Origin of the sequence: Ramlibacter pinisoli, from assembly GCF_009758015.1 — a bacterium.
Classification (GTDB): domain Bacteria; phylum Pseudomonadota; class Gammaproteobacteria; order Burkholderiales; family Burkholderiaceae_C; genus Ramlibacter; species Ramlibacter pinisoli.
This window is the reverse complement of sequence record NZ_WSEL01000003.1, coordinates 1384595-1605810: the sequence shown is the minus strand read 5'-3', so window position 1 is coordinate 1605810 and position 221216 is coordinate 1384595. Positions and strand designations below refer to the sequence as shown.

At 71.0% G+C, this 221216-nt stretch carries 218 protein-coding genes and 1 other RNA gene (2 of these 219 running past the window's edge); 122 read left to right on the top strand and 97 right to left on the bottom strand.

Annotation, left to right across the window (positions count from 1 at the left end):
* Both GON04_RS08990 and GON04_RS08985 read right to left on the bottom strand, forming a co-directional pair.
* Nucleotides 1-487, bottom strand: partial view of a Bug family tripartite tricarboxylate transporter substrate binding protein gene (locus GON04_RS08990; protein ID WP_157397566.1) — the 5' portion only. The gene continues 470 nt to the left of window position 1, outside the view; 487 of the gene's 957 nt are visible here — the first part of the coding sequence; it begins with the start codon at nucleotides 485-487; its stop codon lies beyond the left edge, outside the window.
* An 11-nt stretch (nucleotides 488-498) separates the two neighbouring features.
* Nucleotides 499-1455: a Bug family tripartite tricarboxylate transporter substrate binding protein gene (locus GON04_RS08985; protein WP_157397565.1), complete on the bottom strand. Its 957-nt coding sequence runs from the start codon at nucleotides 1453-1455 to the stop codon at nucleotides 499-501.
* A gap of 162 nt (nucleotides 1456-1617) precedes the next feature.
* Here GON04_RS08985 and GON04_RS08980 point away from each other — a divergent pair, with 162 nt between their 5' ends.
* Both GON04_RS08980 and GON04_RS08975 read left to right on the top strand, forming a co-directional pair.
* The gene (locus GON04_RS08980; RefSeq protein WP_232532963.1) at nucleotides 1618-4038 is read left to right on the top strand and encodes a ligase-associated DNA damage response DEXH box helicase; all 2421 of its coding nucleotides are present in this window, start codon (nucleotides 1618-1620) and stop codon (nucleotides 4036-4038) included.
* Between the two features lie 123 nt (nucleotides 4039-4161).
* Entirely contained in the window at nucleotides 4162-4725 is a 564-nt protein-coding gene (locus GON04_RS08975) for a BON domain-containing protein (RefSeq protein ID WP_157397563.1), read from the top strand.
* 6 nt (nucleotides 4726-4731) lie between these two features.
* On the opposite strand, the gene GON04_RS08970 is transcribed toward GON04_RS08975, so the two are convergent.
* From GON04_RS08970 to GON04_RS08945, 6 genes are all read right to left on the bottom strand, one after another.
* A complete protein-coding gene (locus tag GON04_RS08970) occupies nucleotides 4732-5904 on the bottom strand; it encodes a zinc-binding metallopeptidase family protein (protein ID WP_157397562.1) in 1173 nt (390 codons plus the stop codon).
* 72 nt (nucleotides 5905-5976) lie between these two features.
* The gene (locus tag GON04_RS08965) at nucleotides 5977-6291 is read right to left on the bottom strand and encodes a BON domain-containing protein (protein WP_157397561.1); all 315 of its coding nucleotides are present in this window, start codon (nucleotides 6289-6291) and stop codon (nucleotides 5977-5979) included.
* An 89-nt stretch (nucleotides 6292-6380) separates the two neighbouring features.
* The gene (locus tag GON04_RS08960; protein ID WP_157397560.1) at nucleotides 6381-6839 is read right to left on the bottom strand and encodes a hypothetical protein; all 459 of its coding nucleotides are present in this window, start codon (nucleotides 6837-6839) and stop codon (nucleotides 6381-6383) included.
* The gene (locus GON04_RS08955; protein WP_157397559.1) at nucleotides 6836-7216 is read right to left on the bottom strand and encodes a hypothetical protein; all 381 of its coding nucleotides are present in this window, start codon (nucleotides 7214-7216) and stop codon (nucleotides 6836-6838) included. Before GON04_RS08955 ends, GON04_RS08960 begins: the two co-directional genes overlap by 4 nt.
* A gap of 17 nt (nucleotides 7217-7233) precedes the next feature.
* Nucleotides 7234-7536 carry a hypothetical protein gene (locus GON04_RS08950; protein ID WP_157397558.1) on the bottom strand — a complete coding sequence of 101 codons (303 nt, stop codon included), beginning with the start codon at nucleotides 7534-7536 and terminating at the stop codon, nucleotides 7234-7236.
* Nucleotides 7537-7724: 188 nt separating this feature from the next.
* Nucleotides 7725-9050 carry a CHASE3 domain-containing protein gene (locus GON04_RS08945; protein ID WP_232532962.1) on the bottom strand — a complete coding sequence of 442 codons (1326 nt, stop codon included), beginning with the start codon at nucleotides 9048-9050 and terminating at the stop codon, nucleotides 7725-7727.
* A gap of 145 nt (nucleotides 9051-9195) precedes the next feature.
* On the opposite strand from GON04_RS08945, the gene GON04_RS08940 reads away from it, so the two are divergent.
* Nucleotides 9196-9828 carry a response regulator gene (locus GON04_RS08940; protein ID WP_013902425.1) on the top strand — a complete coding sequence of 211 codons (633 nt, stop codon included), beginning with the start codon at nucleotides 9196-9198 and terminating at the stop codon, nucleotides 9826-9828.
* Between the two features lie 42 nt (nucleotides 9829-9870).
* Here the strand turns inward: GON04_RS08940 and GON04_RS08935 are convergent, their stop codons facing one another.
* Entirely contained in the window at nucleotides 9871-10254 is a 384-nt protein-coding gene (locus GON04_RS08935; protein WP_181653957.1) for a response regulator, read from the bottom strand.
* Between the two features lie 177 nt (nucleotides 10255-10431).
* Between GON04_RS08935 and GON04_RS27045 the strand changes: the two genes are divergently transcribed.
* Nucleotides 10432-10566: a hypothetical protein gene (locus GON04_RS27045; protein ID WP_255481821.1), complete on the top strand. Its 135-nt coding sequence runs from the start codon at nucleotides 10432-10434 to the stop codon at nucleotides 10564-10566.
* A gap of 7 nt (nucleotides 10567-10573) precedes the next feature.
* Nucleotides 10574-12739 (top strand): AsmA family protein, encoded by a 2166-nt coding sequence (locus tag GON04_RS08930; RefSeq protein WP_157397556.1) that lies wholly within the window; start codon nucleotides 10574-10576, stop codon nucleotides 12737-12739.
* 1 nt (nucleotide 12740) lies between these two features.
* On the opposite strand, the gene GON04_RS08925 is transcribed toward GON04_RS08930, so the two are convergent.
* The 3 genes from GON04_RS08925 to gpmA all read right to left on the bottom strand — a co-directional run bounded on the left by GON04_RS08925 (nucleotide 12741) and on the right by gpmA (nucleotide 16052).
* On the bottom strand, nucleotides 12741-13496 hold the full coding sequence (locus GON04_RS08925; protein ID WP_157397555.1) for a HesA/MoeB/ThiF family protein: 756 nt from the start codon (nucleotides 13494-13496) through the stop codon (nucleotides 12741-12743).
* Nucleotides 13497-13686: 190 nt separating this feature from the next.
* Nucleotides 13687-15126, bottom strand: a complete 1440-nt coding sequence (locus tag GON04_RS08920; RefSeq protein ID WP_157397554.1) for a S41 family peptidase — start codon at nucleotides 15124-15126, stop codon at nucleotides 13687-13689.
* Between the two features lie 182 nt (nucleotides 15127-15308).
* Nucleotides 15309-16052, bottom strand: a complete 744-nt coding sequence (gpmA, locus tag GON04_RS08915; protein WP_157397553.1) for a 2,3-diphosphoglycerate-dependent phosphoglycerate mutase — start codon at nucleotides 16050-16052, stop codon at nucleotides 15309-15311.
* A gap of 72 nt (nucleotides 16053-16124) precedes the next feature.
* On the opposite strand from gpmA, the gene GON04_RS08910 reads away from it, so the two are divergent.
* The 4 genes from GON04_RS08910 to GON04_RS08895 all read left to right on the top strand — a co-directional run bounded on the left by GON04_RS08910 (nucleotide 16125) and on the right by GON04_RS08895 (nucleotide 18332).
* Nucleotides 16125-16532: a rhodanese-like domain-containing protein gene (locus GON04_RS08910; protein ID WP_157397552.1), complete on the top strand. Its 408-nt coding sequence runs from the start codon at nucleotides 16125-16127 to the stop codon at nucleotides 16530-16532.
* Nucleotides 16533-16541: 9 nt separating this feature from the next.
* Nucleotides 16542-16802 (top strand): glutaredoxin 3, encoded by a 261-nt coding sequence (gene grxC / locus GON04_RS08905; RefSeq protein ID WP_157397551.1) that lies wholly within the window; start codon nucleotides 16542-16544, stop codon nucleotides 16800-16802.
* Between the two features lie 74 nt (nucleotides 16803-16876).
* A complete protein-coding gene (gene secB, locus GON04_RS08900; RefSeq protein WP_157397550.1) occupies nucleotides 16877-17347 on the top strand; it encodes a protein-export chaperone SecB in 471 nt (156 codons plus the stop codon).
* 4 nt (nucleotides 17348-17351) lie between these two features.
* Nucleotides 17352-18332, top strand: a complete 981-nt coding sequence (locus GON04_RS08895) for an NAD(P)H-dependent glycerol-3-phosphate dehydrogenase (protein ID WP_157397549.1) — start codon at nucleotides 17352-17354, stop codon at nucleotides 18330-18332.
* A gap of 16 nt (nucleotides 18333-18348) precedes the next feature.
* Here GON04_RS08895 and GON04_RS08890 read toward each other — a convergent pair whose 3' ends face one another.
* Both GON04_RS08890 and GON04_RS08885 read right to left on the bottom strand, forming a co-directional pair.
* Entirely contained in the window at nucleotides 18349-19449 is a 1101-nt protein-coding gene (locus GON04_RS08890) for a TRAP transporter substrate-binding protein (RefSeq protein ID WP_157397548.1), read from the bottom strand.
* Nucleotides 19450-19508: 59 nt separating this feature from the next.
* Nucleotides 19509-19841: a thioredoxin family protein gene (locus GON04_RS08885; protein ID WP_157397547.1), complete on the bottom strand. Its 333-nt coding sequence runs from the start codon at nucleotides 19839-19841 to the stop codon at nucleotides 19509-19511.
* An 88-nt stretch (nucleotides 19842-19929) separates the two neighbouring features.
* Here GON04_RS08885 and GON04_RS08880 point away from each other — a divergent pair, with 88 nt between their 5' ends.
* From GON04_RS08880 to htpX, 11 genes are all read left to right on the top strand, one after another.
* Nucleotides 19930-20388 (top strand): metallophosphoesterase family protein, encoded by a 459-nt coding sequence (locus tag GON04_RS08880; RefSeq protein ID WP_157397546.1) that lies wholly within the window; start codon nucleotides 19930-19932, stop codon nucleotides 20386-20388.
* 35 nt (nucleotides 20389-20423) lie between these two features.
* Nucleotides 20424-21347: a LysR substrate-binding domain-containing protein gene (locus tag GON04_RS08875; RefSeq protein WP_181653956.1), complete on the top strand. Its 924-nt coding sequence runs from the start codon at nucleotides 20424-20426 to the stop codon at nucleotides 21345-21347.
* A gap of 137 nt (nucleotides 21348-21484) precedes the next feature.
* The gene (locus tag GON04_RS08870) at nucleotides 21485-22912 is read left to right on the top strand and encodes an aspartate ammonia-lyase (protein ID WP_157397545.1); all 1428 of its coding nucleotides are present in this window, start codon (nucleotides 21485-21487) and stop codon (nucleotides 22910-22912) included.
* A 115-nt stretch (nucleotides 22913-23027) separates the two neighbouring features.
* The gene (locus tag GON04_RS08865) at nucleotides 23028-23924 is read left to right on the top strand and encodes an amino acid ABC transporter substrate-binding protein (RefSeq protein WP_157397544.1); all 897 of its coding nucleotides are present in this window, start codon (nucleotides 23028-23030) and stop codon (nucleotides 23922-23924) included.
* A gap of 139 nt (nucleotides 23925-24063) precedes the next feature.
* Nucleotides 24064-24819, top strand: a complete 756-nt coding sequence (locus tag GON04_RS08860) for an amino acid ABC transporter permease (protein ID WP_157397543.1) — start codon at nucleotides 24064-24066, stop codon at nucleotides 24817-24819.
* Between the two features lies 1 nt (nucleotide 24820).
* A complete protein-coding gene (locus GON04_RS08855; RefSeq protein ID WP_157397542.1) occupies nucleotides 24821-25480 on the top strand; it encodes an amino acid ABC transporter permease in 660 nt (219 codons plus the stop codon).
* A gap of 19 nt (nucleotides 25481-25499) precedes the next feature.
* Entirely contained in the window at nucleotides 25500-26237 is a 738-nt protein-coding gene (locus GON04_RS08850; protein WP_157397541.1) for an amino acid ABC transporter ATP-binding protein, read from the top strand.
* Nucleotides 26238-26375: 138 nt separating this feature from the next.
* Nucleotides 26376-27410 (top strand): dihydroorotase, encoded by a 1035-nt coding sequence (gene pyrC, locus GON04_RS08845; RefSeq protein ID WP_157397540.1) that lies wholly within the window; start codon nucleotides 26376-26378, stop codon nucleotides 27408-27410.
* Nucleotides 27407-28162, top strand: coding sequence for an NYN domain-containing protein (locus tag GON04_RS08840; protein ID WP_157397539.1), 756 nt, complete (start codon nucleotides 27407-27409; stop codon nucleotides 28160-28162). The genes pyrC and GON04_RS08840 overlap by 4 nt, the downstream gene beginning before the upstream one ends.
* A complete protein-coding gene (locus GON04_RS08835) occupies nucleotides 28159-28929 on the top strand; it encodes a DUF3025 domain-containing protein (RefSeq protein ID WP_181653955.1) in 771 nt (256 codons plus the stop codon). The genes GON04_RS08840 and GON04_RS08835 overlap by 4 nt, the downstream gene beginning before the upstream one ends.
* A gap of 66 nt (nucleotides 28930-28995) precedes the next feature.
* Nucleotides 28996-29868, top strand: coding sequence for a protease HtpX (gene htpX / locus GON04_RS08830; protein WP_157397538.1), 873 nt, complete (start codon nucleotides 28996-28998; stop codon nucleotides 29866-29868).
* Nucleotides 29869-29928: 60 nt separating this feature from the next.
* Here htpX and GON04_RS08825 read toward each other — a convergent pair whose 3' ends face one another.
* Both GON04_RS08825 and GON04_RS08820 read right to left on the bottom strand, forming a co-directional pair.
* Nucleotides 29929-30594, bottom strand: a complete 666-nt coding sequence (locus GON04_RS08825; protein WP_157397537.1) for a ProQ/FINO family protein — start codon at nucleotides 30592-30594, stop codon at nucleotides 29929-29931.
* The gene (locus tag GON04_RS08820; RefSeq protein ID WP_181653954.1) at nucleotides 30591-32240 is read right to left on the bottom strand and encodes an FAD-dependent protein; all 1650 of its coding nucleotides are present in this window, start codon (nucleotides 32238-32240) and stop codon (nucleotides 30591-30593) included. The genes GON04_RS08825 and GON04_RS08820 overlap by 4 nt, the downstream gene beginning before the upstream one ends.
* A 63-nt stretch (nucleotides 32241-32303) precedes the next feature.
* Between GON04_RS08820 and rnpB the strand changes: the two genes are divergently transcribed.
* An RNA gene (gene rnpB / locus GON04_RS08815) (RNase P RNA component class A) lies at nucleotides 32304-32640 on the top strand.
* A 17-nt stretch (nucleotides 32641-32657) separates the two neighbouring features.
* Here the strand turns inward: rnpB and GON04_RS08810 are convergent.
* Both GON04_RS08810 and GON04_RS08805 read right to left on the bottom strand, forming a co-directional pair.
* A complete protein-coding gene (locus GON04_RS08810; RefSeq protein WP_181653953.1) occupies nucleotides 32658-33374 on the bottom strand; it encodes a S4 domain-containing protein in 717 nt (238 codons plus the stop codon).
* Entirely contained in the window at nucleotides 33367-35013 is a 1647-nt protein-coding gene (locus GON04_RS08805; protein WP_157397535.1) for an MBL fold metallo-hydrolase, read from the bottom strand. The genes GON04_RS08810 and GON04_RS08805 overlap by 8 nt, the downstream gene beginning before the upstream one ends.
* Nucleotides 35014-35041: 28 nt before the next feature.
* Between GON04_RS08805 and GON04_RS08800 the strand changes: the two genes are divergently transcribed.
* On the top strand, nucleotides 35042-36028 hold the full coding sequence (locus GON04_RS08800) for a Bug family tripartite tricarboxylate transporter substrate binding protein (RefSeq protein WP_157397534.1): 987 nt from the start codon (nucleotides 35042-35044) through the stop codon (nucleotides 36026-36028).
* 161 nt (nucleotides 36029-36189) lie between these two features.
* Here the strand turns inward: GON04_RS08800 and GON04_RS08795 are convergent, their stop codons facing one another.
* Nucleotides 36190-36729: a carboxymuconolactone decarboxylase family protein gene (locus GON04_RS08795; RefSeq protein WP_157397533.1), complete on the bottom strand. Its 540-nt coding sequence runs from the start codon at nucleotides 36727-36729 to the stop codon at nucleotides 36190-36192.
* A gap of 124 nt (nucleotides 36730-36853) precedes the next feature.
* Between GON04_RS08795 and GON04_RS08790 the strand changes: the two genes are divergently transcribed.
* Nucleotides 36854-37861: a Bug family tripartite tricarboxylate transporter substrate binding protein gene (locus GON04_RS08790; RefSeq protein WP_370530042.1), complete on the top strand. Its 1008-nt coding sequence runs from the start codon at nucleotides 36854-36856 to the stop codon at nucleotides 37859-37861.
* A gap of 18 nt (nucleotides 37862-37879) precedes the next feature.
* On the opposite strand, the gene GON04_RS08785 is transcribed toward GON04_RS08790, so the two are convergent.
* Nucleotides 37880-39343 (bottom strand): FAD/NAD(P)-binding protein, encoded by a 1464-nt coding sequence (locus tag GON04_RS08785; protein WP_198349239.1) that lies wholly within the window; start codon nucleotides 39341-39343, stop codon nucleotides 37880-37882.
* A 54-nt stretch (nucleotides 39344-39397) separates the two neighbouring features.
* Between GON04_RS08785 and GON04_RS08780 the strand changes: the two genes are divergently transcribed.
* Genes GON04_RS08780 through GON04_RS08765 form a run of 4 tightly spaced genes read left to right on the top strand, consistent with a single transcriptional unit; the run spans nucleotide 39398 to nucleotide 42549 of the window.
* Nucleotides 39398-40024 carry a 2-hydroxychromene-2-carboxylate isomerase gene (locus GON04_RS08780; protein ID WP_157397530.1) on the top strand — a complete coding sequence of 209 codons (627 nt, stop codon included), beginning with the start codon at nucleotides 39398-39400 and terminating at the stop codon, nucleotides 40022-40024.
* A gap of 31 nt (nucleotides 40025-40055) precedes the next feature.
* Entirely contained in the window at nucleotides 40056-40925 is an 870-nt protein-coding gene (dapF, locus tag GON04_RS08775; RefSeq protein WP_157397529.1) for a diaminopimelate epimerase, read from the top strand.
* A gap of 11 nt (nucleotides 40926-40936) precedes the next feature.
* Nucleotides 40937-41614 carry a DUF484 family protein gene (locus GON04_RS08770; protein ID WP_232532961.1) on the top strand — a complete coding sequence of 226 codons (678 nt, stop codon included), beginning with the start codon at nucleotides 40937-40939 and terminating at the stop codon, nucleotides 41612-41614.
* Nucleotides 41614-42549: a tyrosine recombinase XerC gene (locus GON04_RS08765; RefSeq protein WP_157397527.1), complete on the top strand. Its 936-nt coding sequence runs from the start codon at nucleotides 41614-41616 to the stop codon at nucleotides 42547-42549. The genes GON04_RS08770 and GON04_RS08765 overlap by 1 nt, the downstream gene beginning before the upstream one ends.
* 9 nt (nucleotides 42550-42558) lie before the next feature.
* Here GON04_RS08765 and GON04_RS08760 read toward each other — a convergent pair whose 3' ends face one another.
* Nucleotides 42559-44271, bottom strand: a complete 1713-nt coding sequence (locus GON04_RS08760; protein WP_181653952.1) for a 7TM diverse intracellular signaling domain-containing protein — start codon at nucleotides 44269-44271, stop codon at nucleotides 42559-42561.
* A gap of 46 nt (nucleotides 44272-44317) precedes the next feature.
* On the opposite strand from GON04_RS08760, the gene GON04_RS08755 reads away from it, so the two are divergent.
* From GON04_RS08755 to GON04_RS26565, 23 genes are all read left to right on the top strand, one after another.
* On the top strand, nucleotides 44318-45499 hold the full coding sequence (locus GON04_RS08755; protein WP_157397525.1) for a class I SAM-dependent rRNA methyltransferase: 1182 nt from the start codon (nucleotides 44318-44320) through the stop codon (nucleotides 45497-45499).
* A 72-nt stretch (nucleotides 45500-45571) separates the two neighbouring features.
* The gene (locus GON04_RS08750) at nucleotides 45572-46624 is read left to right on the top strand and encodes a CobW family GTP-binding protein (RefSeq protein ID WP_157397524.1); all 1053 of its coding nucleotides are present in this window, start codon (nucleotides 45572-45574) and stop codon (nucleotides 46622-46624) included.
* A gap of 309 nt (nucleotides 46625-46933) precedes the next feature.
* Nucleotides 46934-47935 (top strand): RNA polymerase-binding protein DksA, encoded by a 1002-nt coding sequence (dksA, locus tag GON04_RS26570; RefSeq protein ID WP_181653951.1) that lies wholly within the window; start codon nucleotides 46934-46936, stop codon nucleotides 47933-47935.
* 40 nt (nucleotides 47936-47975) lie between these two features.
* Entirely contained in the window at nucleotides 47976-49823 is a 1848-nt protein-coding gene (locus tag GON04_RS08740) for an STAS domain-containing protein (protein WP_157397523.1), read from the top strand.
* 44 nt (nucleotides 49824-49867) lie between these two features.
* On the top strand, nucleotides 49868-50419 hold the full coding sequence (gene hslV / locus GON04_RS08735; protein ID WP_157397522.1) for an ATP-dependent protease subunit HslV: 552 nt from the start codon (nucleotides 49868-49870) through the stop codon (nucleotides 50417-50419).
* Nucleotides 50420-50572: 153 nt separating this feature from the next.
* Nucleotides 50573-51874, top strand: coding sequence for an ATP-dependent protease ATPase subunit HslU (hslU, locus tag GON04_RS08730; RefSeq protein WP_157397521.1), 1302 nt, complete (start codon nucleotides 50573-50575; stop codon nucleotides 51872-51874).
* Nucleotides 51875-52107: 233 nt separating this feature from the next.
* Nucleotides 52108-52536 (top strand): division/cell wall cluster transcriptional repressor MraZ, encoded by a 429-nt coding sequence (gene mraZ, locus GON04_RS08725; RefSeq protein ID WP_181654043.1) that lies wholly within the window; start codon nucleotides 52108-52110, stop codon nucleotides 52534-52536.
* A gap of 9 nt (nucleotides 52537-52545) precedes the next feature.
* Entirely contained in the window at nucleotides 52546-53457 is a 912-nt protein-coding gene (rsmH, locus tag GON04_RS08720; protein ID WP_181654042.1) for a 16S rRNA (cytosine(1402)-N(4))-methyltransferase RsmH, read from the top strand.
* Nucleotides 53454-53732: a cell division protein FtsL gene (gene ftsL, locus GON04_RS08715; RefSeq protein WP_157397520.1), complete on the top strand. Its 279-nt coding sequence runs from the start codon at nucleotides 53454-53456 to the stop codon at nucleotides 53730-53732. The genes rsmH and ftsL overlap by 4 nt, the downstream gene beginning before the upstream one ends.
* Entirely contained in the window at nucleotides 53729-55462 is a 1734-nt protein-coding gene (locus tag GON04_RS08710) for a penicillin-binding transpeptidase domain-containing protein (RefSeq protein ID WP_181653950.1), read from the top strand. Before ftsL ends, GON04_RS08710 begins: the two co-directional genes overlap by 4 nt.
* Nucleotides 55462-56937 (top strand): UDP-N-acetylmuramoyl-L-alanyl-D-glutamate--2,6-diaminopimelate ligase, encoded by a 1476-nt coding sequence (locus GON04_RS08705; RefSeq protein WP_157397519.1) that lies wholly within the window; start codon nucleotides 55462-55464, stop codon nucleotides 56935-56937. The genes GON04_RS08710 and GON04_RS08705 overlap by 1 nt, the downstream gene beginning before the upstream one ends.
* A gap of 5 nt (nucleotides 56938-56942) precedes the next feature.
* Nucleotides 56943-58319, top strand: a complete 1377-nt coding sequence (locus tag GON04_RS08700; protein ID WP_157398423.1) for a UDP-N-acetylmuramoyl-tripeptide--D-alanyl-D-alanine ligase — start codon at nucleotides 56943-56945, stop codon at nucleotides 58317-58319.
* Complete coding sequence (gene mraY, locus GON04_RS08695; RefSeq protein ID WP_157397518.1) at nucleotides 58309-59487, top strand: phospho-N-acetylmuramoyl-pentapeptide-transferase; 1179 nt, start codon at nucleotides 58309-58311, stop codon at nucleotides 59485-59487. Before GON04_RS08700 ends, mraY begins: the two co-directional genes overlap by 11 nt.
* Nucleotides 59488-59489: 2 nt before the next feature.
* The gene (gene murD, locus GON04_RS08690; RefSeq protein ID WP_181653949.1) at nucleotides 59490-61313 is read left to right on the top strand and encodes a UDP-N-acetylmuramoyl-L-alanine--D-glutamate ligase; all 1824 of its coding nucleotides are present in this window, start codon (nucleotides 59490-59492) and stop codon (nucleotides 61311-61313) included.
* 58 nt (nucleotides 61314-61371) lie between these two features.
* Complete coding sequence (ftsW, locus tag GON04_RS08685; RefSeq protein WP_157397517.1) at nucleotides 61372-62592, top strand: putative lipid II flippase FtsW; 1221 nt, start codon at nucleotides 61372-61374, stop codon at nucleotides 62590-62592.
* An 82-nt stretch (nucleotides 62593-62674) separates the two neighbouring features.
* Entirely contained in the window at nucleotides 62675-63736 is a 1062-nt protein-coding gene (gene murG, locus GON04_RS08680; protein ID WP_157397516.1) for an undecaprenyldiphospho-muramoylpentapeptide beta-N-acetylglucosaminyltransferase, read from the top strand.
* Entirely contained in the window at nucleotides 63733-65145 is a 1413-nt protein-coding gene (gene murC / locus GON04_RS08675; protein ID WP_157397515.1) for a UDP-N-acetylmuramate--L-alanine ligase, read from the top strand. The genes murG and murC overlap by 4 nt, the downstream gene beginning before the upstream one ends.
* A complete protein-coding gene (locus GON04_RS08670) occupies nucleotides 65142-66149 on the top strand; it encodes a D-alanine--D-alanine ligase (protein ID WP_157397514.1) in 1008 nt (335 codons plus the stop codon). The genes murC and GON04_RS08670 overlap by 4 nt, the downstream gene beginning before the upstream one ends.
* 1 nt (nucleotide 66150) lies before the next feature.
* Nucleotides 66151-66936, top strand: coding sequence for a cell division protein FtsQ/DivIB (locus GON04_RS08665; protein ID WP_157397513.1), 786 nt, complete (start codon nucleotides 66151-66153; stop codon nucleotides 66934-66936).
* A 9-nt stretch (nucleotides 66937-66945) separates the two neighbouring features.
* Nucleotides 66946-68175 carry a cell division protein FtsA gene (gene ftsA / locus GON04_RS08660; RefSeq protein ID WP_157397512.1) on the top strand — a complete coding sequence of 410 codons (1230 nt, stop codon included), beginning with the start codon at nucleotides 66946-66948 and terminating at the stop codon, nucleotides 68173-68175.
* A 265-nt stretch (nucleotides 68176-68440) separates the two neighbouring features.
* Entirely contained in the window at nucleotides 68441-69679 is a 1239-nt protein-coding gene (gene ftsZ, locus GON04_RS08655; RefSeq protein ID WP_157397511.1) for a cell division protein FtsZ, read from the top strand.
* 270 nt (nucleotides 69680-69949) lie between these two features.
* Nucleotides 69950-70873, top strand: coding sequence for a UDP-3-O-acyl-N-acetylglucosamine deacetylase (gene lpxC, locus GON04_RS08650; protein WP_157397510.1), 924 nt, complete (start codon nucleotides 69950-69952; stop codon nucleotides 70871-70873).
* A gap of 3 nt (nucleotides 70874-70876) precedes the next feature.
* On the top strand, nucleotides 70877-71050 hold the full coding sequence (locus GON04_RS26565) for a hypothetical protein (protein ID WP_181653948.1): 174 nt from the start codon (nucleotides 70877-70879) through the stop codon (nucleotides 71048-71050).
* Nucleotides 71051-71057: 7 nt separating this feature from the next.
* Here the strand turns inward: GON04_RS26565 and ruvC are convergent, their stop codons facing one another.
* On the bottom strand, nucleotides 71058-71606 hold the full coding sequence (ruvC, locus tag GON04_RS08645) for a crossover junction endodeoxyribonuclease RuvC (RefSeq protein ID WP_181653947.1): 549 nt from the start codon (nucleotides 71604-71606) through the stop codon (nucleotides 71058-71060).
* 77 nt (nucleotides 71607-71683) lie between these two features.
* On the opposite strand from ruvC, the gene GON04_RS08640 reads away from it, so the two are divergent.
* The 5 genes from GON04_RS08640 (at nucleotide 71684) to GON04_RS08620 (ending at nucleotide 73652) form a co-directional block, all read left to right on the top strand.
* On the top strand, nucleotides 71684-72130 hold the full coding sequence (locus GON04_RS08640) for a hypothetical protein (RefSeq protein WP_157397509.1): 447 nt from the start codon (nucleotides 71684-71686) through the stop codon (nucleotides 72128-72130).
* Nucleotides 72131-72285: 155 nt separating this feature from the next.
* Entirely contained in the window at nucleotides 72286-72774 is a 489-nt protein-coding gene (locus tag GON04_RS08635; RefSeq protein ID WP_157397508.1) for a septal ring lytic transglycosylase RlpA family protein, read from the top strand.
* Between the two features lie 74 nt (nucleotides 72775-72848).
* Nucleotides 72849-73130, top strand: a complete 282-nt coding sequence (locus tag GON04_RS08630) for a hypothetical protein (RefSeq protein WP_157397507.1) — start codon at nucleotides 72849-72851, stop codon at nucleotides 73128-73130.
* 201 nt (nucleotides 73131-73331) lie between these two features.
* Nucleotides 73332-73487, top strand: coding sequence for a hypothetical protein (locus tag GON04_RS08625; protein ID WP_157397506.1), 156 nt, complete (start codon nucleotides 73332-73334; stop codon nucleotides 73485-73487).
* A gap of 18 nt (nucleotides 73488-73505) precedes the next feature.
* Nucleotides 73506-73652 (top strand): hypothetical protein, encoded by a 147-nt coding sequence (locus GON04_RS08620; protein WP_157397505.1) that lies wholly within the window; start codon nucleotides 73506-73508, stop codon nucleotides 73650-73652.
* 183 nt (nucleotides 73653-73835) lie between these two features.
* On the opposite strand, the gene GON04_RS08610 is transcribed toward GON04_RS08620, so the two are convergent.
* Nucleotides 73836-74579 (bottom strand): hypothetical protein, encoded by a 744-nt coding sequence (locus GON04_RS08610; protein WP_157397503.1) that lies wholly within the window; start codon nucleotides 74577-74579, stop codon nucleotides 73836-73838.
* 106 nt (nucleotides 74580-74685) lie between these two features.
* On the opposite strand from GON04_RS08610, the gene GON04_RS08605 reads away from it, so the two are divergent.
* From GON04_RS08605 to GON04_RS08560, 10 genes are all read left to right on the top strand, one after another.
* A complete protein-coding gene (locus GON04_RS08605) occupies nucleotides 74686-74994 on the top strand; it encodes a hypothetical protein (RefSeq protein WP_157397502.1) in 309 nt (102 codons plus the stop codon).
* Nucleotides 74995-75598: 604 nt separating this feature from the next.
* Nucleotides 75599-76387 carry an XrtB/PEP-CTERM-associated transcriptional regulator EpsA gene (gene epsA, locus GON04_RS08600; protein WP_157397501.1) on the top strand — a complete coding sequence of 263 codons (789 nt, stop codon included), beginning with the start codon at nucleotides 75599-75601 and terminating at the stop codon, nucleotides 76385-76387.
* Nucleotides 76380-77816, top strand: coding sequence for an undecaprenyl-phosphate glucose phosphotransferase (locus tag GON04_RS08595; protein ID WP_157397500.1), 1437 nt, complete (start codon nucleotides 76380-76382; stop codon nucleotides 77814-77816). Before epsA ends, GON04_RS08595 begins: the two co-directional genes overlap by 8 nt.
* Nucleotides 77817-77916: 100 nt before the next feature.
* The gene (locus GON04_RS08590; RefSeq protein WP_157397499.1) at nucleotides 77917-79236 is read left to right on the top strand and encodes a porin family protein; all 1320 of its coding nucleotides are present in this window, start codon (nucleotides 77917-77919) and stop codon (nucleotides 79234-79236) included.
* A 44-nt stretch (nucleotides 79237-79280) separates the two neighbouring features.
* Nucleotides 79281-80144, top strand: coding sequence for a polysaccharide export protein EpsE (epsE, locus tag GON04_RS08585; protein WP_157397498.1), 864 nt, complete (start codon nucleotides 79281-79283; stop codon nucleotides 80142-80144).
* Between the two features lie 20 nt (nucleotides 80145-80164).
* Entirely contained in the window at nucleotides 80165-81568 is a 1404-nt protein-coding gene (gene epsF, locus GON04_RS08580; RefSeq protein WP_157397497.1) for a chain length determinant protein EpsF, read from the top strand.
* Nucleotides 81565-82464, top strand: a complete 900-nt coding sequence (gene epsG, locus GON04_RS08575) for a chain length determinant protein tyrosine kinase EpsG (RefSeq protein WP_157397496.1) — start codon at nucleotides 81565-81567, stop codon at nucleotides 82462-82464. Before epsF ends, epsG begins: the two co-directional genes overlap by 4 nt.
* Entirely contained in the window at nucleotides 82464-83234 is a 771-nt protein-coding gene (locus tag GON04_RS08570; RefSeq protein WP_157397495.1) for a WecB/TagA/CpsF family glycosyltransferase, read from the top strand. Before epsG ends, GON04_RS08570 begins: the two co-directional genes overlap by 1 nt.
* Nucleotides 83235-83278: 44 nt before the next feature.
* A complete protein-coding gene (locus GON04_RS08565) occupies nucleotides 83279-83602 on the top strand; it encodes a hypothetical protein (protein ID WP_157397494.1) in 324 nt (107 codons plus the stop codon).
* A gap of 136 nt (nucleotides 83603-83738) precedes the next feature.
* Nucleotides 83739-85160, top strand: a complete 1422-nt coding sequence (locus GON04_RS08560) for a hydroxysqualene dehydroxylase (RefSeq protein WP_157397493.1) — start codon at nucleotides 83739-83741, stop codon at nucleotides 85158-85160.
* 38 nt (nucleotides 85161-85198) lie between these two features.
* Here the strand turns inward: GON04_RS08560 and GON04_RS08555 are convergent, their stop codons facing one another.
* The 4 genes from GON04_RS08555 to GON04_RS08540 are packed head-to-tail and all read right to left on the bottom strand — an operon-like array spanning nucleotide 85199 to nucleotide 89106.
* Nucleotides 85199-86371 carry an alpha-hydroxy acid oxidase gene (locus tag GON04_RS08555; protein WP_157397492.1) on the bottom strand — a complete coding sequence of 391 codons (1173 nt, stop codon included), beginning with the start codon at nucleotides 86369-86371 and terminating at the stop codon, nucleotides 85199-85201.
* Nucleotides 86372-86378: 7 nt separating this feature from the next.
* Nucleotides 86379-87365, bottom strand: coding sequence for a tripartite tricarboxylate transporter substrate binding protein (locus tag GON04_RS08550; RefSeq protein WP_157397491.1), 987 nt, complete (start codon nucleotides 87363-87365; stop codon nucleotides 86379-86381).
* Between the two features lie 26 nt (nucleotides 87366-87391).
* Nucleotides 87392-88429 carry a hydroxyacid dehydrogenase gene (locus GON04_RS08545; protein ID WP_157397490.1) on the bottom strand — a complete coding sequence of 346 codons (1038 nt, stop codon included), beginning with the start codon at nucleotides 88427-88429 and terminating at the stop codon, nucleotides 87392-87394.
* Entirely contained in the window at nucleotides 88429-89106 is a 678-nt protein-coding gene (locus tag GON04_RS08540; protein WP_157397489.1) for an RraA family protein, read from the bottom strand. The genes GON04_RS08545 and GON04_RS08540 overlap by 1 nt, the downstream gene beginning before the upstream one ends.
* Before the next feature lie 143 nt (nucleotides 89107-89249).
* Here GON04_RS08540 and GON04_RS08535 point away from each other — a divergent pair, with 143 nt between their 5' ends.
* Both GON04_RS08535 and ydiJ read left to right on the top strand, forming a co-directional pair.
* Nucleotides 89250-89927: a GntR family transcriptional regulator gene (locus GON04_RS08535; protein WP_157397488.1), complete on the top strand. Its 678-nt coding sequence runs from the start codon at nucleotides 89250-89252 to the stop codon at nucleotides 89925-89927.
* Nucleotides 89924-93007: a D-2-hydroxyglutarate dehydrogenase YdiJ gene (ydiJ, locus tag GON04_RS08530; RefSeq protein ID WP_181653946.1), complete on the top strand. Its 3084-nt coding sequence runs from the start codon at nucleotides 89924-89926 to the stop codon at nucleotides 93005-93007. The genes GON04_RS08535 and ydiJ overlap by 4 nt, the downstream gene beginning before the upstream one ends.
* A 57-nt stretch (nucleotides 93008-93064) precedes the next feature.
* Here the strand turns inward: ydiJ and GON04_RS08525 are convergent, their stop codons facing one another.
* The 11 genes from GON04_RS08525 to GON04_RS08475 form a co-directional block, all read right to left on the bottom strand.
* Nucleotides 93065-94042, bottom strand: coding sequence for an NAD-dependent epimerase/dehydratase family protein (locus tag GON04_RS08525; RefSeq protein ID WP_157397487.1), 978 nt, complete (start codon nucleotides 94040-94042; stop codon nucleotides 93065-93067).
* Nucleotides 94039-95700, bottom strand: a complete 1662-nt coding sequence (locus GON04_RS08520) for an FAD-dependent oxidoreductase (protein ID WP_157397486.1) — start codon at nucleotides 95698-95700, stop codon at nucleotides 94039-94041. The genes GON04_RS08525 and GON04_RS08520 overlap by 4 nt, the downstream gene beginning before the upstream one ends.
* A complete protein-coding gene (locus GON04_RS08515) occupies nucleotides 95700-96920 on the bottom strand; it encodes a glycosyltransferase family 4 protein (protein ID WP_157397485.1) in 1221 nt (406 codons plus the stop codon). The genes GON04_RS08520 and GON04_RS08515 overlap by 1 nt, the downstream gene beginning before the upstream one ends.
* Nucleotides 96917-97984, bottom strand: coding sequence for a glycosyltransferase family 2 protein (locus tag GON04_RS08510; protein ID WP_157397484.1), 1068 nt, complete (start codon nucleotides 97982-97984; stop codon nucleotides 96917-96919). Before GON04_RS08510 ends, GON04_RS08515 begins: the two co-directional genes overlap by 4 nt.
* A complete protein-coding gene (locus tag GON04_RS08505; protein WP_157397483.1) occupies nucleotides 97981-98949 on the bottom strand; it encodes a glycosyltransferase family 2 protein in 969 nt (322 codons plus the stop codon). Before GON04_RS08505 ends, GON04_RS08510 begins: the two co-directional genes overlap by 4 nt.
* Nucleotides 98946-100418, bottom strand: coding sequence for an O-antigen ligase family protein (locus GON04_RS08500; RefSeq protein ID WP_232532959.1), 1473 nt, complete (start codon nucleotides 100416-100418; stop codon nucleotides 98946-98948). The genes GON04_RS08505 and GON04_RS08500 overlap by 4 nt, the downstream gene beginning before the upstream one ends.
* Nucleotides 100415-101914, bottom strand: coding sequence for an oligosaccharide flippase family protein (locus GON04_RS08495; RefSeq protein ID WP_157397482.1), 1500 nt, complete (start codon nucleotides 101912-101914; stop codon nucleotides 100415-100417). Before GON04_RS08495 ends, GON04_RS08500 begins: the two co-directional genes overlap by 4 nt.
* Entirely contained in the window at nucleotides 101911-102261 is a 351-nt protein-coding gene (locus tag GON04_RS08490; RefSeq protein WP_157397481.1) for a hypothetical protein, read from the bottom strand. The genes GON04_RS08495 and GON04_RS08490 overlap by 4 nt, the downstream gene beginning before the upstream one ends.
* Nucleotides 102262-102426: 165 nt before the next feature.
* Nucleotides 102427-103362, bottom strand: a complete 936-nt coding sequence (locus GON04_RS08485; RefSeq protein WP_157397480.1) for a DMT family transporter — start codon at nucleotides 103360-103362, stop codon at nucleotides 102427-102429.
* Nucleotides 103359-103853 carry a methylated-DNA--[protein]-cysteine S-methyltransferase gene (locus tag GON04_RS08480; protein WP_157397479.1) on the bottom strand — a complete coding sequence of 165 codons (495 nt, stop codon included), beginning with the start codon at nucleotides 103851-103853 and terminating at the stop codon, nucleotides 103359-103361. The genes GON04_RS08485 and GON04_RS08480 overlap by 4 nt, the downstream gene beginning before the upstream one ends.
* On the bottom strand, nucleotides 103850-105349 hold the full coding sequence (locus tag GON04_RS08475) for a DNA-3-methyladenine glycosylase 2 family protein (protein WP_157397478.1): 1500 nt from the start codon (nucleotides 105347-105349) through the stop codon (nucleotides 103850-103852). The genes GON04_RS08480 and GON04_RS08475 overlap by 4 nt, the downstream gene beginning before the upstream one ends.
* A gap of 114 nt (nucleotides 105350-105463) precedes the next feature.
* Between GON04_RS08475 and GON04_RS08470 the strand changes: the two genes are divergently transcribed.
* From GON04_RS08470 to GON04_RS08440, 7 genes are all read left to right on the top strand, one after another.
* Complete coding sequence (locus tag GON04_RS08470) at nucleotides 105464-106846, top strand: phosphomannomutase/phosphoglucomutase (RefSeq protein ID WP_157397477.1); 1383 nt, start codon at nucleotides 105464-105466, stop codon at nucleotides 106844-106846.
* A 95-nt stretch (nucleotides 106847-106941) separates the two neighbouring features.
* On the top strand, nucleotides 106942-107946 hold the full coding sequence (gene waaC / locus GON04_RS08465) for a lipopolysaccharide heptosyltransferase I (protein WP_157397476.1): 1005 nt from the start codon (nucleotides 106942-106944) through the stop codon (nucleotides 107944-107946).
* Nucleotides 107946-109256, top strand: a complete 1311-nt coding sequence (locus GON04_RS08460; RefSeq protein WP_157397475.1) for a 3-deoxy-D-manno-octulosonic acid transferase — start codon at nucleotides 107946-107948, stop codon at nucleotides 109254-109256. The genes waaC and GON04_RS08460 overlap by 1 nt, the downstream gene beginning before the upstream one ends.
* 127 nt (nucleotides 109257-109383) lie before the next feature.
* Nucleotides 109384-110388, top strand: a complete 1005-nt coding sequence (locus GON04_RS08455; protein WP_157397474.1) for a glycosyltransferase family 2 protein — start codon at nucleotides 109384-109386, stop codon at nucleotides 110386-110388.
* A 218-nt stretch (nucleotides 110389-110606) separates the two neighbouring features.
* Entirely contained in the window at nucleotides 110607-111701 is a 1095-nt protein-coding gene (locus GON04_RS08450) for a glycosyltransferase family 2 protein (RefSeq protein WP_157397473.1), read from the top strand.
* The gene (locus GON04_RS08445; protein WP_157397472.1) at nucleotides 111701-112693 is read left to right on the top strand and encodes a lysylphosphatidylglycerol synthase transmembrane domain-containing protein; all 993 of its coding nucleotides are present in this window, start codon (nucleotides 111701-111703) and stop codon (nucleotides 112691-112693) included. The genes GON04_RS08450 and GON04_RS08445 overlap by 1 nt, the downstream gene beginning before the upstream one ends.
* Nucleotides 112690-114093 carry an NAD(P)/FAD-dependent oxidoreductase gene (locus GON04_RS08440; RefSeq protein WP_157397471.1) on the top strand — a complete coding sequence of 468 codons (1404 nt, stop codon included), beginning with the start codon at nucleotides 112690-112692 and terminating at the stop codon, nucleotides 114091-114093. The genes GON04_RS08445 and GON04_RS08440 overlap by 4 nt, the downstream gene beginning before the upstream one ends.
* A 15-nt stretch (nucleotides 114094-114108) precedes the next feature.
* Here GON04_RS08440 and GON04_RS08435 read toward each other — a convergent pair whose 3' ends face one another.
* The 7 genes from GON04_RS08435 to GON04_RS08405 form a co-directional block, all read right to left on the bottom strand.
* Nucleotides 114109-115434 carry a TolC family outer membrane protein gene (locus GON04_RS08435; protein WP_157397470.1) on the bottom strand — a complete coding sequence of 442 codons (1326 nt, stop codon included), beginning with the start codon at nucleotides 115432-115434 and terminating at the stop codon, nucleotides 114109-114111.
* A 34-nt stretch (nucleotides 115435-115468) separates the two neighbouring features.
* The gene (locus GON04_RS08430; protein WP_157397469.1) at nucleotides 115469-115804 is read right to left on the bottom strand and encodes a rhodanese-like domain-containing protein; all 336 of its coding nucleotides are present in this window, start codon (nucleotides 115802-115804) and stop codon (nucleotides 115469-115471) included.
* A gap of 8 nt (nucleotides 115805-115812) precedes the next feature.
* Nucleotides 115813-116499 (bottom strand): protein-L-isoaspartate O-methyltransferase family protein, encoded by a 687-nt coding sequence (locus GON04_RS08425; protein WP_157397468.1) that lies wholly within the window; start codon nucleotides 116497-116499, stop codon nucleotides 115813-115815.
* A 29-nt stretch (nucleotides 116500-116528) separates the two neighbouring features.
* Nucleotides 116529-119789, bottom strand: a complete 3261-nt coding sequence (locus tag GON04_RS08420) for an efflux RND transporter permease subunit (RefSeq protein ID WP_157397467.1) — start codon at nucleotides 119787-119789, stop codon at nucleotides 116529-116531.
* Between the two features lie 12 nt (nucleotides 119790-119801).
* On the bottom strand, nucleotides 119802-120968 hold the full coding sequence (locus GON04_RS08415; RefSeq protein ID WP_157397466.1) for an efflux RND transporter periplasmic adaptor subunit: 1167 nt from the start codon (nucleotides 120966-120968) through the stop codon (nucleotides 119802-119804).
* Complete coding sequence (locus GON04_RS08410) at nucleotides 120965-121660, bottom strand: TetR/AcrR family transcriptional regulator (protein ID WP_157397465.1); 696 nt, start codon at nucleotides 121658-121660, stop codon at nucleotides 120965-120967. The genes GON04_RS08415 and GON04_RS08410 overlap by 4 nt, the downstream gene beginning before the upstream one ends.
* A gap of 120 nt (nucleotides 121661-121780) precedes the next feature.
* The gene (locus GON04_RS08405; RefSeq protein ID WP_157397464.1) at nucleotides 121781-122548 is read right to left on the bottom strand and encodes a YdcF family protein; all 768 of its coding nucleotides are present in this window, start codon (nucleotides 122546-122548) and stop codon (nucleotides 121781-121783) included.
* A 70-nt stretch (nucleotides 122549-122618) separates the two neighbouring features.
* Here GON04_RS08405 and msrA point away from each other — a divergent pair, with 70 nt between their 5' ends.
* The 3 genes from msrA to GON04_RS08390 all read left to right on the top strand — a co-directional run bounded on the left by msrA (nucleotide 122619) and on the right by GON04_RS08390 (nucleotide 124899).
* Nucleotides 122619-123158, top strand: a complete 540-nt coding sequence (msrA, locus tag GON04_RS08400; protein WP_157397463.1) for a peptide-methionine (S)-S-oxide reductase MsrA — start codon at nucleotides 122619-122621, stop codon at nucleotides 123156-123158.
* A 137-nt stretch (nucleotides 123159-123295) separates the two neighbouring features.
* A complete protein-coding gene (locus tag GON04_RS08395; RefSeq protein ID WP_157397462.1) occupies nucleotides 123296-124111 on the top strand; it encodes a cytochrome b/b6 domain-containing protein in 816 nt (271 codons plus the stop codon).
* Complete coding sequence (locus GON04_RS08390) at nucleotides 124108-124899, top strand: molybdopterin-binding protein (protein WP_157397461.1); 792 nt, start codon at nucleotides 124108-124110, stop codon at nucleotides 124897-124899. The genes GON04_RS08395 and GON04_RS08390 overlap by 4 nt, the downstream gene beginning before the upstream one ends.
* A gap of 20 nt (nucleotides 124900-124919) precedes the next feature.
* Here GON04_RS08390 and GON04_RS08385 read toward each other — a convergent pair whose 3' ends face one another.
* The 3 genes from GON04_RS08385 to GON04_RS08375 form a co-directional block, all read right to left on the bottom strand.
* Entirely contained in the window at nucleotides 124920-125282 is a 363-nt protein-coding gene (locus GON04_RS08385; RefSeq protein ID WP_157397460.1) for a hypothetical protein, read from the bottom strand.
* A gap of 139 nt (nucleotides 125283-125421) precedes the next feature.
* A complete protein-coding gene (cueR, locus tag GON04_RS08380) occupies nucleotides 125422-125850 on the bottom strand; it encodes a Cu(I)-responsive transcriptional regulator (RefSeq protein WP_157397459.1) in 429 nt (142 codons plus the stop codon).
* Nucleotides 125847-128051, bottom strand: a complete 2205-nt coding sequence (locus GON04_RS08375) for a heavy metal translocating P-type ATPase (RefSeq protein WP_157397458.1) — start codon at nucleotides 128049-128051, stop codon at nucleotides 125847-125849. Before GON04_RS08375 ends, cueR begins: the two co-directional genes overlap by 4 nt.
* Before the next feature lie 151 nt (nucleotides 128052-128202).
* Here GON04_RS08375 and GON04_RS08370 point away from each other — a divergent pair, with 151 nt between their 5' ends.
* Nucleotides 128203-128397, top strand: coding sequence for a heavy-metal-associated domain-containing protein (locus GON04_RS08370; RefSeq protein ID WP_157397457.1), 195 nt, complete (start codon nucleotides 128203-128205; stop codon nucleotides 128395-128397).
* Nucleotides 128394-129290: a nickel/cobalt efflux transporter gene (locus GON04_RS08365; RefSeq protein WP_157397456.1), complete on the top strand. Its 897-nt coding sequence runs from the start codon at nucleotides 128394-128396 to the stop codon at nucleotides 129288-129290. The genes GON04_RS08370 and GON04_RS08365 overlap by 4 nt, the downstream gene beginning before the upstream one ends.
* A gap of 25 nt (nucleotides 129291-129315) precedes the next feature.
* Here GON04_RS08365 and GON04_RS08360 read toward each other — a convergent pair whose 3' ends face one another.
* Both GON04_RS08360 and pdxH read right to left on the bottom strand, forming a co-directional pair.
* Complete coding sequence (locus tag GON04_RS08360) at nucleotides 129316-129840, bottom strand: cupredoxin domain-containing protein (protein WP_181653945.1); 525 nt, start codon at nucleotides 129838-129840, stop codon at nucleotides 129316-129318.
* A 14-nt stretch (nucleotides 129841-129854) separates the two neighbouring features.
* Complete coding sequence (gene pdxH, locus GON04_RS08355; RefSeq protein WP_157397454.1) at nucleotides 129855-130502, bottom strand: pyridoxamine 5'-phosphate oxidase; 648 nt, start codon at nucleotides 130500-130502, stop codon at nucleotides 129855-129857.
* A gap of 98 nt (nucleotides 130503-130600) precedes the next feature.
* Between pdxH and GON04_RS08350 the strand changes: the two genes are divergently transcribed.
* Nucleotides 130601-131185 (top strand): nucleotidyltransferase family protein, encoded by a 585-nt coding sequence (locus tag GON04_RS08350; protein ID WP_157397453.1) that lies wholly within the window; start codon nucleotides 130601-130603, stop codon nucleotides 131183-131185.
* Nucleotides 131186-131264: 79 nt separating this feature from the next.
* Nucleotides 131265-131657: a VOC family protein gene (locus GON04_RS08345; protein ID WP_157397452.1), complete on the top strand. Its 393-nt coding sequence runs from the start codon at nucleotides 131265-131267 to the stop codon at nucleotides 131655-131657.
* A gap of 1 nt (nucleotide 131658) precedes the next feature.
* Here GON04_RS08345 and GON04_RS08340 read toward each other — a convergent pair whose 3' ends face one another.
* From GON04_RS08340 to GON04_RS08310, 7 genes are all read right to left on the bottom strand, one after another.
* Nucleotides 131659-133599, bottom strand: coding sequence for a cytochrome c/FTR1 family iron permease (locus GON04_RS08340; RefSeq protein WP_157397451.1), 1941 nt, complete (start codon nucleotides 133597-133599; stop codon nucleotides 131659-131661).
* A 445-nt stretch (nucleotides 133600-134044) separates the two neighbouring features.
* Nucleotides 134045-134698: a 3-oxoacid CoA-transferase subunit B gene (locus GON04_RS08335; RefSeq protein WP_157397450.1), complete on the bottom strand. Its 654-nt coding sequence runs from the start codon at nucleotides 134696-134698 to the stop codon at nucleotides 134045-134047.
* Between the two features lies 1 nt (nucleotide 134699).
* Nucleotides 134700-135347: a CoA transferase subunit A gene (locus GON04_RS08330; RefSeq protein ID WP_157397449.1), complete on the bottom strand. Its 648-nt coding sequence runs from the start codon at nucleotides 135345-135347 to the stop codon at nucleotides 134700-134702.
* A 121-nt stretch (nucleotides 135348-135468) separates the two neighbouring features.
* Nucleotides 135469-136482, bottom strand: a complete 1014-nt coding sequence (locus GON04_RS08325; RefSeq protein ID WP_157397448.1) for a Bug family tripartite tricarboxylate transporter substrate binding protein — start codon at nucleotides 136480-136482, stop codon at nucleotides 135469-135471.
* Between the two features lie 36 nt (nucleotides 136483-136518).
* Complete coding sequence (locus GON04_RS08320) at nucleotides 136519-137313, bottom strand: isocitrate lyase/PEP mutase family protein (protein ID WP_157398418.1); 795 nt, start codon at nucleotides 137311-137313, stop codon at nucleotides 136519-136521.
* Between the two features lie 242 nt (nucleotides 137314-137555).
* Nucleotides 137556-138875 (bottom strand): amidohydrolase family protein, encoded by a 1320-nt coding sequence (locus GON04_RS08315; RefSeq protein WP_157397447.1) that lies wholly within the window; start codon nucleotides 138873-138875, stop codon nucleotides 137556-137558.
* Nucleotides 138876-138896: 21 nt separating this feature from the next.
* Nucleotides 138897-139877 (bottom strand): Bug family tripartite tricarboxylate transporter substrate binding protein, encoded by a 981-nt coding sequence (locus GON04_RS08310; protein WP_157397446.1) that lies wholly within the window; start codon nucleotides 139875-139877, stop codon nucleotides 138897-138899.
* 160 nt (nucleotides 139878-140037) lie between these two features.
* Here GON04_RS08310 and GON04_RS08305 point away from each other — a divergent pair, with 160 nt between their 5' ends.
* Nucleotides 140038-141045 carry a LacI family DNA-binding transcriptional regulator gene (locus GON04_RS08305; RefSeq protein ID WP_157397445.1) on the top strand — a complete coding sequence of 336 codons (1008 nt, stop codon included), beginning with the start codon at nucleotides 140038-140040 and terminating at the stop codon, nucleotides 141043-141045.
* Nucleotides 141046-141132: 87 nt separating this feature from the next.
* Here GON04_RS08305 and GON04_RS08300 read toward each other — a convergent pair whose 3' ends face one another.
* Complete coding sequence (locus GON04_RS08300) at nucleotides 141133-142797, bottom strand: alpha-amylase family protein (protein ID WP_157397444.1); 1665 nt, start codon at nucleotides 142795-142797, stop codon at nucleotides 141133-141135.
* Between GON04_RS08300 and GON04_RS08295 the strand changes: the two genes are divergently transcribed.
* Nucleotides 142796-144496 carry an alpha-amylase family glycosyl hydrolase gene (locus tag GON04_RS08295; protein WP_157397443.1) on the top strand — a complete coding sequence of 567 codons (1701 nt, stop codon included), beginning with the start codon at nucleotides 142796-142798 and terminating at the stop codon, nucleotides 144494-144496. The genes GON04_RS08300 and GON04_RS08295 overlap by 2 nt on opposite strands.
* 42 nt (nucleotides 144497-144538) lie before the next feature.
* Here GON04_RS08295 and GON04_RS08290 read toward each other — a convergent pair whose 3' ends face one another.
* Nucleotides 144539-144997 carry a pyridoxamine 5'-phosphate oxidase family protein gene (locus GON04_RS08290; RefSeq protein WP_157397442.1) on the bottom strand — a complete coding sequence of 153 codons (459 nt, stop codon included), beginning with the start codon at nucleotides 144995-144997 and terminating at the stop codon, nucleotides 144539-144541.
* A gap of 142 nt (nucleotides 144998-145139) precedes the next feature.
* Here GON04_RS08290 and GON04_RS08285 point away from each other — a divergent pair, with 142 nt between their 5' ends.
* Nucleotides 145140-145871 (top strand): TetR/AcrR family transcriptional regulator, encoded by a 732-nt coding sequence (locus tag GON04_RS08285; RefSeq protein WP_198349236.1) that lies wholly within the window; start codon nucleotides 145140-145142, stop codon nucleotides 145869-145871.
* Nucleotides 145872-145909: 38 nt separating this feature from the next.
* On the opposite strand, the gene GON04_RS08280 is transcribed toward GON04_RS08285, so the two are convergent.
* Entirely contained in the window at nucleotides 145910-146824 is a 915-nt protein-coding gene (locus GON04_RS08280; protein WP_157397440.1) for a tripartite tricarboxylate transporter substrate-binding protein, read from the bottom strand.
* Nucleotides 146825-147051: 227 nt separating this feature from the next.
* On the opposite strand from GON04_RS08280, the gene GON04_RS08275 reads away from it, so the two are divergent.
* On the top strand, nucleotides 147052-148065 hold the full coding sequence (locus tag GON04_RS08275; protein ID WP_181653943.1) for an isopenicillin N synthase family dioxygenase: 1014 nt from the start codon (nucleotides 147052-147054) through the stop codon (nucleotides 148063-148065).
* A gap of 63 nt (nucleotides 148066-148128) precedes the next feature.
* On the opposite strand, the gene GON04_RS08270 is transcribed toward GON04_RS08275, so the two are convergent.
* The 5 genes from GON04_RS08270 to GON04_RS08250 form a co-directional block, all read right to left on the bottom strand.
* A complete protein-coding gene (locus tag GON04_RS08270; RefSeq protein ID WP_181653942.1) occupies nucleotides 148129-148743 on the bottom strand; it encodes a LysE family transporter in 615 nt (204 codons plus the stop codon).
* A gap of 302 nt (nucleotides 148744-149045) precedes the next feature.
* The gene (locus GON04_RS08265; protein WP_157397438.1) at nucleotides 149046-150281 is read right to left on the bottom strand and encodes an SGNH/GDSL hydrolase family protein; all 1236 of its coding nucleotides are present in this window, start codon (nucleotides 150279-150281) and stop codon (nucleotides 149046-149048) included.
* 215 nt (nucleotides 150282-150496) lie between these two features.
* Nucleotides 150497-151306 (bottom strand): DUF4198 domain-containing protein, encoded by an 810-nt coding sequence (locus GON04_RS08260; protein ID WP_157397437.1) that lies wholly within the window; start codon nucleotides 151304-151306, stop codon nucleotides 150497-150499.
* Entirely contained in the window at nucleotides 151307-151618 is a 312-nt protein-coding gene (locus tag GON04_RS08255; protein ID WP_157397436.1) for a hypothetical protein, read from the bottom strand.
* 10 nt (nucleotides 151619-151628) lie between these two features.
* Entirely contained in the window at nucleotides 151629-153140 is a 1512-nt protein-coding gene (locus GON04_RS08250) for a DUF4331 domain-containing protein (RefSeq protein ID WP_157397435.1), read from the bottom strand.
* A 316-nt stretch (nucleotides 153141-153456) separates the two neighbouring features.
* On the opposite strand from GON04_RS08250, the gene GON04_RS08245 reads away from it, so the two are divergent.
* Both GON04_RS08245 and GON04_RS08240 read left to right on the top strand, forming a co-directional pair.
* The gene (locus GON04_RS08245; RefSeq protein WP_157398416.1) at nucleotides 153457-154041 is read left to right on the top strand and encodes a sigma-70 family RNA polymerase sigma factor; all 585 of its coding nucleotides are present in this window, start codon (nucleotides 153457-153459) and stop codon (nucleotides 154039-154041) included.
* Nucleotides 154038-154703 (top strand): ChrR family anti-sigma-E factor, encoded by a 666-nt coding sequence (locus tag GON04_RS08240; RefSeq protein ID WP_157397434.1) that lies wholly within the window; start codon nucleotides 154038-154040, stop codon nucleotides 154701-154703. Before GON04_RS08245 ends, GON04_RS08240 begins: the two co-directional genes overlap by 4 nt.
* Nucleotides 154704-154767: 64 nt before the next feature.
* Here the strand turns inward: GON04_RS08240 and GON04_RS08235 are convergent, their stop codons facing one another.
* The 6 genes from GON04_RS08235 to GON04_RS08210 all read right to left on the bottom strand — a co-directional run bounded on the left by GON04_RS08235 (nucleotide 154768) and on the right by GON04_RS08210 (nucleotide 161000).
* Nucleotides 154768-158109, bottom strand: coding sequence for an AAA family ATPase (locus GON04_RS08235; protein WP_157397433.1), 3342 nt, complete (start codon nucleotides 158107-158109; stop codon nucleotides 154768-154770).
* Nucleotides 158110-158349: 240 nt separating this feature from the next.
* The gene (locus GON04_RS08230; protein ID WP_157397432.1) at nucleotides 158350-158682 is read right to left on the bottom strand and encodes a nuclear transport factor 2 family protein; all 333 of its coding nucleotides are present in this window, start codon (nucleotides 158680-158682) and stop codon (nucleotides 158350-158352) included.
* A 177-nt stretch (nucleotides 158683-158859) separates the two neighbouring features.
* Nucleotides 158860-159222 (bottom strand): hypothetical protein, encoded by a 363-nt coding sequence (locus GON04_RS08225; RefSeq protein WP_157397431.1) that lies wholly within the window; start codon nucleotides 159220-159222, stop codon nucleotides 158860-158862.
* A gap of 216 nt (nucleotides 159223-159438) precedes the next feature.
* The gene (locus GON04_RS08220; RefSeq protein ID WP_157397430.1) at nucleotides 159439-159609 is read right to left on the bottom strand and encodes a hypothetical protein; all 171 of its coding nucleotides are present in this window, start codon (nucleotides 159607-159609) and stop codon (nucleotides 159439-159441) included.
* 352 nt (nucleotides 159610-159961) lie between these two features.
* Nucleotides 159962-160852 (bottom strand): LysR family transcriptional regulator, encoded by an 891-nt coding sequence (locus tag GON04_RS08215; RefSeq protein WP_157397429.1) that lies wholly within the window; start codon nucleotides 160850-160852, stop codon nucleotides 159962-159964.
* A gap of 7 nt (nucleotides 160853-160859) precedes the next feature.
* Nucleotides 160860-161000, bottom strand: coding sequence for a hypothetical protein (locus tag GON04_RS08210; protein ID WP_157397428.1), 141 nt, complete (start codon nucleotides 160998-161000; stop codon nucleotides 160860-160862).
* A 125-nt stretch (nucleotides 161001-161125) separates the two neighbouring features.
* Here GON04_RS08210 and GON04_RS08205 point away from each other — a divergent pair, with 125 nt between their 5' ends.
* From GON04_RS08205 to GON04_RS08175, 7 genes are read left to right on the top strand one after another with little or no spacing between them, the layout of a single operon-like run.
* A complete protein-coding gene (locus GON04_RS08205; RefSeq protein WP_232532957.1) occupies nucleotides 161126-162109 on the top strand; it encodes a tripartite tricarboxylate transporter substrate binding protein in 984 nt (327 codons plus the stop codon).
* Between the two features lie 47 nt (nucleotides 162110-162156).
* Entirely contained in the window at nucleotides 162157-163128 is a 972-nt protein-coding gene (locus tag GON04_RS08200; protein WP_157397427.1) for a tripartite tricarboxylate transporter substrate binding protein, read from the top strand.
* 46 nt (nucleotides 163129-163174) lie between these two features.
* The gene (locus GON04_RS08195; RefSeq protein WP_157397426.1) at nucleotides 163175-163951 is read left to right on the top strand and encodes a creatininase family protein; all 777 of its coding nucleotides are present in this window, start codon (nucleotides 163175-163177) and stop codon (nucleotides 163949-163951) included.
* A 10-nt stretch (nucleotides 163952-163961) separates the two neighbouring features.
* Nucleotides 163962-164744 carry an HpcH/HpaI aldolase family protein gene (locus GON04_RS08190; RefSeq protein ID WP_157397425.1) on the top strand — a complete coding sequence of 261 codons (783 nt, stop codon included), beginning with the start codon at nucleotides 163962-163964 and terminating at the stop codon, nucleotides 164742-164744.
* 25 nt (nucleotides 164745-164769) lie between these two features.
* Nucleotides 164770-165570, top strand: coding sequence for a maleate cis-trans isomerase family protein (locus GON04_RS08185; protein WP_157397424.1), 801 nt, complete (start codon nucleotides 164770-164772; stop codon nucleotides 165568-165570).
* Entirely contained in the window at nucleotides 165567-166826 is a 1260-nt protein-coding gene (locus GON04_RS08180) for a Zn-dependent hydrolase (RefSeq protein ID WP_157397423.1), read from the top strand. Before GON04_RS08185 ends, GON04_RS08180 begins: the two co-directional genes overlap by 4 nt.
* A gap of 19 nt (nucleotides 166827-166845) precedes the next feature.
* Complete coding sequence (locus GON04_RS08175; protein ID WP_157397422.1) at nucleotides 166846-167826, top strand: hydroxyacid dehydrogenase; 981 nt, start codon at nucleotides 166846-166848, stop codon at nucleotides 167824-167826.
* A 195-nt stretch (nucleotides 167827-168021) separates the two neighbouring features.
* On the opposite strand, the gene GON04_RS08170 is transcribed toward GON04_RS08175, so the two are convergent.
* Nucleotides 168022-168333, bottom strand: a complete 312-nt coding sequence (locus GON04_RS08170; RefSeq protein ID WP_157397421.1) for a hypothetical protein — start codon at nucleotides 168331-168333, stop codon at nucleotides 168022-168024.
* A 65-nt stretch (nucleotides 168334-168398) separates the two neighbouring features.
* Nucleotides 168399-168839 carry a cupin domain-containing protein gene (locus tag GON04_RS08165; protein WP_157397420.1) on the bottom strand — a complete coding sequence of 147 codons (441 nt, stop codon included), beginning with the start codon at nucleotides 168837-168839 and terminating at the stop codon, nucleotides 168399-168401.
* A 242-nt stretch (nucleotides 168840-169081) separates the two neighbouring features.
* Between GON04_RS08165 and GON04_RS08160 the strand changes: the two genes are divergently transcribed.
* The 3 genes from GON04_RS08160 to GON04_RS08150 are packed head-to-tail and all read left to right on the top strand — an operon-like array spanning nucleotide 169082 to nucleotide 171119.
* Nucleotides 169082-170191 carry a saccharopine dehydrogenase family protein gene (locus tag GON04_RS08160; RefSeq protein ID WP_157397419.1) on the top strand — a complete coding sequence of 370 codons (1110 nt, stop codon included), beginning with the start codon at nucleotides 169082-169084 and terminating at the stop codon, nucleotides 170189-170191.
* Complete coding sequence (locus GON04_RS08155; protein WP_420821526.1) at nucleotides 170188-170733, top strand: DUF4166 domain-containing protein; 546 nt, start codon at nucleotides 170188-170190, stop codon at nucleotides 170731-170733. The genes GON04_RS08160 and GON04_RS08155 overlap by 4 nt, the downstream gene beginning before the upstream one ends.
* The gene (locus GON04_RS08150; protein WP_157397418.1) at nucleotides 170730-171119 is read left to right on the top strand and encodes a thiol-disulfide oxidoreductase DCC family protein; all 390 of its coding nucleotides are present in this window, start codon (nucleotides 170730-170732) and stop codon (nucleotides 171117-171119) included. The genes GON04_RS08155 and GON04_RS08150 overlap by 4 nt, the downstream gene beginning before the upstream one ends.
* A 27-nt stretch (nucleotides 171120-171146) precedes the next feature.
* Here GON04_RS08150 and GON04_RS08145 read toward each other — a convergent pair whose 3' ends face one another.
* Entirely contained in the window at nucleotides 171147-171743 is a 597-nt protein-coding gene (locus tag GON04_RS08145) for a gamma-glutamylcyclotransferase (RefSeq protein WP_157397417.1), read from the bottom strand.
* A 101-nt stretch (nucleotides 171744-171844) separates the two neighbouring features.
* Here GON04_RS08145 and edd point away from each other — a divergent pair, with 101 nt between their 5' ends.
* Complete coding sequence (edd, locus tag GON04_RS08140) at nucleotides 171845-173692, top strand: phosphogluconate dehydratase (protein WP_157397416.1); 1848 nt, start codon at nucleotides 171845-171847, stop codon at nucleotides 173690-173692.
* On the top strand, nucleotides 173686-174333 hold the full coding sequence (gene eda, locus GON04_RS08135) for a bifunctional 4-hydroxy-2-oxoglutarate aldolase/2-dehydro-3-deoxy-phosphogluconate aldolase (RefSeq protein ID WP_157397415.1): 648 nt from the start codon (nucleotides 173686-173688) through the stop codon (nucleotides 174331-174333). The genes edd and eda overlap by 7 nt, the downstream gene beginning before the upstream one ends.
* 303 nt (nucleotides 174334-174636) lie before the next feature.
* Here eda and GON04_RS08130 read toward each other — a convergent pair whose 3' ends face one another.
* Together GON04_RS08130 and GON04_RS08125 are read right to left on the bottom strand one after the other, a co-directional pair.
* A complete protein-coding gene (locus GON04_RS08130; RefSeq protein WP_157397414.1) occupies nucleotides 174637-175296 on the bottom strand; it encodes an NUDIX hydrolase in 660 nt (219 codons plus the stop codon).
* On the bottom strand, nucleotides 175296-176069 hold the full coding sequence (locus GON04_RS08125) for an SDR family NAD(P)-dependent oxidoreductase (RefSeq protein ID WP_157397413.1): 774 nt from the start codon (nucleotides 176067-176069) through the stop codon (nucleotides 175296-175298). Before GON04_RS08125 ends, GON04_RS08130 begins: the two co-directional genes overlap by 1 nt.
* A 234-nt stretch (nucleotides 176070-176303) precedes the next feature.
* On the opposite strand from GON04_RS08125, the gene GON04_RS08120 reads away from it, so the two are divergent.
* The gene (locus tag GON04_RS08120; protein WP_157397412.1) at nucleotides 176304-177785 is read left to right on the top strand and encodes an MFS transporter; all 1482 of its coding nucleotides are present in this window, start codon (nucleotides 176304-176306) and stop codon (nucleotides 177783-177785) included.
* A 3-nt stretch (nucleotides 177786-177788) separates the two neighbouring features.
* On the opposite strand, the gene GON04_RS08115 is transcribed toward GON04_RS08120, so the two are convergent.
* Complete coding sequence (locus GON04_RS08115) at nucleotides 177789-178751, bottom strand: LysR substrate-binding domain-containing protein (protein WP_157397411.1); 963 nt, start codon at nucleotides 178749-178751, stop codon at nucleotides 177789-177791.
* 130 nt (nucleotides 178752-178881) lie between these two features.
* Between GON04_RS08115 and GON04_RS08110 the strand changes: the two genes are divergently transcribed.
* From GON04_RS08110 to GON04_RS08090, 5 genes are read left to right on the top strand one after another with little or no spacing between them, the layout of a single operon-like run.
* On the top strand, nucleotides 178882-179865 hold the full coding sequence (locus GON04_RS08110) for an aldo/keto reductase (RefSeq protein ID WP_157397410.1): 984 nt from the start codon (nucleotides 178882-178884) through the stop codon (nucleotides 179863-179865).
* 21 nt (nucleotides 179866-179886) lie between these two features.
* Nucleotides 179887-180963 (top strand): alpha/beta hydrolase family protein, encoded by a 1077-nt coding sequence (locus GON04_RS08105; protein WP_157397409.1) that lies wholly within the window; start codon nucleotides 179887-179889, stop codon nucleotides 180961-180963.
* A 29-nt stretch (nucleotides 180964-180992) separates the two neighbouring features.
* Nucleotides 180993-181991: a Bug family tripartite tricarboxylate transporter substrate binding protein gene (locus tag GON04_RS08100; protein WP_157397408.1), complete on the top strand. Its 999-nt coding sequence runs from the start codon at nucleotides 180993-180995 to the stop codon at nucleotides 181989-181991.
* Between the two features lie 13 nt (nucleotides 181992-182004).
* Nucleotides 182005-182469 carry a (2Fe-2S)-binding protein gene (locus tag GON04_RS08095; RefSeq protein ID WP_157397407.1) on the top strand — a complete coding sequence of 155 codons (465 nt, stop codon included), beginning with the start codon at nucleotides 182005-182007 and terminating at the stop codon, nucleotides 182467-182469.
* Complete coding sequence (locus GON04_RS08090) at nucleotides 182466-184742, top strand: xanthine dehydrogenase family protein molybdopterin-binding subunit (RefSeq protein ID WP_157397406.1); 2277 nt, start codon at nucleotides 182466-182468, stop codon at nucleotides 184740-184742. Before GON04_RS08095 ends, GON04_RS08090 begins: the two co-directional genes overlap by 4 nt.
* 33 nt (nucleotides 184743-184775) lie before the next feature.
* Here the strand turns inward: GON04_RS08090 and GON04_RS08085 are convergent, their stop codons facing one another.
* Both GON04_RS08085 and GON04_RS08080 read right to left on the bottom strand, forming a co-directional pair.
* The gene (locus tag GON04_RS08085) at nucleotides 184776-185072 is read right to left on the bottom strand and encodes a hypothetical protein (RefSeq protein ID WP_157397405.1); all 297 of its coding nucleotides are present in this window, start codon (nucleotides 185070-185072) and stop codon (nucleotides 184776-184778) included.
* Between the two features lie 47 nt (nucleotides 185073-185119).
* The gene (locus GON04_RS08080; protein ID WP_157397404.1) at nucleotides 185120-185947 is read right to left on the bottom strand and encodes a hypothetical protein; all 828 of its coding nucleotides are present in this window, start codon (nucleotides 185945-185947) and stop codon (nucleotides 185120-185122) included.
* A gap of 192 nt (nucleotides 185948-186139) precedes the next feature.
* Between GON04_RS08080 and GON04_RS08075 the strand changes: the two genes are divergently transcribed.
* Entirely contained in the window at nucleotides 186140-187240 is a 1101-nt protein-coding gene (locus GON04_RS08075; protein WP_157397403.1) for an ATP-binding protein, read from the top strand.
* 224 nt (nucleotides 187241-187464) lie between these two features.
* On the opposite strand, the gene GON04_RS08070 is transcribed toward GON04_RS08075, so the two are convergent.
* From GON04_RS08070 to GON04_RS08060, 3 genes are all read right to left on the bottom strand, one after another.
* A complete protein-coding gene (locus tag GON04_RS08070; protein ID WP_157397402.1) occupies nucleotides 187465-187824 on the bottom strand; it encodes a hypothetical protein in 360 nt (119 codons plus the stop codon).
* Nucleotides 187811-188644, bottom strand: a complete 834-nt coding sequence (locus GON04_RS08065) for a hypothetical protein (protein WP_232532956.1) — start codon at nucleotides 188642-188644, stop codon at nucleotides 187811-187813. The genes GON04_RS08070 and GON04_RS08065 overlap by 14 nt, the downstream gene beginning before the upstream one ends.
* An 80-nt stretch (nucleotides 188645-188724) precedes the next feature.
* Entirely contained in the window at nucleotides 188725-189681 is a 957-nt protein-coding gene (locus tag GON04_RS08060; protein WP_157397401.1) for a LysR family transcriptional regulator, read from the bottom strand.
* Nucleotides 189682-189807: 126 nt separating this feature from the next.
* Between GON04_RS08060 and GON04_RS08055 the strand changes: the two genes are divergently transcribed.
* On the top strand, nucleotides 189808-190221 hold the full coding sequence (locus GON04_RS08055; protein WP_157397400.1) for a hypothetical protein: 414 nt from the start codon (nucleotides 189808-189810) through the stop codon (nucleotides 190219-190221).
* Nucleotides 190222-190261: 40 nt separating this feature from the next.
* Here GON04_RS08055 and GON04_RS08050 read toward each other — a convergent pair whose 3' ends face one another.
* Both GON04_RS08050 and GON04_RS08045 read right to left on the bottom strand, forming a co-directional pair.
* Nucleotides 190262-190720: a response regulator gene (locus tag GON04_RS08050; protein WP_157397399.1), complete on the bottom strand. Its 459-nt coding sequence runs from the start codon at nucleotides 190718-190720 to the stop codon at nucleotides 190262-190264.
* Nucleotides 190721-190861: 141 nt separating this feature from the next.
* On the bottom strand, nucleotides 190862-191074 hold the full coding sequence (locus GON04_RS08045) for a DUF3606 domain-containing protein (RefSeq protein WP_157397398.1): 213 nt from the start codon (nucleotides 191072-191074) through the stop codon (nucleotides 190862-190864).
* 194 nt (nucleotides 191075-191268) lie between these two features.
* Here GON04_RS08045 and GON04_RS27165 point away from each other — a divergent pair, with 194 nt between their 5' ends.
* The 10 genes from GON04_RS27165 to GON04_RS07995 all read left to right on the top strand — a co-directional run bounded on the left by GON04_RS27165 (nucleotide 191269) and on the right by GON04_RS07995 (nucleotide 201699).
* Nucleotides 191269-191625, top strand: coding sequence for an Hpt domain-containing protein (locus GON04_RS27165; RefSeq protein ID WP_157397397.1), 357 nt, complete (start codon nucleotides 191269-191271; stop codon nucleotides 191623-191625).
* A gap of 4 nt (nucleotides 191626-191629) precedes the next feature.
* The gene (locus GON04_RS08035; RefSeq protein WP_181653941.1) at nucleotides 191630-192814 is read left to right on the top strand and encodes a PP2C family protein-serine/threonine phosphatase; all 1185 of its coding nucleotides are present in this window, start codon (nucleotides 191630-191632) and stop codon (nucleotides 192812-192814) included.
* Nucleotides 192815-192817: 3 nt separating this feature from the next.
* Nucleotides 192818-193777, top strand: coding sequence for a glycoside hydrolase family 16 protein (locus GON04_RS08030; protein ID WP_157397395.1), 960 nt, complete (start codon nucleotides 192818-192820; stop codon nucleotides 193775-193777).
* Nucleotides 193778-193784: 7 nt separating this feature from the next.
* Complete coding sequence (locus GON04_RS08025; protein WP_157397394.1) at nucleotides 193785-194720, top strand: hypothetical protein; 936 nt, start codon at nucleotides 193785-193787, stop codon at nucleotides 194718-194720.
* A gap of 61 nt (nucleotides 194721-194781) precedes the next feature.
* Entirely contained in the window at nucleotides 194782-195123 is a 342-nt protein-coding gene (locus GON04_RS08020; RefSeq protein WP_157397393.1) for an STAS domain-containing protein, read from the top strand.
* Between the two features lie 14 nt (nucleotides 195124-195137).
* A complete protein-coding gene (locus GON04_RS08015) occupies nucleotides 195138-195566 on the top strand; it encodes an ATP-binding protein (protein WP_157397392.1) in 429 nt (142 codons plus the stop codon).
* Between the two features lie 18 nt (nucleotides 195567-195584).
* A complete protein-coding gene (locus GON04_RS08010) occupies nucleotides 195585-197414 on the top strand; it encodes a glycosyltransferase family 2 protein (RefSeq protein ID WP_157397391.1) in 1830 nt (609 codons plus the stop codon).
* 16 nt (nucleotides 197415-197430) lie between these two features.
* Nucleotides 197431-198813 carry a DUF3131 domain-containing protein gene (locus GON04_RS08005; protein WP_157397390.1) on the top strand — a complete coding sequence of 461 codons (1383 nt, stop codon included), beginning with the start codon at nucleotides 197431-197433 and terminating at the stop codon, nucleotides 198811-198813.
* A 16-nt stretch (nucleotides 198814-198829) separates the two neighbouring features.
* On the top strand, nucleotides 198830-200296 hold the full coding sequence (locus GON04_RS08000) for a DUF3131 domain-containing protein (protein WP_157397389.1): 1467 nt from the start codon (nucleotides 198830-198832) through the stop codon (nucleotides 200294-200296).
* The gene (locus tag GON04_RS07995; protein ID WP_157397388.1) at nucleotides 200290-201699 is read left to right on the top strand and encodes a DUF3131 domain-containing protein; all 1410 of its coding nucleotides are present in this window, start codon (nucleotides 200290-200292) and stop codon (nucleotides 201697-201699) included. Before GON04_RS08000 ends, GON04_RS07995 begins: the two co-directional genes overlap by 7 nt.
* 1 nt (nucleotide 201700) lies before the next feature.
* On the opposite strand, the gene GON04_RS07990 is transcribed toward GON04_RS07995, so the two are convergent.
* The 6 genes from GON04_RS07990 to GON04_RS07965 are packed head-to-tail and all read right to left on the bottom strand — an operon-like array spanning nucleotide 201701 to nucleotide 207175.
* Nucleotides 201701-203686: a hybrid sensor histidine kinase/response regulator gene (locus tag GON04_RS07990; protein ID WP_157397387.1), complete on the bottom strand. Its 1986-nt coding sequence runs from the start codon at nucleotides 203684-203686 to the stop codon at nucleotides 201701-201703.
* Nucleotides 203673-204539, bottom strand: coding sequence for a sensor histidine kinase (locus GON04_RS07985; RefSeq protein WP_157397386.1), 867 nt, complete (start codon nucleotides 204537-204539; stop codon nucleotides 203673-203675). The genes GON04_RS07990 and GON04_RS07985 overlap by 14 nt, the downstream gene beginning before the upstream one ends.
* Before the next feature lies 1 nt (nucleotide 204540).
* Entirely contained in the window at nucleotides 204541-205551 is a 1011-nt protein-coding gene (locus tag GON04_RS07980) for an ATP-binding protein (RefSeq protein ID WP_157397385.1), read from the bottom strand.
* Nucleotides 205542-205922, bottom strand: coding sequence for an anti-sigma regulatory factor (locus tag GON04_RS07975; RefSeq protein WP_157397384.1), 381 nt, complete (start codon nucleotides 205920-205922; stop codon nucleotides 205542-205544). Before GON04_RS07975 ends, GON04_RS07980 begins: the two co-directional genes overlap by 10 nt.
* Nucleotides 205923-205938: 16 nt before the next feature.
* Nucleotides 205939-206313 (bottom strand): STAS domain-containing protein, encoded by a 375-nt coding sequence (locus tag GON04_RS07970; protein WP_157397383.1) that lies wholly within the window; start codon nucleotides 206311-206313, stop codon nucleotides 205939-205941.
* A gap of 7 nt (nucleotides 206314-206320) precedes the next feature.
* Nucleotides 206321-207175, bottom strand: coding sequence for an STAS domain-containing protein (locus GON04_RS07965; protein WP_157397382.1), 855 nt, complete (start codon nucleotides 207173-207175; stop codon nucleotides 206321-206323).
* Between the two features lie 170 nt (nucleotides 207176-207345).
* Between GON04_RS07965 and GON04_RS07960 the strand changes: the two genes are divergently transcribed.
* Together GON04_RS07960 and infA are read left to right on the top strand one after the other, a co-directional pair.
* A complete protein-coding gene (locus GON04_RS07960; protein WP_157397381.1) occupies nucleotides 207346-208302 on the top strand; it encodes an aldo/keto reductase in 957 nt (318 codons plus the stop codon).
* A 115-nt stretch (nucleotides 208303-208417) separates the two neighbouring features.
* Nucleotides 208418-208687 (top strand): translation initiation factor IF-1, encoded by a 270-nt coding sequence (gene infA, locus GON04_RS07955; protein WP_157397380.1) that lies wholly within the window; start codon nucleotides 208418-208420, stop codon nucleotides 208685-208687.
* Nucleotides 208688-208695: 8 nt separating this feature from the next.
* Here the strand turns inward: infA and GON04_RS07950 are convergent, their stop codons facing one another.
* Genes GON04_RS07950 through GON04_RS07935 form a run of 4 tightly spaced genes read right to left on the bottom strand, consistent with a single transcriptional unit; the run spans nucleotide 208696 to nucleotide 214824 of the window.
* Nucleotides 208696-208836 carry a hypothetical protein gene (locus tag GON04_RS07950; protein ID WP_181653940.1) on the bottom strand — a complete coding sequence of 47 codons (141 nt, stop codon included), beginning with the start codon at nucleotides 208834-208836 and terminating at the stop codon, nucleotides 208696-208698.
* A 31-nt stretch (nucleotides 208837-208867) separates the two neighbouring features.
* Nucleotides 208868-210271: an efflux transporter outer membrane subunit gene (locus tag GON04_RS07945; RefSeq protein WP_157397378.1), complete on the bottom strand. Its 1404-nt coding sequence runs from the start codon at nucleotides 210269-210271 to the stop codon at nucleotides 208868-208870.
* Entirely contained in the window at nucleotides 210268-213438 is a 3171-nt protein-coding gene (locus GON04_RS07940; protein ID WP_157397377.1) for an efflux RND transporter permease subunit, read from the bottom strand. The genes GON04_RS07945 and GON04_RS07940 overlap by 4 nt, the downstream gene beginning before the upstream one ends.
* A gap of 9 nt (nucleotides 213439-213447) precedes the next feature.
* The gene (locus GON04_RS07935; protein ID WP_157397376.1) at nucleotides 213448-214824 is read right to left on the bottom strand and encodes an efflux RND transporter periplasmic adaptor subunit; all 1377 of its coding nucleotides are present in this window, start codon (nucleotides 214822-214824) and stop codon (nucleotides 213448-213450) included.
* Between the two features lie 170 nt (nucleotides 214825-214994).
* Between GON04_RS07935 and GON04_RS07930 the strand changes: the two genes are divergently transcribed.
* Both GON04_RS07930 and GON04_RS07925 read left to right on the top strand, forming a co-directional pair.
* Entirely contained in the window at nucleotides 214995-217334 is a 2340-nt protein-coding gene (locus GON04_RS07930) for a response regulator (protein WP_181653939.1), read from the top strand.
* Nucleotides 217331-217729, top strand: a complete 399-nt coding sequence (locus tag GON04_RS07925; protein ID WP_157397374.1) for a response regulator — start codon at nucleotides 217331-217333, stop codon at nucleotides 217727-217729. The genes GON04_RS07930 and GON04_RS07925 overlap by 4 nt, the downstream gene beginning before the upstream one ends.
* Before the next feature lie 34 nt (nucleotides 217730-217763).
* Here the strand turns inward: GON04_RS07925 and GON04_RS07920 are convergent, their stop codons facing one another.
* The gene (locus GON04_RS07920; RefSeq protein WP_157397373.1) at nucleotides 217764-218171 is read right to left on the bottom strand and encodes a hypothetical protein; all 408 of its coding nucleotides are present in this window, start codon (nucleotides 218169-218171) and stop codon (nucleotides 217764-217766) included.
* Nucleotides 218172-218569: 398 nt separating this feature from the next.
* Here GON04_RS07920 and GON04_RS07915 point away from each other — a divergent pair, with 398 nt between their 5' ends.
* The gene (locus GON04_RS07915; protein WP_157397372.1) at nucleotides 218570-219385 is read left to right on the top strand and encodes a methyltransferase domain-containing protein; all 816 of its coding nucleotides are present in this window, start codon (nucleotides 218570-218572) and stop codon (nucleotides 219383-219385) included.
* A 79-nt stretch (nucleotides 219386-219464) separates the two neighbouring features.
* Here GON04_RS07915 and GON04_RS07910 read toward each other — a convergent pair whose 3' ends face one another.
* Both GON04_RS07910 and GON04_RS07905 read right to left on the bottom strand, forming a co-directional pair.
* The gene (locus tag GON04_RS07910) at nucleotides 219465-220403 is read right to left on the bottom strand and encodes a pseudouridine-5'-phosphate glycosidase (protein WP_157397371.1); all 939 of its coding nucleotides are present in this window, start codon (nucleotides 220401-220403) and stop codon (nucleotides 219465-219467) included.
* A gap of 151 nt (nucleotides 220404-220554) precedes the next feature.
* Nucleotides 220555-221216, bottom strand: the 3' portion of a protein-coding gene (locus tag GON04_RS07905; RefSeq protein ID WP_157397370.1) for an Ldh family oxidoreductase. It continues 460 nt past the right edge of the window; the window shows 662 of its 1122 coding nt (coding positions 461-1122); the start codon falls outside the window, past its right edge — the gene reads right to left on this strand; the stop codon is at nucleotides 220555-220557.

The window sequence follows — 221216 nt, the reverse complement described above, 5'->3', positions numbered from 1 at the left end:
CGGCCAGGTGGCCGGGACTACCGCTGCCGGCGCTGCTGAAGGTCACGCCCTTGGCTTTGCCGGCCGCCACCAGGTCGGCGAGCGAGCGAAAGCCCGTGCCCGGATGGGCGCCGACCAGCAGGCCCGACGAGGCCATCACCAGCAACGGGCGCAGGTCGGCCGGCTTGAACGGCATCGCCTTGTAGATGTGCGGGTTGACGGTGACGGTGGAATCGATGCCGAACAGGACGGTGCCGCCGTCGGGCGCCGCCTTGGCCACGGCATCGGCGCCGATGTTGCCGCTGGCGCCGGCCTTGTTCTCGACCACGAAGGGCTGCTTGAAGCGCGCCTGCAGCACGTCGGCCACGGCCCGTGCCAGCAGGTCGGACGGCCCGCCGGGCGGGAACGAGTTGATGAACCGCACGGGCTTGGCCGGCCAGCTGGTCTGGGCCTGCGCAGGCCCGAGCGCGGCCAGGGCCAGCGCGGCGGCGGCGAGGAGGGGGCGCATGTGCTTCTCCGTCAGGGCTGGTAGCCGGACTTGCGCACCACCGGCGCCCACTGCGCGCGGTAGGCCGCGAGCATGGACCGGGTCTGGGCGCGGGTGCTGGCCACCGGCGTCATCTTGGCGTCGGCGAAGCGCCGCTGCGTGTCGGGGTCCCGCATGGCGGCGGTGATGGCAGCCGCCAGCCGCTCCACCTTGTCGGCCGGCATGGTGGACGGCGCGAAGAACGCGTTCCAGCCGGTGGCTACCAGGTCCAGGCCGGCCTCGCGGAAGGTGGGGATGGAGGGCGAGAAGGGCGAGCGCTTGGCCCCCGAGCTGGCCAGCACGCGCAGCTTGCCGGCGTCGTGCTGCGGCAGCTGCGTCTCCAGCGTATCGAATGCCACCGGCACCTGCCCACCCATCAGGTCGGCGAGCAGCGGACCGGAGCCGCGGTAGCCGATCACCTGCGCCTTCACGCCGGCCTTCTCGCCCATCATCAGGGCGAAGAAGTGCGGCAGGCTGCCGGTGGCCGGGACGCCGAAGTTGGCCTTCTCCGGATTGGCCCGCAGCCAGGCCAGCAGGTGGCTGAGTTCGCGCACCGGCACCGCGCTGGCGACGGCCAGCCCGAACTCGTAGTCGTTGACGTGCGACACCGGGGTGAAGTCGCGGTCGGGGTCGTAGCCGTTGTCCTGGAACACCAGCGGCGCCACCACCATCACGGCCGGGTTGGCGACCAGCAGCGCGTTCTGGCTGGCCGGCGCACCCTTGAGCTGCTGGGCGGCGAGGCGGCCACCGGCACCGGTGCGGTTCTCCACCACCACCGGCACGCCCAGGCTGGCCTGCAGCTTGTCGCCGACGATGCGCGCGACCCGGTCGGTCGAACCGCCGGGGGCATAGGGCACGACGAGGCGCAGCGGCCCGTCCAGCGGCTGCGCCATCACGGGACGGGCCAGGGGCAAGGCGGCGAGGCCCAGGGCGAGGGTGCGGCGGTGCATGTGTGTCTCCTGGCGGTCGCTCGTCGGGCGACAATGAATCGGTCGATGGAAGAACAATCGCCGGACCCGATTGAACCATGGCCCGCGTCGCGCCCTGCGCCCGGCGCGGTGCCGAGAAAGCGGTCGGCGCGGGCTGCCGCAGGCTCGACAGGACGGCACTGGATGGCCGGGCGCGGCTGGAAGCCGTTCGCGTTCCAGCGCGACGTCTGGAAGGCGATCGCGCAGGGCCGCAGCGGCCTGCTGCACGCCACCACCGGCGCCGGCAAGACCTACGCCGTGTGGCTGGGCATGCTCGACGTCCTGCTGCAGGGGCAGGTGCCGGGGCGCTCGGCCGAGCCGTTGCGGGTGCTGTGGATCACGCCGATGCGGGCCCTGGCCGCCGACACCACCCGGGCCCTGGCCCAGCCCCTGCAGGACCTGGCGCCCAGCTGGACCCTGGGCCAGCGCACCGGCGACACCGCCAGTGCCGAACGGGCACGCCAGGACCGGCGCTTTCCCACCGTGCTGGTCACCACCCCGGAGTCGCTCAGCCTCATGCTGACCCGCGAGCAGGCGCGCGAGGAACTGCAGACGGTCGGGTTCGTCGTGGTCGACGAGTGGCACGAGCTGATCGGCAGCAAGCGCGGCGTGCAGACCCAGCTCGCGCTGGCACGCCTGCGGCGCTGGAATCCGGCCCTGGTCACCTGGGGCCTGAGCGCCACCCTGGGCAACCTGGAGGAGGCGATGGCGGTGCTGTGCGGCGAGGCCGCGCAACCGGCGCCGGCGCTGGTGCGCGGCAAGATCGACAAGCGGCTGGCGATCGACACGCTGGTCCCGCCCGATCCGGGCAAGTACTCCTGGGCCGGCCACCTCGGCGCCCGCATGCAGCTGCCGGTGGTCGAGGAGATCGAGCAGGCGAAGGGCACGACGCTGGTGTTCACCAACGTCCGGTCCCAGGCCGAGATCTGGTACCAGCTGCTGCTGCAGGCGCGGCCCGAATGGGCGGGCGACATCGCGCTGCACCACGGCTCGCTCGACCGCGCCACGCGCGAGTGGGTGGAGGCCGGCCTGAAGGACGGGCGGCTGCGGGCCGTGGTCGCGACCTCCTCGCTCGACCTGGGAGTGGATTTCCTGCCGGTCGAGCGGGTACTGCAGATCGGCTCGGCCAAGGGCGTGGCGCGCATGTTGCAGCGTGCCGGCCGCAGCGGCCACGCGCCGGGGCGCGCCAGCCGGCTGACCCTGGTGCCGACCCACACGATGGAGATCGTCGAGGCGGCGGCGGCGCGCGAGGCGGCGGCGCACGGCCGCATCGAGCGGCGCGAGGCGCCGGCCAAGCCGCTCGACGTGCTGGTGCAGCACCTGGTCACGGTGGCGCTGGGCGGCGGTTTCGACGCCGACGCCCTGTTCGAGGAGGTGCGGACCGCGTGGTCGTATCGGACGCTGACGCGCGCCGAGTTCGACTGGGCGCTGGTGTTCTGCGAGCGCGGTGGCGAGAGCCTGACCGCCTATCCCGACTATCACCGCATCCGGCGCGGCGACGACGGCCTGTGGCACGTGCCCGATCGCGGCGTGGCGCGCCGCCACCGGCTGTCGGTGGGCACCATCGTGAGCGACGCCTCGATGCAGGTGAAGTACCTGTCGGGCGGCACCATCGGCACCATCGAGGAAGGCTTCATCGCCCGGCTGCGCAAGGGCGACTGCTTCTACTTCGCCGGCAAGCTGCTCGAGTTCGTCCGGGTGCAGGACATGGCTGCCTACGTGCGCAAGGCGACGCGCAGCAAGGGCACGGTGCCGACCTGGCAGGGCAGCAAGATGGCCCTGTCGACCGAGATGGGCGATGCCGTGCTCGAGATGCTGCAGACCGCGGCCCAGGGCCGCTACCCGCACCCGGAACTGCGGGCAGCGCGCCCCATGCTCGAGACCCAGGCCCGGCTCTCGCGCATCCCCACGCCCGGCATGCTGCTGGTCGAGAGCTTCCGCTCGCGCGAAGGCCAGCACCTGTACGTGCACCCGTTCGCCGGCCGCCACGTGCACCTGGGGCTGGCCAGCCTGCTGGCCTGGCGGCTGGCGCGCGAGCGGCCCAACACCTTCAGCATCTCGATCAACGACTACGGCTTCGAACTCGTGAGCGCGGAGCCGTTCGACCTGGCGCCGGTGCGCGACGGCTCCGCCTTCGAGCCGGGCGACCTGCTGCACGACGTGCTGGCCTCGCTCAACTCGTCCGAGCTGGCCCAGCGGCGCTTCCGCGAGATCGCCCGTGTTGCGGGGCTCATCTTCACCGGCTACCCCGGCCAGCCCAAGAGCATGCGCCAGCTGCAGGCGTCCAGCGGCCTGTTCTACGAAGTGTTCCGCAAGTACGACCGCGGCAACCTGCTGCTCACCCAGGCCGAGCAGGAAGTGTTGAGCCAGGAGCTGGAGGTCTCGCGCCTGCGGGCGACGCTGGAGCGCATGGGTGGGCGCGCCCTCCAGCTGGTCGAGCTGCGCCATCCCAGCCCGATGAGCCTGCCGCTGATGGTCGAGCGGTTCCGCGAGAAGCTGACCACCGAACAGCTCTCCAGCCGACTGGATCGCATCCTGCGCGACATGGAGCGCGATGCCGGCTGAGCCGCAACACGACCGTCAGTTCCTACAGGCTCTTGCGGCCATCGCCGCTCCTGCGTCGACCAGCCCTTCATAGAGTGGCGTGACCGGGGCGCAGCCCTGGAACTCAGCAGGAAAGGACACCTCATGCAGCATGCACGGCATACCGCCCTCGTCGCCGCCTCGCTGGCGGCGCTGCTGTCCGTGGCCGGTTGCGGCGAACGCATCGACGACCCGACGGTCGGCCAGAAACACGACTCGGCCGTGGAACGCAGCGGCCAGGCTACCCGCAGTGCCCGCCAGGATGCGCGCGAGAGCGCCGCGACGGCGCGCCCGAAGGCCGGCGACACCGCCACCACGGCCAGGGACAGGACGGGCGAAGCGGCCGACAGCACCCGCAGCGCGGCGGCCGACACCGGCACCAGCGTCATGGGGGCGTCGCGCGACACGCGCGAGCAGGCCTATGGCACCGGGGCCGCCGGTGCGGAGCGCAAGCCGGACGACAGCAAGATCACGTCCATGGTCCTCAAGGGCCTGAAGGCCGACAAGGAGCTCAATCCGCTGCGCATCGACGTCGATTCGCGCGAAGGCGTGGTCACGCTCAGCGGCTCGGTGCCGAGCGCGGCGGCCAAGGCGCGCGCCAGCGAGATCGCCCGCGGCGTCAAGGACGTCCGCTCGGTCAACGACCAGCTCACGCTGGTCTCGGGCTAGGCCGCCTCAGCGGGCGGCTGGGGCCGGTTGCGGGGCGCCGCCGGTGCCCGGCTCGCCGCCCTTCCTCGCCCGGGTCGGGTCGGCCTCGTCGGCGCCGGCGCCGGGCTCGGCGCGCGGCGCGTAGATCACCTCATGGATGAAGCGCAGCTTGTCGAGCGACGTCGGGCTCAGCGCGAAGGGGTAGGCGTCGCCCTGGCCCAAGCTGCGGCTGAGGCTGTTGAGCAGCAGCGTGACGGGCACCCATTGCTCGACCAGCCGGTCGAAGTCGCGCTCACGGCCTTCGAACGGATCGCCCACTTCTTCGTCGCCGCCGGCGCCGGGCACCTCGACGCGGGTGTTGTAGGAGGCCGCCGTCTCCAGCAGGTCGACCATGTGCAGGTAGTGGGCCCAGGTCTCGGCCCAATCCTCCCACGGGTGGGAGGTCGCGTAGGCACTGACGAAGCCCTGCTGCCAGTTGGCCGGCTGGCCGCCGGCGGCGTAGTGGCGTTGCAGGGCTTCCGAGTAGTCCGCCCTCTCGTCGCCGAACACTTGCCGGAATGCCTCGACGCGGCCGCCTTCCTCGATCAGCCGGTCCCAGTAGAAGTGGCCCGACTCGTGGCGCAGGTGGCCCAGCAGCGTGCGGTACGGCTCGCGCATCTCGACCCGCCGCTTGACGCGCTCGGCGTCGTCGGCCTCGGCGACGTTGAGCGTGATCACGCCGTTGGCATGGCCGGTCATGACCATCTGGCCGGGCATGTCGGCCATGAATTCGAAGACGGGCCCGTCGCGCCCGCCGCTTTGCGGCATGACCTCGACCAGCCCCAGGCGCGCCAGCGTGTAGAACAGGCGGCGCTTGGCCACCTCGATGCGGTACCAGCGCTCGACGTTGTCCGGCACCGACAGGTCCGGCAGGACGCGCGTCTGGCGGCACGAGACGCAATAGGGATTGGGGTCTTCCGCCGGGACCGCGAAGTTGCAGGCCTGGTGGTCGACGTGGTTCTGGCACAGGCGGTAGCGGTGCTGCGCCTGCCGGCCGGCGGTCGTGCGGCGCTGCCAGCTGCCGTCCTGCCCGGCGACCGGCTCGATGGCGCACAGCGCCAGCCGGTGCGGCAGGAACGCGAGCGCGCTGCCGCACTGCAGGCACTGGACGTTCTCGAAGAACAGCGGATGGCCGCAGTGGTCGCAGCGGAAGGTTCTCATGGGGGGCTTGCGCCGGCGAGCGCCGGCCCGGTGATTGCGCGCCGCCGCTGCGGCGGCGCGGGAAGGGTCAGGTCAGGGACGCACGACGATGTCGTTCTTGACCGTGCGCACGCCCTTGGTGTTACGGGCCAGGTATTCGGCCTGGGTCTTCTCGGCGCTGGACTTGGCGAAGCCGGACAGCTGCACCGTGCCGTTCAGGGTCTCGACCTTGATGGACGACGCGTCAACGGTCTTGTCCTCGACGAACTTGGTCTTCACCGCCGTGGTGGTCGTGGTGTCGTCGATGTACGAGCCGGCGCTTTCCTGGCCGCGCGTGACCGCGCAGCCGGTGCCGGCGAGGGTGGCCACTGCCAGGACGGCGGCGGCGAGGATGCGGGTTTGGATCATGTGTGTTCTCCCTTGTCTGTCAGTTGAAGTGCGTCTCGGTCTCGGTTTGCGCACCGGCAAGTCGCACTGTCACCGGCCGGTGCTCGTCGTCATTCTTCGTCGGCCTCGTCGCCGCGCGGGTTGTGCGATGACGCCATCGCGGACATCACCAGCGATGCCACCTGGGGCGACTTCGCCAGCGCCACCAGCACGCCGGTGGCGGAAATCAGCTTCCACGGGCGCAGCAGCACCAGCACGGCGCCGGTGGCCGCCGCGATGCCCAGGAACTGCATCGGCTTGCGCCGTGCATAGGACGCGAGCGCGGGGCGGGCCAGGTCGACGGCCATGTGGGCCGGGTGATAGCGCCACCAGTCCTCGACGATGTCGCGGGCGTGCTCCAGCCAGTCCGGTCCGGATCGGCGGCGGCGCGTGCGCGGAGGGGGCTCGCCGGGCTCGAACTGCGCGCCGAGGTCCTCGGCCTGCAGTCCCTTCTTGCGCAGTTCCTTCCGGTGCACATAGTCGAGGATCGCCAGCCGCGTGCGTTCGAGCTGTTCGCCGCCCGTGCTCACGGACGGCCCCCGAGCGTGCGCAGGGCCTGGGCATCAGCACCGAGCTGTGCCCTCAGTTCGGCGAACGCCCGGTTCGGCATCGGCTTGCGCGCGATGCCGAAGGCCACCGCCGCCAACACCAGCGGCACCGCCGGCACCAGCACCAGGGACCAGTGGAACGTCTCGTGCAACGTGCCGAGCATCAGCGCCACGCCGGCGAGGATCAGGAACAAGAGCATCCCGACCCCGCACACGACCCACGCGATCCCCCGCTTGGTGACTTCCGTGCCGACGCTGGAGGCTTCCTCCTGCATGAGAGCGGCGTAGCCGGCGACATGGTCCATGACCAGCTCTGGCCGGCTGACGAGGACCGAGAAGATGGGGTGGACGAGGGCCATGGCGAGCCGGGCGGCGCTCAGTAGTAGTAGCGGGTGTTGCGGCGGTTGCGCGCCACCAGCACGATGGCGGCGACGGCGGCGCCCACGGCGGCAGCGATCAGCGCCGACTTCACGGGTTGCTCGGTCACGTAGCGGCCGGTCACGCCGGCATAGCGGCCCAGGCGCTCCTGCGCGGCGCTGGCCGTTTCGCCCACGGCGCCCAGGCCGCGGCTGGCGAGGTCCTGCACGCCGGAGCGCAGGTCGCGCACGCGCTCCAGGGCGTCGTCGGCAAGGTTCTGGGTGGCCGCGGTGGCGCGGGACGTTCTGCTGCTATAGGGCATGGCTGTCCTTCCTCTGGATGGCTGGGTGCGCGCCGCGGCACGAGCGCGGCGCCGCGGACAGCGCCGGTCGTGTCTCGATCGCGCTACGCCGACAAGCGTATGCGGGGGGGTAGGCCGTGCCTGATCAGCGACAGGCGTGAGACCTTGTCGGCATCCGGGGAGGGGGTTTGTGCGCGCCGTCCTACAGATCAGGCGGTCTGCGCCTGCGCCGGCAACACGGCCACCACGCGCGTGCCGGACCCCGGTGCCGAGCTGACGGTGAGCCGCCCGCCGGCCGCCTCGACCCGGTGGCGCATGCCGGCCAGCCCGTGCGTGGAGCGCCGGGCCTTGACGGTATCGAAGCCCTTGCCGTCGTCGCGCACCATGACCTCCACATGGCCGGTGTACGCATGCACCGCAATCTCGGCGTGGCGTGCTTCCGCGTACTTGCCGATGTTGGTGAGCGACTCCTGCACCAGCCGGTAGACGGTGAGCTGGCTGGCCTCGTCGAGGTCGACCGGCTCCAGCGAGGAAGCCACTTCCACGCCCGACCGCTCGGAGAACTCGCGCGCCAGGATCTCCAGCGACGCGGTGAGGCCCAGGTTGGAGAGGGAGGACGGCCGCAGGTCCTCGATGATGCGGCGCTTGAGGGCGATACCGCTGTTGAGGGTCTCGGTGAGGTGCTGCAGGCGCTGCCCCACCTCCGCCGGCGGCTCGCCCAGGCGCGACTTCAGGCGCGCCACATCGAGCTTGGCCGCCGTGAGCAGCGCGCCCAGCTCGTCGTGCAGTTCGCGCGCCAGGTGGCCGCGCTCCTCCTCGCGCACCTGCTGCAGGTGGGTGGCCAGCTCGGCCAGCGAGGCGGTGCGATCGCGCACCTGCCGCTCCAGCAGGTCCCTTTCCTGCTGAAGCGCGAGCTGCTGCTGCTCACCGGCGAGCTTGAGCGCGGTGCTCTGGCGCAGCGACAGCCAGAAGGCCAGCAGGGCCACCAGGGTGGCGACCGCAATGCCGGCGCGCGAGAGCGTCAGGGCGCGGCGCACCTCGGACTGGCTGTCGTCGATGCGGGCGGCGGTGCTGCCGATCAGTTTGCCGGCCTGCTCGCGGATGGCGTCCATCTGTTCCTTGCCGACGTCGGTGAGCAGCACGAATTTCCAGGCATCCTCGTTGCCCTGTTTGCGCATGCGGACCGACAAGTCCATCTCGGCCAGCTTGCGCTGCACGTTGCGGCCCAGCTGGCCCAGCACCGGCGCCTGCTCGGCCGAGTCGGCGTACGCCCTGCGCAGGGCCTCGAGGTCCTGCCCGATCTCGGCGACGGCCCGGTCGTATGGCTCGAGGTATCGTGGGTCGCCGGTGAGCAGGAACCCGCGCGATCCGGTTTCGGCATCCAGCACGTGCTGCAGCAAGCGGTTGAGGGATCCGCGCGTCTCGAAATCGCGCGTCATGTTGTTGAGCGCGCTCAGCGATCTTCCGTGTCCGGCTTCGTTGATGCCGATGAGGACGCAGGCGGCCAGCACGGCCAGCACCAGGGCGATAGCCATTCTGGGCCATGCTGAACGGACCATGGACTTCAATGCCTGGGCCCCCTGAGCCGACCAAAAAGCTGAATAATCATGACTGAAGGGTAGGCCATTTCAGTTTCGGGATGGGCCACAATGGCCAAAGCAGCACTGAAAGCGAAGACACATGATCAAAGTCGGCATTGTGGATGACCATGCCATCGTTCGGTCGGGGCTCAAGCAGTTCTTCTCCGAGCAGGTGGACCTGCGGGTGGTGGGCGAGGCCGCCAGCGGCCGCGAGGCGATCGACCTGGTTCGCACCACGGAGCTCGACGTGCTTGTCATGGACCTGTCGATGCCCGGGCAGAGCGGCATCGATGCCCTCGGCATGATCCGCGCGAAGGCGCCGGACGTCGGCATCCTGATCCTCTCGGGTTATCCCGAGGAGCACTATGCGATGAACCTCATTCGCCAGGGTGCCAGCGGTTACCTCAACAAGGAATGCGAGCCGATGGAGATCGTCAACGCGATCCGCACCATCGCCCTCGGGCGCCGCTACATCTCCCCCGCGGTGGCGGAACTGCTCGCGCAGCAGCTCAATCGCAAGGAAGGCGGCGCGCCGCACGAGCAGCTGTCCGAGCGCGAGTTCCAGGTGTTCCTGAAACTGGCCAAGGGCGAGACGGCCGGCGACATCGCCAAGGCGCTGTCGCTGTCGGTCAAGACCGTCAGCACGTACCGCACGCGCCTGATGGAGAAGATGAGCCTGGCCTCCAACAGCGACCTGACCTACTACGCCCTGAAGAACAAGCTCATCGACTGAGCAGGGCACTCCGCGCCGCCGGCCACCCGGCCCGGCGCGGCATCAGGCGCGCGAGGCTTCCGACTGCTGCATGCAGTAGTCGATCAGCGCGTCGATCTCGTTGGACTTGTCGAACACCGCATCGGCGCCCAGCTGCGAGCAGCGCTTGCGCATCTCGGTGGTGGCGTAGTTGGAGAGCACCACCACGCGCTGTTCGGGGCGGCGCCCGCGGCACGCCTCCAGCACGCCCAGCCCGCTGCCCTGCTTGAGGAAGAGGTCGACGATGGCCAGGTCCCAGTCGACCTGCGGCCGCGCCAGCCAGGCGCGGGCGTCGCGCTCGGTGTCGGCCCAGGCCAGCGCCCGGATGCAGGCGAGCTCCTCGAGCGTGCCGATGAGGTTCTCGCGGATGGTGGCGTTGTCCTCGACGATGAAGGTTCTCAGTTCCACGGGCTCGCAGGCGGATGGGCATCCCCGCGGGGCGGGGGCAATCCGCCATCGTAGGGCAGCGTCCGGCGCGCGCCTGTAGGCACGTACCGACAGGAGCTTACGCGGGCCACTGACCGGCCATTGGCGTCGACCGCACCAGACTCATCGCACTTTGCGCGCCGCCGCGCAGGCCTTGCAATGAAGCTGGTTCTTCACACCCTCATCATCTTCTTCGGCACGCTGCTGGCTGCCGGCCTCGTCGCGCTGGGTGAGCCGGCCGACCAGTCGGCCGCACCGGCCATGCCGCAGGCCGACACCACGGCGCAGAGGTGAGGCGGCGATGAGGCACGCCGCCGGGTCGCCCTGGTCCCGCACCTGGGTGAAGGTGCTGGCCGCGTTCGGCGTGCTCATCCTGGCGCTGCTGGTGCTGGTCACCTTCTTCCCCTGGGACATGCTGCGCGGGCCGGTGAACCGCTACGTCAGCCAGAAGACCGGCCGCCACTTCGAGATCACCAAGCGCCTGGACGTGAAGGTCGGCGGCACGACCCGGGTGCTGATGGACGGCATCGAGTTCGCCAACCCCGACTGGGCCCAGGACCGCTACCTCATCAAGGCCGATGCGGCCGAAGTCGACGTGCGCCTGCTGCCGCTGCTGATGCGGCGGCGGATCGAGCTGCCGCTGATCCGGCTCACCCGTCCCCAGCTCGGGCTGCAGCAGGACGCGGATGGGCGCCGCACCTGGGCGCTGGGCAGCGATACCAAGGACGAACGCAACGTGCCGTCGATCGGCGCGCTGGTGGTCGACCAGGGAACGGCGCACTACGTGGCGCATGCGCAGGGCGCCGACGTGCGGGCCGAGTTCGCGATGGACCGGCGGCCGGGTGCCGGCGCCGCCCCGGCCGCCCCGGCCGAAGGGACGCCGGCCAACGATCCAGCCATGCCACTGCGCTTCAAGGCCCAGGGCCGCTGGCAGGACCAGCCGTTCACGGCGCAGGGCCGCACGGGGGACGTGCTGTACCTGAGCGCACCGCTGCAGCAGCCGTTCCCGGCCGAAGTGCAGGTGGCCGCCGGCGCCACCAGCCTGCGCGCACGCGGCGCGGTCGCGAGCCTCGCCACCCTGGACGGCGCCAACGTCGAATTCCAGCTGCAGGGCAACAACCTCGCGGAGCTGTACAAGCTGGTGGGCGTCGTGCTGCCCGACACGCCGCGCTACACCGTGGCCGGGCAGCTGTCCAAGCAGGGTGAGTCCTGGCGCGTGCGCCGCATCGACGGCCGGCTCGGGCACTCCGACATCGCCGGAGAGCTCGCGTACGACCATGCGGGCAAGGTGCCGTCGCTGACCGGCCAGCTGAAATCGCGCATGCTGGATTTCGCGGACCTGGCGCCGGTGATCGGCATGCAGGACAAGCCCGGCGCGAAGGAGCCTCCCCAGCCGGCCGCCACGTTCACCGCCAAGGGCACCCAGATCGCGGCTGCGCCCGCCTCCTCGCGCAAGGCCAAGGGCAAGAAGGAGGCGAAGGACCCGATGCGCAAGGTGCTGCCGACTGCGACGGTCGACGTCAGCCGGCTCAAGACCATGAATGCCGACGTGCGGATCGACGCCGCCAAGGTGGTCAACGCCAAGGGCCTGCCGCTGGACCGCATGAGCACCCATGTGCTGCTGAAGGACGGCGTGCTGGTGCTCGACCCGCTGGACCTGGGCATCGCGGGTGGCCGCCTGACCGGACAGCTGCGCCTGGACGCGACGGCTGCCCCGGCGGCCGTGCAGGCCCGCCTCGATGGGCGGTCGCTGGACCTGAGCCGGCTGGTGCCGGCCTCCCAGTCGCTGCGCAACAGCGTCGGCAAGGTGCAGGCGCAGATCGACCTGAAGGCGCGCGGCAATTCGGTCGCACAGCTGCTCGGCACCTCGTCGGGCAATGTCGCGATGCTGATGGGCCGGGGCGAGATCAGCAACATCCTGCTGGAGATCGCCGGCCTGGACGGCGGCGAGCTGATCAAGTTCTTCGTCGAGGGCGACCAGCGGGTGCAGACGCGCTGCGCCGCCATGGCGTTCGACGTCGACAAGGGCGTGATGCTCTCGCGCGCGCTGGTGATGGACACCAACGACACCGTGTTCACCGGCCACGCCCGCGTCGACTTCGCGCGCGAGGCACTGGCCATCTACGTCAAGCCAGCGCCCAAGGACCACAGCATCCTGAGCGTGCGTTCGCCGCTGGAGATCGGCGGCACGTTCGGCGCACCCCGGTACGGGCTGGACAAGACCGCCCTGGGCGGACGCGCCGCGGCCGCCCTCGCGCTGGGCGCGATCAACCCGCTGCTGGCGCTGGCGGCCACCATCGAGACCGGACCCGGCGAGGACATCGACTGCGTGGCCACCCTGCGCAACGTGGCGGCGCCGCGGGCCGAGGCGCGCGTGGAGCAGACCGCGCCGCCGGTCGCCGGGTCGGGCGGCAAGACCGTCGACGATCCGGGCAAGAAGATGGGCGCGGCTTCCGCGAAGCGCTGACTCAGCCGGCGCGCGTGGCGCACACCGGGCAGCCGGCGTGGCGTGGCGTGCCCAGGCGGGTCCAGTCCATCGTGCGCGCGTCCAGCATCAGGAGCGCACCGGTGGCCGGCGTGCCCGCGCCGCACAGCAGCTTGAGCGCCTCCGCGGCCTGCATCGCCCCGATGATGCCCACCAGGGGCGCGAACACGCCCATGGTGGCGCAGCGGGTCTCCTCCGGCGCCGCATCGGGCGGGAACACGCAGGCGTAGCAGGGCGAGGCGGGGTCGCGCACGTCGAACACCGCGAGCTGGCCGTCGAACCGGATGGCAGCGCCCGAGACCAGCGGCTTGCCGTGCCGCACGCAGGCGGCGTTGACGGCCTGGCGGGTGGCGAAGTTGTCGCAGCAGTCGACCACCACGTCGGCCCGCGCCACCAGGGTGTCGAGCAGGGCCGCATCGGCCCGCGCCTGCACCGCCTCGACCTGCACATGGGGGTTCAGGCCGGCGATCGCGGCGCGCGCCGAGGCGACCTTGGGCTGGCCCACGCGGTCCATCGCATGGGCGATCTGCCGCTGGAGGTTGGTGACGTCCACCGTGTCGGCGTCCACCAGCGTGATGCGGCCGACGCCGGCCGTGCCCAGGTACAGGGCCACCGGCGAGCCCAGCCCGCCGGCACCGATGACCAGGGCGTGGCCGGCCGCCAGCCGCTCTTGGCCGTCGATCCCGATTTCCTCCAGCAGGATGTGGCGGGAGTAGCGCAGCAGGTCGTCGTCGGTCATGGCCCGGATTGTCCCGAAAAAGGGACAGCGCACTGCGCGGGCCCAAAAAGGGACAGCGCACTGCGCAGGCCACAAAAGGGACACCGCCCTGCGCGGGCTCAAAAAGGGACAGCGCCCTGCGCGGGCCACAAAAGGAAAAGCCGGCTCGCGCCGGCTTTCATGGTCAACCCGGCGGCCTGCGCCGCCCGGATCACTGTTCCTTCTTCTCGTTCTTGTTCTCGATGACCTGGGTCTTGCTGATCAGGACCGGACGGCCCTTCAGCTGGTTGATGGCCTGCAGCAGCTGGAAGTCCTTGTCGCTGCCCAGCTCGGGCATCTTGCGGTCGGCGATGGCCTTGCGCGCTTCCTCCTCGGCCTTCTTGCGGGCTTCCTCGCGCAGCTTGTCGCGCGCCGGGTCCTTGACCTCGGGGCCCTGGCCGCTGGCGAGGTGCTTCTCGAGGTCGGCCTCGCGGGTGCGCAGCAGCGAGAACAGGTTGCCTTCCTCGCTCTCGTCGACCAGCACGTCGGGCACGATGCCGCGCGCCTGGATGGACTTGCCGCTGGGCGTGAAGTAGCGCGCCGTGGTGAGCTTCAGGCCAGTGTCGGGGCCGAGCGGGCGCACCGTCTGCACCGAGCCCTTGCCGAAGGTCTGGCTGCCCAGGATGGTGGCGCGCTTGTGGTCCTGCAGGGCGCCGGCGACGATCTCGCTGGCCGAGGCCGAGCCTTCGTTCACCAGCACGACCAGCGGCACCGTCTTCAGGCCGGCCGGCAGGCGGCGCAGCGGGTCGGCACCGGAGCGGCGCTGGTAGAACTCCGGCGCCGCCTTGTAGATGAACTTGCTCTCGGCCAGCTGGCCGTTGGTGGACACCACGGTGACGTTCTCGGGCAGGAAGGCAGCCGAGATGGCCACGGCCGCATCGAGCAGGCCGCCCGGGTCGTTGCGCAGGTCGAGCACCAGCCCGCGCAGGTTGGGATCGCCCTTGTAGATCTCCTCGACCTTGCGCACGAAGTCGTCGACGGTGCGCTCCTGGAACTGCGACAGGCGGATCCAGGCGTAGCCGGGCTCCACCACCTTGCCCTTGACGGAGATCGTGCGGATCTCCTCGCGCCGGATGGTGACCGGGAAGGAGCGGCTCTCGTCCTTGCGGAAGATGGTGAGCGTGACGTTGGTGTTGGGCTCGCCGCGCATGCGCTTGACCGCATCGGACAGCGACAGGCCCTTGACCACGGTGTCGTCGATCTTGGTGATCAGGTCATTCGGCTTGAGGCCGGCGCGGTAGGCGGGCGAGCCCTCGATCGGCGAGACCACCTTGACCAGGCCGTCTTCCTGCGAGATCTCGATGCCCACGCCGACGAAGCGGCCGGAGGTGCCCTCGCGGAATTCCTTGAACGACTTCTTGTCGAAGTACTGCGAGTGCGGGTCGAGGCTGGCCACCATGCCGGAGATGGCGTCGGTGATGAGCTTCTTCTCGTCGACCGGCTCGACGTAGTCGGTCTTGACCATGCCGAAGACCGCGGCGAGTTGCTGCAGTTCTTCCAGCGGCAGCGGCGCCAGGGTGCCACGCGCGACGGTCTGCAGCGAGACCGTGGTCAGGGCGCCGGCCAGCGCGCCCACCGTGATCCAGCCGGCGATCTTCAGTTTGTGGCTCATGGGAAACGTCAAGTCCTCTCGCGAAGCGCCAATTTATACACCTGAGAAGACGTTCTGATGCTGCATCAGGCCCCGGGTTCCAGAAGAGCGGTGCCGGGCGTGCGAAAACCACGGGGATTTACAAGCCGTTTGCCTAGCCCGCACCGCCGCGGGGCGCCGGCACCGGCCAGGTCAGGCGCTGGTCAGGCTTTGCCTTGGTTGGCCACCGCCGCCGCCGCCTTGGCCGCCGCCTCGGCGTCGCCCAGGTAGTAGTGCCGGATCGGCTTCAGGTCGGCGTCCAGCTCGTAGACGAGCGGGATGCCGTTCGGGATGTTCAGGCCCACGATGTCGGCGTCGGAGATCCCGTCCAGGTACTTCACCAGCGCCCGGATCGAATTGCCGTGCGCCGACACCAGCAGGCGCTTGCCCGATCGGATGGCCGGCGCCATGGACTCGTTCCAGAACGGCAGCACCCGGGCGACCGTGTCCTTCAGGCATTCGGTCAGCGGCACCTCGCCGGCGGGCATCCGGGCGTAGCGCAGGTCGCCCCGCTCGCTGCGCGGGTCGGACGGCTCCAGCGGCGGCGGCGGGATGTCGTAGCTGCGGCGCCAGACCAGCACCTGCTCGTCGCCATATGTCTTGGCCGTCTCGGCCTTGTTCAGGCCCTGCAGACCGCCGTAGTGGCGCTCGTTCAGGCGCCAGGACTTGACCACCGGCAGCCAGGACCGGTCCATCTCGTCGAGACAGTGCCACAGGGTGTGGATCGCGCGCTTGAGCACGCTGGTCTGGCAGACGTCGAATTCCCAGCCCTCGGCGCGCAGCAGGCGGCCGGCGGCCTTGGCCTGCTCGATGCCGGTGGGCGTGAGGTCCACGTCGGTCCAGCCGGTGAAGCGGTTTTCCAGGTTCCAGGTCGATTCGCCGTGGCGGATCAGGACGAGCTTGTGCATGGGAGTCGGAGTCGGGGAAACCGCGGATTCTAGAATCCCGGGTTTGCGCCGAGGGCGCGACACAAGGACAAGATGGACTTCGTCATCAACAACTGGATGCTCATCGCCGTGGCGGCCGCCTCGGGCGCGATGCTGCTGTGGCCGGTGGTGCAGGGCGGCGCGGCCGGCGGGCTCACGCCTGCCAGCGCGGTGCTGCTGATCAACCGCGAGAAGGCGGTCGTGATCGACGTCTCCGAGGCCGACGAGTACGCCGCCGGGCACGTGGTGGGGGCCCGCAACGTGCCCCTGGGCGAGTTCGAGCAGCGGCTGCCCGACGTGGTCAGGAACAAGGCCCTGCCGCTGGTGCTCGTGGACGCCACCGGCGGCCGCTCGGGCCGCGCGCAGGCGACGGCCAAGAAACTGGGCTACGACAAGGCCCAAGCCCTGGCCGGCGGACTCAAGGCGTGGAAAGACGCTAACCTGCCGGTCGAGAAAGCCTGAATCCGACCCATGCAACCCGTCACCATGTACACCACCGCCGTCTGCCCCTATTGCATCCGGGCCAAGCAGATCCTCAAGGCGCGCGGGGTGGACCAGATCAACGAGATCCGCGTCGATGCCCTGCCGCAGGAACGCATGAAGATGATGGAGATCACCGGCCGCCGCACGGTGCCGCAGATCTTCATCGGCGACACCCACGTGGGCGGCTGCGACGACCTGATGGCGCTGGACAGCCAGGGCGGCCTGGTGCCGCTGCTCCAGCGCGCCTGAGATAATCCGCGCCCACCGATCCCGGCCCGCCCCGTCCGCACGCGGCGGGCCGTTTCCCTGACCGAAAGTACCCCATGGCCGAGCAACAGGACCCCGTCTTCCAGATCCAGCGCGTCTACCTCAAGGAGGCCTCGCTGGAGCAGCCCAATTCGCCCGGCATCCTGCTCGAGCAGGAGCAGCCCTCGGTCGACATCCAGCTGGGCGTGGAAGCCCAGCAGGCGGCCGACGGCGTGTACGAGGTCTGCGTCACCGCCACCGTGACGACCAAGATCAAGGAGCGCACCGTGTTCCTGGTCGAGGCCAAGCAGGCCGGCATCTTCGAGATCCGCAACCTGCCGCCCGAGCAGATGAGCCCGATCATGGGCATCGCCTGCCCGCAGATCGTCTACCCCTACCTGCGCAGCAACGTGTCCGACCTGGTGACGCGCGCCGGCTTCCCGCCGGTCCACCTGGCCGAGATCAACTTCCAGTCGATGTACGAGCAGCAGCAGCAGCAGGCGCAGGGGCAGCAGGAAGAGCCCTCGCGCATCATCACGTCGGCCTGACGCGATGAAGCTCCTGGTGCTGGGCGCCGGAGCATGGGGCACGGCCCTCGCGGCCAACGCCGCCGCCCGCCACGAAGTCACCCTCTGGGCCCGCGACGATACCCAGGCTGCGGTGCTGCGCGAGCAGCGCGAGAACCGCCGCTACCTGCCCGGCATCGGCCTGCCCGACGCGCTGGCGGTGGCCGGCGGCGACCCGGTGGCGCTGGCGGCCCGGCACGAACTGGTCATCGTCGCCACGCCGATGGCGGGGCTGCGCGGCCTGCTGCAGGCCCTGGCCGGCTGCACGGCGCCGCTGGCCTGGTTGTGCAAGGGCTTCGAGTCCACCGGCCTGCTGGGCCACGAAGTGCAGGCGGCGGTGGCTCCGCGCCTGCTCGCCGGGGCGCTCACCGGCCCCAGCTTCGCCCAGGAAGTGGCGCGCGGCCAGCCGACGGCACTGGTCGCGGCCAGTTCCCATCGTGCCGTGCGCGAGGCGCTGGTGGCGGCCTTCCACGGCCCCGGCGTGCGCGTCTATGCCAACGACGACCTGCCCGGCGCCGAGGTCGGCGGGGCGGTGAAGAACGTGCTGGCCATCGCCACCGGCCTGTGCGACGGCCTGCAGCTGGGGCTGAACGCGCGCGCCGCCCTGGTCACGCGCGGGCTGGCCGAGATGACGCGGCTGGGCGTGGCGCTGGGCGGCCGCCCCGAGACCTTCATGGGCCTGTCCGGCCTGGGCGACCTGGTGCTCACCGCCACCGGCGACCTCAGCCGCAACCGCCAGGTCGGGCTGGCGCTGGCGCAGGGCCGCACCCTGGAACAGGCGGTGCAGTCGCTGGGCCACGTGGCCGAGGGCGTGCTGTGCGCCCGCACGGTGGTGGAGCGGGCGGGCCGGCTGGGCGTGCAGATGCCCATCGCCAGCGCCGTCGTCGCGCTGCTCGACGGCACCCTGCGGCCGCAGGCTGCGGTACAGGCCTTGATGGGCCGGGATCCGGCGGCCGAGCGCGCCTAGTTCGCCCGGCCGGCCGTCAGGCCTTGCCGCTGCGCTTGGGCGGGTTGTTGTAGACGAAGGTCGAGTAGGTGTGCTCGGCGAAGCGGTGCCACAGCATCACCTCGCCGCGGAACTTGCCCCACGACTCGTACAGCTTCCGGAAGGCCGGGTTCTTGTCCGATTCCTCGGCGTAGAGGTCGAACGCCGCGTCCTGCGCCGCCTTCAGCAGGTCCTGCGGGTAGGCGTGCAGCTTGACGCCGTTGGCCACCAGCTTGCGCAGCGCCGTCGGGTTCTTGAAGTCGTATTCGGCCATCATGTCGATGTTGGCCTCGGCGGCGGCTGCCTCGAATGCCGCCTTGTAGTCGGCCGGCAGGGCCTCCCAGGCTTTGGTGTTGACGTAGAACGAGTAGGACGAGTTGCTCTCCCACCAGCCGGGGTAGTAGTAGTGGGGCGCGATCTTGTAGAAGCCCAGCTTCTCGTCGTCGTACGGCCCGACCCATTCGGCGGCGTCGATCGTGCCTTTTTCCAGTGCGGGGTAGATGTCGCCGCCGGGGATGTTCTGCGGCACGGCGCCCAGCCGCGCCATGACCTCGCCGCCGATGCCCGGGATGCGCATCTTCAGGCCCTTGAGGTCTGCCGTCTTCCTAATTTCCTTCTTGAACCAGCCGCCCATCTGCACCCCGGTGTTGCCGCCGGGGAAGCTGATGATGTTGAAATCCTTCAGGAAATCGCGCACCAGCTGCTGGCCGCCGCCGTAGTACAGCCAGGCGTTCTGCTGCCGCTGGTTGAGGCCGAAGGGCAGGGTGGTCTCGAAGCCGAAGGCCTTGTTCTTGCCGACGAAGTAGTAGCTGGCCGTGTGGCTGCATTCGACGCTGCCCGATTGCAGTGCATCGACCACACCGAAAGCGGGCATGAGCTCGCCGGCCGCATGCACCGAGACCTGGAACTTGCCGCCGGTGATGGCGGCCAGCCGCTTGGACAGCACCTCGGCGCCGCCGTAGATCGTGTCCAGGCTCTTCGGGAAGCTCGATGCCAGCCGCCAGCGCACGTTGGGCGAACCCGTCTGGGCGAGCGAGGGAAGCGAGAGGGCCGCGGCGCCGGCGCCGACGCCGGCCTGCAGGAAGCGCCGTTTTTGCATGTGACTGCCTCGTCAGTGGTGGTCGAGGCCCGTCGCAACGCAAGACCGGTGCCAGAGGGTCAGCCGCCGGGATCGGCCTGGGCCAGGGCCAGGGCCTGCGCGATCGCCTGCGTCTCGGCCGGCCGCACCAGCCGGGCGACCTCCCGGCCATCCTGCAGCACCACCAGGGTGGGCCACAGCTTGATGCCGAAGGTGCGCCCGAGGCGGCGCCCGCTGCCGTCCTCCACCTTGACATGGCGCATGCCCGGATGCGCGGCCAGCGCCTCGGCGATCCTGGGCTGGGCGCCGCGGCACCAGCCACACCAGGGGGCGCCGAATTCCAGCAGCACGGGGCCGGTCCAGGCATCGACCTCGGCGCGTGCGGGTTCCTTCTCGAGATAGGCGGTTTCCATCGCCCGATTGTCCCGCGCGGCCAAGGGAGCCGCAGGCCACGGTAGCAAGCGGCAACCGCGCCGGCCCGGGCTCCGGGACAATGCCCCGATGCGCATCGGGCTGATCTCCGACACCCACGGCCTGGTCCGGCCGCAGGCGCTCGCCTTCCTGCGCGGCTGCGACGCCATCCTGCACGCCGGCGACATCGTCGAGCCCACCATACTGGACCTGCTGGCCGGCATCGCGCCGCTGACGGCCGTGCGCGGCAACAACGACCACGGCGCCTGGGCCGAGCGCCTGCCGCTCACCGCGACCGTGCAGCTGGGAGGGATCGGCATCTACGTGCTGCACGACATCGCCGACCTGGCGCGGCATCCGGCACCGGCCGGCGCCCGGGTGGTGGTCAGCGGCCATTCCCACCGGCCGCTGGTGCGCGAGGAGGGCGGCGTGCTGTTCGTCAATCCGGGCAGCGCCGGTCCGCGGCGCTTCTCGTTGCCGATCTCGGTCGGCGAGCTGCGGCTGGAAGGTGGCGCCGTGCGCGCCGTCACGGTGCCGGTCGGGGCCTGAACGCCGGGCCCGCGCTGCCGCATCAATAATGCGGCGTGGAAACCAAGTGGCTGGAAGACTTCGTGAGCCTGGCCGAGACGCGCAGCTTCAGCCGCTCCGCGCAGCTGCGGCACGTGACGCAGCCGGCCTTCTCGCGCCGCATCCAGGCGCTGGAGGCCTGGGCCGGCACGGACCTGGTGGACCGCAGCTCCTACCCCACCCGCCTCACGCCGGCCGGCGAAACGCTCTACACCCAGTCGCTGGAGATGCTGCAGGCCCTGCAGACCACCCGCGCCATGCTGCGCGGCCACGCCTCCGCCGGGCAGGACGTGATCGAGTTCGCCGTGCCGCACACGCTCGCCTTCACCTTCTTCCCGGCCTGGGTCTCCAGCCTGCGGGAGAAGTTCGGCCCCATCAAGAGCCGCCTGATCGCGCTGAACGTGCATGACGCGGTGATGCGGCTGGTGGAAGGCGGCTGCGACGTCCTGATCGCCTACCACCATGCCTCGCAGCCGCTGCAGCTGGACCCCGACCGCTACGAGATGGTGTCGCTCGGCCAGGAGGTGCTGGCGCCGTACTGCAAGCCCGGCGCCGACGGCGAGCCGCTGTTCAGGCTGCCGGGCCGGGCGATGGCACCGCTGCCGTACCTCGGCTATGCGCCGGACGCCTACCTCGGGCGCGTGACCGACCTCATCCTCAAGCAGGCCGGCACCGCCATCCACCTCGACCGCGTGTACGAGACCGACATGGCCGAGGGCCTGAAGGTGATGGCCCTCGAGGGCCATGGCGTGGCCTTCCTGCCGCACAGCGCGGTGAAGAAGGAGTTGCGGGCGCGCAAGCTGGTGCCGGCCGCCCCGGCCGACCTGCCCGGGCTGGAACTGGCGATGGACGTGCGCGCCTACCGCGAGAAGCCGTCCGGCCGCGACGCCCCCAAGGGCACGGCGCAGGCGCTCTGGAGCTATCTGGCCGCCGGCGCCTGAAGGGCTGGAAAGTCGGCCCGCAGGCCGCGTCCGTGCTGCATCATGCATTTCTTGCATGATGGGTCCGGCAAACGGCATTGGCTGGCGGCGTGACCGCTGGCTACAGTTTGCGGCACCCCGGCTTCACACCAGCACCCATGCCAAACGACCACCGCCTCGAGCACGACTTCCTCGGCGAAAAGCAGATTCCCGCCGCTGCCTACTGGGGCGTGCACACGGCGCGCGCGGTGGAGAACTTCCCGATCTCCGGCACCCCGGTGTCGGCGATGCCGGAGCTGGTGCGGGCCTTCGGCTACGTGAAGAAGGCCACCGCCCGCTCCAACCTGGAACTGGGGGTGCTGGACGAGAGCCGGGCCTACGCCATCATGGCCGCCTGCGAGCAGTTGATCGCGGGTGAGCACCATGAGGAGTTCATCGTCGACGTCATCCAGGGCGGGGCCGGCACCTCGACCAACATGAACGCCAACGAGGTGATCGCCAACCTGGCGCTGGAGCGCATGGGGTTCGAGAAGGGGCGCTACGACGTGCTGCACCCGAACGACCACGTCAACGCCTCGCAGAGCACCAACGACGTCTATCCCACCGCCGTGCGGCTGGCGCTGTGGTTCGGCATCGACAACCTGCTGGCGTCGATGGCGATCCTGCGGGCCGGCTTCGAGGCCAAGGCGGTGGAGTTCAAGTCGGTGCTGAAGATCGGCCGCACCCAGCTGCAGGACGCCGTGCCCATGACGCTGGGCCAGGAGTTCTCGACCTACGCGGTGATGATGGAAGAGGACGAGGACCGGCTGCGCGAGGCGCGGGCGCTGATCCAGGAGATCAACCTCGGGGCCACCGCCATCGGCACCGGGATCAACGCGCCGGCCGGCTATGCCGAGCTGGCCTGCCGCCACCTGGCCGAAGTGAGCGGGGTGCCGGTGGTCAAGGCCAAGAACCTGGTGGAGGCGACCCAGGACACCGGCGCCTTCGTGCAGCTGTCGGGCGTGCTCAAGCGGGTGGCGACGAAGCTGTCCAAGACCTGCAACGACCTGCGCCTGCTGTCCAGCGGGCCGCAGGCCGGCTTCGGCGACATCCGGCTGCCTCCGCGCCAGGCCGGCTCATCCATCATGCCGGGCAAGGTGAACCCGGTGATCCCGGAGGTGATGAACCAGGTCGCGTTCGAGGTGATCGGCAACGACGTGACGGTGACCATGGCGTCCGAGGCGGGCCAGCTGCAGCTCAACGCCTTCGAGCCCATCATGGGCTGGAGCCTGCACAAGAGCATCCGCCACCTGTCGAACGCCTGCATCACCCTCGAGGCCAACTGCGTGGCCGGCATCGAGGCCAACCACGAACTGCTGGCCCGGCGCGTGCGCGAGTCGGTGACCCTGGTCACGGCCCTGAACCCCATCATCGGCTACGAGAAGGCGGCGCTGATCGCCAAGACCGCCATCGCCAGCGGCGCCAGCATCGACGACGTGGCGCAGTCGCTGGGCATCCTCACCCGGGAACAGATGGAGGCGCTGCTGGTGCCGGAGAAGCTGACGGAGCCCTTGCGGCTGGTTGTCACTGGTCCGGCGAGGGCATGAACCGTGCTTGAATCTCGCCTGCACGGCACCGCCGTGGTGATTCAGGGTAATCCCCAGCGTCCGGATCCCTAGAATTTCGTTCTCAATCTGACTACGTTCCTACCGGAGATCCAACATGAAGAAGGTCCTGCTCGCCGTCGCCGTGGCCGCCGCCACTGGCACCGTGTTCGCCCAGGCAAACGACACCATCGCCAAGGTCAAGGCCTCCGGCGTGGTCACGATGGGTGTGCGCGATTCGTCGGGCGCCCTGTCGTACACGCTGGGCGACGGCAAGTACGCCGGCTTCCACTACGAGCTGTGCCAGCGCATCATCGCCAACCTCGAGAAGTCGGCCGGCAAGAAGCTGGAGGTCAAGTACCTGCCGGTCACCTCGCAGAACCGCATCCCGCTGGTCCAGAACGGCACCGTCGACATCGAGTGCGGCTCCACCACCAACAACGCCACCCGCCAGAAGGACGTGGCGTTCGCCGTCACCACCTACGTCGAGGAAGTGCGCATCGCGGTCAAGGCCGCTTCCGGCATCAACTCGCTGGCGCAGTTGAACGGCAAGAACGTGGCCACGACCACCGGCACCACCTCCGTGCAGCTGCTGCGCAAGCATGAGCGCGCCGCCAACGTCGACTTCAAGGAAGTGTTCGGCAAGGACCACGCCGACAGCTTCCTGATGCTGGAGTCGGGCCGCGCCGACGCGTTCGTCATGGATGGCCAGATCCTGGCCGGCAACATCGCCACCGCCAAGAACCCGGCCGACTACAAGATCGTCGGCGAGACCATCAGCGTCGAGCCCATCGCCATCATGCTGCGCAAGGACGACCCGGCCTTCAAGAAGCTGGCCGACGACACGCTCAAGGACCTGATGAAGAGCGGCGAGATCGCCAAGATCTACGACAAGTGGTTCGTGCAGCCGATCCCGCCGAAGAACACCAAGGTCGGCCTGCCGGCCAGCGAGGCCACCAAGTCCGCCTGGAACAACCCGAACGACAAGCCGGTGGAGGAGTACCTGAAGAAATAAGCGGCGACGTGCCGCCACCACAAACCCCGTCCGGCGCCTTGCACCGGGCGGGGTTTGTGCTTGAAGATCAACGGGGCGCGCGCCGGGGGCGCCGCCTCCACGAAGAACATCACTGAGGGACCCCAAGGGGGGAAACAACATGGCTTGGGACTGGCAGGTCTTCTGCAGGAACACGACCGAGGGGACGATCGAACCCGGTTGCTGGGCCAAGGGTGGCGACATCACCTACCTGGAGTGGATGGTCCACGCCTGGGGCTGGACGCTCTCGGTCGCCGTGTGTGCCTGGGTGGTCGCGGTGGTGGTGGGCGCGCTGGTGGGCACGGCGCGCACGCTGCCCAACAGTCCCTGGCTGGTCCGGTTGGCCAACGCCTGGGTGGAGCTGTTCCGCAACATCCCCATCCTCGTGCAGCTGTTCATCTGGTACTTCGTGGTGCCCAAGCTGTTCCCGCTGTTCCAGCAGGTGCCCGGCTTCCTGCTGGTGGTGTTCGCGCTGGGCTTCTTCACCTCGGCCCGCATCGCCGAACAGGTCCGGGCCGGCGTGCAGGCGCTGCCGCGCGGCCAGCGCTACGCCGGCATGGCAATGGGGTTCACCACCGCCCAGACCTACCGCTACGTCATCCTGCCGATGGCGTTCCGCATCATCCTGCCGCCGCTCACCAGCGAGTCGATGAACCTGCTGAAGAACTCGTCGGTCGCGTTCGCCGTGTCCATCGCCGAACTCACCATGTTCGCGATGCAGGCGCAGGAGGAGACCTCGCGCGGCATCGAGGTCTACCTGGCCGTCACTGCCCTGTACGCGCTGTCCGCCTTCACGGTCAACCGCGTGTTCGCCTTCATCGAGAAGAAGGTGCAGATCCCCGGCTTCATCGTCGCCGGCGGCACCGGGGGCCACTGACATGGATCTGTCCTTCTTCAGCTGGGAACTGATCAGCAAGTACGTCCTCAACGGCTTCTACTTCAGCGTCCAGCTCACCGTCGTCGCCACGCTCGGCGGCATTCTCTTCGGCACCCTGCTGGCGCTGATGCGGCTGTCGGGCACGCCCCTGCTGGCGATCCCCGCCACGGTCTACGTCAACGGCATGCGGTCGATCCCGCTGGTGATGGTCATCCTGTGGTTCTTCCTGCTGGTGCCCATCCTCATCGGCCGCCCGGTCGGTGCCGAGTACTCGGCCAACATCACCTTCGTGGCGTTCGAGGCCGCCTACTTCAGCGAGATCATGCGGGCCGGCATCCAGTCCATTCCGCGCGGCCAGGTCTACGCCGGCCAGGCGCTGGGCATGACCTACGGGCAGAACATGCGGCTGGTGGTGCTGCCGCAGGCGTTCCGCAACATGCTGCCGGTGCTGCTGACGCAGACCATCATCCTGTTCCAGGACACCTCGCTGGTCTATGCCATCGGCGCCTACGACCTGCTCAAGGGCTTCGTCACCGCGGGCAAGATCTACGGCCGCCCCGAGGAGGCCTACCTGTTCGCCGCCGTCATCTACTTCGTCATCTGCATGGGCTTGTCGTACCTGGTCAAGCGCCTGCAGGCCAAGATCGCCATCATCCGCTGAGCCCCCAGGAACCCCCGCCATGATCGAAATCAAGAACGTCTCCAAGTGGTACGGCCCGGTGCAGGTGCTCAACGACTGCTCAGTCAACATCAGCAAGGGCGACGTGGTCGTCGTCTGCGGCCCGTCCGGCTCCGGCAAGTCCACGCTCATCAAGACCGTGAACGGCCTGGAGCCCATCCAGAAGGGCACCATCAGTGTCGACGGCATCGGCGTCACCGACCCCAAGACCGACCTGCCCAAGCTGCGCAGCCGCGTCGGCATGGTGTTCCAGCACTTCGAGCTGTTCCCGCACCTGTCGGTCACCGAGAACCTCACCATCGCGCAGATGAAGGTCCTGGGGCGCAGCGCCGAGGAGGCCAAGACCCGCGGCCTGAAGATGCTCGACCGGGTCGGACTGATGCTGCACAAGGACAAGTTCCCCGGCCAGTTGTCCGGCGGCCAGCAGCAGCGCGTGGCCATCGCCCGCGCGCTGTCGATGGACCCCATCGTCATGCTGTTCGACGAGCCCACCTCGGCGCTCGACCCCGAGATGGTGGGCGAGGTGCTCGACGTCATGGTCGGCCTGGCCAAGGAAGGCATGACCATGATGGTGGTCACCCACGAGATGGGCTTCGCCCGCAAGGTGGCCAACCGCGTGATCTTCATCGACGTCGGCGGCCGCATCCTCGAGGACTGCTCGAAGGACGAGTTCTTCGGCCACCCCGAGAACCGCCAGCCGCGCACCAAGGATTTCCTGAACAAGATCCTGGCGCACTGAGGGAGACCCCGGCGGCGACCTGCAGCGTCGCCGCGGCCTCGCTTGCCGTCCTGCCGGGGCCGGGCCGGCTTCCTTCCGGCATCGCCTGCCGATCCCCGGCCGAGCCAGGTCCGTGCACGCCTCTGGGACAATCGGCGCATGCACAACGAGATCACGATCACCCGTCCCGACGACTGGCACCTGCACGTGCGCGACGGCGCCGCCATGGCCGCCGTCGTGCCGCAGTCGGCGGCGCAGTTCGGACGGGCGGTCATCATGCCCAACCTCCGGCCGCCGGTGACCACCGCGGCCCAGGCCGCCGCCTACCGGCAGCGCATCCTCGAGGTGGTGCCGCGCGGCGTCGCCTTCGAGCCGCTGATGACGCTGTACCTCACCGACAACCTGCCGCCCGACGAGATCCGGCGCGCCAGGCAGGCCGGCGTCGTCGCGCTCAAGCTCTACCCGGCTGGCGCCACGACCAACAGCGACGCCGGCGTCACCGACATCCGCAAGACCTACCGCACGCTGGAGGCGATGCAGCGCGAGGGCCTGCTGCTGCTGGTGCACGGCGAGGTGACCTCGCCCGACATCGACCTGTTCGACCGCGAGGCGGTGTTCATCGACCGCCAGCTGATCCCGCTGCGCAAGGACTTCCCGGGCCTGAAGATCGTGATGGAGCACATCACGACGAGGGAAGCGGCGGCCTACGTGCGCGACGCCGGCCCGCTGACGGCCGCCACCATCACGGCGCACCACCTGCTCTACAACCGCAACGCGATCTTCATCGGCGGGATCCGGCCGCACTACTACTGCCTGCCGGTGCTCAAGCGCGAGGAGCACCGGGTGGCGCTGGTGGCCGCAGCCACCTCGGGCGACCCGCGATTCTTCCTGGGCACCGACAGCGCGCCGCATCCGGCGCACCTGAAGGAGCACGCGAGCGGCTGCGCCGGCTGCTACACCGGGCACGCGGCGATGGAGCTGTACGCCGAGGCGTTCGACGCCGCCGGCGCGCTCGACCGGCTGGAAGGCTTCGCCAGCTTCTTCGGCGCCGACTTCTACGGCCTGCCGCGCAACGCCGGCACGCTCACGCTGCGGCGCGAGGCCTGGACCGTGCCCGACGCCTATCCCTTCGGCGAGGCCGAGCTCAAGCCCCTGCGCGCCGGCGAGGCGCTGGCCTGGAGGGCCGTGGCATGACCGCCAAGCCCCGCGTGGCCCTGCTGATCGACGCCGACAACGCGCCGGCGTCCAAGATCGGCCTGATCCTCAACGAGCTGTCCACGCAGGGCGAGACCAACATCCGCCGCGCCTACGGCAACTGGAAGAAGAGCGAGCTCAAGGGCTGGGAAGAGCAGCTGCACGAGCACGCCATCCGCCCCATGCAGCAGTTCGACTACAGCAAGGGCAAGAACGCCAGCGACATGGCGATGGTGATTGACGCGCTGGACCTGCTGTACACCGACCGCCCCGACGCCTTCGGCATCGTCTCGTCCGACGCCGACTTCACGCCGCTGGTGATGCACCTGCGCGCCAAGGGCGCGGCCGTGTACGGCTTCGGCGCCCGCAAGACGCCCGAGCCGTTCGTCAACGCCTGCTCGCGCTTCCTGTTCCTGGACGACCTGCGGCCGGCCAGCGCGGACGACGGCGATGCCGCCGACGCCGACCGCGGCCCGCGCCTGCGGATGGCGCCGGCCGAGCTGCGCCAGGACCGCAAGCTGGTGGCGCTGCTGCGCAACGCGGTGCAGTCGGCGGCCGACGACGACGGCTGGTCGTCGGTGAACGACGTGCGCCAGCAGATCGGCAACCAGACCTCCTTCGACCAGCGCAACTACGGCTACTCCACCCTGACCAAGCTGCTCGCCGCCATCGACCTGTTCGAGTTCGCGGACGAGGGCACCTCGCGGGTGGCGGTGCGCGAGAAGCAGGCGCCGTCCGCCCGCCGCCGGTGAGCGGCGCGATCGACTGGTCGCGGCCCTGGTTCGCGCCCTGGCGCGCCGCCGGCGCACCGGTGGCGGCCGCCGTGGCCGCCGGCGCCGCGCAGCACGACGCCCTGAACGCCGCCCGGCCGCCGCTGCGTTTCGTGCCGCAGGCGGCGCTGCCGGACGGCACGGCCTACGAGCAGTTCATCTTCGACACCGGCACCTGCCCGGTGCGCCCCGGCGCCCACGACTTCTTCAACGGCCTGGTCTGGCTGCAGCTGCCGCGCACCAAGTGCCGGCTGAACGAGCTGCAGGCGCAGGCGATCGCCGCCGGCGGGATCGGCGGGCGGCGCGGGCCGGTGCGCGACGCGATCACCGTGCTGGACGAGAACGGCGCCCTGCTGCAGGCGCCCGAGCCGCTGTGGGCGGCGTTGCTGGCGCGCGACTGGCGCCGGCTGTTCGTGGAGCTGCGCCCGCTCTGGCGGCTGGCGCGCCTGCTGGTGGTCGGCCACGCCCTGCTGGAGAAGCTGGCGGCGCCGCGCAAGGACCTGACGGCCCATGTCTGGCGTGTCCCCTGTCCGGATGTGGCGTTCGCCGCGGCCGACGGCTGGCTGGCCGCACAATGCACGCCGCAGGCCTTGGCGGCCAAGCCATTCGCCCCCTTGCCCGTGCTGGGCATCCCGGGCTGGTGGCCGGCCAACGAGAACTTTTCTTTCTACGACGACTCAGTGGTGTTCCGGCCGCCGCGGCCACGGGTCGATCCGACAGGGGACCAGCGGCCGGTCCCGCGCGCTTGAGAACGGCTGGGGAGCCCTCACCTCAGGCGCGAGCACAACGAGACTTCTTCACCGGAGCCACAACGCATGAAACGCATCTTCCTGTTCCTGGCCACCAACCTCGCCGTCGTGGTGGTGCTGGGGGTGGTCGCCAGCCTGCTGGGCGTCAACCGCTACCTCACCGCCAACGGGCTGAACCTGGGGGCGCTGCTGGGCTTCGCCTTCATCATGGGCTTCGGCGGCGCCATCATCTCGCTGCTGATGTCCAAGCCGATCGCCAAGTGGAGTTCGGGCGTGCACGTCATCGACGGCAGCGGCTCGCCCGACGAGCGCTGGATCGTCGACACGGTGCGCGGCTTCGCCGACAAGGCGGGCATCGGGATGCCGGAAGTCGGCATCTTCGAGGGCGAGCCCAACGCCTTCGCCACCGGCGCATTCAAGAACAGCGCGCTGGTGGCGGTGTCCACCGGCCTGTTGCAGGGCATGACGCGCGAGGAGGTCGAGGCCGTCATCGGCCACGAGGTGGCCCACGTCGCCAACGGCGACATGGTGACCATGACCCTGATCCAGGGCGTGATGAACACCTTCGTGGTGTTCCTGTCGCGCGTCATCGGCTACCTGGTCGACGGCTGGCTCAGCCGCGGCGAGCAGCGCTCGGGGCCCGGCATCGGCTACATGGTCACGACCATCGTGTTGGACATCGTGTTCGGCGTCCTGGCCGCCATCATCGTGGCCTGGTTCTCGCGCCAGCGCGAGTTCCGCGCCGACCGTGGCTCGGCCCAGCTGATGGGCCGGCGCCAGCCGATGGTGAACGCGCTGGCCCGCCTGGGCGGCATGGTGCCCGGCGAGCTGCCGCGCAGCCTGCAGGCCATGGGCATCACCTCCGGCGTGGGCAAGCTGTTCTCCAGCCACCCGCCGATCGAGGAGCGCATCGCCGCGCTGCAGAACGCGCCGGCCTGAGCGGCCCGGGTCGCGACAAGGCCGCCCACGGGCGGCCTTTTTCGTTGCCGGCGGCCGCTTTCAGTCCGGCTGCACCAGGCGCTGGACGTCGGCCACCGGCATGCCGTACATGTCGGCGAAGTCTTCCACGCTCTTGCCGCTGGCGACGAAGGCGCGTCGCAGCGCCTCCTGGCGGGCGGCCTGCTGGCCCAGGGCGGCCAGCGCCTCGTCCAGCAGGACCCGGCCCGCTTCGGCACCGCCGCCGAAGCGCTCGCGGTAGCCGTCGCGGCCCAGGCCCGAGCGCTCGATGGCGTCCACCAGCTGGGCCACGGCGCGCTGGCGTGCAGCCGGCTCCTGCGGCGTGCTGCTCTTGCGGCGGTACAGCTCCACGATGGCGTGGTGGACGTGCTCGGGCGCGACCGGCTCGACCGGGCGACCCTGCAGATCGTGCCGCGCCAGCCCGGAGGCGACCGCCTCGATGTAGCGGTTGGAGCGGGTGTGCAGGCCGAGCGCGACCTTCAGGCCGTCGACCGGCAGGGCGTCCGGGTGCGCCGCGCGCAGGTCCTCGAACACGCCGAGCTTGAGCGGCAGGAAGCGGGCACCGAACAACGCCGGGTACAGCGTGAACAGCGTGTGCAGCAGCGGATGCTGCGGGCGCGCCGGCTTGCGGCCGCCCTTGGGCCGGGTCTTGCCGGCGGGAGCGGGCGCCGGAGTGGCGTCGGTGGGAGGAGGGGGCGTGTCGTTCATGAATGGGTTGCGTGCAGGGCGGCGGCGACGCTGCGCGCCACCGCTTCGCCGACCTTGATGCCGTCGACGCCGGCCGAGAGGATGCCGCCGGCGTAGCCGGCTCCTTCGCCGGCCGGATACAGGCCGCGGACGTTCAGGCTCTGGAAATCCTCGGCGCGCGTGATGCGCAGCGGCGACGAGGTGCGGGTCTCGACGCCGGTGAGCACGGCGTCGTGGCGGTCGAAGCCGGGGATCTTGCGGCCGAAGGCGGGCAGCGCCTCGCGCAGCGCCTCGATCGCGTACGGCGGCAGCGACGGGTGCAGGTCGCCGAGCCGGACCCCCGGCTTGTACGAGGGCAGCACGTCGCCGAACGCGGTGGAAGGGCGGCCGGCGACGAAATCGCCGACCAGCTGGCCGGGCGCCTCGTAGGTGCCGCCGCCGAGCTCGAAGGCGCGCGACTCCAGTTCGCGCTGCAGGGCGATGCCGGCCAGCGGGCCGCCCGGGTAGTCGGCCGGATCGATCGACACCACCATGCCGGCATTGGCGTTGCGCTCGTTGCGCGAGTACTGGCTCATGCCGTTGGTGACCACCCGGTTCGGCTCCGAGGTGGCGGCCACCACCGTGCCGCCGGGGCACATGCAGAAGCTGTAGACGGCGCGGCCGTTGCTCGCGTGGTGTACCAGCTTGTAGTCGGCGGCGCCCAGCAGCGGGTGGCCGGCGTGGCGGCCCCAGCGGGCGCGGTCGATCATCCCCTGCGGGTGCTCGATGCGAAAGCCGATCGAGAACGGCTTGGCCTCCAGGAACACGCCGCGCGCATGCAGCGCCTCGAAGGTGTCGCGCGAGCTGTGGCCCAGCGCCAGCACCACGTGGTCGGCGCGCAGTTCGGAGCGGGCGCCGCTGTCCTGGTGCAGCACCTGCAGGCCGCGCAGCTGGCCGTCCTCGATGAGGAAGTCGGTCACGCGCTGCTGGAACCGGATCTCGCCACCCAGGGCGGTGATCTGCTCGCGCAGGTTCTCCACCACCTTCACCAGCTTGAAGGTGCCGATGTGCGGGTGCGCCGCGTAGAGGATCTCGGGCGGCGCGCCAGCCTGGACGAATTCGCCCATCACCTTGCGGCCGAGGTAGCGCGGGTCCTTGATCTGGCTCCACAGCTTGCCGTCGGAGAAGGTGCCGGCGCCGCCCTCGCCGAACTGCACGTTGCTCTCGGGCTGCAGCTCGCGCCGGCGCCACAGGCCCCAGGTGTCCTTGGTGCGCTGGCGCACGGTCTTGCCGCGCTCCAGCACGATGGGCTTCAAGCCCATCTGGGCCAGCACCAGCGCGGCGAAGATGCCGCAAGGGCCGAAGCCGATGACGACCGGCCGCAGCGGCGGCGCCTCGGGCAGCGTGACTGGCGGGCGCCACTCCATGTCGGGGCTCGGGCCGACATGCGGGTGGCGGGCGAACTGGTCGATCAGCGCGCGTTCGCGCGCCGGATCGGCCAGCACCACGTCGACGATGTAGACCGCCAGCAGGTCGGCCTTGCGGGCGTCGAAGCTGCGCTTGAAGACGGTGAGCGTCGCGAGGTCGGACGCGGCAAGGCCGAGCAGCCGGGCCGCTGCTTCACGCAGCGGCGCTTCGGGCTGCTCCGCCTGGGACAGGGGGAGTTTCAGTTCGGAGACGCGGATCACGGCTTGGGGCGATCAAGCAGGTGCCGGCGCGGCGCGCCGGTGGCGTGCGATCATACCGGCCGTGAAGTTCGCCAGACCGCCGCTGGTGCGATCGCCGAAAGGCGGCACTGGAGGAAGGTCCGGACTGCGCAGGGCAGCGTAGCAGGCAACGCCTGTCCACCGCGAGGTGAGGATCAGAGCAACAGAGACGAGTCTCGGCGGCTGGGGCAACTCGGTCGTCGGGGGTGAAACGGGCAATCTCTACGCGCAGCAATACCAAATAGGCCAGCGGTGATGTGGCTCCGCGGAGCTGGCGGGTAGGTAGCACCGAGCCGGTGGGGCGACCCCCGGCCCAGAGGAATGGCGGTCACGGCGCGGGCAACCGCGCCGCACAGAATCCGGCCTACGGCGGACTTCACACTTTTTCCGGCGACCGGCTCAGAAGCGCTCGTGCGCCTGCAGCCAGCGCCACTGCCCGGCCGGCAGGGCGGCCATCGGCACGCGGCCGAGCCGGATGCGACGCAAGCTGCGCACCTGCAACCCGACCTGCGCGCACATCCACGGCACCAGGGACGGGTCGATGCCCTTGAGCGCGAAGCGCAACCGGTGCTCGCTCTGCCAGCTGACCTTGCAGGGCGGCAGCGGCCGGCCGTCGCGCACCAGCCCATGGCCCAGCCGCGCCAGCGCCTCCGGTGGCGCGCTGCCCGCGACCTCGACCACCAGTTCCTGTTCGATGAACGCGGCGTCCTCGCCGAGCTTGCGCAGGATGCGCCGGTCCTGGCTGAACACGGCCAGCCCCTCGGTGTCAGGGTGCAGGGGCATCAGGAGCACCGTGCCGCGCAGGTGCTGGCGCAGCAGCGGGGACCGGTCGGGATCGGCCGCCCAGTGGTGGGGCGCCGCCAGCAGCGCGCGGGCTGCGTCGTCGCCGATGCCAGGCGGGCGGTGCAGAAGGAGGGTGGCGCCGCTGGCCGGGGCGGACAGCTTGGCGGTGGTGTCCACGGCGACCTGCTGGTGGTCGGCAACGCGGCTCTCGGGCGCGTCGACCACCAGGCCGTCGACCCGCACGAAGCCGCCCTCGATGTACTGCTCGGCCTGACGGCGCGAGCACGGCACCTGGGCCGCGACCCGCTTGGCCAGCCGGACGGGCTCAGCCACGGGCCGGCGCCGCGAGCCCGAGCGCCTCGATCCGCTGCACGTGCGCCAGCAGCGAGCGCTGCGCCACCGGCCACAGCCGCGGCGGCACGTCGGCATAGGCCAGCGGCACCCAGTCCTCGAGGGGCGCGCCGGGCTTGGCACGCATGGCGGCGATGACCTTGGCCTCGCGCTCCAGGCGGTGCTGTTTCAGGCGCGCAATGGCGCCGATCGGATCGCCCAGCACATAGCCGTGGGCCGGCAGGATGAAATCGACGTCGTGTTCGCGGCAGGCGGCCGTCAGCCGGTCCAGCGAGGCCAGGTAGGCCGTCATGTCGCCGTCGGGCGGATCGACGATGGTGGTGCTGCCGTTGAGGATGTGGTCGCCCGAGAGCAGCAGCCCGTCCTCGAGCAGCACCAGGCACAGGTGGTTGGCCGCATGGCCGGGCGTGTGGACCACTCGCAGGCTGTGGACCTGGCCGCCGCCGCTGACGGCCAGCACCTCGCCGTCGGCCAGTTCGCGGTCGGGCGTGAAGGCGCTGGCCGGGCGCGCGGTCGGCCGGGAGGCCAGGCCGAGCACCGGGGGCCGGCCGGCGCAGGCCGCTTGCAGCGGGCGCGCGCCGGGCGAGTGGTCGGCATGCGAGTGGGTGCAGACGACCAGCCGCACATCGCCGCCGGTGGCCTGCAGCAGCCGTTCGCGGTGGCCGGCGTCGTCGGGGCCGGGGTCGATGACGATGTAGCCGGTGGCTGCGTCGCCGACGATGTAGGTGTTGGTGCCGGGGCCGGTCATGACGCCGGGATTGCCGGCGGTCAGCCGCATCACGTTGCGCAGCAACGGCACGGGCCTCTCGGCCTGCCAGTCGAGCGGGTGGACGATCTGGCCGTCTGGGCAGACCAGGGCGAGTTCACCGAACGGCTGCTCGCCCTCCATGTAGCGCGCCTCCTTCCCGCCCAGAAGGCCGGCGCGCGGGCAGCTGGTCCACAGCGGCTGCTCGCCGGCGCAGGCCGCGAGCAGGGCGTCGACGCTGCCGTAGTCCTGCATCCGCTCCAGCGTGCGGATGGTGGGGAAGAGCATGAAGAACTGGCCGGCCCGGTGGCGCGCCAGCGCGTCGGCCGGGCGCACCCACAGCGGCTCGAACTGCTCGGTCTCGTCGGCCACCGGCTGCTGGCCCGCGGGCATGCGGGCGGCCAGGAAGGGCACGTCGAAGCGCCGTGGCAGGTCGCGGTCGGTGACCCAGTGGGCCAGCACGTAGACCTCGTCGGCGGCCAGCGTGAGGCCGCGCTCGCGGCACTGGGCCGCGAATGGTGCGTGGCGGTCGAGGGCCGCGATGTCGGCGTCGGTCGCGGGCCGGCCGTCGGCATGGCGCGCCAGCAGGACGCCCAGCTCCTCGAAGCTTTCGCGGATGGCGGCGATGGCCTGGGTGAGGCGCTCGTCGGTCTGGCCGGGGCGGCGCGCGGCGAGGGCGTGGGACTCGGCGTCGGCGGCATCGATCCCGCCGCCCGGGAACACGTAGGCACCGGGCGCGAAGCTGGCGGTCGCCGAGCGGCGCGTCATCAGCACCTCGGGACCCTGCGGCGCGTCGCGCAGGAGCAGGACGGTAGCGGCCGGTCGGGTGGCTACGGGTTCGCGCTGGGTGTGCAGCAGCTGCGTGGCTCTTACCATCGACCGATTACAGCATGGAGACCTGCGCATGAAGACCGCACCGACCACCCGCCGCGCCGTGCTGGCAACGCTCGCCCTGGGGTTGTCCGCCGGGCCGGCGTTCGCGCAGGGCGCCGGCGACTGGCCCAAGCGCCAGCCGATCAAGATCGTGGCCGTGTTTCCGCCCGGCGGCTCGGTCGACCAGGTGGCGCGGATCCTCGCCCCGGCGCTGGGCCAGCAGCTGGGCCAGACCGTCATCGTCGACAACAAGGGCGGTGCGTCCGGCTCCATCGGCACCGCCGCGGTGGTGCAGTCGCCGCCCGACGGCTACACGCTCGCCGTGGTGTTCGACACCCACGGCGTCAACCCCGCCCTGATCCCCGGCCTGCCGTACGACACCACCCGCGACCTGGTGCCGCTGGTGCTGGTGGGCACCTCGCCCATGGTGCTGGCCACCCACGTCAACAGCGAGTTCAAGACCTTCGCCGACGTGGTGGCGGCGGCCAAGGCGCGCAAGCCGGTGAGCTACGGCTCGATCGGCAACGGCAGCCTGGGCCACCTGGCGATGTCGCTGCTGGCCAGGAACGGCAACCTCGAGTGGACCCACGTGCCGTACAAGGGCGGCGGCCCGCTGATGCAGGACGCCGTTGCCGGCCACGTGCCGCTGTCGATCGGCTCGGTGTTCGTCACCAAGCCGCACCTGGACAGCAAGCGCATGCGCGCGCTGGCGGTCACCAGCTCCCGGCGCAGCGAGGTCCTGCCCGACGTGCCCACCATCGCCGAGAGCGGCTTCCCGGGGTTCGATGCGCCGGCCTGGTGGGCGGTACTGGCGCCCGCCAGGACGCCGCCGGAGATCGTGCGGCGCCTGAACGAGGAACTGAACAAGGCCCTGAAGAACCCCGACATCGCCAGGAAGCTCGACGCCCAGGGCATCGACGTCGTCGGCGGCACGGTGGACAGCGCCCGCGCCTTCATTGACAAGCAGGTGGCGACCTGGAGCAAGGTCGTCAAGGACAACAACATCAAGGCGGATTGACGCAGGCGCTTCGCGCCGCCGTCAATCCGTCCCGGCGAAAGCCGGGACCTCCTGGGAATAGCAGGTCGTCGAACTTGTCCGTCCGGCCGCGAGCTGGATCCTCGCCCAATGGTGCCCGCGCCGCATGCTATTGCGCGCAAGCGGTGCCCCTGCCGGGACGGCTAGTCCTCGGGCGTGACGCCCAGCGCCAGCAGGAAGCGCGCGACCATGTTGTAGGTGGCGATGGCGGCCGTGATCTCGACCAGGGCCGTGGTGTCGAAGCGGCCCTGCAGCTGCGCGAAGAGGGCGTCGTCGACCGTCACCTGGCGCGTCATCTGGGCGGCGTAGCGCACCACCAGCGCCTCGTCGCCGGCCAGGCCGGCCGGCACCGCACCGTCGGGCGCCTGGCAGTACGCGTTCAGCGCATCGAGTTCGCCCTGCGTCCCGCCGGCGGCCAGGAAGTCGGGCGCGTGGTGGTGGTACTCGTAGTGCGCGCCGGTCAGCAGGGCCACGGTGCAGATGCCCAGTTCGCGCAGCTTGCGGCTGGTGGGCAGGCCGGTGCGCACCGCCTTGAGATAGGTGTTCCAGCCGCGCGCCAGCGGCTCGCTCCAGAGCAGGGCCTTGTCGAGGTTGAGGAGGGCGCCGCCGCGGCGCTCGAGGATGGCGTCCACCAGGTCCTGGGGCTGCGGCTTGCGGTCGGGGGTCCAGTCGGGAATGCGCATGGGATCGAGGGTGGTTGCAGACCGGGCGAGCATACGGCCGCCCGGCGCCGCCATAAGCTCATGCTTCCCCGCGTCGAAGGCCTTCGCGACAATGGGCCTGCACTGCTTCCCAGGAGTCCTGACCTTGATCCCCATCCAGCCCCGTTCCCTGCTGCGCCACGCCGTCGTCGCAGCGACCGCCGCCGTCCTGCTGCCGCTGGCGCAAGCCCAGGCGCCGGCCGATTGGCCGCAGCACCCCGTCACCGTGGTGATGACGTTCCCGGCCGGTTCCGGCGTCGACGTCGTCGCCCGCACGCTGCAGGAGCCGCTGGGCAAGGTGCTGGGGCAGCCGGTGGTCATCGACTACAAGCCCGGTGCGGCCGGCAACATCGCCAGCGAATACGTGGCGCGGGCGCGCCCCGACGGCTACACGGTGGTGTTCGGCACGGCCGCCACCCACGGCAGCAACGCGGCGCTGTACAAGAAGATGTCGTTCGACGTCGAGACCGACTTCGTGCCCGTCACGCCCATCCTGGACGTGTCCAACGTGCTGACGATCAACCCCGACGTCATCAACGTCAAGACGCTCAAGGAGTTCGTCGAGGTGGTGAAGGCCAACCCGGGCAAGTTCAACTATGCGTCGACCGGCAACGGCACCGGCACCCACATGGCGTTCGCGGAGTTCAACTCGCGCCTGGGCCTGAACATGGCCCACGTGCCCTACAAGGGCGGCCCGGAGGCGATGACGGCGGTGCTCAAGGGCGAGACCTGCTGCATCATGAACCAGGTGCAGACCGTGCTCACCCAGTACAAGGCCGGCAAGGTGCGGCTGCTGGGCGTGACGACGGCCAAGCGCGTGGCCGCCATCCAGGAGGTGCCCACCATCGCCGAAAGCGGCCTGCCGGGCGCCGGCGGCTTCGACAGCAGCACCTGGTTCGCGCTGTTCGCACCCAAGGGCACCGACCCCAAGGTGGTGGCCCGGCTCAATGGCGCCGTGCGGACGGTGCTGGAGACGCCCGAGATCCGCGGCAAGCTCGAGAGCGCCGGCAACACGATCCGCATCGAGACGCCGGAGCAGTTCCGGCAGACCGTCCATGCCAACCGGGCGAAGTGGGCCGACGTCGTCAAGGCCGCCAACGTCACCATCGACTGACGGCCGCGGCGCGGCTGCTCAGCGCTGCTCCGGCGGCACGTACCGCCGGGTCGCCAGCAGCTCGGGCTCCTCGTGGGCCAGCAGCCGCTCCCAGTGGCGGTCGGCGTCGGCGACGAACAGGTCGCGCACGATGGCCTGGGCCAGCCGGGTGGCGCCGATCCCCAGGCCGGGGATGTCGCCCGCCAGCGCGCCGTGGCTGAGCGTGCTGCCCCAGTTGAACAGGTGCAGGCGGGCCAGCGCCCCGGCGTGTTGGCCGGTGCCGCTGCGCAGCTCGAAACCCGGCCCCAGGTAGGGAAAGCGGGCCGGCTCCGGATGCGCGGCCGCCTGCGCTGCGCCGACGTGGCGCGCCCAGGTGTCCACGTGCGGCGTGTAGATCGCCAGTTCCGGCCGGTCCAGCAGGTCGACGTCGAACCCGGTGCCGAAGATGACCGCGTCGAAGCGTTCGCTGCGCAGGGCGGTCGTCACGACGACCCCGTCCCCGTCCACCCGCACGTCGGTCCAGCCTTCGCCCAGGTGCAGGCTGAACCCCGGCTGGTCGTCGCAGCGGCGCACGCTCTCCCAGGGCGGGGGCACCTGCTCGTCGAAGATGTAGGTGTAAAAGCGCCACTTGCGCGCATCGTCCAGCGCCTCGAAGCCGCGCAGGAAGCCCGTGAACGAGGTCCATTTGCTCTTGTTCACCTGCGGCAGCAGCGGCCGGCGGGCGAACAGCGCCACCTGCGCGCCCGCCTCCAGGGCGGCGCCGGCGTTGTCGAAGGCGGAGGCGCCCGCGCCCAGCACGCCGATGCGCCGGCCGCGCAGGGCCTCGAAATCGATCGCGTCGGCCGAGTGGAAGACGCGGGCGCGCGCGGCCGGGTCGTCGCTGCGCAGCGACGGGAAGCGCGGCCAGCGCGGGCCGCCGCTGCCGTCGCGCCCCAGCGCCAGCACCACCTTGCGCGCCAGCACCGTCTGCTCGCCGGCCGGCGTGCGCAGGCGCGCGCGCGCCAGGCCGTCCTGCTCGTCCAGGGCCAGCAGGCGGGTCCCGTTCTCGACCGGCAGCGCCACGGTCTCGCGCACCCACAGCAGGTAGTCGCGCCAGTCGAGGCGCCCGACCTTGTGCAGCGCCGCCCAGCCGTCGGCGCCGTGCTGCGCCTCGTACCAGGAGCGGAAGCTGAGGCTGGGCACGCCCAGGTCGGGCCCGGTCAGGTGCTTGGGGCTGCGCAGCGTCGTCATGCGGGCGAAGGTGCCCCAGGGGCCTTCGTCGCCGCGCGGCGCGGCGTCGACCACTCGCAGGTTGGCCACGCCCTCGCGCAGCAAGGCGAACGCCGCCGTCTGGCCGCACATGCCGGCGCCGACCACCAGCACGTCCAGCACCGGCTCGCCGCCGGGCGCCGTGGTCGGCAGCACCCAGCTGGCGGGCGGATGGTTCAGGCGCGCGAGCTCGTCGCGAGCGCGTTCGCCGAGTGCCTGCAGCGCCTGCGGGCGGCGCTCGCTGGAAACCGCCATCGCGGGCACCGGGGGCAGGGAGGTGGGGGATTGCAAGGGAAAGATAATCCTTGGATGACGATCGAGCTCGAGTGCTACTACAGCCTGTCTTCGCCCTGGGCGTATTTTGCCGGGCCCCGGCTCCAGGACATCGTGCGGCGGCACGGCGTGCGGCTGCTGCTCAAGCCGTACGACTTCCAGGCCGTGGTGGTGAAGAACGGCGGCATCCCGATCCGCACCCGGCCCGAGCCGCGCCGCACCTACCACGACGAGGAACTGGTGCGCTGGGGCCGGCACCTGGGCATGCCGATCCACCCGCAGCCGAAACACTATCCGCGCCATGCGGTCGGCGATCCCAACTGGAACAAGTACGCCGGCTGGATGGTCATCGCCGCCCAGCTGCAGGGGCTGGATGCGTTCGTGCTGTCGCACGCGCTGCTGCGGGCCCTGTGGGCGGAGGAGCGCGACACCTCGCTGCCGGCCGAACGCATCGCCATCGCGGACGCACACGGTTACGACGGCGAGGCCCTGCAGGCGCTGGAGCAGTCGCCGGCGGTGCTCGCCACCTACGACACCTACAGCCGCGAGGCCACCGAACGCGGGGTGTTCGGCGCGCCCACCTTCGTGCTCCAGGGCGAGCGGTTCTGGGGCCAGGACCGGCTCGGGTTCGTCGATCGCGCGCTCGAGCGGCTGCGCGGTTGAGCCGCGCGCTCCCGGGGCGGATAATCGGCCCATGCGCATCCGCTTCACGAAGATGCAGGGCGCCGGCAACGATTTCGTCGTCCTCGACGAAATGGCCGGCCGGCTGGGCCTGACGGCGCAGCAGTACCGCTGGCTGGCCGACCGCCACTTCGGCGTCGGCGCCGACCAGGTGCTGTCGGTGCGCCCCTCGCCGGCGCCGGGCATCGATTTCGAATACGTCATCCACAACGCCGACGGCAGCGAGGTCGAGCAGTGCGGCAACGGCGCGCGCTGCTTCGCGCGCTACGTGCGCGACAAGGGCCTCACCGACCGCGACACGGTGCGCGTGCGGACCCTGTCGGGCGACATCGAGCCGCGCCTGACGCCCGACGGCCGCGTCACCGTCGACATGGGGCCGCCGGTGTTCGAGCCGCCCGCCGTGCCGTTCGACACCGCCGGCCTCACGCCCCAGCCCGATGGCGCCTGGGAGGCCTGGAAGCTGGCCCTGGGCACGCGGGCCGACGCCCCCATCGTGGCCGTGTCGGTGCTGTCGATGGGCAACCCGCACGCGGTGCAGGAGGTCGAGGACGTCGACACCGCGCCGGTCACGACCCACGGCCCCCTGATCGAACACCACCCGCGCTTTCCCAGGCGCGTGAACGCCGGCTTCCTGCAGGTGCTGGACCGCGGCCATGCCCGCCTGCGGGTCTGGGAACGCGGCGCCGGCGAGACGCTGGCCTGCGGCACCGGGGCCTGCGCCGCCGTCGTCACGGGCATCCGGCGCGGGCGGCTGGATTCGCGGGTGGACGTGCAGACGCGCGGCGGCCTGCTCACCATCGAGTGGGCCGGCGCAGGCACCTCCGTGTTCATGACCGGCCCGGCGGTCACCGTGTTCGAAGGCGAGATCGAGATCCCAGAATGACAGACGCTGCCATGAATCCCATCACCGAGGATGACATCGCCAACTACCTGGCGAACACGCCCGACTTCTTCGAGCGCCACGCCCAGATGCTGGCGACCGTGCAGCTGACCAGTCCCCACGGCAACCGCGCCGTCAGCCTGCAGGAGCGGCAGGCCGAGATGCTGCGCGAGAAGATCAAGGCGCTGGAGCACCGCATCATGGACATGGTGCGGCACGGCAACGAGAACGTGATCATCGCCGACCGGCTGCAGCGCTGGGCGCGCAACCTGATGCTGGTGCGCGCCCCCCAGGACCTGCCGGCCGCCGTCGTGACCGAGCTGGTGGCGCAGTTCATGGTGCCGCAGGCGGCCATCAAGGTCTGGGACGTCGCGCAGCCGTACCAGGGCGAGTCGTTCGCCACCGGGGTGAGCGAGGACGCCCGCACCTTCGCCTCGTCGCTCACGCAGCCCTATTGCGGCGTGAACTCCGGCTTCGAGGCGGTCGACTGGCTGGTCGACCAGGCCATGGCCATGTCGGTCGCGCTGCTGCCGCTGCGCTCAGGCGATCTGCGCAACCCCTCCCGGGCCTTCGGCATGCTGGTGCTGGCCTCGCCCGACCCGCAGCGCTTCGCCGCCGGCATGGGCACCGATTTCCTCGAACGCATCGCCGAATTCGCCTCGGCTTCCCTCTCGCGCCTGCGCGACGCCTGATGGACACCGGCGCCGACGCCGCCCTGGTCGAGCAGTACCTGGAGCACGTGCGCGTCGGCAAGCGGCTGGCCCAGCGCACGGTGGAGCTGTATTCGCTCGACCTGGCCAGGCTGCTGGAGAACGCGCGGGCCGCCGGCGTTGCCCTGGAACGCGTGCAGACCGCCCACATCCGCCGCTGGGTGGCGCAGATGCACGGCGCCGGCCGCAGCGGGCGCGGCATCGCCCTCATCCTGTCGGGCTGGCGCGGGTTCTATGCCTGGCTAGGGATGCAGGGCCGCGTGCCCAGCAACCCGGTGCAGGACGTGCGTGCGCCGCGCTCGCCCCGGCCGCTGCCCAAGGCGCTGGGCGTGGACGACGCCATGCGCCTGGCCGACCACGAAGAGGCCGACGCCGACCCGGTGCTGGAGGCGCGCGACGTCGCCATGGTCGAGCTGCTGTACGGCTGCGGCCTGCGGGTGGGCGAAGTGGTCGGCCTGGACGCGGTGCCCAGCGGCGTGGCGCGCGGCTGGCTCGACCTGGAGGCCGGCGAGGCCCACGTCCTGGGCAAGGGCAGCAAGCGGCGCTCGGTCCCGGTCGGCCGCCAGGCGGTGGAGGCCCTGCGCCACTGGCTCGCGCTGCGGCCGCAACTGGCCGGCGACGACCCGGCGCTGTTCGTCGGCCGTGGCGGCCGGCGCCTGTCGTCGCAGTCGATCTGGCTGCGCCTGCGCCGCCGCAGCCTGCAGGCGGGCCTGGCGACGCCGGTGCACCCGCACATGCTGCGCCACTCGTTCGCCAGCCACGTGCTGCAGTCCAGCGGCGACCTGCGCGCGGTGCAGGAGTTGCTGGGCCACGCCAACATCGCCACCACGCAGGTCTACACCCGGCTCGACTTCCAGCACCTGGCCAAGGCCTACGACGCCGCGCATCCGCGCGCGCTGCGCAAGCGCGGCGGCTAGCGGCCCGGGTCAGCGCACCGGGAAGACGGCCCGCTTGCTGTCCGGCGGGACCGCCGCCAGCACGGCGTCCAGCCGCTCGACCACCGACCGGGCATCGTGGCCGCTCGGCACCAGGGTGTGCGCCACCCGCACCTGGGCCACCCATTCCAGCGGCCGGTCCTTGAACGGCATCAGGCAGCGCGCCACGATCTTGGGCCCGGTGGCGGCGACCTCGTCGACCGTCAGCGGCCCCTCGACCAGCATGCCGAAGCGGTGGTCGGCCAGGCGCGCCACGCTGTCGAACTCGCGCGCCGCCGACTGCAGCCGGCCGGCCACCCGCAGCGGCAACTCGTCGGCCCAGCGGGGCTCGAAGTCGCGCCGCAGGGCCTGCGTGTTGGCGATGTCGACCAGCAGCACAAGGCTGTCGTGCTTGAGCCGGCCGCTGCGCGCGATCAGCCGCTGCAGCCGCTCCAGGAACACGTGGGCGTTGATCAGGCCGGTGGCGGGGTCGGTGCGGTCCAGCCCGTGCAGGCGGCGGCTGGTGGCGCGCCGGTGCTGGCTGCGCGCCACCAGCACGGCCATCAGCAGCGGCAGGTCGATGGCGATGCCGATCTGCATCGCGTGCGTGGTCCAGAAGGACACCGGCAGCCATCCGCTCAGGCGCGCCAGCGGCAGGGAGGCGCCGACCGCCACCGGGACCATGGCCACCAGCAACCAGCCGGCGTGGCGGTCGCCGCGGCTGGCCGCCCAGGCCACGACCGAGATGGCGGCCAGGATGGACAGCACCATCACCGGCACCAGGATGCGCGAGCGCCAGCCGGGATCGACCAGCAGGATGGCGCCGGCGGCCGCCAGGCAGGCCACCGACAGGACCGCCAGCAGCAGGTGCGAGCGCCGCGAGCGCTCGGGCAGCGACACGACGGTGGACAGGAACCAGAGCAGGGCGGCGACGGCCGCCGGTGGCAGCGCGATGGCCGACACATCGTTCCACCACGCCTGCCGCGGCCACAGGTGCAGCCCGGCGATGCCGGTCAGGCAGGCCTGGGACAGCGCCATCAGGCCGATGGTGAGCGCGTACCAGGCGAAGGCGGCGTCGCGCAGGGGCAGGGCGGCCAGCAGGGCCAGCACGATCGAGAGCCCTGCCAGGCCGAAGTAGATGCCCAGCACGAGGCCGCTGCGCTGCTCCTGGCGCACCAGTTCGCGTTCGCTGGTGAACTGCAGCGGCGCCCCGAACCCGTTCCTGTTCTCCACCCGCAAGTAGAACTGCTGAGGCGTGCCCGGCATCAGGGCCAGCGGCAGCAGCGGGTGCCGATGCGGCAGCGGCCAAGCGGCCACGGCCAGCGTGTCGCCGGCCGTCTGCTCGATCCAGCGGCCCTGCGGGTCCTGGGTGGACAGCGTCACCCGGTCGACGCCGGGGTAGGGGACCTGCAGGTACCAGCGCTCGTTGTCGTCGGCCTCGGACAGCGTGAAGCGGAACCAGAGCGCCTGGCCGCGCCGCAACGGGTAGATGTGCCCGGGCACCGTGGCCACCCAGGCACCGGCGGTGCCGGCGGCCACCGATGCCAGGTCGGCGTGCCCGTCGGCGTCGAGCCAGGCCTGGCCGTGGCCGTCGAGGGCGAGTTCCCCCGCCGCGGCGTCGAGCGCGAGCACGGGCCCGGCCAGCGCTGCGCGACCGCCCAGCAGCAGGACCAGCACGACCGCCAGCACGCTCCAGCGCGCGCTCCAGTGCCGCCTTTTCTCCACAGAGCCCCCAAGGTTGTGCTGCCATTGTCGCCGGACAATCGGCAACATGAAATCCATCCGCCTGCGCCCCGGCAAGGAACGCTCCCTGCTGCGCCGCCATCCCTGGGTGTTCGACTCCGCCATCGCAAAGGGCGGCGGCGACCCCGGCGAGACCGTGCGCGTGGAGGCGGCCGACGGCGCCTTCCTGGCCTGGGCGGCCTTCAGTCCCGCCTCGCGCATCCGGGCCCGCTGCTGGAGTTTCGATGCGGCGCAGCGCATCGAGCCGGCCTTTTTCGAGGCCGCCGTGGCGGCGGCCGTGCGCGCCCGCGAACGTTTCCCGATCGACAGCGACGGCCTGCGCCTGGTGCACGGCGAATCCGACGGCCTGCCGGGCCTCATCGTCGACCGCTACGGCGACACCCTGGTGGCCCAGTTCCTGTCGGCCGGGGCCCAGCGCTGGAAGACGGTGCTGGCCGACGCGCTGCTGCAGGTGACGGGGCTGTCGCGGCTGTACGAGCGCTCGGACACGAGCTCGCGTTCGCTCGAGGGGTTGCCGGCCGAGGCGGGCTGGCTGCGCGGCGACGGCCCGACCGAACTGGCGATCCGCGAGCACGGCTGGCGCCTCACGCTGGACATCGCCACCGGCCACAAGACCGGCTTCTACCTCGACCAGCGCGACAGCCGCCGGCTGTTCGCCGAGCATGCAGCGCGGCTGCGCCCGCAGCGGGTGCTCAACTGCTACTGCTACACCGGGGGCTTCACGGTGGCCGCGCTGGCGGGCGGGGCGGCCCACGTCACGTCGATCGACTCGTCGGGCCCGGCCCTGCAGCGGGCCCGGGCGCACGTCGCGCTGAACGGCTTCGATCCCGGCGCGGCCGAGTTCCTCGATGCCGACGTCAATGCCAGCCTGCGCCGCTTCCTGGAGGAGGGGCGCACCTTCGATGCCATCGTGCTGGATCCGCCCAAGCTGGCACCGACCGCGGCCCATGCCGAACGGGCGGCGCGCGCCTACAAGGACATCAACCGGCTGGCGCTCAAGCTGCTGGAGCCCGGCGGCCTGCTGTTCACCTTCTCGTGCTCGGGCGGCATCACGGCCGACCTGTTCCACAAGATCGTGGCCTCGGCCGCCATCGACGCCGGGGTGGACGGGTTCGTCACGGCCCGGCTGGCCGGCGCCCCCGACCACCCGATGACCCTGGTGTTTCCGGAAGGCGAGTACCTGAAAGGCCTGGCGGTCATCCGCAGGTAGCTGTCGCGCGCTCGCGTCAGGGGCAACCCAACCCCGCTACACTCCCGTCCCTTCCGTTCAAGGCCCCCTCCCATGAGCCTCATCCCCGCCACCATCCTCACCGGCTTCCTCGGCTCGGGCAAGACCACCCTGCTCAAGCGCGTCCTGAGCGAGGCCCACGGGCAGAAGATCGCCGTCATCGAGAACGAGTTCGGCGAGGAGAACATCGACTCCGACATCCTGGTGACCGAGTCGAAGGAGCAGATCATCCAGATGAGCAACGGCTGCATCTGCTGCACCATCCGCGAGGACCTGCGCGAGACGCTGCAGCTGCTGGCGGCCAAGAAGCGCAAGGGCCTGCTCGACTTCGACCGGGTGGTCATCGAGACCACCGGCCTGGCCGATCCCGGACCGGTGGCCCAGACCTTCTTCATGGACGACGAGATCGCCGAGACCTACCTGCTCGATTCGATCCTCACGCTGGTGGACGCCAAGCACGCGGCGCAGCAGCTGAACGACCGGCAGGAGGCGCGCCGGCAGGTCGGCTTTGCCGACCAGATCTTCATCAGCAAGACCGACCTGGTGGCCCAGGACGAGACCGAGGCCCTGGTCCACCGCCTGAAGCACATGAACCCGCGGGCGCCGCACAAGGCGGTGCACTTCGGCGAGGTCGAACTGGAGGAGGTGTTCGACCTGCGCGGCTTCAACCTGAACGCCAAGCTGGACATCGACCCCGATTTCCTGAAAGAAGACGACCACGACCACGCACACCACGACCATGAGCACGGCGAGAACTGCGACCATCCCTCGCACGCGCACGAGGGCCACGGGCACCACCACCACGTCGACGACGACGTCAAGAGCTTCGTCTTCAAGTCCGAGCGGCCGTTCGACCCTGCCAAGCTGGAGGACTTCCTGGGCGCGGTGGTGAACATCTACGGCCCGCGCATGCTGCGCTACAAGGGCGTCCTGAACATGCAGGGCACCGAGCGCAAGGTGATCTTCCAGGGTGTGCACCAGCTGATGGGCAGCGACCTGGGGCCGGCCTGGGCCGAGGGCGAGACCCGGGAGAGCAAGATGGTGTTCATCGGGCTGGACCTGCCCAAGGACATCTTCCTGCAGGGGCTGGGGCAGTGCCTTGCCTGAGGCCGGAGGCCCGCACTCACCCATCCACGGCTGGCCCGTGGCTTGCATGCCACCCCCCGAGGGCGGCCGGCGGGCGGCGCCAGGAGAGAACTTCCCGTGTTTGTCGCGCTTTTGCAAATGATGGGGTTTCCCCTCGGAACGACGGCCGTGCCCAGCGGTGGCACACCCGCGCCGGTCCACCGAAAGCGCTACTTCACGCCAGAGCTGCCCGACAATCAGGGTATAACTCGCACCGATGATGGCCACCCCATACCAACGACGCCTGCCGGGAGCGACAGCCCCCGAGCCGGTGCTGCGAGGAGATCGGACGTGAAGCCCCAACCCAAGGCCGCCGCCAAAGCCGTGAAGGCAGCCCCCAAGGCGAAGGCCAAGACTGCCGCCAAGACGGTGAAACCGGCGCCCAAGAAGGCAGTGGCCAGCAAGGCGCCGGCCAAGAAGGTGGTCGCGAGCAAGACGACACCCGCCAAGGCAGCCAAGGCTGTCACGGCAACCACAACCAGGCCGGCTTCCAAGCCGGCTGCCAAGCCAGCCGCGAAGGCGGCCCCCAAGCCAGTGTCGAAGGCGCCGGCCACCAAGGCGGCCGCACCGGCACCCAAGAAGACCATCCCCGCCAAGGCGCCGGCCCCCGTGCCCGCCAAGGCCATTGCCCGACCAACCCCCGTAGCAGCCTCGGCCATGCCCCCCCGGGCACCGGACCCGATGGGCAGCCCGGCGCGCGCCACCCGCCCGTCGGCCCGCCTGGCGCAGATCACGGTGCCCTCGATGGCGCAGTCGGTCGCGTCCACGGCGGCCAAGGCCAGCTACACCCAGACCCCCGCATCCCTCGTGCTCACACCTCCGCCCCTCGTCAACATCAAGAAAGATCCCAAGCTCGCCAACAACTGGAAGGCCAAACCGGCCGAGGAGCTGACGGATGCCGAGGTCCTGGCCATGCCGGACTCGGAGTACATGAACGACAAGCAGATGGCCTTCTTCAGAAGCAAGCTGGTGCAGCTGAAGCAGGACATCCTGAACAACGCCGGTGAAACCACCGAACATCTGCGCGAAGACACCGTCATCGTGCCGGACCCGGCCGACCGCGCCACGATCGAGGAGGAACACGCCCTCGAACTGCGCACCCGCGACCGCGAGCGCAAGCTGCTCAAGAAGATCGAGCAGTCCATCGCGCGCATCGACGCCGGCGACTACGGCTACTGCGACGAGACCGGCGAGCCCATCGGGGTCGGCCGGCTGCTCGCGCGCCCGACCGCGACCCTGTCGCTCGAGGCGCAGCAGCGCCGCGAGTTGAAGCAGAAGATGTTCGGCGACTGACGCCACCCCGTTCGCCAGCCAGTTCCCCCACCGCGCCACCATGCCCGACAAGGAAAGCAGCGGCCTCCTGTCCAAGGTGGTGAAGTTCGTTCGCAACCCCGGCTCGGGATGGTCCGAGGCGGAGCAGGACGCCTCCGAGAGCTCGTACTCCAAGCAGATGCTCAAGGAGATGATCGAGCGCAAGCGGCGCAACGACTTCGTGCGCAAGCGCGAGTTCGACATGCTGCGCAAGATGCGTCGCAGCGAGGTCCTGGCCGGCCAGGACCCCGCGGCGCGTCCCTCGTTCTTCCAGAGCTCGATGCCGTCCAAGCCGGACGACCGCGCCAGCACGCTCAAGAAGATCGACGAGATCGAGGCGCAGATGTCCATGCAGTGGTGGAAGACCAAGCATGGCGACGCCGCGATGCGGGTCGGGGCCGGCAGCAGCACCAACTTCCCGATGTCGGCGCACCCGCCGGGCGAATCGGGTCCCGGCGGTTCGGCGGCTGGCTCGCTCCCGCCGGTGGTTGCCTACCAGCGCACCGAGCCGGTGCCCATTGCCACGGCGCCGCCGGTGCGCGCGGCCGACGACAACCTGCTCGATTTCGACGAGCCGTCGCTGCCCCCGGCCGCCGTGCCCGCGGCGGCCGCAGCTGCGACGCCGGCCTCGCAGCGCACGCCGGTCCCCGGCGCTGCCGCACCGAACCGTCCGCCGATGGGGATGTTCGCGGCGCCACCCACCGAACCCGGCACGCCCAGCGGCTTTTCGGCCTCCAAGGTGTTCGCCATCGACGTCGACGAGTTCGCGCACGACCCCGAGCTGGAAGAGGCCTCGATCCGGTTCGCCAACGGCGATGATGCCGGCGCGGAGTCCGGCCTGATGGAGGTGCTGGGCCCCGGCGGCGCGCGCATCGACCACGACGAGACCTGGCTCACGCTGTTCGACCTGTACCGCGCCACCGGCCAGCAGGACCGCTTCGAGAGTGCCGCCATCGAGTTCGCCGGCCGCTTCGGCCGCTCGGCCCCGCAATGGATCTCGCTGCCCGAGGCGGTGGGCAAGATCGGCTCGGCCGCCCCGGCGGCGCCGGCCGGCAACCAGGCCGCCGACTGGGTCTCGCCCGGCACCCTGGGCACGCAGTCGCTGGCCACGCTCAATGCGGCCCTGGGACGCTCCCCGCAGCCCTGGCGGCTGTCCTGGACCAAGCTCGCCAGCATCGAGGATGCCGCGCTGGAGGGCCTGGCCCGCCTGTTCAATTCCTGGGCGGCGCAGACCGTGCAGGTGCGCTTCATCAGCGCCGACAACCTGGAGCGCGTGCTCAAGGACGCCACGCCGTCGGGCGACAAGGGCGTCAATCCGGCCTGGTGGAAGCTGCGCCTGGAGGTGCTGCGCGTCATGCACCGCCCCGACGAATTCGAGCTGGTGGCGCTGGACTACTGCGTCACCTATGAAGTCTCGCCGCCGTCGTGGGACAGCGCCCGTTGCGAGTACAAGCCGCTGCAGGCCGACGGCAGCTACGTGCCGGGCCACACCATCATCGGCGAGGCGTTCCGCGACTCGGTGCTTACCGGCAGCGCCAGCACCACCTACGGCGAGACGCTGCAGGGCGGGCTGAGCGCACAGACCGCGCAGGTGGCCACCGTCGAGCTCGCCGGGCAGATCCTGGGCGATGCCCAGGAAGCCATCGACCTGCTCGACGGCAAGCTGGCCGGCGCCGACATCATGGTCATCTCGTGCACGCGGCTCATCCGCATCGACTTCACGGCTGCCGGCACGCTGCTCAACTGGGTGAGCTCGCGCCAGGCCGAGGGCCGCCAGGTCCAGTTCGCCGACGTGCACCGGCTGGTGGCCGCGTTCTTCAACGTCATCGGCATCAGCGAGCACGCACGCGTCATCGCCCGGCGCGACTGACGGACGTCGCTTGCAATCATCGGCGGCAGCCCCACCTGCCGCCGATGGACCAATTTCACGGAACCACCATCGTCAGCGTGCGGCGCCAGCTTGCCGACGGGCGCTGGCACGTCGCCATCGGCGGCGACGGCCAGGTGACACTCGGCAACGTGGTCATCAAGGGCACGGCCCGCAAGGTGCGCAAGCTCTACCACGACAAGGTGCTGGCCGGTTTCGCCGGCGCCACGGCCGATGCCTTCACGCTGTTCGAGCGCTTCGAGGCCAAGCTCGAGAAGCACCAGGGGCACCTGGTGCGGGCGGCGATCGAACTCACCAAGGACTGGCGCACCGACCGCGTGCTGCGCCGCCTCGAGGCGATGCTGGCGGTGGCCGACCGCGATGCGTCGCTCATCATCACGGGCAACGGCGACGTGCTCGAACCCGAGCACGGCATCGTGGCCATCGGTTCGGGCGGCGCATACGCGCAGGCGGCGGCCCGGGCCCTGCTCGACAACACGCAGCTGCCGGCGCGCGACATCGTCAAGAAGTCGCTCGAGATCGCCGGCGAGTTGTGCATCTACACGAACATGAATCACACGGTGGAAGTCCTGGAGTAGCAGGACACCCGGAGACCCGAGCAGCGAACCCCCTCACCCCAACCCTCTCCCCCGAGGGGGAGAGGGGGCGGAGCTTCAACTGACCAAGGCCGCGCGCCTCAATCTCTTCCGGTGGTGGCGGAGCCGCCGCCGAACATCTGGAGTGAATCCCCCATGTCTTCCATGACCCCTCAGGAGATCGTCTCCGAGCTGGACCGGCACATCGTCGGGCAGTCGCAGGCCAAGCGGGCCGTTGCCATCGCCTTGCGCAACCGCTGGCGGCGCCAGCAGGTGGACGAGAAGCTGCGGCCGGAGATCACGCCCAAGAACATCCTGATGATCGGGCCCACGGGGGTGGGCAAGACCGAGATCGCCCGGCGGCTCGCGAAGCTGGCCGACGCGCCCTTCATCAAGGTCGAGGCGACCAAGTTCACCGAGGTGGGCTACGTCGGCAAGGACGTCGACGCCATCGTGCGCGACCTGGCGGAGATCGCCGTCAAGCAGACCCGGGTGGCCGAGATGCGCAAGGTGCGCAGCCGGGCCGAGGATGCCGCCGAGGACCGCATCCTCGACGTGCTGGTGCCCGGCGTGGCCAACGACAGCCCGGCGCGCCAGTCGTTCCGCAAGAAGCTGCGCGAGGGCCAGCTCGACGACAAGGAGATCGAGATCGACCTGGCCGAGGCCAGCAAGCAGCTGGAGATCATGGGGCCCGCCGGCATGGAGGAGATGACCGAGCAGTTGCGCGGCATGTTCAGCCAGTTCGGCGGCAGCCGGCGCAAGACCCGCAAGCTGCGCATCGGCGAGGCGATGAAGCTGCTGGTCGACGAGGAGGCCGGCAAGCTGGTCAACGAGGACGAGATCCGGGCGCAGGCGATCCACAGCGCCGAGCAGAACGGCATCGTCTTCATCGACGAGATCGACAAGGTGGCGTCGCGCAGCGAGACCGGCGGCGCCGAGGTGTCGCGCCAGGGCGTGCAGCGCGACCTGCTGCCCCTGGTCGAAGGCACGACCGTGACCACCAAGTACGGGCCGGTGCGCACCGACCACATCCTGTTCATCGCCAGCGGCGCGTTCCACCTGGCCAAGCCCAGCGACCTCATCCCCGAACTGCAGGGCCGGCTGCCGATCCGGGTCGAACTGCAATCCCTCTCCGTGCAGGATTTCGAGGCCATCCTCACCAGCACGCATGCGTCGCTGGTCAAGCAGTACCAGGCGCTGCTGGGCACGGAAGGCGTGCTGCTGGAGTTCACGCCCGAGGGCATCACGCGGCTCGCGCACATCGCCTACGAGGTCAACGAGCGCACCGAGAACATCGGCGCCCGCCGGCTGTCGACCGTGATGGAACGGCTGCTGGACGAGGTGAGTTTCGAGGCCACGCGGCTGGAAGGGCAGACCGTGCGCATCGACGCCGACTACGTGGATGCACGGCTGGCGGAACTCAGTCGCAACGAAGACCTGTCGCGCTACATCCTGTGACAGTCTGCCGGGCTTCATGTGCCACATGCAGAGCCTTGGCTAAGTGCTTCATTTAGAACGACTTTGATTACGGCCGAGCTGGCACAATCTGCTCTAAGTCATTGATTTCATTGCCAAAATCCCGCTAGTGATCACTTGCACAGCTGAGGTTTCCTGCTACAGTGGGGAAAAGTGCAATTAAGTGGTGAAAGGTGCCTTCGCACCCCACGTTGCACCCCCGCAGCAGGCCACAGGTGTTCCAGGGCGCGTCGTCCATCAGTCTCGATGCCAAGGGTCGGCTCTCCGTGCCGACCCGGCACCGCGACGTGCTGGCCGCCACGGCGGGCAGCCAGCTGACGATCACCCGGCACCCGCACGGCTGCCTGATGGTGTTCCCGCGACCCGAGTGGGAGAAATTTCGCGACCGTATCGCGGAGTTACCGATGTCCGCGCAGTGGTGGAAGAGAATCTTCCTGGGCAACGCGATGGACGTGGAGCTCGACGGCACGGGCCGCGTGCTGGTCTCCCCCGAACTGCGCGCGGCAGCCGGCATCGAGCGCGACACCATGCTGCTGGGCATGGGCAACCATTTCGAACTCTGGGACAAGGCGACGTACGAGGCCAAGGAGGCCGAAGCGATGGCCGGCCAGATGCCCGACGTCTTCAAGGACTTCTCCTTCTGAGTGCAGGCGGTGGACTCCCGATGGCAACACACCACCGTCCTGCTGAACGAAGCGATCGAAGCGCTCTTCACCAGGCCGGATGCAACCTACCTCGACGCCACGTTCGGGCGCGGCGGGCATTCGCGCCTGTTGCTCTCGCGGCTCGGCCCGGGCGGTCGCCTGGTGGCCTTCGACAAGGATCCGGAGGCCGTCGAGGCAGCGGCGCGGATCACGGATCCGCGTTTTTCCATCCGGCACCAGGGCTTCCGCGCACTCAGCGAACTCGAGCCGGCCAGTGCGGCCGGCGTGCTGCTGGACCTGGGGGTGAGCTCGCCCCAGATCGACAACCCCGCGCGGGGCTTTTCCTTCCGCTCCGACGGCCCGCTCGACATGCGCATGGATCCCACGCGCGGCGAGAGCGTCGCGCAGTGGCTCGCAACGGCCGAGCAAGGCCAGATCGCGGAGGTCATTCGTGACTATGGCGAAGAACGGTTTGCTGTTCCGATTGCAAAGGCGATTGTTGCTCGCCGACAGGAACGGGGCCCTCTTGCAACGACCGCCGAACTGGCCCAGCTCGTGGCTGGCGCGGTCAAGACCCGCGAGCCGGGCCAGGATCCTGCAACGCGCACATTTCAGGCTCTTCGGATTTTCATCAACGCCGAGCTTGAAGAGCTGCAGGAAGCGCTGACGGCGGCGCTGAACATCCTGGAACCCCAAGGACGGCTCGTGGTGATCAGCTTCCATTCGCTGGAGGACCGCATCGTCAAGCAGTTCATCGCCGCGCATTCGCGCGAGGTGGTGGACCGCCGTGCCCCGTTCGCCCCGCCCAAGGCGATGAAGCTGCGCGCCCTCGACCGCATCAAGCCCTCGGCTGCCGAGGTCGCGGCCAACCCGCGCGCGCGCAGCGCCATCCTGCGGGTTGCCGAGAGGACCACCGCATGATGCGGCTGAACCTGGTGCTGTTGCTCGCGGTGCTGCTCAGCGCCATGGCCACCGTGCAGGTGCAGTACGAATCGCGCCGCCTGTTCACCGAGATCGAGAAGGCCCAGGGCGAGGCCCGCCGGCTGGAGATCGACCACGAGCGCCTGCAGGTGGAAAAGCGCGCCCAGGCGACCCCGCTGCGGGTGGAGCGCCTGGCCAAGGACCAGCTGCAGATGCGGCCGGCCACGCCCGCCATCACGCAGTACGTCAACCAGGGCCGGGGGACGGCACCGTGACCCGCAGCGTCCTGTACACCTCCAGCCCGCTGCTGGCCAGCAAGACCCCGGTCTGGCGCAGCAAGTTCATCGTGGCCGGGCTGGCGCTGGGATTCATCGGGCTGGCCGGGCGCGCCGCCTGGGTCCAGGTGTTCGGCAACGACTTCTTCCGCCGCCAGGGCGAGGTGCGCTTCCTGCGCACGCTGGAGCTGCCGGCCAATCGCGGCCGCATCCTGGACCGCAACGGCCTGCTGCTGGCCACCAGCGTGCCGTCGCCCAGCATCTGGGCGATCCCCGAGGACGTGGAGCGCGACAAGGTGAAGCTGGCGCAACTCGCCAGGCTGCTCGGGATGAGCGCGGCGGAATTGGACCGCAAGCTGGAGGACGAGGACAAGACCTTCGTCTGGCTCAAGCGGCAGGTCGACGAGCCGGTGGCGCAGCAGGTGGCGGCGCTGGGCCTCAAGGGCATCTACCAGCGCAAGGAATACAAGCGCCAGTACCCCGAGGGCGAGGCCGCCGCGCACGTGGTGGGCTTCACCAACGTCGAGGACAAGGGCCAGGAAGGCATGGAGCTGGCCTTCAACCAGCAGCTGGCCGGCCGCGCCGGCTCGCGCCGCGTGATCAAGGACCGGCTGGGCCGCATCGTCGAGGACGTCGGCGAACAGGTGCCGCCGGTGGACGGCCGCGACCTGCAGCTGTCGGTCGACAGCAAGGTGCAGTTCTTCGCCTACCAGAAGCTGCGCGACGCGGTGACCGAGAACCGTGCCCGCGCCGGCAGCGTGGTGGTGCTCGACGCGGTCACCGGCGAGGTGCTGGCGCTGGCCAACTATCCGAGCTACTCGCCCAACCAGCGCCAGAACCTCACCGGCGAGCAGCTGCGCAACCGGGCCATCACCGACACCTTCGAGCCCGGCTCGACGATGAAGCCGTTCACCATCGGCCTGGCGCTCGAGTCCGGACTGGTGACGCCCCAGACCCCGATCCAGACCGCGCCCGGCTACGTGGTCATCGGCGGCGCCCGCATCTCCGACTCGCATGCGCACGGCATGCTCACCGTGCAGCAGGTGATCCAGAAGTCCAGCAACATCGGCACGCTCAAGATCGCGCTGCAGATGCAGCCGCGCGACATGTGGGAGACCTTCACCGCGGCGGGCTTCGGCCAGAAGCCGCAGATCGCGTTTCCCGGCGCGGTGGGTGGCCGCCTGCGGCCGTTCAAGTCCTGGCGGCCGGTCGAGCAGGCCACCATGTCCTACGGCTATGGCCTGTCGGCGTCGCTGTTCCAGATGGCGCGCTCGTACACGGTGTTCGCGCACGACGGCCAGATCATCCCGGCCACCATGATGAAGTCGCCCCAGCCGGCCGCGGGCGTGCCGGTGTTCTCGGCCAAGACCGCGGCCGAGGTGCGCACCATGCTGCAGATGGCGGCGGGCCCCGGCGGCACCGGCCCCAAGGCGCAGACCCTGGGCTACTCGGTGGGCGGCAAGTCTGGCACCGCCCACAAGCAGGTCGGCAAGTCCTACGCCAGCAACAAGTACCGCTCGTGGTTCGTCGGCATGGCGCCGATCGACCGCCCGCGCATCATCGTCGGCGTCATGCTCGACGAGCCGTCGGCCGGCCGCTACTTCGGCGGCGACGTCGCCGCCCCGGTGTTCAGCGAGGTGGTGCAGCAGACGCTGCGCCGCATGGGCGTGCAGCCCGACATGAGCGTCAAGCCGCAGGTGGTGGTCAACGCGGTGGAGGAATCGTTCTGATGCAGCAGCTGCGCACCCCCGAGGACGCCGCCCGCTGGCTGCACGGCCGCGTGCGGGGCGCCCTGCACGGCGACAGCCGGCGCGTGCGCCCGGGGGACGGCTTCATCGCCTGGCCGGGCGCGGCCACCGACGGCCGCCGTCACGTGCCGGCGGCGCTGGCCCAGGGCGCCGTCGCCTGCCTGGTCGAGCAGGAGGGCGCCGAGGCCTTCGCCTTCCGCGACGAGGCCATCGCCACCTACCCGCAGCTCAAGGCCGCCACCGGCCCGATCGCCGCCGCCTACTACGAGCACCCGACGCAGGGCCTCGAGGTGCTGGCCGTCACCGGCACCAACGGCAAGACCTCCACCACCTGGTGGCTGGCGCAGGCGCTGTCCAACCTGCCCGCCGGCCGCTGGCCCTGCGCCGTCGTCGGCACGCTGGGCACCGGACGGCCGCCGCAGGTCGACTTCAACGGCCTGACCACGCCCGACCCGGTGCTGCTGCAGGCCGCGTTCCGCCGCTTCGCCGACGAGGGCCTGAAGGCCTGCGCGATCGAGGCCTCCTCGATCGGCCTGGCCGAGCGGCGGCTGGACGGCACCCGCATCGGCGTGGCCGTCCTCACCAACTTCAGCCAGGACCACCTCGACTACCACGGCTCGATGGAGGCCTACTGGGAGGCGAAGGCCGAGCTGTTCCGCTGGCCCGGCCTGCGCGCCGCCGTCGTCAACATCGACGACGCCAAGGGCGTGGCGCTCATGACCGCGCTGCAGGACAGCGGGCTGGATCTCTGGCCGGTCTCCTGCGAGCACGCCGCGCGCCTGCAGGCCGCCGACATCGGCTACGGCGATGGCGGGCTGCGCTTCACGGTGGTGGAGGGCAGCGAGCGCCACGCGCTGTCCACCGCCCTGGTCGGGCAGTTCAACGTGGCCAACCTGCTGGGCGTGGTCGGTGCGATGCGCGCCCTCGGTGTCCCGCTCGCCGATGCGGTGCAGGCCTGCACGACGCTGCTGCCGGTGCCCGGCCGCATGGAGCGGCTGCAGCTGGCCGGCCGGCCGCTGGTGGCGGTCGACTATGCCCACACGCCCGATGCCCTCGACAAGGCGCTGCAGGCCCTGCGGCCGCTGGCGACGCAGCGCGGTGGCCGGCTGTGGTGCCTGTTCGGCTGCGGCGGCGACCGCGATGCCACCAAGCGGCCGCTGATGGCCGCCGTCGCCGAGAAGAACGCCGACCGCGTGGTGGTCACCAGCGACAACCCGCGCAGCGAGAAGCCCGAGTCCATCATCAGCCAGATCCTGCTGGGGCTGTCGCACCGCGAGTGCGTCGAGGTGCAGGCCGACCGCGGCCGGGCCATCGCGGAGTGCATCGCGGTCGCCGAGCCCGCCGACGTCATCCTGCTGGCCGGCAAGGGCCACGAGGACTACCAGGAGGTCGCCGGCGTCAAGCACCCGTTCGACGACCGCGACCATGCGCGCCGGGCGCTGGAGGCACGGCCATGAGCGCCATGTGCACCCTGCGGCAGGTCGCCGACTGGACCGGCGGCCGCCTGGTGGGCGACGGCGCCGTCGCCGTCGAACGCGTCCATTCCGACACCCGCACGCTGCAGGCGGGCGACCTGTTCGTCGCCTTGCGCGGCGAGCGCTTCGACGCCAACGACTTCCTGGCCGATGCGCGCGCGCAGGGCGCGGTCGCCGCCATCGCGCAGCCGGGCCGGCTGCCGGCCGGCTTCCCGGGGGTGGAGGTCGACGACGGCAAGGCTGCGCTCGGCCGGCTGGCCCAGGCCTGGCGGGCGCAGTTCCAGCTGCCGCTGGTGGCCGTGACCGGCAGCAACGGCAAGACCACCGTGACCCAGATGGTGGCGTCCATCCTGCGTGCCTGGCAGCCGCAGCACCACCTGGCCACCCAGGGCAACCTGAACAACGACATCGGCCTGCCGCTCACGCTGCTGCGCCTGCGGGCGGAGCACCGCGTGGCCGTGATCGAGCTGGGCATGAACCACCCGGGCGAGATCGCCTACCTGGCCGGGCTGGCTGCGCCGACGGTGGCGCTGGTCAACAACGCCCAGCGCGAGCACCAGGAATTCATGGCCACGGTCGAGGCCGTGGCACGCGAGAACGGCAGCGCCTTCGCCGCCCTCCCGCGCAGCGGCGTGGCGGTGTTCCCGGCCGGCGACGACTACTCGGCGCTCTGGACGCAGCTCGCGGCCGGGCGTCCCACCCTCACCTTCGGCGACGCGGGCAGCGGCGCCGACCTAGTTCTGGCCGGGTCTGAATGGCTCCAGGGCCACTGGGCCGTCCGGGCGTCGACGCCCGCCGGTCCGCTGGACTTCCGACTCCATATCGCCGGCCGCCACAACGTGCGCAACGCCCTCGCGGCGGCCGCGTGCGCCCTTGCCGCGGGCGTCCCGCCCGCCGCCATCGCCCGGGGCCTGGAGGCCTTCGAGCCGGTCAAGGGCCGCTCGCGCGCGATCGCGCTGCCGCTGGGCGGCCGCATCCTGACGCTGGTCGACGACACCTACAACGCCAACCCCGATTCCGTGCGCGCCGCCATCGACGTGCTGGCGGAACTGCCGGGGCCGCGCCTGCTGGTGCTCGGCGACATGGGCGAGGTCGGCGACCAGGGCCCGCAGTTCCACGCCGAGGTGGGCGGCTACGCACGCGAGCGCCACATCGAGCGCCTGCTGACGCTCGGTGAGCAGGCGCGCGCCATGGGCGGCGAGCATTTCGAGAGCATCGAGGCACTCAACGCCGCGGCCGTGCAGGCGGCGGCGCAATCGGCCAGCGTCCTGGTCAAGGGATCGCGCTTCATGAAGATGGAGCGGGTGGTGCAGGCGCTCCAGCAACTACAACAAGACAAGGGAGGGGCCGGGCATGCTGCTTAGCCTCGCGACGTGGCTGCAGGGTCTCGGGCCGGAGTTCGGCTTCCTGCGCGTGGTCCAGTACATCACTTTCCGGGCCGTGATGGCCGCCATGACGGCCCTGCTGATCGGCCTGGCTGCCGGGCCGTGGGTGATCCGGCGCCTGACGGAGCTGAAGATCGGCCAGCCGGTGCGCGGCTACGGCATGCAGACCCACCTGGCCAAGAGCGGAACGCCCACCATGGGCGGCGTGCTGGTGCTGCTGGCCATCGCGGTCTCGACGCTGCTGTGGTTCGACCTGTCGAACCGGTTCGTCTGGATCGTGCTGGTGGTCACGCTTGGCTTCGGGATGATCGGCTGGGCCGACGACTGGCGCAAGGTCGTCAACAAGGACCCCGAGGGCATGCGCTCGCGCGAGAAGTACTTCTGGCAGTCGGTCATCGGCCTGATCGCCGCCCTGTACCTGGTGTTCAGCATCGCGGAGAGCAACAACATCCGCGTGGTGGAGCTGTTCTTCCAGTGGGTGCGCTCCGGGTTCGACGTCGACCTGCCGCCCAAGGCCGGCCTGCTGGTGCCGTTCTTCAAGGAGATCAGCTACCCGCTGGGCGTGTTCGGCTTCGTGTTCCTCACCTATGTCGTCATCGTGGGCGCGAGCAACGCGGTCAACCTCACCGACGGCCTGGACGGCCTGGCCATCATGCCGGTGGTGATGGTGGGCTCGGCCCTGGGCGTGTTCGCGTACGTCACGGGCAGCGCGGTCTATTCCAAGTACCTGTTCTTCCCCTACATCCCCGGCTCGGGCGAGTTGCTGATCTTCTGCAGCGCGATGGCCGGCGCCGGGCTGGCCTTCCTGTGGTTCAACGCCAACCCGGCCCAGGTGTTCATGGGCGACGTCGGCGCGCTGGCCCTGGGCGGTGCGCTGGGCACCATCGCCGTCATCGTGCGGCAGGAAATCGTGCTCGCCATCATGGGCGGCATCTTCGTGGTCGAGGCCCTGTCGGTGATGGCCCAGGTGACCTGGTTCAAGTACACCCGCAAGCGCTTCGGCGAAGGCCGGCGCATCCTGAAGATGGCGCCGCTGCACCACCATTTCGAGAAGAGCGGCTGGAAGGAAACGCAGGTCGTGGTCCGGTTCTGGATCATCACCATGCTGCTGTGCCTGGTGGGCCTGTCCACCCTGAAGCTGAGGTAACCGTGGCGCCCGACGAACACGATCCCCAGCTGCCGCGCGCACCGTCCGTGCCGGACGGGCCGGCGGCACCGGATGCGCCGGCCGCACCGGAGACGCCGGCTGCAGGCGACGTCGCGGCCACGCCGGCGCCCGCGCCCTCTGCGGCGCCGCACCGGCGGGGCCTGACCGCCGCCGAAGCGCGCGCCTGGCGCGATTCGCTGGCACTCGGTGACGAGACCCCCGACCCCGCCGCCGCGGCCGTGGCCGCGCCGGCGCCCGACCCCGCCGCCGCGCCCGCCGAGGCGCCGGCGCCGGTGGCAGTGGCACCCGCTCCGGCGCTGGCGCCGTTCCCGCGCGCGGTGCTCGTGCTCGGCCTGGGTGATTCCGGGCTGGCCATGGCGCGCTGGTGCGCGCGGCAGGGCGCCGAGGTCACCGTGGCCGACACGCGCGAGGAGCCGCCACGCCTGGCCGACCTGCGTGCCGAGCTGCCGCAGGCGCGCTTCGTCGGCGGTGCGTTCGCCGACACCCTGCTCGATGGCGTCGAGGCGGTCTACCGCAGCCCCGGGCTGTCGCCGGCGCAGGTCGCCGCGGTGCTGCAGCCGGCGCGCGAGCGCGGCCTGGCGGTCGGCGGCGAGCTGGCGCTGTTCACCCGCGGCCTCGCGCAGCTGCGCGCCGAACAGGGCTACGCCCCGACGCTGCTGGCGGTGACCGGCACCAACGGCAAGACCACGGTCACCTCGCTCACCGGCCAGCTGGTCGAGCGCTCGGGCCGCACGGTGGCGGTGGCCGGCAACATCGGCCCCACGCTGCTGGACACCCTGGCCGGCCGCATCGCCACGCAAGCCCTGCCGCAGGTCTGGGTGCTGGAGCTGTCGTCGTTCCAGCTCGAGGGCCTTGACGGCTTCGAGCCCACGGCCGCGACGGTACTCAACGTCACCCAGGACCACCTCGACTGGCACGGCGGCATGGACGCCTACGCCGCGGCCAAGGCGCGCATCTTCGGCCGCCAGGCGCTGATGGTGCTCAACCGCGACGACCCGGCCGTCATGGCGATGCTGCCGGCGCCGGTCCGCCTGAAGGGCGGCAAGTTCGAGCAGCGCGACGCCGTCACCTTCGGCGCCGACCTGCCGCAGCAGCCGGGCGATTTCGGCATCGAGTCGGTCAACGGCATGGCCTGGCTGGTGCGCGCCCACGAGGCCGACGAGACCCAGAAGCGCCGCAAGGACGAGGCGGTCGAGCTCCACATCCAGCGCCTGATGCCGGCCGACGCGCTGCGCATCCGCGGCCGCCACAACGCGGTGAACGCGCTGGCCGCGCTGGCGCTGGCCAGCGCCACCGGCGCCCAGCTCGGGCCCATGCTGTACGGGCTGCGCGAGTACCGCGGCGAGCCGCACCGGGTCGAGCCGGTGGGCATGGTCGGGGAGGTCGAGTACTTCGACGACAGCAAGGGAACCAACGTCGGCGCCACCGTGGCCGCGCTGACGGGCCTCGGGGCCGAGCGCAAGCTGGTGGTCATCCTGGGCGGCGAGGGCAAGGGCCAGGACTTCACGCCGCTGGCGGCTCCGGTCGCGCGGTTCGCCCGCGCCGCCGTCCTCATCGGCCGCGACGCGGCCCTCATCCGCGCAGCCATCGCGGACGCGGGCGTCGCCCTGCTGGAGGCCGGCTCGATGGAGGAGGCCGTGCGCACCGCGAGCGCGCGCACCCACGCGGGCGATGCCGTGCTGATGTCGCCCGCCTGCGCCAGCTTCGACATGTTCCGCAACTACGAGCACCGGGCCGAGGCCTTCCGCGCCGCCGTGCACGCGCTGGCCGAGGAAGCCGGCTCGCCGCTGGAGGGGGGGGCATGAGCCGCACGGCCGCTCCGAAGGCTCATAGGACTGAAGCCCGCAGGGCGGAGGTCGTCCAATGAACGCGGTCGCCCGCCTGGCCAACCTGTTCGGACGCGCGCCCGCCCGCGCCGGCAGCTTCGCCGCCCCGTCGGCGCCGGCGCGCGTGCAGGGCTTCGACCAGCCGCTGCTGTGGGTCGCCGTGGCGCTGCTGGCGTTCGGCCTGGTCATGGTCTATTCGGCCTCGATCGCGCTGCCCGACAACCCCCGGTTCCTGCGCTACACCCACACCCATTTCCTGGTGCGCCACCTGATCTCGCTGGCGTTCGCCTTCGTCGTGGCGCTGCTGGCGTTCCAGGTCCCGGTCAACCGCTGGGAGCAGGTGGCGCCCTGGCTGTTCGTCGGCTCGCTGGTGCTGCTGATGCTGGTGCTGGTGCCGCACGTGGGCAAGGGCGTGAACGGCGCCCGCCGCTGGATCAGCCTGGGCTTCATGAACTTCCAGCCGTCCGAGCTCGCCAAGTTCGCGGTGCTGCTCTATGCCGCCGACTACATGGTGCGCAAGATGGAGGTCAAGGAGCGGTTCTTCCGCGCCGTGCTGCCGATGGCCGCCGCGGTGGCCGTGGTGGGCGTGCTGCTGCTGGCCGAGCCGGACATGGGCGCCTTCATGGTGATCGCGGTGGTCGCGATGGGCATCCTGTTCCTGGGCGGCGTGAACGCGCGCATGTTCTTCCTGATCGCGCTGGTGATGATCGGCGCCTTCGTGCTGATGATCGCCCTGTCGGACTGGCGGCGCGAGCGCATCTTCGCCTACCTCGATCCCTGGAGCGAGAAGCACGCCCTGGGCAAGGGCTACCAGCTGTCGCACTCCCTCATCGCCATCGGCCGCGGCGAGATCTTCGGCGTCGGCCTGGGTGGCAGCGTCGAGAAGCTGCACTGGCTGCCGGAGGCGCACACCGACTTCCTGCTGGCGGTGATCGGCGAGGAGTTCGGCCTGGTCGGCGTGATCGCCGTCATCGGCCTGTTCCTCTGGATGACGCGCCGCATCATGCACATCGGCCGCCAGGCCGTCGCGCTCGACCGCGTGTTCGCCGGCCTGGTGGCCCAGGGCGTCGGGCTGTGGATCGGCTTCCAGGCCTTCATCAACATGGGCGTGAACCTGGGCGCGCTGCCCACCAAGGGCCTGACCCTGCCGCTCATGAGCTACGGCGGCTCGGCGATCCTGATGAACCTGGTCGCGATCGCGGTGGTACTGCGGATCGATTATGAAAACAGAGTGCTGATGCGCGGAGGCCGCGCATGAAGACTCTGTTTCGTCAAAACAGGGTTAGCGCGCAGCGCTGCAAGGCGCCGCAGGCGGCTTGGCTGATGCGCGGAGGCCGTGCATGACCAAGTGCGCCCTGGTCATGGCAGGTGGCACCGGCGGCCACATCTTCCCCGGCCTGGCGGTCGCCGAGGCGCTGCGCGAGCGCTCGTGGCGCGTGCACTGGCTGGGGGCGCCCGGCAGCATGGAGAGCCGGCTGGTGCCGCCGCGCGGCTTCCCGCTGGAGACCATCGATTTCGGCGGCGTGCGCGGCAAGGGTGCCCTGACGCTGGTGCTGCTGCCGCTGCGGCTGCTCAAGGCCTTCTGGCAGAGCATCCAGGTCGTGCGCCGCGTGCGCCCCGACGTCGTCGTGGGGCTGGGCGGCTACATCAGCTTCCCGGCCGGGATGATGAGCGTGCTGCTCGGCAAGCCGCTGGTCCTGCACGAGCAGAACTCGGTCGCCGGCATGGCCAACAAGGTGCTCGCGGGCGTGGCCGACCGCGTGTTCACCGCCTTTCCCGACGTGATGAAGAAGGCCCGCTGGATCGGCAACCCGCTGCGCGAGGGGTTCCTGCGGCAGCCCGCCCCGCAGGAGCGATTCGCCGGCCGCACCGGCCCGCTCAAGGTGCTGGTGGTGGGCGGCAGCCTGGGCGCGCGGGCCCTCAACGACATCGTCCCGCGGGCGCTGGCGCTGATCCCGCCGGCCACGCGCCCGCAGGTCACGCACCAGAGCGGCGCCAAGCAGATCGACGAGCTGCGCGCCAACTACCTGACGGCCGGTGTGCAGGCCGAGCTCACGCCGTTCATCGACGACACGGCCCGGGCCTTCGCCGACGCCGATCTCGTCATCGGCCGCGCCGGCGCCAGCACCGTGACCGAACTGGCCGCGGTGGGTGCCGCCGCGGTCTTCGTGCCGTTCCCCTCCGCGGTGGACGACCACCAGACCACCAATGCCCGGTTCATCGTCGACGCGGGGGGCGGCTGGCTGGTCCAGCAACGCGACCTCACGCCCGAGGGCCTGGCGCAACTGCTGCAGGGCGTCGACCGCGCCGGGCTGCTGCGCATGGCGCAGGCGGCACACGCGGTGGCCAAGACCAGCGCCACCACCGACATGGTCGACGCCTGCGAGGAGCTCGTGCGATGAAGCACGCGATCAAACATATCCATTTCGTCGGGGTCGGCGGCGCCGGCATGTCCGGCATCGCCGAAGTGCTGCGCAACCTGGGCTACACCATCTCGGGGTCCGACCTGTCGGACAGCGCCACGCTGCGCCGCCTGCAGGGCCTGGGCATCCAGACCTGCGTGGGCCATGCGGCGGCCAACATCGCCGGTGCCGACGCCGTGGTGACCTCCACCGCGGTGCAGTCCGACAACCCCGAGGTGGTGGCCGCCCGCGAACGCAAGATCCCGGTGGTGCCGCGCGCCATGATGCTGGCCGAGCTGATGCGCCTGAAGCAGGGCATCGCGATCGCCGGCACGCACGGCAAGACCACCACCACCAGCCTGGTCGCCAGCGTCCTGGCCGAGGGCGGGCTGGACCCCACCTTCGTCATCGGCGGCCGCCTCACCAGCGCCGGCGCCAATGCCAAGCTGGGTGCGGGCGACTACATCGTGGTCGAGGCCGACGAGTCGGACGCCTCGTTCCTGAACCTGATGCCGGTGATGGCGGTGGTGACCAACATCGACGCCGACCACATGGAGACCTACGGCCACGACTTCAGCCGGCTCCAGGGTGCCTTCCTCGACTTCCTGCACCGCATGCCGTTCTACGGCACGGCGGTGCTGTGCGTCGACGACCCCGCGGTGCGCGCCATCGTGCCCGACGTGCAGTGCCCGATCACCAGCTACGGCGTCAGCCCCGACGCCCAGGTGCGGGCGGTCGACATCCGCGCCGTCGGGCCCCAGATGCACTTCACGGCGCAGCGCCGCAACGGCATCACGCTGCCCGACCTGCACGTCAAGCTCAATCTCGCCGGCCACCACAACGTGCTGAACGCGCTGTCGGCGATCGCCATCGCGGTGGAGCTGAACATCCCCGACGAGGCCGTGCTCAAGGCGCTGGCCGAGTTCCGCGGCGTCGGCCGCCGGTTCCAGGGCTACGGCGAGGTGAAGGTGCGGCCGGCCAACGGCGGCGGCCGCTTCACCGTGATCGAGGACTACGGCCACCACCCGGTGGAGCTGGCCGCCACGCTGGAGGCGGCGCGCGGCGCCTACCCCGGCCGCCGGCTGGTGCTGGCGTTCCAGCCGCACCGCTACACCCGCACGCGCGACTGCTTCGAGGATTTCGTCAAGGTGCTGGGCCACGCCGACGTGGTGCTGCTGGCCGAGGTGTATGCCGCCGGCGAGGCACCCATCGTCGCGGCCGACGGCCGCTCGCTGGCCCGCGCCGTGCGCGTGGCCGGCAAGGTCGAGCCGGTCTTCGTGGACGACATCGGCGCCATGCCCGAGTCGGTGCTCGACATCGCGCGCGACGGCGACGTCGTCATGTGCATGGGCGCCGGCTCGATCGGCGGCGTGCCCGCCAGGGTGGTTGAAGTCGGGGGGGCTGCATGACGACCATCGACGTGAAATCCTTCGGCAAGGTCGCCGTCCTGATGGGCGGGCGCTCGGCCGAGCGCGAGGTCTCGCTGATGTCGGGCGCCGGCGTGCTCAAGGCCCTGCAGAGCAAGGGCGTGGACGCGCACGCGTTTGATCCCGACAAGCGCGAGCTGGTCGAGCTCAAGCGCAAGGGCTTCAAGCGCTGCTTCATCGCGCTGCACGGGCGCTTCGGCGAGGACGGGACCGTGCAGGGCGCCCTGGAGCTGCTGGGCATTCCGTACACCGGCTCGGGCGTGATGGCCTCCAGCGTGTCGATCGACAAGGTGATGACCAAGCGCATCTGGATCGCCGAAGGCGTGCCGACGCCGCGCTACGTGCTGCTGCGCCGCGGCGCCTACGACGCCGAGCGGGTGCGCGCCCTTCCTGACGAACTGGGGCTGCCCCTGATCGTCAAGCCGGCGCGCGAGGGCTCCTCGATCGGCGTCGCCAAGGTGCTGGATGCGGCGCAGATGCAGGAGGCCGTCGATGCCGCCGCCCAGCTCGACGCCGACGTACTGTGCGAGCAGTTCGTGTCCGGCGACGAGGTCACCTGCCCGGTGCTGGGCACCGGTGACGCCGCCACCGCGCTGCCGGTCATCCGCATCGTCGCGCCCGAGGGCAACTACGACTACCAGAACAAGTACTTCACCGACGACACCAAGTACCTGGTGCCGTGCGGGTTGCCGGCGGGCGAGGAGGCGGCGATCCAGGAACTGGTGCTCAAGGCCTACCGCGTGCTGGGCTGCCGCGGCTGGGGCCGCATCGACGTCATGATCGACGCGAAGACGCGCCAGCCGTCGCTGCTGGAGATCAACACCTCGCCCGGCATGACCGGCCATTCGCTGGTGCCGATGTCGGCCCGCGCGGCCGGCATCAGCTACGAGGACCTGTGCCTGCAACTGCTCGCCTCGGCTACGCTGGACCACCAGCGGCCCGAGCGGCGCCGCAGTGGCCAGGCCGCGGCGGGGGACGGAGCCTGACATGAGCGCCCCGGTCCAGCAGCCCTTCGACATCCGGTTGATGAACGCCACCGCCACGGTGCTGTTCGTCGGCCTGGCCGTGCTGCTGGTGGCCTCCCTGTGCTGGTGGGCCGTGCGCCATCCGCTGTTCTCGCTCGGCGCGATCACGGTGCAGGGCGAGGTGGCGCACAACAGCGCCGCCACCCTGCGCGCCAACGTGGCGCCGCAGCTGCGCGGCAACTTCTTCACCGTCGACCTGACGGCCACCCGGCGCGCCTTCGAGGCGGTGCCCTGGGTGCGCGAGGCCACGGTGCGGCGCGAGTTCCCGAACCGGCTGCGCGTCGCGCTGCAGGAGCACCACCCGGTGGCGCTGTGGGGCGAGGAGGGCGGCTCGCGCATGGTGAACAGCTTCGGCGAGCTGTTCGAGGCCAATGCGGGCGACGTCGAATCCGAGGGCCTGCCGCGGCTGGCCGGCCCCGACGACCAGGCGCAGCAGGTGCTGGCGATGTACCGCGCCCTGGCGCCGCTGGTCGAGCCGCTCGATCTGGCGGTCGAGGAACTGCAGCTCACCGGGCGCGGCAGCTGGCGCCTGGGGCTGGACAACGGCGCGCTGCTGGAGCTGGGCCGGGGCGACGCCGGCGAGGTGGTGCCGCGGGTGCAGCGCTTCGTGCAGACGCTGACGCAGGTGGCCTCGCGCTACGGCCGCCGGCCCGAGTCGCTGGTGTCGGCCGACCTGCGCTACGGGGACGGGTATGCGTTGCGGTTGCGGGGAGTGGGCACGGTCGAAGCCGCGCCCGCGAGGAAATAAGAGGGACACATGGCGAAAGACTACAAGGACCTGGTCGTCGGGCTGGACATCGGCACGGCGAAGGTCATGGCGGTGGTGGCGGAGGTGATGCCGGGCGGCGAGCTCAAGCTCGCGGGCCTGGGCGTGTCGCCGTCCAACGGCCTCAAGCGCGGCGTGGTGGTGAACATCGACGCCACCGTGCAGAGCATCCAGCAGGCGCTCAAGGAAGCCGAGCTGATGGCCGACTGCAAGATCACGCGCGTCTACACCGGCATCACCGGCAGCCATATCCGCGGCATCAACTCCAGCGGCATGGTGGCGGTGAAGGACAAGGAGGTCACGCCGGCCGACGTGGCGCGGGTGGTCGAGACGGCGCGCGCGATCAACATCTCCACCGACCAGCGGCTGCTGCTGGTGGAGCCGCAGGAATTCGTCATCGACGGCCAGGACGTCAAGGAGCCGATCGGGATGAGCGGCATCCGCCTGGAGGCCAAGGTGCACATCGTCACCGGTGCCCAGAGCGCGGCCGAGAACATCGTCAAGTGCGTGCGCCGCTGCGGCCTGGAAGTCGAGCAGCTGATGCTCAACCCGCTGGCCTCGGCCCAGTCGGTGCTGACGCAGGACGAGAAGGAGCTGGGCGTGGCGGTGGTCGACATCGGCGCCGGCACCACCGACGTGGCCATCTTCACCAACGGCGCGATCCGCCACACCGCCGTGATCCCGATCGCCGGCGACCTGATCACCAGCGACATCGCGATGGCGCTGCGCACGCCGACCAAGGACGCCGAGGACATCAAGGTCGAGAGCGGCTACGCCAAGCAGCTGCTGGCCGACCCCGAGCAGCAGGTCGAGGTGCCGGGGCTGGGCGACCGCGGCCCGCGCATGCTCTCGCGCCAGGCGCTGGCCGGCGTGATCGAGCCGCGGGTGGAGGAGATCTTCTCGCTCGTGCAGCAGGTGGTGCGCGAGTCGGGCTACGAGGAGGTGCTGTCCTCGGGCATCGTCATCACCGGCGGCAGCGCCGTGATGCCGGGCATGGTGGAGCTGGGCGAGGACATCTTCCTCAAGCCGGTGCGGCGCGGCGTACCCCAGTACGGCGGCGCCCTGTCCGACATGGTGGGGCAGCTGCGCGCGGCCACCGTCATGGGCCTGCTGGAGGAGGCGCGCGTGGCGCGCCTGCGCGGATTCAAGGTGGCGCAGAAGAACGGGTCGATGAAGACCGCCTTCTCCCGCTTCAAGGATTTCATCGTGGGGAACTTCTGATGGAAGCTGGGACGGACCTCCGCACGCGAAGGTCGCGAGGGCTGTGCAAAGGACGCGAAAGGAAACCCGAATGGAGATGAATTGCCATCGACCCGTTTTTCTCGCGTCCTTCGTGCAACCTTCGCGTCCTTCGCGTGCGGGCGCCCGTGTTGTTCGCAAGACGAAACGACGACGGAGGTCCACCGATCCACCCTCATGAGCGTTTCCCTGCTTCACACCAACAAGATCTGCATTGGCAACTGCAACCGAATTTCAGGAGATTGAGATGAGCATCGAAATGATCGAAGTCGAGGAATTCCACCTGGGCACCCAGATCAAGGTCATCGGCGTGGGCGGGGGCGGCGGCAACGCCGTCGAGCACATGATCGACCGGGCGGTCCAGGGCGTGGAGTTCATCACCGCGAACACCGACGCCCAGGCGCTCTCGCGCAGCTGCTCCCACAAGACCATCCAGCTGGGCAACAGCGGGCTGGGCGCGGGAAGCAAGCCCGAGAAGGGCCGCGAGGCGGCCGAGGCGGCGGCGGAGAACATCCGCGAGGCCATCGACGGCGCGCACATGCTGTTCATCACCGCCGGCATGGGCGGCGGCACCGGCACCGGCGCCGCGCCGGTCATCGCCCGCATCGCCAAGGAGATGGGCATCCTGACCGTCGGCGTGGTGACCAAGCCGTTCGACTGGGAGGGCGGTCGCCGCATGACCAACGCCGACAACGGCCTGGCGGAGCTGGAGGCCAACGTCGATTCGCTGATCGTGGTGCTCAACGAGAAGCTGCTCGAGGTGCTGGGTGACGACATCACCCAGGACGAGGCCTTCGCGCACGCCAACGACGTGCTGAAGAACGCCGTCGGCGGCATCGCGGAAATCATCAACGTGCCCGGCCACGTGAACGTCGACTTCGAGGACGTGCGCACCGTGATGGGCGAGCCCGGCAAGGCGATGATGGGCACGGCGGTGGCGTCCGGCCCCGACCGCGCGCGCATCGCCGCCGAGCAGGCCGTGGCCTGCCCGCTACTGGAAGGCATCGACCTGTCGGGCGCCAAGGGCGTGCTGGTGCTGATCACCGCGGCCAAGGGCAGCCTCAAGCTGTCCGAGTCCAAGCTGGCGATGAACACCATCCGCGCCTACGCCTCGCAGGACGCGCACGTCATCTACGGCACGGCCTACGACGACAACCTGGGCGACGACGTCCGCGTGACGGTGGTGGCCACCGGCCTGTCGCGACAGGGCCAGCGCCGCACGGCGCCGCCGCTGCAGGTGCTGCGCACCGGCACCGACAACGTGCCGTTCCACGTGCCGACCATCAGCACCGTCGTCAGCGGCCCCGGCGCCATCGTCACCCAGGAGATGGGGCGCCCGTCGCACCAGCCCGACTACGGCAACATGGCCGTGCCCAGCGTGTGGCGCACCAACCGCACCCAGGCCGCGGCCAAGGTCGACGCGCTCAGCTCCGGCGGCATGGACGACTTCGAGATCCCGGCTTTCCTGCGCAAGCAAGCCGACTGATCACCTTCACTTCGAAAACGCTGCGCGTTTTCGAAGTGGGTTGATCGGTTGAACGAGGACCGGCGGAGCCGGATCCTCGTTCAAAGGGTGTTCGCGCTGCGCGCTGCTCCGCGCGAACGGTGGCGCGGCTCCTGCGGCGCCGCGCACCGGATGGCAGGGCTTCGTGGAGGCTCGGCTCAAGGGTTCCACGCTGCGATCACCAATCGCCGGCATAGCCAGAACCATTCCCTGTCCCCGCCTGCGGGACACCCCCCGACTTAAAATCGACACATGCTCCAGCAACGCACGCTCAAGACCCTCACCCGCGCCGTCGGTGTGGGCCTGCACAGCGGCCAGCGCGTGGAGCTGACCCTCAGGCCCGCGCAGCCGGACACCGGCATCGTGTTCCGGCGGGTCGACCTGCCCGAGCCCATCGACATTCCGGTGTCGGCCGAGGCGGTGACGGACACCCGGCTCGCCTCCACCATCTCGAGCGGCAGCGCCAAGGTGCACACGGTCGAACACCTGATGTCGGCCTGCGCCGGCCTGGGCCTGGACAACCTGTACGTGGACATCACGGCCGAAGAGGTGCCCATCCTCGACGGCTCGTCGTCGTCGTTCGTGTTCCTGCTGCAGAGCGCCGGCATCGAACTGCAGAACGCGCCGCGCCGCTTCGTGCGCCTGCTCAAGCCGGTGGAAGTGCGCGAAGGCGAGGGCGACGCGCTCAAGTGGGCACGGCTGGCCCCCTACCACGGCTACAAGCTGCGCTTCGAGATCGACTTCGACCACCGCGTGGTCGACTCCACCGGCCAGCGGGTCGAGTTCGACCTCGGCCAGGGCAACTACCAGCGCGACATCGCGCGGGCCCGCACCTTCGGCTTCACCAAGGACGTCGAGATGATGCGTGCCAACGGGCTGGCGCTGGGCGCCGGCATGGACAACGCCATCGTGATGGACGACTACCGGGTCCTCAACAGCGAAGGGCTGCGCTACGACGACGAGTTCGTCAAGCACAAGATCCTCGACGCCATGGGCGATCTGTACCTGCTGGGCAAGCCGATGCTGGCGGCCTACGGTGCTTTCCGCTCCGGCCACGCGCTGAACAACAAGCTGCTGCGTGCGCTGCTGGCCCAGCGTGACGCCTGGGAAGTGGTCACCTTCGAGGACGAGAAGCTCGCCCCGCCCGGTTTCGCGCTGCCGGCACGCGCCTGGTAGCCGATGCTGCTGTTCCGCTGGGCGATCGTGCTGCTCCTGCTGGGGGCGGGCGTGTGCTTCGCCTTCTATGCCGGCACCGGCCAGCCGCGCTACCGCCACTGGGGCTGGGTCATCCTGAAGTGGACCCTGCTGGCCGCCGCCGGCTTCTTCCTGGTGCTGGTGGCCGAGCGGATCTGAGCGGCGCCTAGAGCACGCGACCGGCGCGGTACTGGCCGGTGTTGCGGCGCGTGGTGGCCGCCACCTGCGCCAGCCGGGCGATCGAGCTGCCCACGTGCGCATGGGTGATCGCCAGCCCGAGGGCATCGGCGGCGTCCTGGCCGGGCACGCCCGGCAGCTTGAGCAGCCGCTTGACCATCTCCTGCACCTGCGCCTTGCCGGCCCGCCCCGAGCCGGCCACGGCCTGCTTCATCTGCAGCGCGGTGTATTCGGCCACCGACAGCTCGCACGCCACCAGCGCCGTCACGCAGGCGCCGCGCGCCTGGCCGAGCAGGAGGGTCGACTGCGGGTTGGCGTTGACGAACACGATCTCCACCGCCGCGGCGTCGGGCTGGTAGCGCGCACGCACCTGGGCGATGCCGTCGAACAGCACCTTCAGGCGGGCAGGCAGGTCGCCGCGCGGCAGGTGGGTGGTGGTGATGGTGCCGCTCGCCACGTAGGCGAGGGAGTGTCCGTCGACGTCGATCACGCCGAAACCGGTGGTCTGCAGGCCGGGATCGATGCCGAGGATACGCACCGTGCGAGTCTACGGCACGGCTCATCCGATGGCGCGTTTCGCCACGGGACTGCACGTGCGGCACTACGATGCGTCGCATGGCCGCATCGCCTCCACCTGCCATGCTGGTGTTCGAGCCCCGCCGCACGCGCGTCGGCGCCCTCGACGTGGACATCGGCATCGATGCCATCGCGCAAGGCTTCCGGCGCGATCCGCCCACCGCCCTGGACCTCGAGACCGCCATCGAGGGGATCGAGGAGGCGATCTCGGCGCTGGGCACGCTGCGCGCCGACCCCGTGCTCACCGCCGACGACCCGGTGCTGCGGCAGCTCGCCGCGGCCGCAGGGCTCGATGTGCGCTCGGACGCGCTGCTGGCCATCGAGGCGGTGGAGCGGCTGTTCACCCGGCTGGCCGCCGGCAGCAGCGGTGCACTCGCTACCGCCGATGCCGTCCCCGCCGGCCGCCGGCCGGCCGCCATGCTGGTGCTGTTGCGGGAGCTGATGCACCACCTGCGGCTGCAGGCGGTGTGCGTGGCCCCCGCCTGAGCCGCCGCGCGGGCCCCGCTGACCCGGCCCGTCCTACGACCGGCTTGGGGCCAGCCCGACGCGGCTGCAGTGCAGCGTTGCGCAGACTCGTCGGCATGGCCCGGTGGCGTGGCGCTCGCGTCCGCCTGCGATGGGCCACTCCCAGGAGTCAACCCATGCACATCGCACGCATCCACCGCCAAGGCCGCCAGCTGGCCGTTTTCGTCGCCGCGCTGGCGACCGCAGCCGCCTTCGCCGGCGACGCGCCGCCACGCCCCGACCATCCGGCTGCCAAGGGGCACCAGCTCGATCGCAGCGGCAGCAAGCAGGTCGGCAAGGCGTCGTTCTACGCCCCGCAGTTCGCCGGTCGCAAGATGGCCGACGGCACGCCGATGGACCCGCGCGAGGACAACGCCGCCAGCAAGACGCTGCCACTGGGCACCAAGGCACGCGTCACCAACCTGGAGACCGGGCGCAGCGCCGAGGTCACGATCCAGGATCGCGGGCCCTACGTCGACGGCCGCATCGTCGACCTGTCACCCGCGACGGCCGCCAAGATCGGCCTGACACAGCAGGCCGGCATCGCGCCGGTCGAGGTGGCTCCCATCTCCGTGCCGCTGCCCGACGGCACGACGCGGCTGGGCATCGCGGCCAACGATCGCTGAGCTGGCACCCGGCCTGCGCGCGCATGCTGCCTTGTCCTACACACCTCCCGCTGGGCTCTGCCTAGGATTCCAGGATGCGCTACAGCCGTGCCGAGTACACCAAGATGCTGGCCGCCCAGCAGGAACTGGCGCGCGCCGAGGAAGACTACCAGCGGCTGCGCGCGGCCTACGTGAAGATCGCCCACGACGAGCCCGGCCACGAGGTCGCGCTGGCCATGGTGGGTGCCGACATGGACCGTGCGCACGCGGTGCTGCAGTCGCTGATCGGCCTGCCCCGCATGCCCTTCACGCACGACCCCAGCAAGACCGTCCGGCGCGACGCCGAGCGAGAGCAGGAAGAGCAGGAAAGCGCCTGACCGGCGCCGTCGGCGGGCACCGACACCGCCATGGCATCCGCGCCGAGCGCGACATCGCGCCCGCACACCCACGATGGGTTGCAACCAAGGACGCCGCCATGATCCACAACCAGGTCGATCCCAGACTCCGCCCGGACCAGCCCGCATCGCCGGCGACGGCCGGGGCCCGTTTGTCGACCACGCGTGATTCCTGAGGCTGCCATGGCCACCCATCCGGTCGAGCCCGAGACCCCGGACGAACAGCCGGCGGATAACGGTGCGCCCAACCCGTCGCGACTGCCGGTGGAGCCCGAGTTCGGTCCGCTCCCGCCGGCATCCGAGCCGGAGGACCCGACCGTCCACAAGCCCGCCATCTAGATCCCCAAGGAACCCGTCATGGCCACCGCCGACATGACCCCGCACACCCCCGGCCTCGAACACGAGGAGCCGGAACTCTGGAGCGAGGACGACATCCCGACACCGTCGAACGACGACCCGGAAGAGGCCGCCCGCCACACCGAGGTGCACCCGCAGAAGCCATGACCGGCACGCCGCCGCCGGAGCCGATGCCGACCCCTGCGCCCAAGCCGGCCGACCCGGAACCCACGCAGCCCGCGCGCGACCCCGAGAGGAGCCGCGTGCACGATCCCGACGACGGGCAGTCGGAGCATCCGAAGAACTGAGGCGCGCGGCGCGTGCCCGGTGCCGGCGACGTGGTGAACGGCGCTAGCCGTCGTTCGCCGCCAGCAGCCCCTGGGCGTCCTCGTCGAGGCCGGCGACCGGCGTTGCCTTGGCCAGCGCCATCCACACGCCGAACGGCAGCTCCGCGCGCCGTGGGCGCGCCGCGGGCCGGGCCACCACCAGGCGGCCGTTCTCCACCACCAGCACCCCGCAGCCGGCCGGGATCTCGTCGGGCGCGCCGATGCAGCGCCCCTTGGCATCGGCCCCCAGCACGTACCAGCACTCGCCCAGATCGAGGTAGGCCGCGCGCTTGGCCGCCTGGCGCAGGTCGGACAGCAGGTCGGAACGGCGCACCTTCACCTCGTGGACCACCGGCTCCACGTACTCGGCGACCGAGGTGTTGCGGATCGAGAAGACGTCGGGCTTGCACATGCACCACTGCGCCGCCGCGTCGGCCTCGCCGGGCACCTGCGCGCGCAGGCTCAGGCCGCGCCAGGCGACGCGGCCGGCGCGCACCATCTCGCGTGCGACCCGCTCGACCAGGGCCTCGTGGGCCGACAGCCGCGCGCGGTTGTCGCGCAGCGTGGCGGCCACCAGCTGCAGGCCGTCCGGCGTCACGCGCAGCGCTTCATGGCCGCCCGGCGAGAGCACACGCTCGAGCAGGCCGCAGGCCAGCAGTTCGATCTCCAGCGGGTCCTGGCAGGGCCAGCCAGCCGAGCGGTAGACGTCCCGCAGGCGGCGCGCATGGGCACGGCCGAGGGCGGGCATTGCAGGGGAGAGGGCGGCCATGGGCGGGCCATGATAGCGGCGCGTAGGGCGACCGTAGGCAGCTTCCCACGCAGTGTGTGGCGAATGCCTGATCTGCCGGCGACCCAGGGCTTCCACAATTCCGCGCATGCTCGAGAAAGCCACTTACGGCATCACCGCGCTGCGCTATGCGGGCACCCAGATCGTCGAGGCGATGATGGGCCTGATCGACGCGCGCAGCGCCCGCTGGGACATGCGTCCCTCGCCGACGCGCGTGACGGAGGTGGTCGACCGCCTGGTCGAGGGCGACACGATCATCAGCATGTTCCCCGACGACGAGGGGGGCCTGCAACCCGGCCCCGAGGTCAAGGTGGACGTGCTGCCCGAGGGCACCGAGACACTGGCCTTCGACGAGGACCGGCCCGGCCTCAGCCTGGACGACCTGCCGCGCTTCTGAGCGCAGCTTCGACGCTTCCCGGTCGCGCTGGCGACCACTGGCCCGACCGTGGTCCGCGGCACCTCCGCCGCGGTGACGCACCACGGACGCGCTGACGCGCCCTGGCGCTGGTCCTGTCCCCCCGCATTCCCGCGCGCCATCCAGCCCGCCGCATTCCTGCCGCTGCAGATTCCTCCTGCTGGGCAGTTGTCCTGCGTGCGCTCGCGGCGCGCGCCGATACCGTCGAGGCTGCATACACCTGCTGGCACCTGCTTGCGTCTTGTGACGTCCTGTGGGGATGGGACACGCAACGGCCGTGTCGGAATCGGCTGTCACGCAGGTGCGCGATTCCCCACAGCAAGGTCCGTGTGCAGCCTACCCGTGGCGTATGTCCATTTTTCACACCATGTCGTCACCGCGAAGAATGCAGAGCGACAAGGACACGACGACCGCCCATGTGCCACACCCGCGACAGGCGCGCAAGTCAAGCGTGGCTCGATGGCCACGGTCGTTACGTGTCGTTGCGGCGATCAACGAGGAGTCACCCCGGTTCACCCATGTGTGACGAAACAACTGTGACGGAATTATTCGGCCGCCTCGGCGGCAGGAAGCAGGGAGTACCAGCATGAACACCATTTCCACCACGCCAGACGTCGACCCGGTCACGTTCCTCAGGATCGCCGGCCAGGGCGCGACGCTGCGCACCCACGCCGACCTGTGGCGCTGGCTGCAGGGCGACGTGCAGAAGTGGCTGCCGCATGACATCCTGCTGGTCGGCTGGGGCGACTTCCGCTCCGGCGAGGTCCAGTTCGACATCGTCTCCAGCCTGCCGGGCCTGCGCACCCACCTGTGCCCGTCGCAGCGCATCGGGCCGCTGGTCAACTACTTCCGCGATTGCTGGGTGGCGGCGCAGTCGCAACCCTGCCAGCTGGACATCAGCGGCTGCGGCCAGCTGCTGGGCGAGGCCGGCCAGGGCTGGGCCGCGTCGCCCGGCGTGCCCGGCATGCAGACCGCGCTGGTGCACGGCGTCGGCGACGCCCGCCTGGGGGGCGAGCGCATCTTCGCGGCCCTGGGCAGCGGGCTGGTGCCCTCGGCCGGCCCCGGGGCGCTCAAGCTGATCCTGCCCTTCATCGACTCGGCCCTGCGCCGCATGCCGCCCGCCCCAGTGCGCCAGCCCGGCGCCGAGCGCAACCAGGTCGAGCAGCTGGTCGTGCGCCTGGGCGCCCTGTCCGAGCGCGAGCGCCAGATCATGGTCTGGGTCGCGATGGGCAAGACCAACCCGGAGATCGGCTGCATCCTGCGGATCAGCGAGTTCACGGTGAAGAACCACATGAAGAGCATCTTCAGCAAGCTGGACGTCACCAACCGCGCCCAGGCCGTGGCCAAGCTCACCCGGATGGCTGCCTATGCCTGAGGCGGACCGCATCCTCGCCGCGGCCAGCACGGCGCCGCCGGCGGCCCCCGAGCTGCCCGGTCCCGCCGTCTTCAGCCACAGCCGCCTGCTGCGCGCGTTCGAGGCCTTCGTCGAGCCGCTCGCCACCGTGGTGTCGCTGTGGCTGCTGGTGTGGACCTTCGAGGGTGCGCTCGGCACGCGCTGGCTGGTGGTGTCCATCGTCGCCTTCGCGCTCGCCTATCCGGGCCGGCAGCAGCTGCGCGCCTCGGCGCCGCGGGTGATCGTCGACACGCTCCTGGGCTGGGCCTGGACCTGCGGCCTGCTGTTCGGCCTGGGCTACGCCACCGGGCACCTGGACGACTTTCCCCGTCCCATCGTGCTGCACTGGCTGTGGCTCGCCCCGACGGCGCAGCTGCTGTCGCACTGGGCGCTGCGCCAGGCGGCCCCGCACCTGATCCGCCTGCAGGGACCTCCGCTGCGCGCCGTGGTGGTGGGCATGAACGAGCAGGGCGGCTCGCTGGCCGACCGGCTGTCGCTGGCGCACTACACCGGCGTCGAGCTGCTCGGGTTCTTCGACGACCGCACGCCGGACCGCCTGCACGGGCGCAACCGCCACCGCATGCTCGGGCGCATCCAGGAGATCGCCGAGTACGTCAAGAAGCACAACGTGCAGCTGGTCTACCTGTCGCTGCCCATGGCGTCGCAGCCGCGCATCAAGCTGCTGCTGGACGCGCTGAAGGACACCACCGCATCGGTCTACTTCGTCCCCGACATGTTCGTGACCGACCTGATCCAGGGTCGCACCGACTCGATCTGCGGCATGCCGGTGATCTCGGTGTGCGAGACCCCGTTCCGCGGACCCAACGCCCTGGTCAAGCGGGGCAGCGACATGGTGCTGGCTGTTGCTATCCTGCTACTGCTGTCGCCCCTGATGCTGGGCATCGCGGCGGCCATCAAGCTCACCTCGCCCGGACCGGTGATCTTCCGCCAGCGCCGCTATGGCGTCTGGGGGCAGGAAATCATCGTCTACAAGTTCCGCTCCATGACGGTGACCGAGGACGGCGCCCAGGTCCTGCAGGCGCGCCGCGACGACGTCCGGGTGACGCCCCTGGGGCGCTTCCTGCGCCGGACGTCCATGGATGAGCTGCCCCAGTTCATCAACGTGCTGCAGGGCCGCATGAGCATCGTCGGCCCGCGTCCCCACGCGGTGGCCCACAACGAGTTCTACCGGCCGCTGATCAAGAGCTACATGCTGCGACACAAAGTCAAGCCCGGAATCACCGGCTGGGCCCAGGTGAACGGCTTCCGGGGCGAGACCGATTCGCTGGAAAAGATGGAGGCGCGGATTCGCTGCGACCTCGACTATCTGAGAAACTGGTCGTTGCGGCTGGACCTCTACATCATCTGGAGGACCATCCGGCTGGTGTTCAAGGATGGCGCGGCTTATTGAGCACCAGCTCCAACGAGCCATTGTCCGCCCGTAGCCCGTGCGTAACAGTCGATGCAACCATGAACTCGTGGATTGCGCCGGGCCCCTCCGAGAAACACCAATGAAGAAACGATCCTTGCGGCCCCTGCTCTCCGTCACGGCGGTGTGCCTGTTGCCGGCCGCCCTGCACGCGCAGACCACGCTCCAGTCGCCCGGGGGGCAGCCGGGGCAATCCGCCGCCCAGCCGGCGGGGCAGGCCATGGACACGCCGATGGCAACGCCCATGGGCGAGTCCGCGATCGTCAACATGTCGCCCGCGCAGTCGATCTCGCAGCCGTTCGCGCCGGTGACCACCAACCCGCTCGAGAACGACCGCCAGGGGCTGGTGCTGCGCGCCCGTGCCGGCGTGGAGCGTGACGACAACGTGCTGCGCACTGCCGGCGGCGAGATCAAGGACACCATCACGCAGCTCGGGGCGGGCCTGCGCTACAACCAGCGATTCAGCCAGCAGCGCGTGGTGGTCGATGCCGAGGTGAGCCACTACAACTTCGACAAGCTGGGCGTCGACTACAACACGCTGAACTACGCCGCTGCCTGGTTCTGGCGCGCGGGCAACCAGTTCGACGGTGTCGCCAGCGCCGACCGCCGCGAGTTCCGCGACCTGGCCTCCGGCTCCACCGGCGCCGTCTTCCGCCGCGTCGAGCGCGCCGAGCTGCTCGAAGGCGGCTACAAGCTGGGCGCCGCCTGGCGCGTGCTGGGCGGCATCCAGCACACGCAGTCGACCAGTGACGATCCCAACGGCTGGGACGGCAACCCCAACGTCGACAGCGTGCGCGTGGGCACCAGCTACGAGCTGCCCTCCGGTTCGCTGGTGGCGCTGCGCTATCGCTACGGCAACGGCGAATACCAGGTCGCCACCGCCACCGGCTTCAAGGACAACGAGATCGAGGGCACGTTCCGCTGGCTCGTGTCACCCAAGACGGCCGTCGATGCGCGCATCGCGAACCTCAAGCGCGAACACGACAACACCCCCGGCCGCGACTTCAGCGGCGTGGTGGGCGGCGTCACGGTCAACTGGGAAGCGACGGCCAAGACCCGCGTCCTGGCGGGCTACCAGCGCGACCTGGGCAGCTACATCGTCGGCCCGACCGGCCACACCGAGACCGACCGCTTCTTCGTCGGCCCGGTCTGGCGTCCGACGGTCCAGACCGGCGTGAGCCTGCGCTACGAGCATGAGCGGCGCAACTGGGAAGGCGTCACCGCCACCGCCGATGCGGGCCGTTCCGACAAGTTCGACGTCCTGGCCCTGGGCCTGGACTGGCAGCCGCGCCGTTCCATCGGCGTGGCGGCCCAATGGCGCAACGAGAAACGCGACTCGTCGCTGCCTGCATTCAACTACCGCGCGAACGTGCTCGGGTTGTCGCTGAAGCTGACGATCTGACGCGGCCGCGCGGGCAACCGCGGCTATCTGAAGGGAGTAAGAACATGAGAACCGTGCTTCGAACGTTGGGGATGATCTGGATGGTGGCGTGGGCCACGCTGGCGGGGGCCCAGGCCGATGCCGCGGGCGCCCGGGCACAGGCCGGCAACGGGGCTCCCACCGCTGCCGCCCAGGCCGCCGGGTCCGAGTACAAGCTCGGCCCCGGCGACCAGATCCGGGTCCAGGTGTTCCAGAACCCCGACCTGACGGTCGAGGCGCGGGTCTCCGAACAGGGAACCATCAGCTACCCGCTGGTGGGCTCCGTCAACATCGGCGGCTCCACCATCGGCCAGGCCGAACAGAAGATCGCCGGCGCCCTCAAGAGCGGCAACTACCTGAAGCAGCCGCAGGTCAACATCGTCCTGCTGCAGGTGCGCGGCAGCCAGGTGGCCGTGCTCGGCCAGGTGCAGAAGCCCGGGCGCTTCCCGCTCGAGACCACCACCACCCGCGTGAGCGACCTGCTGGCGGCCGCCGGCGGCGTCACCCCGATGGGCGACGACACCCTCATCGTCACCGGCACGCGCAGCGGCCAGCCGTTCCGCAAGGTGATCGACATCCCCGGCCTGTTCATCAACCAGCGCAGCGCCGAAGACATCGTCGTGCAGGGCGGCGACACCATCTTCGTGAACAAGGCGCCGGTCTACTACATCTACGGCGAGGCCCAGCGCCCCGGCCCGTACCGCATCGAGCGCGGCATGACCGTGCAGCAGGCCCTGGCCCAGGGCGGCGGCCCGACCCCGCGCGGCAGCACCAGCCGGCTGCGCCTGACCCGCACCGGCCCCGACGGCAAGGCGGTGGAATCCGATGCCCGCCTGACCGACCCGGTGCTTCCCAACGACGTCATCTTCGTCCGCGAGAGCCTGTTCTGATCCTGCCGAAAGCCTCGCCCATGAACCTCTACCAATTCCTGTCCATCCTGCGGGCGCGACGATTCGTCGCCTTCGGGATCTTCCTGGCCACGGTGGCCCTGGCGCTCGCCTGGACCCTGCTGCGCCCCAGCTACTACACGGCCCGCGCCCCGGTGCTGGTGGACATCCGCTCCACCGATCCCCTGGGCAGCAACCAGTGGCAGCCGGCCATCCCGGCCAGCTACATGGCCACCCAGATCGACATCGCCCGCAGCGACCGGGTCGCCGAGCGCGTGGTCGAGACGCTGGGCCTCGAGAAGGACGCCAAGGCACGCGAGGAGTGGCAGCAGACCTCCGGCGGCCGCGGCGAGTTCAAGACCTGGCTGGCCGGCAACCTGCAGACGCAGCTGGACGTCAAGCCGGCGCGCGAGAGCAACATCATCAACATCGCCTACACCAGCCGCTCCTCGCAGGAGGCCGCGAAGATCGCCAACGCCTTCTCCCAGGCCTACCTGGACATCGCGCTGGACATCAAGACCGACCCGGCCAAGCGCTATTCCAGCTGGTTCGAGGAGCAGCTGAAGTTCGCCCGCGGCAAGCTCGAGGAATCGACCAAGCGCCTGACCGACTACCAGCAGAAGACCGGCGTCATCAGCGCCGACGGCGTCGACATGGAGACCCAGCGCCTGAACGAGCTGTCCTCGCAGCTCACCATGGTGCAGGGCCAGCTCACCGACGTGGCCAACAAGCGCAATGCCGGCGTGGGCGTCGCCGAGGTCATGGTCAGTCCCCTGATCAACAGCCTGAAGGCCGACATCGCCCGCCAGGAAGCGCGCATCCAGGAGGCCAGCGCCAACCTGGGCTCGCGCCACCCGCAGATGGTGCGCATGCAGGACGAGCTCAATGCGATGCGCTCGCGCCTGAACTCCGAGACCAGCAGCATCGGCAACTCGATCAACACCGCCTTCGAAGTGGGCCGGGCGCGCGAGCGCGAGCTGTCCGGCGCCGTGAACGCCCAGCGTGCACGCGTCATGCAGTTCAACAAGTACCGCGACGAACTGTCGGTGCTGCGGCGCGACGTCGACACGGCGCAGAAGGCCTACGAGGCGCTGTCCGAGCGCGCCTCCAACTCCAAGCTGCAGGCCCTGACCAACCAGACCAACATCCAGCGCCTGGCCACCGCGGTGGAACCGCTGGAGCCGCGCGGCCCGACCACCAAGCTGGCTCTGCTGGTGGCGGCCTTCGGCGGGCTGCTGCTGGCCATCGCCGGCGCCGTGCTGCTGGAACTGATGAACCGCCGCGTGCGCTCGGTCGACGACCTGCAACTGGCCACCGGATTGCCGATCCTGGCCTCGCTGCCGGCGCACAATGGGCGTGAATCGCTCGCCCTGTTGGCCAACGGCCCGACGCGTCCTGCGCTGGGTTACCGCGGGAGCCTCGCATGAACAGCCAGATCCTGCCCCTGCACCGCGACCTCGACATCATCGGGCCGGCGCGCGAGGTTGCCCAGCCCATCGGGGCGCTGCTGGTCGACGCCGGCCGCATCACCAGCGACGAGGCCGAGCGCATCCACGAGTACCAGAAGAAGGTCGGCCTGCCGTTCGGCGAAGCCGGCATCTCGATGGGCCTGCTCACCGACGAGGACGTGCGCCAGGCGCTCGCCCTGCAGTTCGGCCATGCCAGCCTGTCGCCCGATGCCGGCCTGGGCAAGGACCTGATCGCCGCCTACGAGCCCGACAGCCCGGCGGTCGAACACCTGCGCAGCCTGCGCGCGCAGCTCATGCTGCGCTGGTTCGAGAACGACTCGGCCCAGGCCGCGCTGGCCATCGTGAGCCCCGGCGCGGGCGAGGGCCGCAGCTACATCACCGCCAACCTGGCCGTGCTGTTCTCGCAGATGGGCAAGCGCACGCTGGTCATCGACGCCGACCTGCGCCGGCCGCGCCAGCACCGCATCTTCGGCCTGCCCGGCAAGATCGGCCTGTCGGCCGTGCTCGCCGGCCGTGCCGGCGCCGAGGCGATGTGCGACATCAAGCCGCTGCCCGGCCTCACGGTGCTGCCGGCCGGTGTGCTGCCGCCCAACCCGCAGGAGCTGCTGTCGCGACCGGCCTTCCAGCGCCTGATCCAGTCGCTGCGCGGCATGTACGAGGTCATCCTGGTCGACACGCCGGCCGCCAGCAGCTGGGCCGATGCCGGCACGGTGGCGGCGCGCGCCGGGGCCGCCCTGATGGTCACCTGCCGCGACCGCAGCTCGATGCCGCGCGTGATCAAGCTGTCGGAAGACCTGCGCGAATTCGGCGTCAGCGTGGTCGGCGCCGTGCTCAACGGGGCGGGAACCGTGTGATGGCCCAGCTGGACTGGCAGACGCGCTGGTACCAGCTGGTGCGGTCGATGGCGCGCGTCCATTCCCAGGAGGGCGAGGAGCAGCTGTGCGAATGGCTGCTGCGCCCCGGGGAGCCCCGCGTGCTGGCCTTCGTCAACGCCCATGCGATGAACCAGGTCGCCGAGTCCGACCCGTTCTACCAGGCGTTGATGTCGGCCGACGTCGTGGTGCGCGACGGCATCGGCGTGTTCCTGCTCATGCGGCTGCTGAACCAGCCGGCGGGCCAGAACCTGAACGGCACCGACCTCATCCCCAAGCTGCTGCAGGAGGCCGACGGCCTGCCCATCGCGCTGTTCGGTACCCGCGAGCCGTGGCTGCGTGCGGCCCGCCAGAACGTGCGGCAGACGCTCGCGCCCAACAGCCCGTGCGTGACGGCGAACGGTTTCCTCGAACTGGGCGACTACATCCACCTGGCGGCCCAGCAGCGCCCGCGCGTCATCGTGCTGGGCATGGGCATGCCGCGCCAGGAGGAGGTGGCGATCGCGCTGCGGGCGGCGCTGGGCTACCCCTGCCTGATCGTGTGCGGCGGCGCCATCATCGACTTCCTGGGCGGCAAGGTGCCGCGCGCGCCACGCTGGATGCGCCGCACCGGCCTCGAGTGGGCGTTCCGGCTCGGGCGCGAACCGCGCCGGCTGTGGAACCGCTACGTGCACGGCAACCCGCTGTTCCTGGGGCGCGCGCTGCGCATGGCCACCCGTTCGCTGCGCCAGGGCTGGCCTGCCGTGGCCTGAGCGCAGCCGCCGGCGCGGTTCTCGCCCTCCGCGAGAATCGCGCCATGGGCAGGCCTCATTACCACGTCTACGTCGTCGAACTCGCCGACCCGGTGTGGAACGTGGCGCGCTTCCGGCGCGCCAACCCTGGCTACCAGCTGGGCAAGCCCTTCGTCTACGTCGGCATGACCGGCCTCGACCCCGACATCCGCTTCGACAAGCACAAGGCCGGCATCCAGGCCAACCGCTTCGTCCAGCAGTGGGGTGTGCGCCTGCTGCCCGACCTGTACGAGCGCCACAACCCGATGCCGTACGACGATGCCCGCCTGATGGAAGTCGAGGTCGGCATCCAGCTGCGCCGGCTGGGATGGGGCGTCTGGCAAGGCTAGCCGGCAGGCGTCCGCACTGCACCCCATCAACAGCGGCTGACGTCCACCGTCGCCTGGCGCGGCCACACGGCAACTGGCTCAGCCTTTACCCTCTGCAGGTGACTCAGCTTTCCCTTTCAGCGGCGGACCGCCAGACATGAACGACGACGCCATCGTCGTCGGCTCCGGCGTGGCCGGCCTGCGTTGCGCACTCGCGCTGGCCGATGCCGGGCTGCGCGTGACGGTGCTGGAGGCCACCGCCCACGCCGGCGGCCGCGCGGCCAGCTGGATCGACGAGACCATGGGCCAGCAGGTCGACATCGGGCCGCACGTGGTGAGCAGCGAGCACCGCAACTTCCTGTCCATGCTCACGCGCCTGGGCACGGTCGACCAGATCCAGTGGCAGCGCTCGCCCCTGGTCACGCTGGTCGACGGCGAAGGCGCGCTGCGCATGCCGAAGACCTTCGGACCCGTCCCGCTGCACGGCCTGGCGCTGTTGCCGCAGGCCCTGCGCCGGCTGTCCTGGCGCGATCGCCTGTCGCACCTGCGGCTGGCCTGGCGTGCCGCACGGGTGAACGAGGAGCAGCTGCGCGACCTGGACCTGGAGAACGCGCTCGACTGGCTGCGCGCGGCCGGCGTGCGGCCGCGCGCCATCGACTGGTTCTGGCGCTCGGTGACGCTGGCGCTGCTGAACGTGCCGCTGGAGCACTGCTCGGCCGCCGCGCTGATGCGCGTGTACCGGCTCATGCTGGGGCGCAGCGGCTGGCATTTCGGCTTTCCCAAGCTCGCGCTCGCCCAGCTGTACGTGCCGGGCAGCTGCCGCGCCGTGCTGCGCTCGGGCGGACAGGTGCTGTTCGGGGCGCGGGTCCAGCGACTGCTGCTGCAGGACCGGCAGCTTGCCGGCCTGCAGACCACCGACGGCCACCAGTTCGCCGCCTCGCGCTGCGTGCTGGCGATCCCGCCGCAGGAACTGGCCGCGCTCATCGCCGCCTCGGACGCACCGATGCTGCAGTCGCTGGCCAACGTGGCGCGGTGCTTCCGCCCCAGCGGCTACCAGAGCACCTACATCTGGTACGACCGGCCCGTGACCAGCGAGCGGTTCTGGGCCCGCACCTGGTCGCTGCAGGGCCTGAACACCGACTTCTACAACCTGTCGGCCATCCGTCCCGGCCCGGCCGGCCGGCCCTCGCTGATCGCCTGCAATGCCATCGGCCCGCAGGTCCGCGCCGACTGGCCCGACCACCGCATCGTCGAGGAGACGGTGCGCGAGATCGCCGACTTCGCGCCCATGGCGCGCCAGGCCCGCGTGCTGCATGCGCGCGTGCACCGCACCCCGATGGGGATCCCGCAGCCGCGCCCCGGCATCGAGGTGATGCGCCCGCCGGTCACCACGGCCCTGCCGGGCCTGTGGATCGCCGGCGACTGGACCGACACCCGGCTGCCCTGCTCGATGGAAAGCGCCGCCCGCTCCGGCGCGCTGGCGGCCGAGGCCGTCCTGGCGCGCGACGGCCGGGTGGTCAAGCTGGCGGTCGATGCGCCGGAGACGAAAGGCCTGGTGGGGCTGTTCAGGAGCCGTTAGGCCTGCGGACCATCCGGGGCCGAGGGGCAGGGACCGTCTCACGCCTCCAGCAGGAAGTCCGGACCGATGTGCGCCGTCGACGTGACGCCCAGCATCGCCATGTTGCGCGACACCTCGTCGCGCAACAGGGAGACACCGCGGCGGACACCGGGTTGCCCCGCCACGGCGGCCGCGTAGTTGAACGGGCGCCCGACGAACACGAAGCTGGCGCCCAGTGCCAGGGCCTTGAGGACGTCGGTCCCCCTGCGGAAGCCGCTGTCGATCATCACCGGCACGTCCGCGCAGGCCTTCACGATGCCGGGAAGGACACGCAGCGGTGACACGGTGCCGTCAAGTTGGCGGCCACCGTGGTTCGACACGATGATGCCGTCCGCCCCGGTCTCCACGGCCGTCCGTGCGTCGCGCACGTCCAGGATGCCCTTGATGACCATCCGGCCCGGCCACAGCTGCCGGATCATCCGGATGTCGGCCCAGCCCAGGTGGCCACGATCCGAGAAGTCGCGCAGCACGCTGGCCGACAGGATCGGAGCCCCGCGGCGCGCGTAGTTGTTCTCGAAGTGCGGCATGCCGTGCTGCACGATGGTCCGCAGGAACGTTCCGAACAGCCACTGCGGATGGGTGATGCCTTGCCATGCAAGGCGTGCGCTGGGCCTCAGCGGGGTGGAGAAGCCGGCCCGGACATTGTTCTCCCGGTTCGCGGCAATGGAAGCATCCAGGGTGACGACGAGCGTGCCGTAGCCGGCGGCCTTGACGCGCTGGATCAGGGCGACGATGTCCTCCTTCTGGCCCGGCAGGTACGCCTGGAACCAGGCGTCGGGGTTGGCCTGGACGATGTCTTCCATGCGGATGAGCGAGGAACCGCTCATGATCATCGGAACGTTCTCCTGCGCTGCCGCCGTCGCGAGCACCAGGTCGCCGCGGTAGGCCGACAGGGCGCAGATCCCCATCGGGGCGATGCCGAACGGCGCAGACCACGTCTTGCCCAGCAAGGTCGTCGTGGTGGAGCGCCTGGACGTGTCGACGAGGACGCGGGTCACGAACTCGTACTGGTCGAACGCCCTGGCGTTCGACCGCAGCGACTGGTTGCGCTCGACGCCTCCCGAGACATAGGCGAACACGGGTGCCGGCAGGTGCCGGCGTGCTGCGTCCTCGAAGTCGTCGAGGCAAAGAAAACGGCCCAGCGAGGGCCGGGCCTTGGATCCGCCCGTCATCCGCAGATCATTTGTCGGTCCAGGGATTGGCTTGCCACAGCTTCCGGAAGTCGTCCTCGCCGGTCTTTAGTTCCGCGGCGTAGGGCGTCGGCGCGAGGTAGCGGATCGGCGCGAAGTAGCCCGCGGCCTTCTGCCGGAACTCGGGATCGTTCACTGCCTTCTGCACGGCGTTGACCAGTTTCTCGCGCACGTCCGGCGGCAGGTTCCTGGGCGCCGCGACGCCGCGCAGCGATGCCATGATCACGTCGAACCCCTGCTCCTTGAACGTGGGCACGTTCGGGGCGAGGGTCGACCGCTTCTCGCTCATCTGCCCCAGGTGGCGCAGCGGCGTGCCACCTTTTTCGTACTGGAGCGCTTCACCGATGTTCATCGCGGCCAGCATGATCTGCTTGCTGGCGATGGCGTTGTGGACCTCCGCGGCGCCCTTGAACGGCACGTGCGTGAGTTTCACGCCGGCCGCCCGCTCGAACATCAGGGCTGCGAGATGGTCGTCGGAGCCGATGCCGGTCGTGCCGTACGTCACCTTCCCGGGGTTGGCCTTGGCGTAGGCCACGAGCTCCGCCAGGTTCTTGATGGGGGTCTCCGCATGCACGGAGAAGTTGCCCGGATCGTCGACGATGTTGCCGATGAGGTCGAAGTTCTGCCAATGGAAGCTGGACTTGCGCTCGATCGGAATGGTGAGGACGTTGGGGGTGTTGATGAACCCGATCGTGTAGCCATCAGGCTTGGCATTCGTCAGCTCGGTGAACCCGATGCCGCCGCCGGCGCCGGGGCGGTTGATGACCACGATGGAGGCGTCGCCACCGAGGTGCTTCTGCGTGTACTGCGCCAGCAGCCGGGCCGTGATGTCGGTCCCGCCGCCGGCGGCGTAGGCGACGATCATCTTGATCGGTGCTTCGGGGTAGGCGGCACTGGCGAGGCCGGGCGCCAGCGCCGCGGCGCACAGGGCGAACGCCGGCAGGAGGCTGCGCAGGTGGGAAGAGAGGCGATGCATGGGAGTGTCTCCTTGGGATGAGGGGGTCAGGCGCGCGCCAGAACCTGCGTGCGCCGCCGTTCGAAAGCGGACCAGGCCTCGGGGTTGATCAGGCGTGGCGGGCGTTCACCCCGCAGGACGCCGGCGATCTGCTCCGCGCTGATGGCCGCAACGTTGCGGCGCGCTTCGTGCGTCACGCCGGCGGTGTGGAAGGTGGCGAAGACGTTGTCCATGGCCAGCAGCGGATGGTCCAGCGGTGGCGGCTCCTGGTCCCAGACGTCGATGCCGGCGCCCGCGAGATGACCGGACCGGAGGGCTTCGACGAGCGCGCCCTCGTCGTGGATGCCGCCCCGGGCGGTCGTGATGAAGATGGCGCCCCTCTTCATGCGGCCGAAGGTGTCGGCATTCATCAGGTTCAGGGTCGTCACATTGCGGGGGCAGTGCAGGGAGACGAAATCCGAGCGCGCGAGCAGCTCGTCGAACGACACCGCCCGGGCGCCGCGCCGGGCGATCTCTTCCGGCGACAGGAGCGGGTCCGTCGCGATCACCTCCAGGCCGAAGGCGCGTGCGAGTGCGGCCACCCGGGTGCCGATGTGGCCGATGCCCACCAGGCCGACCGTCTTGCCCTGGATCTCGTGACCCATCACGTCCTCGCGGGCATAGCCGATCTCGCGGCGCATGCGGCGGTCCCCCTCCAGCATGCGGCGGGAGACGCCCAGGATGAAGCCCAGGGTGTGTTCGGCGACCGAGACCGCGTTGCCGCCGGACTGGTTGACGACGATGACGCCGGCAGCCGTGCAGGCCGCGACGTCCACCGTGTCGTAGCCCGCCCCGCCGGCCGACACGCAGAGCAGGTCGGGGCAGCGGGCGATCAGGTCGGCGCGCGCGAACCATTCCTTGGGCAGCTCGTCCTTCGCGGCGGACACGTGGTACACGTGGGCGCTGGCGAGTGCGTCCCATGCGGCGGACGGATTGCCCTGCACGGAAAACACGCGCAATGCCACGCCGGGCTCACGCGCCAACCGCTCGTCGAACGCCGCATCGATCCACAGGTCCGACCGGACCACGCGCTTCTCGATCGTCATCACTTCGGCTCCGTGTTGCAGCCGATGCGCTGGAGCGTGGCGTCGATCCACGACGTGTCGAGCCGGCCTGCGGCGATGTCGGCCAGCGTCTTCTTCTCTGCATCCATCTTGCGATGCGTGGCTGCCAGGATCTCCTCGGCGTCGTCGAACGGCACGCACAGGAGCCCGTCGGCGTCGCCCAGGATCAGGTCGCCCGGATGGATCACCATGCCATCGATCGAGATGGGGACGTTGATCTCCCCGGGGCCGTCCTTGTAGGGGCCGCGGTGCGTGACCCCGGCGGCATACAGCGGAAACTCTCCCTGGCCGATCTCCTGGGCATCGCGGACGGCTCCGTTCAGGACCACGCCGGCCACGCCGATCTTCACCGCGGTGGCCACCATGATCTCGCCGAACAGCGAGTTGGTCAGGTCGCCACCGGCGTCGACGACGATCACGTCGCCCGGTCGCGCCATGGTCAGCGCCTTGTGGATCATCAGGTTGTCGCCCGGCCGCGTCTTCACCGTGAGCGCCGGGCCCGCCAGGTAACCGGACCTGTGCATCGGGCGCAGGCGTGCGCCGCCGGCGGTCATGCGCGTCATGCAGTCGCTGACGTTGGCGACGGGCAGGCCCTTGAAGGCCTTCACGAGTTGCGCCGGGACTTCGCGCCGACGCTTGAGAATCTGTAGTCCGACCATGGCTGGAATCCGGGAGTTGGGGTGGGAGGGAGGGAAATGTACAATAAAAAAACAAACAGGTCCACCGGTCGTCGGTAGAAGCACCTTCTTACCTCAGAAGACGACCGAAGCCTCCGCAAGAGTCGTACAAAAAAGGAACAAACATGGCTGCCGCAGCCGACAAGGCCTATGAGACGCTGAAGCAGCGCGTCGTGGGGGGAACCTATGCCCCCGGCGAGCAGCTGAAGGAAGAGCACCTGGCCCGGGAACTCGACATCAGCCGCACGCCGGTGCGCGCAGCCCTCAAGCGGCTGGTCGACGATGGCCTGGCCACGGCCGACCCGAACCGGGGTGTCCGGGTGGCCGAGTGGACGGAGTTCGACATCGAGGAGACGTTCGAGTTGCGGGGGTTGCTCGAAGCGCATGCAGCAGAACTGGCGGCACGGCGCGGCGGGGCGGCACTGGCGGACCGGCTGGACGCGCTCAACGACGAGATGGATCGGGCGATCGCCAAGGGCGGCTCGCAGCTGCCGGAGCGGCTGCAGAAGATCAACTCCGCCTTCCACTGGGCCATCCTCGAGGGCAGCGGATCGCCACGGCTGCGCGGCATGCTGGCCAGCCTGATCGACATGCCCATCGTCATCCGCTCGCACTTCATCAGCACGCAGCAGGACAAGCTGCAGAGCATGCAGCACCACCGCGACCTGGCAGCCGCGGTCCGTGCGGGCGATGGCGAACTGGCGCGCCAGGTGATGCAGCTGCACCTGCGCGTCGCGGCCCATCGGTTCAAGCGGCAGCGCATCGAGTTCGGTGGCGCCCGCCTGGGCGGGGGGCGTCCGTGATCCCGGCCCTTCGCGCAGGCGACAGCCCCCCAACGCTCACCTCGGAGTACCTGGCCGAGCTGCGCCTGCGCGGGTTCGAGGGGGACATTGCGTCGTCCCACGCGGACCGGACGGTCTTCGCCACCGACAACTCGATCTACCAGGTGGCGCCGCAGGTGATCCTCTTTCCACGCCATGACCAGGACGTGGTGCGTCTCGCCAAGGTGGCAGGCGATGCCAGGTTCCGCGCACTGAAGTTCACGCCGCGCGGCGGCGGCACCGGCACCAACGGCCAATCCCTCACGGCCGGCATCTCGGTCGACCTCTCGCGCCACATGAATGCGATCCTCGAGGTGAACCCGGCGGAAGGCTGGGCCCGCGTGCAGGCCGGCGTGGTGAAGGACCAGCTCAATGCCGCGGTGGCGGCGCATGGCCTGTTCTTCGCGCCCGAGCTGTCGCCCTCGAACCGCGCCACCATCGGCGGCATGATCGCGACGGACGCCTCGGGGCAGGGCTCCGTCCTGTACGGAAAGACCCGCGACCACGTGATGGAGCTGCGCGCCGTCTTCATCGACGGCACGCAATGGCACTCGCGCCCCCTGAGCCCCGCGGAACTCGACACTGCCAAGGCCCGCGGCGATCGCGTGGGCCGCGTGCTGAGCGTGCTCGATCGCATCCGCCAGGATGACGCCCAGCTCATCGCGGAGCGGTTTCCAAAGCTGAACCGGTGCGTCACCGGCTACGACCTGGCGCACCTGTGCGACTGCTCCGGGCGCTTCGACCTGAGCTCCGTCATCTGCGGTGCCGAGGGAAGCCTCGCCTTCGTGACGGAGGCCAAGGTCAGGCTCACGCCCGTTCCCCGCCTGACCGCCCTGCTCAACATCCGCTATGCGACGTTCGATGCGGCGCTGCGCGACGCCGGCGTGCTGATGCAGCTGGAGGCGGCCTCCAGCGAGACGGTCGACGCCACCGTCCTCGCCCTCGCACGGCAGGATGCCATCTGGCTCAAGGTGCGCGAGTTCTTCCCCGACGATCCGCAGGGGCCGGCGGAGGGCGTCAACATCGTGGAGTTCGTGGCGGCCGACGAGGCGCAGTTGCAGGCGAAGCTGGCGCGCGTCGAAGGTGCGCTGGCCAGTGGCGGCGCCGGGCGCAGGGGCTACACCGTCGCGCGCGGGGCGGCCGCTGCCGCGGCGATCTGGTCCATGCGCAAGAAGTCGGTCGGTCTCCTGGGCAACATGCCGGGCGATCGGCGGCCCATGCCGTTCGTGGAGGACACCGTGGTCCCGCCCGAATGCCTGGCGGACTACATCCGCGAGTTCCGGGCGGCGCTCGACCGCCGCGGGCTGGTGTACGGGATGTTCGGTCACGTGGATGCAGGTTGCCTGCACGTGCGGCCAGCCCTCGACATGAAGGATCCCGAGCAGGAAAAGCTCGTGCGCGAGATCTCCGACGAGGTCTTCGCCCTCACGCGCAAGTACAAGGGCGTGCTCTGGGGAGAGCACGGCAAGGGCTATAGGTCCGAGTACGCGGCGGAGTTCTTCGGCCCGTTGTACCCGCGCATGCAGGAGATCAAGGCCGCCTTCGATCCGCACGACCAGCTCAATCCCGGCAAGATCGCGTCCCCGCCCGGCCACTCGCTGACGCGGCTCGACGAGGTGCCGACGCGCGGGCAACTCGACCGGCAGATTCCGATCGCCGTGCGGCGTGCGAACGAGGACTCGCTGCATTGCAATGGCAATGGCGCCTGCTTCAACTTCGATCCCGACGACGCGATGTGCCCGTCGTGGAAGGCGACGCGGGACCGCAAGCACTCGCCCAAGGGCCGGGCATCCCTCATGCGCGAGTGGCTGCGGCTCCTGGCCGCAACGGGCCAGGCCGGGCCACCCGCGCGCGGAACCTGGCTCCAGTGGCCCGCGCGGGCAGTGAACACGTGGAAGGCACGGCGGGGGGAGGGCGACTTCTCCCGGGAGGTCAAGGAAGCCATGGACGGCTGCCTTGCGTGCAAGTCCTGTGTCGGCCAGTGTCCGATCAAGGTCGACGTTCCGGCCTTCCGCTCGCGGTTCCTCGACGCGTACCACGGCCGCTACCTGCGGCCGGTGAAGGACCACGTCGTCGGCCGGCTCGAAGCGATGCTGCCCTGGGCCATGACGACTCCGCGGCTCGCGAATGCGCTCACGCACGGCCGCGTGGGTCGCAGCGTGACCCGGGCGCTCGGACTGGTTGCGCTGCCGGAGCTTGGAACGACCGACCTGCGTCGGGAGCTGCAGGCGCGCGGCGTGCAGCTGGCGAGCGTGGCGCAGCTGCGTGCGCTGGGCGACGAGGAGCGCAGGAAGAGCGTCGTGGTGGTCCAGGATGCCTTCACGACCCACTACGACGCGCAGGTCGTGCTGGACTGGTTCGAACTCCTGGGGCGCCTCGGCTTCCGGCCGTGGCTGGCGCCGTTCCGGCCGAACGGAAAGCCGCAGCACGTCCTGGGCATGCTGGGCACCTTCCAGCGCACGGCCCGGCGCAACGCCGGGATGCTGAACGCACTGGCCGCGACCGGCGTGGAGCTGGTCGGCATCGATCCGTCGATGACCCTGACGTACCGCGCCGAGTACCGCGCCGCGCTGGGGGTCGGCGCCGTCCCGGACGTCGCGCTGCCCCAGGAGTGGCTGGCCGCACGGCTGGGCGACATTGCGCAACGACCCCTGGAGACCGGAACGGACTGGGCGCTACTGCCCCACTGCACGGAACGAACGAATGCACCGGCAGCGACAGCCGAGTGGGGACGGGTGGCGCGTCACCTCGGCGTGAACATGCAGGTCGTCGCGAGCGGATGCTGTGGCATGGCGGGGCTCTACGGCCACGAGCGCGCGCACCGGGAAACGTCCGAGACGATCTACGGCCAGAGCTGGCGCGCGATCCTGGCCGAGAGCGGCCGTGTCGGGCGCACGCTCGCCACGGGGTACTCGTGCCGGTGCCAGGCCTCCATCGTCGACGGGCTCGACCTGCAGCATCCGCTGCAGATCCTGCTTCGGGCGGTCAAGTCCGAGGCAAACGCACATCCGCCGTCACCGGCGCTGCCGGCCCTGGGCGCCGAGCACCACGAGGAGTTCTGAACCGGCGGGCGCCGGCGAAGGGGAAGCGGAGACCAGCCGGCGGATCGACGCCGGGAGCTACGACCCCTGCGGGACCGCCAGCGGCTCCAGCTCGCTCTCCTCCTGCCGACCCCTCCACCAGCTCGCGATCTCCTGCAGCGCCACCGGGTACGGCGTCCAGTCGAGCACCAGGTCCTTCATCGCGGCCCGGGGATCGAGCCGCAGCTGGCTGCGCCAGAGCGCCAGCAGGGCCGGGGTGAGGGGTTCGCTGGCCGGCGGCGCAGGGGGCGCGCGCAGCAGCGTGGCGGCAAGCGGATCGGTCCATGCCTGCAGGCGCAGCGCCAGCGGGCGCATGCGCCGCACCGGCGTGGCGCCGGTGGCCAGCGCGAGGTCGATCAGCACCTCGTTCCAGCGCGGGCTGTCGGCGCCGGCGAGGTTGTAGGTGCGCGACTCGCCCGGCTGCAGCGGCAGCTGCAGGGCGCGCAGCACGGCGACGCAGACGTCGTCGACGTGCACGAGGTTGGACCAGCCGTCGCCGGCCGCGCCCAGGTCACCCAGCCGGCCGGCATGCAGCCAGCGGGCCAGGCGCTCGGCCCAGGTGCCGGCGCGCGGGCCCCAGAGGCAGCCGGTGCGCAGCAGCACCGACGTGCCGCCGCGGCGGCCGCAGGCCACCAGCAGGTCCTCGGCTGCGCGCCAGGCGCCGCCGCGGCGGCCGGTGCGGGCGCGCTCGTCGACCACGCCCTCGACCTCGCCGTAGGCGGCCTGCGAGCCGACCTGGACGAGGCGGCCGCAGCCTTCGGCCACCGCTGCCCGCACCAGGTGGCGGGTGCTCTCGACCAGCGCCGCGCCACCCGCGTCGGGGCACTGCACCACCGCCTGCATCCCGCGCACCGCTTCGCGCACGGCGCCGGCGTTCTGCGGGTCCAGGCGCACCTGGCCGCGGGCCGGATCGCCGTCGGGGGCGGCCGCGACCACCGTCACGCGGCCGCTGCCGTGCAGCAGCTGGCACAGCCGCTGGCCCACCGGGCCGTTGGCACCGAGCACGAGCACGTTCATGCGAACACCTCCTCGGTGGCGGCCCGCCGTGGCTGCAGGCGCTGCACCAGGCGTTCGGCCAGCCGCAGCGACAGCGCGACCAGCGTGAGCATGGGATCGGCGTGGCCGCAGGTCGGGAACACCGCGGCCCCGGCCACGTAGAGGTTGCGCACGCCGTGGACGCGGCACTCGGGGTCGACCACGCTGGTTGCCGGGTCGCGCCCCATGCGGGCCGTGCCCACGTGCAGGCCGGGCGGTGGCCCGTCCTGCAGCAGGTCGTGCGCCAGCCGCTCGCGGTCGAACACCAGCCGGCCGGCTTCGGTGCGGGCGAACTCCAGCCCGGCCATCTCGAGCGTGCGGGACACGGATTCGATGTCCGCCAGGCAGTGGCGCCAGTCGACCCGCAGGCGCCGCATGCCCAGCGCATCCGGTTCGGCACCCAGCAGCACCCGGCTGGAGGCGAGCGGCTGCTGCTCGGCCTGCACGGCGATGGTGAAGCGCCGGGTGCGCGTCGGCGGCAGCGGGGGCGGCAGGTGGCGGGCGGCCAGGCGGCGCTGGGCCACCTCGTGCAGCCAGCGGGCATTGGCCACCGGTTCGCGCAGGAGGTTGAGCAGGTGGCTGCCCAGCAGCTCGGGCGAGACCGGCACTTCGCCGTGATCGGCCTCGCGCCGCAGGGCCTGCAGCAGGAAGCGCCCGGACAGCACCGCGCTGCCGTGCGCCGGGTCGGCGGCCTGCGGCGACTCCAGCCGCAGCGCCGCGTTCAGCAGGCCCAGGTCGCGCTGGTAGGGGGCCTCCAGGCCCAGGCGCGGCGTGCACGGGACGCCGTCCGCCGCCAGCACCGGCTGCGGGTCGCCGCTGCCGTGCAGCACCAGGGTGCCGACGCGGCCGGCCAGGCGGCACTGGAGGTAGCGGCCGACGACGTCGTAGCGGTTGCCCACGCCCTGCGGCATGACGTCGTTGGAGGCCAGCAGCAGCCGCGCCGTCTCCAGCGCGCCGGCGGCCAGCACCACCGCATGCGCGGCCACCTGGAAGCGGTTGCCGCCCAGCGTCGCGACGTCGAGCAGCCGCACCGCGCCGGCGCCGGTGTCGAGCCGCACGCCGGTGCAGTGCGCGCCGGTGACCACGCGCACGTCGGGCGCCACCTCGAGGCGACGTCCGTAGCGGCGGCCGAAGTCGGTCGGGCACGACCAGCGGTCGATCGCATACGCCTGCACCGCCGTGCCGTCCAGGGCGGGCGCCAGCGGCGGCGTACCGGGCAGGGCCGTGCGCGCGTCGTAGTCGTAGCGCCCGGCTTCCAGCCAGGCATTGGCCTTGGCGTACCAGGGCTGCAGGCCGCCGTGCGAGATCGGCCAGCCGCTGTGCGGCACATGGGCGCGGCTCTCGAAGTCGATCGGGTCGAGCGGCACGCAGCGGCCGTGCCACAGGGCCGAGGTGCCGCCCAGGCCGCGCGCGCGCCCGCTGTCCGGCGGCGGGTGCGGCCGGCCGGGCGCGACCTCGCCGGCATACAGCGCCTGCGCACGCGCGTCGAGCGGCTGCTCGCCGGCTTCGAGCAGCAGGACCGACAGGCCCTTGCCCGAGAGGGCGAGCGCGACCGTGATGCCGGCCGGGCCGGCGCCCACGACGCAGACGTCGGCGTGCAGGACGCCGCCGCGCGGGATGCGCGAGGCGCGGTCGCGCATCAGCTTCCGTCCGCCCGTGCCGGCGGAGCGCTCAGGCCGAATTCGCGCTGGTGCACGTGCGCGATCGCCATCCCGAACCGCTGCACCGAGAACTGGGCCTCGTACAGGGCACGGCCGTTGCGGCCCAGCCGCTCGCGCATGTCGCGGTCGGCGAGCAGTTGGGCCAGCCCGCGCGCGATGCTGGCCGGATCGCCGGGCGCCACGAAACGGGCGTCGCGGCCATTGGCCAGCACGTTGGGGATCTCGCCCACCGGCGTGCAGAGCACGGCGACGCCGTGCGCCAGCGCCTCCAGGATCGCGAGCGGCAGGCCCTCGTCGTGGGACGGCAGCACCATCACGTCGGCGTCGGCGAGCAGCCGCGAGACCTGCTCGCGGCCGGCCCAGCCATGGAAGGTCACCCGGTCGGCCACGCCGAGCTGCTGCGCCAGGTTGCTGTAGTGCTCCACGTGGCCGCCGCCCGCCAGGCTCAGGCGCAGCGGCACGCCGACCAGCGCCGGCTGCGTCAGCGCCTGCAGCAGTTCGGGCACGCCCTTGCGCTCGGACAGGTTGCCCAGGAACACCACGTGCGGCGACACGGCGGGGACGGTGCGGCGCACGGCCAGCGGCTCGGGCACGCCGTTGATCACGATCTCGACCTTCTCGGGCGGCACGCGCAGCTCGCGGGTCACGAAGTCGGCGGCGGCCTGGCCCAGCACCACGCAGCTGGCCGGCAGCGAGAAGAGCCAGCGCACCAGCGCCTTGCCGGGCGCGGGCAGGCCGGCGTAGTTCTGCGCCAGCTGCGCGGCGTGCAGGTGCAGCACCGAGCGCAGGCCCAGCACGCGGCAGGCGCCCAGCACCACGCCCTTGCGCACCAGGCTCAGGCGCTCGGCGACGTTGACGTGCACGCCGGCCAGCCGGCCGCTCAGGCGCCCGCGGGCCAGTGCGGCGACCGCGCGTGCCAGCCAGAACGGCGACCACAGCGCGCTGCCGCCACCGCGGGTCTCCAGCAGGCGCAGCACCGGGCCGCCGGGGGTGTCCTGCGGCTGCGCCTGCACCAGGTACTCGGCGACCTTGAACATGCCGCCACCCATCGGCGTGCAGGGACCCGCGATGTAGATGTAGCGGCCGTCCACCCGGCTGGCCTCGTGCGGCAGCGGTGCGGCCGGGGCGGGAAAGCCGCCGCCGGCTGTCTCCAGGGGCGTGGTGGACAGGACGGCGGGCACGCCGGCGGGTCTCGTCATTTCGCGGTGTTCCTTTCCTTCCTGCCGATGGCAGGCCCGCCGGCCGCCTCGGGCTCCTTCAGGACGCGGCTGGCGATGCGGTCCTGCGGCGGGGTGCGCGGCGCGAGGAAGCCGCGCACCAGGCCGGCCGTGTTCACGCACCACGAACTCACCGAGTACACGGCGCGTTCGAGCGAGCGCTTGCGCCAGGCCATCGCGGCGACCGGCACCAGCGCCAGCGTGGCGACCGCGCCGGCGCGCACGGCGGCGTCGGCAGGCCAGAGGGCGGCGGCCAGCAGCAGCGCCCACCAGCCGAGCACGCCGAGGTACAGGCGCAGCTCGCGCAGGTCGCGCAGCACCAGCCGCATGCGCGGCTGCCACAGCGCACCGCGCACCATCTCGCCCAGCCCGCAGGCGTAGCGGCTCTTCCAGCGGCGCAGCAGCAGCCGGTAGGGCGGCGCGTCGTGGCCGTAGTGGGTGACGGCGTCGATCGGCAGCCGCCACAGCTTCCAGCCGAGCGCGCGCAGGCGCACGGCGAGGTCGAACTCCTCGTAGCTGTGGAGGTTGCGGTCCGACAGGTAGCCGGTCTCCTGGATCGCGCGCCGGCGGTACAGGCCGCCGCCGTCCAGGCGGTCGACCTGGCCGGGCTGCAGGTGCGACGCCGCGCGCGCATGGCGCTCGCGGTACTCCATGCTCTCCAGGTTCTGTTCGACGACGCGGCCGCCGACGCCCGCCACTTCGGGGTGCTGGGCCAGGAACGACAGTGCCTGCTCCAGGAAGCCGGGCACCAGCTTCATGTCGCCGTCCATCAGGTAGACGTACTCCCCGCTGGAGTGCTGGTAGCCCAGCTGCGGACCGGCCCCGCAGCCGCGGTCGGCGGCGCGCGCGAACTGCACCACCTTCACCGGGTAGCGGCGCGCCAGTTCCACCGTGCGGTCGGTCGAGCACGAATCGGCCAGGATCACCTCGCCGGGGATGGCGCGCAGCGCCGCCAGGCAGCTCTCGATGGCGTCGCAGATGTTGTCCTCCTCGTTGAGCGCCTTGATGACGATCGACACGCGGCAGGGTTGGGCGGACAGGCTCATGACAGCGGACCTTCGGGGGAGAACACCTCGGCGCTGCGCAGGCGCCAGCGCTGCCAGGTGCCGGCGAGGCGCGAGGGCATGCACAGCGTCATCAGTGCCGTGATCTGCCAGCGGCGGCCCCAGGCCACGTTGCGCGCGCGCAGCAGCCAGTACAGCGCCCGCCTGCGGTCGCCCTCGGCCAGGCTCTCGCGCGCCAGCGTCACCTGGAGCTGGCCGATGAACCAGAAGGCCGAGCGGCGGAAATGGCGCGGGATCTCGCCGGCGCGCGCGCGCCGATCCATGCGCTCGAGGTAGGGCGCCATGTCGGTGCGCGAGTGCGTGCTGCTCAGGCTCTGGGGCACGTTGCGCACCGCCACGAAGGGCGCGTTGACCAGCGCCGCCGGCGTCAGGTCGCCGACGCGGAACCACAGGTCCAGGTCCTCGCCGGCGAACTCGCCGACGGCGAAGCACGGCTGCATGCCCTGGAGCAGGTCGGCCCGGATGGCCACGCTGCTGGTGCAGAACGGCGCGTTCTTCATCCAGCGCATGCGCAGGTCCTCCACCACCTCGACCTCGTAGAAGCCCTCGGCCACCGACCAGCCCTCGGGGTCGGCGCCGTACAGGTGCGGCACGCGGCGGAATCCCGCGCCCAGCATGCCGGCGCCGGGGCTGGCCTGGTGCGCCTGCGCCAGTGCCGCCAGCAGCTCGGGGTGGTACCAGTCGTCGGCATCGAGGAAGGCGATCCAGTCGCCGCGCGCCATGTCCACCGCCCGGTTGCGCGCCGCCGAGACGCCGGCGTTGGGCTGGCGCACCACCCGCACCCGCGGGTCGCCGATCGCCTCCACCAGGTCCGCGCCGCCGTCGGTGGAGCCGTCGTCGACGACGATCACCTCGAGGGGGGCCAGTGTCTGCGCCAGCGCCGAGCGCACCGCGCTGGCGACGTACTGGCGTTTGTTGTACAGGGGAATGACGACGGAGAACTTCATGGGGCGCTCCTGAGCGGGCGGGGGGCGAGCGGTTCGGCCTCGGCGGCCGCCGGGCGCTGCCGGCCGGCGGCCGCCCCGGCCAGCACGACGAGCAGCAGCACATGGGTGAACAGGTCGGTGCCGTAGCCGGCCAGCAGCAAGGGGATCTCGCTGATCGACTGCAGCGCCAGGGTGGCGAAGATGGCCACGCTCAGGCCGCGGGTGGCGCGGGCGTAGCGCACCGACAGCACCAGCAGCACCAGCGCATAGACCACCAGCCCGGCGGCGCCCACGCTGCCGCAGCGCGCCAGCGTGTCGATGAACTGGTTGTGGCCGTGGGTGGCGTTCGGCATCGCGATGGACTGGCGGTATTCGGCGTCCCACAGCTGCGGGCCGTAGCCGAACACCGGGTAGTTGTGCCATTCGGCCATGGCCACCATCCAGATGCGGTCGCGGCCGGTCATCGACACCAGCTGGGCGCCCTCGCTGGTGTCGAAGTAGTCGAACACCAGCCCGGGCACGTCGACCACCAGCACCGCGCCCAGCAGCGCCAGCACGGCCGCGATGCAGGCGAACAGCGCGAGCACGCCGAACGAGTTGTGGCGCGGGTCGCCCAGCCGCTGAACGGCCTGGGGCGTGCGGCGCACGATCACCAGCAGGGTGGCGCTGAGCAGGAAGGCGACCCAGGCGGTCTTCGACTGGGCCAGGAACAGCACGCCCAGGCCGAGCGTCCAGGCGGCCACGTTCAGCCAGCGGCGCCCGAACGGGTGCGTCCACAGCAGCAGCAGCGCCGTCTGGGTCAGCATGCCCATCATCACCGGGTGCGACGCCAGGCCGCCGAAGCGCGGCAGGCCGGGCAGCAGGCCCTGGGTGTAGGCCGTGTCCAGCACCAGCGAGGGCATCACCGGCACCAGGGCCATGCCGGCCAGCATGTAGAGGAACAGGGCGTCGCGCGACCAGGCGACGATGCGGTCGCTGTCGGCTTCGGCGCACAGGGTGGCGGCCAGCCCGAACAGCATCGAGTAGGCGTACTCGTGCGAGATCTGCGGATGCGCGCCGAACACCGCCGGCGTCACCACGGTGGTGAGCCAGTAGGCCAGGAAGGCCCAGGTGAGGGTGGGCGTGGGCACCGGCCGGCGCTGCATGAAGTGGCTGGCGATGCGCTCGATCGACGCCGCCACCAGCAGCAGCGACACGCCGCGCTGGGCCCAGGGCATCAGGGGGTGGCGCACGAGGCCGGCGCCACCTTCGGTCTCGCGCTCCAGGTCCATGAACGCCTGGGCCAGGTCACGGCCGGACAGCAGGATGCCCAGCGCTGCCAGCACCAGCATGGCCGGGAACACCCAGGGCAGCAGGCCCATCCACTTGCGGGGAGCGGCGCGCGTCCTGGCGCTTTCGACGTCGGTGATGCTGTCGGCGCCGGCGGCGGTGCCGCCGGATCGGCGCGGCGGCACGGTGCGTTGCATGGATGCCGATGCGGCACGGGTCATGGGCGAGCCTCCGGGGCGGGGGTGGGCCAGCGCGGGCCGATGGCGGGGACCAGCCGCGCGACCACGGCGCGGGCTTCGGGTCCGAGCAGCTGCGGCCGCGCCGCGACCAGCGCCAGCACGACCAGCATGCCGAGCGTGGCGCCGGCCAGCAGCGTGACGATGGGATGGTTCAGGGAGGCCGCGCCATGGCGGCCCAGCAGCACGGCGCCGCCGCACACCAGGGCCAGCGCGAGGCCGCGGCCGGCGAACGGCAGCAGCACTGTCGCCGGCAGCTGCAGTGCCCGCAGGCTGGCGCCGACGATGACGGCGGCCCGCAGCGCGATCACGGCCGCCGAGGCGAGCGCCACCGCCCGCACGCCGTGCGGCGCCAGCAGCCACCAAGCCGGCACCGCCAGCAGGAACAGCGGCAGCTGCAGCCGCACCTCGAGGTGCTTGCGGCCGGTGTTCCAGAGCACCGGCGTCGACAGGTTGAGCGCGGCCCAGGCCGGCACGCACAGGAACATCACGGCCATCACCCAGCCGGCCTCCGACCAGGCCGGGCCGTACAGCACCTGCACCAGGTCGCCGGCCAGCAGCGCCATCACGACCGAGGCCGGCGCCAGCAGCACGGCGATGCAGGCCAGCACCATCAGCCAGGCCTGGGCGAGCTGGCCGCGGTCGTCCTGCAGGCGGGCCCCGGTGGCCAGCAGCGTCGGCTGCAGCGCGGTCACCAGCAGCGTGTGCGGGATGGAGGCGATGTTGTAGGCCACGTTGTAGAGGCCGATGGCGTGCGGATTGAGGACCCGGCCCATCACGATGCGGTCGAGGTTCATCAGCAGCCAGTTGGTGAGGTTGGTCTGGAACACGGTGCGGCCCGTGTGCAGCGTCTCGGCGCCCAGCGGGTGGCGCAGCAGCAGGCGCAGCGGGTGCGGCCGCACGGCATAGCTGGCGACCAGCACCACCGCGGCCTGCACCACGCAGGCGGCGGCCAGCGCCTGCGGGCCCCAGCCGCCCAGGGCCATGGGCACGCCCACCAGCAGGTAGCCCGCCGCGTAGCCGGCGACCTGGATCAGGCCCAGCGCGCGGAAGTTGAGGTCGCGTTGCAGCAGGCAGCCGGCGGTGCCGCTCAATGCGAGCAGCAGGCTGGCGACGGCCATCCAGTGCACCATGGGCTCGACCCGCGCATCGCTGAAGAAGCCGGCCAGCGGCGCGGCGAGGGCAAACATGGCCAGGGCGCATGCGGTGCCGGCCAGCAGCTGCCAGCTGAAGGCGAAGCGCACGTCGTGGTCGTCGACGTCCTTGCGCAGCATGAGGACGTAGCTGAAGGCATTGCCGGACAGGAAGGTGCTGAACGTCAGCACCACCATCCCGATGCCGTACACGCCGTAGTTGTCGGGGCCCAGCAGGCGGGCCAGCAGGATCTGCGCGACCAGCTGCAGCACGAAGCGGCCCGCCGTCGTGAACGCGCTCCACTTGAAGGCACGCTCGGCCAGCGAACGCAGCGGCGGAGCTGTCATGACTGGTCGGGACCCCGGCGTCGCAGGGCAATGCCTGTCATCAGCACCAGCGCCGTGAGCATCATGGCGGTCGTGGTCGGCTGGTGCTCCTGCTGCTCGGGCGGCGGGGCGGCGCTCGCGCTGGACGCGATGGGCGCCTCGCCCTTGAAGCTGGCGACGACCACGGCCGCCCCGCCGACGGGGGGCCGCGGTGCCGGTTGGGTGCCGGCCGCCGGCGTCTGCGCCAGGGCGGTCTGCACGCCGCGGTCCGCGGGCGGGGGGCCGGCGGACAGGTCGGGGACAGTGCCGTCGGCGAACGCCGGCACAAGCACGGCGCACAGGGCGACTGCGGGAAGAAAGCTACGCATCGTCGTGTTCCTGGCCATCGATGCGGACCATTCTCAAGCGAAGGCGAGGGCCACGGGGCCCAGCTGCTCAGGGGGGCCATGACCCGAAGGAGCTATTACGTCGGCTCACGTGCACATCGCGGCGCGCTGTGCAGGAAATGCCCGCCGGATGAGCGGGCGCGCGGCCTACGGTCGTGCCCGGTGTGGCGCGGGCCGGTGCGCGCGCGAGGGCAGCTTCAGCAGCCCGGTCGACAGCGTCGTGCCGCAGACGATGATGGCTGCGCAGGCCAGCATCCAGGCGGTCACGTGTTCGCCGAGGAAGAGGACGCCGTAGAAGACGGCGAACACCGGCACGACGAAGGTGACCGCCAGGGCGCGCGCCGGCCCCGTCTCCTCGATGAGGCGGAAGTAGAGGATGTAGGCCAGCCCGGTGCACAGGACCCCGAGCGCGACCAGGGCCAGCCAGGCGGTGGCGCCGGGCAGGTGGTCGGGCCGCCACCACAGTGCCGGCAGCACCAGGCCAAGGGTGGCGCCGAGCTGGCTGCCGGTGGCGGTGACCAGGGGCGACAGGCCCTGCAGGTGCTTCTTGGTCGCGCTGGCCGCGATGCCGTAGCACAGCGTCGCGCCCAGGCATCCCAGCACGGCCCAGGCCGGCGCGACGCCCTGCGCGCCCGGCTTGAAACTGGCTTCGTCCCAGGCCAGCAGGGCGACGCCGGTGAACCCCACCGCGAGGCCGAGCGCCCGCGAAGCCGCCGGCCGGTCCTTCAGCCAGGCCCAGGCGACCAGGGCCCCGAACAGCGGTACCGTCGCGTTCAGGATGGCCGACAGGCCGGTCGTGATGGTCGTGACCGCGAACGCGAACAGCGCGAACGGGATGGCGGAGTTGAGCGCACCGATGGTGAAGATGGCGCGCCAGTGCTGGCGCAGCTGTGGGCCCAGTCCGCGCAGCAGGGTGAGCGGCAGCAGGAAGGCGGAGGCCACCACGACCCGTCCGGCGGCCGTCGCCATCGGCCCGAACTCGACGACGGCGAGCCGGGTGAACAGGAACGAGCTGCCCCAGATCGCGGCCAGCAGCACGAAGTCGGCCACCCAGGCGCGCGGACCGCGCCCGCGCAGCGTCAAGGCGCCGCCTCCAGGCGCAGCAGCGCGGTCTTGCGCTCCAGGCCGCCGGCGTAGCCGGTCAGCGAGCCGTCGGCGCCCAGCACCCGGTGGCAGGGCACGACCACCGACAGCGGGTTGCGGCCCACGGCCGCGCCGACCGCCCGCACCGCCCGCGGCCGGCCGAGCTGGCGGCTCAGGGCGCCGTAGCTGGTGTGGCCGCCGCGCGGGATGGCCAGCAGGGCCCGCCAGACGTCCTGCTGGAAGGCGGTGCCGCCCTGCAGGTCGAGTGGTAGGTCGAACCCGCTGCGGGTGCCGGCGAACCAGGCGTTGAGCTGGCGCATCGCCTCCTGCAGCACCGGATGGGTCGGATCGAAGCGCCAGCCGGTGGTGTCGGGGTGGTGTTTCTGGCCCTCGAACCACAACCCGGCCAGGCCGGCCGGCGTGGCGGCCAGTAGGACCGGCCCGAGCGGGGTGGCGTGGCGGGCGGCGACGCGGGGAAGGGAGTGGTTCATGGTGTGCCTTTCAGGATGGGCGCTGCGCCCAGGCGGGCCCAGGCGCGGATGACGGCGTAGCTGCGCCACGGCTTCCAGGCCTGCGAGGCGGCCTCGGCCTCGCGTGCCGCCTGCTTGAGCTGCTGGACGCCCAGCGCCTTCTGCAGCGCCACGTCGCCCGAAGGGAAGGCGTCGGGCCAGCGCAGCGCGCGCATCGCGATGTACTGCGCCGTCCAGTCGCCGATGCCGGGCAGGGTCTTGAGCAGCGCCACGGTCGCCGGCACGTCGGCACCGGCATGCAGCTGCAGCCGACCCTCGGCGACGGCGCGGGCGATGCCGACGATCGCCGCCTGGCGCTGGCGCACGATGCCCAGTTCGCCCAGCGCGTCGCCGGCGGCCGCGGCCAGCACGGCCGGGCCCGGGAACAGCCGCGTGAGCTGCGGCCACGGGGTCTCGATGGGTTCGCCGAAGCGTTCGACCAGCCGGCGCGCCAGCGTGCGGGCCGCCGCCACCGTGATCTGCTGGCCGAGCACGGCACGCACCGCCAGCTCGTAACCGCTGAGCGATCCCGGCACGCGCAGGCCATCGGTGTCGGGAAAGCTCCCGTGCAGCACCGACGCGATCGCGAGCGGATCGGCATCGAGGTCGAGCGCCGCCCGCAGGCGGCGGATCACCAGCGGCAGCACCGGGCGCAGCGTGTCGCCCACGGTCAGCACGACCTGGTGGCGCGGCTCGTCGAAGCGGGCCTGCAGCCAGCCGGCATGCAGCTTCCCGCCCAGCTCGATGGCGAGGGTGCGGCCGAGTTCGGTCTCGCCGACGAACTCGACGCCGGCGATCTCGCGCGTGCGGAAGAAGCCGAGCATGGCCTGGACGTCGTACGGCGGCCGGTAGCCCAGCCGCACGGCCACGCCGGTGCCGCCGTGGCCGCCCTCGCGCCGCAGCCGGCTCGGGCTCAGGCCGTAGTGCTGGGCGAAGGCCGCGTTGAAGCGCCGGACGCTGGCGAAACCGCTGACCAGCGCGACCTGGGTGACGGGCAGGTCGGTGTCGGCCAGCAGCTGCTTGGCCGTCAGCAGCCGGCGCGTCTGCAGGTACTGCAGCGGCGAGACGCCGAAGCGGGCCTCGAAGATGCGCCGCACGTGGCGGTCGCTCACGCCCAGGCGGCGCGCCAGCCGGTCGACCGACGGCGGCTCGGTGTCCCAGGCCTCGGGCTCGTCGAGCAGCCGCGCAGCCTGCTGGGCCAGCACGTCGCTGGCGTCCTGGATCGACCAGCGCGGCGCGGACGGCGCCAGTTCCGGCCGGCAGCGCAGGCAGGGACGGAAGCCGGCCACCTCGGCCTGCGCCGCGTGGGTGAAGAAGCGGCAGTTCTCGCGCTTGGGCGTGCGCACCCGGCAGACCGGGCGGCAGTAGATGCCGGTCGAGGTCACGCCGGTGAAGAAGCAGCCGTCGAAGCGGGCGTCGCGGGCCTGCAGCGCCAGGTAGCAGGCGTCGGGCTGGAGGGTGTCCGCGTCGGTGGTCATGCGCCGATCATAGGCAGCCGCCGGCGCGGGACCAGCCGTTTCCGGACATGTCCCCGCGCACCCTGCGCCTAGAATCGCCGCTCCTTTCCGTCGCCCACAGGAACCTGCCCGACCATGCAAGTCTCGCCCTCGATCTTCAAGGCCTACGACGTCCGCGGCATCGTGCCGTCCACCCTGACCGAAGAGGTGGCCGAGGGCCTGGGACGGGCCTTCGGCAGCGCGGCCCGGGCCGAGGGAGAGACCACCGTCGCCGTTGGACGCGACGGCCGCCTGTCGGGGCCCGCGCTGTCGGCCGCCCTGATCCGCGGCCTCGTGGCGACCGGCGTCGACGTCATCGACATCGGCATCGCGACCACGCCGATGCTGTACTTCGCCGCCAGCACCCTGTGCCGCAGCGGCATCCAGGTGACGGGCAGCCACAACCCGAAGGACTACAACGGCTTCAAGATGGTGCTGGCCGGCCGCGCCATCTACGGCGACGAGATCCAGCAGCTGCGCCACACCATGGAGCAGGAGAGCTGGCAGCATGCCCAGCCCGGCAACGTCCGCAACGTCGACGTGTTCGTTCCGTACCGCGACCGCATCGTCGGCGACATCCGGCTCGCCCGGCCGATGAAGATCGTCGTCGACTGCGGCAACGGCGTCGCCGGGGCCAGCGCCCCGGCCCTGTTCCGGGCCATCGGCTGCGAGGTGATCGAGCTGTTCAGCGAGGTCGACGGCAACTTCCCCAACCACCACCCGGACCCGAGCAAGCCCGAGAACCTGAAGGACCTGATCCGGGCCCTGCAGACCACCGATGCCGAACTCGGCCTGGCCTTCGACGGCGACGGCGACCGGCTGGGCATCGTCACCAAGGGCGGCAACACCATCTACCCGGACCGCCAGATGATGCTGTTCGCCCGCGACGTGCTCAGCCGCGTGCCCGGCGGCACCATCCTGTTCGACGTCAAGTGCACCCAGCGCCTCGCGCCCGCCATCCGCGCCGCCGGCGGCCACCCGCTGATGTACAAGACCGGCCACTCCCTCATCAAGGCGCGCATGAAGGAGGTCGACGCCCCGCTCGGCGGCGAGATGAGCGGCCACATCTTCTTCAAGGAGCGCTGGTTCGGCTTCGACGACGGCACCTACGCCGGCTGCCGCCTGCTGGAGATCGTCTCGCGCGAGCAGGACCCCAGCGCCCTGCTGGACGGCCTGCCGACCAGCTATTCGACGCCGGAGCTGAACGTCAAGTGCGCCGAGGGCGAGCCGCACCGCGTCGTGGCCGAGCTCGTGGCCAAGGCGGCCTTTCCCAAGCCCGCCGAGATCTCGACCATCGACGGCGTGCGGGTCGACTGGCCGGACGGCTTCGGCCTGGTGCGGGCCTCGAACACCACGCCGGTGCTGGTGCTGCGCTTCGAGGGCCACACCGAGGCTGCGCTGCACCGCATCGAGGGCGAGATGCTCCAGCTGCTGCGCAGCGTCAAGCCCGACGCGCAGATCGCGGCGGCGGCGCACTGAGCCGGCGCCGCCACGCGGCGACAGGACCGCGCGGTGACCGATCGGCCCCGCCCGGCAGGTCACAATGGACGGCTCCATCTGTCCAGCCCGCCGCCTTGAACGTCCTTCTCGTCAAGCTCTCGTCACTGGGTGACGTGGTGCAGACCCTGCCGGTCGTGCACGACCTGCACGCCCACTTCCCGGGCGTGGTCGTCGACTGGGCGGTGGAGGAGGGCTTCCAGGACCTGGTGCGGCGCGCGCCGGGCGTGCGACGCGTGCTGCCGGTGGCGCAGCGCCGCTGGCGCAAGAGCCGCTGGGCCCTGGCCACCCGGGCGGAAGTGCGCCGCCACCGGGAAGCCCTGCAGGAGGTGGCGTACGACGCCGTGCTCGACTGCCAGGGGCTGGTGAAGTCGGCCTGGGTCGCGCGCCATGCCCGCCTGGCGCCCGGCGGTTTCAGCGCCACCTTCGGCAACCGCAGCGAACTGTGCGCCTGGGAATGGCCGGTGCGCCACCTGCTGCAGCGTCCCATCCCCATGCCCGACCGCATCCATGCGGTCGCCCGCACGCGCCTGCTCGCGGCCCGGGCGCTCGGCTACGAGACACCGGGCTTCCTCGACACGGCGCCGGTCTATCCCTGGGCGGCGGATGAGCCGGCCACCCCGCCGCAGGTGCTGCTCGCGCATGGCACCACCCGGCCCGACAACGAGTGGCCGCGCGCCGCCTGGACCGAGCTGGCGCGGCGCCTGGTCGCCGATGGGTTCGGCGTGCTGCTGCCGCAGGCCTCGGCGGCCGAGGAGGCGCTGGCGCTGGGCATCGCCACCGAGGTCGGGGCCGGCACCCACGTGCTGCCGCGCCTGCCGCTGGCCGAACTGCTCGACGCGATGGCGCGTTGCGCCGGCGTGGTGGGCGTCGACTCGGGCGTGTCGCACATGGGCATCGCGCTCGACCTGCCGCTGGTGCAGGTGTTCAGCCAGCCACGGGTGTGGCGGGCCGGCCCGCTCGGGCGCGCGCACCAGCGCGCCGTCGGCGGTGACGCGGCGCCCGGCGTCGATGCCGTCTGGGAGGCCTGGCAGGACTGCTGGCAGCACCGGCCGGCGCGCGCGGGGGCGGTCGCGTGGTGATGCGCGGCCTGTACTCCGCCGCCGTGCTGATGGCGCAACCGCTGCTGCGCCGCAAGCTGCGCCGCCGCGGCGCCGCCGAGCCCGGCTACCTGGAGGCCATCGACGAGCGCTTCGGCACCTACCAGACCCCGGCGCAACCGGGCGCGCTCTGGATCCACGCCGTGTCGCTGGGCGAGACCCGCGCCGCCGCCATCCTGCTGGAGTCCCTGCGCGCGCGCGACCCGGCGCTGCGCGTGCTGCTCACGCACGGCACCGCCACCGGGCGCGCCGAAGGCGTGCGGCTGCTGCGCGAGGGCGACGTGCAGGCCTGGCTGCCCTGGGACACGCCGCAGGCGGTGCGGCGCTTCCTGGCGCACTTCCGGCCCAGCGTCGGCGTGCTGATGGAAACCGAGGTCTGGCCCAACCTGATCGCCGCCTGCCGCAGCGCCGGCGTGCCGCTGGCGCTGGCCAATGCCCGCCTGTCCGAGAAGTCGCTGCGCCAGGCGCTGCGCCTGAGGCGGCTGGCGGCCCCGGCCTATGCCGCGCTCGACGCGGTATGGGCCCAGACCGACGACGACGCCCGGCGCCTCACCCGCGCCGGCGCGCGGGTCGACGGCGTGTACGGCAACCTCAAGTTCGATGCCCGCCCGGATCCCGCGCTGCTGGCCCGGGGCCGGGCCTGGCGTGCCGGTCTCGACCGGCCGGTGGCCATGCTGGCCAGTTCGCGCGAGGGCGAGGAGGCGGCCTTCCTCGAGGTGCTGGCCGCCAGCCGCGAGCTGGAGCGCGCCGGCTGGGCCCGGCGCACCAGCGACGGCGCCGTGGCGGCGCTGCGCTGGCTCGTGGTGCCGCGCCATCCGCAGCGGTTCGACGCCGTGGCGGCGCTGGCCTCGCAGGCCGGCTTCACGGTCGGGCGCCGCAGCGCGTGGGGCGACGAGGGGCCCGCCGACGCCGACATCTGGATCGGCGATTCGCTCGGCGAGATGCCGCTCTACTACGGGCTGGCCGACGTGGCGTTGCTGGGGGGCAGCTTCCTGCCGCTGGGCGGCCAGAACCTCATCGAGGCGGCGGCCTGCGGCTGCCCCATCGTCATGGGCCCGCACACCTTCAATTTCGCCGAGGCCGCCGAGCGGGCGCAGGCGCAGGGCGCCGCCCTGCGCGTGGCCACGCTGGAGGACGCGGTGCGCGAGGCGGCGGCGCTCGCCGCCGACGGGCCGCGGCGCGCCCGGCTGGCGGATCTGGGCGTCGCCTTTGCGGCGGCGCACCGCGGTGCGGCCTCTCGCACGGCCGACGCGTTGCTGGCGCTCGCACGGTCGGGTTCTTCGAGCACCTGACGGCACCCGTGCGTGTCGGTCGGGACGCCGCGCCGGCGTCGGCGGGCATCCGCGACATCTTTCTTTACCTCGTGACGACCTGATCGGGCCATGCCAGGTCGGGGGCCGCTGAGCGAAGATCCGATCCATGCACACCGGGACCCCATCGACCGCTTTCGAGTCCGCCGCTCCGCCCCGTTTCACCGTCATCGTGCCGCTCCACAACAAGGCACGCTACATCGGCGGCACGCTGGCGTCGGCGCTGGCGCAGGAGTGGCGCGACTTCGAGGTGATCGTGATCGACGACGGCTCCACCGATGCCAGCGCCGCCATCGTCGCCAGCCTGCGCGATCCGCGCGTGCGGCTGGTGTGCCAGGCCAACGCCGGCGTGTCGGTCGCGCGCAACCGCGCCATCGACATGGCGCGCGGCGAGTGGATCGCGTTCCTCGATGCCGACGACTGGCAGCACCCCGGCTACCTCGCGCAGCTGGTCGCCACGCAGCAGGCCCACCCCGAACTCCATGCGGTGGCGACGCGCTTCATCGAGTTCCGCGACAACGGCGGCGGTCCGCCGCCACCCTGGCGGCTCCCGGCCGAGACCCCCGAGATCGAGCGCATCGGCGACCTGGCGCGGCGCTGGCTCAAGGGCCCGAGCTTCTTCACCGGCTCCATCGCGGTGCGCGCCAGCCTGCTGCGCGCCATGCAGCCCTGCTTCGAGCCCGGCGATTCCTACGGCGAGGACCTGGAGCTGTGGTTCCGCCTCGGCGAGCGCACCACCATCGGCGTCGCCCACGTGCCGCTGGTGGCCTACCGCACCCAGGTGGGGGGCAGCCTGTCCGAGCACCGCGACCAGCCGCGCGTGCCGGCGTTCATCGAGCGCATGCGCCTGCGCGCGGTGTCCGGCCGCATGGATCCGGACCGGGCCGCCTCGGCGCTCTTCTACGTCGCCCAGATCAAGGTCGACCTGGCGCGCAACGCCCTCATGGAGGGCAACCGGCTCGGGTCGCTGAAGTGGTTGCTGGACGCCCGGCGCGCCATCTTCACCAAGCGCTGGTGGCTCACCTTCGCCATGGCGCTGTTCTGGCCCACGGGACTGGCCCGCAACTACGTGTTCCGGGTGCGCCGGCGCGGCCTCGACGCTACCGCGCACTGAGCCGCGCCGGGCCGCGCGCCCGCCCCGCCGGCGAGCGATCCAGCGCGGGGACGACGGTGCTTGTGTAACGCCCTGTCAGGTCTCCTGCTGGGCACACCGCCCGCATCCCGTATCGCTGGCACCGCCGCGCTGGCCCGACCGGGTGCTTACAGCGCGACACTCCAGCCGAGGCATGCCGCACCGCAAGATGGTCCGCAGTCGCATCCTGAGGTCCCGCCATGCTGACACGCGCGCCGGCCAGTGCCGACCTGGACACGGCCCGATGGCAGAAGATCCTGCTGTCGGTCGTCGTGCCCTGCTACAACGAGGAAGAGGTCATCACGGCCACCCACCGGCGGCTGCTCGAGGTGCTCGGCCAGGACGCCACGGTGCAGCTCGAGCTCGTCTACGTCGACGACGGCAGCCGTGACGGCACGCTGGCCTGCCTGCGCGAACTGCAGGGCCACGATCCGCGCGTGCGGGTGGTCTCGTTCTCGCGCAACTTCGGCCACCAGTTCGCGGTGACGGCCGGGCTCGACCATTGCGCCGGCGACGCCGTCTGCATCATCGACGCCGACCTGCAGGACCCACCGGAAGTGATCCTCGAGATGCTGGAGCGCTGGCGCCACGGCGTCGACGTGGCCTACGGCGTGCGCACCGAGCGCGAGGGCGAGTCGGCGTTCAAGCAGTGGAGCGCCAAGCTCTTCTACCGGATCATCAACCGCGTCTCGGACACGCCGATCCCGCTGGACACCGGCGACTTCCGGCTGATGGACCGCACCGCCGCCGAAGCCTTCCAGGCCATGCCCGAGCGCGACCGCTTCGTGCGCGGCATGGTGGCCTGGGCCGGCTTCCGCCAGGAGTCGGTGCCCTACCGGCGCGCCGCCCGCTTCGCCGGCACCACCAAGTACCCGTTGCGCAAGATGCTGCACTTCGCCGCCGACGGGATCCTGTCGTTCTCCACCGCGCCGCTGCGGCTGGCCATCTACGTCGGGCTGGCGGCGGCGGTGCTGGCCATGGTGGGCGTGGTCTATGCCCTGGCCATGCGGCTGGCCACCAGCAACTGGGTCGAGGGCTGGACGCTGCTGTTCATCGCCGTGCTGTTCATCGGCGGCGTGCAGCTGACCTTCCTGGGCGTGCTGGGCGAATACATCGGGCGCATCTACGGCGAGGTCAAGCGCCGGCCGCTGTACCTGGTCAAGGAGCAGCTCGGCTTCGAACCGGGCGGCCTGCCGCAGTGCGCCTCGGCCGTTCCGATCCGCACGCCCGAGGCGCTGATGCACCCGCCGCGGCAACCGGCCCACACCACCGGCCGGACCGGCGCGCAGGTGTGATGACGGGCGGCCGCATCCGGCTGGTCGTGGGCCTGGCGGTCGCCGCCACCGCGCTCGTGCTGCTGCTGCGCGGCATCGATGGCCCGGCGCTGTGGCAAGCGGCGTCGCACCTGTCCGCGGGCGGGCTGCTGCTGGCGGCCGGGCTGCTGGCGGCCGGCTATGCGCTGCGCGTGCTGCGCTGGTGGTGGATGCTGGCGGCATTCGACCGCCGCCTGCGCCTGCGCGACTGCGTCACGCCCTACGTTGCCAGCATCGCGCTGAACAACGTGCTGCCCCTGCGGGCGGGCGACGCCGTGCGGGCCTTCGGGTTCCGCCAGCGGCTGGGCCTTCCGGCCGCCACGGTGCTGGGCTCGGTGGTGCTCGAGCGCCTGCTCGACCTGGCGCTGCTGCTGGCGCTGTTCTTCGCCGGTGCCTGGGCGGCACCTGCCGGGACCCTGCCGGCGGGCCTGGCGCGCGGCGCCGGCGTGGTCGCGGCGGCAGCGCTGGTGTTGCTGGTGCTGCTGCCGGTGCTGGGCCCGCCGGTCGCGCGCCGGCTCGGACGCCAGGGCGGCCCGGCGCCAGCCGCCGGCGTCGGCCTGCTGCGCCAGGGCGCCGCACGGTTGCTCGACAGCTTCGCCCTGCTGCGCTCGCCAGGCCGGGCCCTGGTCCTGCTGCCGCTGACGCTGGCGGTCTGGGCCTGCGAGGGCGCCGTGTTCGCCACCATCGCCGCCGACCTGGCGAGCCACACGCCGCCGTGGGCGGCCTGGTTCGCCATGGCCACCGGTACCCTGGCCACGCTGCTGCCCGGCACGCCGGGCTACGTCGGCACCTTCGACTGGTTCGCCAGCCTGGGGCTGGCGGCCTTCGGCGCGCCGCGCGAGGTGGCGGTGGCGTTCGCGCTGGCCGCCCACGCCGTGCTGTGGGCGCCGGTCACCGCGGCCGGCCTGGCCCTGCTGGCCTGGCAGGGCGGGGCGTCGGCCTTGCGTTCCGATCGCCACGCGACGGCGCCATGACGGGGGACGGCCGGCAGCAGGTGGTGGTGGTCGGCGGCGGCTTCTGCGGCCTGGCGGCGGCCTACGAACTGACGCGGCGCGGCGTGCGCGCGGTGGTGCTGGAGCGCGACGACGAGATCGGCGGGCTGGCCGGCAGCTTCGACGTCGGCGGCGAGCGGCTGGAGAAGTTCTACCACCACTGGTTCACCAACGACCTGCACGTGGTGCAGCTGGCGCGCGACCTCGGCACCGAGGACCGCATCCTGGCCCGCTCGACTCGCACCGGCATGTATTTCGCGCACCGCTTCCTCAAGCTCTCGACCCCGGCCGACGTGCTGCGCTTCACGCCGCTGCGGTTCGCCGACCGCCTGCGCCTCGGTCTTCTGGCGCTGCGCGCGCGGCGGGTGCAGGACTGGATGGGGCTCGAGGACCGCACCGCGGCCGAGTGGCTGCGGGCGCTGGGCGGCGACGAGGTCTTCCGGGTGGTCTGGGCGCCGCTGCTGCGCGGCAAGTTCGGCGCCGTCGCCGACGAGATCTCGGCCGTCTGGATGTGGAACAAGCTCAAGCTGCGCGGCGGCAGCCGCGGCGCCCGTGGCCAGGAGCAGCTGGCCTACTACCGGGGCGGCTTCGCGGCCCTGGCCGACGCGGTCGCTCAGGCCATCCGGGCCGGGGGCGGGGAGGTGCGCACCGGCACGCCGGTCACCGGGCTGGAGGTGCACGCGGGCCGGATCACGGGCGCCATCACCCCGCAGGGCAGCGTCGATGCGGCGGCGCTGGTGCTGACCACGCCGCTGCCGCTGGCCGCCGACCTGCTCGCGCCCCATGTCGGCCCCGGGGAGGTGGAGCGGCTGCGGCGCATCCGCTACCTGGCCAACGTGTGCATCGTGCTGGAGCTGGATCGCAGCCTGTCGCAGACCTACTGGCTGAACGTCAACGACCCGGGCTTTCCCTTCGTGGGCGTGATCGAGCACACCAACTTCGAGCCGGCCTCCAGCTACCACGGGCGCCACATCGTCTACCTGTCGAAGTACCTGCCCGAGACCGACGAGCTGTACCGGATGGAGGACGGCCAGGTGGTCGACTTCACGCTCGGCCACCTGCAGCGCATGTTCCCCCGGCTGTCGCGCGCCAACGTCCTGGCGGCGCACGTATGGCGCGCCCGCTGGTCACAGCCGATCGTGGAGCGTGGCTACAGCCGCCTGGTCCCGCCGACGCGCACCGGCGTGGAGGGGGTGCACCTGGCCACCATGGCGCAGATCTACCCCGAGGACCGCGGCACCAACTATGCGATCCGGCAGGGCCGCGCCATCGCGGCCGACGTTGCCGGCGGCCTGGGGGGCCACGCCGGCGAGCGCGGGACGGCGGGCCGCCCCGGCGACACCCGACCCCCGGGCTGCCAGTCGGTGCAGCCGGCCGGGTGAGGCCCCGGGGGGCGCCTACTTGGTGATCAGGATGGCCAGCCGGTCGAGGTCGGACGCCTGCAGCGTGCCGTTGGCCTGGCGCAGCTTCAGGTGGCCGAGGATGACGTTGTAGCGGGCCAGCGCCAGGTCGCGCTTGGTCTGGTACAGCTGGGTCTGGGCGTTCAGCACGTCGATGTTGATGCGCACGCCGACCTGGTAGCCCAGGCGGTTGGCGTCCAGCGAACTCTGGCTGGAGGCCTCGGCTGCCTCCAGCGCCTTGACCTGGCCCTGGCCGGACACCACGCCGAAGTAGGCGGCCCGGGTGGCCTGGGCGGCCGTGCGGCGCGCGTTCTCGAGGTCGGAGCGGGCCCGCTCCTCCAGCGCGAGGGTCTCGCGCAGCCGGTTCTGGGTGGCGAAACCGGCGAACAGCGGCAGGTTGAAGGTCACGCCCGCCGTGCCGGTGTTGACGCGGTTGCTGATGGCGGTGGTGAGGGTGCCGTCGACGTTGCGCTGGTTGCCGTAGCTGGCCGTGAGGTCGACGGTGGGCTTGTGGCCGGCGCGCGCCTTCTCGGTCTCCAGCGTGGCGATGTCGACGGTGGTGCGGGCCTGCAGGATGCCGGGGTTGGCGTTCTCGGCCTGCTCGACCCAGGCTTCCGGATTGGCCGGCTCGGGCGCCGGCACCTCCATCGGCAGGGCCAGCGGCAGCGGCTGCGTGTCCCTGCCGCCCACCACCACGTCCAGCGCCAGCCGCTTGACGCGCAGGTCGTTCTCGGCGGCGATCTCCTGCGACAGCGTCAGGTCGTAGCGGGCCTGGGCTTCGCGGGTGTCGGTGATGGTGGAGGTGCCGACCTCGAAGTTGCGCTTGGCCGAGGCGAGCTGCTCGGCGACCGCAGCCTTCTGCGCCCGCACCACGGACAGCGTGTCCTGCGCCGCCAGCACGTCGAAGTAGGCCTGGCTGAGGCGGATGATCAGGTCCTGCGAGGCGGCCGTCAGCTGCGCCTGCGCCAGGTCGACCTGCAGCCGTCCCTGCTTGTAGGTGGCCCAGTTGGCCGGCCGGTACAGCGGCTGCGAGGCCGACAGGAGGGCGCTCTGGGTGCCGAAGGTGCGGTCGGCCACGGGAACGTTGATGTCCAGCGCGGAGCGGGTGGCGCTGGCCGACAGGTTGGCCGTCGGCAGGATGCCGGCCGTGGCCTGGTCGGCCCGGAACAGGTTGGCGTCGTACTGCGCCCTCGCGGACTGCCAGGGGGCGTCGTTGGCCCGCGCGGATTCGTACAGCTGCTGCAGGCTCTGTGCGCCCGCCGGGGCGCAGGCGAGCATCGTGGCCAGGGCCGCAGCCAGGGGGAGAAGCCGCGAGGGAGTCATTCGTCGTCCGTCCTTGCTGATCTCGTTTGTAATTTCAGTAACGCGGTACGGCCGGATCGCGCCCGATCGACCAGGCGTCAATGCCGCCGGCGATATTTGCGACCTTCGAGAAGCCGTTGTTGGCCAGGAACATCGCCACCCGCATGCTGCGGGCGCCGTGGTGGCACAGACAGGCCACCGGCCGGTCGGGATCGAGCTCCTGCAGGCGGGCCGGAATCTCCATCATCGGGATCGCCACCAGTTCGAAGCCGGCCGGCGTGATGCTGGCGGCGCGCAGTTCGGCCGGCTCGCGCACATCGAGCACCACCCCGTTGCCGCCCTGGGCAGCCAGCCAGTCGTCGACGCCCTCGGGGCGGATCTGGTCGATCATCCCGCGGGTCAGAACTGGAAGCGCGAGGGCGCGGGGAAGTGCAGCAGGCGCGGGGCGACGGTGTCCCAGCGCTGCGCGGTGGTGAAGCTGCCCTCGCCGGTGCGGGTGATGAGGGTGCCCCGCATCATCGGCTCGGCGCCCACGATGGCCGCCAGCCGCCCGCCCACTTTCAGCTGCTGCAGCAGCTCCGACGGCACCTCGGCGACCGATCCGGACAGCACGATGACGTCGAACGGGCCCTCGGCCGCCAGGCCGCGGGCGCCGTCGGCCTCGCGCACTTCGGCGTTGCGCACGCCGGCGCGCTGCAGGTTGTCGCGCGCCATGCGGGCCAGCTCGGGCTCGATCTCCAGCGTGATCACGCGCTGGGCGAGGCCGGCCAGCAGGGCGGCCATGTGGCCGGAGCCAGCGCCCACCTCCAGCACCTTCTCGTGCGGGCGCGGGCTCACTTCCTGCACCAGGCGGGCCTCGACCTTGGGCGCCAGCATGATCTGGCCCAGGCGGACCGCCTCCTCGGGATGGCCGCGCAGCGGCGTTTCCATGTCGACGAAGGCCAGGGCGCGGTGCGCCGGCGGCACGAACTCCTCGCGCCGGATGGTGGCCAGCAGCTCGAGCACCCTCGGATCGAGCACGTCCCAGGGGCGGATCTGCTGCTCGATCATGTTGAAGCGGAGTTGGTCGGTGGAAGGCGTGCTCATGGTGCGGACGGGAAGGGTGGACGGGGCACTCAGGGGTGCGGTGAACGGTCGATTCTAGAAGCCGGCACCGCGGCGGCCGGGCCGCCGCCGGCCGCCGTGACGGGCGCCGCGGCGCCGCCGGCCGGGCGCCCCCGGCGCCGCAGCCACGCCGCCAGGTCGTCCAGGTAGCAATAGACCACCGGCACCACCACCAGCGTGAGGAGCGAGGAGGTGATGACGCCGCCGATCACCGCCTGGCCCATGGGCGCGCGCTGCTCGGAGCCCTCGGTCAGCGCGAACGCCAGCGGCACCATGCCGAACACCATGGCCAGCGTCGTCATCAGGATGGGGCGCAGCCGCACCCGGGCCGCCAGCAGCAGCGCCTGGGCCCGGTCCAGGCCGTCGACGCGGCGGCCGTCGGCATCGACCGACGGCTCGCGCGCGCGGATCGCGAAGTCGATCAGCAAAATGGCGTTCTTGGTCACCAGGCCCATGAGCATCACGATGCCGATGATGGAGAACATCGACAGGGTGGAGCCGAACAGCATCAGCGCCAGCACCACGCCGATCAGCGTCAGCGGCAGCGACGTCATGAGGGCCAGCGGCTGCAGGAAGCTCCGGAACTGGCTGGCCAGGATCATGTAGATGAAGATCACCGCCATCGCCAGCGCCGAGACGGCGTAGCCGAACGACTCGGCCATGTTCTTGGTCGAGCCGCTGAACTGGTGGCGGTAGCCGGGCGGGAAGGCGATGCCGTCCAGCGCCTGCCGGATCTCGGCCGACACCTCGCCGACCGAGCGGCCCTGGGTGTTGGCGGTGATCGCCACCTCGCGCGCCAGGTCGCGGCGGTTGATCTGGTTGGGGCCGGTGCCCTCGCGCACGGTCGCCACCTGGTTCAGGCGCACGATACGCGGCATGCCGTCGGCGTTGCTGCCGACCGCGAACGGCACCCGCTCCAGCTGCTGCGGGGCCATGCGGGCATCGGGCGCCAGCCGCACGTTGACGTCGTAGGTCTGGTCGTCGGGGGCGCGCCAGTTGCCCACCACCTGGCCGGCCACCAGCGTGCGCAGCGCGGCGCCGATCTGGCCGACCGACAGGCCCAGGTCGGAGGCGGCGTCGCGCCGCACCTGCACGTCGACCGTGGGCTTGTCGGGCTTGACGCTGGAGTCGAGGTCGACCAGGCCCGGGATGGGACGCGCCCGCTCCATCACCAGCCGCGCCAGCCGCTCCAGCTCGCGCAGGTCGGGGCCCTGCAGCGAGAACTCGACCTGCTTGTTGCCGCCGACCGAATCGACCAGGCCGACATGGGTGACGGTGATGCCGGCCACCCGCGCCAGCCGCTCGCGCAGCACGGCCGACAACTGGTCGACGCTGCGCGTGCGCTCCTTGCGGTCGACCAGGCGCACGTAGATCGAGGCGTAGATCTTGCCGACCGCCGTGCCGGTGTTGATGGTCGACAGCGTGTAGCGCACCTCGGGCAGCTCGCGCAGGATGGCCTCGACCTGGCGCGCCTTGCCTTCGGTGACCTCCAGCGACGAGCCCACCGGGGTGTAGAAGCTGACCGTGGTCTCGGAATAGTCGGCCTTGGGCACGAACTCGGTGCCCAGCAGCGGCACCAGCGCCACGCTGGTGGCGAAGATCGCAGCGGCCGCCGCCAGGGTGGCCAGCTTGTGCGCCAGCGACCAGCGCAGCAGCGACTGGTAGGCCTCGGCGAGGCGTTCGGTGGCGCGGTCGAACCAGCCGGTGACGCGGCCGATGGTGCGGTCGTACACCGAACGGCCGCGCGGGCCACCATGGGCGGCGATCTCGGGGTCGTGCCAGACCGACGACAGCATCGGGTCGAGCGTGAAGCTGACGAACATCGAGATCAGCACCGCGGCCACGATGGTGATGCCGAACTCGTGGAAGAACTTGCCGATGATGCCGCCCATGAAGCCGATCGGCAGGAACACGGCGACGATGGAGGTGGTGGTGGCCAGCACCGCCAGGCCGATCTCCTGGGTGCCGTCCAGAGAGGCCTGGTAGGGGCCCTTGCCCATCTGCACGTGGCGCACGATGTTCTCGCGCACCACGATGGCGTCGTCGATCAGCAGGCCCACGCACAGCGACAGCGCCATCAGCGTGACCATGTTCACCGTGAAGCCGAACATGTGCATGAACAGGAAGGTGCCGATCAGCGCGATCGGCAGGGTCAGGCCGGTGATGACGGTCGAGCGCCACGAGTTCAGGAACAGGAACACGATCAGCACGGTGAGCAGGGCGCCCTCGATCAGGGTGCGGCGCACGTTGTCCACCGCCACCCGGATCGGCCGCGAGCTGTCCTGCACCGGCTCCAGCCGCACGCCCGGCGGCAGCTGGGCCTGCATCTCCCCCAGCGTCCGCTTCAGGCCGTCGATGACGGCGATGGTGTTCTCGTCCTGCGCCTTCTGCACCGACAGCAGCAGGGTGCGCTGGCCGTTGTACAGGGCCAGGCTGTCGATCTCCTGCGCGCCGTCGGACACCCGGGCCACCTGGTCGAGCCGCACCGGGGCACTGGCACCGGCGCCCGAGCCCCTGCGCGCGACGATGATCTGGCCGAAGTCCTCCGGCCGCCGCATGCGGGCGTCGATCTGCACCACCCGGTCCTGCGCCAGCGAGCGGATCGCGCCGACCGGCACGTCCTGGTTCTCGTTGCGCACCGCCGTCACCACCTGCTCGGCGGTGACGCCCAGCGCCTCCATCGCCTGCGGGTTGAGGTAGAGGTTGATCTCGCGCTTGCTGCCGCCCACCAGCGTGACCGAGCCGACGCCGCGCACGTTCTCCAGCCGCTTCTTGAGCACCTGGTCCGACCAGTTGGTCAGTTCGACCGCGTTCATCGGCCGGCCGGCCCGCGCATCGGGCAGCACGGCCAGCGACCAGATGGCGCGGCTGGCCGGGTCGAACCGCAGCACGCGCGGCTCCTTCACCTCGTCGCGGAAGTTCGGGCGGATCGCCGCCACCTTCTCGCGCACGTCCTCGGCCGCCTTGCGGCCGTCGATGTGCAGCTGGAACTCGATCACCACGACCGACTGGCCCTCGAAGCTGCGCGAGGTGAGGGCGTTGATGCCGGCGATGGCGTTGACGCCTTCCTCGACCTTCTTGGTGACCTCGCTCTCCACCACCTCGGGCGAGGCGCCGGGGTACTCGGTCTGCACGACCACCACCGGGAAGTCGATGTTCGGGAACTGGTCGACCTGCAGGCGCTGCAGCGAGAACAGGCCCAGCACCACCAGCGCCAGCATGAGCATGGTGGCGAAGACGGGATTCTTCAGGCTGACGCGCGTGAACCACATGGCGGGGCGCGGTCAGCCGGCGCGGGCGCCGGAGGCGGCCGGCGCCGGCGGCCTGGCCGCCTCGCCGGTGAAGCGGACCGCCGTGCCTTCGCGCAGCGGCCCCACGTGGCCCTTGACCACCAGCGTGCCGGCCGGCACGCCGTCGACGCCGACCCAGGTCTCGTTGCCAGCCGCGCCGCGCGGGCCCGGCGCCACCGGACGGTGCACCACCCGGCCGTTGTCGACCAGCTGCAGGTAGGGGGCGGGCTTGTCGGTCCGGATGGCCGCCAGCGGCACGGCCAGGCCCGAGGCGCGCCCGGTCGTCACCTGGCCCTGCGCGAACAGTCCCTGGCGCAGCCCCGTTGCGTCGTCCAGCGCCAGGTAGGCCAGCACGCTGCGGCTGCCGGCCTGGGCGCTGGGGTTGATGCGGACCACGCGCGCAGCCACCGGCCGGGCCATGCCCTCGACCTGCAGCTGGGCCTGCTGCCCGACCCGCAGCTGCACCGAATCGGCCGCCCCCAGGGTCGCCTCCAGTTCCAGCCGCGACAGGTCGACGATCTCGACCACCTTGCCGTCGACCGCGACCCGTTCGCCGGGCTGCGCCAGGCGCTGCGCCACCACGCCGCTGATGGGGGCCTGCAGCACGGTGTCGTCCAGTCCCTTGCGGACCATGTCCACCGCCGCCAGCGCCGCCCGGTAGCTGGACCTGGCGGCATTCAGGCTGGCCTGCGAGGTGTCCAGCGCGGTGCGCGAGATGAAACCCTGGTCGACCAGGGCCTTGTTGTTGTCGTAGGTGCGCTGGGCGATGTCGACCTGGGCCTTGGCGGCGTCGGCCTGCTCCTCGGCCTGGCGCATGCGGGCGCGCGACTCCAGCGGGTCGATGCGGGCCAGCACCTGGCCGGCCTTGACGCTGTCGCCCTCGCGCACCGTCAGGCCCTGCAGTTCGCCGGGGATGCGGGCCTTGACGAAGGCGCTGTTGACCGCGCGCAGCGAGCCGGACACCGGCAGCCCCTGCGCGAGCTCGACCGGCGCGGCCTTGAGCACGTCGCCGGCCGCCAGTTCGACGACCGTCTCGGCCTTCGCGGCAGCAACGGCGGCCGCCGCCTGCGCCTTGCGCGCCTGCAGGCCGCGCAGTCCCTGCACGGCCGCCAGCGCCAGCACCAGCGCCACCAGCAGCCAGGTCCAGCGACGCCGGGTCATGGGAGGGGTTCCCGGTTGCACAGGCCCGCCACCAGCATGTCGGCCTGCGCCTGCAGGTAGCGCTGCGGGTCGACGGCAAAGTCCTCGGGCACGCAGGCGCCCAGCGAGTGCTTGGCCATGATCAGGAAGATCATGGGCGCGATGACCGAATACACCGAGTAATCCACGTCCAGGTTGGGGCGGAATTCGCCGCTCTCGACCCCGCGCTGCAGGATGCGCCGGATCAGCTGGGTGCCGGGCCGGATCACCTCCTGCTGGTAGAAGGCGGCCAGCTCCGGGAAGTTGCGGGCCTCGCTCATCATCAGTTTGGTGATGCCGCTGGCGCGGGTGGCGCCGATGCGGTCCCACCAGACCTGGATGCAGTAGCGCACCATCTCGGCCGACGTGCCCTGGTACTCCTCGAACTCCTGGTTCCACTCGTCAAAGCGGCCGGAGATGTTCTCGCGCACCACCGCCTTGAACAGCTCTTCCTTGCTGGGGAAGTAGAGGAACAGCGTGCCCTTGGACACGCCGGCGCGGGCGGCCACTTCCTCGGAACGGGTGGCGGCGAAGCCTTTCTCGACGAACAGGTCGAGGGCGGCGTCGAGCAGTTCGCCCGGCCGCGCCTCCTTGCGGCGCTCGCGCTTGCCGGCGCTGCCGGCGTCGTCGCCGGGGCGTTCGGAGCGCTCGCCGATGGGTTTGGACAAGGACATGGAATTAATGACTGACTGGTTAGTAATGTAGCTTCGATGGGTCTCGGGCGTCAAGGCGGAAGACCCGCATCGCGCGCCTAAGCCCGCGTCGGGCAAGGGAAATCCGGAGGGAAGCCGGGTTCAGCCCAGCCGGGCCACCGCCAGCCCCAGCACTTCCCGCAGCACCTGCCGCGACAGCGCCAGGCCGTCCGGCGACGGCAGCCAGTCCAGCAGCGGCCGGACCTGCGGCGCCGGGAAGCCGGTCGGGGCCGGCAGCACGGTGAAGCCGGCGCGCTCGAACTCCAGCACCGAGCGCGGCATGTGCCAGGCGTCGGTGACGAGCGCGATCCGGCTCACCTGGTCGGCCGCCAGCAGGCGGCGCATCTCGCGGGCGTTCTCGCCGGTGTCGCGCGAGCGGCCGTCCAGCCAGCGCGGCGCCACGCCCCAGTCGTCGCGCAGGGTGCGCCCCGCCACTTCCGCTTCCGGCGCGAAGCCGGTGCCGGCGGCGCCCCAGCCGACGCCGCCGGCGAAGGCCAGCGGCTTGCCGCTGCGGCGCGCCAGCCAGGCGCCGTAGCGCAACCGGGCGAGGGTGGGGGCGTTGGGCTGGGCGGCGCCGTACTCCGGTGCGTCCGGCACGATGCCGCCGCCCAGCACGACGATGGCCTGCACGCCGGCCAGCTGCGCCGGTTGCGCCGCCCGCACCGGCGGCAGCAGGGCGCCGGCCAGGGCGGTGGCGACCGCATGGCAGCTCAGGATCCACAGCAGCGCGGTGCCGGCCAGCGCCAGGGCCAGGCCGCGCGCGCGGCGCCGGCCGGCGGCCAGCAGCAGGCCGAGCAGCACCAGCAGCAGCGGCAGGATGGGGGGCAGGACCAGCGCGGTCAGCAGGGGCCGCAGTTCACCGAAGGGCATGGGGGGCGATGCTAGCGGGGGCCACGCCCCGTCCGGGCGGGGCTACAGTCACGGCCTTTGGAGGCGTGCAATGAGCGATCTGCAGACCCTGGTGCTCGGCGGCGGCTGTTTCTGGTGCACCGAGGCGGTGTACGTGAAGGTCAAGGGCGTGACGGACGTCGAGTCCGGCTACAGCAATGGCACGACGCAGCGGCCCAGCTACGAGCAGGTGTGCACCGGCACCACCGGCCACAACGAGGTGGTGAAGCTCACCTACGACCCGGCGCGGGTCAGCACGCGGCAGCTCCTCGAGGTGTTCTTCATCGTCCACGACCCCACCACGCTGAACCGGCAGGGCAACGACAGCGGGACCCAGTACCGCAGCGGCATCTACTACACGACCGACGAGCAGAAGGAAGTGGCGCAGGCGCTGCTGGCGGAGATGACGCGCGACCAGCTGTTCGGCAAGCCCATCGTGACCGAGGTGCTGCCGCTGTCCAACTACTGGCCGGCCGAGGAGTACCACCAGGACTTCTTCGAGAAGAACCCGTACCAGGGCTACTGCCTGGCGGTGGCGGCGCCCAAGGTCGCCAAGTTCCGCAAGACCTTTTCCGAGCTGGTGAAGGCCTGACGTCCGCGAGCGCCGGCGCCTCGTCCTCCTGCTGCTGCTGAGCCCGGCCGCCCGGCTGGCGTTGACCGCCGGGCGGACGTGTGTCAGAACCGGCGGGCTGGCGCGACCCACGTGCATCGCCACCCCTGGAGGTCCCCATGGACAGCATCGCCTCCGCCCCGCCCGACGTGATCTACCGGCACCGCCTGCCGGTGCGGCTGATGCACTGGATCAACGTCCTGTGCCTGGTCATCCTGCTGGGCTCCGGGCTGCAGATCTTCAACGCCCACCCGGCGCTGTACTGGGGCCGCGATTCGCGTGACAGCACCCGCGTGCTGCAGATCGCCAGCCGCGACGTCGACGGCCAGGCGCGGGGCGTCACCCGCATCGGCGGCGCCGAGTTCGACACCAGTGGCGTGCTGGGCACCTCGCGCGGCCCGGACGGCGGCGTCGTCGCCCGCGCCTTCCCGTCCTGGGCCACCATCCCCGGCCCCCAGTGGCTGGCGATGGCGCGCCTGTGGCACTTCTTCTTCGCCTGGCTGTTCGTGGCCAACGGCGTCGCCTACGTGGCCTGGACGGTGTTCAGCGGCCACCTGCGGCGTGACCTGGTGCCCACCAGGCCCGAATGGCGCGGCATCGGCCGCTCGCTGCGCGACCACCTGCTGCTGCGGCATCCGCACGGCGAGGAGGCGCGCCGCTACAACGTGCTGCAGAACATCGCCTACCTGTCGATCGTGTTCGTCGTGCTGCCCCTCATCGTGGTCGGCGGCTGGGCGATGTCGCCCATGATGGACGCCTTCGCGCCCGGCTGGGTCGACCTGCTGGGAGGCCGGCAGGCGGCACGCACGCTGCACTTCATCGCGGCCCTGCTGCTGGTGGCGTTCGTGCTGGTGCACGTGTTCGAGGTCATCGTGACCGGCCTGGTGAACAACCTGCGCTCCATGGTCACCGGTTACTGGAGGATCCCGCGATGAACAAGCCCGTGCCCCGCTTCCAGCAGCGCCGCGAGCGGCGCCAGTTCTTCCGCGCCGGCCTCGGCCTGGCCGCCGGTGGCGCGCTCGCCGGCTGCGATGCGATCAGCCACTCGGACATGGCGGTCGAGGTGCTGCGCAGCGCCGAGGGGCTGTCGGAGTCGGTCCACCGGCTGCTGGGCCGGCGTGCCATGGCGCAGGAATTCGCGCCGGCCGACATCGCCCCGGTGTTCCGCCCCAACGGCACCACCATGCCGCCCGGCCCGGACTACGCCGCAATGGTGGCCGACGGCTTCGCCAAGTGGCGCCTGAAGGTCGACGGGCTGGTGCGCCAGCCGCAGGCCTGGAGCCTGGAGCAGCTGCGCGCCATGCCCGCGCGCACGCAGATCACGCGGCACGACTGCGTGGAGGGCTGGAGCTGCATCGGCCAGTGGACCGGCGTGCGGCTGTCGCACGTGCTGCGGCTGGCGCAGCCGGCGCCGACCGCGAAGTTCGTCGTCTTCCATTGCCTGGACCGGATGGAGGCCGCCGATCCGGCCAGCGTCTACTACGAGAGCATCGACATGGACGATGCCCTCCACGAGCAGACCATCCTGGCCTGGGACCTCAATGGCCGGCCGCTGCCGGTGGCCAACGGCGCGCCGCTGCGGGCGCGCATCGAGCGGCAGCTGGGCTACAAGCAGCCGAAGTACGTGCACCGCATCGAACTGGTGGCGAACTTCGCCGCCATCGGCGGCGGCCTGGGCGGCTACTGGGAAGACCAGGGCTACAACTGGTACGGCGGGATCTGAGCCCGCCGTCCGTTGCCCGGTCAGCGGCTGGTGTCGGCGCGGCGCGGCACCGTCGGGTCGGCCGCCGGCGCGCCCATCGCGTGCGAATCGGACGGGCCGTTGTCGACGCGGGCCGGCGCGGTCGTGTCCTTCTTGCCGGTGACGTTGTCCCACATCCGTTTGGTGCCGGCCTCCATGCGGTCGAACACGTTGCCGGCCTTCTTGCCCAGGCTGGGCTCGCCGGGCGGCGGGTTGACGGTGCGGGAGGTGGTGTCCTCGGCGCGGTCGAAGGCACGGTCGGCCTTCTTGCCGATGGTGTCATTCTGCGGTGGCGGGGTGGTGGACTGCGCCATGGCCAGCGGGGCGGCCAGCAGCAACGCGGCGGCGGCGGTGTACAGCTTCATGCTCGTTCTCCTGGGATCGATCCCGTCATCACAGCGCCGGTCGCGCTGCGGCCATGTCGGAGAGGTCTGGGATCGTCTGTCGGGCTGCCGCGCACCGGCGCGTGGCCGCATGTCCCGGCCGCCGGCGGGACTTGCCGCCTCAGGCGTGCTCGCGGTGGCTGTGCGTGCCGGTGCCCAGTTCGTCCAGGATGGGGCAGTCCGGGCGCTCGTCGCCGTGGCAGCAGTGGATCAGGTGCTCGAGCGAGCGCTTCATCGCCTCCATCTCGGCCAGCTTGCGCGCCAGCTCGTCCACGTGACGGCTGGCGATGCGCCGCACCTCGGCGCTGGAGCGGCGACGGTTCTGCCACAGCTTGAGCAGCTGCCCGATCTCGTCCATCGAGAAGCCGAGGTCGCGCGCGCGGCGGATGAAGCGCAGCGTGTGCACCTCGCGCTCGCCGTACTGGCGGTAGCCGGCCTCGGTGCGGTGCACCGCCGGCAGCAGGCCCAGCGATTCGTAGTGCCGCGCCATCTTGGCCGACACGCCCGAGCGGCGCGCCGCCTCGCCGATGTTGAACTGCCCCTCGCTCATCGCGCAACTCCCTTCCAGCGCCGCAGCAGCAGCGCATTGCCGATCACGCTGACGCTGCTGAAGGCCATGGCGGCGCCGGCGATCACGGGGTTCAGCCAGCCCAGCGCGGCCAGCGGGATGCCGACCACGTTGTAGACGAAGGCCCAGAACAGGTTCTGCCGGATCTTGGCCGCCGTGCGCCGCGAGATGTCGAGCGCGTCGGCCACCAGCCGCGGGTCGCCGCGCATCAGCGTGATGCCGGCCGCGTGCATCGCCACGTCGGTGCCGGTCGACATCGCGATGCCGACGTCGGCCGCGGCGAGCGCGGGCGCATCGTTGATGCCGTCGCCCACCATGGCCACCGTGTGCCCGCCGGCCTTGAGCGACGCCACCAGGGCGGCCTTGTCCTGCGGCAGCACCTCGGCGTGCACCTCGTCGATGCCCAGCGCGCCGCCCACGGCACGCGCGGCGCCGGCGTTGTCGCCCGAGACCAGCACCGTGCGGATGCCCTGCGCGTGCAGCGCATCGATGGCGTCGCGGGCGCCGGCCTTGAGCGTGTCGCCGAAGGCGAGCAGGCCCAGCAGCCGCGGCGTGGCGCTGACCTCGGCCAGCCACGACACGGTGCGGCCGTCGGCCTGGGCCTGCGCCGCCGCCGCCGCCAGGGGCTCGGTCGCCACGCCCAGCTCCGCCATCCAGGGCGAACTGCCCAGGCGCAGCTCGCGGCCGTCCACGCAGCCGGCGACGCCACGGCCGGCCACCGCCTGCACGCTTTCGGCCGGTGGCGCCACCAGCGCCTCGTCGCGGGCGGCGGCGAGCACGGCGCGCGCCAGCGGATGCTCGCTGCCGGCCTGCAATCCCGCGGCCAGGCGCAGCAGGCCGGCGCGGTCGCCGTCCGCGGCGTCGGCCAGCACCAGGCGTGGCTTGCCCTCGGTGAGCGTGCCGGTCTTGTCGAAGGCCACCAGGTCGACCCGGTGCGCGAGCTCCAGCGCCTCGGCGTCCTGGATCAGCAGGCCGCGCCGGGCCGCCACGCCGGTGCCGGCCATGATGGCCGCCGGCGTCGCCAGCCCCAGCGCGCAGGGGCAGGCGATGACCAGCACCGCCACCGCATGCAGGATGGCGCTGGCCCAATCCCCGGTGGCCAGCCCCCACCCGAGCAGCGCGACCGCCGCGATCGCGACCACGACCGGCACGAAGATGGCGCTGACGCGGTCGACCAGCCGCTGGATCGGCGCCTTGCGGGCCTGCGCCGATTCGACCAGGCGCACGATGCGCGCCAGCGTGCTTTCGGCGCCGAGCGCGGTGGCCCGCACCACCAGCAGGCCCTCGCCGTTGACGGCGCCGCCCGTGACGGGGTCGCCGGCATGGCGCGCCACCGGCAGGCTCTCGCCGGTGATGAGCGACTCGTCGACATGGCTGCTGCCCTCGACGACGACGCCGTCGGCCGGCACGCGCTCGCCGGGCCGCACCACGAGGCGGTCACCGACGGCCAGCCGCGCGAGCGGCACGTCGACCTCGGCGCCGTCGCGCTGGACGCGCGCGGTCTCGGGCCGCAGGGCCTGCAGCGCCCGGATGGCGGCGGTGGCCTGGCGCTTGGCCCGGCCCTCCAGCCACTTGCCCAGCAGCACTAGCGTGATGACGACCGCCGAGGCCTCGAAATAGAGGTGGGCGTGCCCGGCGCCGTGGGCCAGCAGCAGCCAGACGCTCAGGCCGTAACCGGCCGTGGTGCCCAGCGCCACCAGCAGGTCCATGTTGCCGCTGCCGGCGCGCAGGGCCGCCCAGCCGGCGCGGTAGAAGCGCGCCCCGAGCCAGAACTGCACCGGTGTCGCCAGTGCCCACTGCCACCAGCCCGGCAGGGCCGCATCGCGGCCGAGCGCCATGCCGGCCATCTGCAGCACGAAGGGCAGGGACAGCGCGGCCGCGAGCGCCACCGGCCATGCGCTTGCGCCGCCAGCCGCCGGCGGCGCGGTGACCGGGTCGGCCAGCACGGTGGCGTGGTAGCCGGCCCTGGCGACCGCCGCCGACAGTGCCGCCGGGTCGGCGGCCGGTTGCGCCAGCGACACCTCGGCCGTCTCGGTGGCCAGGTTGACCTCGGCCCCGGCCACGCCGGGCACCTTCTTCAAGGCCTTCTCGACCCGGTTGACGCAGGAGGCGCAGGTCATGCCTTCGATCTGCAGCCGCACGGGCGCCAGCTCGGCGGAGCGGGGAAGGGTGGCGGTGGTCATGGTGCAAGTCTGAACCTTGCCATGATGGCAGGGTCAAGCCGTGGCCGGCGATGCCCCCGGATGGGCCAGGGTTGCCGGCCGGAAGCGGTTGACCTTGTCCCAGTGGCAAGCCCCACCGTGAGGGCTGCGCGCACTACCATTGGAGTGAACCATGCATGCATTCAAGCTTCCCGCCATGAGCTGCGGCCACTGCGTCCAGGCCGTGACCGAGGCCGTCCACGAGGTCGATCCCCAGGCCCGGGTCGAGGTCGACCTGGCGCGCAAGGAGGCCCAGGTGGAGTCGGCCCAGCCGCGCGAGCGCTTCGCGGCCGCGCTGACCGAGGCCGGCTACACGCCCGCCGGATGACCGACTTCGCCAGCCTGCTGCAGCAGGGCAATGCCTGGCTGTTCGTGCCCAGCGCCATCCTGCTGGGGGCGCTGCACGGCCTGGAGCCGGGCCACTCCAAGACCATGATGGCGGCCTTCATCGTGGCCGTGCGCGGCACCGTCGGGCAGGCGGTGCTGCTGGGGCTCGCGGCCACGGTCTCGCACACGGCCGTGGTGTGGGCGGTCGCGCTGGGTGGCCTGTACCTGGGCCGCGAATGGGACGCGACCACGTCCGAGCCCTATTTCGAGCTGGCGTCCGGCATCCTGATCCTGGTGGTGGCGGCCTGGATGCTGTGGCGCACCTGGCCGCGCAGGCCGGCGCACCACGCCCATGGCCACGCCCACGGCCACGGCCACGGACCCGGGCACGACCACCACCACGACGGCCACCACCACGACGGCCACCACCACGACGGCCACCACGATCATGGCCACGACCACCATTCCGATCACGCCCACGACGCCGTGCCGGATCAGGCCGGGGACGGCTACGCCGATGCCCACGAGCGCGCCCATGCCGAGGACATCCAGCGCCGCTTCAGCGGCCGCCAGGTGACCACCGGGCAGATCGTGCTGTTCGGCCTGACCGGCGGGCTGATCCCGTGCCCGGCGTCCATCACCGTGCTGCTGCTGTGCCTCCAGCTCAAGCAGATGACCCTGGGGGCCGCGCTGGTGCTGTGCTTCAGCATCGGCCTGGCCCTGACGCTGGTGGCCTCGGGTGCGCTGGCCGCCTGGAGCGTGCGCCGCGTGTCCGGGCGCTGGGGCGGGTTCGGCGCCTTCGCCCAGCGCGCGCCGCTGGTGTCGGCGGCGCTGATCGGCGTGGTGGGCCTGGTGGTCTGCTACGAGGGCCTGCGCGGCCTGCAGCTGGCCTGAGGGGCCAGGCCCCCGGCGCGACCGCTCAGCGCGGGGATTCCTTGCCGGCGGGCACGACCCGCAGCGAGCCGATCATGCCGGCCTGGTAGTGCCCCGGCAGCAGGCAGGCGTAGTGGAAGTCGCCGGCACGGTTGAAGTGCCACACCAGCTCGCCGCGGCGGCCAGGCTTGACCTCGACGCCGGCCTCGTCCTCGTGGTGGACCATGGGGGCGGCCTGCTGCATCTGCGCGGCATGCGCCTCCAGCGCCGGCCGGGTGCCCAGCACCAGTTCGTGGTCGAGCTTGCCGGCGTTGCGCACGCGCAGGCGTACCGTCTCGCCCTGGCGGATCTCCAGCCGGTCGGGCGTGAAGCGCATGGCATCGGTCATGGTGATGTCGATGGTGCGCGTCACGGCCTTGGCGTTGCCGGGGCGGCCCCAGTCGGTCTGTGCGGCGCCGGCATGGTGGCCGGCGTGGTCGTGGCCTGCATGTCCGGCGTGGCCCGTGTCGGCCGCGTGCGCGCCGGCGGCCGCCAGTGCCAGCGCCAGCAGTCCAATGGTGGATTGGTGCATCGCGTCCTCGCGGGTCAGGGCGCCAGCCGCTCGCGCAGCCAGCCCGCGCCCTCGCGGGTGTAGCGCAGCCGGTCGTGCAGGCGGCTCTTGCGGCCCTGCCAGAACTGCCATTCGTCCGGCACCAGCCGGTAGCCGCCCCAGTGCGGCGGGCGCGGCGGGTGCAGCAGGAACTGGGCGCCGTACTTCGCCGCGTTGGTCACCAGCACCGAGCGGCTGGCGATCACCTCGCTCTGCGGGCTGGCCCAGGCGCCGATGCGCGAATCGAGCGGGCGGCTGGCGAAGTAGGCGTCGCTCTCCGGCGCGCTGGTCTTCTCGACGTGGCCCTCGATGCGCACCACCCGTTCCAGCTCGACCCAGTGGAACTGCAGGGCGGCGTAGGGATTGCCCGCCAGGTCGCGGCCCTTGCGGCTCTCGTAGTTGGTGTACCAGACCAGCCCGCGCTCGTCGTAGCCCTTGATCAGCACGATGCGCGTGCTGGGCCGCAGGTCGCCGCCGACCGTGGCCAGCGTCATGGCATTGGGTTCGGGCACCTCGCCCGCGATGGCCTCGCCCAGCCACTGGTCGAACTGCTTCAGCGGATCGGCCTGGCTGTGGTCCTCGCTCAGCTCCGCCTTCTCGTAGCTCTTGCGAAGGGCGGCGATGTGGCTCGACGTCGTGCTCATGCCCGGATTGTTGCACCCGTGTGGCACCCCGCCGGTGGCGGGGGAGACTCTGCCGCAGTACAGTGCGCCCCGTCCCATCCACGCAGAGGAGGCGCTGCATGGCAACGCTCAACGTCAATGGCGAGGACCGCCCCGCGCCGGCCGGCCCCGTCGTGCTGGTGCTCGCCTCGGGCCGGGGCGAGCGCTTCCTCGCTTCCGGCGGGCAGGGGCCCAAGCTGCAGGCCCTGCTGGCCGGCAAGCCGGTGCTGGACCACACGCTGGACGCCGTGCGCGCCAGCGGCCTGCAATTCCATGTCGAGGACGCCGGCCATCCCGGCATGGGCGATTCGATCGCCGCGGCGGTGCGCGCGACGCGCGATGCGGTTGGCTGGCTGGTGTTGCCGGGCGACCTGCCGCTGGTGCGCGTCGGAACCCTGTTGCGGGTGGCGCAGGCACTGGCGGACGGTGCCGAGGTCGTGGTGCCGGTGTACCAGGGCCAGCAGGGCCACCCGGTCGCGTTCGCGGCGGCCTGCGGCGACGCACTGGCGGCGCTGGCGGGGGCGCAGGGGGCCGCGCCGGTCGTCCAGGCGCATGCGGTGCGCCGGCTCGAGGTCGACGACCAGGGCACGGTGATCGACATCGACACGGTGGACGCGCTGGCGCAGGCGGAGCAGCTGCTGCAGGCGCGCCGCGCGCCCGGCTAGCCACGGCCGGACGACGCCACCACGCGTCCCGGGTCCGGCGCTATGCTGGGCCGGGCAACCCACCTCGCAGGAGTCCTGCATGCACAAGAGCCGACTGGGCACCATCGTGATCGACTGCCAGACCGACGACGTGGACGCGGCCGCGCGCTTCTGGTCCCAGGCCCTGGGCTGGGCCAGCCGGCCGCTGGCGACCCCGGACGGCGCCGCCTACCGCCAGTTCGAGACGCCGCCGCAGGAGGTGGCCGTCCTCGTGCAGGCGGTGGACCATCCCAGCCGGGTCCACGTCGACATCGAGACCGACGACATCGACGCGGAGGTCGCCCGGCTGGAGGCACTGGGGGCCCGGCGCATCGCCCACGTGAAGCGCTGGTGGGTGATGGAGGCGCCGACCGGCCAGCGGTTCTGCGTGGTGAATCCGCAGCGGCCGGATTTCGAGGCGGGCGCCAACGTCTGGGACGTGGCGCCGCGCTGAATCACCGACCCGGTTGGCGGGTGGGGGCGCGTCGCCCCATCAGGAGCGCGCACACGGTCAGCGCCAGCATCGCGCCCTGGGCGGCGAGGCCCTGCAGGTTGGGATGCACGCCCAGCAGCGGCACCGCGACGAAGTCGATCGGCGTCGAGGTCAGCAGCCCCGCTTCCTGGAGCGCCGCGATGCCGTGGCCGACGAAGATCACCGCCATCAGGACCAGCAGCCAGGAGGTGGCGGCGAAGAACAGGCCGATCGGCAGCCGCACGCTGTACTTCAGGATCAGGCCGCCGAACAGCGCCAGCAGCACCAGGCTGGCCCCGATGCCGCCCAGCACATGCGGCCGGCGCGCCTCGCCGGCCTGCGCCAGCAGCGTCTCGTAGAACAGGATGATCTCGAACAGCTCCCGGTAGACGGCCAGGAACGAGATGCTGGCCATCGCCCACAGGGTGCGCTTGGCCAGCGCGCCGGCGACCTGGTCGCGGATGAAGGTCTGCCAGGCCTGCGCGTGCGAGCGGTTGTGCAGCCACAGGCCGACATACAGCAGCATGCCGGCCGCCAGCAGCGCCGAGAAGCCCTCGGTCAGCTCGCGGCTGGCGCCCGAGACGGACAGGAAGCGGTTGGCCGCGAACCAGGTGGCCACGCCCAGCAGCACGGCCGCCACCCAGCCGGCGTGGATGTAGGGCAGCGCATCGGTGCGGCCGGTCTTGCGCACGAAGGCGATGATGGCCGCCAGCACCAGGATGGCCTCCAGGCCTTCGCGCAGCAGGATCAGCAGCGAGCTGGTGAAGGCGGTCGCGGGCGACATCTCGCCCTCGGCGAGCTTGCGGTCGGCCTCGTCCAGCAGGGTCAGCGCCTGCTGCACGCGGGCCTCCAGCGCCGCGACGGGGCGGGCCGCGTCGATGTCGGAGCGCACGGCCATCATGGCCTGCTCGATCTTCTGGCGCAGGCCTGGGTCCACGTTGTCGAGGCCGGCCTCGACCAGCTCGAAGCCCTCCAGGTAGGCGGTGATGCCGAGCTGGCGCGCGGCCGCACGGTCGCCGCCGCGGTAGGCGGCCAGGGCCTCGGCCAGCTTCTGGCGCGCCACCACCAGCGGCGCCGGCCCTGCCCCGGCGAGGGTGGCCGGATGGGCGAGCAGGTAGGCCTGCACCGCGCCCAGGTCGGGTCCATTGGTGCGCGCCTGCTCGGCCGGCGTGGTGGTGACCAGGCGGCGCAGGTCGCCCATCTCGGCCTTGCCGACGCCCTGGCGCCACAGCGCCTCGCCCTGCGCCTGGCGCTCCGGCGCGTGGCGCAGTCCGGCCACGAGGAATGCCAGGGCCCAGCGGTCCGCCTCCGGCAGCTCGGTGAAGGCGCGCATCGGCGTTCCGCGCACGCCCAGCGTCACGGTGTTGTACAGGCCGTAGACGCTGCGCTTGTCCATGCGGGCGGCGTCGTGGAAGTTGCTCGGCGCCGGGTCCAGGTCCTTGGCCGCCGGCCCGTCGCCGCGGCCTTGCGGTCCGTGGCAGGCCGCGCACTGCGCCTGGAACAGGGTGGCGGCGCGCGCCAGGTCGGGCGCCTGCCGGGGCGCCACGGCCACGCCGTACAACCGGACCAGCTCGGCGCCCAGGGTGCGGGCGATGCCGGACACCTCGCCGCCCGGTGCCTTGGCGTTGATGCGGCCGAGGAGGGCGCGGGCCTGCTGCAGGAGAGCGTCCTTGCCCGCGACCGGCGGCAGCTGCTCCAGCAGGGCCACGACCTGGCCGGCGAATTCGCGCTGTTCCTGGTATTCGCCGGCGTCCTGCACCCGGCCGTCGCGCACGGTGTCGGGGTAGTCGACGCCCACGTAGTCCAGCATGTGGATGATGGTCTGGGCCTTCTCGTCGTCGGCCGCGGCCGCCAGGGCCGACACGCCGACGAGCAGGGGGAGGAGCAGCAGCGCCAGGCGCCGCAGCACGCGGAATGCGTTCATGAAGCGTCCTCGATGGACGGTGCCGGCGTGCGGGCCGGGCTGGCGCACCAGCCACTGATCGCGACCAGGAAGACAGCGGCGGCGGCCGCCGGGGTGGGGCTGGACATGTCGTGGTTCACGTTCGGGCGGGATGGCGGCTGGCTGCAACTGGACGGGACGGCAGCTTGCCGAGGTCGTCCAGTCCTGACACGGTGAGTATATGAGAACAATTCGTATTTAGATTTCAGGTGCAGGCCCGACAGGTCCGGCCGTGGCGTCGCGGCTGCAGCAGCAGTGGTGCGGGCTGGACGGCGGGCCTGTCTTGCTGGCGCCGGCGGAGGCGGCGACGCGCCGGCTCACGCCGCCGGGCGTGGTTCAGTGAGGATCGGAAAGTCGTGCGCGGGTCCGCGCCCGACCGTGCGCGACCGATGAACGGGGGCGTGGCGCCTGAGCTACCGCGCGGCGCTCACGGAAGCGCCATCGGCCGCACGTCGGGTGCGATGTCCAGCCGGGCTTCGGTGGCCGCCAGCACCTGCTCGACACTGACGCCGGGCGCTGTCTCCACCAGTTGCAGCCGCCCGTCGCGCAGCGCCAGCACGGCCAGCTCCGTGACCACCAGGTCGACCGGGCGGGCCGAGGTCAGCGGCAGCGAGCAGCGCTCGACGATCTTGGGCTTGCCCTTGGCGGTGTGCTGCATGGCCACCACCACCCGCCGCGCGCCGGTCACCAGGTCCATCGCGCCGCCCATGCCCGGCACCATCTTGCCGGGGATCATCCAGTTGGCGAGCAGGCCGCTGCCATCCACCTGCAGGCCGCCCAGCACGGTCATGTCGACGTGGCCGCCGCGGATCAGGCCGAACGACATGGCGCTGTCGAAGGTGCAGGCACCGGGGATGGCGGTCACCGGCCGGCCGCCCGCGTCGGTCAGGCGCGGCTGGGCCATGGCGCCTTCCGGGATCGGACCGGTGCCGATCAGACCGTTCTCGGACTGGAAGAACACCGTGATGTCGCGCGGCACGTAGCCAGCCACCAGGGTGGGGATGCCGATGCCGAGGTTGACCAGCATGCCGTCCTGCAGTTCCAGCGCGATGCGCCGGGCGATGAGCGTCTGGGCGTCCATGTCAGCCCCTCGCGACCAGGAGGTCGACCAGCACGGCGGGCGTGACCACGTGGTCCGGCGGGATCATGCCGATCGGCACGATCTGCTCGACTTCGGCGACCACGGTGCGCCCCGCCAGCGCGATGACCGGGTTGAAATTGCGGGCGGTGAGCGCGTACACCAGGTTGCCCAGGTAGTCGGCCATGAACGCCTGCACCAGCGCGAAGTCGGCATGCAGCGCGGTCTCCAGCAGGTAGGGCTTGCCGTCGACCTCGATGCGGCGCTTGCCCTCCTCGACCACCGTGCCGACCCCGGTGGGCGTGAGCACGCCGCCCAGGCCGCAGCCGGCCGAGCGGATGCGCTCGATCAGCGTGCCCTGCGGCACCAGGTCGACCTGCATGGTGCCCGCGATCATCTGCTGCTGCGTCTCGGGGTTCAGGCCGATGTGGCTGGCGATGAGCCGGCTCAGCGCCCTGGCGCTCACCAGCTTGCCGATGCCCACGCCCGGCACGGCGCTGTCGTTGGCGATGACGGTGAGGTCGCGGCGGCCCTGGCGCACCAGTTCGTCGATCACCCGCTCGGGCGAGCCCACGCCCATGAAGCCGCCGATCATGAGGCTGGCCCCGTCCGGGATGCGGGCCGCCACCTCTTCCGCTGTCGTCGTCTGCATCTCTGGCCTCCGCGCGGGACGGCGGATCGCCGCGCCCACCGGCAGACCTTAGGCCCGGCCGCGCCGGCCACCCATTGGACCTTGGTCCCAGGGTGCGGAAGGGCGCCGGGTCGGCGCGGGGTCAGTCGATCTTGATGCCGGCCGCCTTCACCACCTGGCCGTAGCGGCCGAGGTCACGGGCCATCTCCTCGCGGAACTGGGCCGCCGTGCCGGGGCTGGCCTCGATGCCCAGCGTGCGCAACTTGTCGCGCGCCTCGGGGTCGTTCAGCACCGCGTTCAGTTCGGTGGTCAGCCGGGTCGCGATCGCCGGCGGCAGCCCGGCCGGCGCCAGCAGGCCGACCCAGGAGTCGACGACGAAATCGGGAACGCCGGCCTCGCTGAAGGTCGGCACGTCGGGCAGGGCCGGGGACCGCTTGGCGCTGGACACGCCCAGCGCCCGCAGCTTGCCGCTCTTGACGAAGCCATGGGCGCCGGCGATTGCCGTGTAGACCAGCGGGATGTTGCCGCCGACCACGTCGGTGAGGGCCTGGCCGCCGCCCTTGTAGGGCACGTGGGTGAGGTTGGCGCCGGTGCGCAGCTTGAGCAGTTCGCCGGCGATGTGGGGCGTGCCGCCGGTGCCCGAGGTGCCGAACGACAGGCCGCCGGCGGTGGCCTTGGACACGCCGACCAGGTCGGCCAGCGACTTGACCGGTGCATCCGGGTTGGCCACCAGGATCAGCGTCGCGTTGCCGATCTTGCCGATCGGCGTGAAGTCCTTGAGGGTGTCGAACGGCAGCTTGGCGAACACGTGGGGGTTGATCACCATGGTGCCGTCGAAGCCGAGCACCAGGGTGTAGCCATCGGGCGCCGCGTCCTTGACCAGCGCCGTGCCGATGTTGCCGGATGCGCCGGGCTTGTTGTCCACCACTACCTGCTGGCCGAGCCGGCGGCCGAGGAATTCGGCGACCACGCGCCCGCTGGTGTCGGTGACGCCGCCCGGAGTGAACGGCACCACGAGCCGGATCGGCCGGGACGGCCAGCCGTCCTGGGCGGCGGCCGGTACCGGCGCGAGGCCCAGCGTGGCCGCGGCCAGCGCGGCGGCGGCCAGCCAGTGGCGGCGGGGAAGTCCGCGGGCGCGGCGGAATGCGGGTTGCATGCAGTCTCCTGGAGTTGTGTACGGGTGGCGACGGGCTCAGGGTTCGGCGTGGCGGCGGTCGAACTCCCAGACCTCCTCGAATCCCATCAGGCGCGTCAGGTCGCCGAACGGCATCAGCGGCGTGGCCAGCCCGGCCGACGAGCCCTGGCCGCGCAGGTGGGCGTAGCCCGCGCGCATGGCCTCGGTGGCCGCCAGCAGGGCCGTGACCGGGAAGATGGCGAGGCGGTAGCCGATGGCTTCCAGCTCGGCCTGCGACAGGACCGGCGTGCGGCCACCCTCGACCATGTTGGCCACCAGCGGCAGGTGGGTGCTGCGGCCGATGGCGCGCATCTCCTCGGCCGACTCGGGCGACTCGACGAACAGGATGTCGGCGCCGGCGCCCGCATAGGCTTCGGCGCGGCGCAGCGCCTCGTCCAGGCCGAGCGTGGTGCGCGCGTCGGTGCGGGCGATGACGAGGAAGTCGCTGCGGGTGCGGGCCTCGCAGGCGACCTTGATCTTGCGCACCATGTCGGCCATCGGCACCACCCGCCGGCCCGGCGTGTGGCCGCATTTCTTGGGAAATTCCTGGTCTTCCAGCTGGATGGCGGCCGCGCCGGCGGCCTCGTAGCCGCGCACCGTGTGGGCCACGTTCAGCAGGCCGCCATAGCCGGTGTCGCCATCGGCGATCAGGGGCGCGCGCGCCATCGAGGCCATGGCGCGCACCCGCTGGACCATGTCGGTGTAGGTGGCGATGCCGGCGTCGGGCAGGCCCAGGTGGCTGGCCACGGTGCCAAAGCCGGTCATGTAGAGCGCGTCGAAGCCGAAGCTGTCGGCCAGCCGCAGCGAGACCATGTCGTGCACGCCCGGCGCCACGACGCGAGGCCGGGCCCGCGCAGCCGTTCGGCTAGGGACAGGGCAGCGGTGGGCGAGGGCATCGGGCGATCCTAGAGCGCCACCGGGCCGCCGACGCCTGCGGGGAACCCTGAGGGGCAGGTGTGCGGCGGTGGACTCCCCCAACCCGACCGTGGCAGCGCTGGCGCGCAATCACGAGTTCGGTGCAGTGATGGAGGGGGGCAAGTCGCCCCGGGTGCAGACTAAGACACGGCTTCAAGGCCGTAGATGTCGGCGGTGTTCTCGTACATAATCCGGCGCGCGAGCCAGTCGACCTGCGTGGTGTTCCACACGCCGCGCTCGACGCCGTCGTTCAGCACGTGGTTCAAGGCCTGGCGTGCGTAGCTCGCCGCGGCGACGTGGAACTCGGGCGCCCCGGCATCAGATCCGTACAGCAGCTTGTTCGCCGGCAGGATCTCCAGCCACTCGGTGAGTTTGGAGCGCAGGTACGCGTGGTGCAGGTAAGGCATCCACGAGAAGTCGAGGTACAGGTTGCCGTAGGTCTGCACGAGTGACGCCAAGTCGCTCGAGAAGGGATACGCGCCGTGCAGCAGGCAGATCTTCAGGCGGTTCAGCGAACGGGTCTGCAGCAGCGGTTCCAGTAGAAACGGCGCGCCGTTGCCGACGATCATCCCCGGCTCCGGGTGGCCCATGCCCACGTGCACCTGCACCGGCATTTGCTTGTCCGCGGCGTACTGGCAGGCACGCCGCACGAGGAAGTTCTCCATCGTGCGGCGGTCGGCGGCTTGGCCCGCAGCGAGCGCCCCGTAGACGGCGCTGGCATCCGCGTACGTAGCCGGCTCGAAGTCGATGCCCCGCACGTAAGCTGACGCGATCTTGAGCGAGATGGCTCCTTCGTGGACGCGTCGCTCGATGGACGCGTCCATGAACTGCAGGTACTGGTCGAAGTTCGCAGGCGGCGCGTCCATGCCCACGCGCCTGAGCTCCGATCGCAACACGGTGGCGAAGCCGGCGTGGAACCGCTGGAACTCCATGCCGCGCATCGTCGTCTGGCCGTCATGGAATGGATAAACGTACGGGTCGATCCGCATGACCTGGCGATAGCGCTTGCGGTCCCAGATGTCGCGGTCGAGTGCCGACACATCGGCCAGCACGATCGGCGTGTTCGCCACGTGGCAAGCCTGGTCATACCCGAAAGACGGTGATTTCGCGGCCCACTCGCGCGCCACGAGCATCTGGTCGTCCCAGCTGCCGCCGGGCCCGTAGAGCTGGCGGGCGCCTTCGCGCAGCGCCGTCGCGAAGAAGGTCGTCGAGCGGAACTTCACGCCTTCTTCAAGAATCGTCTCCGTTTGGTGCTCGGCCTGGAGCCTTTCCAGCGTGGCGGTGTCACCCCGGTTGCGCGCGGTGATGTACGCGTCGAACACCTCCGGCGGCACGTTGGTCTCGAGGTGCGCGGTCGAGAACTGCTTTTCAATCTGCAGGATCGTGCGGGGGCGCGCCATCGACGCGTGCGAGTGATGGTCGATCGCGGGGAGACCACTGGTGATGTCGGGGATTGCCATGGCTGTGCGTTCATCCGGCCGTCAGTCGGCCTTGATGTCCTTGTCCTTGATGATCGTGGCCCACTGCGCGCTTTCGCGGCGGATCTGGCTCGCGAACTGCTCGGGGGTACTGGCACGCGGTGTCGTGCCCACGGCGCGCAACTTGTCCGGCAGTTCGCCGCCGGCAAGCGCCTTCGCGGTCTCCGCGCTCAGCTTGGACAGGATGTCCTTGGGCGTGTCGCCGGGCGCGCACAAACCGTACCAGGAATTGATCTCGAAGCCCTTGATGCCGAGCTCGTTCAGCGTGGGCACGTCCGGCAAGTAGGGCGACCGCTCGAGCGAGGTGACGGCGATCGGCTTGACCTTGTCCGCCTGCGCGGTGAGGTAGGTGCGCGCCGACGGGAGCGGGTTGAAGTAGAAGTCCACGTGACCGCCGATCAGGTCGGTGATCGCTGCCGCGCCGCCTTTGTACGGCGTGTGCGTGGCCGACAGGCCCGCCTGGTGCAGGAAGACCTCGGCGACGAGGTGCGTGAGGTTGCCGGTGCCGCCCGACGCATAGAAGACCTTGCCCTGGTTCGCCTTCAGGTAGGAGGCGAACTCCGCGTAGTTCTTCACCGGCATCCGTGCGCCGGCCACCAGCACCATCGGTGTGGTGCCGATCAGGGACACCGGAACGATGTCCTTGCCGACCGTGTACGGCACATTCGCCTTCGGGTACAGGTTCGGGTTGATCGTCATCGGGGCCGGCGAGCAAATCATCAGCGTGTAGCCGTCGGCCGGGCTTTTCGCGACGTAGCCGGTGCCGATCATCGCGTTGGCGCCGGGCTTGTTGTCGACGATGAAAGGCTGCCCCCACGCCGTGCGGAAGTGGTCGCCCAGGCCGCGCGCAATCGGGTCCAGGTCGCTGCCGCCCGGGAACGGCACGACGATCTTGATCATCTTGTTGGGGTAAGCCTGGCTGAAGGCGGGAGCCGATGCCGCGGCAAGCGCGCACAGGGCGAGGGTTCGGAGAAAGGGTTTCATGCTTGCGTCCAGTGCGTTGCTTGTAGCGCTACAATTTTAGTGAGAAAGAACCCCGCCTGTCAGAAGCGTTTCCCTCTCCTAGAGAGCCGCCGGCCGACGGGGCAGGGCTGAAAAAATTATAGCGCTAAAATCAATTGGAGCAACCATCGAGAAAGGCGCGATGACCGCAGTCACACGGCGCAAGCCAACGATGACCGACCTGGCGAATGCCGCGGGCGTCTCGCTGATGACCGTGTCGAACTGCTTCAAGCAGCCGCACAAGGTCCATGCGGACACCCGCAAGAAGGTCATGGACGCGGCTGCGGCCGTGGGGTACGTTCCCAACCTGATCGCGAGCAGCCTCGCATCCGGCAGTAGCCGCATGGTCGCGGCCCTGGTGCCGTCGCTGCGCAATTCCAACTTCGCCACGACGCTGCAGGGACTGGGCGACTACCTGCACTCGCGCGGCTATGAGTTGCTGCTCGCCGTCGCGGAAGACCCGGCGCGAGAAGAAATCGTCCTTCGCAACCTTCTGGGGCGGCAGCCGGGGGGAATCGTCCTGACCGGTGGCGAGCACAGCAAGGAGAGCATCGCCCTCATCCGGCATGCCGGCGTGCCCGTGGTCGAGACCTGGATCGCTCCGAAGCCAGGCCTCGACATGGCCGTCGGCTTCTCGCTCTTCGACGCCGCGCGCGACATCGCGCAGCTGCTGGTCAAGAAGGGACTGCGCCATGTCGGCTGGGCCGGCTTTGAGGCGACCAGCGACCGCCACCTGCAGCGCCAGCGCGGTTTCCAGCAGGCGATGAAGGACGCGGGCTTGCGCAGTGACCTGCTCTTTCTCGCACCAGAAAACGCCGGGTTCGCGGGAGGCCGGCTGGCACTGGATGCGCTCGTTCGCAAGGAACCCAAGCTGCAAGGCCTGTGCTGCGTGACGGACGTGCTCGCGGCGGGAGCGTTGTTCGAATGCATGCGCAGGGGCTGGAGCGTGCCGGAGCAGTTCTCAGTCGCTGGATACGGCGACTTCGAGATCGCCGCCGAAGTGCCGCCGGGATTGACCACCGTGAAGACGAATGGCGCCGCGATCGGCCGCGCGGCCGGCGAGATGCTGGTGCAGAAGATCGAGACCGGCCGCATCGACTCGCCGGTGCGCCAGGTTCCGTACGAGATCGTATTCCGCCACAGTCTCTAGACCTCGCTGGAACCCAGTCACACAATCGCGCCGCGTTGGGTCAGCATCGCGCTTCACGATGCCCCGTAGGTAGCCCGCGAACGCGAATCAAACCTCGCTGCGCTGGAGCAGGTAGTCCAGTCCGCCGACACGGAACCAGCGGTACCCGTAGCGCTCGATCTGCAGGCGATGTTTCCCGTCGGTGCCGGCCACACTGTGGTCCTCCGACAGCAGGTTCACCAACAGGCCGGAGCGGTCATGGGAGACCTGCGCCGGGAAGCTCAACTCGATCGGCTCGTCGGCGAGGTTGTGCACGAACAGGACCGCGTTGTTGCGCCATTCGTAGCGCAGCAGCAGGATCGCCGCGTTTTCGCACTGCAGCACGACGAAGCGGCCCCAGCCGACCTCGGGCACCTCCTTGCGCATGCGGCACATGCGCTCGAGCCAATTGAGCAGCGAGTTCGGATCGCGCCGCTGCGCCGCGACATTCAGGTGCTGGAAGCCGTAGGGGCCGCTCGAGATGACCGGCAGCACGGGCCGCGCAGCGGTGGTGAAGCCGCCGTGCGGCTCGTCGGACCACTGCATCGGCGTGCGCGCGCAGTTTCGCTCGGGGAGTGACAGATCGTCCCCCATGCCAATCTCGTCACCGTAGCGCAGCACCGGCGTGCCGGGCAACGTCAGCATCAAGCTGTAGGCAAGCTCCAGGCGTGGCCGATCGCCGTGCAGCATCGGCGCGAGGCGGCGGCGAATGCCGCGCTCGTAAAGCTGCATGTCGGAATCGGGTGCGAACGCGTCGAACACGCGCTGGCGCTGCCTGGGCGTGAGGCGGCCGAGATCGAGCTCGTCGTGGTTGCGCAGGAACATGCCCCATTGCGACGTTGCGGGCCTTGGCTCGGTCGCGGCCAGCGCCTTGATCAGCGGCCGGGTGTCGGCGGCCGCGAGCGCGTAGAAGAGGTTCTGGTTGACCTGGAAGTTGAACATCATCTGCAACCGCTCGCCGGCCTCGCCAAAGTATTCGAGGTCGTCCCGGGGCAGCACATTGGCCTCGCCGAGGATGATCGAGTCGCCCTGGCGCCACTGCAGCAGCTCGCGAAACGTGCGCAACATGTCGAACTGCGATTTCGGCTTCTTCACCTCGGCGCCTTTTGCGGCGATCACGAACGGCACCGCGTCCATTCGGAAGCCCGACACGCCCAGCTGCGTCCAGAAGCCCATGATCTTGAGGATCTCGGCCTGCACCAGTGGATTGGCGGTGTTCAGGTCGGGCTGGAACTCGTAGAAGCGGTGGAAGTACCAGCGCCGCGCGACTTTGTCGAAGCTCCAGGTCGACTTCTGCACTCCAGGGAAGACGACGCCGTCGTCGGCGTGAGCGGGCTTGCGATCGGCCCACACGTACCAGTCGCGGTACTTCGATTCCGCATTGGCCCGCGCGGCGAGAAACCACGGATGCTGATCCGACGTGTGGTTGACGACGAGGTCGATCAGCACGCGCATGCCGCGCTGCTTGGCCCCGTGCGTGAACTCGACGAAATCGCCGAGCGTGCCAAAGCGGGGGTCGACGTTGTAGTAATCCGCGATGTCATAGCCGTCGTCGCGTCCCGGCGAGGTCTGGAACGGCATCAGCCAGAGCGTGGTGACGCCCAGCCCGTGCAGATAATCTAGCCGGCGCGCGAGCCCCTGGAAATCGCCGACGCCGTCGCCGTTGCTGTCCATGAAGGTGCCCACCGACAGGCAGTAGACGATCGAGTTCTTGTACCAGAGGTCGTTGATCATGAGTCTGCTGTCCGCTGAACGTAGGTCTGCCCAGGAGGTCGTCTCACCCGACGCGTGGTGGAAGAGCGGGGTGATCTACCAAATCTACCCGCGTTCGTTCCAGGATAGCGACGGCGATGGCATCGGCGACCTGGCCGGCATCCGCCAGCGGCTGGGCTACCTCGCCGCGTTGGGCGTTGACGCCGTTTGGATCTCGCCGTTCTATCCATCGCCGATGGCGGACTTCGGCTATGACGTGGCCGACTATTGCGATGTCGATCCGCGCTTCGGCACGCTGGCCGACTTCGATGCGCTGGTGGCCGAGGCGAAGGCGATCGGCTTGCGCGTCATCCTCGACCTCGTCCCGAACCACACCTCCGACCTGCACCCCTGGTTCGTGCAGAGCCGCAGCAGCAAGACCAACCCGAAGCGCGACTGGTATCTGTGGCGAGACCCCGCCCCCGATGGCGGCCCGCCGAACAACTGGCTCAGCAATTTCGGCGGTCCGGCGTGGACATTCGATGCCGGCTCCGGCCAGTATTACGCGCACATGTTCCTGAAGGAGCAGCCCGACCTGAACTGGCGGCACCCCGACGTGCGTGCCGCGATGTACGACGTGATGCGCTTCTGGCTGCGGCGCGGCGTCGACGGATTTCGCGTCGACGTGATCTATCACCTGATCAAGGACGAGGGGTTCCGCGACAACCCCATCAACCCGGCGTTCGCACCGGGCGGCGACCCGGCGCACCGGCTGCTGCCCGAATACACCGCCGACCGCCCCGAGGTCCAGGACATCGTCCTGGAGATGCGCCGCGTGCTCGACGAATTCGGCACGCCCGCTTCGGCACGCGTACTGATCGGTGAGCTCTACCTGCCGGTGCAACGGCTGATGAGCTACTACGGCATGGATGCGGCCGGTGTGCTGCGTGGCGCGCAACTGCCCTTCAATTTCCACCTCATCGGCGCCGAGTGGCAAGCCGAGGCGATCGACCGACTGGTGCGCGAATACGAGGCCGCACTGCCGGCCGGGGCGTCGCCCAACTGGGTCATCGGCAACCACGACAAGTCGCGCATTGCCAGCCGGATCGGGGGCGGCGCGGCACGCCTCGCTGCCATGCTGCTGCTGACCCTGCGTGGCACCCCGACTCTCTACTATGGCGATGAACTGGGCATGACCGACGTGCCGATCCCGATCGCCGAAGTGCAGGACCCGCTCGAGCGCCGGGTGCCGGGCCACGGCCTGGGCCGCGACCCGCAGCGCACGCCGATGCCCTGGAGCACGGGGGCGATTGCAGCGGGCTTCACCACCGGTCGGCCTTGGCTGCGAATGGGGGACGACGCTAACGAACGCGCGGTCGACCGGCAGTTGGCCGAACCCCATTCCATGCTGCAGCTTTACCGCCGGCTGCTCGCGTTGCGCCGAAGCCAGCCAGCGCTGCACGAGGGCAGCTGGGTGCCGCTTGGCGTGCAGGGAAACGTGCTGCTGTACGCGCGCGGCGATGGCGCGCAGCGCATGGTCGTGCTGCTCAATTTCGGCGCAACCAGCGCGTCGGTCGACATGGGCGCGCTTTCGCGCATCCCGGTGCCGCTGCCGCTGCAGGTGTTGCTCTCGACCGGGCTCGACCGCGATGAGTCCGTCGCTGCAACGATCACGTTGCGGCCTGAAGAAGGACTGATTCTCGGAAGGCGGGCGAGCTCGGGTGTCGCTGCGTTTGCATAGGTCCGTGTCGAATGCGTTGTTGCGCGCGCACGCCCAGCGCCCTCAGCACGCGACGAGGTCCGTGTGAGCGAACCCCTTGGCGTAGTCCAGCACCGAGATGACTTCAGGTTCCACGCGGAAGAGGGCGACTTCGTCTGCGGTGGGCATTTTCATGCTGGCGGTCTCCGGCGTCGCATCCGGGTACTTCATCGGAAGCATCCGAAGCACTTTCTCGGCCTCGGCGCGATCGGTCACGCGGTGGGCCCGCGCCGCCATGGACAGACCGGTGATCGCCATGAGGTCAGCGGTGTCGTGGTCGATCGTGAGGGACACGCGGTTGTCCAGCGCCAGATTTCTGGCCTTCTGGCTCTCGCGGCCACACAGGAACCATAGCGTCAATCCTTGGCTCACGTAGCCCACCGTTGTCGCCTGCGGCCAGCCATCTGGGCGCAGTGTCGCAAGGGTCATGATCCTGTGCCCGTCGAGCAAGGCCAGGATCTTCTGCTTGAGCGATTCATCCATAGGAGCTCCATGTCCGCAGGGGGCGGAGGCGCGGACATCGTGCTACTTCCGGAATGGCGTGCGTTTGATGTTCGTCAGGACTGATGTCCGGACTGATCGCGCAGCGGGGCAGGGACGATCCAGGCTGCCCAACACAGCGGCCATGGCAAACTGCGACCGGAATGAATTTGTCATGCCCGTGAAAGCCGATCAGAACCTGGTTTCCTCGGAGGCGCTGCCCGAGAAGCGAGGCAGGGGCCGACCAAGGCTCGATCCCGCGAGCCAGAAAACCAGGAGCGCCATCCTGAACGGCGCGATCAAGGTGTTCTCGCGCCACGGCTACGACGCCGGCAGCATCGAGAAGATCTCCCTGGAAGCGAACTCGGTGGATCGGATGGTCTACTACTACTTCGGGAGCAAGCAGGGTCTCTACAACGCCGCGCTTGAGGAGATGTACCGGCAGATGGGCGCCGCCGAGGAGGCCGTCGAGATCGACCTCGCCGAACCCAGGAAGGCCGTTGCCAAGATCGTGCGGTTCATCTTCGACTACTACCGCGCGCATCCCGAGCTCATCGTGCTGCTCAACAACGAGAACATGCACAAAGGCATGCACCTGGCCAAGCGCCGGCCGGCGGAACCGGGGGGCGCGGCGTCACCCATCCTGGCCAGGGTCCACGCCATCGTGGCCGAAGGCCAAAGAACGGGCGTGTTCCGGCGCGGCGTCAAGGCGCGCCACGTCTACCTGATGATCCTCGCGTCAGGCTACTTCTTCGTGTCCAACCGGTTCACGCTATCGCGCTTCCTGGGCGAATCCCTGGACGACGAGGCCCACGCGCAGTGGACGGCCTTCGTCTCCGACGCGGTGCTTCGCGTCCTCGAGAAGAAGGCCGCCTGACAGCCCTTCAGCGGGTTCTGCCCCCATCCGGAGCGGCGTCACTCCAGCTTGAGTTTGAGCTTGCCGAAGGCGTCGCGCCAGGCGGCGGCGTCCTGGTCGATCAGCTGCTGGAACCCCTGCGGGTCGAGCTGCAGCGGCTGCGATCCGTCGCGGGTGATGAGGGCCGAAACGCGCTCGTCCGAGACGGCCGACTGCACGACCGCATTGAGCGTCGTGACGACGTCCCTGGGCGTGCCGGCCGGCGCGACGAGCCCGTACCAGACTGTCAGGCCCAGTTCGGGCAAGCCTTGCTCGAACACGGTTGGCACGTCGGGGGCCCCGGGCACCCGCGTCTTGCTCGTGACGGCCAATGCCTTGTACTCCCCGCTGGCCACCTTGTGGATCGAGGTCGGGATGCCGTCGAAATAGACGTGCACGTCGCCCCGCGCCAGCGCGGTGAGCGCCTGGGCGGCGCCGGTGTAGTGCACCGACACCAGTGACTCGCCCGCGGCCTTGGACAGCAAGGCTCCCAGCACGTGGTTCGAGCTTCCGTTGCCCAGCGTCCCGTAGTTGAAGTGGCCGGGCTTGCCGCGCGACTTGGCCACGAGGTCCTGCAGCGTGGTCACCGGTACGTCCTTGTTGACGTCCAGCATGAAGGGCATGGACATGATGCCGGCGACCGGGAGGAAGTCGGACGCGGCATACGGCACCTGCTTCTGAACCAGAGGCACGATGCTCAGCGTGGTGGACGTCGCGAACAGCAGGTTGTAGCCGTCGGCGGGCGAGCGGGCGACGGCCGTGGCGCCGATGACCGTGCCCGCACCCGGCTTGTTGTCGACGACCACCGGCTGACCCAGCCTGGCCTGCATCTTCTCGGCGAGCACCCGGGCCATGGCGTCGGCCGATCCTCCCGCTGCGTACGGCACGACGATCTTGATGGGGCGCTTGGGCTGCCACTCCGCCGCTGTCGCCACGGAGGCGATCACAAGGCCGACGGATGCGAGAAGAACCTTTGTGAAAGCCACTGTCACCTCCTGGTGCTCCGCTCCCAGCCGATTAACTGTAGCAGCGGTTCCATAAAAGCCTACCCGGTCTGCGGCCGGCGTGCAAGCCATGCATGGCGCGGCTCTTCCGCAGGAGTCGATTGCGACGGCGGGTCAATTTATGTAGCATGCAGTCCATTAATTGGAAAGGAGCTTCCATGGCCGCTGTTCTTGACGCCTCCGCTTCCATCGACATCCCGGTGATCGACATCGGCCCGTTCCTGGCGGGGGACCCACGCGGCACCCGCGACGTCGTCGAACAGGTCCAGCGCGCCTGCGAGAGCATCGGCTTCCTGGTCGTTCGGGGACACGGCGTCCCGACGGCGCTGGTCGACCAGCTCTACTCACAATCGCGCGCCTTCTTCGATCTTCCGGCCGCCGCCAAGCTGGCCGTGGAAAAGCCCGCCGGAACCGAGTTCCGCGGCTACTCGCCGCAGGGCGTCAAGACCATCGGCAAGGACCGCGACGAGAAGCTGCGTCCCTCGCTGCACGAGAGCTTCGCTATCGGCCCGCTCGACAGCCGCGGCGCCTCGACCCGGCCCAACCTGTGGCCGCAGCAGCCGACCGGGCTGCGCACGGAACTGACGGCGTACTACCACGAGATGGAGCGGCTGGCGCGCGCCATCCTGAGCATCTTCGCGGACGCGCTGGAGGTGCCGCGGTCCTACTTCCTGGACCGCATCGGGCAGCACAACAGCATCCTGCGGGTGATGCACTACCCGGCGCTGGAGCGCGCGCCGCAGGCCGGTGAAGAGAGAGCGGCCGCCCACACCGACACCACCGCGATCACCATCCTGCGCATCGACGACGCGCCTGGCGGGTTGCAGGTGCAGCGGCCTGACGGCAGCTGGATCGACGTGGTCAAGGTCCCCGACACCTTCATCGTCAACATCGGCGACATCATGATGCGGTGGACCAACGACCGCTTCGTCTCCACCATGCATCGCGTCGCCAATCCGCCGTCGGACGTCGCGGCCCGCGCGAGCCGGATGTCCGTTCCGTACTTCTGCATGCCCGACGAAGATGCAGTGATCGAATGCATCCCGAGTTGCGCCGGCGAGGGAGCGAAGTACCCCCCCATCACGTCGGGTGCCCTCCTGTCGAACCGGTACACGAAGGTCTACTCGGTCGGTGAGGGGAGCCATCCAGGCATCGGGCGGACGTCCTCGTAGACGCCTGGTCCTGGCCCCCTCACCGGCATCCGGTTCACTGCCGCCCCCCGATCTTCTGCGGCTTCACACGGTCAGCATCCAGCCCGCCGTGGCCACCAGCACCAGCGCGAGCACGCGGTTGAACCGCAGCAGGCGGCGCCCCTGCGCGAGCCACTCCCGCAGCAATGAGCCGACCAGCGCATAGACGAAATTGCTGCTGAAGGCGAAGACGGCCATGATCGCGCAGATGATCGCCAGCCGCTCGCCCGGATTCGACGCGGGTCGGCCGGCGGCGTTGACCACCCAGCCGGCGGTCAACGTCAGCGCGAGCATCCAGGCCTTGATGTTGAGGAACTGCAAACCCACGCCCTGCCAGAAGCTCACGTTCAACCGGTGTTCGTTGGCCTGCGCAAGCTGGGCGGAGCGACTGAGCTTCCACGCCAGCCACAGCATGTAGGCCACGCCCAGCAGCTTGATGGCCCAGCGCAGGGCAGGCGCGCCCAGCACGAGGGCGCCGAGACCCAGGCCGCTGCAGGCCATGAGCAGGGTCCAGCCGGTGGGCACAGCCAGGCAAAAGCGCAGCGCGCGCTTCAGCCCCAGGTTGGCCGCCAGCGCCGTCGACAGGGTCGTGTTCGGTCCGGGAGAAAAACTCATGGCGGTGCAGAACAGCAGCAGCGCCGTGATTTCGGCGGCGTTCACGAGAACAGGACTTGCTCGGGCATGCAGTCAATGTAATCTGGAACGACAACACACGACCAGTACAGTTCTCCAGATCACTCTGTCATCTGTCATGTCCGCGATGCCCATACACGCGGCAAGCGCAGCGGGAGCGCCCTGGGAGCCCGGCCTCGTCGAAGTGGTGGGCGGCATCCGTTGGCATGGATGCCACGGCATCCGTCATCGCGACATAGGTTCGCACGAGCTGGTGGACGTGGTCTCCAACATGGTGCGACGGACCGTGGCCTTCCGCGCGGTGTCAGGCGACCTGGGTCATCGCGTGCTCACGGGCTGCCTGCGGCCGCCAGCCTGCGGGTGACGGTCTCCGCCAGCTGGCGGTGGCCCGCCGGGGTGGGATGGAAGCCATCCGAAAAGGCCCAGCTCGCCCACCATCCCGGGGCAGCGCCCGGCGAGGCGTCCAGCAGCGCCGAGGTGCAGGTCTGCAGCGACCACTCCGGCAGCCCCACGGAACTGAGGCCCGTCACGGGGCACGCGGCGTGGATGACATCGCTCAGGCCGAACTCGGCGGCGCGCGCGATCTGCTCGTCCACGGCGGCGCGGACGTCGACCAGCACGACGCGGGGGTCGTTCCCGAGCCGGCTCTGCAGCCGCGCGTTGAACGCGCCCACGACCTGTCGCACGGCCGCCTGGATGGCCGCGGCCTCGTCGGCTCCTTCCTGCTGCACCAGCTTCTCGAAGGCCGCGGCGAAGCGCGGGGTGCGGGTGACGTCGGGGATATTCAGCACGGCGACGCGCGTCGCGCCCCGGTCCAGCGCGTGGACCGTGATCGCGTCCGCGAGCGTATCCGCGGCGTCCTCCATGTACAGGAAGGCGCTGCGGGCCAGGCTGTCGGCTCCGCGCACGGTGGACAGCAGGTCGCGCACGCTGACCTCGCGGCCCAGGAAGGCGAGGAACGCCAGGAGGCCGGTGCGGCTCGTCACGCCGGCCACGTAGGCGGCGGCCAGTTCGGACGCGTCGTTGCCGCCGCCATCCACGAGGACCAGGTCGCCGCGTCCGAAACTGCCGATGGCCGCGCCGGCATCGCTCAGCTGCGCGGTGATGCGCTTGGGTCCGTCGCCACGGAAGATGCGCGCACCGCCGACCGCGAAGTTCGTGCACGAGGCATCGCCGCGCGGCACGGTGCCGCCGGCCCCGTTGTCCATGTAGTAGCTGCATGAGCCGGAGAGGCCGAACCCGGCCGCCACCAGCTCCGGCAGCACCGGAAAGCCACCGGGGTTGGCGGCATCCTGCACCGTGAACTTGAAGCCGAACGTGCCCACGTCCGCGAGGCTGTCGCCGGCCACGACCAGCCGGGACACACCCGTCAGCACGGAGCTGGCGGCGGGCGACGCGGGTGCCGGGCCGATCGTCGAGGCGCCCGCCGCGCCCGACGTCCCTCCCGTGCCAGCCGTACCGACCGCGGCGGGCTGGCTGCCAAGACCGTCGCTGCCACCACCGCCGCCGCCGCAGGCAGCGAGCAGGAGCGTGCCCAGGCCGCCCGCCAGGAGCGTTCGATGCACGGGCGCCATCGAGCCGCGGGGTGGGTGACGACCACGTTGCGCTGGACGCGGGTGGGTCAAAACGTCGGCTGGTCCCTGGTCTTGCTTCGTCCTTGACATGCTGTCCCCTTCCTCATGGATGTGTTGACGTGGCTCTGGAGGATAGGAACCGCACCGCGCCGGAGTAGCTGGGCAATGAACTGTTTCAGTCGTCAGCGGTCCGTCCCGGCTGCGCCTCAGCGGACATGCACCAGCAGCGTGGCGAAGCGGCTGCTCCACAAGTCCGTGTCGTGCTGCGGCGCCTCCAGCCGGGTTGCGCGCAGCAGCCATCGACCGGCGTAGGGCAGGGCCTGTCGGACCTGCCCGTCACCGTCGGTCTGCCGCCACACGCCCAGCGGGTGGCGCTCGCTCACGAACTCCAGCCACTGGTTGGCGAGCGGCGTGCCGTCCCAGAGCAGCAAGTAGCTGAACGGCTGGCCGGCGCGGATGGACTCGCTGCCCAGGGGAACGATCTCCATCGCAAGCCCCTGCGATTGCCGCAGGCTCGCGGCCACCGGCGAGGCCGCGCTGGCCGGCACGTCGATCCTGGCGAACTTGCGATAGCTCTCGCGCCAGCCGATGCCGCGCGCCAGCTGCTGCTGCCACATCGCACGGACGTCGTCCGGTGCCCGGATGTCGGCGAGGTAGGTGGCGACCAGTTCAGGCGACAGCTCCACCTGTTGCGGCTTGAGTTCGGCCCAGCACGCAGCGCCACTCGACACGTCGATGCGCGCCCCGAGCTCGAGGTGGTCCGCATGCTCCTGGCGCGGCAACAGGTCCGCCCGCGAACGGGCGGGACTGCGGCACCCGGCCTGCGCGATGGTCGCTGCCGACGGCCGCGTCTCGCGCAGGGGAAAGCGTGAGCCCGTGCTCAAGTCCAGGCGCAGCAGTCGGGTGTCCTGTTCGACCGCCGGACGCGTGAGCCAGCTGTCATGCGCGTGCACCGGCCACTGCGCTGACAGGGCGCAGAGGGCCGACACGAGGCGCCATGCGGCCTTCACTTGCATTCACAGCGCAGCCGGTTCGGCCGTCTCGTCGACGGGCAGTGTCAGGTCGCCCAACGTGAGCGGCTCGCTGGCGTCGTTGCTGCCGGCGATGAGCTGGCTCATGTAGGCCACGAGGGCGCCGACGCTGGCCAGTGCGGACGGGGGCACGCCCCCGCCGCTGCCGGGGCTGTCCCCCACGCTGGTGCCGGTGCCGCCGGTGGCGGGGCTTCCCCCCACGGGCGTGCCGTTCCCGCCGCCACCGCCACCCCCGCCGCCACAGGCGGCCAGGACGACGCAGGCAGCGAGGACCGTCCATCCATTCCTGAAGTTCATCGATCGCTCCTCAAGGGAAGGTGGTGCCGGCCGCGGCCGGCGGATTGAAGTTGCCCTGGATCGGCGTGGTCAGGTAGGGGAAGGCCGCTCCGTAGTTGGCCGCCGTCTTGCGCACGCCGTCGGTGAGGGCCAGGCCGCCGGCGGGAGCATCCGTCGGCGCGCAGCCCACCTGCAGCGTGTCGCTCGCACCGGTCAGGGCGCACAGCGCACCCATCGCGACGCGCAGGGACAGGTCGACCGTGTCGTCGGCCGGGCGGCGCCCGTTGGGGAAGCCGGCGTTGTCGCCCCCGGCGACGCCGAGCGGGTTCTGTGCTCCGGCTGCGGTCGGCGCAATGGAGGTGTTCAGGCGCAGCATCTCGCTGGGCGTGACCGTCTGCGGCCGGTTCAGGCCGGCGATGCCCGTGAGGAAGGCCGCCACCAGGTCGGTCCGCGGGAACCTGGTCGGCGCGACGGCGCTCGGGAACAAGGTCTGGATCAGGGCCGGCAGGGTGGGATGGGTCACGTAGTCGAGAAACTGCGTGTCGTCGCGCGGCTTGGACGCGTTGAAGCGGTCCTTGTCGTCCAGACCGATCACCAGCTCGTTGACCAGCGGCATGCCCAGCCGCGAGACCTGCGCCCACGCGCCGCCCGCTCTGGCCGCGCGGCCCAGGCCGCTCGGCGGATTGCCGTCCACCAGCTTTGCCTGTCGCACGCTGGCGGTCGTGTAGGCGCCGATCACCGGATCGCTGCCATTCGTCAGGCATGCGATCGGCAGCTCCATCGCGATGGTGCTGACGTTCTTGGCTTCCAGGTCGTTGTTGTTGCCGCCGCTCTCCGGCCCCAGCGGGTTCAGGTTGAACAGGTCGAAGCTCTTGCCCACGGCGATGTAGAAGGGCTCCTTGCGCTGCCCGACGAAGATCTTGCCCGGCGCGCTGCAGCCGGGCACGTTCACGGTGTAGATGTGCTGTGCGGCATAGCCTGCGTATCCCCCGCTGCCGGCGAAGACCTTTTCGCCGATGTTGTCCACCGGCTTGTCGAAGCTGTTGCCGCCGCTGGCATTGCCCACGCTGGAGCGGGTGCCACTGCGCCGGTCGCCGCGTACCACGTTCACCGCATACGTCTCGCGCACGAGCAGGGTGTCGGGATTCACGCCGGAGACCGGGCCGTTGACGACCAGCGGGATCTTCACCTGCCTGCCGCCCACGGTCAGCGGCGTGCCCTTGGAGGTGTTCTGGAACTGGAATTGGAAGGTGATGTCTTCCTTCGCGTCGCCGTTGTTGTCGATGTGGATCTCGTACAGCGCGTCCGGATCGAACATGTAGTAGTTCGGTCCGCCCTGCGGGTCCTGGAACGGCATGTAGTTGGCCAGGATCGTCACGTAGTCCTGACGTCCGCCTTCGTAGCTGCGGAACATGTAGAGGTCGGTGGCGTCAACCTTGGGCATTCCGGCGATCGACGGCGCCTCGCGGTGGCTGGACGCGAAGCTTGCCGATGCGGTGCAAAGCGCAAGGACAGCTCCGGCTGCGGGCAGTGGGATTTTCATGAGGTCTCCTGACGCTGCTGTCTGAGAGCGGATGGGGTGTGGAGGGCTGGACGGCCACGCATCGTGGAAACCGGTGCATGGACACTCTGGTACGTGCCCGCCTCGCCGCCGGTTTGTAGGACGGCACCGTGTTCGTGGTTCCCAGGCCGTGCCTGTCCCATCCGGGAACGGCGGCGTTCGTGATCCAATCGCACCCGCATTCCGTAGAGAGTCCATGAACTGCGCTGCGGAAACGATGGAGGCCCGAACCCGGATGGCGGCCAACGCCTGCGCATCGGGCGTCCGTCACGCCAAGGGTGGGACCGTCCGCAGCTGTATGCCAACCAACGACGAGTTCAATGCGTGGATCCGTGCGGTCGCCGTCAGCAGTGATCGCGAGGCGTTCGCTGCGTTGTTCAGGCATTTCGCGCCGCGCATCAAGGGCTATCTCGTCCGGTCGGGCATCCCGGCATCGATCGCCGAGGACCTCACCCAGGAGGCCATGGTGATCCTGTGGCGGCGTGCCGCGAGCTTCGACCCGAAGCGGGCGGCGCTGTCCACCTGGCTCTTCACGGTCGCGCGCAACCTGCGCATCGACCATTACCGCCGGGCCTCCGTGGATGCCACCGGCAGCACCCGCATCGACCACGATGTCGACGTGTGGAATGCCGACCAGCAGACAGCGGACGGGGGCGCGGGCCCGGACGAACGCGTGGACAACACACAGCGCGAGCGCAGCGTGCAACGCGCACTGGCGGAACTGCCGGCGGAACAAGCCCTGCTGCTGCAGCTGTCGTTCTTCGAGGAACGGCCGCATGCCGCGATCGCGCGCGAGCTGGGCATTCCACTGGGGACGGTGAAATCGCGCATCCGCCTCGCCGTCGCGCAGCTGCGCCGCAAACTGGACCGAGGCGGACCATGATCCTGCATCACCCCGAGGACGAGTTCCTCCTCTCCCTTGCCGCGGGCCGCCTGCCGGCCGGCCAATCCGTGGTGGTCGCCGCGCACGTCGAAAGCTGCGCGGCGTGCGGCGCACGGCTGAGAACCTTGCAGGCGGTCGGCGGCGCGCTGCTCGAGCGCGCCGATCCCCACCCGCTCTCCCCGGGATTGCTGGCAGCGACGCTGCGCCGCATCGCCGATGCGCCCCCCGAACGCCCCCGCCCGATGCCGCTACCGGCGGGCGCGCCGGCCGGGACTTCGCTGCCCCCGGGCGTGGCCTGGCCGACGAGCCTGCGGGGCTGCCAGGTCTCGCCGTGGCGCTGGGTGGGGCCGGGGAGGCGGTTTTCCCGGGTGCGGCTTCCGCACGAGCCCGGGGCCAGCCTGTTCTTGCTCAGCATTTCCCCGGGGCGCAGCTTGCCGCGACACAGGCACCAGGAGCTGGAGCTCACCCAGGTCCTGTGCGGCGCGTTCGCCGACGGCAGGGCGGTGTTCGGCCCGGGCGACTTCGACGCGGCCGGCAGCGACGTCCACCACGAACCGCTGGTTCAACCGGGCAGCGATTGCGTGTGCCTGACCTGGGTCGAGGGCCGCCTGGGCTTCGACGGGCGGATCGCGGCGGCGGTCGCCCACTGGGTGGGGATTTGACGTCTCGCGTCCATCAATCGACGGCCTTCGCCGGTTGACAGAACGCGCTTGTCTCGACAGCGGATCAGTTGCGCAAGTCGTCGAGCAGCGCCCTGGATTCGACCAGGTCCGGCGTCCCGAAGCCCTCGGTGAAGGCGCCGTAGATGGGGACGAGCAGGTCCGCTGCCCGGCGTCTCTCGCCGCGCTCGGCCCACAGAGCCGCGAGGTCCCGTGCTGCACGCAACTGGAGCGACAGTGCCTCCTGCTCGTTGGCGATCTCCAGCGCACGGCGCAGGTCGGCTTCGACAGCGTCGCGCTCACGTGCACCGGCATGCGACAGCAGCGCGGCGCGCGAGCGATAGAGCTCGGCAGCGAGAGCCATGTCATGCCCGTGCTCCAGGCCGGCAAATGCCTTGGCCATGCTCGCCATGGCCTCGTCATGGCGCCCAACGCGCGAATAGGCGTCGGCGGCGATCGCGAATTGCAGAGGCTCGAGACGTCGGGCTCCGATGTCGCGCAACTCGCCGAGGCCGGCCTCGATCTCCTCGAGGCCCGACGCCCGGCCCCCATGTGACAGGGCCCAACCGAGAAATATCTGGGCAAACGCATGCCAGAGCGCCATCGAGTTCTCTTCCGACAGAAGCAAGGCCTCGCGCGCGGCGCTTTCCACCTTCGCCGGCTGACGCAGCCAGACGTTCAAGAGATTGACCCCGTAACACAGCGCAAAGCCGGTCGTGTTGGCGTGATTGACGTGCCGAGTCCAGCGCAGACCGTCGTCGCTCGTTCGAGCGGCCTGGTCCGCAAACCCGCGCCAGAGGATCCAGCTCTTGTAGTTCGTGGCCGCAGTTCGCGGATCGTGGCCGAACCGATGGGCGAGATCGCGATGCGCAACCGGATCGTAGAGGTCGAGCGACTTGCTGATGAGCCCGAGCGACTCCTTGAAGCGGCCTTCGTGGTATCGCTCCAGGCCCAGCATGCGGAAGCCGACAAGGCGCAGCCCGCGATCGCCTTGCGTCTCGGCAAGTTCGCTGTATCGCTTGGCGAGTTCGACGGATCCCATGCCCTTGAGATAGGGGTGGACCCACTGGCCGTACACCGCGGGCAGTTGCAAGGCAGCGTCGCCGATCTCGTCGGCCAGCCTTCGCGCCTGGTCAAAAGCGTGCAGCGATGCCAGCGACTGATAGCCCTGGCTTGCGATCAGCGCCTGTCCTTGCTGCAACCACAGACCGATCTCGCGCCGCTTCCATTGCGGCGCCTCGCCCATTGCGTGGCAGAGGCGGACGGCATGCTCCAGATGCGCGATGGCCTCCTTGTAGGCAGGGCGCGCCAGTGCCTGCGCGCCGGCCTGCTCCCAATGGTCGAGCGCTCGTTCCGTCAGGCCGGCGGCCTCGGCATGCTGCGCCTTCAACTCGGCGGCTTCATCACCCCAGGCCTCCAGCACGTCGAGCAGCCGGGTGTGCAGGGAGATCCGCTTGGTCTTGAGCAGGCTCTCGTAGGCCGCATCACGAACCAGGGCGTGCTTGAAGAGGTATGTCGCCTCCGGCGGCTCGCCGCGGCGGAAGATCAGCTCGGCTTCCACCAGTTGCCGCAAGGCGCTGGCGAGTTCGTCCGGGGGCTTGTCCGACAGCGCGGCGATGGTGCGGTGGTCGAAGCTGCGACCGATCACGGCGGCTGTTTGGGCCACTTCCTTCACCGGCTGCAGTCGATCCAGGCGCGCCATCAACGAGTCGTGCAGCGTGGTCGGAATGGCGAGCGCGCTGAGCGGCCCCTCCAGGTGGAACGCCTCCCCGTCTTCTCGCAGCTCCCCCGACTCGATAACCGCCTTGGTCATTTCCTCGACGAAGAGCGGAACACCGTCCGTCTTGGCGGCAATCTCGTCGAGCAGTACCGTGGGAAGGCGCTTGCCACGCGCGATTCGGGAGATGATCGCCTGCGTTGCGGCCCGGCCAAGCCGATTCAGCGCCAGCCGCGTCACCACCGGATGACTTCCGAACGATGCGACGAATGTCGGGCGTGACGTGACCACCGTGAGCACGCGGATGCCTTGCACACGATCGAGCGCCAGTTCGATCAGCTCCAGGGTCGTCGGGTCGATCCAGTGCGCGTCTTCCACGACCCAGAGGACAGGCTTGCGGCTGGCCAGGCCGGTGAGCTGATCAACCAGGGCAGAGAGCGTGCGGCTGCGCGACTGCTGCGGTGTCAGTGTGTTCGGGCTGTAGCGCGAGGCGGGATCGAGTCCCAGCAGCACGGCCACGAGCGGCGCGACGGCATCGACCTTGTCGGTGGAGGTGGCCAGCAGCGCCTCGAGTCGCTCCAGCCGTTGCTCGGCACTGTCGCCCTGGGTGAAGCCGGCGGCGTGAGCGAGTTGCTGGATCGCGGGATAGAGCGCGGAGTCCGCGTGGTAGGGCGAGCATTGGTAGCGCAGCAGAAAGTGCGGCTCGGCGCGCGCGGCCTCGATGACGGCTTCTACGATGCGCGACTTGCCCACGCCGGCTTCTCCACTGAGCAAGACGACCTGGCCTTCGCCCGCCTTGGCCAATCGCCACCGTTCGACCAGCAAGGCAAGCTCCTGGTCGCGGCCGACGATCACCGTCACTTCGCCGTGCCTGGCCGCGAACCGGCTCTCGACGTCGCGCGCGCCGATCACCGCGAACACGCCAGCCGGCTCGGCGATCCCCTTGAAAGTCCGAGCCCCCAGGCTGCGCAGCACGAAGAGATCGCCCGCAAGGTGGCGCGTGGACTCGGCAATGACGACCATGCCGGGCTCGGCAACGCCTTGCAACCGCGCCGCGAAATTGGGGGTCTCCCCCACCACGGCGTGCCGCTGTCCGGATCCTTCGCCGATGAGATCGCCGACGACGACCATCCCGGTGGCGATGCCGATCCGCGTCTGCAGGTGCCTTGCGGTCGGTGTGGCGAGCCGAGCGGCCGCGGCTGTGACGGCCAGGCCCGCGCGCACGGCGCGCTCGGCGTCGTCTTCATGCGCTCGCGGCCAGCCGAAGTAGGCCAGCACGCCGTCGCCGAGGAATTGCGCGATGTGGCCCTCGAAGCGAGAGATTTCCCCGGCCACCGTGTTCTGGTACGCGCGGATCAGCTCGCGCATGTCTTCCGGATCGAGTTGGGTCGAGAGTGCTGTCGAGCCGACGAGGTCGACGAACATGACGGTGAGTTGACGTCGCTCGGCTGCCGGGGCGGCATCTGCAACGAGCTTGGGCGAGACGGCTCCCGCGGGGGCCGATCCAGGCTCACCGCCAAGGGCTGCAATGGCTGCCATCAGCTTCTTGCGATGGCCGAGCGAGGTGACGCCCAGCTCCTTCAGATCGTCGCTGCTCAGTTGATGAACCAGCGTGCCGTCAATGTCGTTGGACCGGAAGAGCTCGGCATACTGGCCCAAGCCGATTCCCTCCAACCAGGCGGGGATGTCCAAGGTCACTTCCAGGCCTTCGTTGGCAAGCGATCCCGTACTGACGTTGGAGGAACTAGATTCGAACCTTCGCCATGCGCTGGGGCAGTGATGCGATGCGGATGGGCATGTCGATCTCCTCACGGAAGGTGTCAAGCCAATGTACGCGCGCCCGCGGTGACCTGCCAGCGACCGGCACTGTTCTGGCCCCGTTGTGCCGTAAGGAGCTCGGAGCGGACGGCCGACCCTGACGCAGGTGACTTGTCACCTGAGCATGCGAACGTGGGCGATCCGACCATCGCGCACGCGGTAAATGGCTACGAGCTTGAATTCCGCCGGCCGCCCCGGCAGGTTCGCACCGGACACATGCTCCTCATCGACGACGTAGTCCCCCACACGCATCCGTGCGACGACTTCAGCGTGAAGTTCCGGGCTCTGGGCAAACAGCGCGCCGTAGCGGGAGCGCAGGGCATCGATCCCCTCCATGAGACACACCCCATCGCCGTCCTCGATGACGGTATCGGAGGCATAGCAAGCCAGGAACCGCTCCAGGTCGCGGCCGTTGTACGCATCGAGCTGTTCCTGCACGAGATCCATGGTGCGCTCCGTTTCGAAGTCCGGCACTCTCGCATTTTCATCCGGAGCCGCCATGCACCCTGCGAGGGAGCATGCCGTTTGGGCACAAACCGAGGCAGTCCACGGGCTCCGCTCCACCATCTTCACTGGATGCGGCGCTTCCAGCGAGGTCTGCGCGGCTTCGCCGCGGACTGGAGTTCAATACTGCGGTGGCATCGGCTCGATGGGAGCGGCCCGTTCTTCGTCGTGAAAGCGGTCTGGCAAGTACACGCTCCGTGCACCATCGTCCGCGGACTGTGCCGTCGATCGCTCGGTCTGCAGGTGCGTGATCGGAACGCCCGCCTTGCTCTGATGTCGGTTGGCGATGGCGGTAGCGGTGAGTGCTGCTGCCAGCAATGCAAGACTGCAGGTCCTTGGGGTGAGCATGTCGTCGATTCCATCGCCGCGCTTCGTCTCAGACTTCGGCCGAGGTGGGCGTGCCGCCGGCATGAAGACGACAACTGCCGAATGCCGGTTGTCGAGCGCTGGGTTGCCGCTGGAAGGAATGCGGTTCAAACCCATCGCATCTTCAATGAGCGAATGGCGGATTGGTCGGAAGGCAGCCGGGACTCAGGTGCGCTACGCGCGCCGAGAGCAGCTTCCTGCTGCAAGTCCGCTTCCGGCGGCGGATTCAACAGGTCAATGCGACGCCCTACTCTGCGAAAGCAGCCCTCGCGTGGATAAGCAGCGTCACTTGGCCCAGTCAGTCACCGTCGAGCGACAGTGACGGAGGCTTCTTCAGTAGTCGGCGCGCACCAGGCGCTTGGCCCGGTCGCTCAGGTGCTTGGGCAGCATCTCGTCCATCTCCGAGCGGGCTGCTGGCGCAAATGCAGCATCGAAGACGGTATCGAGAGCGGTGAAGACTTGCTCGATGAAGCGCGAGAAGCTGTTGGCGACGAGTGCGGTCATGGTTCTTTCCCTTTCCTGGCGGCATGGCCGTGTTGTTGGTGCCAATACTAGGGTTAGTACTTATATTCGGCTACTTTCTTTTTCTGATGACTACCATTCAGAGAGGAAATGGTTCGGCCGGCCTGTGCAGGACTGCCGGAGCAGGCGGCCGGGCGGACGGCTTCTGCCGGACCGGATAAGACTGTTCGGCGGGAGCTGGGCAGGCGGTTTTGTGACGGCCCTGATGAGCGAGGCGGCCGTCACCGAGCAGGGCAGCCTGCACATCTACAGGCGGGTTTGTGCCGGCGCGAGTCGGCCGCCAACCGCCGTACGACGAGATTGGTGAGCTGGGCCCCGGCGCTGGTGCCGCAACTCACAGCCGCGGATGCCGGGTCGGCATTGCGCGCGCGCTCTCCACCAGGCATTCCCGCAGCGCCCCAACCAGCCCGCCGCGCTCTGGCGTGCCCTGGAACACCATGCCGATTTCGCGGTGGAAGGTTTGCTCGCCCAATGACACGGTGCGCACGTCCGGTGGCGTGAAGTCGGGCCGGGTGGCGGGGACCAGCGCGATGCCCAGGCCGCTGGACACCATCTTCACCATGGCATCCACGTCCTCCATGTCCAGCGTGGCCTCGGTCTTCGGCTTGTGCTGCCGCAGGAACTGGTCCACCACGCGGCCGCCGAAGGATCCGCGGTCATAGCGGATCACGGGATAGCGGCCCAGCAGCTGCTGCCAGTCGTCACCGGTCTCCGCCGCGGGAACCGCCAGCACGAAGGGCTCGCGCAGGAGCGGCTGCCACACCAGCTCGCTCGGGAGCGAGAACGGCGACAGAACCATCAGGGCGGCATCCAGCTCGCCGCTGTCGACCTGGCCCATCAGGAACAAGGATGAGCCCTGCATCAACCTCACCGAGACCTGCGGATGCTGCCCGTGGAGCAGCTTCAGCGCTGCAGGCAGCAAACCCACCTGCGCCGTCTGCACGGAACCTAGCTTCAGGCCGCCGCGCAGCGCCTGACTTGTGACGCGGTTCCCCATCTCGCCGAAGAGCTCGACGATCTGCCGGGCCAGGACGACGGCCTCCGTCCCCGCGTCGTTCAGCCGCGCGGACCGCCCGGTGCGTTGGAACAGCGGGGCGCCCAACTCCTCTTCCAGGCGCTGGATCTGCGCGCTGACCGCGGATTGCGTCAGCCCGATCTGGGCCCCGGCAGCCGCGAAGGTGCCGTGGCGCGCCACCGCCAGAAAGGTCTTGAGCTCGCGAAGCATCGGACGATCAATCGAAAAAATTGGTGCTCAATGGGGGAATATATCGTTTTCCATTTGCGGCTTTGATCCTTACGATGGAGGCCGGACGCTGGTCAATCGCCAGGGGAGCGGCATCGACATTCAAAATGCCGTCTTCTGCTTCGATCATCGTTCTTCGTCAATCTAAAACAATCAATCCTCGCTGAATCAGGCATGCGTCTTGCGAAGAGTGGTTGCCGGCCCCCGAAGCGGCACGCAATTCCTCCGGAAACCACCCCTCGAAAGCAAGCATCCATGCATTTCCCCAAGCTTCCTGTCGGCTCGCTGATCACCAACGCGGTGCGAGCGGGTCTCATGCTCCTGTGCGCCGTGACGCTGCAGGCGCACGCCGCCTTTCCGGCCAAACCGATCACCATCGTGGTGCCTTTTTCCGCCGGTGGGGGCACCGACCTCACCGCTCGGCTGCTGGCCAAGTCGATGGAGAAATACGCCGGCCAGCCAGTGGTGGTGGTCAACAAGGTCGGCGCAGGGGGCGAGATCGGCATGGCCCAGGTGGCCAGTGCCCCCGCTGACGGCTACATGCTGAGCATCGTCAACACACCCAACGCGCTGACCATCCCGATCGAGCGCAGCGCCAAGTTCGGGCTGGCCAGCTTCGACTTGCTGGCCAACGTGATGGACGACCCGGCCACGCTCAGCGTCAACCCGTCGCGCGGCATCCAGTCCATCCAGGACCTGGTCGCCGCGGCGAAGAAGGCGCCGGACACGCTGACCTACGGGACCGCCGGCATCGGCTCCGCCGGCCACGTCTCCATGCTGATGCTGGAGAAGGCAGCCGGGATCAAGCTGCGCCACGTGCCGTTCAAGGGAACCTCGGAAGTCGCCAACGCGCTGCTGGGAGGTCACATCGACGTGGCCACGGCCAACCTGGGCGAGGCGCTCGGCTTCGCCAAGGGCAGCCAGTGGCTGATCCTGGGCCAGATGGCACCGCGCCGCTCGCCGATGGCGCGTGAGTTGCCCACCTTCGCCGAAGCCGGTTACGCGCTGGAGAGCGGGTCGCTGCGTGGACTGGGCGCGCCGCGCGGGCTGCCGGTGGAGACCTCCAGGGCACTGCTGGCCATCATCGACAAGGCCGTGGCCGATCCGGAGTTCCGGGAAGCCGCGTTGAAGGCGCAGCAGGACGTGCGCTACCTGCGCCAGGGCGAGTACCAGGCGCTGATGACGGAGATGAAGAAGCGCTACGAGTCGCTGTGGACCACCTCGCCGTGGAACCAGTGACCCGCATGCACCGCCCGCTTCCTTCCCACCTCCGCAAAGCCCCGGCCATGAACACCTGCGCACGCACCCTGTCTGTTTCCGTCTTCGCCTCCGGCCTGCTGGCCGCCGGCACCGCCACCGCCACCGCCGCCTGGCCAGAACGGCCGATCACCATGATCGTCCCGTTCAGCGCCGGGGCCGGCACCGACATCACCGCCCGCACCGTCGCCACTTGCATGGAATCCCAGATCAAGGGGGCCTCGATCGTGGTGGTCAACAAGCCCGGGGCGTCCGGAGACATCGGCCTGTCCGCCCTCGCACAGTCCGCGCCCGATGGATACACGCTGGGCATCGTCAACACGCCTGGCGTGGTCAGCATCCCCATCGAGCGGTCCACCAAGTGGTCGCTCGACAGTTTCGAGTTCCTCGGCAACGTGGCCGAGGCGCCCGGCACCATCAGCGTGCACGCGGACAGTGCCATCCGCACCATCCCCGACCTGGTGAAAGCCGCCAAGGCCGCGCCTGGCAAGGTGTCGGTCGGCACGCAAGGCGTGGGTTCCGCGGGCCACATCTCGATGCTGCTGCTGGAGAAGTCGGCCGGCGTCGAGCTGTCGCCCATCCCTTTCCAGGGCGCCGCGCCCGCGCGCACCGCGCTGCTGGGAAAGGTGATCGAAAGCACCATGGCCAACGTCGACGAGGCCGTGGTGTTCCGCGCCGGTGCGCCATGGCGCATCCTGGGCGTGATGAGCGATGCCCGCTCGCCGGTGGCGCCCGAGTTGCCCACCTTCAAGGAAGCGGGCTACGACATCCGGGCTGGTTCGATGCGCGGCTTCGCCGGCCCCAAGGGCATGCCGGCCGACGTGACCGCGAGGCTGTCCACCGCCATCAAGGCCTGCGCCGACGACGCCACGTTCCGCGAGCGCGCCGCCAAGAGCTACCTGCCGATCCGCTACCTGGCTCCCAAGGACTACATGAAGAGCCTGCAACAGCTCGACGCGAGCCTGCGCGACCTGTGGAAGGTCAAGCCCTGGAACCAGTGACCTTCCTCCATTCCCATCCCTCCACCCAACAGACGAACGACCCCGCATGAGAACCGACCACTCCACCTACTCCGACCTGCGCAACTACCTCAAGAACAACGACACCGTCCTGATCCCGGTGGGCGCCACCGAGCAGTACGGGGCCCACCTGGCGACCGGCACCGAGCTGCGCATCTGCGAGATGATCGCCACGGAAGTGGGCGAGCGCACCGGCCTGGCGGTCACGCCCATCGTGCCGGTGAACTACTCGGCCATGTTCCTGGACTTTCCCGGCACGCTGTCGGTGTCCATGGAGACGCTGGAGCGCTACCTCGGCGAGATGAGCGACGCACTGGCCGGGCAGGGCTTCCGCCACTTCTTCTTCGTCAATATCCATGCCGGGTCGCTGGGCCCGATCGAGAGCGTGTCGCGCTCGCTGCGGCGCAAGTACGACGCGATCGGCGGCACCATCGACGTGTTCACGGTGATGCGGGATGTCGGCGGCGCGAAGTTCGCCACCACCAATGCCCCCTCTGGCCATGCGTCGGAGATGGTCACGTCGGTGGCGCTGGCCAAGTGCCCGGAACTCGTGTTCATGGACCGCGTCAAGGCCACGGAGTCGCTGCGGCCCTTCGTCGACGGCGTCAAGACCGTGTCCAGCGGCAAGGTCAGCCTGGGCAAGTCCAGTTTCTCGGTGTTCAGCGACATCAGCGACTACGCGCCCATCGGCACGCAGGGAGACCCCACCGGCGCCACCGCCGCGCAGGGCCAGCAGGTCTGGGACGCCACGGTCAGCTACATGAGCGACGCCGCGGCCAAGTTCTCCCGCATGTCCTTCGCCTGAGGACTCCGCGATGCGCAAGAACCCCCTCAACGCACTCTGGGCCGCGCGCAAGCCGGCCTTCGGCACCTGGGCCACCGTGGTGCACCACCCGCGCTTCATGAAGCTGCTGGCGGTGGCCGGCCTGGACTTCGTGATCATCGAGATGGAGCACAGCGACTTCACCATCGCCGAAGTGGGCACGCTGTGCCTGGTGGCGCGGGAAGCCGGCATCGTGCCCATCGTGCGCCCCGCGGGCCTGGCTCCGCACGACTACACGCGGCCGCTGGACGCCGGCGCCATGGGCCTGCTGCTGCCCAACATCGATTCGGCTGAGCAGCTGGAGTCGATCCTGCAGGCGACCAAGTTCTACCCGCGCGGCAAGCGCATCCTCAACCTGCGCGGCCCGCACACCGACTACGAGCGGCTCACCAGACCGCTGGAGCAGATCGCGGAATTGAACCAGGAGACCGTGACCGTCGCGATGATCGAGTCGCAGGGTGGGCTGGACAACCTGGATGCCATCTGCCGCGTGCCTGGCCTCAGTGCCGTGATGGTCGGCCCGGACGACCTGTCGCAGGACCTGGGCGTGCCGGGCGACCTGCAGCACCCCAGCATGGTGGCGGCCATCGAGCACGTCATCGCCACCTGCGACAGCAACGGCGTGCCCTGGGGGTTCAGCGCCCAGGACCCGGCCTCTGCCGCCAAGTGGATCCAGCGTGGCATCTGCTGGATGCCGTATGCCAACGACGCCGCCGCCTTGTTCAACACCTTCAGCAATGCCGCAAAGCAGCTGAAGGAGTCCGCTGGCCGCTGACCCGTTTCACCAGAAGGAGTACCCCATGAAGACCACCGCGATGTACAGCCCCTACGGCTGGAAGGCCAGGATCGGCCTGATCGTGCCGTCCACCAACACGGTCAACGAGCCTGAGTTCTGGCGCGTGGCGCCGGACGGCGTGACCATCCACACGGCGCGCGCGCTGCTGCTCGGGCCGGCCACCGAGGAGTCCTATTTCAAGATGGCCGAGGCCGTGAACGGCGCCGCCGAGGAACTGGCGACGGCGGAAGTCGACGTGGTGGCCTACGGCTGCACCTCGGGCTCCATCATCTGCCCGCTGCCGGAGCTGATCAAGAACATGAGCGATCGGGTCGGCAAGCCGGCCATCGCCACCGCCGGTGCCGTCGTGGCGGCGCTGCGGGCCCTGGGCGTCACGCGCATCGCGGTCGGCACGCCGTACGTGGACTTCGTCAACGAGAGCGAGAAGAAGTTCCTGGAGGACTACGGATTCCAGGTCACCTCGATGCAGGGACTGGACCTGGGCCACACCCAGGAAGAGCGGCGCGGCATCGGTCGCGTGCCGCCGGAGGTGGTGTACCGCCTGGCGCGCGCCATCGACCGGCCCGACGCCGAAGCGATCTTCATCTCGTGCACCAACCTCGCCACCTTCGACGTCATCGCCGAGATCGAGCAGGAGCTGGGCAAGCCGGTCGTCACCAGCAACCAGTCGTGCATCTGGGCGTGCCTGCGGCTGCTGGGCATCCGCACCGCCATCGCCGGCTACGGCCGCCTGCTGCAGGAGTGCCTGGAGCCGATCGACGCCTCCAGCTACGCCATGGCGCCCAAGCTCGTGCGGGCTGCATGACCTCGGTTCCCGGGCCCGACCTGGAACTGGCCGCGCAGCTGTTCGAGCAGCTGCGGCGGGACAGCTTCGACGGCCGGGGCGTCACGCGTGACGCCTACGGCCCTGGCGAACAGCGCGCACACGAGCTGATGGCGCGCACGGCGCGCGGGCTGGACCTGGAGGTCTCGTACGACGCCGCGCGCAACCTGTACCTCACGCTGCGCGGCCGGGACCGCGGCGCCCCCTGCGCGATGACCGGCTCGCACCTGGACTCCGTGCCCTGCGGTGGCAACTTCGACGGCGCCGCCGGCGTGGTGGCCGGCCTGGCCGTGCTGGCCGGCTGGCGACGCGCCGGCTTCGTGCCGCAGGCCGACGTGGTGGTGATGGGCGTGCGGGCCGAGGAGAGCACCTGGTTCCCGTTCTCCTACCTGGGCAGCAAGGCCGCCTTCGGCAAGGTCCCGCGCGACGTGCTTCAGCTGCGCCGCAGCGACACGCAGCGCAGCTTCGCCGACCACCTGGCGGAATGCGGCGGTGATCCCGCGCGCCTCGGTGAGGCCGCGCTGGTGCCCTCGCGCATCGCGCGCTTCGTCGAACTGCACATCGAACAGGGGCCGGTGCTGGTGGAGGCCGGCCTGCCCGTCGGCGTGGTCACCGGCATCCGCGGCAGCCTGCGCTACCGCGATGCGCGGGTGCTGGGCGAGTACGCCCACTCCGGCGCGGTGCCGCGAGGCAGCCGGCGCGACGCCGTGCGCGCCGCGGCGCTGCTGGTGGCGGCCGTCGACGCCGACTGGGAACGGATGGAAGGCGAGGGCGACGACCTTGTCGTGACCTTCGGCAAGTTCTTCACCGACCCCGCGCAGCACGCCTTCAGCAAGGTGGCGGGCGAGGCCGGCCTGTGCGTGGACGTGCGCAGCCTGGACTTGCCCACGCTGGAGAAGTTCGACGGCCTGCTGCAGCGCCGCGCCGCCGAACTGGCGGAGGCGGCCCACGTGCGCTTCGAGCTCGGCCCCCGCACCGGCTCCGACCCCGCTGCCATGGATGCTCGCATCCAGGACGAACTGACACACTGCGCCGCCGGCCGCGGCATTGCCGCCATGTCGCTGGCCAGCGGAGCCGGCCACGACGCCGCCGTGTTCGCGCAGATGGGCATCCCGACCGGGATGGTCTTCGTGCGCAACGACTGCGGCTCCCACAACCCCATGGAAAAGATGGACCTGGCCGACTTCGCGCTGGGTGCCACCCTGCTGGGCGACGTGCTCGCCCTGCCTGCCACCTGACCGCCAGAGAGAACCTGCAATGCCTTCCTGCCTCGTCGTCCAACCCATTCACCCCAGCGGCATCCGCAAGCTCGAGGCCGCCGGTATCGAGGTGCGCCGCGCCTCCTGCGCCGACATGGCCACCGTCGCGCAGGAGATCACCGGCTGCGCCGCGGTCATCACGCGCAACGCCGGACTGGACACCGCCGCCATCACGGCGGCATCGTCCCTGCGCGTGATCGCCAACCACGGCATCGGCACCAACAAGATCGACGTCGCGCACGCCACCGGGCTGTCGATCCCGATCGTGTTCACGCCGTTCGCCAACGCCTGGTCGGTGGCCGAGCACGCCGTGATGCTGATGCTGGCGGTCGGCAAGCGGCTGCTGCCGTCCGACCAGGCGGTGCGCGGTGGCAACTGGGACTACCGCTACCAGCCGGGACTGCAGGAACTGCGCGGCAAGACGCTGGGCGTGGTGGGCTTCGGCACCATCGGCCGCATGACGGCGGAGATCGCGGGCCGCGGCTTCGGCATGCAGGTCGTGGTGCACTCGCCCGCGGCCGACCCGGCTGCCATCACTGCTGCCGGCGCGCGGGCCTGCGCGTCGCTGCATGAGCTGCTGCGGACGGCCGACGTGGTGTCGCTGCACCGGCCGTCGCGCCCCGACACGCGCCACCTCATCAACGCCGCGACGCTCGACGTCATGAAGCGCTCCGCGATCCTGGTGAACACCGCGCGCGCCGACCTGGTGGACACCGCGGCGCTGGCCGAGGCGCTGCGACGGGGCGGCATTGCCGGGGCAGGCATCGACGTGTTTGACCAGGAGCCGGTGCCGGCGGGCCAAGCCTTGCTGGGCCTGCCCAACGTGGTCCTCACGCCGCACACCGCGGGCAGCACCGACGAGGCGCTGCAGGAGACGGCTGACCAGTGCGCCGACCAGATCATCGAGGTGCTGGCCGGCCGGCGGCCGCCGCACCTGGTGAACGGCGCCGTGTGGGATGCTCGCCGCCTGCCGACCTGAGCCGGAGAGTCACCGATGCGATCCGTCTTCCATTTCGCCTTCAAAGTCACCGACCTGGATGCCGCGCGCCGCTTCGCGGCATAGGCCGATCCGCTGGTGACGGCCGGCTGGTCCACCCCGTTGATGCTGACGCAGACGCTGGCACCGGAGGCGCTCGGCTCGCCCAGGCTGGCGTGGATGATTTGTTCGGCCGCGCTACGGAAATTGCTCCACGAACCGCCCTACGGGGTCGAGCAGATCATTGCCGCTTCCTGAATCCTTCAGAATCGATTCAAGTTCGGCAGCCATGAGATCGAACTGCTGAGACGCCTCCTGCTCCGCGGAGAAGAAGCGCGTGTGAACCATGCAGCCGTAGATCCCGCAGGTAATCGAGTACGGGGCGACGCTACCGTCCTTCTCCAGAGTGATCCTGGCGCCGAGTGGATGCTCGGAATCTCGAACGATGACGCCGGACTCGCTACCGGTCTGGCCAATGGTCGTGCGGTTTTCGAAGCTGATCCATTCCATGATGTTCTCCGGCGGCCTGACGCAATTCATGCAACCTGACGGAGCAGCCAGATGGCTTGCGGCCCTCAGCCTGCCAACTGGGTCTCGTGCTCTGCGGCAATGGCGGCGAGCCGTGGCAGATCGGGCGCACCTGCCGAGATCTCCCGGTCGATGTGCTCGAACATGGCCGAGGCGGCCTCTCGGCTGGTCATGGAAATCATCTGGCCTCCGTCCTTGCCGAACCGGAACCAGTGCACCGTCCCGCCGGGCAGGTGAACCAGGGTCCCCGCCTTCGCCACCTTTTCCTCGTCGGCCATGCCGAACATGATTTCGCCGCGCGTGACGTAGAAGGACTCGTCCCAAGGGTGGGAGTGAGGTGGCGGCCCGCTGCCTTCCGGTCCTTCCTGCAGGAAGATCTCGTAGCCGCCCGTCGCGGCGCCGGAGGCGAGGACCGTGATGTGCTCGCCAACGACGTCGAGCGATCGCGGATAGTCGGAGGGTTGGATGACGAATGGTTGGCGCGTCATGGCTGACTCCTTGCTGCGCGTGTAGCCGCGCAGCGCCATTGGAAACGCGGCCCGATGGCGAATCAAGGCCGCCTGGCAGGGCACGATGCGAGCCGCTGAGCGCAGCCGTGCTTCAGCTCGACAGGACCTGTGCCGCACGGCATTCTGGGCGAGTCAGCCCTGGACGCCGCGCGATGCGCTGCTGGCGCCCCTGACCTGGTCGCCGCGGCGAGCTCTGAAGCCGCGCCTGGCTAGACTGGCGCATGCCCGAGTTCCGCGTTCTCGTCCTGGGGGGCTACGGCTTCTTCGGACGAAGGCTTGTCAAGAGACTTTCACGTCTTTCCGGTAGCCGCATTCAGGTGGCCGGGCGCTCCCTGGCAGCAGCCCAGGCGCTTGTGCAAGAGCTGCAGCAGGGGACACGTGCCCGGCTGGAGGCGGTGACTGTCGACGCACAAGACCCTGGACTCGAGAGCACGTTGCGCAGGCTCGCTCCAACCGTGATGGTCAACGCCTCCGGACCGTTTCAAGGCGCCGACTACCGGTTGCCTGCAGCGTGCATACGAGCAGGAGTCCATTACGCCGACCTGGCCGATGGGCGCGACTATGTCACCGGCATCGATGGCCTCCACGAGGCAGCTCTGGCGGCCGGAGTGACCGTCACCAGCGGTGCAAGTTCAGTGCCGGCATTGTCGGGAGCAGCGGTCGACTTCCTGGCGAAGGACCTCTCCTGCGTCCAGGCCATCGACGTGGGCATCAGCCCTGGAAATCGCACGGAACGCGGACTGTCCACCGTTCGCGGCATCCTGACGTACTGCGGGAAACCGCTGCCTGCTGGTGGCTCGGCGAAGGTCTTCGGCTGGACTGGCGCCCGGCGGCGAGCGTATCCCTCCCCCGTCGGGACACGGCTGCTGTCACCCTGCGACGTGCCGGACCTCACGCTGTTTCCGCTCCGATACAGCGGGGCCCCGGAGGTGCGCTTCGGTGCGGGCCTGGAGCTGGAGTTCCTGCACCGCGGCATGAACCTCCTGGCCTGGATGGCGCGACGGGGTCTTGTGCGCGACTGGTCACGCCACGCGACGCTGCTCAAGCGCGCCGCAGACCTGTTCAAGACGTGGGGTAGCGATGCGGGGGCGATGCATGTCCAGGTGCAAGGCCTGGACCGCACCGGGTCGAAGGTGACGCGGACCTGGCAGCTCGTCGCAACGGAAGGACACGGGCCGTTCGTGCCAACGCTTGCGGCCGCGGCGTTCGTCCGGAAAATTCAAGCCGGGGCGCTGCAGCCTGGCGCGTCCGCGTGTGTCGGCATACTGGACCTGGAGGACTTCATGCGCGAAATGCAAGGCCTTGCCATCCGCACGGAGGGGTTCGCTTGAAGCCACCGTCCCTGTATCAGCAAGTCATGGGACCGCAGTTCGCCCAGCTCCCGTCGCCGCTGCAGCACTTCCATGCTCTAGCAGGCGCGCACGTGCTGAGCGGCTGGGTGGAGGTCGAGGCGCCAGCCTCGCGCGCTGCGCGACTTCTGGCGAGGTGCCTGGGGGCACCGCTGAACGCCCACCAAGGACCCATTCGGTTCGAGCTCGAGGCCGGCGCAGCGGAGGAAGTCTGGACGCGACACTTTCCTGGGAAGACGATGAGGTCGCGGCTGACCCAGGCTGCCGGACACATCGTGGAGCGCCTGGGCTTCGCGCAGCTTCGGTTCGGGCTCGAGGGCGACGTCGACATGCTGGAGATGAAGCTCGTCCAGCTGCGCTTTCTGGGGGTGCCTTGCCCCCGCTGGCTGCTGCCGGCCGTCGTGGCGGAAGAAACTGCAACGCCCGGCCAGCTTCACTTCCGGGTCAAGGCTTCACTTCCGTTGATCGGCGTGGTCGCCAGCTATCGCGGATACCTGAAGCTGCCTGCCGAGGTGTGCCAATGATTGTCGTTTTCGACGCCAAGTGCCTGCTGTGCAGCCGCTGGGTGAAATTCATCTTGAAGTACGACCGGCGTGGGGTGCTCCGCTTTGCGTCGATCCAGGGTGAAGCGGGTCAAGCCCTGCTCACCGAGGCCGGACTTCGTGTCGACCAGCTGCAGACGCTGCTGCTCGTCGACGGCAAGCGCAGCTGGCAGCACACCGCGGCCATCCTGCGGGTCCTGCATGCGCTGGGTTGGCCCTGGCGTGCCGCGTGGCTGGGGTGGCTCGTTCCGGCCCCGATACGAGACGCCGCCTATCGTCTCGTGGCGCGAAACCGCTATGCGCTGTTCGGGCGGTCCGAGACGTGCCTGATACCGCCTGCGGACTATTCCAAGCGGTTCCTGGACTGACCCGTTGCGTGCCCTCGCAGCAGGGCGTCAGGCCTGCAGGCGCCCCACCAGCTGCAGCAGCCGTTCCAGGTGGCGGTCGCGGATGTTGTGGCGCCTGAGTTCCTCCAGCGTGCGCGCAGCGTAGTCGAGCGTGGTGCCGTACTTGCCGCAGGCGTCGTTGAAGATGCGCCGGTACTGGTCCTCGCTCAGCACGCCGGTGTGGCTGGGGCTCTTGCGCGAGAGGGTGAAGGCCAGCGCCTTCACCGGGCCGTGCGGCGTCTGGCAGGCGAGCCAGCGCGGGTCGTACACGCCCATCAGCATCTCGCGCGCCCACAGGGCCGTGAGCACCTCGCGGCCGTCGGCCCGGGGAATGCGGAACGCCATGCCCTGGCAGCTGCCCCCGGAGAGCAGGCCGAAGACCAGCCCGGGACAGTCGGGCGTGCCGCGGTTGATGCGGCTCCACATCTTGAGGGCGCGGTGCCAGCCGTTGACCCGGGCGGGGCGGCGTTCGGCGTACGTGAACTCGGGCTTCCAGATGAGCGAGCCGTAGCCGAACACCCAGAGGTCGTCGTGGCCGCCCCAGTCGGCCAGTGTCCGCTCCAGCATCGGCGCCGGATCCCGGATCGGCTGGACGGGAAGGGTCATGCGCCGAATCGTAGCGCCGCCGGTCACGGCTGGTAACCCGGTTCCGGCGCGGCCATGGCCAGCAGGTAGGATGCCGCGATCCCTTCTCTTTGGCGCAACACATGACCCTGCATTCCGTGGTGGCCCGGGTCACCGACCGCATCCGCGAGCGCAGCGCCCCCGGCCGGGCTGCCTACCTGCGCCAGGTCGACGCCATGGCCGCGCGCGACCGCGGCAGCGACCGGCTCGGCTGCGCCAACGTCGCGCACGCCTTCGCCGCGCTACCGGCCAACGACAAGTTCAAGGTCGTCACCGAGCGCGCGCCCAACATCGGCATCGTCACGGCCTACAACGACATGCTGTCGGCGCACGCGCCCTACGCCGGCTTTCCCGCCGTGCTGAAGGACGAGGCGCACCGGCAGGGCGCCACGGCGCAGGTGGCCGGCGGCGTGCCGGCCATGTGCGACGGCGTCACCCAGGGCACCCCGGCCATGGACCTGTCGCTGTTCTCGCGCGACGTCATCGCCATGGCCACGGCCGTCTCGCTCAGCCACGACGTGTTCGACGCCGCGCTGATGCTGGGCATCTGCGACAAGATCGTGCCCGGACTGCTGATCGGCGCGCTCCAGTTCGGCCACCTGCCCACGGTGTTCGTGCCCGGCGGCCCCATGACCAGCGGGCTGTCCAACACCGAGAAGTCCAAGGTGCGCGAGCTGGCGGCCCTGGGCAAGGTCGGCCGCACGGAACTGCTGGATGCCGAGCAGAAGGCCTACCACGGCCAGGGCACCTGCACCTTCTACGGCACGGCCAACAGCAACCAGATGCTGATGGAGGCGATGGGCCTGCACGTGCCCGGCGCGGCCTTCGTCAACCCCGGCAGCGAGCTGCGCGAGGCGCTCACGCGCGAGGCGGTGCGCACCGTGCTGCAGATCACCCGCGGGCGGCGCTTCACGCCCATCGGCCGCCAGGTCGACGAGCGCTGCATCGTCAACGCCATGGCGGCGCTGCTGGCCACCGGCGGCTCCACCAACCACCTGATCCACTGGGTGGCGGTCGCCCGTGCCGCCGGCATCCGCATCGACTGGGACGATTTCGCCGAGCTGTCGTCGGTGGTGCCACTGGTGGCGCGCGTTTACCCGAACGGCCAGGCCGACGTCAACCAGTTCCAGGCCGCCGGCGGGCCGGGCTACGTCCTGCGCGAGCTGCTCGACGCCGGCCTGCTGCACGAGGACGTGCTCACCGTGCGCGAAGGCGGCCTGCGCGAGTACACGCGGCTGCCCACCGGGGCCCAGGGCGCCGGCGGCGCCGTGCACTGGGAGCCGATCGGCGCCTCGGGCGATCCCTCCGTGCTGCGCCCGGCCAGCGAGCCGTTCAGCCCCATCGGCGGCCTGAAGCTGCTGACCGGCAACCTCGGCCGCAGCGTCATCAAGGTCTCGGCGGTGCCCGACGACCGCCACGTCATCGAGGCGCCGGCGCGCGTGTTCGACACCCAGGAGGCGCTGCAGAAGGCCTTCCAGGCCGGCGAACTGGAGCAGGCCTGCCAGACGAACGGCGCCAACGGCCTGGTCTGCGTGGTGCGCTGGCAGGGGCCGCAGGCCAACGGCATGCCGGAGCTGCACAAGCTCACGCCGTCGCTGTCGGTGCTGCAGGGCCGGGGCTACCGGGTGGCGCTGGTCACCGACGGGCGCATGAGCGGCGCGTCGGGCAAGGTGCCGGCGGCCATCCACGTCACGCCCGAGGCCGCCGCCGGCGGCCCGCTGGCGCTGCTGCGCGACGGCGACGTGGTGCGCCTGGACGCCAATGCCGGCCGGCTCGAAGCCCTGGTGCCGCACGAGCAATGGATCCGCCGCGAGGCGGCCCGCCTCCCCGATGCGCAACGCGAGTCCAACGGCCACGGGCTGGGCCGCGAACTGTTCGGCGCGATGCGCCGCAACGCCTCGGCCGCCGAGGCAGGAGCCACGTCATGGTGACACGCCAGCCTTCCCTCGCCGCCGTCGACGTGATGCGCGACGCGCCCGTTATTCCCGTCATCGTGGTCGACGACGCGGCCCAGGCAGTGCCGCTCGCCCGTGCCCTGGTGGCCGGCGGCATCCGCATGCTGGAGGTGACGCTGCGCACGCCGGTGGCGCTGGCGGCCATCGAGGCCATCGCCCGCGACGTCCCCGAGGCCGTGGCCGGCGCCGGCACCATCCGCAGCGTGGCCGACGCGCGGGCCGCGGTCGCGGCGGGTGCGCGCTTCGGCGTCAGCCCGGGCTACACCAGCGCCATCGGCCGCGCCTGCCGCGACGCCGGCCTGCCGCTGCTGCCCGGCGTCGCCACCGGCAGCGAGATCCTGCTGGCCGCCGAGGACGGCTACACCGAGCTGAAGTTCTTCCCCGCCGTGCAGGCCGGCGGCGTGGCCATGCTCAAGGCCTGGCACGGCCCGTTCCACGACGTGCGCTTCTGTCCCACCGGCGGCGTCAGCGCCGCCAACGCGCGCGAGTTCCTGGCGCTGCCCAACGTGGTGTGCGTGGGCGGCTCCTGGCTGACCCCGGCCGATGCGGTGAAGGCGGGCGACTGGGACCGGATCACCCGGCTGGCGCGCGAGGCGGTGGCGCTGCGCGGGGGCTGAGCGAGGGGCTGAGGCGAGGGCTGAGGCGAGGGCTGAGGCGAGGGCTGAGGCGAGGGGCTGCGGTGAGGACTACGGCGAGGACTGCGGCGGCGCTCTCCGTCCTGCGCCTCCCAGCCCGTCGTCATGCCGGGCGCGACCTGGCATCCATCTCCTGAACGCGTGTCGGGCGTGGCGATGACACCGGAGATGGATTGCGGGTCAAGCCCGCAATGACGACGCCTTTGTCCTGGACGTCTCGTCTCCTTGTTGCGCCCTTCGCGAATCCTTCGCGTCCCTTCGCGTCCGGGTCCGCTCCCGCCCCCGTCACCGCCGCGCGAACAGCGGCTGCTCGAAATGCGCCACGCGGGTCGGACGGCCGGCGACGCACACCTCGCGGAACTGGTAGAGCACCGCTGCCGTCGGCGCGGCGATCCAGCCCTGGCCGACCGGCATGCGCAGGATGGGCCGGGCCGGGTCCTCCGACGGTTCCAGCAGCGGGGCGTCGGTGCGCATGAACTCCTCGAGCGGGATGCGGTGGATGCTGGCCACCTCGGCCGGGCTGGGCACCAGTCCAGTGGCGGCGCCGGCCCACACCACCACCGGCGTGATGACGTAGCCCGAGCGGGTGGCGTAGTCGTCCAGCCGACCGAGCACGGTCTCGGGACCGAGCTGCAGGCCCACTTCCTCGTGCAGCTCGCGCAGCGCCGCCTGCTCGGCGGTCTCGCCGGGATCGACCCGGCCGCCGGGCAGCGCCCACTGGCCGGCGTGGCGGTTCAGCCCGCTGGCGCGGCGGGTGAGCAGCAGCGCGGCCGCCAGGCTCCAGCCGGCCGGCTCGTGCATGTGCGGCAGCGCGGCGCCCGTGCCCTCCTCGATGAGGGCGACCGCCACCGCGGCGTGCCGGTGCTCGCCCAGGTCCAGCGCCTGCACCGGCCAGGACGCGAGGCGCCCGGCGATGGTGGCGCGCAGGCCGGCGTCCAGCAGCATCACCGGCGCGCCACCCGGCCGAGGTGCATGCCACCGTCCAGCGCCAGCAGCTCGCCGGTGGTGGTGCGGGCGCCATCGGCCAGCCAGACGATGGCCTCGGCCACGTCCTCGGGCGTGCACGAGCGGCCCAGCGGCACGTCGGCCTCGTAGCCCTCGCGGACCTTGTCCGCCGCCGCCTCGCCCATGCCGCGCGCGAACCAGCGCGAGGTGACCAGGCCGGGGCAGACCGCGTTGACGCGCACCTGCGGCGCCAGCGCGCGTGCCAGGTACAGCGTCAGGGCGTTCAGCGCGCCCTTGGACGCCACGTAGGGCGCCGACGAGCCGATGCCCAGCGTGCCGGCGATCGACGACACGTTGACGATGCTGCCGCCCGTTTCCTTCAGGTGCGACAGGGCGGCACGCACCATCTGGAAGGCGCCGACCGTGTTGACACCCATGACCTGATGGAATGCCTGCGGGTCCAGCGCGTCCCACTTGGCGGCGGCGCCGAACAGGGAAACGGCGGCGTTGTTGACCAGGGCGTCGAGCCGGCCCCAGCGCCCGACCGCCGCGGCGACCAGCGCGCGGCACTGGGCATCGTCGGCGACATCGGCTTGCTGCACCAGCACGTCGGCGCCGGCGGCGCGGCAGGCGGCGGCGCTGTCCTGCGCCTCGCGTTCGCTGCGCGACCAGTTGACCACCACGTCGTAGCCGCGCTGCGCGAACAGCAGCACCGTGGCGGCGCCCACGCCGCTGCCCGATCCGGTGACGACGGCGACCTTGCGTCCGTTCATGGCATGCCTCCTGCGCCGAGTGTAGGAGCCCCGGTGGAAGGACCCGCGTTACACCCCCTTGCAGGGCCTTCTGGTACGGTGTCGCGACGCTTCGCCATGGTCAGCCGGCGACGCGTTGCAGGGGAGACTTCCAGCGTGATCCATGTCCTGGTCCCCGGCGGCAACCGCCAGCCGCCGGTCGCGTGCGCTCGTGCGCCGGCCCGGTCGGCGGGGCAGTGCTGAGGACGTCCGGCGATGCTGGAGCCCGTCCCGTCCGTCGGCCCCGCCGAGCTCGCGCAAGGCCAGAAGGCGCTGGTGCGCGACCTCGCCTGGGCCAGCATGTCCGGTGCGTTCTCGGGCGGCGTCATCCTGGTGGCGTTCGCGCTCGCGCTGGGCGCCACGCCGCTGCACGTGGGCCTGCTGGCGGCCATCCCCTTCATGGCGCAGGCGGTGCAGCTGCCGGCCACCGTCCTGGTCGAGCGGGTGCGCCAGCGCCGCAAGATCGGCGTGCTGACCATCAGCGCGGCCCGGATCGTCGTGCTGGCGATGGCGGCGCTGCCGTTCCTGCCGGGCGAGGGCACGGCGCTGAAGGCGCTGATCGCGGCCCAGGTGCTGATCTGCGGCCTCAACGCCGTGGGCGGCTGCGCGGTGAACTCCTGGCTGCACCAGCTCATTCCGCACCACGAGCTGGGCAACTTCTTCGCCCGCCGGCTGTTCTCGGGCACCGCGCTGGCCTGCGTCGGCACGCTGGCGGCCGGCTGGCTGGTCGACCGCGGCTCGCCGGGCCAGCCCCTGCATGCCTATGCGCTGGCATTCGCAATCGCGGGCGTGGCCGGCTTCGTCAGCTCGTTCCATCTCAGCCGCGCGCCCGAGCCGCAGATGCAGCGGGCCGGCCCCGAAGGCGATCTGGCGCGTCGCCTGCTGGAGCCGTTCGCCGACCGCAATTTCCGCCGCCTGCTGGTGTTCCTGGCCGCCTGGGCCGTCGCCTCCAACCTGGCCGCGCCCTTCCTCACCGTCTACCTGATGCAGCAGCGCGGCTACCAGGTGGCCACCGTCACCAGCCTGTGGGTGGCCAGCCAGCTGGCCAATGCGCTCACGCTCTACCTGTGGGGCCGGCTGTCGGACCGCTATTCGAACAAGTCGGTGCTGGCGGTCGCGCTGCCGGTGAACTTCGCCTGCCTGCTGGCGCTGGTGTTCGTCGACGGGCTGGACGAGAGCTGGCAGCTGCCCGTGCTGTACGCCGTGCACGCGGTGTTCGGTGTGGTCTGCGGCGGCATCGGCCTGGCCGTCGGCAACCTCGGCCTGAAGCTGGCGCCGCAGGGGCGCGGCACGGCCTACCTGGCCGCCATCGGCCTGTGTTCGGCGGTCGCGGGCGGCATCGCGCCCATCGTGGCCGGCGCCCTGGCCGAAGCATTCCAGGCCACCGAGCTGTCGGCCGTGGTCCGCTGGACCAGCTGGGGCAACTCGAGCGAGATTTCGCTGGTGAGCTTCGCGCACTGGGAGTTCCTGTTCGCGCTGGCCGCGCTGCTGGGCCTGTACGTGATCCACGCGCTGTCGCGCATCGACGAGGGCGGCGAGGTGAGCGAGCGGCAGGTGGTGCAGGAGTTCGCGCTCGAGGCCTGGCGTTCGCTCAACAACCTGTCGACGGTGGCCGGCGCGCTGGGCAACCTGTTCCCGTTCGAACGGTTGTCGGAGCGGCGCAAGTGGTGGCGCCTGCGCGAGGCCGGCAACCGCTGAGGGTCACGCCGTCAGGTCGACGGCGGTGCGGTCGTCCGGCGCCTGCGTGCTGCGCAGGGCCTGCTGCACGCGCTCGGGCGTCCAGGCCGGCGAGAGCAACTGCACGAACGCGGCCGCCAGCCGGCGCTGGTAGTGGTGCCGGTGCAGCCACACCGAGCTGACCGAGGGCTCGAACAGGTGGCGCGCGGCGATGCGCGCCAGGCCCTTGTCGCGCCGGGCGTCGAAGGCGATCTCCGGCAGCGTGGCGATGCCCACGCCGGCGGCGACGAAGGCCTTGATGACGTCGGCATCGGTCGCGCTGAGCACCACCCTGGGGGACAGGCCGGCACGGGCGAAGGCGCCGAGCACGGTGACGCCGGCGGCGAACGCCTGGTCGAGCGTGATCATGGGGAAGCGCGCCAGGTCGGCCAGCGCCGGCCGCCGCTTCTTCAGCAGGGCGTGGCCGGCCGGCACCAGCACGCAGCGCGCCAGCTTGTAGCAGGGCAGCCGCGCCAGCTCGGGCATCGTGCGCGTGGGATCGGTGCACAGGCCGATGTCGGCCTCGCCGGCCTGTACCCAGTCGACGATCTGGTCGGGGTGGCCCTGGCGGATGCCCAGGCTCACGTCCGGCCAGGCCGCCTGGTAGCGGCGCACGATGGGGATCAGCACGTAGCGCGCATGGGCGTGGGTGGTGGCGATGACCAGCCGGCCCTGGCCGCCGCGGCTGGCGTCCTCGCCCAGCGTGCGCAGGTTCTCGATCTCGCGCAGGGCGCGGCGCGCGATGGCCACCGCCTCGTGCCCGGGCTGGGTGAGCGCCGCGATGCGGTTGCCCTGGCGCACCAGCAGTTCGGTGCCCAGCTCCTCCTCCAGCAGGCGGATCTGCCGGCTGATGCCCGGCTGCGAGGTGTGCAGCGCGTCGGCCGCGCGCGAGAGGTTCAGGTCGCGTCCGGCCACCTCGGCCAGGTAGCGCAGCTGCTGCAGGTTCATGTCCGGATCACCATAACAACCAGTGATCGCATCCTAACGAATGATTCGTATCGGTTCTGGCAGCCCGGCACTAGACTGCCTCCCAAACACGAGCCGCCGACGCACGGACCGGCCGCCAGGAGACATCCACATGGAGCAGCGGATCCTCGGTTCCACCGGCCTGCGGGTGTCCGCGCTGGCCCTGGGACACAGCATGGGGGCGCAGGATTTCGGCACCAACGCCCAGCAGGCGTTCCACGCATTGGTGCACCGCGCGCTCGACCTGGGGGTCACCTTCCTCGACACCTCCGACGCCTACTGGGACGGCCTGCACGAGAGCTGGCTCGGCGCCGCCCTGCGCGGTCGCCGCGGCGAGGCGGTGATCGCTTCCAAGTTCGGCAACCTCACGCTGCCCGACGGGCGCAAGGCCGCCAACGGCCGCCCCGAGTACGCCCGCCGCAGCTGCGAGGCCAGCCTGCGGCGCCTGGGCACCGACCATCTCGACCTGTACTACCTGCACCGGGTCGACCCGGCCGTGCCGATCGAGGACACGGTGGGTGCGATGGCCGGGCTGGTGCGCGAGGGCAAGGTGCGCCACCTGGGCCTGTGCGAAGCCTCGCCGCAGACGCTGGAGCGCGCCCACGCCGTCCACCCGATCGCGGTGCTGCAGACCGAGTACTCGCTCTGGTGCCGCGGGCCGGCGGAAGCGGTGCTGTCCACCTGCCGGCGCCAGGGCACCGGCTTCGTCGGCTACTCGCCGCTCGGGCGCGGCCTGCTCACGGGCAACGTCCGGCACTACTCCGACCTGGCAACGACCGACCGCCGCCGCATCCATCCGCGCTTCCAGGACGCGCACCTCGCGCGCAACCTGCGGCTGGTCGACGAACTGCAGGCCATGGCGGCCGAGATCGGCCTGACGGCGGCGCAGCTGGCGCTGGCCTGGGCGGCCGGGCGCGGCACCGACGTCGTGCCGCTCAGTGGCACCCAGCGCATCACCTACCTCGAGCAGAGCGCGATGGCGGTGGCCATCCGGCTGCCGCAGGTGGTCATGCAGCGGCTCGAGCGGCTGTTCCGGCCCGAGGCCGTCGCCGGCGAGCGCTACCCCGCCGACATGCTGCCCACGCTGGGCATCTGATTTACCCGGAGCCCCGTTTCCATGAGCCAGGACCCGCGCGTCGTTTCCGCCATCGCCCACTGGGCGCCACGCTTCGTCTCCAACGGCGTGCTGCTGGCCGACTTCCAGGAGGTCACCGCCGGCATCGGGCGCTGGGAGGACTGGTGCGCCGCCTGGTGCCGGCGCGCCGCCCTGCACGAGGGCCTGGGCCATGAAGCGCTGGAGCAGGGCTGGCGGCTGTCGGCCGGCGAACACCTGTCGCGCGCGGCGGTGTACTACCACTTCGCCAAGTTCGTGTTCGTCGTCGACGTCGAGCAGATGCAGGCGGCGCACCGCAAGGCCGTCGCCTGCAAGCAGCTGGCCGCCCCGCTGCTGCGGCCGCCGGCGCGCCGGGTCGAGATCCCCTACCAGGACGGCACGCTGGCCGGCCTGCTGCGCCTGCCGCCCGGGGCCACCCGGGCGCCGCTGGTGATCATGGTGCCGGGGCTGGACTCGGCCAAGGAGGAGATGGAGGCCTACGAGCTGCCCTACCTGGCGCGCGGCATGGCCACGCTGCTGGTCGACGGGCCGGGGCAGGGCGAGGCCGAGTACCGCTGGCCGATCCGCGGCGACTACGAGGTGCCGGTGAAGGCGATGGTCGACTGGGCCGAGCGCCAGCCGCAGGTCGACCCGGAGCGCATCGCGCTGTGGGGCGTGAGCCTGGGCGGCTACTACGCGCCGCGCGCGGCGGCCTTCGAGAAGCGGCTGAAGGCCTGCATCGGGCTGGCCGGGCCGTACGACTTCGCGGCCAACTGGGAGCAGCTGCCCGAGCTCACCCGCGAGACCTTCCGCGTGCGCAGCCACCTGGCCACCGAGGCGCAGGCGCGCGAGCACGCCCGCACGCTCACGCTCGACGGCGGCATCGCGGCCAGCATCGAATGCCCGCTGTTCCTGGTCACCGGCAAGCTCGATCGCCTGATCCCCTGGGAGGACACGCAGCGCCTGGCGCGCGAGGCCTCCGGGCCGGTGGAACTGCTGGTCGTGGAGGACGGCAACCACATCGCCAACAACCGTCCCTACCGGTGGCGCAGCCGCACCGCCGACTGGATGGCCCAGCAACTGGGCCTGCCGCAGGCCTGATGCGCACCCGACGAGCGAGGAGACAGCCGATGCCCCTTTCCAACGACACCGACGGCCTGCGGCGGCGCGCGCTGGTGCAGGCACTGGCCTGCGCCCCGCTGGCCGCGGCCGGCCTGGCGCGTGCCCAGCCGGCGCCGTTCCCGAGCCGGCCGGTCAAGCTGCTGTCCGGCGCGACGGCCGGCAGCGCCTCGGACGTCATCGCGCGCGCGGTCGGCGAGAAGCTGCAGGCCGAGTTCGGCGTGCCGGTCGTCATCGAGAACCGGGCCGGCGCCTCCGGCGCCCTGGCCGTGCAGGCGACGCTGGCGGCGCCGGGCGACGGCCACACCATCCTGGTCTACACCGCGGCCCACACGGTCGTGCCCCTCATCAGCAAGGTCGGCTGGGACCCGGTGAAGGACTTCTCCGCGGTGGCGCCGCTGGCCGTGGTGCCCAACGTGCTGGTGGTGGCGCCGGCCAAGGGCTGGCGCAGCGTCAGGGACCTGGTCGAGGCGGCCAGGGCGCGGCCGGGCGCGCTGAACTACGCCTCGGTTGGCATCGGCACCGCCACCTGGATGAGCGCCGAGAAGTTCAAGGCCGCGGTGGGCATCGACGCGCTGCACGTGCCGTACAAGGGGTCGCCGGAGGCGATCGCCGAGACCATGGCCGGGCGCGTCGACTACTTCTTCGCGCCGCTGGTGTCGGCCCTGCCGCAGATCAAGGCCGGCAAGCTGCAGGCGCTGGCGCTGGGCACGCCCAAGCGCTCGCAGCAGTTGCCCGACGTGCCCACGCTGGGCGAGTCGGGGATCGCGGGCGCCGACTACCTGTTCTGGATCGGCATGCTGGTGCCCTCGCGCACGCCGCGCGAGCTGGTGCAGAAGATCCATGCCGCCACCAGCCGGGCGCTGCAGGCGCCGGAGGTGCGCGAGCGCTACGCCGGCCTCGGCGCCGAGCCGCTGGCGCTGGCGCCCGAGCAGTTCGACGCGCTGATCCGCGAGGAGATGGTGGCCAACGCCGCCATCGTGCGGGCGGCCGGCATCAAGCCCGAATGACCAGGAGGACACCATGACCGTTTCGCTCGACGTCAACGGCAAGCGGGTCGACAGCCCCGCCGCGCCCGAGACCCCGCTCCTCTACGTGCTGCGCAACGACGCCGGGCTGAACGCGGCCAAGTACGGCTGCGGCATCGCCCAGTGCGGCGCCTGCACCGTGCTGTTCGACGGCCAGGCCACCCGCTCCTGCGTGCTGCCGTGCGGCGCCGCCGCGCAGGGCAAGGTCACCACGCTCGAGGGGCTGGGCACGGCCGACCGGCTGCACCCGCTGCAGCGCGCCTTCATCGCCGAGCAGGCGGCGCAGTGCGGCTACTGCAGCTCCGGGATGATCCTGTCGGCCAAGGCCCTGCTGGACCGCAACCCGAAGCCGACCGAGGACCAGATCAAGGAGGCGATGGCAGGCAACCTGTGCCGCTGCGGCACCCACACGCGCATCGTCAAGGCCATCCAGCGCGCCGCCCGGGAGATGCAGTCATGACCACCGCCACCCTCGTTCCCGACGTGGCGCCGACGCGCCGTGCCTTCCTGCAGGGCGGCTCCCTGGTGGTGCTGTTCGGCCTGGGCGGCCTGCAGCCGCTGGCGGCCCAGGCCCCGGCCGCGGCGCCGCTGCCCGGCAGCCTGAACAGCAACCGCCGGCTGGACGCGTGGATCCGCATCCAGCCCGATGGCACCCTGACCATGTTCACCGGCAAGGTCGAACTGGGGCAGGGCATCCTCACCGCGCTGACGCAGATCGTGGCCGACGAACTCGACGTCGAGCCGCAACGGCTGCAGGTCGTCTCCGGAGACACCGGCCGCACGCCCAACGAGGGCGTGACCTCCGGCAGCCTGTCGATCCAGGACAGCGGCACCGCGCTGCGAATGGCCTGCGCGGAGGCGCGCGCCCTGCTGCTGGCCGCCGCCGCGCAGAAGCTGGACGCCCCGGTGGGCGAGCTGACGGTGCGCGACGGCACCATCACGCGCGCCTCGACCGGCGCCCGCACCACCTACTGGGAGGTCGCGCCCGAGGCGTCGCTGGCGCGCGAGGCCACCGCCAAGGTCGCGCCCAAGCCGGCCGCGGCGCGCCGCCACATCGGCCAGTCGATGCCGCGGCGCGACATCCCGGCCAAGGTCACCGGCGGGCCGGCCTACGTGCAGGACATCCGGCTGCCGGGCATGGTGCACGCGCGCGTCGTGCGCCCGCCGCTGTCGCGCCCGCGCCTGCTGGAGGCCAACACCGACGCCGTGCGCGCCATGCCCGGCGTGCTGGCGGTGGTGCGCGACGGCAGCTTCCTGGCCGTCGCCGCGCAGCGCGAGGAGCAGGCCATCGCCGCCGCCCGTGCGCTGCACGCGGCCGCCCGCTGGGAGCCGCTGGCGCCGCTGCCGCCCACCGGCGCGGGGCTGTACACCATGATGAAGACGGCGCGCGCGGACACCAGCGTGGTGGGCGAGAAGAACGCCGGCGCCGCGCCGCCGGCCGACGCCGCCGTGCTGACGGCCGAGTTCACCCGTCCCTACCAGGCGCACGGCTCGATCGGGCCCTCCTGCGCGCTGGCCCAGTGGGACGAGGGCAAGCTGCAGGTCTGGTGCCATTCGCAGGGCGTGTTCCCGCTGCGCGCCGACATGGCCAAGGCGCTGCGGCTGCCGCCGGCGGCCATCACCATCGTCCACCACGAGGGCTCGGGCTGCTATGGCCACAACGGCGCCGACGACGTGGCGCTCGACGCCGCCCTGGTGGCGCGGGCGCTGCCCAGGGTGCCGGTGCGGCTGCAGTGGATGCGAGAGGACGAATTCGGCACCGAGCCGTTCGGCTCGCCGATGGTCATGCAACTGCGCGGGGCGGTCGCCGGTGGCAAGGTCGCCGACTGGCAGCACGAGGTGTGGAGCTACACGCACAGCACGCGCCCGAACGATCCCGAGGGCAGCAACCTGCTCGCGGCCTGGCAGATCGCCAACCCGCTGCCGCCCGGCCCCTCGCGCAACATCCCGCAGCCGTCCGGCGGCAGCGACCGCAACGCGGTGCCGCTGTACGCGTTCGGCCGCCACAAGGTGGTCAACCACCTGCTGCTCGACCAGCCGATCCGCACCTCGGCGCTGCGCACGCTGGGCGCCTACGCCAACGTGTTCGCCGCCGAGTCCTTCCTCGACGAGCTGGCCGGCGCCGCCGGCGCCGACCCGGTGCAGTTCCGGCTGGCGCACCTGGAGGACCCGCGGGCCCGCGCCGTCATCGAGCGGGTGGCGGCGATGAGCAACTGGCGCCCGACGCCGGCGCCGGACACGCGCGAGAAGCGCGCCGTCGCGCCCGGCCAGCGCCGCGGCCGCGGCATCGCGTTCGCCAAGTACAAGAACCTGGCGGTCTATTGCGCGGTGGTCGCCGAGGTGGTGGTCGACACCGCCAGCGGCGCGGTGCGGGTGACCGATGCCTGGTCGGTCGCCGACGCCGGCATGGTGGTCAACCCCGATGGCTTCCGCAACCAGATCGAGGGCGGCATCATCCAGTCGACCAGCTGGACGCTGCACGAGGCGATCGCCTGGGACGCCAAGGGCGTGACCACCCACAGCTGGCCCGACTACCCCATCCTGCGCTTCCCCGAGATGCCGCGCGTGGTCGTCGAGTTGATCGACCGGCCCGAGGAGCGGCCGCTGGGCGTCGGCGAAGGTTCGCAGGGCCCGACCGTCGCCGCGATCGCGAACGCCATCGCGCAGGCCACCGGCCGGCGCCCGCGCGACATCCCGTTCACGGCGGAGAAGATGAAGGCCCTGCTGGCCTGAGGCGGGGCCTCCCGCCCCGCCGGCCGCTGCGGGTCAGGGGCGGGCGGCGGTGGGCGACGCCCCGTCCAGGTCGAGGTCCAGCGCGAGGGCGAAGTCCTCGTCCGGCTGCACGCTGCGGCGCGGCAGCACGGCGGTCTGGGACGGCACGACCTCGGCAGGCAGGCTGGCCGCCGCGCTCCGGTGGCGCCGCGCCAGCAGCAATACGGTCCGCATCGCGGCCAGCACGGCCAAGGCGGCGCCGGCGGCCCAGGGCAGCAGGGCCAGCAGCCGGTCGAGGGCGCGCACCGGCGCGGCAGGCGGCGCGATGACCACCGGTGCCGGCCGGGGCACCACGGAGGCGGCTGCGGCTGGAGCCGCAGGGGTCGATGGCGCCACTGCTACAGGCACGGGCACTGGCGCCGGCACGTCCGGCGCCGCTGGCGGTTGCAGCTGGCGCGCCAGCACCAGCGGATCGGCCTGCAGGACCTGCCAGAGCGCCCGCGCTTCGGCCCGGCCGGCTTCGGTGCTGGCCGGGATGGCGGCCTCGATCCACGGCGTGAGGCGCAGGCGCAGCGCGACTTCGGGCGCGGGCGCGGGGACTGGCGCGGCGACCGGTGTGGTGACCGGCGCCGGTGTTGGCTCCCGTGTCTTGGCGACTGTCTGCGCCGGCTCGGCCGGGGCGCCAGGCGCGTGCTACTTGCAGGCAGTACCGGCGCCATCGGTCGCGGCGCGGCCACTGCCGTGGCGCGGCCTGGCGGCGCCGCCGATGCAGCTGCCGGCACGGTGACCGCCGGCTCGGGTGGCTGCACGGCGTTTGCCGGCACGGCCGCCGCGGCCGGCGACTCGGCCTCCGGCATCACGGCCTGGAAGTCGGGCGGCAGGTTCTCGGCCAGCAGCACGAAGGTGCGCTCGGTGCGCAGGCCGCAGGTGGTGGACACGGCCAGCGTGACCACCGGCTGGTCGACCGGCCGGGCCACCCGCACGCGCACGCTGCCGCCGGTCTTGCCGACGATCTGCACGTCGCTGCGCAACGAAGCCGCGTCCAGCTGCCCGCGGCCATACCAGGCGTCCACCTGGACGCAGGGCGCCAGCGCCTCGGCGGGATGGCCCAGCACCAGCGGCAGCCGCACGTCGAGCGGGCTGCCGAAGCGGGCGCTGCCCTCCAGGCTGCCGAACGCGAGCGGCCAGGCGGCGCTGCTGGCGGCGGCGGTCAGCAGGAGGCCCACCGCACGCCCCGCGACGGACCATGGTCGAGGTCCCGTAGCGAATCGATCGCCGCCTGTCGCCGGACGTCCAGCGCTGGTCGGATGGCCGGGTCCGTCGTTGACGCAAGACGAAGAAAGTTCCAAGATGACCGCATGTTACGACGTGTAACCAATGGGGCCGCAACTGGCATCAACCCGAATCCAGGAAATGACGTGACCGATTTCGCGCCCAGCCACGACGAGGTGATCGATCCCTCGCGCATCGACCCCTGGACGGTGCCCGGCATCGTGGGCACCGAGCTGGCCCGCCAGTGGGAGCACCTGAACGCCATCGGCGGTGACCTGCGCCGCACCCAGGCGGCCTCGCGCGGCCAGCTGCGGGCGCTGGCCGACGTCGCCCGCCGCATCCGCTACCTCGCCATGCAGAGCCAGCAGCTGTCGCGGCTGGCGGGCGGCCGCCTGCGCCAGTCGCACGAACGCATCGACCTGAAGGCGATGGTCGAGCAGGTGGTGGCCGACAACCGGCGCCAGCACACGGCCCGCGCCCTCGAACTCGACCTGCAGCTGCAGCCGGTCGAAGTGATCGTCGATCCCGGCCTGCTGCACAGCCTGGTGGAGACGGCCATCGACTGCCTGGCGGGCTACGGCACGGCCATCAGCGTGTGGCTGAAGGTGAGCAACTGGCCCGAGCACGGCATCCTGGAGTTCCGGGCCCGCGAGCGCGTGTCCACCGGGGTGGGTGGGCCGGTCGAGGTGCCGCAGTCGGTCGCCTGGGTCCTGCTGGCCCAGCTGGCGCGCACCACCGGCGTGCTGCTGCGCCGCGAGACGGTCTCCGGCTACCTGAGCGTCACGCTCGAATTCCCGCGCACGGTCAAGCGGCTGGAGGGCCTGACCGCGATCGAGATCGACGGCGGCGATCCCGCCAGCATGTTCGAGTCGCGGCCCATGGCCGGCCACCGGCTGCTGCTGGTCAGCGCCGACACCGCGCTGCAGGACCTGGTGCGTGGCATCTGCCGCGACATGGGCCTGGTGCTGGACGTCTCGCCCAGCGTGCGCCAGGCCGTGCAGCAGTGCGAACTCGACAAACCGGACGGCCTGCTGGTCGACGAGCGCCTGCACGACAAGGCCTTCGACGAATTGCGCAACGACCTGCTGCGCTACCAGCCGCACCATCCCTGCGTGGAGATCGCCTCCGGCGCCAACGTCGTCGAGATCGCCAGCTGGATGGGCAGCGGCGTGAGCCGCATTAGCCGCGACGCGCTGCGCGGCCAGCTGCCGTCGCTGCTGGTGATGGAGCTGGCCAAGGTGCTGTGAGCCCGGCGCGGCCGGGCATCTCAGTTTTCCTCCCGAGAGTCGTCATGCCGGGCTTGACCCGGCATCCATCCCCGGACCGATGCCGCACCCGAACCGCGTTCAGGAGATGGATTGCGGGTCAAGCCCGCAATGACGGTGAAGAGGCGCGGCGGCACTGCCGACACGACGGGCGATGCCTTCAGGGCGCGGAACGCAGCCTTCATTCCAGGCGTCGCCGCGAACTGCTAGCGCGCCGCCATCCCACCCGGGCGCACGCGCGCTTTCTGCAGCACGCCCGCCGGCCCGAACAGCAGCACCAGTTCCGGCCCGTCGACGGGGTCGCCGCGCTCGTCGTGGGTGCGGTAGACCCAGGCTTCCCACCCGGTCTCGAAGCGCAGCGTCTCGGCCGGACCGAGCAGCGCCGCCACCTCCTGGCGGGTGCTGCGGCCGACGGCCAGGCGCTGGGCCGCGGCCTCGACGCCGAGGTGCGCGTCGGCGAAAGGCGGTCGCACGCGCGCGGCATCGCCCGGCACGCCGGCACCGGCGCAGCCGGCCAGGCAGGCGACGGTGGCGCAGGCGGCGAGGGCGTGGTCACAGCGGCGCACGGCCGTCCTCCATGAACTCGAACAGCAGCAGCGTGTCGTCCGGCCAGCTGCGGTCCTCCAGCGGCGCGAAGTAGCTGCGGTCGACCAGCACCTCGCAGTCGCAGAAATGCAGTTCGTCCTTCAGGCGCAGGTCGCCCATCGCGCCGGCCCACAGGCGCCGCACCGGCAGCGCCTCGCGCCGTTCGCCCGCCACCAGGGTCACGCCGAACAGCGGCCGTTCGGCGAAGAAGAGGTAGCGGTTGCGATCGCCCTGGCAGTAGGCCGGCGTCTCGGCGGCGGCGAACAGGCCGGCGATCCAGGACGGGCTGTTGGAGACCAGCCCGGCCTCGATGCCCACCATGCATTCGAGCCGCAGGTCGCCCAGGCGCCGCGTGCCGGGCGGCAGGCCGGGGCTGCGGATGTCGGCCCGCCAGGTCAGCGTGAGCGCAGGCCGATCGGGCGAGACCTGTGCGTTCTCCTCGACGGCCCGGCGGTCGCGCGGCAGCGCGAAGGTGCGGTCGGGCGCGACGTCCAGCGGGATCTCCACGGTCTTGCCGACGACGTACAGCCCGAGGTCGTCGAGCCGCACACCCGGCTTTCGCGGCAGCACCTGGAAGCGCAGGGTCGCCAGCGGGGCCAGCGCGTGCTCGCGCTCGAACAGGTCCATGCCGCGCAGCATGCGGCGGTACGACTTCTCGACCGGCTCGCCGCTGGCCTTGCCCGTGATGGTGACGGGCGGCAGGGTCTGCGCGGTCGACCGCTCCTGCGCGAAAGAGCCCGGCGGCAGCAGCAGGGCGCCGCAGGCGGCGAGCAGGACGAGGGCAGGACGGCCAGCCGACATGGCCGGGCCAGCCTAGCGCGCCGGCTGCACCTGGCCGTGCGACCCGCGCGCGATCCGCTGTAGGCCGCGCCCGATGGGGTTCAGGCGGCGAGCCGGACCGGCCCGGCGCAGCCCACGCAGCTCTCGAGTGCGCTGCCCGAACGGCTGCGGGTCTGCTCGACCAGGAAGTCGAGGAACACGCGGGTGCGGCGCGGGGTGAACTTGCGGCTGGGCAGGGCGGCGTAGAGCGCGCGGCGCCCGGTGGTCCAGGGCGCCAGCACGCGCACCAGCTCGCCGCGGGTGAGCGGGGCCGCGGCCAGGTCCATGGCGATGGAGGTGATGCCGGCACCGTCGATGGCGGCGCGCAGCAGGGTGTCGGTGTGGTTGGCGATGAGGCTGGGCCGCAGCTCCAGCTCCACCGGATCGTCGGGCTGCTCCTCGCTCCACATGCGCCAGAGGTCGGCCCGCTGGTCGGCCATCTTCACGCGCAGCAGGTTGTGCTCGGCCAGGTCCTGCGGCCCCGCCGGCCGGCCGTGCCGCGCCAGGTACTTCGGCGAGGCGACCAGGATGGATTCGGACTCGACGATCTTGCGCACCACGACGTCGGGCGGCAGGCCGTTGCTGCTGCTCACCAGCGTGACGTCGAACGCCTCCACCGGCGGCTCCGCCGGCGCATCGACCTCGACCTCCAGCCGGATGTCCGGGTAGCGCTCGCGGAACGGCGCCAGCAGCGGCGCCACGATGTAGGTGGCCAGCACCGGCGGGGCGTGGACGCGCAGCATGCCGGCCAGCTCGCTGCTGTGCGCGCTGACCACCGCGTCGGCCTGGTCGATCTCTTCCAGGATGGAACGCACCCGCTCCAGGTAGGCCTGGCCCGCCTCGGTCAGCGACAGCCGGCGGGTGCTGCGCTGGAGCAGGCGGGTCTGCAGGTGGCCCTCGAGGTCGGCCACCAGGCGCGTGACGGCCGCGGGCGAGAGCTCCAGTGCCCGCGCGGCGGCGGCAAAGCCGCCTTCGTCGGCGACGCGCTGGAACACGCGCATGGAAAGCAGTCGGTCCATGGGGCAGGCAGAAGATGGGAGCCCTCCATTGTTCGGGAAAACCCGAAGCCGGGATCGCCGGAGGGGCATCGCCGGCGTGCTAGGCGCCCTTGGAGTGCAATGCTCCTTCCCCGATCGGAAGCGACCATGCGCACCCCGGCCTTCATCCTCGCCCTTGCCTGCAGCGGCGGCGCCGCGTCCGCGGCGCCCGACTGGCGTCCCGTTCCCGGCGCACCCGACCTGGACGTCGACGTGGCGTTCGTGCAGCAGCAGGGCAGCGTCGTCACGACCTGGGTGCGCTCGGCCGGCACGACCGGCCTGGCCGCGCGGCTGGCGGGCCAGGGGGGCATCCGGCCGCCGGCGCAGCGCCGGCAGGTGCTGCTGGCCGACTTCGACTGCGCCACCCGCACCATCCGCGCGCAGGCCGCGGTGGGCTACGACGCGGCGGGCCGGCTGCTCGCCTCTTCGAGCGTGCCCGGGCCGCTGGTGCCCATCCCGGGCGACGAGGACCTCGCGCTGGCGTGGGACGCGGTGTGCGAGCTCGCGCGCGACCGCCGCTGAGCCGGCGCCCCGCAGCCGCCAGCGCCGGACGTGCGGGCGCTCAGTTCAGGGCGCGAGGGTCGGCTTGCCCGGGTGCGAGCCAGTGCGACAGGGTCGCGGCCAGCCGTTCCAGGTCGATGGGCTTGGCGAGGTGGCCGTCCATGCCGGCTTCCAGGCAGCGCGCGATGTCGTCGGCGCCGGTGCTGGCCGTCAGCGCGATCACCGGCACGCGCTGGCCGCGGGCGCGCAGCCGCCGCGTCGCCTCCAGCCCGCCCAGCCCCGGCATCAGGCAATCCATCAGCACCAGGTCGAACGCCTGCCGGGCGCACAGGGCCAGCGCCTCCTCGCCGTCGGCGGCCAGCTGCACGTCGGTGTAGCCCAGCGCCTGCAGGAAGGCGGCCGTCACCATGCGGGTGATGGGATCGTCGTCCGCCAGCAGCAGCGACGGGCGCGCCGGCCCGCGCCCGGCGGCCGCAGCCGGCGGGACGGGGACATCGGGATGGGCAGGGACGGCAGGCATGCGCGGATTGTTGTCGGGGCCGCCGATTGGGCCCGCACGCCGGGCTGCCGCCCCAGGCATTCGCCCTAGGCGGCATGGCTGGTTGCCCGACGCGCGCCTGCCGGCATCGGCCCGCAACGACAGGCGTGCGCCGGCGGGCGCTCAGTTGCCGCTCGGTCGCTCGGACGACTGCTGGCGACGCTCGGCCAGGTGCGCGCGCACCTTGTCGGCCCGGTCGCCGACTGCCGCCACGGCCTCCTTGACCTGCTTCTCGCTGGTGTTGAAGTGGCGCGCCCAGGCGCACACCTCGTAGTCCCAGCTCACGTCGATGCGGTCGGCCGTGCGGCCGGTCGATGCTCCCTTGCTGTCAGGCATTGCTGGCTCTCCCGAGTTGCGTTGGAGCCATCCTAGGGAGCGCGCGGCGGCTCACCTGTAGGACGCCGTTGATCGCGGCTGCGGTCCCGCCGCTCGGCCTGCACCCGGCGGCGCCGGCCGATCGTGGTACCTTCAACGGCCATGAGACGCAGGGTCGTTCGAGGACGCAGTCCCCAGCCGCCGGAGGCGAGCCAGTGAGCGCCGAGGGTCCATCGCCAGCCGCGCCCGGCCCGTCGTTCGAGGAGCGGTTCGCCGCCCTGGAACGCGAGTGGCGGCAGCTGCTGCCGGCGAAGTTGCAGGAAGCGCTGCGCCGCATGCAGGCCTGCCGCACCGATCCGGCCGACGCCGCCGAACTGGAGGAACTGCACCGCCTGCTGCACACGCTGGCCGGGTCGGCCGGCACCTTCGGCCTGCATGACCTGGGCAGCGTCGCCCGCGCCATCGAGCACGAGCTCGACCGGGTGATGGCGCTGCCGGCGCGCAGCGGCGCCGACTTCGATGCCGCCGACCGCGCCCTGCAGGCGCTGGTGGCGTCCGCGCCGGGAGGCTGAGGCCATGGCGCAGCCGGTCCGCGCCCTGCTGGTCGACGACGATCCCGTGCTGCTGGCGCTGCTGTCCGCCTTCCTGGACTCGCGCGGCTACGCCGTGGCGCAGGCCCCCGACGGCCAGGCCGCGCTGGCGCTGCTCGAAGGCGGTGGCTTCAACCTGGTGATCACCGACCGCAACATGCCGCGCATGGACGGACTGGCCCTGTGCCGCGCCATCCGCGCCCGCCAGGACGCGAGCTACGTCTACTGCATCATGCTCACCGCCTCGGTCGACCAGCAGTCGCTGGTCGATGCGATGGAGGCGGGGGTCGACGACTTCCTGGCCAAGCCGCTGCGGCCGGCCGAACTGGGCGCCCGGCTGCGTGCCGCCGAGCGCGTGCTGGCGCTGGAGGCCCGCCTGGCCGCCCGCAACGAGGAACTGACCGGCGCCTACGCGCAGCTCAGCCGCGACCTGGACCTGGCGCGCTCGCTGCAGCTGGCGCAGCTGCCGGCGCCGCAGTCGTTCGGCGGCGTGCACCTGGAGGGCCTGTTCGAGGCCTCCAGCTTCGTCGGCGGCGACCTCTACGACTACTTCGCGCTCGGCGACCGCCTGCTGGCGTTCTACCTGGCCGACATCTCCGGGCACGGCGTGGCGGCGGCCATGATGGCGGTGAGCGCGCAGCACCAGCTGCGGGCCGTTTCGCAGCAGGTGGTGCGCGCCATCGACCCCGGCGCCGGGCTGCAGCAGGCGGCGGTGGAAATCGTCACCCGCTACAACAGCCGCTTCCTGGAGATGAACGACAGCAGCCTGTACCTGACGCTGGTGTACGGCCTGCTCGATCGCGCCACCGGCACCGCGGCGCTGGTCAGCGCCGGCCACCCGCCGGTGCTGCACGCCGCGGCCGGCAGCCCGGTGTTCGAGCCGGTCGGCCAGGGCAGCCTGCCGGTCGGCATCCTGCCCGACCCGGGCTACGAGGCCCGGCTGGTCACGCTCGCGCCCGGCAGTCGGCTGGCCCTGTACTCGGACGGCATCACCGACTGCAGCGGCGCCGACGGCGAGCCGTTCGGCCTGCAGCGGCTGCAGGACCTGCTCGCGGCCGGGCGCAGCCAGTCGCCCGCGGCCGGCTTCGCCGCCGTGCGGGAGGCGCTGCACGGCTGGCATCACGGCAGCTTCGAGGACGACGTGACGCTGCTGTTGCTGGAGTCGCGTTGACCGATGGCGGGGTGGGCGTCGCGCGTGCGGGGGCCGGTAATGCTGCTGGCGGCGCTGGCCGCGGGGCCGGCGGTGGCTGACTGGACGCTGGAGCACGAGTCCAGCTTCGCCAGCGGCCGCGGCATCGACCCGGCCTACTGGCGGCTGGAGACCGGCTTCCTGCGCAACCGCGAGGACCAGTACTACAGCGACGCCAACGCGCAGGTGCAGGGCGGCGTGCTGCGGCTGGAAGCCCGGCGCGAGGAAGTGCCCAACGCGCAGTGGAAGGCCGGCTCGCGCGACTGGCGGGTGGCGCGGCGCAGCTCCACCTACACCTCGGCCTCGCTGCTCGCCCGCAAGCCGCTGCAGTACGGGCGCGTCGAGGTGGTCGCCCGCACGCCGTCCGGTGCCGGCGTCTGGCCGGCGATCTGGCTGCTGCACGAGGGCGAGCGGCTGTACGGCGAGATCGACGTCTTCGAGGCGGTCGGCAAGCACCCCGACACCGTGTTCGCGGGCGTGCACCACGGGCGCGAGCCGCGCACCCGCCAGCACCGCAACGACAGCCGCGTGGTGCCCGGCTTCGAGGGCAGCTGGCACACCCACACGCTGGAGTGGACGCCCGGGCGCATCCGCGTGGCGCTGGATGGCCAGCCCTGGTTCAGCTTCGATCCGCAAGCGGCGCGCCTGCCCGACGGGGCCGACCCGCTGCGCCAGCCGATGCGGCTGCGCATCAACCTGGCCCTGGGTGGCAGCTGGGGCGGACCGATCGACGACAGCCGCCTGCCGGCCCGCTTCGACATCGCGTCGATCCGCATCTGGCGCTGGACGCCCGGCGCCGGCGACGCGCTGCCGGCACCGGCGGCCGTCCCGGCCGCTGCGACGGTGGACGGCGGCGCGGCCGCCAGCGCCGCTGCGCCAGCACCGGCACCGGCACCCACGCCGGGGCCTGCAGCCGGGTCCGGCACCATGCGGTGGGGGCGCTGAGGTGATGGTGCAGGCGCGTTCGTGGGCCCTGCTGCTGGCCGTGCTGGCGGCATTCGCCGCCCAGGCCCAGACGGCGTCGACGCCGGCCGTGCAGGCCCAGCGCGGCGGCACCTTCATCGAGCCGCCGGAGCGGGTCGATCCGCTCTACCTGCCCCAGGGGCCCGACCAGCCCGGCCAGGCGCCCTGGCGCGAGCCGGTGCTGCAGCTGCGGCTGACCGCCGAGGTCCCGCTGCGCAGCGGCCAGTCGGTGGGCTCGGGCACCCAGGGCGGCCGGCCGGCCTCGCCGACGCTGCAGGCGCAGCTGCGCTGGCGGGGGCTGGACGATCCGGCCTGGTACGCGCAGGTGGCCTTCTTCCGCTACCTGGGCAGCGATGAGCAGCGGCCCTGGGACCCGGACTTCACCTATGCCTTCGGCTACGACGACGGCCAGCCCGGGCGCTGGGCGTTCTTCTACGCCAACTACACCGGCACCCGGCTGCACCCCGACCCGGCGCTGGGCGAGAGCCGCTTCAACTTCCCGCAGGGCCAGTGGACCGCCAGCTACCGGTTCCTGCTGCCGGAGGGGATGCGTTCGACGCTGCTGGTGGGCGACGGCGACAGCGCGCTGTGCCATGCCGACGCCAACTGGGTGCCCACCTACACCCAGGCCAACACGTCGGCGCTGGGCAGCAACAAGTACTCGCTCGCCCTCGGCTGCCGCTACAGCCGGCCGGACGGCTGGTTCGCGCACGCGACCGCCTTCGCCTGGCCCGACCGCAGCCGGCAGCAGCCCTGGGACCCCGACTACACCTACGGCCTGGGCTGGACCAGCCCGGCGCCGCGCGGGCCCACCATCCAGTACGCGAACTATTCGGGCAACCGCTGGCCCGGCCGTGCCGGCGCGCCGGGCGAGGGGACGTTGCGCAGCGGCAGCATCTCGGTGAGCTGGGGCTGGGGATGGTGATCGATTGGCCTACGATGGCGGGTCGCGCGGGCCGCAGGAGTCGCCCGCGCCAGGAGAACCCATGGAATTGATCGACGTGGACCGCAGCGGCGCCGTGCCGGTGGTGGTGCCGCGGGTGCGCCGGCTCGACGCCTCGGTGGCGCCCGCCTTCAAGCAGGCGGTGGTGCAGCTGGTCGGCGACGGCGACCGCCGCCTGGTGGTCGACCTGGCCGGCGTCGACTTCCTCGACTCGAGCGGACTGGGCGCGCTGGTGTCCATCCTCAAGGCGCTGGGCAGCCAGGGGTCGCTGGCCGTGTGCGGCGCCCGCGGGCCGGTGCTGGCCCTGTTCAAGCTCACCCGCATGGACAAGGTGTTCTCCATCCATGCCGACCGGGCCGAGGCGCTGGCGCGCCTGGGCGCCTGACCGCGGCGGCCGGCGTGCGGGAACAGGTGATCGAGCTGCAGGCCGCGCTGGCGCAGGTGGCGCCGGCCACCCAACGCGTGCGCGCGCTGCTGCCCGGCTGGCTGGCCGACGCCGAGCGCGACGCCATCGAGCTGGCGCTGGCGGAGGCGCTGACCAACATCGTCGAGCACGGCTACGGCGCCGACACCCAGGAGCCGGTGCGCCTGCGCGTGCGGGAGCGCCCGACCGGCCTGGAGATCGACATCTGGGACCGCGGCCAGCCCATCCCCGACGGCCTGATCGAGAGCACCGACGTCACCACCACCTTCCTCTACGACCCCACCGACCTGGACGGCCTGCCCGAGGGCGGGATGGGACTGGCACTGATCAAGGCCGCCTTCGACGAGGTGCGCTACGGCACGCGCGACGGCGTGAACCGGCTGCGCCTGGTGCGCCGGCTCTGAGCCCACGGGAACCGCGCCTTGCCTTCGTTCTACTTCGACCGCTTCGAGGACCGCCGCCCGCCGCCGCCCGTTGCGCACTCGCCGGCGCGCGAGCTGCTGTGGCAGTTCCTGGTCATCGTGGCCCTGGTGCTGGGGGCCAACTACATCCGCTGGCGCTGGACGGCATCGCTCAACCTGGACGCGCTGTGGTTCGCCATCCCGCTGGTGGTGGCCGAGACGCTGGCCTATGTCGGCCTGCTGCTGTTCACGTTCAACCTCTGGAAGACACGCGACGTGCCGATGCGCCCGCCGCCGCGCACCATCGGCGAGTGCCTGGCCGAGGCGGGCGAGTGGGGCCAGCGGCCGATCGCCGTCGACGTCTTCATCGCCACCTACAACGAGGACGAGGAGCTGGTGCGGCTGTCGATCCGCGACGCCAGGGCGGTGACCTATCCCCATCCGATCGACTTGAGGGTGCACGTGCTGGACGACGGCCGCCGGCCCGCCATGCAGCAGGTCGCGCACGAGGAGGGCGTGCACTACCTCTCGCGCAGCAACAACATCGGCTTCAAGGCCGGCAACCTGCGCAACGCGATGGAGCAGACCAGCGGCGACTTCATCGTCATCGTCGACGCCGACAACCGCCTGTTCCCGACCATCCTGCGCAACACGCTGGGCTATTTCCGCGACCCCGACGTGGCCTGGGTGCAGACCCCGCAATGGTTCTACGACCTGCCCGAGGGCACGCCGCTGCCCGAGTGGCTGGGCCGCCGGCTGGGCGGCGCCGGCCGGGCCCTGGGCCGGGGCGTCGAGCGGCTGGTGGGCCGCATCCGGCTGGGGCGCGATCCGTTCGTGAACGACCCGCAGATGTTCTACGACGTCATCATGCGGCGGCGCAACTGGTGCCACGCCTCGTTCTGCTGCGGCGCCGGTTCCATTCACCGGCGCGAGGCGGTGATGCAGGCCGCGCTGCGCAGCTTCGCGCTGACGGTCGACAAGGAAGTGACGCGCTTCACCGACGAGGTCAAGGACCAGGAGCTGCGCACCGACCTCGACGAGGCCATGCGCACGCAGTTCGCGCTGGAGCAGGAACTCACGCCCTACAAGTTCCACGTCTCCGAGGACATCTACACGTCCATCGTGCTGCACAACGACCCCGGCCGGCGCTGGAAGTCGGTGCTGCACTCGCGCATCGAGTCGAAGATGCTGTCGCCGCAGGACCTGCTGACGTGGATGATCCAGCGCTTCAAGTACGCCGGCGGCACGCTGGACATCGCGCTGCGCGACAACCCGCTGCTGCGCGGCGGCATGCGGCTGCCGCAGAGGCTGATGTACCTGTCGACCTTCTGGTCGTACCTCGGCTGCCTGTGGAACATCGTGTTCCTGGCTGCTCCCATCGTCTACCTGTTCACCGGCATCGCGCCGCTGTCGGCGTACTCGGGCGCTTTCTACCTGCACGCGCTGCCCTTCATCCTGATGACCGAGCTGGCCTTCATGGTCGGCACCTGGGGCGTGCGCAGCTGGGACGGCAAGGCGTCCTACCTGTCGTTCTTTCCGGTCAACTTCCGCGCCCTCTGGACGGTGCTGCGGGGCGAGAAGATCAAGTTCCACGTCACGCCCAAGGATCGCCAGGAGGGCAGCTTCCTGCACCTGGTGGTGCCGCAACTGGCGGTCATCGTGCTCACGCTGGCGGGCCTGGCCTACGCCGCCTGGCGGGTGTTCGCCCAGGGCCACGAGCAGGAACTGCCCAACCTGGTGGTCAACGTTGCCTGGGGGCTGAACAACGTGTTCGCGATGCTGCCGCTGGTGCGCGCGGCGCTGTGGCAGCCGGACGACGGGCCGGCGATCGAACCGGCCGTGGCGGCCTGAGGACGGACGGGTGGACATGGAGCAGGAACGACAGGAGTTCGCCACGGGCGACGACAACAACTGGGTCAAGGCGCGCAGCTCGCTGGTCTGGATCGCGGCCATCCTGGTCGCCTTCGGCTCCGTGTGGTGGATCGAGCGCGAGAGCGGCAAGGAACTGATCGCCAGGCGGCCGGGCGCGCCGGTGCAGGCCGCGCCGGCGCCGGCCGTGCTGCCGGCCAGCCCCGACCTGCCGGCGGCACTGCCCGCGCCGCGCGCGCTGACCGAGCAGGAGAAGCAGTGGGCGCGCACCGCCTGGACCTACTTCGAGCGCAACACCGACCCGGCCACCGGCCTGGCGTCCTCGGTCGAAGGCTTCCCGTCCACCTCGCTGTGGGACACGGCGTCGTCGCTGCTGGCGCTGCTGGCCGCGCGCGACCTGGGGCTGGTCGACCAGAAGGCGTTCGATGCCCGCATGGCGCGCGCGCTCGACGCGCTGGGCCGGCTGCCGCTGTACGCCAACGCACTGCCGAACAAGACCTACGACACGCGCACGCTGGCGATGACCGACTACCGCAACCAGCCGGCCCCGGCCGGCATCGGCTGGTCGGCGATCGACATCGGCCGGTTGCTGGTGCCGCTCAACGCCATCGCCTGGCAGCACCCGCAGCACACGGAGGCGGCGCGCCGCGCCATCGCCCGCTGGAACACCGCGCAGCTGGCCCGCGACGGGCAGCTCTGGGGCCTGCAGGCGGGCGAGGGCGGCGGCCCGCCGCAGCCGGTGCAGGAAGGCCGGCTCGGCTACGAGCAGTACGCGGCGCGCACGCTGGCCCTGATGGGGCTGGACGTCGACGTCGCCGCCGACCCCATGGCCCACCTGCAGCTGGTGGACATCGAGGGCATCGCCGTGCCGGCCGACCGCCGCGAACCGGCCACCCACGGCGCGCAGAACCATGTCGTCAGCGAGCCCTGGATCCTGCAGGGGCTGGAGTTCGGCTGGACCCGGCAGTCGCGCGAGATCGCCTGGCGCGTCTACCGGGCCCAGGAGGAGCGCTTCCGCAAGACCGGCGTGAAGACCGCCGCGACCGAGGACCACGTCGACCAGCCCCCGTACTTCGTCTACAACAGCCTGTACAACGGCGGCCGCCGCTGGGTGGCCGTGAGCGAGAAGGGCGAGGAGATGCCGCAGCTGCGCACGCTGTCGACCAAGGCGGCGTTCGGCTGGCATGCGCTGCTGCGCACGCCCTACACCACGCAGCTGGTCGACGCGGTGGCCGGCCTGAACGACCCGGCGCGCGGCTGGTACGCGGGCCGCTACGAGGCCGGCGACAAGCCCAACCAGTCGGTCAACGCCAACACCAACGCCGTGGTGCTCGAGAGCCTGGCCTACATCGTGCGCGGCCGGCTGCTGCAGTACCGCTGAACCCGCGACCCGGACGATGAGCCCGCGCCTCCTTCCCCTCGTGCTGGCCGCCGCGCTGCTGGCCCCCTGCCTCGCGGCCCGGGCCCAGGCCCCGGCCGGCCCGCCGCTGGCCAACGCCAGCGGCGCCGCCGACTGCAAGCCCGGCGAGCTGCCGGCCGCGCGCTACGAACGCCGCTTCGGGCCGCTCAGCGAGCGCGAGCTGGCGATGGCGCGCACGGCCTGGAAGTACTTCGAGAACAACACCCAGCCGACCGGGCTGGCCAACGCGGTCGACAACTACCCGTCGACGACCATGTGGGACACGGCCTCCTACCTGGGCGCCATCGTCGCCGCGCGCGAGCTGCGCATCATCACGCCGCAGCAGGCCGACGAGCGCCTGGGCAAGGCGGTTGCGGCGCTCGGTTCGCTGGCGTTCTTCCGCGACGAGCTGCCCAACAAGGTCTACCACACCAGGACTCTGGACAAGGTCGACTACGCCAACAACCCGGGCGAGATCGGCTTCTCGGCGCTCGACCTCGGGCGGCTGCTGGTGTGGCTGAAGATCGCCAAGGAGCGCTACCCGCGGCACGCCGACGCCATCGACCGCTTCGTGCTGCGCTGGAAGTGGGGCAAGGTGGTCGACCGCAGCGGCATGCTGTTCGGCGCCATGCTCGACAAGGACCGGCAGGTGCAGTACCTGCAGGAGGGCCGCCTGGGCTACGAGGAGTACGCGGCCAAGGGCTTCCAGCTGTGGGGCATCCCGACCGAGCTGGCGGCGCGGCCCGAGCCGTACGCCACGGTGCCGATCTACTGCGTGGAAGTGCCGTACGACGCGCGCGACCCGCGCAAGTACTACCAGCACAACTACGTGGTGACCGAGAGCTATGCGCTCGACGGCGTGGAGTTCAACTGGGACACGGCGCTCGACCGCGACACCGACGACCGCAAGCACTCCAACGCCTGGATGCTGGACTTCGCCAACCGGGTCTACCAGGCGCAGGAGAACCGCTGGCTGGCCACCGGCATCCTCACCGCCCGCTCCGAGCACCAGCTCGACGCCGAGCCGTACTTCGTCTACGACACGGTGTTCACCGACGGCTATGCCTGGAACACCATCACCGAGCCGGGCCAGTACGTGCCGCAGTACGCGGCGGTGTCGCTGAAGGCGGCACTGGGCATGTGGGCGCTGTGGAAGTCGCCCTACACCGACCGCCTGTTCGAGGAGATCGGCCAGCACGCCGACCCGGCGCGCGGGTTCATGGAGGGCATCCTCGAGAACGGCAAGGGCCCGATCCGCGCCTTCACCGCCAACAACAACGGGATCATGCTGGAGACGCTGCTGTTCAAGGCCCAGGGCAAGCTGCTGCGCTGGGGCGCCGGCGGCCCGACGCTGTGGGACCGCAGCTTCCGCGGTGCGCCCTACGGGCCGCAGGGCCGCACGGCCGGCGCGCCGCCGCCCTGCGCGCGCCCGGCCGCCAGCGCGCCGGGAGCGGCGCCGTGCTGAGCCGGCGCGGCCTGCTGGCCGGGTCGGCCGCCGCCGCCTCGGCGCTGCTGGCCGGCTGCGGCTCGGTGGCGCGCCAGTCGGGCCTGGTGCCCGGCACCGGCGCCAGCGCACCCAGGGTGGCCGAGCCCGCCAGCCCGGTGGCCGGCCTGACCGGCGCCGAGTACCAGTGGGCCCGCACCGCCTGGCGCTACCTGGAGAACAACACCGACTACGACACCGGCCTGGTCAACGGCACCGACCGCGGACCGCTGTTCACGGCCTGGAATGCCGCCGACGCCATCGCGGCCACCATCGCCGGCCACGAACTGCAGATCATCGACGCGCGCGAGTTCGACCTGCGCCTGTCGCGCCTGCTGGGCTTCCTGGCCACCATGGACCTGTCGCAGGGCAAGCTGCCCAACAAGGCCTACAACGCCGTCAGCGGCAAGATGGTCGGCTTCGACAACCGGCCCGACGACATCGGCTGGTCGGCGGTCGACATCGGCCGCCTGCTGCTGTGGCTGCGCATCGCCGGCCAGCGCCATCCGCGCTTCGGCGAGTACGCCGACAAGGCGGTGCTGCGCTGGACGCTGTGCGATGTCATCGACCCCTGCGGCGTGCTGCAGGGCAGTGCGCGCTTCGACGGCCGGCTGGCGCGCTACCAGGAGGGCCGGCTGGGCTACGAGCAGCTGGCCGCCTCCGGCTACGCCGCCTGGGGAGTGGAGGCCGGCCGGTCGACGGCGCTGCCGCCGCTGGCCACCGCCAACATCCACGGGTTGCCGCTGCGCTACGACGCACGCGATCCGCGCACCAGCGGCGCCCAGGCCCCGGTGCTCACCATGCCGTTCGTGCTGGCCGGCATCGAGCTGGGCTGGCACACGCCGGACGGCCAGGAGGGGATGCGTCCGCTCGCCGAGCAGGTGTACCGGGTGCAGGAGGAGCGCTGGCGGCGCGAGCGCCAGGTCACGGCGCGCAGCGACTACCAGCTGCGCGAGGCGCCCTACGTGGTGCTCGATTCGGTGTACGCGTCCGGCTACGCCTGGAACACCATCGCCGGCGACGGCAGCGGCCACGAGCGACTGGCGCTGGTGTCCACGCGCGCGGCGTTCGGCCTGTGGGCGCTGTGGCCCGGCGACTACGCCAATGCGCTGGTCGAGAACGTGCGCTACCTGCACGACCCCGACCGCGGCTGGTTCGAGGGCCGCTTCGAGCAGGGCGGCGGGCCCAACACGCTGATCACGCTGTCGACCAACGCGGCGCTGCTGGAGATCCTGCTGTTCAAGGCGGCCGGCGTGCTGTACCGCCAGGACGCGAGCCGCTCGGGCTACTTCCAGGTCCAGACCGGCGACCCGTTCAACCGCATCGGCCGCTGCTGGCCGGGCGAGCGCGAAGCCTGCACGGCCGCGGGCGCCGCTGCGGGCTGAGTCAGCCGGGCGGGGTGCGGCCGGCCAGCAACTCGATGACGGCCGCCAGCAGCTGGTGCGGCTTGAGCGGTTTGGCCAGGTGCAGGTCGAAGCCGGCATCCAGCGTCTTGTGGCGGTCCTCGGGCCGTGCGAAGGCCGTCAGCGCCACCATCGGCAGGCGCGGGCCCGACGGCCCCTCCAGCGCGCGGACGGTCCGCGCCAGCTCGTAGCCGTCCTTGCCCGGCAGCCCGATGTCGCTCACCAGCAGTTGCGGCCGGCGCTGCTGCAGCTGCGCCAGCGCGCCGTCGACGTCGCGTGCGAGCCGCACCTGGGCCCCGCGGTCGCCCAGCACGATGGTCATCATCTCGCCGGCCTCGACGTCGTCCTCGACCACCAGCACGTCGACGCCCTGCAGGGCCTGGAGGATGCCGGTCGGGTCCTCGTCGAGCACCGTGTCCGGGCCGATGGCAGGCGGGTCGGCCACCTCGGCCCCGACCGGCAGGTCGACCCACATCAGCGTGCCGTGGCCCAGGCCGTCGCTCTCGGCGCCGACCTCGCCGCCGTGCAGGTCGACCAGGTGCTTGACGATGGACAGGCCCAGCCCGAGACCGCCGTGCCGGCGGTTGCCCGGCGCGTCGCTCTGGGTGAAGCGCTCGAACAGGTGCGGCAGGAACTCGGCCTTGATGCCGGCGCCCTGGTCGCGCACGCCCAGCCGCAGCCGGTCGCCCTCGCGCCGCAGCACGACCTGCACCACGCCGCCCTCGGCCGAGAACTTGATGGCGTTGGTCATCAGGTTCCAGAAGATCTGCTGGTAGCGGTCCGGGTCCAGCCAGGCCGAAGCAGCGGCGGACTCGACGTCGGTCTGGATCCGGATCTGGCGCTCGTCGATGGCGGTGCCCAGCGATGCGATCGACGAGCGGATCAGTTCGGCCGGGTCGATCCACTGGCGCTCGAGCTGCAGCTTGCCCGAGTTGATGCGCGAGACGTCCAGGATGTCCGAGATGATGCGCGCCTGCGTCTTGACGTTGCGCTCGATCGCGTCCAGCCCGCGCATGCCCTCGGGCAGGACGCCGCGGCGCTTGAGGATGTGGACCCAGCCGATGATGGCGTTCAGCGGCGTGCGCAGCTCGTGCGACAGCACCGCGATGAAGTCGTCCTTGGTGCGGCTGTGGCGCTCGGCCTGCGCCCGCGCGGCCTGCTCGCGGTCCAGCACCTCGTGGCGGCGCTGCTCGAGCTCGACCCGTTCGGAGACGTCGACCGCGGTCGCGATGCGCCGGTCGGGGCCGACCTGCGGCGACAGGCTCCATTCGACGTGCACCAGGTGGCCGTCGGCGTGCAGCAGGGGGAACTGGCCGCGCCAGGCGTCCTGCCCGACGGTGAATTCACGCTCGATCTGTTCGCGCGCCTGCGGCGCCGCCAGGCTGGCCACCGTGCGCCCGATCACGCTCTCGCGCGGCAGCCCCAGCATCCGGAGCATCGCCGGATTGGCCTCGGAGAAGCGGCCCTGCGCGTCGATCAGGGCGATGCCGCTGTGGGCCTGGTCGTAGATGGCGCGCAGGCTCTGCTCGCTGCGGCGCAGCCCGTCCTCGGCGGTGCGGGCGCGGATCAGGGCCTGCAGGGTGGCGATGAGGACGGCCGGCTCGACCGGGTGGACCAGGTAGCTGTCGGCACCGGCATTCAAGCCGGTGACGTGGTCCTCGTTCTTCACGTAGGCGGCCGACAGGTGCACCACCGGCAGCAGCTGCGTGGCCGGCGCGGCGCGCAGCAGGCGGCAGACCTCGAAGCCGTCGATGTCGGGCAGGTGCACGTCGAGCACGACGGCCGAAACGCCCGTGGCCGCCAGGTCCAGCGCCTCCTGGCCGGTGCCGGCCTCGCAGATGTTGAAGCCGGCGGCGCGGATCACGCGGCCGGTGGCGTAGCGCGTGGCCGGGTTGTCGTCGACCACCAGCACCGTGTGCGCGCCGCGGTCGATGGTGCTCTGGATCGTGCCGGCGTCAGTCTGGGCCATCGCGGGTCCCCAGTTGGATCGGGATGGTCAGCGAGAACACCGAGCCCTTGCCCGGTTCGCTCTGCACGTCCACGCTGCCGCCCAGCAGCGCCGCCAGCCGCTTGGACAGCGCCAGCCCCAGCCCGGTGCCGCGCAGGCGCTTCTGCAGCGGCGACTGGACCTGCGAGAAGTCGTCGAAGATGGCCTGGTGGAACTCGGGCGCGATGCCGATGCCGGTGTCGGCCACCGCGAAGGTGACCTGGCCGCCCTCGGTGCGCACCGAGACCCGCACCTCGCCGCGCTGGGTGAACTTGAGCGCGTTCGAGATGAAGTTGCGCAGGATCTGCGACAGCTTGCGGTCGTCGGTGTACAGCTTCGGGACGTCGTGCGGCTCCTCGAAGACGAGGTTCACGTCGGGATTGGTCAGCACCGGCTTGAACATGCCGCGCAGGGCGGAGAACAGGTCGACCATCTCGAACCAGGCCGGCGAGATCTCGACCCGGCCCGCCTCGACCTTGGCCAGGTCGAGCAGGTCGTCGACCATCTCGGCGAACTCGGTCGCGGTGTGCTGGATGAAGCCGACCTGGCGTTCCTGCTCGCTGGTGAGCGGCCCGTCGACCCGGTCGATCAGCAGCCGGGCGATGCTGCGGATCGAGTTGATCGGCGTGCGGAACTCGTGGCTCATGTAGGCGAGGAACCGGCTCTTGAGCTCGGTGGCGTGGCGCAGCTGGTCGGCCTGCGAGTCGAGCTCGGCGTACAGCGCGAGCACGCCCCGGTTGGTCTCCTCCAGCTCCGCGCGCAGCGCCTGCGCTTCCTGCCGGCTGGCCTGCAGGTCCCGTGCGAGCTGGTTGAGATCGACCGGTTCGCCCGCCATCTCAATCTCCCCGGCGCATCACTGCCACCGTCGCGTCGTCGCGCCCGCGGAAATGGTCGCGTGCAAGGATCGCCGCGGCCACGGCCGGGTCGCGGCCCAGCACCGGGCGCAGCAGCTCGGGCTTCCAGCGGGTCTCGATGCCGTCGCTGCAGGCCACGACCAGGGCATGGTCGGGCCACGGCACGCTGGTCTCGTCGGGGCGGCGGATGGTGACGCCGGCGGTGCCATGCTGGGTGAGCAGGGTGCGGTCGTCGATGCCCGACAGCATGCGTCCCATCACATTGCCGGCGCCCGAAGTGCGCACGGTGCCCGCTTCGTCGTCGGCCAGCATGACCGTGACGGCGGCGCCGCGCGTGCCGCGCAGCCCGGCGTGGAGCCGCTCGACCTGCAGGCGCGGCGCGGCCATCGGGTCGTTGCGGAACACCTCGACCGCCGCTGCCGACGCTTGCGCCGCGTCGGGCCCGTGGCCGAGGCCGTCGGCCACCATCACGACCGCCCGCGCGCCGTCGACCGCGAACGCCCAGGCATCCCCGCACACCGTCTCGCCTGGGGCGGCCAGCGCGACCGCGCCGACGCAGATGGCCGACGAGCCGTTGGCCGACTGCGCCGAGCGCACCCGTGCCAGGACGACCGTGCCCTGCGGCACGGCCGAGTGGATGTCGAACGCCTGCGCCAGCCGGCGCACCGCGCCCAGGCCGGTGCCGGGCGTGCCGCCGGTAGAAAAGCCGTCGCTCAGGCAACGGTCGAGGTCGGCGATGCCCGGCCCGCTGTCGATGGCAATCACTTCGACCTCGCGCCGCTGCACGCGAGCCGAGAGCAGCAGCCGGCCGGAGGTGGCATGGCGCACCAGGTTGTTGCCCAGTTCGTTGACGATGATCGCCAGGCGTCCGGCCTCGACCTCGTCGAGCCCGCACTCGTCCGCCAGGTGCGCCGCATGCCGGCGGGCCTCGCCGACGCGACTGGCATCGCCCATCGGGAAGTCGGCATGGAAACGACCGGTGATCACTTCCATCGCGTGATGCTCACGGAAGTGCCCTGGCCGGGCGTGGACTGCACGTCGAACTCGTGCACCAGGCGCTTGCTGCCCGGCAGCCCGAGTCCCATGCCGCCGCCCGAGGTCCAGCCGTCGGTGAGGGCGAGTTTGAGGTCGGGGATGCCCGGGCCGTTGTCCTCGAACACCAGCCGCAGGCCGCGCTTGAGGCCCTGCTCGAGGATCTCCCAGCGCATGTGCCCACCGCCGCCGTGCACCACGGTGTTGCGCGACAGTTCGCTGGCGGCGGTGATCATCTTGGTCTGGTCGACCAGCGAGAACTTGAGTTGCTGCGCGAGCAGGCGCACCTTCTGGCGGCTCGCCACGATGTCTTCCTCGGTGCGCACTGCCATCTGTCCCTGGGCGTCGTCAACGGGCAAAAAGATTCCCCTTGCGCGACTGTGCCAGCAGTTCCATGCCGCGTTCGACGTTGAGCGCGGTGCGCACGCCCTCGAGCGAAAGGCCCAGTTCCACGAGCGTGATGGCCACGGCCGGCTGCATGCCCACCACCACCGTCACCGCATCGAGGATGCGCGAGATGCCGGAGATGCCGCCCAGCATGCGGCCGACGAAGGAATCGACGATCTCGAGCGCGCTGATGTCGATCAGCACGCCCTTGGCGCCGCTGGTTGCGATCTTGTTGGCGAGGTCGTCCTGCAGCGCGAGCGCCGTCTGGTCCTGCATGTCGACCTGGATGGTCACGAGCAGAACCTGCCCCATCTGGAGGATCGGGATGCGGTCCATCGGGTGCTCAGTCCGTCTTCGTGATCGTGTAGCCGCGCTGCTGGAGCGCGAGCGCCAGGGCGTCGGCCAGGTTCGACTTCGAGGTGATGCCCTGCAGGTCAATGCCCAGGTGCACGATGGTCTGCGCGATCTGCGGCCGGATGCCGCTGATGAGGCATTCGGCGCCCATGAGGCGGATGGCGCTCACGGTCTTGAGCAGGTGCTGCGCCACCAGTGTGTCGACGGTGGGCACGCCGGTGATGTCGATGATGGCCAGCGTGGAGCCGGTCTCGACGATGCGCTGCAGCAGCGTCTCCATCACCATCTGGGTGCGGCTGGAGTCGAGCGTCCCGATCATGGGGACGGCCAGCACGCCTTCCCACAGCTTGATCACCGGCGTCGACAGCTCCAGCAGGTCCTGCTGCTGGCGGCGGATGATGTCCTCGCGCGTCTGCTGGTAGGTCGAGACGGTCCACTGCGCCATGCGGTCGACCAGCGACGACAGCAGCCAGATCCCCGCGACCTGCAGCGCCGGGTCCGGCACGGACCGCTGGAGAACGCCGAACGTGGGCCGCTTGAATGTCAGCACGAAGTTGCTGGTGTCGGCGGCCGACTCGCCCTGCGCCGCGCGCGAGCGCGACAGGGTGGCCAGCGAGTTGCGCAGGGCTTCCCAGGCTCCGGTCTCGAACTGCTCCGGATCGCCCCCGGCCTCCAGGCCGGCGCGGACGTTGCGAAGAATCTCGGTGGCTTCGCCCTGCAAGCCTCGTCGTGCCGTGTCCGTCAGCCGGGCCCCGGTCGTGTCGACCTGCTGGAGCCATTCGGCAATGATCTGGTCTTCGTGCTGGGTCAGGAGGCCGAGCACGGTCTGGCTTTGTGTTGTCATGGGCATGGAAGGGGAGCGCCACCGAATGGGGCCTGATCATTCTAGGGATGAGCTTCTCATGCGCACGTAGGACAAATGCTGACGCTCATCCGGTTCGCCGGCGCCGGTGCCGGCGCCAAAACCGGAAGCGGACCACAATCGCCTTCCTTTTTTCCCCCGGGACCTTCGCCATGTCGCTGCACCCCCTCGGCCGCTCTTCCCTGCTGGTCTCGCCCCTGTGCTTCGGCGGCAACGTGCTGGGCTGGACGGCCGACGAGAAGACCTCGTTCTCGCTGCTGGATGCCTGGCTGGATGCGGGCTTCAACTTCATCGACACGGCCGACGTCTATTCGCGCTGGGCCCCGGGCCACGCCGGCGGCGAGTCGGAGACGGTGATCGGCAAGTGGCTGCAGCAGGGCGGCCGGCGCGAGAAGGTCGTGCTGGCCACCAAGGTCGGCATGGACATGGGCGACGGCAGGGTCGGCCTGAAGCCGGCCTACATCCGGCGTGCCGTGGAGGACTCGCTGCGCCGCCTGCGCACCGACCACATCGACCTGTACCAGGCCCACAAGGACGATGAGTCCACCCCGCTGGAGGAGACGCTGGAGGCGTTCGGGGCGCTGGTCAAGGAGGGCAAGGTGCGCGTGATCGGCGCCTCCAACTACAGCGCGGCCCGCCTGCAGCAGGCGCTCGAGACCAGCCGGCGCCTGGGCCTGCCGCGCTTCGAGACCCTGCAGCCGCTGTACAACCTGTACGACCGCGCCGTGTACGAGCGCGAACTGCAGCCGCTGTGCGTGCGCGAGAGCGTGGGCGTGATCAGCTACTACGCCCTGGCGGCCGGCTTCCTCACCGGCAAGTACCGCGACGCGGCCGACGCCGCCAAGAGCCCGCGCGGGGCCGCCACCACCGCCAAGTACCTCAACGACCGCGGGCTGCGCATCCTGGCCGCGCTGGACGAGGTGGCCCGCCGCACCGGCAGCACGCCGGGCCGGGTCGCCATCGCCTGGCTGCTGGCGCGGCCCGGCATCGTGGCGCCCATCGCCAGTGCGACCAGCCTGGCGCAGCTGCGCGACCTGGTGGAGGCCGCCCGGCTGCCGCTGGACGAGGAAACCGTGGCTGCCCTCGACGCGGCCACCGCGGAAGGCTGAGCCCGCGCGCGGCCTGCGGATGGCCACCCACTGTTGCGGCGACTACAATCGAGGACGTCTTCGGGCCGTCTTTCCCCTCGGCCACGTCAAGTCAGGAGCCGAAAGGGAGTTGGCCATGGCCAAGGAAGAATTGATCGAGATGCGCGGGCGGGTGGAGGAAGTCCTGCCCGATTCACGCTACCGCGTGGTGCTGGAGAACGGCCACACGCTCATCGCCTACAGCGGCGGCAAGATGCGCAAGAACCACATCCGCATCATCGCGGGCGACTATGTCACGCTGGAACTGTCGCCCTACGACCTGAACAAGGGCCGCATCATGTTCCGCCACCTGCCACCGCGCGGCAGCGAAGGCAACCCGGCGTTCCAGGGCAGCCAGCGCCGCTGAGGCGGTGCTCACTTCGCCGCCGCGTCCGCGCCGTCGAGCCGCTGCTCGAGGGCCTGCAGCACCGGCCGGATCCCGGCCCCCACGCTGATCTGGTTCGAGAAGCCGTCGGGCCTGCGTCCCTCCAGCTCGCGCTGCCGGATCACCGGCACCGCGGCTGCGAAAGCCTTCTCGCGAACGCGTTCAGCGAGCCGACACCGCCGTGTCCGTCCAGCCACCGCCCAGCGCGCGGTACAGCTGAACCTGGTTCTGCAGGCGCAGCAGCCGTGTCTGGATTTCGGCCGTGCGGGCGGTGAACAGGGCCCGCTGGGCATCCAGCAGGTCGAGCGAGCTGGACACGCCGGCGTTGTAGCGCAGCTGCAGCAGGCGCGACCGCACCGTCTCCGCCTCGGCCACGTTGATCAGCGCCTGCAGCTGGTCCAGCAGCGTCAGGCGGCCGGCCAGCGCATCGCTCACCTCGCGGAAGGCGACCTGGATCGAGCGCTCGTACTGCGCCACCGCGATGTCGCGCGTCGCATTGGCCGAGGCCAGGCCGGCCTGGTTGCGGCCGGCGTCGAAGATCGGCAGCAGCAGCTGCGGTGCCACGGTGTAGGCCCACACGCCCGTGCTGTCGAACAGGCCCGACAGCTGCGAGCTGGCGCGGCCGGCGCTGGCGGTGAGCGTGATGCGCGGGAAGAACGCCGCCCGCGCAGCGCCGATGTTGGCGTTGGCCGCCAGCAGCTGCTGCTCGGCCGCGCGCACGTCGGGCCGGCTGGCGATGACGTCCGACGGCATGCCGGCCGGCACGTCGGCCAGCAACACGGTGGCCATGGTGGTGCCGCTGCGGTAGTCGGGCGGCAGCGGGCGCCCGATCAGCAGCGACAGCGCGTTGATGTCCAGCGAGCGCTGGCGCTCCTGCTGCGCAAGCGCGGCCCGCGACGACTCCACCAGCGACTGCGCCTGGCGCAGGTCCAGCTCGCTGGACACGCCGTTGTCGAAGCGCAGCTTGGTCAGGCGGAAGGTCTCCTCGCGCGTGTCCAGCGTCTGGCGCGTGAACGTGAGCAGCTCCTCGTCGGCGACCACGGCCAGCCAGGTGTTGGCGACGGCGCTCACCAGGATGGTCTGCGCCGACTTGCGGCCTTCCTCGGTGGCCAGGAACTGCGCCAGCGCCGTCTGGCTGAGCGCGGCGACGCGGCCGAAGAAATCGAGCTCCCAGGTCGCCAGCGCCAGGCCGGCCGTGTACAGGGTGACCTGCTGGCCGTTGCCGTTGGTGTTGGGCTGGCGCGTGGCGGCAGCGGCGGCGCCGATGGTGGGGTAGCGGTCGGCGTTGCGGATGTCGTACTGCGCGCGTGCCTGTTCGACGCTGGCGATGGCCACCCGCAGGTCGCGGTTGTCCGACAGCGAGACCGTGATCAGCTCGCGCAGGTGCGGGTCGGTGAAGAACTGCTGCCACTCGAGCTGCGCGGCCGGCAGGCCCTCGGTGGCGCTCGGGTGGCCGTAGGCGGCCGGCACCGGCGCCGCCGGGCGTTCGTAGGTCGGGATGAAGGAGCAGCCGGCCAGCAGGGCGGCGGCCAGCGGCGCGAGGCGCCAGTTGCGAAGACGGGTCATACCTGGTCCCCCTGGGTCGCACCCCGGGGCAGTTCGCGGCCGAACTCGTGCGCGTGCAGCTTGCGTTGCCGCTCGCTGCCATGGAAGAAGCCGCGCACCACGACGAAGAAGATGGGGACGAAGAACACCGCCAGGCCGGTGCCGGTGATCATGCCGCCCAGCACGCCGGTGCCGATGGCGCGCTGGCTGGCCGAGCCGGCGCCGGTGGCGATGGCCAGCGGCAGCACGCCCAGGCCGAACGCCATCGAGGTCATGAGGATGGGGCGGAACCGCAGGTGCGCCGCCGCCAGCGCCGACTCGATGACGCCCTTGCCCTGCGCCTGCAGGTCCTTGGCGAACTCGATGATCAGGATGGCGTTCTTGGCCGACAGGCCGATGATGGTGATCAGGCCGACCTGGAAGTACACGTCGTTGGCGTAGTTGCGCAGGAAGGTCGCGATCAGCACGCCCAGCACGCCCAGCGGCACCACCAGGATCACGGCCAGCGGGATCGACCAGCTCTCGTACAGCGCCGCCAGGCACAGGAACACCGCCAGCACGGCGAAGCCGTACAGGATGAGCGCCTGCGCCCCGGCCAGCTTCTCCTCGCGCGACTGGCCGGTCCATTCGTAGGCGAAGCCCGGGGGCAGCTGGGCGGCCAACCGCTCCATCTCGGCCAGCGCGGCGCCGCTGCTGTAGCCCGGCGCCGCCGAGCCCGAGATGCGCATCGACGGATAGCCGTTGTAGCGGACGGTCTGCATGGCGCCGTTGACCCAGCGCGTGCTGGCGAAGGCGCTCAGCGGCACCGTCTTGCCCTGGACGCTGACCACATTGATGCGCAGCAGGTCCTCCGGCTGCATGCGCGCCGGCGCGTCGGCCTGCACCAGCACCCGTTGCAGGCGGCCGCGGTTGGGGAAGTCGTTGATGTAGGACGAGCCGAGCGCCGTGGAGACGGCGCTGTTGATGGCGTCGAACGGCACGCCCAGCGCCTGCGCCTTGTCGCGATCGATGTCCACCTGCAGCTGCGGCGCATCCTCCAGGCCATCCGGGCGCACCTGCGTGAGCACCTTGCTCTGCGAGGCCAGGCCCAGCAGCTGGTTGCGCGCGGCCACCAGCGCCTGGCGGCCGTTGCCGCCGCGGTCCTGCAGGCGGAAGGTGAAGCCCGACGCCGTGCCCAGCTCGGGAATGGGCGGCGGGCTGAGCGGGAAGATGAAGGCGTCGCGGATGCCCGACAGGGCACCGAAGGCGCGCCCCGCCAGCGCGCCGGCCGAGTGCTCCTCGCCGTGGCGCTGGTCCCAGTCCTTGAGCGTGACGAAGGCCAGTGCAGCGTTCTGGCCCTGGCCCGAGAACGAGAAGCCGAGCACGCCCACCATGCTCTGCACCTCGGGCTGCTTGAGGATGAAGCCCTCGACCTGCTCCATCACGCTGCGGGTGCGCTCCTGGGTGGCGCCCGGGGGCAACTGCACGTTGACGATGATGTAGCCCTGGTCCTCCTGCGGCAGGAACGAGGTCGGCAGGCGGGTGTAGAAGAACGCCGCGGCTAGCCCGATGGCGCCGTACAGGATCAGGTACCAGGGCGCGCGGCGCAGGATGCGCGCCACGATGCCCTCGTAGCCGTGCGCGGTGCGCGTGAAGCCGCGGTTGAACCAGCCGAAGAAGCCGGTCTTCTCGTGGTGGTGCCCGGCCTCCACCGGCTTGAGCAGGGTGGCGCACAGCGCCGGCGTGAGCGACAGCGCCATGAAGGCCGACAGGGCGATCGACGCCACCATCACCGCCGAGAACTGGCGGTAGATGTTGCCGGTGGAGCCGGCGAAGAACGCCAGCGGCACGAACACCGAGACCAGCACCACCGTCACGCCGATGATGGCGCCGGAGATCTGGCCCATGGCCTTGCGGGTGGCCTCGCGCGGCGGCAGGCCTTCCTCGCTCATGATGCGCTCGACGTTCTCGACCACCACGATGGCGTCGTCGACCACGATGCCGATCACCAGCACCATGCCGAACATGGTGAGCACGTTGATCGAGAAGCCCAGCGCCAGCAGCACGGCGAAGGTGCCCAGCAGCGCCACCGGCACCACCACGGTCGGGATGACGGTGTAGCGCCAGTTCTGCAGGAACAGGAACATCACCAGGAACACCAGCACCACGGCCTCGACCAGGGTCTCGACCACCTGCTTGATGGAGATGCGCACGAAGCGCGAGGTGTCGTACGGGATGTCCCACTTCATGCCGGGCGGGAAGTAGGGCGCCAGCTCGCCCATGCGCTTGCGCACCAGGTCGGCGGTGGCCAGGGCGTTGCCGCTGGGCGAGAGCTGCACGCCGATGCCGGTGGAGGGCTTGCCGTTCAGGCGCGCCGAGGTGGCGAAGGTCTGCGCGTTGAGCTCGACCCGCGCCACGTCGCGCAGCCGCACGGTGGAGCCGTCGGGGTTGGCGCGCAGCACGATGTTGCGGAACTGGTCGACGTTGGTGAGCTGCCCGCTCACCACCACGGTGGCCGCGATGCCCTGGCCGGCCACGTTGGGCAGGTCGCCGATGCTGCCGGCCGAAACCTGGGCGTTCTGCGAGCGGATGGCCGCGTTGACGTCGTTGGCCGACAGGTTGAAGCCCACCAGCTTGTCCGGGTCGATCCAGATGCGCATGGCCGCCTCGGTGCCGAACAGCTGCGCTTGGCCGACGCCCGGCAGGCGCTGGATCTCGGGCACGACGTTGCGCGAGGCGTAGTCACCCAGGTCGACCGGGGTGAAATTGGGATCGTCGGAGGACAGGATGGCGAACAGCAGGAAGTTGGCGCGCGACTTCTCGACCCGCACGCCCTGCTGCGTGACGGCCGCGGGCAGGCGCGGCGTGGCGCGCGCCAGCCGGTTCTGCACGTCCACCTGGGCCAGGTCGGCGTTGGTGCCGGGCTCGTAGCTGACGGTGATCTGGCCGACGCCGTTGGCCTGCGTCACCGATTCCATGTAGATCAGGCCGGGCGAGCCGTTGAGCTCCTGCTCGATGACGGTGATGACGCTCTCTTCCAGCGTGCTGGCCGACGCGCCCGGGTAGGTGGCGGTGAGCACGATGGCCGGCGGTGCCACCGGCGGGTACTGCGAGATCGGCAGCTGCGTGATGGACACGGCGCCCAGCACGATGAGGAACAGCGCGATGACCCACGCGAAGATGGGCCGGTCGATGAAGAACTTGGCCATGCCGGACGGTCAGCGCGAGGCCGAGGAAGCGGGGACAGCACTCCCGTACGCGCAGGGCGCGAAGGTTGCGTGAAAGGCGCAAGAGGAACGACGTCCGTGCTGGCTCCTGGACTCTTTCGCGTCCTTTGCGAGACCTTCGCGCCCGTCGCGTCCGGAGGTCCGCCGCCTGCGGCCCTTCTTCTCCCCCGACGCGGCGGATGCAGGCCCCGCCGGCGCCGCCGGCTTGCCCTCGTTCCAGGGCACCGGCTTGACCGGCGCGCCGGGCCGCAGCTTCTGGAAGCCGTCGACCATCACCTGCTCGCCCGGCTTCAGGCCGTCGAGGATGACCCAGCTGCCGTTCTGGGCTCCGCCGACCTTGACCGGCCGCGGCGCCACCTTGCCGTCGGGCGCGACCACCATCACGCTGTCGCCCTGGCCGGAGCGCGTCACCGCCTGCTGCGGCAGCAGGATGGCGTTGCCGGCCTTGGCCTGCTCGAGCTGCACGCGCACGTACATGCCCGGCAGCAGCAGGCCCTGCGGGTTGGGCACCTCGGCGCGCAGTGTCACCTGGCCGCTGCCGGGGTCGACGCTCAGGTCGGAGAACAGCAGGCGGGCGGTCTGGGGGTAGGGCGTGCCGTCCTCCAGCAGCACCTTGGCCTGGGCGCCCTCGGCGCCGGCGCGCTTGAGGCGGCCCTGCTCGATCGAGCGGCGCAGGTTCAGCACCTCGGTCGACGACTGCGTGACGTTGACGTACATCGGGTTGATCTGCTGCACCAGCGCCAGCGGCGTGGCCTCGCCCTGGCCGACCAGCGCGCCCTCGGTGACCAGCGCGCGGCCGATGCGGCCGGAGATCGGCGAGGTCACCAGCGCGTAGTTCAGGTTGATCTGCGCCGTCTGCACGGCGGCGCGGCTGGCCGCCACGTCGGCCTCGGCCGCCTTCTGTGCGGCGACGGCGGCGGCGTAGTCCTGCTTGCTGATGGCATTGGCCTCGACCAGCGGCTTGTAGCGCTCGGCCAGGGACGCGGCCTGGGTCAGGTTGGCCTCGGCGCGGGCCAGCGTGGCCTTGGCGCTGGCCGAGGAGGCCTGCAGCTGGGCCGGGTCGATGCGGAACAGCGGCTGGCCGGCCTTGACGTCGCTGCCTTCCTTGAACAGCCGCTCCTGCACGATGCCGGCCGCGCGGGCGCGCACCTGGGCGACGCGCGAGGCCTCCAGGCGGCCCGGCAGCTCGGTCACCAGCCCGATGTCGCCCACCTTGACCGTGACCACGCCCACTTCGGGGGGCGGCATGCCGCCGCCCGGGGCACCGCCGCCGGGCGCGCCGGCGTTGTCGGATTTGCCGCAGGCGGACAGCAGGGCGGTGATCGCGAGGAGGAGGGGAAGCAGGACAGGCTTGTGCAGGGAGGCCATCGTCGCCTTGGAAAGAGAGGCAAAACCGGGCAGTCTACCAACGGCCCGTGAAGGACGCAGGCGCAAGGCTGATGCGCGCCCGCTGCGCGACGGGAGGAGCAGGTCGCGTGCCACAATGCCGCGGCCCGCGGCGCGCGGGCCCAGCCACCAGCATCCCAGCCGGCGCCGCCATGCTCGAACCCGCCATTCCCGCCGACGACGCGCAGCGCGTCGACGACCTGTGCCGGCTGCAGGTGCTCGACACCGAGCCCGAAGGCCGCTTCGACCGCATCACGCGCACGGCGGCGCGCACCTTCGCGGTGCCCATCGCGCTGGTCTCGCTGGTCGACACCGACCGCCAGTGGTTCAAGTCGCGCCTGGGGCTGGACGCCACCGAGACGCCGCGCCGGCTCTCGTTCTGCGCCCACGCCATCCTGGACGAGGGCGCCTTCGTCATCCCGGACGCCGCCGCCGATCCGCGCTTCGCCGACCATCCGGCGGTCACGGGCGCGCCCCACGTGCGCTTCTACGCCGGCATGCCGCTGCACGGGGCGGCGGGGCATCGCGTCGGCACGCTGTGCCTGGTCGACCACCGGCCGCGCACCTTCGGCCCCGGGGACGAGCAGGCGCTGGCCGACCTGGCGGGCTGGGCCGAGCTGGAGCTGAACGTCTACACGATCGGCCAGGCCACCGCGGTCGCGCGCGAGAAGGAAGAACGGCTGCAGGCGGTGCTGGACACCGCCGGCGACGGCGTCGTGACGCTGGGCGTCGACGGCCGCATCGTGCTGGTCAATCCGGCGGCCAGCCAGATGTTCGGGCGCGCCGCCGGCGCCCTGGTCGGCACCCCGGTGATGGACCTGGTGGCGCCGGCCGCGCGGGCCGAGGTACGGGCCTTCATGGCCGAACTGGCGGCCCGGCCGCGCGGCGTGGCCGCCAGCGTGCGGCGCGAGCTGGCGTGCCTGCGCGCCGACGGCACGCCCTTTTCGGCCGAGATCGTCGTCACCCGCATGCGGGGCACCGCGGCCAGTGGCTACACCACGGTGGTGCGCGACATTTCCGAGCGCAAGAAGGTGGAGCGGATGAAGAACGAGTTCATCGCCACCGTCTCGCACGAGTTGCGCACCCCGCTCACTTCCGTGCGCGGCTCGCTCGGGCTGCTGCTGGGCGGCGCGGCGGGCGAGATCCCGTCCCGGGCGCGCGGCCTGCTCGACATCGCCACCAGCAACTGCGACCGGCTGGTGCGCCTGATCAACGACATGCTGGACATCGAGAAGATCGAGTCCGGCAACGTGCGCTTCGACCTCGCTCCGCAGGCCCTGGTGCCGCTGGTGCGGCAGGCCATGGCCGCCACCGATTCCTTCGCGCAGCAGTTCCAGGTGCGCTATGTGCTGCGCCCGGACGCCGTCGACGGCCGCGTGCTGGCCGACGCCGACCGGCTGACGCAGGTGGTGGTCAACCTGCTGTCCAACGCGGCCAAGTTCTCGCCGGCCGGCGGCGAGGTCGAGGTCGGCATCGGCTGGCTGCCCGGCACCGTGCGCCGCCTGCGGCTGTGGATCGGCGACCGCGGCCCCGGCATCCCGCAGGCGTTCCGCGACCGCATGTTCTCGCGCTTCCTGCAGGCCGACGGCTCGGACGCGCGCAGCAAGCCCGGCACCGGCCTGGGCCTGGCGATCTCCAAGGCCATCGTCGAGCGGCTGGGCGGGCGCATCGGGTTCGCCGACCGCGCCGGCGGCGGCACCGAGTTCTTCGTCGAACTGCCGGCGCTGGCGCCGCCGGGCGCGCTGCCGGCCGCCGCGGGCGAGGTGCTGGTGTGCGAGGACGACCCGGTCATCGCCGCCCTGGTCTGCCGGTTGCTGGAGCAGGGCGGCCTGCGGGCCGACGTGGCGCCGACCGCGGCCGAGGCCCGCCGCCTGCTGGCGGCGCATCCCTACCGGGCGATGACGCTGGACCTGGGCCTGCCCGACGAGGACGGGCTGTCGCTGCTGCGCGCGCTGCGCGCCGAGCCGGCCACGGCGCGCCTGCCGGTGGTCGTGCTCACCGCGCGCGCGGCGCCCGAGGGCGTCGATGCCGCCGCCTTCGGCGCGCACGACTGGCTGTCCAAGCCGATCGACGGCGAGCGCCTGCTGGCGACGGTGCGGCGCGCGCTGCACGGCCCGCGGGGCGAGCGGCCCGTGGTGCTGCACGTCGAGGACGATGCCGACCTGGTGCGCGTGGTTGGCGCGGTGCTCGAAGACTCGGCCGAGACGGTGCACGCGGGCAGCCTGGCGCAGGCGCGCGGGCTGCTCGCCGAGCGCCCGTTCGCCCTCATCCTGCTGGACATGCAGCTGCCCGACGGCGATGCCTCCGGCCTGCTGGCCGCCCTGCCGGCGCGCAACGCCGCGACGCCGGTGGTCATCTTCTCGGGCAGCGAGGTCGCCGCCGACGTGGCGGCGCAGGTGAAGAACGCCCTGGTGAAGTCGCGCACCAGCAGCGGCCAGTTGCTGGCCCTGTTGCACCGGTTGATGGGCCCCGCGCCCGGAAAGCTGCCATGACCCCGCCCCTGCAACGCGTGCTGTACGTCGAGGACGATGCCGACATCCGCACCATCGCCGTGCTCGCGCTGGAGACCGTGGGCGGGCTGCAGCTGCGCGCCTGCGCGTCGGGCGCCGAGGCGCTGGAGGCGGCCGCCGGCTTCGCCCCCGACCTGCTGCTGCTGGACGTGATGATGCCGGGCATGGACGGCCCCACCACGCTGCAGCGTCTGCGCGAGCTGCCGGGCACCGCGCGCACGCCGGTCGTCTTCATGACGGCCAAGATGCAGGCCAGCGAGATCGAGCACTACCTGTCGCTCGGGGCGCTGGGTGTCATCACCAAGCCATTCGACCCGATGGCCCTGGCCGTGCAGGTGCAGGACCTGTGGCGCCAGCGGCCGGCCGCCGGGGCCTGACCGCCGCGTCCGCGCCGGCATGCCGGCGCCAGGCTCACTTCGATGCCGGCTTGGCCCCGGGTTTGCCGGCCGCCTTGCGCGAATGGCGCGCGGCCTCCATCGCCGCGGCCTTCTCGGCATGCTTTTCGGCGCGGGTGCGGTGCGCCTTGGGCTTCTTGACCTCGCCCGCGTGCTCCGCTTCCTTCTTGGCCTTGGGCTTGTCCTTGGGCTGCGCGTGGTGCGTGCGCTGCAACCGGTCGATGGCGCTGGGCCGGGGGGCCGAGGCCTGCGCCTGGCGCTGCTCCCGTTCCCGCTTCAGCTGTTCGCGCTCCTCGATGAGATCCTGCTCGGCCTTCGAGGGCTCACGGTCCTCGCCCGAGGCCGTGCGACGGGCCATGGCGCGGTGCAGCGCCTGGCCGTTGTCCGAGATCCGCTTGGTCAGCGATGCAGTCCGAATCGGCATGTGCGGCTCCTGTGGTGGGGCGCAGCCACTCTAGGCCAAGCCGGCGCCGGAAGCCAGCGGGACAGAACGATTCTCGGCAGTGGCACCGCGCATCTCGGCAGCACGCGAGCTGTCTCTGCAGCAGGACGATCTATCTCGGCAGCGCAATCTGCAATAGCCATGGTCGGATCGGACTATCGTGGCCGGAAGAGTTGTCGGCCGCGTCACCATGGCGCTTCGCCACTGGCGTCCGGGATGGCCGTCCCACATCGACGCGACACCAGGGCGCCTGCTCCCCGCGCGGCTGCGTCGCACGGGGAGCAGGGGAGTAGGTTGTACCTTGGGATCCGAGGTGTTGTTGCATGAGTCATGAGGTCAAGCTGGCGACCTTGCGGATGGTCGTCAGGATCCTGCGAAGCGTGAGTCTGCGAATGCAGCGCCTGCCGCACCGGCAGGTCGACAAGGGAGCCGACGGTCGCGGCTTCGTCATCCACCGGGGCCACCGCCTGCCGCCCACCAGCATGCGCGGCAACATGTGCGGCGACGCCTTCCGCACCGACAGCTTCTTCTACATGTCGGCCGTCCTCGAGGCGACCAAGCTGGCGGCCAAGCTCGGTTACGCGCCCGGCGCGCGGGTCGTCGACATCGGCTGCGGCCTGGGCCGGCTGGCCACCGGCATGCTCGCCGAGTTCGGCGACGCGCAGTACCTGGGCATCGACGTGCAGCCGGAGTTCGTGCGCTGGTCGCGCGACAACATCGAGCGCTTCCACCCGAGCTACCGCTTCATCCACATGGACATGGCCAACGAGTTGTACAACCCGGCCGGCAGCCTGGATGAGACCGCCTTGCACCTGCCGATCGACGACGGCTGGGCCGACATCGTCTACCTCTGGGGCGTGTTCACGAACATGGTGCCCCGGCACGTCGAGTCCTATGTCGGCGAGATCCGGCGCATCCTGCGTCCGCGTGGCCGCTGCTTCCTGACGGCCTTCGTCGAGGACGACGTCCCGGACGCCACCGTCAACCCGACCAGCTACGTTCCCTACAACTGCAGCGACCCGCTGCTGGTCGTGCGTTACAGCCGGGACTGGCTGTTCTCGACCTTCCAGCGCAACGGGCTGGAGGTCGAGGACTTCCGTTACCACGGCAGCATGTTCCCGCAGCAAAGCGAGATCTACCTGGCCAAGGGAGGAACGCGCCTGGACGCCGGCCGCACCCCCATCGGGATGCACTGAAGGCGAAGGGAGGAAGCGCGTGGAGGATGGGCCGCCCGTCCACGCCAGGCGGCAGGGCGAGCAGTGTCCGGGGATCGACCTATGCGAAGAACGGAAGGGCTCGAAGCGCACACGCGAGCCGTGCGCCGACCTCGGCGTTGTGCTTGATCAGCGCGATGTTGGTGGCGATGCTGCGCCCGCCCGTGAGCGCCCGGATGCGTGACAGCAGGAACGGCGTCACCTCCTTGCCCGCGATGCCCTGGGCGGCGGCATCGGCCAGCGCCTGCTGCGTGATCGCTTCGATCTCTTCGCGCGGCATCTCGTGTCCCGCCGGCACCGGCGTGCTGATCACCACGCCGCCGGCAAGCCCGAGCGCCCACTTCGCGCGGATGAAGCGGGCCTGCCCGGCAGGCTCGTCGATGCGCAAGTCGGCGCGGAAACCGCTCGCGCGCGTATAGAACGCGGCGAACTCGTCGCCTTCGCAGCTGATCACCGGGACGCCGTGCGTCTCGAGATATTCGAGCGTGAGGCCGATGTCCAGGATCGACTTGGCGCCCGCGCACACGACGGCCACCGACGTCTTCGCGAGCTCCTGCAGGTCGGCGGAGATGTCGAAGCTTTCCTGCGCGCCGCGGTGCACGCCGCCGATGCCCCCCGTGACAAACACCTCGATGCCGGCGAGCGCTGCGCAGACCATCGTTCCCGCGACCGTGGTCGCGCCCGGTGTGCCACTGGCCAGCAGCGCGGGCAGGTCGCGCCGGCTGGCCTTCGCGACCCCGGGGCTCGTTGCGAGCAACTGGAGTTCGTCGTCGGATAGGCCCACGCGGATCCGGCCGCCGATCACGGCGATGGTGGCGGGCTCGGCCCCCAGGCCCCGGATGACCGCCTCGACCTCGCGTGCGGTGTGCACGTTGTCGGGGTAGGGCATGCCGTGGGCAATGATGTTCGATTCGAGCGCGACCACCGGCCTGCCCTCGGCCTGCGCCGCGGCGACGGCAGCGCTGCGGACGAGCCACGGCTGGGTGTGCGACGCTCGCATGGACATCGCTGGAGGGTACATCGCGTTCGGGGTGAGCTGCGTCGCCCGAACCGGGATTGGCACCGGCATGGCTGGCCATGGCCCGGCGTTCGTCCGGCCTGCCCCCGGCGGCCCCGTGAACGGGGCCTCGCGCGGAGGGGCCGGCCCGCTTTCACTGCTTCGGGGTCGAGCCCATCTTGCCCTGGAGCCACCCCGGCATCGCCACGCCGTACTTGCGCGCCCAGGGCTGCAGGGCCGGCAGGATGCCGGCGTGCAGCTGCACGCCGTCCTGGGCCTGCGAAGCCGCCAACTGGTAGCCGCGCTCGCCGGGCAGACGCACCGGCCGGCGGGCATCGGCCGGCCGCGAGGTGCGGCACTGGCGCGCCACCTCGCCGAGCTGGCGCTCGAAGGCGTCGCGGCCGGCGAAGGCTGCCGGGTCGATCACCTGCAGGAACACGGTGGCGCCCCAGCCCTCGCGCGGGTCGGCGCGGCCGTGGCCGGCCAGGCCGCCGGTCAGGGCCTCGACCAGCAGCGACAGGCCGTACCCCTTGTGGCCCGAGTCCAGGCCGCCGAGCGGCAGGATGGTGCCCTTGGGTTCGGCGAACAGCACCGCCGGATCGTCGGACGGACGGCCATGGCCGTCGATCAGCCAGGGCGCGGGCAGCTTGCCGCCTTCCTGGTGCAGGCGGTTGGTCAGGCCATTGGTGGTGGTGGAGGTCGAGATGTCGACCGACACGGGCGCGCCGCCGGCGGGAAACCCGGCCGAGACCGGGTTGGGCGTGAAGACGGGATCGAGGCCGCCGAACGGTGCGACGCTGGCGCCGTTCGGGTCCG

Bases quoted from the DNA above. Each gene is read 5' to 3' on its own strand.
- GON04_RS08985 (WP_157397565.1), bottom strand. From the start codon at position 1,455: ATGCACCGCCGCACCCTCGCCCTGGGCCTCGCCGCCTTGCCCCTGGCC.
- GON04_RS08980 (WP_232532963.1), top strand. From the start codon at position 1,618: ATGGCCGGGCGCGGCTGGAAGCCGTTCGCGTTCCAGCGCGACGTCTGG.
- GON04_RS08975 (WP_157397563.1), top strand. From the start codon at position 4,162: ATGCAGCATGCACGGCATACCGCCCTCGTCGCCGCCTCGCTGGCGGCG.
- GON04_RS08970 (WP_157397562.1), bottom strand. From the start codon at position 5,904: ATGAGAACCTTCCGCTGCGACCACTGCGGCCATCCGCTGTTCTTCGAG.
- GON04_RS08965 (WP_157397561.1), bottom strand. From the start codon at position 6,291: ATGATCCAAACCCGCATCCTCGCCGCCGCCGTCCTGGCAGTGGCCACC.
- GON04_RS08955 (WP_157397559.1), bottom strand. From the start codon at position 7,216: ATGGCCCTCGTCCACCCCATCTTCTCGGTCCTCGTCAGCCGGCCAGAG.
- GON04_RS08950 (WP_157397558.1), bottom strand. From the start codon at position 7,536: ATGCCCTATAGCAGCAGAACGTCCCGCGCCACCGCGGCCACCCAGAAC.
- GON04_RS08945 (WP_232532962.1), bottom strand. From the start codon at position 9,050: ATGGCTATCGCCCTGGTGCTGGCCGTGCTGGCCGCCTGCGTCCTCATC.
- GON04_RS08940 (WP_013902425.1), top strand. From the start codon at position 9,196: ATGATCAAAGTCGGCATTGTGGATGACCATGCCATCGTTCGGTCGGGG.
- GON04_RS27045 (WP_255481821.1), top strand. From the start codon at position 10,432: ATGAAGCTGGTTCTTCACACCCTCATCATCTTCTTCGGCACGCTGCTG.
- GON04_RS08930 (WP_157397556.1), top strand. From the start codon at position 10,574: ATGAGGCACGCCGCCGGGTCGCCCTGGTCCCGCACCTGGGTGAAGGTG.
- GON04_RS08925 (WP_157397555.1), bottom strand. From the start codon at position 13,496: ATGACCGACGACGACCTGCTGCGCTACTCCCGCCACATCCTGCTGGAG.
- GON04_RS08920 (WP_157397554.1), bottom strand. From the start codon at position 15,126: ATGAGCCACAAACTGAAGATCGCCGGCTGGATCACGGTGGGCGCGCTG.
- gpmA (WP_157397553.1), bottom strand. From the start codon at position 16,052: ATGCACAAGCTCGTCCTGATCCGCCACGGCGAATCGACCTGGAACCTG.
- GON04_RS08910 (WP_157397552.1), top strand. From the start codon at position 16,125: ATGGACTTCGTCATCAACAACTGGATGCTCATCGCCGTGGCGGCCGCC.
- grxC (WP_157397551.1), top strand. From the start codon at position 16,542: ATGCAACCCGTCACCATGTACACCACCGCCGTCTGCCCCTATTGCATC.
- secB (WP_157397550.1), top strand. From the start codon at position 16,877: ATGGCCGAGCAACAGGACCCCGTCTTCCAGATCCAGCGCGTCTACCTC.
- GON04_RS08895 (WP_157397549.1), top strand. From the start codon at position 17,352: ATGAAGCTCCTGGTGCTGGGCGCCGGAGCATGGGGCACGGCCCTCGCG.
- GON04_RS08890 (WP_157397548.1), bottom strand. From the start codon at position 19,449: ATGCAAAAACGGCGCTTCCTGCAGGCCGGCGTCGGCGCCGGCGCCGCG.
- GON04_RS08885 (WP_157397547.1), bottom strand. From the start codon at position 19,841: ATGGAAACCGCCTATCTCGAGAAGGAACCCGCACGCGCCGAGGTCGAT.
- GON04_RS08880 (WP_157397546.1), top strand. From the start codon at position 19,930: ATGCGCATCGGGCTGATCTCCGACACCCACGGCCTGGTCCGGCCGCAG.
- GON04_RS08870 (WP_157397545.1), top strand. From the start codon at position 21,485: ATGCCAAACGACCACCGCCTCGAGCACGACTTCCTCGGCGAAAAGCAG.
- GON04_RS08865 (WP_157397544.1), top strand. From the start codon at position 23,028: ATGAAGAAGGTCCTGCTCGCCGTCGCCGTGGCCGCCGCCACTGGCACC.
- GON04_RS08860 (WP_157397543.1), top strand. From the start codon at position 24,064: ATGGCTTGGGACTGGCAGGTCTTCTGCAGGAACACGACCGAGGGGACG.
- GON04_RS08855 (WP_157397542.1), top strand. From the start codon at position 24,821: ATGGATCTGTCCTTCTTCAGCTGGGAACTGATCAGCAAGTACGTCCTC.
- GON04_RS08850 (WP_157397541.1), top strand. From the start codon at position 25,500: ATGATCGAAATCAAGAACGTCTCCAAGTGGTACGGCCCGGTGCAGGTG.
- pyrC (WP_157397540.1), top strand. From the start codon at position 26,376: ATGCACAACGAGATCACGATCACCCGTCCCGACGACTGGCACCTGCAC.
- GON04_RS08840 (WP_157397539.1), top strand. From the start codon at position 27,407: ATGACCGCCAAGCCCCGCGTGGCCCTGCTGATCGACGCCGACAACGCG.
- htpX (WP_157397538.1), top strand. From the start codon at position 28,996: ATGAAACGCATCTTCCTGTTCCTGGCCACCAACCTCGCCGTCGTGGTG.
- GON04_RS08825 (WP_157397537.1), bottom strand. From the start codon at position 30,594: ATGAACGACACGCCCCCTCCTCCCACCGACGCCACTCCGGCGCCCGCT.
- GON04_RS08805 (WP_157397535.1), bottom strand. From the start codon at position 35,013: ATGGTAAGAGCCACGCAGCTGCTGCACACCCAGCGCGAACCCGTAGCC.
- GON04_RS08800 (WP_157397534.1), top strand. From the start codon at position 35,042: ATGAAGACCGCACCGACCACCCGCCGCGCCGTGCTGGCAACGCTCGCC.
- GON04_RS08795 (WP_157397533.1), bottom strand. From the start codon at position 36,729: ATGCGCATTCCCGACTGGACCCCCGACCGCAAGCCGCAGCCCCAGGAC.
- GON04_RS08785 (WP_198349239.1), bottom strand. From the start codon at position 39,343: ATGGCGGTTTCCAGCGAGCGCCGCCCGCAGGCGCTGCAGGCACTCGGC.
- GON04_RS08780 (WP_157397530.1), top strand. From the start codon at position 39,398: ATGACGATCGAGCTCGAGTGCTACTACAGCCTGTCTTCGCCCTGGGCG.
- dapF (WP_157397529.1), top strand. From the start codon at position 40,056: ATGCGCATCCGCTTCACGAAGATGCAGGGCGCCGGCAACGATTTCGTC.
- GON04_RS08770 (WP_232532961.1), top strand. From the start codon at position 40,937: ATGAATCCCATCACCGAGGATGACATCGCCAACTACCTGGCGAACACG.
- GON04_RS08765 (WP_157397527.1), top strand. From the start codon at position 41,614: ATGGACACCGGCGCCGACGCCGCCCTGGTCGAGCAGTACCTGGAGCAC.
- GON04_RS08755 (WP_157397525.1), top strand. From the start codon at position 44,318: ATGAAATCCATCCGCCTGCGCCCCGGCAAGGAACGCTCCCTGCTGCGC.
- GON04_RS08750 (WP_157397524.1), top strand. From the start codon at position 45,572: ATGAGCCTCATCCCCGCCACCATCCTCACCGGCTTCCTCGGCTCGGGC.
- GON04_RS08740 (WP_157397523.1), top strand. From the start codon at position 47,976: ATGCCCGACAAGGAAAGCAGCGGCCTCCTGTCCAAGGTGGTGAAGTTC.
- hslV (WP_157397522.1), top strand. From the start codon at position 49,868: ATGGACCAATTTCACGGAACCACCATCGTCAGCGTGCGGCGCCAGCTT.
- hslU (WP_157397521.1), top strand. From the start codon at position 50,573: ATGTCTTCCATGACCCCTCAGGAGATCGTCTCCGAGCTGGACCGGCAC.
- ftsL (WP_157397520.1), top strand. From the start codon at position 53,454: ATGATGCGGCTGAACCTGGTGCTGTTGCTCGCGGTGCTGCTCAGCGCC.
- GON04_RS08705 (WP_157397519.1), top strand. From the start codon at position 55,462: ATGCAGCAGCTGCGCACCCCCGAGGACGCCGCCCGCTGGCTGCACGGC.
- GON04_RS08700 (WP_157398423.1), top strand. From the start codon at position 56,943: ATGTGCACCCTGCGGCAGGTCGCCGACTGGACCGGCGGCCGCCTGGTG.
- mraY (WP_157397518.1), top strand. From the start codon at position 58,309: ATGCTGCTTAGCCTCGCGACGTGGCTGCAGGGTCTCGGGCCGGAGTTC.
- ftsW (WP_157397517.1), top strand. From the start codon at position 61,372: ATGAACGCGGTCGCCCGCCTGGCCAACCTGTTCGGACGCGCGCCCGCC.
- murG (WP_157397516.1), top strand. From the start codon at position 62,675: ATGACCAAGTGCGCCCTGGTCATGGCAGGTGGCACCGGCGGCCACATC.
- murC (WP_157397515.1), top strand. From the start codon at position 63,733: ATGAAGCACGCGATCAAACATATCCATTTCGTCGGGGTCGGCGGCGCC.
- GON04_RS08670 (WP_157397514.1), top strand. From the start codon at position 65,142: ATGACGACCATCGACGTGAAATCCTTCGGCAAGGTCGCCGTCCTGATG.
- GON04_RS08665 (WP_157397513.1), top strand. From the start codon at position 66,151: ATGAGCGCCCCGGTCCAGCAGCCCTTCGACATCCGGTTGATGAACGCC.
- ftsA (WP_157397512.1), top strand. From the start codon at position 66,946: ATGGCGAAAGACTACAAGGACCTGGTCGTCGGGCTGGACATCGGCACG.
- ftsZ (WP_157397511.1), top strand. From the start codon at position 68,441: ATGAGCATCGAAATGATCGAAGTCGAGGAATTCCACCTGGGCACCCAG.
- lpxC (WP_157397510.1), top strand. From the start codon at position 69,950: ATGCTCCAGCAACGCACGCTCAAGACCCTCACCCGCGCCGTCGGTGTG.
- GON04_RS26565 (WP_181653948.1), top strand. From the start codon at position 70,877: ATGCTGCTGTTCCGCTGGGCGATCGTGCTGCTCCTGCTGGGGGCGGGC.
- GON04_RS08640 (WP_157397509.1), top strand. From the start codon at position 71,684: ATGGCCGCATCGCCTCCACCTGCCATGCTGGTGTTCGAGCCCCGCCGC.
- GON04_RS08635 (WP_157397508.1), top strand. From the start codon at position 72,286: ATGCACATCGCACGCATCCACCGCCAAGGCCGCCAGCTGGCCGTTTTC.
- GON04_RS08630 (WP_157397507.1), top strand. From the start codon at position 72,849: ATGCGCTACAGCCGTGCCGAGTACACCAAGATGCTGGCCGCCCAGCAG.
- GON04_RS08625 (WP_157397506.1), top strand. From the start codon at position 73,332: ATGGCCACCCATCCGGTCGAGCCCGAGACCCCGGACGAACAGCCGGCG.
- GON04_RS08620 (WP_157397505.1), top strand. From the start codon at position 73,506: ATGGCCACCGCCGACATGACCCCGCACACCCCCGGCCTCGAACACGAG.
- GON04_RS08610 (WP_157397503.1), bottom strand. From the start codon at position 74,579: ATGGCCGCCCTCTCCCCTGCAATGCCCGCCCTCGGCCGTGCCCATGCG.
- GON04_RS08605 (WP_157397502.1), top strand. From the start codon at position 74,686: ATGCTCGAGAAAGCCACTTACGGCATCACCGCGCTGCGCTATGCGGGC.
- epsA (WP_157397501.1), top strand. From the start codon at position 75,599: ATGAACACCATTTCCACCACGCCAGACGTCGACCCGGTCACGTTCCTC.
- GON04_RS08595 (WP_157397500.1), top strand. From the start codon at position 76,380: ATGCCTGAGGCGGACCGCATCCTCGCCGCGGCCAGCACGGCGCCGCCG.
- GON04_RS08590 (WP_157397499.1), top strand. From the start codon at position 77,917: ATGAAGAAACGATCCTTGCGGCCCCTGCTCTCCGTCACGGCGGTGTGC.
- epsE (WP_157397498.1), top strand. From the start codon at position 79,281: ATGAGAACCGTGCTTCGAACGTTGGGGATGATCTGGATGGTGGCGTGG.
- epsF (WP_157397497.1), top strand. From the start codon at position 80,165: ATGAACCTCTACCAATTCCTGTCCATCCTGCGGGCGCGACGATTCGTC.
- epsG (WP_157397496.1), top strand. From the start codon at position 81,565: ATGAACAGCCAGATCCTGCCCCTGCACCGCGACCTCGACATCATCGGG.
- GON04_RS08570 (WP_157397495.1), top strand. From the start codon at position 82,464: ATGGCCCAGCTGGACTGGCAGACGCGCTGGTACCAGCTGGTGCGGTCG.
- GON04_RS08565 (WP_157397494.1), top strand. From the start codon at position 83,279: ATGGGCAGGCCTCATTACCACGTCTACGTCGTCGAACTCGCCGACCCG.
- GON04_RS08560 (WP_157397493.1), top strand. From the start codon at position 83,739: ATGAACGACGACGCCATCGTCGTCGGCTCCGGCGTGGCCGGCCTGCGT.
- GON04_RS08555 (WP_157397492.1), bottom strand. From the start codon at position 86,371: ATGACGGGCGGATCCAAGGCCCGGCCCTCGCTGGGCCGTTTTCTTTGC.
- GON04_RS08550 (WP_157397491.1), bottom strand. From the start codon at position 87,365: ATGCATCGCCTCTCTTCCCACCTGCGCAGCCTCCTGCCGGCGTTCGCC.
- GON04_RS08545 (WP_157397490.1), bottom strand. From the start codon at position 88,429: ATGACGATCGAGAAGCGCGTGGTCCGGTCGGACCTGTGGATCGATGCG.
- GON04_RS08540 (WP_157397489.1), bottom strand. From the start codon at position 89,106: ATGGTCGGACTACAGATTCTCAAGCGTCGGCGCGAAGTCCCGGCGCAA.
- GON04_RS08535 (WP_157397488.1), top strand. From the start codon at position 89,250: ATGGCTGCCGCAGCCGACAAGGCCTATGAGACGCTGAAGCAGCGCGTC.
- GON04_RS08525 (WP_157397487.1), bottom strand. From the start codon at position 94,042: ATGAACGTGCTCGTGCTCGGTGCCAACGGCCCGGTGGGCCAGCGGCTG.
- GON04_RS08520 (WP_157397486.1), bottom strand. From the start codon at position 95,700: ATGCGCGACCGCGCCTCGCGCATCCCGCGCGGCGGCGTCCTGCACGCC.
- GON04_RS08515 (WP_157397485.1), bottom strand. From the start codon at position 96,920: ATGACGAGACCCGCCGGCGTGCCCGCCGTCCTGTCCACCACGCCCCTG.
- GON04_RS08510 (WP_157397484.1), bottom strand. From the start codon at position 97,984: ATGAGCCTGTCCGCCCAACCCTGCCGCGTGTCGATCGTCATCAAGGCG.
- GON04_RS08505 (WP_157397483.1), bottom strand. From the start codon at position 98,949: ATGAAGTTCTCCGTCGTCATTCCCCTGTACAACAAACGCCAGTACGTC.
- GON04_RS08500 (WP_232532959.1), bottom strand. From the start codon at position 100,418: ATGACCCGTGCCGCATCGGCATCCATGCAACGCACCGTGCCGCCGCGC.
- GON04_RS08495 (WP_157397482.1), bottom strand. From the start codon at position 101,914: ATGACAGCTCCGCCGCTGCGTTCGCTGGCCGAGCGTGCCTTCAAGTGG.
- GON04_RS08490 (WP_157397481.1), bottom strand. From the start codon at position 102,261: ATGCGTAGCTTTCTTCCCGCAGTCGCCCTGTGCGCCGTGCTTGTGCCG.
- GON04_RS08480 (WP_157397479.1), bottom strand. From the start codon at position 103,853: ATGAACCACTCCCTTCCCCGCGTCGCCGCCCGCCACGCCACCCCGCTC.
- GON04_RS08475 (WP_157397478.1), bottom strand. From the start codon at position 105,349: ATGACCACCGACGCGGACACCCTCCAGCCCGACGCCTGCTACCTGGCG.
- GON04_RS08470 (WP_157397477.1), top strand. From the start codon at position 105,464: ATGCAAGTCTCGCCCTCGATCTTCAAGGCCTACGACGTCCGCGGCATC.
- GON04_RS08460 (WP_157397475.1), top strand. From the start codon at position 107,946: ATGCGCGGCCTGTACTCCGCCGCCGTGCTGATGGCGCAACCGCTGCTG.
- GON04_RS08455 (WP_157397474.1), top strand. From the start codon at position 109,384: ATGCACACCGGGACCCCATCGACCGCTTTCGAGTCCGCCGCTCCGCCC.
- GON04_RS08450 (WP_157397473.1), top strand. From the start codon at position 110,607: ATGCTGACACGCGCGCCGGCCAGTGCCGACCTGGACACGGCCCGATGG.
- GON04_RS08445 (WP_157397472.1), top strand. From the start codon at position 111,701: ATGACGGGCGGCCGCATCCGGCTGGTCGTGGGCCTGGCGGTCGCCGCC.
- GON04_RS08440 (WP_157397471.1), top strand. From the start codon at position 112,690: ATGACGGGGGACGGCCGGCAGCAGGTGGTGGTGGTCGGCGGCGGCTTC.
- GON04_RS08435 (WP_157397470.1), bottom strand. From the start codon at position 115,434: ATGACTCCCTCGCGGCTTCTCCCCCTGGCTGCGGCCCTGGCCACGATG.
- GON04_RS08430 (WP_157397469.1), bottom strand. From the start codon at position 115,804: ATGATCGACCAGATCCGCCCCGAGGGCGTCGACGACTGGCTGGCTGCC.
- GON04_RS08425 (WP_157397468.1), bottom strand. From the start codon at position 116,499: ATGAGCACGCCTTCCACCGACCAACTCCGCTTCAACATGATCGAGCAG.
- GON04_RS08420 (WP_157397467.1), bottom strand. From the start codon at position 119,789: ATGTGGTTCACGCGCGTCAGCCTGAAGAATCCCGTCTTCGCCACCATG.
- GON04_RS08415 (WP_157397466.1), bottom strand. From the start codon at position 120,968: ATGACCCGGCGTCGCTGGACCTGGCTGCTGGTGGCGCTGGTGCTGGCG.
- GON04_RS08410 (WP_157397465.1), bottom strand. From the start codon at position 121,660: ATGTCCTTGTCCAAACCCATCGGCGAGCGCTCCGAACGCCCCGGCGAC.
- GON04_RS08405 (WP_157397464.1), bottom strand. From the start codon at position 122,548: ATGCCCTTCGGTGAACTGCGGCCCCTGCTGACCGCGCTGGTCCTGCCC.
- msrA (WP_157397463.1), top strand. From the start codon at position 122,619: ATGAGCGATCTGCAGACCCTGGTGCTCGGCGGCGGCTGTTTCTGGTGC.
- GON04_RS08395 (WP_157397462.1), top strand. From the start codon at position 123,296: ATGGACAGCATCGCCTCCGCCCCGCCCGACGTGATCTACCGGCACCGC.
- GON04_RS08390 (WP_157397461.1), top strand. From the start codon at position 124,108: ATGAACAAGCCCGTGCCCCGCTTCCAGCAGCGCCGCGAGCGGCGCCAG.
- GON04_RS08385 (WP_157397460.1), bottom strand. From the start codon at position 125,282: ATGAAGCTGTACACCGCCGCCGCCGCGTTGCTGCTGGCCGCCCCGCTG.
- cueR (WP_157397459.1), bottom strand. From the start codon at position 125,850: ATGAGCGAGGGGCAGTTCAACATCGGCGAGGCGGCGCGCCGCTCGGGC.
- GON04_RS08375 (WP_157397458.1), bottom strand. From the start codon at position 128,051: ATGACCACCGCCACCCTTCCCCGCTCCGCCGAGCTGGCGCCCGTGCGG.
- GON04_RS08370 (WP_157397457.1), top strand. From the start codon at position 128,203: ATGCATGCATTCAAGCTTCCCGCCATGAGCTGCGGCCACTGCGTCCAG.
- GON04_RS08365 (WP_157397456.1), top strand. From the start codon at position 128,394: ATGACCGACTTCGCCAGCCTGCTGCAGCAGGGCAATGCCTGGCTGTTC.
- GON04_RS08360 (WP_181653945.1), bottom strand. From the start codon at position 129,840: ATGCACCAATCCACCATTGGACTGCTGGCGCTGGCACTGGCGGCCGCC.
- pdxH (WP_157397454.1), bottom strand. From the start codon at position 130,502: ATGAGCACGACGTCGAGCCACATCGCCGCCCTTCGCAAGAGCTACGAG.
- GON04_RS08350 (WP_157397453.1), top strand. From the start codon at position 130,601: ATGGCAACGCTCAACGTCAATGGCGAGGACCGCCCCGCGCCGGCCGGC.
- GON04_RS08345 (WP_157397452.1), top strand. From the start codon at position 131,265: ATGCACAAGAGCCGACTGGGCACCATCGTGATCGACTGCCAGACCGAC.
- GON04_RS08340 (WP_157397451.1), bottom strand. From the start codon at position 133,599: ATGAACGCATTCCGCGTGCTGCGGCGCCTGGCGCTGCTGCTCCTCCCC.
- GON04_RS08335 (WP_157397450.1), bottom strand. From the start codon at position 134,698: ATGGACGCCCAGACGCTCATCGCCCGGCGCATCGCGCTGGAACTGCAG.
- GON04_RS08330 (WP_157397449.1), bottom strand. From the start codon at position 135,347: ATGCAGACGACGACAGCGGAAGAGGTGGCGGCCCGCATCCCGGACGGG.
- GON04_RS08325 (WP_157397448.1), bottom strand. From the start codon at position 136,482: ATGCAACCCGCATTCCGCCGCGCCCGCGGACTTCCCCGCCGCCACTGG.
- GON04_RS08320 (WP_157398418.1), bottom strand. From the start codon at position 137,313: ATGGTCTCGCTGCGGCTGGCCGACAGCTTCGGCTTCGACGCGCTCTAC.
- GON04_RS08315 (WP_157397447.1), bottom strand. From the start codon at position 138,875: ATGGCAATCCCCGACATCACCAGTGGTCTCCCCGCGATCGACCATCAC.
- GON04_RS08310 (WP_157397446.1), bottom strand. From the start codon at position 139,877: ATGAAACCCTTTCTCCGAACCCTCGCCCTGTGCGCGCTTGCCGCGGCA.
- GON04_RS08305 (WP_157397445.1), top strand. From the start codon at position 140,038: ATGACCGCAGTCACACGGCGCAAGCCAACGATGACCGACCTGGCGAAT.
- GON04_RS08295 (WP_157397443.1), top strand. From the start codon at position 142,796: ATGAGTCTGCTGTCCGCTGAACGTAGGTCTGCCCAGGAGGTCGTCTCA.
- GON04_RS08300 (WP_157397444.1), bottom strand. From the start codon at position 142,797: ATGATCAACGACCTCTGGTACAAGAACTCGATCGTCTACTGCCTGTCG.
- GON04_RS08290 (WP_157397442.1), bottom strand. From the start codon at position 144,997: ATGGATGAATCGCTCAAGCAGAAGATCCTGGCCTTGCTCGACGGGCAC.
- GON04_RS08285 (WP_198349236.1), top strand. From the start codon at position 145,140: ATGGCAAACTGCGACCGGAATGAATTTGTCATGCCCGTGAAAGCCGAT.
- GON04_RS08275 (WP_181653943.1), top strand. From the start codon at position 147,052: ATGGCCGCTGTTCTTGACGCCTCCGCTTCCATCGACATCCCGGTGATC.
- GON04_RS08260 (WP_157397437.1), bottom strand. From the start codon at position 151,306: ATGCAAGTGAAGGCCGCATGGCGCCTCGTGTCGGCCCTCTGCGCCCTG.
- GON04_RS08255 (WP_157397436.1), bottom strand. From the start codon at position 151,618: ATGAACTTCAGGAATGGATGGACGGTCCTCGCTGCCTGCGTCGTCCTG.
- GON04_RS08250 (WP_157397435.1), bottom strand. From the start codon at position 153,140: ATGAAAATCCCACTGCCCGCAGCCGGAGCTGTCCTTGCGCTTTGCACC.
- GON04_RS08245 (WP_157398416.1), top strand. From the start codon at position 153,457: ATGCCAACCAACGACGAGTTCAATGCGTGGATCCGTGCGGTCGCCGTC.
- GON04_RS08240 (WP_157397434.1), top strand. From the start codon at position 154,038: ATGATCCTGCATCACCCCGAGGACGAGTTCCTCCTCTCCCTTGCCGCG.
- GON04_RS08230 (WP_157397432.1), bottom strand. From the start codon at position 158,682: ATGGATCTCGTGCAGGAACAGCTCGATGCGTACAACGGCCGCGACCTG.
- GON04_RS08225 (WP_157397431.1), bottom strand. From the start codon at position 159,222: ATGGGTTTGAACCGCATTCCTTCCAGCGGCAACCCAGCGCTCGACAAC.
- GON04_RS08220 (WP_157397430.1), bottom strand. From the start codon at position 159,609: ATGACCGCACTCGTCGCCAACAGCTTCTCGCGCTTCATCGAGCAAGTC.
- GON04_RS08215 (WP_157397429.1), bottom strand. From the start codon at position 160,852: ATGCTTCGCGAGCTCAAGACCTTTCTGGCGGTGGCGCGCCACGGCACC.
- GON04_RS08210 (WP_157397428.1), bottom strand. From the start codon at position 161,000: ATGATCGAAGCAGAAGACGGCATTTTGAATGTCGATGCCGCTCCCCTG.
- GON04_RS08205 (WP_232532957.1), top strand. From the start codon at position 161,126: ATGCATTTCCCCAAGCTTCCTGTCGGCTCGCTGATCACCAACGCGGTG.
- GON04_RS08200 (WP_157397427.1), top strand. From the start codon at position 162,157: ATGAACACCTGCGCACGCACCCTGTCTGTTTCCGTCTTCGCCTCCGGC.
- GON04_RS08195 (WP_157397426.1), top strand. From the start codon at position 163,175: ATGAGAACCGACCACTCCACCTACTCCGACCTGCGCAACTACCTCAAG.
- GON04_RS08190 (WP_157397425.1), top strand. From the start codon at position 163,962: ATGCGCAAGAACCCCCTCAACGCACTCTGGGCCGCGCGCAAGCCGGCC.
- GON04_RS08185 (WP_157397424.1), top strand. From the start codon at position 164,770: ATGAAGACCACCGCGATGTACAGCCCCTACGGCTGGAAGGCCAGGATC.
- GON04_RS08180 (WP_157397423.1), top strand. From the start codon at position 165,567: ATGACCTCGGTTCCCGGGCCCGACCTGGAACTGGCCGCGCAGCTGTTC.
- GON04_RS08175 (WP_157397422.1), top strand. From the start codon at position 166,846: ATGCCTTCCTGCCTCGTCGTCCAACCCATTCACCCCAGCGGCATCCGC.
- GON04_RS08170 (WP_157397421.1), bottom strand. From the start codon at position 168,333: ATGGAATGGATCAGCTTCGAAAACCGCACGACCATTGGCCAGACCGGT.
- GON04_RS08165 (WP_157397420.1), bottom strand. From the start codon at position 168,839: ATGACGCGCCAACCATTCGTCATCCAACCCTCCGACTATCCGCGATCG.
- GON04_RS08160 (WP_157397419.1), top strand. From the start codon at position 169,082: ATGCCCGAGTTCCGCGTTCTCGTCCTGGGGGGCTACGGCTTCTTCGGA.
- GON04_RS08150 (WP_157397418.1), top strand. From the start codon at position 170,730: ATGATTGTCGTTTTCGACGCCAAGTGCCTGCTGTGCAGCCGCTGGGTG.
- GON04_RS08145 (WP_157397417.1), bottom strand. From the start codon at position 171,743: ATGACCCTTCCCGTCCAGCCGATCCGGGATCCGGCGCCGATGCTGGAG.
- edd (WP_157397416.1), top strand. From the start codon at position 171,845: ATGACCCTGCATTCCGTGGTGGCCCGGGTCACCGACCGCATCCGCGAG.
- eda (WP_157397415.1), top strand. From the start codon at position 173,686: ATGGTGACACGCCAGCCTTCCCTCGCCGCCGTCGACGTGATGCGCGAC.
- GON04_RS08130 (WP_157397414.1), bottom strand. From the start codon at position 175,296: ATGCTGCTGGACGCCGGCCTGCGCGCCACCATCGCCGGGCGCCTCGCG.
- GON04_RS08125 (WP_157397413.1), bottom strand. From the start codon at position 176,069: ATGAACGGACGCAAGGTCGCCGTCGTCACCGGATCGGGCAGCGGCGTG.
- GON04_RS08120 (WP_157397412.1), top strand. From the start codon at position 176,304: ATGCTGGAGCCCGTCCCGTCCGTCGGCCCCGCCGAGCTCGCGCAAGGC.
- GON04_RS08115 (WP_157397411.1), bottom strand. From the start codon at position 178,751: ATGAACCTGCAGCAGCTGCGCTACCTGGCCGAGGTGGCCGGACGCGAC.
- GON04_RS08110 (WP_157397410.1), top strand. From the start codon at position 178,882: ATGGAGCAGCGGATCCTCGGTTCCACCGGCCTGCGGGTGTCCGCGCTG.
- GON04_RS08105 (WP_157397409.1), top strand. From the start codon at position 179,887: ATGAGCCAGGACCCGCGCGTCGTTTCCGCCATCGCCCACTGGGCGCCA.
- GON04_RS08100 (WP_157397408.1), top strand. From the start codon at position 180,993: ATGCCCCTTTCCAACGACACCGACGGCCTGCGGCGGCGCGCGCTGGTG.
- GON04_RS08095 (WP_157397407.1), top strand. From the start codon at position 182,005: ATGACCGTTTCGCTCGACGTCAACGGCAAGCGGGTCGACAGCCCCGCC.
- GON04_RS08090 (WP_157397406.1), top strand. From the start codon at position 182,466: ATGACCACCGCCACCCTCGTTCCCGACGTGGCGCCGACGCGCCGTGCC.
- GON04_RS08065 (WP_232532956.1), bottom strand. From the start codon at position 188,644: ATGTCGGCTGGCCGTCCTGCCCTCGTCCTGCTCGCCGCCTGCGGCGCC.
- GON04_RS08060 (WP_157397401.1), bottom strand. From the start codon at position 189,681: ATGGACCGACTGCTTTCCATGCGCGTGTTCCAGCGCGTCGCCGACGAA.
- GON04_RS08055 (WP_157397400.1), top strand. From the start codon at position 189,808: ATGCGCACCCCGGCCTTCATCCTCGCCCTTGCCTGCAGCGGCGGCGCC.
- GON04_RS08050 (WP_157397399.1), bottom strand. From the start codon at position 190,720: ATGCCTGCCGTCCCTGCCCATCCCGATGTCCCCGTCCCGCCGGCTGCG.
- GON04_RS08045 (WP_157397398.1), bottom strand. From the start codon at position 191,074: ATGCCTGACAGCAAGGGAGCATCGACCGGCCGCACGGCCGACCGCATC.
- GON04_RS08035 (WP_181653941.1), top strand. From the start codon at position 191,630: ATGGCGCAGCCGGTCCGCGCCCTGCTGGTCGACGACGATCCCGTGCTG.
- GON04_RS08030 (WP_157397395.1), top strand. From the start codon at position 192,818: ATGGCGGGGTGGGCGTCGCGCGTGCGGGGGCCGGTAATGCTGCTGGCG.
- GON04_RS08020 (WP_157397393.1), top strand. From the start codon at position 194,782: ATGGAATTGATCGACGTGGACCGCAGCGGCGCCGTGCCGGTGGTGGTG.
- GON04_RS08005 (WP_157397390.1), top strand. From the start codon at position 197,431: ATGGAGCAGGAACGACAGGAGTTCGCCACGGGCGACGACAACAACTGG.
- GON04_RS08000 (WP_157397389.1), top strand. From the start codon at position 198,830: ATGAGCCCGCGCCTCCTTCCCCTCGTGCTGGCCGCCGCGCTGCTGGCC.
- GON04_RS07990 (WP_157397387.1), bottom strand. From the start codon at position 203,686: ATGGCCCAGACTGACGCCGGCACGATCCAGAGCACCATCGACCGCGGC.
- GON04_RS07985 (WP_157397386.1), bottom strand. From the start codon at position 204,539: ATGGCGGGCGAACCGGTCGATCTCAACCAGCTCGCACGGGACCTGCAG.
- GON04_RS07980 (WP_157397385.1), bottom strand. From the start codon at position 205,551: ATGGAAGTGATCACCGGTCGTTTCCATGCCGACTTCCCGATGGGCGAT.
- GON04_RS07975 (WP_157397384.1), bottom strand. From the start codon at position 205,922: ATGGCAGTGCGCACCGAGGAAGACATCGTGGCGAGCCGCCAGAAGGTG.
- GON04_RS07970 (WP_157397383.1), bottom strand. From the start codon at position 206,313: ATGGACCGCATCCCGATCCTCCAGATGGGGCAGGTTCTGCTCGTGACC.
- GON04_RS07965 (WP_157397382.1), bottom strand. From the start codon at position 207,175: ATGACAACACAAAGCCAGACCGTGCTCGGCCTCCTGACCCAGCACGAA.
- GON04_RS07960 (WP_157397381.1), top strand. From the start codon at position 207,346: ATGTCGCTGCACCCCCTCGGCCGCTCTTCCCTGCTGGTCTCGCCCCTG.
- infA (WP_157397380.1), top strand. From the start codon at position 208,418: ATGGCCAAGGAAGAATTGATCGAGATGCGCGGGCGGGTGGAGGAAGTC.
- GON04_RS07945 (WP_157397378.1), bottom strand. From the start codon at position 210,271: ATGACCCGTCTTCGCAACTGGCGCCTCGCGCCGCTGGCCGCCGCCCTG.
- GON04_RS07940 (WP_157397377.1), bottom strand. From the start codon at position 213,438: ATGGCCAAGTTCTTCATCGACCGGCCCATCTTCGCGTGGGTCATCGCG.
- GON04_RS07935 (WP_157397376.1), bottom strand. From the start codon at position 214,824: ATGGCCTCCCTGCACAAGCCTGTCCTGCTTCCCCTCCTCCTCGCGATC.
- GON04_RS07930 (WP_181653939.1), top strand. From the start codon at position 214,995: ATGCTCGAACCCGCCATTCCCGCCGACGACGCGCAGCGCGTCGACGAC.
- GON04_RS07925 (WP_157397374.1), top strand. From the start codon at position 217,331: ATGACCCCGCCCCTGCAACGCGTGCTGTACGTCGAGGACGATGCCGAC.
- GON04_RS07920 (WP_157397373.1), bottom strand. From the start codon at position 218,171: ATGCCGATTCGGACTGCATCGCTGACCAAGCGGATCTCGGACAACGGC.
- GON04_RS07910 (WP_157397371.1), bottom strand. From the start codon at position 220,403: ATGCGAGCGTCGCACACCCAGCCGTGGCTCGTCCGCAGCGCTGCCGTC.